The following is a 230,686-nucleotide window of genomic DNA, read 5'->3' as shown; positions in this document are numbered from 1 at the left end:
CCGGGTGCCTGAAGCCGGTCAATCTGATCGTGCCGGAAGGATCGATGCTCAACCCGCGTTATCCGGCCGCCGTGGTCGCCGGGAACGTTGAAACATCGCAGCATGTCACCGATACGCTGTATGCCGCCCTTGGCGTGATGTCGGGTGCGCAGGGCACGATGAACAACTTCACCTGGGGCAATGATACGCACCAGTATTACGAAACCATCTGTGGCGGGACCGGTGCGGGCCCGGATTATGACGGCACGTCGGGTGTGCATTCGCACATGACGAATTCGCGTCTGACCGACCCGGAAGTCCTTGAATGGCGCTTCCCGGTTCTGCTGGAAAGCTTTGGCATCCGCAAAGGGTCCGGCGGGGCAGGCAAACACAAGGGCGGGGACGGCACGGTGCGCCGGGTTCGGTTCCTTGAGGAAATGACCGCATCGATCCTGTCGAACCACCGTCGCGTGCCGGTTCAGGCCGTTGGCGGCGGGGAGCCGGGCAAGCTTGGCCGCAATGCGATCGAACGCACCAACGGCACGGTCGAGGAACTCAAGGGCACCGACGGTGCCACCATGTATCCCGGTGATGTCTTCATCATCGAGACGCCGGGTGGCGGCGGTTACGGCAAAGCCTGATCACAATACTCAGAGCCGGCAGAACATCCGGGAACACCCGCCCCTCATTACGGGGTGTTCCCGACAGGGTGTTACCTGTCAGACTTGCAGCCGCCGGGAAACCGGCGGCTTTTTTATGAATTCCAGACATTGGCATTGAGATGCCGGATTAAATGAACAATGATTGGAAATCCGGACGATCCGCAATCGGGTGCCGGACCATCAAATAGCCCCCGCAATATTGGATGGGATAGATCACTGTGAAATTTCTGATTTTGAATCAGCGTTATGCTGTTCTGGCTGGCGTGACGCTTTTGACGGTTGCCTCGTTGATCTGTGCGGCCTTGGTCGATGTCTGGTTCTGGCTGCCGGTGGTGATCTTCGGCGGGTTGATGGTGGTGGGCTGGTTTGATCTGCGCCAGACCCGGCATTCGATCCTGCGCAACTATCCGGTCAGTGGTCATATCCGGTTTATCCTTGAAAGTTTTCGCCCGGAAATCCGGCAATATATGATCGAAAGCGATCAGGACGAGGTGCCGTTCAGCCGCCAGTCGCGCGGGCTTGTCTATCAGCGTGCCAAGGGGGTCGAGGACAAGCGTCCGTTTGGCACCATCGAGGAAGTGTATAGTTCCGGCTATGCGTGGCTGACCCATTCGGTTGCGCCGACCAGCATCACCGATATCGATTTTCGGGTTCGGGTCGGCGGGGCGGCATGCAAGCAGCCCTATGACGCCAGCCTTTATAATATTTCGGCGATGAGCTTTGGCTCGTTATCGGGCAATGCGATTCTGGCGCTGAACAAGGGGGCGAAAAAGGGTGGTTTTGCCCATGACACGGGCGAAGGCAGCATCAGCCGCTATCACCGTGAAGGCGGCGGGGATCTGATTTATCAGGTGGCGTCGGGCTATTTCGGATGCCGCAATGATGATGGCACTTTTTCCGAGGAACGCTTCGCCGAAACCGCATCCAACCCGCAGGTCAAAATGATCGAGGTGAAGCTGAGCCAAGGCGCCAAGCCCGGCCATGGCGGCATGTTGCCCGCGGCCAAGATCACCCCGGAAATTTCCGAGGCACGTGGCATCCCAATGGGGATTGATTGCATATCCCCCGCCGCGCACAGCACGTTTTCCACCCCCGTCGGCCTGATGGAATTCATTGCCAGGCTGCGTGATCTTTCGGGGGGCAAGCCGGTCGGGTTCAAGCTGTGCATCGGGCATCGGCGCGAGTTTATGTGCATCGTCAAGGCGATGCTGAAAACCGGCATTCTGCCCGATTTCATCGTGGTCGATGGCAAGGAAGGCGGCACGGGTGCAGCCCCGGTTGAATTTGCCAACCGGGTCGGCATGCCGATGCGCGAGGGGCTGACATTTGTGCATAATGCCCTTCGGGGGGCGGGTGTGCGTGATCAGATCAAGATCGGGGCGGCGGGCAAGATCGTTACGGCGTTTGATATCGCGCAGACATTGGCGCTGGGGGCGGACTGGTGCAATGCGGCGCGGGGGTTCATGTTTGCGCTGGGCTGCATTCAGGCGCAGTCATGCCACACCAACCATTGCCCGGTCGGCATTGCAACGCAGGACCCGCTGCGCCAGCGGGCCCTTAATGTGGGTGATAAAAGCGACCGGGTGGCGCGGTTCCACCATAATACCATGCATGCGCTGGCCGAGATTACCGGGGCGGCGGGCCTGACCGATCCGCGCAATTTCATGCCCTATCACTTCATGGTGCGCCAGAAGGACAACGAGTTTCTGGATGGCAACGAAGCCTATCCCTACCTGCCAGAAGGGTTCCTTGTGTCCGGCGGGCCGGAGATCGAGGGGCTTCATGACTGGTATTCGCGCTGGGACCGAGCATCGGCGGAAACCTTTGCCCCGTCCGAAATTCCATTCGGGCCGTTCAAGCGGCACAAGAATGTCGTGACCGAGAAGGCGGCACAGTAGCGGCGTAGCGGGCCGAAAAGCAGGAGGCACCCCATGGCGGTCAAACGCATCGTTGCGAACTTTGCCGTCGATGATATCGCGAAGATCAGGGCGTTTTACGAGGATATCCTTGGCCTTGACTGCGTGATGGATCACGGCTGGATCGTGACCTTTGCCGCCGAAAGGCAGAATGTCATGCCGCAGGTCAGCTTCGCGACCGAGGGTGGTTCCGGCACTCCGGTGCCCGATCTTTCGATAGAGGTCGATGACCTTGAAGAGGTTCTGGCGCGCGTCAAGGAAGCCGGGACCGGCATCGAATATGGCCCGGCGGTCGAGCCGTGGGGTGTTAAGCGGTTTTATGTTCGCGACCCGGCGGGCAGGCTTTTGAATATCCTGTGTCACGAGTGAGGGGGAGAGCGAGGTGCCAGCCCTTATCGGGGGGAGTTTTTCTCGTTTCGGCGGCTTTGCCTTTTCTTTGCGTCTTCGAATAATCAATGCGGAAGTTGCGGTTGCTGTTGTCTCGTGGTTGCGGCTAAGGAACCGACCCCAAAGCCCAGCAACCATCCAACGAGACTTAGCAGCGCAAAGATGATGTGGATCAGCACATCTATGCCTTTGCCGATCTGCAAGATTGCAGGTTTGTTGTTTTGAAGCAGAACAACACCAATCAGGACAAAGAGCATGATGCCGATTTCGTTGGAGGCGTTAGCCTGTGTGCCGAAATAGGCCAGTGCACCCATTGAGGCCGCGGCGGCAACCGTACCGACCTGACTTGCTATGAAGCTTGCCTTGTCGGCGATGGTTTGGGTTTTTTGCCATTCAACCCGCAAGGAACCATGCGCAAACCAACCTGCGATCCAGAGAACAAACTGCGTCGCCATGCCAGCGATGTTTATATAAAGTTCGGAATGGTTGTCCTGTTCACCGACAGCCGTTGCGTGCCAGGTCAGAAATGCGACGGCGATGGCAATCGCGCCTTCGAGGCTAAGTGCGCTGCTGACCAGAAGCAGCCGAAGCATCAGAAACACATATTTGACGAAATCAGTGCATGACAGGCCATAACCGGGATCGGTGATATCTACTTCGTTGGTTGCGATGTCGATATTTGGTCCGCCGATATGCACATGCCGGGCATAGGCATAGAAGGTTGCCTTGATAAGCGACAGAACCTTTGGTCCGGTCGTCATGTCAGGGAACCTCAGATCGTATCCGGCCCCAACAGTTGCAGGCAGATCGGCAATCATATCCTTGAGGATATTAAGCAAATCGGTGCCGGGATTGTTGCCCGTCAGACCAAAGCCATTGGTGTTGTTATCGCGCTGCCATTTCGCGATGGCCTTTATCAGGACTTCGGTGTCGGAAATGACGACGTCTGTTCGTTCAACATATGGCATTGCGATCTCCCGGAGAAACAGATGGGTATTGTGCCCTTGGTCAACGGAACTGCGCGGCAAAACCCGCGAGCCACGCCTCGAAACTGCTGGTGTCAACGGCCAGAAGGTCTTCTTTGGATCTGATGATTGTTTTGGGTGGCGGAAGGTAGTTTTGGCCATTTGCAAACAATATCGAGTTGGCGAGGTTTCGCATGGACGTCAAAAGTGTCTGATCGAGTTCGGACTGGACTTTGTCGGTTGCAAAAAGGGCCTTTTGTTCGACAAGAGCCTTGTTGTTTATGAAAGTCTGCCTTTCGCGTTGGAGGCTTGAGAAGAGCTGTTCCAGCGCGTTAAGAGACAGTTCAACCGCCGAGGTGGCCTGTGCCAGCGTCTTTGCGGCCTGTTCGGGGGAGGGCAATGCTTTGCCGTGGGTGGCTGCGGATGCGTTGTCGAGTTCCGTCATCTGTGTCGACAGGCTGGCAAGGTTGCTGTCGACACGCTTCTGCATCTCTGAAGTGAACAATTTCGTGGCAGAGCTTTTATAGTTGCCAACGATTGTCTGGAATGAGGTCGTCAGGTTCGGCATGCCCGCGCATCCATGAAAAAGATGGGTTTTCCCCCAGACGCGGACAATGCCAAATTGTGAAAACAGGATAGAGAGCGTCGCAGTATTTTTGCGGGCTATTGATAGCGGTTCGGTAAAACGGTCTGTGCTTTGTGCCGCAAGACGGGGGCATCAAGCCGCCCGCTGCATCTCCACGGTCGGGATGTCGCGGCCCGGGATCGGGCCGGTGACTAGGAAGCCGAATTTGCGGTAGAACGCCTTGGCGCGTTCGTTGTGCGCCACGACCGAAAGCCTGACGGTTGCGTGCGGTTTGCGTTCGGCCAGCGCATCGAGGGCGGCGATCATCAATGCCTTGCCCGCGCCCAGCCCATGTGCGGCCGGGTCGACCATGATCCAGTCGATTTCGGGATTGTCATGAATGACAATGACATAGCCCAGCAGGTCATCGCCCTGTGTCGTGACGATGACGCTGTGATTGTCGCTTGCAAGCGCGTTTTCAAACACGCCGGTCGACATATCGACATAGCGGGCAACGGTTGCGGTGGCCGCATCGCCCATGCCTTCGATGAAATAGGTTGAATCGGTTGCGCGCTTGGTCAGGTCGCGGATGAAGGGAAGGTCGTTGGCAGTGCCTTTGCGGATCTGCATTCTGGCGCTCGTTGTCTTTTTCTTGTTGGGTATCGGATCGCCGGGGCGATCAGGGCGTCATATGTTTTTCGGGGGCGTCATAGCATCGACCTGACCGGATGTCACTTCCTGCTTTGGTGTGTTTTGAGAATATAGCACACGTTTTAATGGTGGATTGCCTTATATCACCGCGTAAAAGCAGGGGCAGGCAGCCAGACAGCCCGGGGGAAGACAGGCGGGCCGCCGTGCTATCGTTTGCGGTTTTTGTCGCGATACATTTCCTGATCGGCCATATCCATCATGGTTTCGAGGCTTTCCGTGACCGGTTCGAAAAACACAGCCGCCCCGGCACTTATTTTCGGGGTTTCGTGGATCGGCTTTTTCGAGGCGGCCACGGTCAGTTTGACCGCCAGAAGCGCATTGCGGATACGGGTGATGATGGTGGTCAGATCGCCGCGATTGCGCACATAGCCCAGAATGGCAAATTCATCGCCGCCGATCCGCCCGCAGATATCAACCTCGCGAATGCTGGCGGTGATGGCGGCCCCGACGGCCTTGAGTGCCGCATCCCCCGCGGCATGGCCGTAATCATCGTTCCAGTGTTTCATGTCATCAAGATCGATGAAGATCAGGCCGATATGGTGGTGATAGCGTTTGGCGATGCGGATTTTCTGCTGGGCCAGCATTTCAAACCCGGCGCGGTTGTTAAGCCCGGTCAACTGATCGGACAGCGAGATGCTGCGCATGATCTGGAACTGTTCATAGAGCCGAAGGTCGGCTTCGATCAGATCGCGGATGGTTTCGATCAGTTTTTGCAGCGTGTCGGAATATCGCGTCGGTTCACGGTCAAACACGCAGATCGTGCCAAATATCGTGCCGTTCGACCATGTGACCGGCACCCCGAAATAGGAACAGAAACCGTCTTCGGTCAGTTCCGGGTTGTCGGCCCATTCGGGTTTGCCGCGCGCGTCCGGTTCATAGAAGGTGTCGCTTTGTGCGATGACCTGCCGGCAGAAAATATTGGTATCAAGCCCGGTGATCGAGGTTTTGCACCCGGCATAGGGATTGGTGTCGTTCTGGCTGGTGACGACGGACCGGTAACCGATCCGGTCATTATATTCGACCACGAAACCGGCGGTCGCACCCAGAAGTTCGGTCATCAGATCGACCGCACGCTGCCACTTTTCGAGTGACGGCGCGATGGCCTCGTCATCGACAAGCCAGTCGCGGGTCTTGAACTGCACCATATCCTGACGTTCCCGGTCACTCCATTTCCCTGATGGTGCCGGTCTTTGTGCGCCAAGTGACGTGACCAGACGTTTCAGGGGGCCGTTCTTTTCATATTTGTCCGTTCCGTGCGGAGAACAAGCTGTCATGACTGTCATTTATCCCCAAAAGCCCCTGAGGGCGCAGGACGAGGATCGCCGCCAGAAGCCCGAAAACCGCCACATCGCGATAGGCCCCGCCGAAATATCCCGACCATAATGTTTCGGTCAAACCGATCATTAACCCGCCCAGCCACGCCCCGCGCATCCGTCCTATTCCCCCAAGGATGGCGGCAGTCAGTGCCTTGAACCCGAAAAGCGTACCACTGTGAAAATTAATGACACCATAACGAAGGGCCAACATTGCACCGGTTAATCCGCATAAAAATCCTGCCAGAACAAAGGATTGGGATTCAGTGCGCGAAAGAGACACTCCGCAAAGGGCCGCCCCCAGACGATCCTGGCTTATGGCACGCCAGTTCCGGCCAAAGGCGGTTTTGCCCATGATCCAGACCAGAATGCCCGCAACCATAACCGCCCCGCCAATGGCGAGCATATCGAACCCGTGCAGGCGCACGACGAAATGATCGCCGCGCAGAAGCGGTACGGAAAACTGCCAGATCGGCGGCAGGTTGAAATTGCGTGCCGATATGACAATCCGGATAAATTCCTGAATGACCAGAACACAGCCAAGGGAAGCGACAATCATCGCCCGCCCGCCGGCCGCACGGCGGCCCAGCGGGCCAAAGACATTGCGCCATGTCAGGTGGCTTAACCCCGATCCGACAAAGGCCGCCATCGCGACCGATCCCACCACCATCACCGGGATCAGCCAGCCGACCATACCTGATATCCACAGGCTTGTGATGATGGTGCCAAGGGCGGCCGTCATCACCACCTCGCCAAAGGCAAGATTGATACGCCCGATCAGGCCATAGATCAGGGTAAAGGACAGGGCCAGCAGCCCGTAAATCGCGCCGCGCGCCAAACCGCTTAGCACCAGTTGGGTGGCATAGGCCGACGGCAGGCCGATATCGGGCACATCGGCGCGCAGGCCGTGGCTTTCGGGATCGATATAGTTTTCAAGTGCGGTGCGCCCGACCCGGTCAATCCAGAACCGTTTGAGCAGGGCCATATGCGCGTCCGACACCGGGCCAAGGCGGGTTGTTTCAATCGCATAAAGGTTGGTTGGCGTGTTGGGTTTGGTCGCGTCTTCGAAATGGCAGGTGATGGCGTGCGTTTCGGTCGAGGGCAGGGGGATTTCACCCGGTTCGAGCAACTGGTAACGCAGGGTGATCTGATTGCCGTCAGAGGTCTCGTCAAACCGGGTGACAAGGCGGATCTGTTTGTCTTCATCCTCTATCCCCGGCAGGGCGAGGCGGCAGATATTGAACTGATAGGGATCGCGCGGCGCGCAGGAAGACAGGATTGCGGCCAGAAGTGGCAGCAGCCAGAAAACGCGATGAAAATGCCTTGACCCTGATCTGGTGTTCACCGGTTGCTCCGGCTTGCCCTTGATCACCTCATCCTCGTGCGATTTTGGTGTTTTTACAAGTGCTTGGTGTTGTTGCGATGACAGCAGACGAAATTTCGCCCCTTTTGGTTGCGATCAGGGGGTGGTCGTGCTGAACTTGATCAATGACGATGGATTTAACCAAAGCCCGAAGATGGAGACGCCCAAATGGCAGACGTGATCGACTACAAAATCCATGGCGAGGAAATGCAGCTTGTCGAGATCGAACTTGATCCGGGCGAGGGCGTGCGGGCCGAAGCTGGTGCCATGATGTATATGTCGGACGGCATTGCCATGCAGACCGGCACGGGCGGCGGGATTTTTTCCGGGTTCAAACGGATGCTGACCGGCGAGGGGTTCTTTATCACCAGTTTCGTGCATGAAGGATCGGGCAAGGGGCATGTCGCCTTTGCCGCGCCCTATCCGGGCAAGGTGGTGCCGATGAATTTGCCGGAACTGGGCGGCGAGATCATTTGTCAGAAGGATGCGTTTTTGTGCGCGGCATCGGGCATTGATATCGATATCGCATTCTCCAAAAAACTCGGTGCCGGTTTGTTTGGCGGCGAGGGCTTTATCCTGCAGCGGTTGCGCGGTGACGGGCTGGCGTTTGTGCATGCGGGTGGCACGATCATCCGCAAGGATTTGCAGGCAGGTCAGACATTGCGTGTGGATACCGGGACACTTGTGGCGATGACGCCATCGGTTGATTATTCGATCAAATTCATTGGCGGCTTTACCAATGCGCTGTTTGGTGGCGAGGGGCTTTTTGTTACGACCCTTGAAGGGCCGGGGACCGTCTGGTTGCAGACATTGCCATTTGCGCGGCTGGCGGACCGGATTGCCGCGGCCCTGCCGCAGGATCGCAACAAGGGTTAGGGACCGGGCAGAAGCCCGGCTTGAGGATCGCGGCCGTCAGGACGCGATGGCCGGGGTTTTGTCTGTTTCGGGTTCGGGGTTTTGCGCGACCAGATCGCGGGCCCAGCCGAGAAACGCATTGATCTGTTCCTGCCGGTGGGTGTTTGACCGGCAGGACAGGACATATCCGCGGTCCGATCCCAGTGTCACATCGCCAAGGGTGACGAGCTGCCCGGTTTTCAGGTGCTGCTGCAAGAGGGCGGTCCAGCCAAGGGCCACCCCCTGTCCGGACAGGGTGGCCGAAAGGACGAGCAGATAGGTGTTGAACCGGTGGCCGTAAAGCCGCCCGGTTTCCCGAACCCCGGCGGTGCGCAGCCAGCTTTCCCAGTTGAACCAGCGATGATCGATTTCATCATCCAGATGGATCAGTGGATAATGCCGCAGGTCGGCGATGTTTTTCGGATGACCACGGGCCTCAAGGAACGCCGGGCTACAGACCGGGGTGACCTGTTCGGGGATCAGCATCACGTCTTCGGGGTGGCAGTTCCCGAACGAGATTTCGATATCGATATTCTGATCGGCGGCGAAATGCCCGGTCTGGTTGGTGACGACATTGACCTCGATATCGGGGTGGCGGGCAATGAATTCCGGCAGATGCGGCATCAGGATAAAGGACGCAAAGGCGAAATCGGTGCCGACACTGAGCCGGGCTGACCGTCTGGTTTTGATCCGTTCCACCGTGCGGTCGATCTGACCGAATGCCACCGAAATGCAATCAAACAGTTCCTGCCCGGCGCGAGTTAGCGACACACCGCGATGCTTGCGGCGAAAGAGCGGTTGGCCAAGCTGTTCCTCAAGGGCGGTGATCTGGTGGCTGACGGCGGGCTGGCCCACACCCAGTTCGCGCGCGGCGGCGGTGAAGCTGGCGCGGCGGGCGGCGGCTTCGAATGCGATCAGGGCATGCGGCGACGGGATGTGATGAAATTTCATCACATGAATTATATTGATACCAATGATCGATGCAAGCGGCCTTCACAACCCCCGGATAAACATGAAACATATGGTTTCCAGTTATTTTCGCATCCGGCCGGTTTGCGAAAGACATCATGTTGGTGAATAGCAAAAGGGGGTTAGCGGTGCCGAAGGCCTCAAAACCGATGAATATTCTGTTTGTCATGGCCGACCAGTTGGCCGCGCGGTGTCTGCCGGTTTATGGTCATGAGGTGGTCAAAACGCCCAATATTGATGCGCTGTGCGAAAATGCGGTGGTCTTTGATTCCGCCTATACCAACAGCCCGCTTTGCGCGCCGTCGCGCTTTTGCCTGATGACCGGGCAATTGCCCGGCCGGATCGAGGCCTATGACAATGCATCCGATCTGCCGTCCGATATTCCGACGGTGGCGCATTACCTGCGCCGTGCCGGATACCGCACTGCCCTCTCGGGCAAGATGCATTTTTGCGGTGCCGATCAGCTTCACGGTTATGAGGACCGCCTGACATCGGATATCTATCCCGCCGATTACGGCTGGTATTGCGACTGGGACAATTTCGAAGACCGGCCAAGCTGGTATCACAATATGGGGTCGGTCACGCAGGCAGGGCCGGTTTACCGTTCCAACCAGCTTGATTTCGATGACGAAACCGCGTTCGAGGCGAAGCGTTACCTTTATGATGTCGCGCGCCAGAAAAAACACGATGATCGCCCGTTTTTCCTGACGGTGTCATTTACCCATCCGCATGATCCCTATAATGCGCGGCCGGAATTCTGGGACCTTTATGACAGGGTGGAAATCGATCCGGTGCGGGTCAAGATCGACGATGCGGAACTTGATCCGCATTCACGGCGTTTGCGTCATGTCTATAATCTTGATGAACAGCCGGTTACCGATGACGAAATCCTTCAGGCGCGCCGTGCCTATTATGCGTCGATCAGTTATGTCGACAGTCTGGTCGGATCGCTGATGCAGACCCTTCGTGAAACCGGCATGGACGACAATACCCTGATCGTGTTTAGCGGTGATCACGGCGACATGCTGGGCGAACGCGGCATGTGGTACAAAATGTCGTGGTTTGAACCGAGCGCCCGGGTGCCGATGTTCTTTGCCTTTCCGGGGGCAAAGGGGCAGAAACGCGTTTCGCAGTCGGTATCGCTGATCGATATCCTGCCGACATTGCGCGAGCTTGCCGGGGATGATGCGGCGGGGACGCTGGCCGGGCCGATTGATGGCCGAAGCCTTGTGCCGCACATGCAGGGGACCGGTGGCCATGACGAGGTGATTGGCGAATATTGCGGCGAGGGGGCGTTGTCCCCGATCATCATGATCCGGCGCGGGGCTTATAAATACATCGCATCGGGGATTGATCCCGATATGCTTTATGACCTTGAAAGCGATCCCGATGAAGTGCACGACCTGATCAATGATCCGGCACATGGCGAAATCCGCGATGCGTTTCGTGCCGAACTTGCGGAAAACTGGGATCTGGATGCGTTCCGCGAACGCGTCATCCACAGCCAGAAACGCCGCAAGCTGGTTTATGAAGCCCTGACACAAGGGCGGGTTACACCGTGGGATCATCAGCCAAAACGCGATAGTTCGACCATGTATATGCGCAATCATCTTGATCTTGATGATGTTGAACTTGACGCGCGTCTGACGGTTCCGGCGGCAGGGGAATGAACGGCCGGAACAGCAATTAACCAATCAGAAGGAGGCAAAAAATGAAAAAAACAGGACTTTTGGGGATGATGGCGATCGGTGTTGCACTGGCCGGGTTTGGCCAGACGACGCCTGCAAATGCAGCAGATGCCGCCTGCGATACCGTGGTGTTTTCCGACCCGCAATGGACCGACATCACATCGACCAATGCGCTGACCGGTGTGGTGCTTGAAGCCTTGGGCTATCAGCAGAAAGTCGAAACCATTTCCGTGCCGGTGACCTTTGAAATGCTGGGTGCCGGGGAAGTCGACGTGTTTCAGGGCAACTGGATGCCCGCCCAGCAGAAATTTGTCGATGCGGCCAATGAAAAGGGTGGCATTGAAAATCTTGGCGTGAACCTGAAGGGGGCGAAATTCACGCTTGCGGTGCCGGAATATGTTGCCGCGGCGGGGATCAAGAGCTTTGCCGATCTTGGCGCGCATGGTGAAGAGTTCGATCACAAGATTTACGGGATCGAGCCGGGCGCACCGGCCAACCAGCTGATCCAGAAAATGATCGATTCCGGTGATTTCGGTCTTGAGGGCTGGGAACTTGTCGAAAGCAGCGAACAGGCGATGCTGGCACAGGCCAAGCGCCTTGAACGCGGTGAAGACTGGATCGTGTTCCTGGCATGGGCACCGCATCCGATGAACAATCAGTTCGACCTGACCTATCTTGAAGGCGGGGATGATTATTTCGGCCCGAATTACGGCGGGGCGGATGTCTATACGCTGGTGCGCGCTGACTTTGCCAAGGCCTGCCCGAATGTCGGCAAGCTGCTTGATAATGTCAGCTTCACCCTTGATATGGAAAACACCATGATGGGGATGATCATCAATGATGGCATGGCGCCCAATGATGCCGCGACCAAGCTTCTGAAAGAAGATCCGTCGGTTCTTGATGCGTGGCTTGAAGGCGTTACCACCAAGGATGGTGGCGACGGACTGGCCGCGGTCAAGGATGCACTTGGCGTCTGAGACAGGCGGACATCGTAACCGGATTTGTAAAACCGCCCGTCATCTCACGGGCGGTTTTTTGCATTTCGCGGCAAAAGGTAATACCAATTTGGGATGTATCGGATTAGGCTGGGGGCCAAATTTTTGACCTGCCAGTCATGCGCCCCGTTTGATACCGCCTGATACTGTGTGATCCCGGCAGGCAGCCACCAAAGACCAAGAGGAACGTCATGTCCCATCGCCAATATGACCGCATTGAAACCCCCGAAAGCCTGATCGCGAGCTTGCGCGATATGCTGGGGGATCGCCTGTCGACCGCCGCCGCCGTTCTTGAACAGCATGGCAAGGATGAAAGCTGGCACGCGGCATCCCCGCCCGATGCGGTGGTTTTTGCCACCTCGACCGAGGAAGTCGCAAAGGTCGTCACACTTTGCGCCGAACATAACGTGCCGATCGTGCCGTTTGGCACCGGATCGTCGCTTGAGGGGCATGTGGCGGCATTGCGCGGCGGGATCTGTATTGATCTTTCGCGGATGGATGCGATCCTTGAGGTCAATAACGAGGACCTTGATTGCCGGGTTCAGGCCGGGGTGACGCGCGAACAGCTTAATGATCATCTGCGCGATACCGGTCTGTTTTTCCCGATTGATCCGGGGGCGAATGCCTCCATCGGCGGGATGACGGCAACGCGTGCATCGGGCACCAACGCGGTGCGTTATGGCACCATGCGCGACAATGTGCTGAACCTGACCGTGGTCACACCGGATGGCAAGATCATCAAGACCGCCAACCGGGCGCGCAAATCATCGGCGGGTTATGACCTGACACGCCTGTTTGTTGGGTCCGAAGGTACGCTTGGCGTGATTACCGAAATCGGGTTGAAGCTGTATGGCATCCCCGAAGCGATGTCGGCAGCGGTCTGTGCGTTTCCAAGTGTTGATGCGGCGGTCGATACCGTGATCCTGACCATTCAGGCCGGTATTCCGGTGGCGCGCATCGAGTTTCTGGACGAGATGCAAATCCGGGCGATCAACAATTATTCCAAGACCGACCATAAAGAAGCCCCGACCCTGTTTTTCGAATTCCACGGCACAGACGCCGGTGTGAAGGAACAGGCGGAGTTTGTTCAGTCGGTGGCCGAAGAATTTGGTGCCGAGGAATTCCAGTGGGCGACCCGTCAGGAAGACCGCAACAAATTGTGGGCGGCACGCCACAAGGCGTATTACGCGTCGCTGCAGCTTGAACCGGGCAAGGCGGGTATGCCGACGGATGTTTGCGTGCCGATTTCAAAACTGGCCGAGGCGATCCGCGAAACACGGGCCGATTGCGATGCCAGCCCGCTGACCTGCACGATTGTCGGCCATGTGGGTGATGGCAATTTCCATACCCTGATCCTGCTGGACCCCGAAGATCCGGCACAGATGGCCGAAGCCAAACGCCTGCATGATCGCATGGTCGAACGCGCGTTGAAACTTGGCGGGACATGTACCGGCGAACATGGAATCGGTTATGGCAAGCTTGATTTCATGGAAGCCGAACATGGCCCCGATACGATTGCCCTGATGCGCGCGATCAAAGGCGCCATTGATCCCAAAGGGTTGATGAACCCGGGCAAGCTTATTCCGGGTCTTTGAGATCGTCCGATCTGTTAGAGAAATGCAAAACGGGGCCCAAGTGGCCCCGTTTTTTGTTTGATCGTACCGGATCAGAACCGGAAGGAGACGGACAGGGAGCCGAATTGATCCCCCTTGTCCTGACCTTCAAATTCGGCGGTGCGATAGACGTGGGTGTAGGTGAAGCGCGCCTGTCCGACGATGATGGCGAAACCGATTTGCAGATCGCCGACCAGCGGTTCCTTGTCGATGGAATTGCTGTCCTTGAAGGTGTTGCCATCAAGGGTGATGTCACGCAGCACCCAGCGACCCGCAGCCCCGGCGAACAGATAGCCGCTGATGGGGACGCCTTCGGTGTCGGGGGCGAAGAAGTCCGATCCCGGAAGGCTTGGGCGGATGCGCGGCGGGCCGTAATCCGCCGGCAGGTCAAAGCCCAGCCGGAACATGGTCCCAAGTTCGGCATTGGTGTAGGCGTTGCCCAGCATGAAACCGGCATGCGGGGTGGCGTCATATTCAAGGCCCAGCACATCGCCTTCGAACCAGCTTCGGTATTTGCGTTCATAGGCCAGGTTTACAATCGGTTCGTTGCGGATCTGGTTGTCCCAGCCCCGGGGTTCCGGGCTGTCGATCATTTTATGAACGACTTTCTGGGTGTTGTCGGCGAAGGATGCCGGGCCGACAACGCCAAGGGTCAGTTCAAGCGTATCAATGCGCGAATAGTCGCTGTCGCCTTCGCGCTGCAGGCCGGTATCGGACAGAAGCCCGACACTGCCATAAAGCAACCCGGCCCACGGGCGGTCATCGGGCTGGTTTTCGGCAATGGTGATGTCGTTTGGCGTAAACATGCTTTGCCCGACGGCGTAGCTTGTGCGGATGCGACCGTTCGATGCAAAAAACGGCACGGCCTTGGCCGCACTCAGCACCGGTTCGGGAGCGTTGTCTTCGGGGGAAACGAAGGCCAGCCGCACGCCATTGGTGTAATGTTGATCCTGATTGTTCTTGGTGAACAGATCGTTTTCAATCGACAGCGACACCCCCCATTTATCATCGGGGGTACGCATGGATTGCGGGCCCTTGGCGGTATCCTGCTGGGCGTGGGCGATATTGGCAATGGTCAGGGCACCAAGGACGGGCAGTGATGCCAGAAGGCGTGTCGAAGCGGTTGTGGACGATGTCATCGAATGCTCTGATCATTATTTGCGCGTAACTTCCGGACCATGAAATCAATCACGGTTCTGATCTTACGCAGTTTATGACGTTGCGGTGCACATAAAGCGAAAAGTCCCAGTTCGCGTGGGGCGAAATCATCGAGCAGGCTTATCAGGCTGCCATCCTTTAGCAAATCCTCGACAACCAGACGGGGTGTCAGCGTGATCCCGCAACCTTGCAGCAGGGCGTCACGCTTCGCAAGGCTGCTATTGACATAAAAGCGGCCTTTGACCTGAATGCTGCGTTCATGTTCACCATCGGAGAAGGTCCAGAAACCCGGACGACTGTCATTGGTGTAAACAAAGCAGTTGTGGTTCAACAGATCCTCGGGTCTGGTCAGTGGAGGGGATTTGGCAATATAGGCGGGGCTTGCGCACAAGACTCTGGAATAGCCGCATAATCGCCGGGCAATAAGGCTTGAATTGGGCAGAGATTCACTGACCCGAAGGGCGATATCAAAGCCTGCGTCTACCAGATCGACGACCTTGTCATTCAGTTCAAGTTCGATGGTCAGTTCGGGATAGGCATCGATCATTTCGGCAATCATCGGGGACAGTTGCCGGATGCCAAACGACATGGGGGCGGCGATACGCACCCGGCCACGCGGACCTTCATTCAGGTCACGCACGGTTTCATCGGCATCGGCCATTTCATCGAGGATGCCGGTAATCCGGCCAAGATAGGTTTCACCTGCTTCGGTCAGGCTCATGCGGCGCGTCGTGCGGGCGATCAACTGCACGCCAAGCTGATCTTCAAGCGCGTTGATATGCTTGGTTATCGAGCCCGGCGTCATGTTGAGTTCCCGGGCCGCGGCGGCAAATGTGCCGCGTTCGGCGATTTTGCGAAAACATTCCAGTGCGCGCAGACGGTCCATTCATAACCCCGTGAATTGATCAAATAATTTCCATATTGGAAATAAACTACGATCAAATACCGGCAAGATCGACTGATAATGTTGTGCTAGTTTGAACAAAATTGAAATTGCCCGCGCGCCCCACATATCTGCGCCGGCCGGAGGAAGGATCAAGATCATGAGCGCCACCTGGCTCAAACCTGTTTTATTGCTGATTGGTTCCGGAACGATGGGCGGCAGTTCCATCCTGCTTGCCAAAGTCGGTGTGCAGGAGGGTATTCCGGCACTGTCCTATCTGTTCTGGCAATGCCTTGGGGCCGGAGTGGTTCTGGGCATACTGTCGATTGGCCGGGGCGGTTTGCCGCCCCTGCGTGCGACCTATATCCGTTATTATTTTCTGGCCGGTCTGGTCAGCCTGGCTTTACCGATGGGGCTTGGCTATTTCATGGTGCCCTATATCGGGGCATCGATGGCCGGGGTCTTTACCGCATTGCCGCCATTGATGACCTATCTGATTTCGATGGGGATCGGGATTGAAACCGCGCAATTCAAACGCCTGATGGGGTTGATGGTCGGTTTCTGTGGTGTGCTGTTTTTATATGTGCCGCAGATCAGTGCGCCCGATAGCACCATTCTGGTTTATCTGCTGGTCGCGGCCCTAATCCCGGTAAGTCTGGCGATTGGCAATGTGTACCGGACGGTGGCATGGCCCAAGGGGGCGTCGCCCCTGACACTGGCATCGGGGATGATGCTGGCCAGTGCGATCCTGTGTCTTGTGTTTGAAACCGGTCGTGATCAGTTGCATGTGCCCGATTTCGGCAATGGCATGGCGTGGCTGATCATCGGGGTTCAGATGGCGGTCGCCAGCATGATGTATATCTGCCATTTCGAATTGCAGCGCGTGGCAGGCCCGGTTTTCCTGAGCCAGATCGGCTATGTCATGGCCCTGACCAGTCTTGCCGGTGGGACGTTGCTTCTGGGGGAAACACTGCGCCCGGAACTGATCGTGACGCTTGGTTGTGTGGTGGCGGGTACGTTCCTTGTGCGCCCGGCACGGCCAGCGGATCGGCGGGCATCGGCGACCAGTTAATCCGACCCGACAACATAAAACGCCGCCCATTTATCAATGGCGGCGTTTTGTTTGATGGTGAAGGTCAGGCGTTGTGGGCCAGTTACGGCACCACGCGCCGCAGGCGGCGGGCTTCGGCCTTTTCGGTATCGATCAGGCCGCGATAGGCATGCCAGCTTGAATAACCCAGAAGCGGCATCATGATCGCAAGACCCAGCAGGAAAACCACCATGCCGCACGCTGCCATGACGGCAATCATCGCGGCCCAGCCGGTCAGGACCCGCCAGTTTTTGCGGAATGCCGCAACGCTTGTGATCAATGCGGTAATCACATCAACATCGCGATCCACCAGAAGCGGGATTGATACCACCGTGATGGCAAACACCATCATCGCCAGCACCCCGCCAAGGATGGTGCCGGTAATCAGAAACGTGATGGCATCGCGCGAGAAAAAGGTTTCCCAGATCAGCACATCAAGGGACGGCACCGATCCGTTGTAAAATAGCGCGAATAACAGCATCGCGATGCGCGTCCATGCCAGGAAGAACAGCATCAGAATGACGCCAATCACGCCAAGCTGCCCGGGATTGCGCCGGAAGCCATTCAGGCTGTGCCACAGGGTGACATTTTCGCCCATTTCAAGGCGGCGGCTGGTTTCATAAAGGCCGACCGCGATGACCGGGGCTAGAAGCATGAAGCCAGCACCCAGCGGCAGGGTCAGATAGGGCTGACCCGATTGAAAGAGACTAAGCAGAATAAGGTAACCGGCAATAACGCAAAGCCCGCCATAGGCAAGGCCGATGGCCGGGGTGCGTTTGAAATCGCGCCAGCCTGCTTCAAGCCATTTGCCCGACTGGTCACTGGTGACTTCGCGGATCGCAATGCCTTGCGGAAGTCCGCTGACGGGACCCGTTGATTGTTCAATTGTCGTTTCGGACATCTGCATCCTCCCTGCACCTTATTGACAAAGGTGGCCGATACACAGACTCAAAATCCTGAAAGCTTGTTCTTTTTTGTTGATGATATCACTTCGAAAAACAATTGCCAGTGTTGGCTGTGTTGAATGTCATTAGATTTTCATATGAGTATTTACCGGTGGTTTTCCATAGGCCACGGCTTGATAGCAGGCGGTTTTGGTCACAAATACATATGTGAACCGGCAAAAGGGAAAAATCCGTACCGGATAAGCACGTAAACGGCATCATCAACCAACTTGTTGCCATTTTCTGTTGCGACGAGCGGTATGAGCCATATGCTGCTGGAATCAAATCATAACATTGCACTCTGCCGAGCCGTCGGTTTCCAGAGTGCCGAGCAAAAAGCGGAGCCGGACTGTTGAAAAAGATCCTTGCCGTGATTGGTGCCGTTCTGGTCGTGATCATCGCCGCCCTGTTGATCATTCCATCCCTGATCGACTGGAACGGTTACAAGCCACAAATCACCCAGGCAGTGCGTGAAGCAACCGGCCGCAATCTTGATATTCGCGGCGATCTTTCAATGTCTGTCCTGCCGTTCCCGGCTCTTTCGGTCGAGCAGGTGACACTCAGCAACCTGCCCGGCGCGCAGGACCCCGACATGGTATCGGTCGAGGAAGTCCGCGTTTCGGTGGCCCTGATGCCGCTTCTGACCGGCAATGTGCAGGTCACCGAAATCAGCCTGATCGATCCGGTGATTTCCATCGAGACGTTCGAGGATGGCAGCAACAATCTGGTATTTGATCCGGCACAGGCCACCCCAAGCGGCCCGGATGCCGGCACGATCACGACACCGCCATCCGCAACCCCGTCACCATCACCGGCACCCGAAGGCGATGCGGCAACACCCGAAGCGCAGCCGGGGGGCAGTGATGCCGGTTCATCCGATTTTGCCAGCACGATCCAGATTGACCGTCTTGAAATCGAAAATGCCACGATCCTGTATCACACGCCGGGCAGCACGGAGCGGATCGAGGGGCTGACCCTTGGCGTGTCGGCCGATAGCCTGAATGGCCCGGCCGAGGGCGAAGGTTATGTTTTCTATCGCGGGATTCCGCTGACATTTAATTTCAATGTCGGTCAGGTCAGCCAGACCGGACCGTTCCCGGTTGGCATGCAGATCGGCATCGACAAGGTTGATGGTGGCATCAATGTCAGCGGTCAGGTTGATCTTTCGGCGGAATATCCGGGCTTTAACGGCCAGATTGACGGCAAGTTCGATGATCTGCGTGAAGCCGCCCTTAGGATTGCTGGTGAGGGTGCCGATATCCCCGATATCGCGGCGAAGCCTTTCAATCTGGGCGGGCAGGTTGCGGCTAATGCCAAATCGGTTACGGTCAATGACCTGACGATCCGGTTTGGCGAAACCCGTGGATCGGGCGCGATTGCGATTGATCAGGATCCGAAAATGAAGGCCGATGTGGCGCTTCGTTTCAATCAGCTTGATCTCGATTCAATCCTTGTCCTGACCCATATGGGCGATGGTGCCGCCCCGGCAGGCGGTACGGACACGGGCACAGATGGCAATGGCGATGCCGCCCCGGCGAATGGCGGGAATGCAACAGGTGGCCAGTCGATCCCGTCGCAGGGTGGCAAAAAATCGGGTGCGGCCAATGGGCCGATGATCCCGGCCGATCTGACCGCGTCGATTGATTTTGAGGTTGAAACCCTGATCTATAACCAGACGCCGGTGCATAATGCGCGGATCAATGCCGCGATTGCCAATAGCAAGGTGACGCTGAACGAAGTTTCGGCGGGGCTTCCGGGCGGAACCGATTTCTCCGTCTTTGGCAGCATTTCGGGCGAGGGTCCGAAACCGAGTGCGGCCCTGTCCTATGAGGTGGCATCGGAAAATATTCGGGCGGTGGCGCGCTGGCTTGGGGCGGATGTCGATGGCATCCGTGCCGACCGTCTGCGCCGTTTCTCGTTGACCGGCGGGATCAAGGGAACACCCGACAAGCTTGATATTTCCGATCTGGATATGCGGATCGACGATACGGCCATTCGCGGGGCCATCGTCGCCAATCTGAGCGGCGAGGGATTGCCTGCCCTTGGCATCGGTCTGAAACTGGACCGGATCAATCTGGATCAGTATATCAGCGCGGCCCCGACGGACGCCAATGGTGATGCGGCGTCAGGTGCGACGGCGAGTGATCCGGCTGCGTCCGGTTCCGGCACGGCGTTGGGTGGTTCGGACAGTGCAGCCCCGTCTTCGGGACCGGCGGCGGGCGGCGATGCCATGGTCAAAACCATCAAGGATGCGTTGGCACCACTTGACGGGATTGCGGCCAATTATCGGCTGGCGGCGGATGAAATCATTTCATCGGGTGTGTCGATCAAGGGTATTTCCATTGATGGCAGCCTGACCGGTTCGCAGATCAAGCTGAATAATTTTGCGGTGGCGGATGCGGTCGGTCTGTCGGCAAGTGCCAGCGGGGTTTTCCGTGGCGATATTGCCGTTCCGGCATTCGAGGGGCTTAAGCTTAAGGTCACGGCCAAAACGCTGGAGCCAGTGGCGAAGCTGACGGGTATTACGCTTCCGGCACCGGCAAGCGAATATAAAAGTATTCAGGCCAATGTCGGGCTGAATGGTCCGGTGACCGGCCCGAACCTTGATCTTGATGTGTCCAACCCGTTGATGCAGGTGGCATTGAATGGGGTGTTGCAGGACCTGTTTGGCGCGACACCAGGCATTGACGGCAAACTTGCGATGCAGGCATCGAGCCTGAACCGTGTATTGCCGTTGGTGGCACCGACTTATGAACCGTCGGGCAATCTGGGGCGTCTGGTTCTGGATAGTACGGTCAAGGGCAATGCCAAGAATGTTGCGCTTGATATCGCGAAGTTCGGCATCGGTCCGTTTGAAACCAAGGGTGATGTCGATTTTGATGCCAGCGGCGAACAACCGAAACTTTCTGTTGCCCTTTCGGGCGGGACGCTGAATGTCGATCCGTTCGTGCCGGCCGCCAAACGCGCCGGTCTGATGCCGGAAGGCGGCAGTGGTCCGCGCCGTGCGGCATTCAATATGCCAACAGGCATGAAAGTCACGACGGTCGATGCCCGCGATGGCACGCCGTGGGATGACACGGTGATTGATGTATCGGCCCTGCGTTCGATTGATGCCGATGTTTCGCTGGCACTTGATCAGCTTGATTTCGATACCTACAGCCTTGTGAAGCCGGACCTTCAGGCGACGCTTGTGACCGGGCTTCTGACCATCGAGAAATTCACCGGCCTTCTGGGTGACGGGGATCTTTCGATTGATGGCACGTTTGATGCGCGCAATTCCGATACGCCGAAACTGGCGCTTAAAGGCAGCCTTGACAGCGCGGATATCGAAAAACTGGCCCCGATCCGGGTTGCCAATGACACGGTGATTGGCGGGGCGGCGACCAAGTTTGATGTGACCGCATCGGGCAATACATCGCGCAAGCTGGTCAGTGCGTTGAACGGGACGGCGAACCTTGTTCTCAATAATGTCCGGTTCAGCAATGCCGACAAGCGGTCGGAAGATCCGAAGCTGAACATTCAGGCATTGTTGCAGCAGGGACCGCAGGCGATGGTGGTTGAAGGGGTCGGTAACAACGATCTGGTTCAGAGCCTTGAAGCCGATATCGCCATCACCAACGGGATTGCCAAAACCACCCGTGTCGAAGCGGTATCGCGCGTGGGAACGGCGGACGCCGATGCGACCCTTGATCTGCCGAAATGGCAGATGGACACCCAGGCAGATTTCGATTTTTCCAAGAAAATCGAAGAATTGCCGCCATTCAGCGTTTACGCCAAGGGCAATATCAGCAACCCGGCAATTACCGGGCGCATGGACAAGGTTGCGATCAAGGTTCTGGATAATATCCTTGATAAGGCACTGGGCGGGAGTGGTTCATCCGATAGCGGGTCCTCAGGTTCGGGAAGTTCGGGCAAGGACGCGGCAAAGGATGTCCTGAAAGGGCTTTTGAACCAGTTCGGTCGGTGATTTTCTGACACGGCCCTAAACGACGAAACGGCCCTGCAATGCGGGGCCGTTTTGCTTTTGACGGGGGGCTTTGGGACATGGCTGTCATAAAAAGGCAAAAAAACCTTAACAAACCGGGTTTGCTTCGACATGATCCGCGCGTCGATTCCCTTTTTAGTAACGGTTGATCATGGTCGCAAAGAAAACCGCTCTGGATAAGGATCTCAAATGGCAGCGCCGCATGGATGCGGGTGTCGGTGAGACTGCTTCCCTGAGTGCGAAGCTCGGACTTGCGCTTGTCTTTCTTTTGGCGTGCAGCGCCTTTGTCGCCTTTCATATGGGTGGCTTGCCGCAAAGTGGATTCCTGATCGCCGCCGCGGTGATTGGCGGTTACATGGCGCTGAATATCGGCGCCAATGACGTGGCCAACAATGTGGGACCGGCGGTTGGTTCAAAGGCGCTGACCATGGTTGGCGCCCTTTTGATTGCAGCCGTGTTTGAAGCCGCCGGTGCGATTATCGCCGGTGGCGATGTTGTCGGCACGATCAAGAACGGCATTATCGACCCGACGCAGATGCCCGATGCGCAGACCTTTGTCTGGGCGATGATGGCGGCCCTTCTGGCAGCCGCCCTTTGGCTTAACCTTGCCACGTGGCTTGGTGCGCCGGTTTCGACCACCCATTCCATCGTCGGTGGGGTGATGGGGGCCGGTATGGCAGCCGTCGGCATTGGCGCGGTCAATTGGCCGACCATGGGCACGATTGCGGCAAGCTGGGTGATTTCGCCGGTTCTGGGCGGGGTGATTGCCGCCGGGTTCCTTGCCTTTATCAAGTTCAGAATTCTTTATACCGACAACCGTGTCGAGGCGGCCCGCAAATGGGTGCCGATCCTGGTCGGTGTGATGGTGTCGGCCTTTACCATGTATCTGATGATGAAGGGGATATCGAAGGTCTGGAAAACCGAGACCTGGCAGGTTGTTCTGATCGGCATTGGTGCGTTTTTCGTGACCCTTTTCCCGGTGCGCAAGGCGGTCCTGCGGGCATCGCGCAGCATGACCGGGCGGCGCAAGGAAATCGCATCGCTGTTTCGTATTCCGCTGATTGTGTCGGCAGCCCTTTTGTCATTCGCGCATGGGTCAAACGATGTGGCAAATGCCATCGGTCCGTTGGCCGCCATCGTTTCGGGTGTTGATAGCGGTCAGATCGTGACATCGGCCCCGATCCCGATCTGGGTGATGGTGATTGGTGCGATTGGTATTTCGGCGGGTCTGATCCTTTTCGGGCCGAAACTGATCAAGACGGTCGGATCGAAAATCACCAAGCTTGATCCGATCCGGGCCTATACCGTGGCTCTGTCGGCGGCATTGACGGTGATTGTGGCATCCGCCCTTGGCCTTCCGGTCAGTTCGACGCATATCGCGGTTGGGGCGGTGTTTGGCGTCGGGTTCCTGCGTGAAACGCTGAGCCATCGTCGCCGGGTCGATAATGCGCCGATGCTGGTTGGCGAAGATACCGAAACCGACGAACAGAAACAGCATATCGAAGCCCTGCGCCAGCTTGACCCGGCACAGGCCGAAAAGGCCGAGAAGAAACTGCGCAAGCGGTTGCTGGTGCGGCGGCGTTATGCGGTGACGATTGCGACCGCCTGGGTGATCACGGTTCCGGCCGGGGCGTTCCTTGGCGCGTTGCTGTTTTTCACCATTCGCGGGATCATGCTTTAATTCCGACGGAATTAAGCGCAGAATTGAAGTTTCGCGGCACGGTGCTCCTCCTTTTCCCCGGGGCAGCTTGCAGCGATCTGCAGCGGCGGTCAGGCTTTGGTCTGGCCGCCGTTTTTCCTTGACCCTGTGCGGTGGCAAGCGTAATTACCGAAAACATAATTTGAATCAAACCCGTGCCGAATCGTCGCCCAATCAAAGTGGGCCGCGAGATTTCCTATGCGTGCATTCTGCTTTTGGTCAGGATTTTGGTTAAGGAAAAACGATGAAAGCCATCATTATTGGCGTTCTGGCAATGGCCGTGACGGTTGTTGCATCGAACATTCTGGTTGAATATCCGCTGCCGGGCGTTTTGGCCGACTGGCTGACTTATGGCGCGTTTACCTATCCGGTGGCGTTTCTGGTTACCGATCTGACGAACCGCGCACGCGGGGCCAAGGCCGCACGCGTGGTCGTTCTGGCAGGCTTTGCGATTGCGGTTGTGTTGTCTTTGATCGTGGCGGACACGCGCATTGCCATTGCATCGGGCACGGCGTTTCTGATTGCGCAGATGCTCGACATTACGGTGTTTGACAAGCTGCGCCGGGCGACCTGGTGGAAAGCACCGCTGATATCATCGGGGATCGGGTCGGCTGTCGATACGGCCTTGTTCTTTTCCATCGCGTTCGTCGGTACCGGGCTTCCGTGGCACACATGGGCGATGGGCGATTTCGCGGCCAAGGTGATCATGGCGCTGACCTGTCTGGCACCGTTCCGTTTGCTGATGACGGTGGTGACCCCGCGTATGAAAGCGGCCCCTGCCCAAAGCTGATGGCGGGTTGATGCCAGGTGGATGCAGGGCTGATATTCCGACGCGATGCCTTGAGGTTTTGCAAAGAGGGGCGGTATAAAACGCCCCTCTGATTTTTTCTGATAATTGCAGGTTTTGTTTTTCCGATGAAAGTCGATCTGTTCGATTTCGATCTGCCGCGTGAGTGCATTGCCGAACATCCGGCCAATCCGCGTGACAGTGCCCGTATGCTTGATCTGACGGGCGGGGAAACGCATGACCGCATCGTTCGCGAACTGCCCGATATCCTGCAGCCCGGTGATCTTCTAATTTCCAATGATACCCGCGTGATCCCGGCCCGCCTTTTTGGCAAGCGCGGGGATGCAGGCATTGAAGTGACCCTGCACAAGCAGGAAGGTCTTGCACAATGGCGCGCCTTTGCCAAACCGGCCAAGAAGCTGCGCGTTGGCGAAACCTTCAGGGTCGCCGATGATTTCGAAGCCGAGGTCATGGAAAAGAAAGACGGCGGCGAGGTGTTGCTGCGGTTTAACGTTGCCGGGGCCGATCTGATTGCCGCCCTTGAAAAATATGGCGTGATGCCGTTGCCGCCCTATATCCGGCGCGACAAGGGCGGGGATGATCAGGACAGATCGGATTATCAGACGATTTTCGCCCAGCATGACGGTGCGGTGGCCGCCCCGACGGCGGGTTTGCATTTTACCCCGGAATTGCTGGCAGCGATTGATGCGCGCGGTATTGAGCGCCGCACGATCACGCTTCATGTCGGGGCGGGCACGTTTTTGCCGGTCAAGGTCGATGATACCGACGATCATAAGATGCATGCCGAATGGGGCAGCATATCGCCGGAGATCGCCAACCTGATCAACGAAACACGCGCCAGGGGCGGGCGGGTGATTGCGGTGGGGACGACGTCGCTTCGGCTGCTTGAAAGTGCGGCGCGCGAAGACGGGGTGGTTGAACCGTTCGAGAACGAAACCGACATCTTTATCACGCCGGGCTATAAATTCCGGGCGGTTGATATGCTGCTGACCAACTTCCATCTGCCGCGATCAACACTTTTCATGCTGGTATCGGCCTTTGCCGGGTTTGATCGCATGAAGGCGGCATATGGCCACGCGATTGAACACAAGTACCGTTTCTATTCCTATGGCGATTGCAGCCTGCTTGAATGCGCCAGCAAGATTGAAAAAGCTGATGACTGAATTCCGTTATGAACTTCTGGCGACCGACGGCAAGGCCCGTCTTGGCCGCATTCATACCGCCCACGGCGTGATCGATACCCCGGCCTTCATGCCGGTCGGCACGGCTGCGACGGTCAAGGGCATGCTGCCGGAAAATGTCGCCGATACCGGCGCGCAAATCCTGCTTGGCAATACATACCATTTGATGCTGCGCCCCGGTGCGGAGCGCATTGCACGCCTTGGCGGTTTGCACAAATTCATGAATTGGGACAAGCCGATCCTGACCGATAGCGGCGGGTATCAGGTGATGTCACTGTCCAAACTGCGCAAGATTACCGAAGATGGTGTTACGTTCAAAAGCCATATCGACGGGCGCAAATTTGCGCTGTCGCCGGAACGGTCGATGGAAATCCAGCATCTGCTGGGATCGACCATCACCATGGCGTTTGACGAATGCACCCCGTTCCCGGCGACCGAGCAGCAGGCCGCAGATTCCATGCGCATGTCGATGCGTTGGGCAAAACGGTCCAAGGATGCGTTTGTCGAACGTGACGGCTATGCGCTTTATGGCATTCAGCAGGGCAGTGTTTTTGAGAACCTGCGGCGCGAAAGTTCCGAAAAACTGGCCGAGCTTGACCTTCCGGGCCATTCGGTGGGCGGTCTTGCGGTTGGCGAGGGCCAGCAGATCATGTTCGATACGCTTGATTTCTGTGTCGATATGCTGCCGGCCAACAAGCCCCGTTACCTGATGGGGGTTGGCAAGCCATCGGACCTTGTCGGTGCGGTGATGCGAGGGATTGACCAGTTTGATTGCGTTTTGCCGACCCGGTCGGGTCGCAATGCGCAGGCCTTTACCCATCGTGGGACGCTGAACCTTAAAAACGGTCGTCATCGCGATGATGACCGTCCGCTTGACGATCAGTGCAATTGCCCGGCCTGCACGAAATATTCGCGCGCCTATCTGCATCACCTGATCAAGGCAGGCGAGATTTTGGGGGCGGTTCTGCTGACGTGGCATAACCTTGCCTATTATCAGGATCTGATGCGCGGCATGCGCGACGCCATTGCCCAGCGCCGCATGGAACAGTTCGCCCGTGATTTTTACGCCGGGCAGGAAGGCGGGGACATTGATCCCGTGCCGATCATCGAGGATTAATCACATGGCCGATCAAACCATTTACGACAACCTGACCATGCTGGGCGGTACCACCGAACAGCCCGCCAGCCCGGATGAAGCAGTCCTTGAACGGGTGCAGAACCCGCAGGCAGGAACGGATTACTGTGTTCGGTTTGTCGCACCGGAATTCACATCGCTTTGCCCGATCACCGGTCAGCCGGATTTTGCCCATCTGGTGATTGATTATGTGCCGGGAGACTGGCTGGTGGAAAGCAAGTCGCTGAAGCTGTTTCTGACGTCGTTTCGCAATCATGGCTCGTTCCACGAGGATTGCACGGTCAAGGTCGGCAAACGGATTGCCGATATGATTGATCCGAAATGGCTGCGCATTGGTGGCTACTGGTATCCGCGCGGCGGCATTCCGATTGACGTGTTTTACCAGACCGGCCCGGCACCCGAAGGGGTGTGGATCCCCGATCAGGGGGTGGCGCCCTATCGCGGGCGTGGCTAGTAGCTAGCCCCACCGGAGCTGGTGTAAATTCAAAGGCTGCGATCGGGAAACCGGTGGCAGCCTTTTGTTTTGGGGCATTACCGGTATGTATAGTTATTAACAATGCGAATTATTCTCATTGTTTTGTGTTATGGTTCTTGCTAATACACGGGCGGAACAGGGGAACCTGTATCATTTGGCAACGGCATGTTTGGGCAAGACCATGGCGCGCAACAGCGCATCGGTTCTGATCGCAAGCTTTCAGGAAAATTACGAACAGCTTTTCCGGTTTCTGACCCGAAAGCTGGGCGGGGATCATGAACGCGCAGCCGATGTCGTGCAGGATACCTATGTGCGGCTTGCCGATACACCCGATCAGGGGGACGTGATCGAAAATCCGCGTGCCTATGTCTATCGGGTTGCCGGGAACCTTGCGATTGACGGGATCAGGCGGGAAAAACGCATCACCGCCCATCACGACATGGACGAGGATACCGACGCGATCCACGATCCCAAACCCGGCCCAGAAAATATCATTCTGGATCGCGAACAGATTTTACTGCTTGATAAAGCATTGGAAAAACTGCCAGAAAAGCCACGAATGGCGTTGCTGATGTTTCGGGTTGATGGTTTGTCGCACAGTGAAATTGCCAGTCGCCTTGGTGTATCGAACAGCATGGTGGCGAAATATATTGTGCGCGCGCTGCAACATTGCCGCGACGAGCTTTTGCGCGAGGGCAAAAAATAATGACGGAAATCATTGTGGATTTGCCCCTGCCCAAACGTCTTAACAGTAAGGGCCCGATAGCCGGGGCCGGACAGAACCATTTTCGGGGTATCGGGTTTTGAAGACCGGGCATTCGGATCCGCAGTCAACAGACAGGCCAGTGGCGACTGATTTTGGCGATCAGGCGATCGAGTGGCTTGTGATGCTGCAATCAGGCGATGCCACGGCGCGCGATCATGCGGCCTTTGCCGACTGGTGCGCGCAAAGCCCGGATCATGCCCGTGCCGCGGCAGAGGCCCGAAGCCTTTTTGCCGCCGTCGGTCAAACCGAAGCCGCGCAGCAATGGCAGGAAAATCCCGATATCCGGCACGAGATCGGCAGTTTCCAGTCACCCGCGCCGGGGACCGCAACACCCCGCAGGCAACTTACGCTACAACCGGCACAAAGCAGGGTATCCGGCCCCCGGCCCGGACGCCTTGTCATTGCCGGGGCAATGGTCTGTGCCTTGATGTTGGCGGTGTTTGGTGGGGTGGAAGCAACCGGGCCCATCGCGCGCTGGACATCGGATTACAGTACCGCTATCGGGCAGCAGCGGGTGGTGATGCTTGCCGATGGGTCGGTTGCGCATATGAATACCGCATCAGCCTTTTCGGTTGATTTTTCCGGCCCGCGCCGCGAAATCCGCCTTGCAGCGGGCGAAGTGATTTTTGACGTGGCAAAGGATGTCGATCATCCGTTTGTCGTTTCCGCCAATGGTGGGGCGGCACGCGCGGTTGGCACGGTTTACGGGGTTCGGCTTGACGGTAACGCGGCGAATGTCACCGTGCGCGAAGGCATTGTCGAAGTCACCAGTGGTGATAGTGAACCGGTGCGGATCACCGTCGGGCAGCAGGTGCGTTATGATGGCAATGGCGGGCTGAAAAAGATCACGGATGCCGATCTCGCCGCCTATGGCAGCTGGCAGCGCGGCAAGCTGATTTTCAATCAGCGCACCCTTTCGGATGTGATGGAAGAACTGCAACGCTATCAGCCGGGGAAAATCGTTGTGGCGCGGGATGCGTTGCGCGGGCTTAAGGTTACGGGGGTGTTTGAAACCGCCGACCTTGATGCGATTTTCGCCTCCATCGAACAGACGACGTCGGCGCGTGTCACCCGGTTGCCGCTCCTGACCGTCATCTATTGATCTTCTGCGGGCGGCCAAATCCCCGGTTTTTTGGCCTTTTTCCTGTCTCTATCCGGCTTCGGAAAATTTTTGAATTTTTTACTGCAAATCACGTTAGCCGGTTTCGTCTCAGAAATAACAGCGAATGATTTCGGTTCTTAATTTCATTCGCATTGGGGTTTCTGACGAAAAGGCTTATGGAATGAATACAAACGTTTGTGTGGTCCGGCAAAAGGTGCTGATGGGCTGGAAACGCCGTCTTGTGGTAACCACGGTGATTTCCGGCATCACGGCCATCGCACCGTTTTATGCGATGGCCGCCGATATTGCGCCATCGCGGGACAATGCCGAAATCGCACAGGCGAGCGTGATTGATTTCAGCATCCCGGCACAGGACCTTGACCGGGCCCTGACCAGCCTTGCCGATCAGGCCGGTGTGCGTCTGTTCTTTCCGTCCGGCGGAATTTCCGGGGTTCAGGCATCCGCTGTTCAGGGGGAAATGACGGTTGATCAGGCACTGGGGCAGCTTCTGAGTGGCACGGGTTACACCTGGCGCTTTACCGAGGATAACACGGTCACGATTGAACAGATTGCCGCCAGTGGTGAAACGGTTCTTGATCCTGTCCGGGTCGAAGCCAATGCGGTCACCGAAACCGCCGATGGCCCGGTGGACGGGTATGTCGCGACCCAGTCGCGTGCAGCAACCAAAACCGGAACGCCGATCCTTGAAACACCGCAAAGCATTAGCGTGGTGACCAAGGAGCAGATGGAAGATCAGGGATCGCAGACTGTGATGCAGGCGATGCGCTATACGCCCGGTGCCTTTACCGGACAGGTCGGTGCATCAAACCGGTACGATTATATTATCCTGCGTGGTCTGGTGGATCGCAGCATCGATAATATCTATCTCGATGGCCTGAAAACCATGAGCGATGATTCGACCTATAGCTCGATGCAGATCGATCCCTATTTCGTCGAACGTGCCGATGTGGTCAAAGGCCCGGCATCGGTTCTCTATGGTCGCAGTTCGCCCGGTGGTCTGGTGGCATTATCAAGCAAGAAGCCGCAATTCGAACAGCAGGGCGAAGTCGAACTTTCCTATGGCAGCCGTAATCAGCGCGGGGTCGGTTTTGATTTCACCGGTCCGCTGGACGAGGCGGGCAAGCTTGCCTATCGCGTTGTCGGCAAGGCAGATGCATCCGACACCCAGTTCGAAGGCACCGAAGAAGAACGTTATGCCATTGCCCCGTCACTGACAGCCAATATCAGCGATGATACACGCCTGACACTGTCGGGTTATTTCCAGAAAGACCCGGAAGGTGGCACGCATAATGGGCTTCCGTCCGAAGGCACGCTTTTCCTGCGTAACGGCCAGTATATCTCAAACACTTTCTTTGACGGTGATCCGGCATTGGAAAGTTTCGAGCGCACCCAGAATATGGTTGGTTACGAGTTTGAACACGATTTTGACGATACATGGACGGTGCGTCAGAATTTCCGTTTCCTTGATGCCGATGTGCATCTTGATCAGATCTATCAGACGGGCTGGAGCGGCACCTCAAACGAATTGACCCGTACCTATGGCGGTGGGGATGAAAGCCTTCGGGCCTTTACGGTGGATAACCAGGCCGAAGCCAATTTTGCCACGGGCGACATCGATCACACGGTTCTGATGGGCTTTGACTATCAGGATCGTAAAAGTGAAAACGAATGGCTGTTTACCGGGGCATCGAACATCAATGCATTCAATCCGGTCTATGGTAGCCCCGGGGTTGCTTTGGGAACAATCACCAACAGCAACAGCCGGTCCCTTGAACAGGCCGGGCTTTATGCCGAGGATCAGCTGGCCTATGAAAACTGGCGTTTCTCGCTGGGACTACGGCAGGATTGGCTGGAAACCAGCAACCTGAACCGTTTGACCAATGTTGAACAGGGCGAAGACCGCAGCAAGCTGACCAAACGCGGTGGTGTGCTTTATCTGTTTGATAACGGCATCGCGCCCTATTTCAATTATTCGGAATCCTTCAATCCCAGCCTGTCGAGTGACGCATCCGGCAAACCGCTGGAACCGACCGAAGGCACGCAGTATGAAGTCGGCATAAAGTTCCAGCCTGAAGGCAGCAGAACGATGCTGAGTGCTGCGGCATTCCATATCGAACAGGAAAACGTTGCGGTTTATAACAATCTGACGACGGCATGGGAGCCGGTTGGAACGATTGAATCCCAAGGCATTGAGCTTGAGGCGCGGACCGAACTGACCGACAATCTCAGCGTGCTGGCCGGTTACACTTATACCGACGCGTCGTTTGATGCGCCGGGTTCGGTCAAGGATGGCAATCGCCCGCAGCAGGTGCCGGAACATATGGTGTCGCTTTGGGGGCATTACCGCTTTGATCAGGGGGCGCTTGACGGGCTCGGTATCGGGGCGGGTATCCGCTATGTCGGTGAAACTGCCGCGAACGAGGCGAACACCCTTATGGTTCCGGACTACACACTGGTTGATGTCGTGCTGAACTATGATCTAGCACAGGTTGGCATGAACAATGCCGATTTCCGGCTGAACGTGAACAACCTGATGGATGAGGAATATGTCGCATCCTGCCTGATCACGCAGTGGTCGGATAACTGCTATTATGGCGAGGAACGCACAATTCTGGCGACGTTACGCTATCGCTTCTGATTTCGCCCAGTGTCGATTTAAAGGCCGCAGCCATATGCTGCGGCCTTTTGCGTTTCGGTGACAAACCTATATAAGGCAGCACAGAGAGAGAAAACGACCCAGATGTTTTGCCATGACGGTTTGTGCTGCGATAACCCTTGAAAGCCTTCAGACCAAAGCCCGTGAAATCGGCTTTGATGTCTGTGGCGTGGCGCGCCCGCAGATTGACGAACGCAATCAGGCGCGGCTCGATGAATTTGTCGCCGCCGCCGAATATGGCACCATGGACTGGATGAACGACCCGGAACGGCTGCCGCGTCGTCGCGACCCGAAAATGCTGTGGCCGGATGTCAAATCCGTCATTGTTCTGGGTTCCAACTATGGCCCGGCGGAAAATCCCTTAACCCTTCTGGATCATCCGGACCGGGCGATGATTTCGGTCTATGCCAGAAATCGCGATTATCACGATCTGATCAAGAAACGCCTGAAACAGCTTGCGCGCTGGATGATAGAAACGGCGCAGAAATCCGGGGCAGGTGGCGAACAGGTCAAGGTATTTGTCGATACCGCACCGGTGCTGGAAAAACCGCTGGGGCAGTCGGCCGGGATTGGCTGGCAGGGGAAACATACCAATCTTGTTTCGCGCGACTATGGCAGCTGGCTGTTTCTGGGCGAGGTTTTCACGACCCTTGAATTTGATCTGGCAGCGCCTGAAATCGATCATTGCGGGTCCTGTTCAAAATGCCTTTCGGCCTGTCCGACCGATGCGTTTCCCGGCCCCTACAAACTGGATGCGCGCAAATGCATTTCGTATCTGACGATCGAGCATGACGGCTTGATCCCGCCCCAGTTTCGAAGGGCGATGGGGAACCGGATTTATGGCTGCGACGATTGTCTGGCGGTGTGTCCGTGGAACAAGTTTGCCAGCCGGACGCAGGAAATGGCCTTTATCCCGCGCGCCGAACTGACAGCGCCAAGGCTTGCCGATTTCCTTGATCTTGATGACGAGACATTTCGCAGTTTCTTTACCGGATCGCCGATCAAGCGGATCGGGCGGGCAAAGTTCCTGCGCAATGTCCTGACGGCGGTGGGCAATAGCGGGGCGGTCAATCTTGTTCCGCGTGTCGAAAGCCTTTTGACCGATGAAAGCCCGCTTGTGCGCGGATCTGCCGTCTGGGCGCTGTCGCAATTGATGGATGACAGCGGGTTTGACACCCTGCGATCCCGTCATGAACGCATGGAAAGCGATCCGGCGGTGTTGGCGGAATGGGCGCGTTCGGCATCCTTCTAGGCGTCCTGACCTTAATCGAACGGCACCGTTTCATAGTGATAGCGCACATTGCCCGACGGATCGGTCAGCACGATACCGAACATCGGCTTTAACGGGGCGCGTTCAACCAGTTCTTCTTCCTTTTCATGACGCATGTCGAGAGGTTCGCCCTTCTGGCTGCTGCCACCGACATTGAACGGAATACCCTGCCAGATGCCGTTGCCGGGACGGTGGAGGTGGCCAAGGAAGATATGTCTGATCTGCGGATTGTCCTTGAGGATGGCGGCCAGTTCGGCGTCCGCATCCATCCGGATCGAATCAAGGAACGGCAGGCCCATATCAAGCGGCGGGTGATGCATGAACAGAAAGGTCGGCAGATCGCGATGGCTGGCAAGTTCGCGTTTCAGCCAGTCGAGCCGGGCGTCGCACAATGTACCGTGATGGGCATCGGGCACGATGGTATCAAGCATCACAAACCGCAACCCGCCAAAGCTGTGCGCGTGATTGATAAAGCCGTTTTCATCGCGCGGCACATCGGGGAAGGCGGCCAGCATCGGTTCGCGGATATCGTGGTTGCCCGGGATCATGATAAACGGCATGGCAAGGGTCGCGAACAGTTCGACCGCATGGTCATATTGTTCGGGGCGGCCATGATGGGTGATGTCGCCGGTAATCACGCAGATCGCGGCATCGGCATGATATTCGTTGATTTCGGCAATGACGGCACGCAGCGTTTCACCAGAATGCGGCGGACGCGAAAGATCATCATGGGCCAGCAGATGCGTATCTGAAAGATGTATGAATTTCATAGGGATGCCTTATCATGATCGGGTGACGCCACCGGCATGATGATCGAGTTGCCGAGGATTGGGAAGATATACAGGCCGATGAGCAGCGACGTTCGCAAAAGATCTGTGACAATTGCCGGACACCGGACGAGTTTCTCGCTTGAAGATGCGTTCTGGTCCGAACTTCAGGGCATCGCCACACGGCGCGACATGGCCATTGCCGAACTGGTGGCCGAGGTTGACGAAGGCCGCGACGGCAACCTTTCAAGTGCCCTGCGGTTATATGTGCTGGCGGATTTGCAGGGGCGGCTGAATTCGTCAGACGGTGCAGGATCATCCGAAACAGGGGATATGGAGAATGAGTGAACCGGTACGGGTTGCCGTGACGGGTGCCAATGGCTTTGTCGGGCAGGCGGTTTGCAAGGCGCTGTTGGCGAAGGGATACAGGGTACGCGCATTGTTGCGCCGCGCGGATGCCTTGGCGCGGCCTGTCGATGGTGTGGCAATCGATAGCCGGGTTGTTGGCGATATCAATGCGACAACCGATTGGAAAGATCATCTGAAAGATGTGCAGGCGGTTATTCATCTGGCCGCGCGCGTGCATGTCATGAATGACCAGTCCGATGATCCGCTGGCGGCATTTCGCGCGGTCAATGTTGACGGGACGGCGGGCCTTGCACGGGCGGCACATGGACAGGGTGTTAAGCGGCTGATTTTCATGAGTTCGATCAAGGTGAACGGCGAGGCGACGACAAACCGGGCCTTTGATGAAAGCAGTCCGGCGGCACCGGAAGACCCGTATGGGCAGTCCAAGGCCGAGGCGGAACAGATGCTGCGCGACATTGCTGCGCAAACCGGTCTGGAAGTCACCATTTTGCGGCCGCCTTTGGTGTATGGGCCAAATGTCGGGGCGAATTTTGCGGCACTGACGAAGCTGGTCCGTCGGGGAATGCCGTTGCCCTTGGGCGCGATCGACAATCACCGTTCCCTTGTGCATGTCGATAATCTGGCGGATGCCTGTGTGACGGCGGTGGCACATGCCGGGGCGGCAAATCAGACCTTCCTTGTTTCGGACGGGGTTGATCATTCGATTGGCCAGATGATCCGCCTGCTGGCAGAGGGAATGGGAAAAAAACCGGTTTTGCTGCCGGTACCCGAAGGGGTTCTGGCCCTGCTGGGGCGTATCACCGGCAAAAGCGCGCAGGTTTCGCGTTTGACGGGCTCGTTGCAAATCGACAGTCGCGCCATTCGCCGAACGCTGGACTGGCAGCCGCCTGTGGATGCGCATGAAGGATTGCGCAGCACCGGCGCGTGGTTTGGCAAACAGGGAAGCTAGATCTTCATAAGGGGGGGAGCCTTATGTGCGGATTGGCGGGGGCGACGGGGAGTGCTGAGCGTCAGCGCGTTCTGGCAGCGCTGCATGCGCTTTCCCATCGAGGACCTGATGATGAAGGGTGCTGGTCTGATCGGGCGGGTGCTGTAACGCTTGGCGTGCGTCGGCTGATCACAACCGATCCGGGGATGGCGGCAAACCAGCCCCTGATTTCGTCCGATGGCCGGTTTGTGTTGGCGTTTAATGGTTATGTCGCGGGGCATCGGCGGCTGATTTCTGGACTGCGTGACCAAGGACAGCAGGTTGAATGCGACAGTGATGCCGCGCTGGTTCTGGCGGTTCTTGGCAATGCCCTACGTGATGATGCTGATGCTGCCAAAGCACTTGCCGATCTTTCCGGGCAGTATGCCTTTGCGCTTTGGGATTGCGCATTGCGCCAGCTTTGGCTTGGGCGTGATCCGGTCGGGATAAAGCCGCTTTATTTTTCCGAATATGGCAGCGGGAACGTGGCGTTTGCGTCCGAGGTCGCAGCCCTGCGTTGCATCGTACCGGCCATGCCGGACCAGAATGTTTTTCCGCATTATCTTGCCCATCTGTTTGTGCCTGCACCGGCGACCGGCTTTGCCGATATCCGGCAGTTAAGGCCGGGGGAACTGATCTGCTGGCAGGATGGCAAGATTGATAGCCGGATGATCCGGCCAGCCACTTGCCACCGATCTGACGGCGAAGACGCAGTTGCCGATCTGCGCCGGGCCATTCGCCAGTCGGTGGCGGATGCGATGGATGCGGACCGTAATGTTGGCATGCTTTTGTCCGGTGGAATGGATAGTGGTGCGATTGCCGCGATGGCCTGTGATGTCGCGCGTGAACGCGGGCAAAAGCCGCCGCCGGGATTTGTCATGCAATTTGACAATGCCGAGATGGATGAAACACCACGGGCGGGGCAGTTGGCAAAGCATCTGGGCATGGAGTTGCACATTGTTGCGGCACCTGACAGACCAGAGGAAATTCTGGCGCATTTGAATGATGGTCTTAGGGGGTTTGGGTCGCCTTTTGGCAATCCATCGGTTGTTTTGGCGCAGGCGCTTGGTTCGGAGGTGTCAAGGCATGTGCCGATCTGCCTGGCCGGGGATGGAGGGGATGAGCTGTTTGGCGGTTATCCGCGCTATCGGGCGGCGGGGATGTTACGATACTGGCATCATGTACCGGACGTTATCCGCAGTCTGATCGCCGGACGTATTGCCGATGTCTTGCCACGCGGAATGACCAGATTTGTTCGGGGTGGGCAGGGGCGTTCGGCAGGCGCGTTTGATCACTGGAATGATCGTTGCGCGTTGGTCGAACTTGGTGCGCGGTTATCGGTGCCCGCGGATTTGCCCGGCGATTTGTGCGACCGGATGATGGCGTTTGACCGCCGGGTGACATTGCCGGGCAATCAGCTTGCCATGTCGGATAGATGCGGCATGGCGTACGGGCTGGAATACCGGGTGCCGTTGCTTGGTCATGAGGTGATGGCAATTGCCGGGCGTGTTTCGCCACGGGAGCATCTGCGTGGCGGGGCGAAGTCGCTGTTGCGTGCGGCCATTGCGCCGATGATGCCGGATGGTTACCTGAGCGCAGCTAAAGTCGGGTTCAATCCGCCAGTATCGGACTGGCTGGCAAAACTTGGTGGCCTTTTGTGGGGGCGCGAGGCCCGGATTATCGAGATGCTGTTTGCCGATCTGCCAATAATGGATCGCACGCGGCAGGATTACTGGCGCAGGGCAACACGGCATGGCGCGCAGGATATGGCGCTTGGCCTTTGGGCGTTACTCGTCTGGCGGATTTGGCAGACGCATCTTGCAACGGATCGCAGGGCAGAGATCAAGTATGCAAAAGGCAGCGTGGATGGATCGATAAAGGCGGCTGTTCAAGCAGAAACGTTGCCCGAGGCAGCGATATGAAAATCGTGCATTTGATTTGGGCTTGGGCTTCGGCTTGGGGCTCAGTCCTTAATGCTGCCTCTGCCTTAAGCTTAACCTCGGCCTCTGTAAGAGGTGTGGCCGGGGTGGCGAGTGTCGTCGTGAAGGCAGGTTATTGGGTTCTTTGCGGACTGCCCCAGCCGCGTGAACGGCGATAAAGGTTAAGTGCTGTCAGGGCCGTCGGTGCGAGTTGCACGACCTGGCGTGACAGGGCGAGAATGCGGCCTTCGTCGATATCGTTTTCTTCAAAGAAATTCTGCGTCGTTTCGCAAAGGTCGGAAAGCTGGCGCAGGCCAAAGGTGCCCGACGTGCTTTTAAGCACATGGACCTCGTCGCGCACGGTTGCGAGATCGTCGCTTGAAAGGGCGTTATCGATCTTGACCAGACGGGTCTGGGTTTCATTGATGAAAAGATCAATGCCGCAAGACGCCCCTTCGTCCCCGGCATCGGCATAAAGCTGTTCCAGCGTGCGGATATCAAGAACCGGGCTTGCAGGCGGGTCAAGCCGTTCCGGGCGGCTGAGGCGCGCGCCTTTGGAACGCAGCACGGGCGGCGGTGACAGTCGCGCGGTTGGCGTCGCACCGTCCGGGGATCGGCTGATGAGGTCGCGAATTGTATCAAGAAGCTTGGTCCGCTGGATCGGCTTGTTGATGAATTCGTCCACGCCGGACTGACGCGCAATCACGTTCCAGTCGCGCGACTGGTGGGCGGAAAGGGCGATGATCGGGGTCTGGGCGACCGGGCCCTGCATGTGACGGATGCGGCGCGTTGTATGCAGGCCATCCATATCGGGCATTTCGACATCCATCAGGATCAGATCAGCAGTAACCCCACGGCGCAGCATGTTCAGAACCGTCTGGCCGTTGGTGGCCTCGACAATACCATATCCTTCGGCCTGCAGGATGCGTCGTGCGACCATCCGGTTGCTTTCGCTGTCATCGGCGATGATGACGGTACCGATTTTGGAATCATTGGCCGATGCTGGCAGCTCAATCGGGTGGGTGAGCTTTGCCTGCGGTTTGACAAAGCAGACGGAAATCATTCCGCCATCGGCAAGCTCGGTCTCGGAAAACAGCAGGTCTTCTTCGGCGACGCCGGTAATCAGCTGTTCCCATGCGGGGTTCGCATAGATAATTCGTTCATTACTGTCAAAAAGGGCGATGCCCGCAGTTGTCTGCGCCAGTGCATCGATCAGCTGATTATTCATTGGCCACCTTATCGATTCGGTGCCCAGTCCCGTATCGCGGGTATAGTTTTGTATCTTTATATGAAACGGGAACGTTTCATCCGCGAAGCCGGTATTGTTACATTTTTTTCTTATAAGTCCATGTTTTTTACCATTCCCGGCACGCAATACCGTTTTATCGATGAAACAGTTCTCGAAACAAATGTTTCATGAAAATATCAATATGAAACATTTGTTGTAAAATCCGCGCTGCTGTGGCGTAGTTTTTCGATCAATTGACCACAGGAACGCAGGAAAATGGGTGTTTACACCGATTTGCGCGAAAAGCTGATTTCGGACTATGCAATGCTGAGCCCGCAGATGCAGAAGGCGGCGCGCCATATCCTTGATCATCCCAATGATGTTGCCCTGCGATCGATGCGCGCGCTTGCGCGGGCGGCCAATGTCCCGCCCAGCACGGTCACGCGCCTGATGGCGGCCATCGGGGTCGATACCTGGCAGCAGTTCCGTGACAGTTACCAGAACCGGTTGCTTGACCTGCCGGCAAGTTACGCGCACCGGGCCCGCGCGCTGCAAAACAGCGAAGCCGATATCCATCGTGATACGCATCTGCTTGAAGACATCGCGCAGGCCGAGATTGCCAATATCGGTCAGGCATTCGGCCCGGAAATGTGTGAACGCATGAAGGACGCCTGCGAACATATCGCGCGCGCCCGTCAGGTTTTTGTTGTCGGACGCGGGGCGGCGTATCCGGCGGCCTATCAGTTTGCCTATGCCTATCGTCTGTTTAACGACAATGTCGTTCTGGTGGATGGGCGTTCGGGCGCATTTGGCGATCAGTTGCGGGGCATTGGCCGGCGCGACATCCTGATTGCGGTGGGGGCACGGCCCTATATCCGCGATACGGTGCGCGCGGTCGAGTTTGCGCGCAATCAGCATTGCCCGGTGATTGCGGTCTGCGATTCAGATGTGGCGCCGATTGCAATGGATGCGGTGACCAAGCTGGTCGTGTCCGACAGATCGCCGTCCTTCTTTCAAAGTTTTACCGCCAGTGTTTCGGTCATGCAGGCGCTTGTGGCGCTTCTGGTCGCGCGCGGCGGGCAAAAGGCACTGCAACGGATTGCCGCGGCAGAAGAACAACTTGCGGCTTTTGACACCTATTATGACGAAGCCGACCCCACACGGAATTCCAGATCATGACACAGCCCCACAGCAAGCCCGAAACCTATGTCCTCCATCGCAGCAGTGTCGCGACCCCGCCGCGCGCGGTGCGGGGCGAAGGCATTTATATCTTTGATCAGAACGGCAAAAGTTATCTTGATGCCTGCGGGGGGGCTGCGGTTTCGTGCCTTGGCCATTCCGATCCGGCGGTGCGTGCCGCCATGCATGCCCAGATTGATCAGATCGCCTATGCGCATTCGGGCTTTTTCTCGTCCGATGCGATGGAAGAACTGGCTGAAGACCTTGTCACTCATGCCCCCGAAGGCATTGCCAAGGCATATTTCGTTTCGGGCGGGTCCGAGGCAACCGAGGCCGCCCTTAAAATGGCGCGGCAGTATTTTCTGGAAATCGGGCAGCCGGACCGGAAATACGTGATTGCGCGTCGCCAGTCCTATCACGGTAATACGCTGGGCGCGCTTTCGGTTGGCGGCAATATGTGGCGTCGCAAACAGTTCGAGCCACTGCTGATCACCGCAAGCCATATCGCACCCTGTTATCAGTATCGCGACCAGTTGCCGGGCGAAAGTGACGAGGCATATGGTTTACGGGTTGCCAACGAACTTGAAACCGCGATCCTTGAACTGGGGGCAGATAGCGTTGCCGCCTTTGTCGCCGAACCGGTTGTCGGCGCGACATCGGGTGCGGTTGCACCAGTGCCGGGATACTTCAAACGCATCCGCGAGATTTGCGATCAGTATGGTGTATTGCTGATCCTGGACGAGGTCATGTGCGGCATGGGGCGAACCGGCACCCTGCATGCGATTGAACAGGAAGGTGTTGCCGGCGATTTGCAGACCATCGCCAAGGGACTTGGTGCGGGATATCAACCGATTGGTGCCATTCTGGTGTCCAAGAAGATTGATGATGCGATTGCCAATGGATCGGGTTTCTTCCAGCACGGCCATACCTATCAGGGGCATGCAACCGCCTGTGCGGCGGCACTTGCAACCCAGCGGACCATTCGCGAACGCGACCTTCTGGCCAATGTCGTCAAGCAGGGCGAATTGCTGGCCGATGGGCTGCGCGAACGGTTCGGGCAGCACCCGTTTGTCGGCGACATTCGGGGTCGGGGACTGTTCCGCGGTGTTGAACTTGTCGCGGATCGCGAAACCAAGGACCCGTTTGATCCGTCGCGCAAGATCAACGCCAAAATCAAGAAGGCGGCCTTTGCCCGCGGATTGATGGCATATCCGATGGGCGGCACGATTGATGGCGTGCGGGGCGACCATGTGCTGTTTGCACCGCCCTTTATCGTGACCGAGGATGATGTTGCGAAGATTGTCGATCTGTTTGAATTGGCGATAAATGATGTCTTTGCCGCCGAGGGACTTTCGTAATGTCGTATGGCGATACCCCGTTTCTGATTGCATCGGCCCCCAATGGTGCCCGCAAGACCAAGGCCGATCTGCCCAATATTCCGATAACCCCGGCCGAACTGGCCAAGGAAGCCGCCAACTGCAAGGCCGCCGGGGCGGCAATGATGCATCTGCATGTGCGCGATGACGATCAGAAGCACAGCATTGATGTGGGGCGTTATCGTGAAATGCTGACCGAGGTCAGGGCCAGTGTCGGGGATGACATGCTGCTTCAGGTCACGAGCGAGGCGGTCGGCATGTATAGCGCGCAGGACCAGATGGCGATGATTCGCGGGCTTGTGCCCGAGGCCGTTTCAATCGCGGTTCGCGAAATTGCGCCGGAAAATGCCGAACTGAACGAACTGCGCGATTTCTTTGCCTTCATGCGCGAGGCAAATATCCTGCCGCAATTCATCCTGTATGCACCAGAGGACGTGACCCGGTTCAACCAGCTTGTCCATGATGGCGTCATTCCCGGTGAAAAGCTGCCGGTTCTTTATGTTCTGGGCCGTTACACCACCGGACAGGTGTCCGATCCCAAAGACCTCTTGCCGTATCTTGGGGTGTCGCCCTTTGTGTCGGAATGGATGTTGTGCGCGTTCGGGGCGCATGAAAATGCCTGTGCGCTGACGGCTGCCGGATTGGGTGGGCATGCGCGTATTGGGTTCGAAAATAATCATCTTTTGGTTGACCGTTCCCGTGCGGTCGATAATGCTGCTTTGATCGTTCAGGCGCGCGAAGGTGCGCATCTCATGGGTCGTAGTGTTGCGACCGGCGATCAGGCGCGAAAGATCATGCAACCGCAGTGGTAACCTGCGGCACGCCAATGAAAACAGACTGGTTACTTTTGTAAAAGTATCAGGGGGTTTCGGGGTTATAGGGTTTCAATTCTTGGGGCTCGTCATTATAATCCCATCGCCGAAACATCTGATTTATCTGATGTTTCCATGTTTTTCTGCTGTATCTTAACGGTACGGTTGAAAACTCTATAACAGGGTGTAAAGGGAGCTAATCCTGATGAAGAAACTTATCGCTGTAGCGGGTGCCATTGCCACCTTGGCTGGTGCGTCGCTGTTCGCCGGACAGGCATCGGCACAGGAAAACCGTTTTATCACCATCGGTACCGGTGGCGTGACGGGCGTTTACTATCCGACCGGTGGCGCGATCTGCCGTCTGGTCAACAAAGACCGTAAAGAGCACGGCATTCGCTGCTCGGTCGAGTCTACCGGTGGTTCGTCCTACAACATCAACACCATCCGTTCGGGCGAGCTGGATCTGGGCGTTGCCCAGTCTGATATCCAGTACTATGCCCTTCATGGTGAAAAAGCATTCAAGGAAGTCGGCCCGTTCGAAGACCTTCGTGCCGTCTTCTCGATCCATCCGGAGCCGTTCACCGTTGTTGCCCGTGCAGATGCCGGCATCAAAACCTTTGATGACCTCAAAGGCAAACGTGTCAATATCGGTAACCCGGGTTCGGGTCAGCGCGACACCATGGACATCGTGATGAATGCCAAGGGCTGGACCCTTGACGATTTCGCACTGGCATCCGAACTGAAGCCGGCCGAACAGTCCCAGGCACTTTGCGATAACAAGATCGACGCGATGATCTATACCGTCGGTCACCCGTCCGGTTCGATCCAGGAAGCCACCACTGCCTGTGATTCGGTTCTGGTTGAAGTTGCCGGTCCGGAAATCGAGAAACTGGTTGCCGACAACCCGTATTACCGTGTGGCCACCATTCCGGGCGGCATGTATCGCGGTAACCCGGACGACGTTCAGACCTTCGGTGTCGGCGCGACCTTCGTGTCCTCGACCGCAACCGATGCAGACATCGTTTACAACGTTGTCAAAGCAGTCTTTGAAAACTTCGACGACTTCAAAAAGCTGCACCCGGCATTTGAAAACCTCGTCAAAGAAGAAATGGTCAAAGACGGCCTTTCGGCACCGCTGCATGACGGCGCTGTCAAATACTACAAAGAAGCTGGCCTGATGTAAGACGGGCTGAAACGGGGGGCACGGCGTGCCTCCCGTTTCATTTTTCTTGCGCCCCCGAGGGCATCATAAAATTCTGTCAAAGTGGCACACAATGATGTGCCGAAATGCTCCGTGGGCGACCGGGTAAGTGTCGACGGAGGTTTTTTGTTTCTGGGCTATCGTTTGGGCCGCCCGAAACAGAAACCGCGTTCAGACCGGGAGTTTGCAATGACCGACGATAAAAGCGCGACACAGGGTCCATCGGACCAGGATCTTCAGGATCTTATCGCGGAAAATGATACCGGCGCGCGTCAGCCTACCGGCATGACAGCACGCATTTTGCTGTATGTCGCCGTGGCATGGTCGCTGTTCCAGCTTTGGCTGGCATCACCATTGCCCTACATTTTCAGTTTTGGTGTTTTCAACTCGACCGAAGCACGGTCGATCCATCTGGCATTCGCCGTGTTCCTGGCGTTTCTGGCCTATCCGGCCTTCAAGAATTCGCCGCGAAGCTATATCCCGGTTCTTGACTGGGTATTGGCCGCCGCCGGGGCGTTCTGTGCCCTTTATATCTATATTTTCTATCGCGAGCTGTCGTCGCGTCCGGGCTTGCCGATTACGCAGGACCTTGTGGTGGCCGGTGCCGGTCTGGTGCTGTTGCTTGAAGCAACGCGGCGTGCGCTTGGCCCGCCCCTCATGATTGTGGCGATGGTGTTCCTTGCCTATGTTTTCTTTGGCAATGCGCCGTGGGTACCCGATGTTTTGCAGTGGGCCGGGGCGAGTTTCTCCAAGGCGATGTCGCATCAATGGATCACGACCGAGGGCGTGTTCGGGATTGCGCTTGGCGTTTCGACCAGCTTCGTGTTCCTGTTTGTGCTGTTTGGCTCGTTGCTTGATAAAGCCGGGGCAGGCAACTATTTCATCAAGGTGGCGTTTGCCGCCCTTGGTCACATGCGCGGCGGCCCGGCAAAGGCAGCCGTTCTGGCATCGGCAATGACCGGGCTTATTTCCGGTTCATCGATTGCCAACGTGGTGACGACCGGGACCTTTACCATTCCGCTTATGAAACGCGTCGGTTTTTCTGGCGAGAAGGCCGGTGCGGTGGAAGTCGCATCATCGGTCAATGGTCAGATCATGCCACCGGTCATGGGGGCTGCGGCCTTTTTGATGGTGGAATATGTCGGCATTCCCTATCCGGAAGTCATCAAGCATGCCTTCCTGCCGGCGACGATTTCCTATATCGCGCTGATCTATATCGTCCATCTCGAGGCGCTTAAGGCCAATATGAAGGGCCTGCCGAAACGTCAGACATCGACCGTGCAGCAAGTGCTGATCCGTTCGCTTCTGTTCGTGCTGTCGCTGGTTATTCTTGCGGGTGTGATTTACTACGCGATCAATTTCCAGAAACAGATATTCGGTAACGCGGTGGGCTGGATTGTCGCGGTCGAATGTGCTGCGATCTATTTTGCCGGTCTTTATTATGCGGCGAAATATCCCGATCTTGAACTGGATGATCCCAATAAACCGGTGCTGGAGCTTCCAGCACTGGGCGAAACCGCCAAGTCCGGTCTGCATTATCTGCTGCCGGTCGTGGTGCTGGTCTGGTTCCTGATGATTGAACTGAAATCACCCGGATTGTCGGCCTTCTGGGCGACTGTTCTGATGCTGTTCATCATGCTGACCCAGCGTCCGGTCAAGGCGTTCTTCCGCAAGCAGCCGGATTATATGGCAAGCGTGAAGGAAGGCATTGCCGATGTGATTGACGGTTTTGCCACCGGTGCACGCAACATGATCGGGATCGGCGTTGCGACCGCGGCTGCCGGTATCATCGTGGGCACGGTGTCGCTGACCGGGATCGGTCAGGTGATGGTTGAATTCGTGGAACTGATTTCGGGCGGCAATCTGATGCTGATCCTGATCTTTACCGCGATCATCAGTCTGATCCTTGGCATGGGGCTGCCGACGACGGCGAACTATATCGTCGTGTCGAGCTTGATGGCGCCCGTGATTGTCGAACTTGGGGCTGCGAACGGTCTGATCGTGCCGCTGATTGCGGTGCATCTGTTCGTGTTCTATTTCGGCATCATGGCCGATGTGACGCCGCCGGTCGGTCTGGCATCCTTTGCCGCGGCTGCGGTTTCAGGGGCCGATCCGATGAAGACGGGCTTCGTCGCATTCTTTTACAGCATGCGGACCGCGGCCCTGCCGTTCCTGTTCCTGTTCAACACCCAGCTTCTGATGATCGGGCTTGATCATCCGCTTGATGTGGTGATGGTGATTGTCGTTTCGACCATTGCAATGCTGGTATTTGCCGCAGGGACGATGGGGTATTTCTTCACCCGGTCAAAACTGTGGGAAAGTGCGGCACTTCTGCTGATTGCCTTTACCCTGTTCCGTCCGGGTTTCTGGCTTGATCTGCTGGAGCCGCCCTATGAAAACCTGCCCGCAACCGAGATTGTTGAAAAGGCGGCCGATATGCCCGCCAATACCAGCATTCTTCTGGATGTCGAGGGCATTAACCTGGAAGGCGATGAAGTCACCAAATCGGTGATGTTGCCATTGGGGCCGGAAGCATCGGGTGAAGATCGTCTTTACAATGCGGGCATTGCGGTTCGCACCGAAGACGGCAAGGTCTTTATCGATGATCTGGTGTTTGGTGGCCCGGCCGAGAAAGCGGGACTTGATTTCGACTTTGAAATCACCGCAATCAAGATCGAAGCCGACCGTATGCCCAAAGAGGTGTTCTTTATCCCGGCATTCATCGTGCTGGGCGGGATCATCGTGTTGCAACGCCGTCGCCGTCGTGCCGAAGCGGCCTAAGGAGGGCCAAGTCCATGTATAAGGATATTCTGGTTACAGTGGATCTTGATCATGACTCGTCATGGAAAAAAGCCATTCCGGTCGCCATCAAGCAAGCCCAGGCATTCAACGCGCGCCTTCATGTCCTGACCGTGGTTCCCACGGTCGGGATGTCGATGGTCGGGCAGTTCTTTCCGAAGGGGTACGAGAAAAAGGTTCTCGATGCCTATAACGAAAGGCTGCATCAGTTCGTGTCCGAACATATTCCGTCCGACCTCAAGGTCCAGCATATCGTGGGCCAGGGAACGGTTTATGAAGTGATCCTGAAAATGGCGAAAAAGACCAATTGCGATCTGATCGTCATCGGGGCGCATCGCCCGGAATTGAAGGATTACCTTTTGGGACCGAACGCCGCGCGCGTTGTCCGTCATGCCGATTGTTCGGTGATGGTTGTTCGCGACTGATTGCGATCAACCCTGTCAGACAGATAAAAAAAGGGGCAGTGCGGATCGCACTGCCCCATTTGCATGTCGAGATACCGGATCGGTTATTTGGCAGCGCAGGGATTTGCTGCACACGGATTTGCCGCACAAGGATTGGAAGCTGCGCACGGGTTGGCAGCACACGGGCTGCAAGGATTGACAACCTTTTTCGCAGCACAGGGATTTGCGGCACATGGGTTGGCAGCACACGGATTTGCCGCACATGGATTGGCAGTACAGGTCGCGACTTCTGCGGTCGGGGTCGGAAGGGGGGCTGCCTGTGCCATCGGGGCTGCCATTGCAAGGCCGGCGCCAACGGCAATCGCGGGGATCAGAGCCGTCTGGGAGAAGATGCTGGATTTTTTGGACATGGATTGCCTCACTGATTAAGCGTTCATTTCGATACGATTGCCCGGACGCTTGAATGTTTGTCGTCCGACGGAGGCCAATATGCGCCAAATCGATTGGCCCGAAACGTCACATGGTTTCACTGTTGTGTGAGAGAACCGTGTGAGAGAAGCGGTCAAAAGATGCTTCGGGTTGAACGGGCTGCGTGCAATTTATGTTTCATTTTTTATGCTTTGGTATCAAAACGATTGAAAAACCGATAGATTTTCCACATTTAAGAAATCAGGGATGCAGGTAGCGGAGCATGGCGCGCGGTTGAATAAACCGTGAGAACAGCCGTCACGGAGACCGGAACAGACAATGAAAAAACAATGCAGTCACATGTTCGGGGGGCTTTTTGCAGCCGTTCTGGCAGCAATATCGTTGCCCGTTTCGGGATTGGCGCAGTCCGCGGACGTACCCATGCCCGATGTGGCGGAAATTCCGGCCGGTTGGTTCTTTCAGGGGTCGGACGGGGTCGAGCGGCAATATGCCTATCAGATCGACGAACAGGTCTATGGCCATGATGTCAGCCGTCGCAATCGCTGGTACGATGTGGAAGTCGATAAATGGCGTATCTATCTGCCCGACTATTTCATCATGAAAACAGCGGTCACCAATGACCAGTATGCCGCCTTTATCCGCGATACGGGGCGTGATGCGCCGGATATCAGCGAAGAGGATTGGGAAAGTCTTGGACTGATTTACGGATACGATGCGACACGCCCGTTTGCATGGAAAAACGGCGAGCCGCCAAAGGGCAAGGGAAACCATCCGGTTGTTCTGGTGTCATGGCGCGATGCGCAGGATTATGCCAGATGGCTGAGCGAAAAGACCGGCATGAAATGGCGGCTGCCCGAAGAGATTTACTGGGAAAAGGCGGTTCGTGGCCCGGATGGCATTTTTTATCCGTGGGGCAATATCTATGATCCGTTGCAGTTAAACAGTGCCGATCGCGGCCCGTTTGATACCGTGCCGGTCGGGCAGTTTGAACCGGGCCCCTATGGATTGTATGACGGGGCAGGGCAGGTGTTTGAATGGACCGCCACCAGTTCTCAGGCCGGATACCGCATTGTTAAGGGCGGATCCTGGGATGACCGTGGCTGCGGTGTCTGTCGCCCGGCAGCGCGTCATGGCAGACCGGAACATATGCAGCATATCCTGATCGGTTTCCGGTTGATGTACGAATAGCTGCCAGCCGCTAAGCATGCTTGCACATTGCGACAGAATCACTAATTCTTGAACGGGATTAATTGGCCGTCATGGTCAGGGACGGGTTATTTCTGCCGTTGCGGATAGGGTTCTCATCGCAAGGTTACTGGTGTTGGAATGACCGAGATTGCAATTGACTGGACATCGCTTCCGACAGGACGGCTTGAACGGATGTTGGCCGCGGGGCGCGATGTTATGGAATGCCACCGGGTTTTGACGGTGACGGGCGATAATATTGTCGGCGAACTGATCAAGACGGGTGGCACATTTTACGAATGGTCGCATTATCCCGAAGGGGATGTCTATGACCGTAATTCGCACGCCCAGTTCTATTATCATGCCCACCCCAAGGACGAGCAGCGAGACTGGAACGAGCATGGACATTTCCATACGTTCCTGCGCCCGCGCGGCATGCCTGCCGGGTCCAAACCGTTACCGATCGAAGGATTTGACTATCCCGAAGGTCCGAATGACGCGCTTTCGCATCTGGTTGCGGTATCGATGGATGAATACGGTTTTGCCCAACGCCTGTTTACCACTAACCGCTGGGTCACCGGCGAGGTCTGGTATGATGGTGAAACCGTGGTCAATATGCTGGAAAACTTCATCATTGATCATGCGCAGCCCTCCTGGCCGGTCAACCGCTGGATATCGGGGATCATCTTTTTGTACCGGCCGCAGATCGAACAGCTGATCCGGCTGCGCGATGTGGCGATCCGTGAATGGCATGAAAAATATCCTGATCGCGACGTTTACGAAGATCGTGATCTGGAAGTGACATCGACCATCGATATCCGGGTCGAGGAACAGATCCGCGCGATTACCGAGGAACTCGGTCGGCGCCGCGCCGCGGCGTAATATCGTTCCGACAAATGAAAACGGCCAATGCGGATGCACTGGCCGTTTTTTATTCCGGTACCGGATATCTAAAGGGCTTAGTGCGCTTTCAGATATTCGATGACATCGGCAATTTCGTCTTCTTTTTTCAGCTTGAAGGTCATCTTCGAACGTTCCTTGGAGCCCGCGATTTCGCTGAGCTTTTCGGACGGGTCCTGAAGGTAGTCGACGAGGAAGGCTTCATCGATGGTGAAACCTTTGTCGCAAGCTGCCTGATAGCCCTTGCCGTATTTGTAATCGGCGACATGGCCACATTGTGCGCCGAATGAACCGGCCAGCGACGGGCCGACCTTGTTCTGGCCGGGTTCCACGCTGTGGCAGGCAGCGCATTTCTTGAATACCTTTTCACCGTTTGCAGCATCACCGGCCATTGCCGGTGCCATGCCGAGCACGGCCATTGTGGCGGCAATGGTAAGTGTTTTGGTCAATTTCATATTGCGGGCCTCTCTTGGTCTGCAGTGATAGGGTCCCCACTGCATTCTGTCGTTGGTTGGTTCCCAAGTGAACCGAAAAACACAAACAGGAGCAAAAATTCGCTTTTCGTTAAAAAAGATGGGCTTACTGTTGAGTTTCCCGAATTCGACACGACATTTACCACATGCAGGAACTGAATAATTTGCGTTTAGTCAATCGGCCCTACGGTGTATAAAGATATACGAATGGTTGGCAGCCGATTGCTTAGCGTGCCGGGAGAGCTCCATTGCCGCGTATAACCAAAGAAGATCTTAACAACCTGATCCAGGACCCTTCCGGGAAGAATCGTGCCGAAACGGCCGACAAGATCAGCCGTGAATTTTCTGCCGAAAGCCTGAGCGACAGCGAACGTGTCCTTGCCGAAGACATCTTTCGCCTGATGGTGCGCGATGCCGAGGTGCGCGTGCGCAAGGCATTGGCCAAGAACCTGAAACAGACCCCGCTGGTGCCCCATGATGTTGCCGCGACTTTGGCGCGCGACGTGGATGACGTGGCCCTGCCGATCCTGAAATTTTCCGAAGTCCTGAATGATGACGATCTGGTCGACATCATCGGTGACAATACCGACAGCGTTGAAAAGCAGCGTGCCATCGCATCGCGCCCGCATGTGTCGGAAATCGTTTCGGCGACTCTTGTTGATATCGGCCACGAAGACGTCATGGTCGATCTGATTTCAAATGACGGTGCGCAGATCAGCGAACGGTCATTGCAAAAGGTTGTCGACGAGTTCGGCGAGAATGAACGCATCCAGAAACCGATGATCGAACGCAACCATCTGCCGATCACGATTGCCGAACGGCTGGTGACGCTGGTGTCGGACCGGATGCGATCGGAACTGATTGCGCGCGGCCATATCCCCGAGGGGATTGTCAACGCGGTCATGACCCAGTCGCAGGAAAGTGCGACCATCGGGCTTCTGGGCGATGGCGCGGAAGAACGCGATGTCGAATTGCTGGTCGAACATCTTCATACCAACAATCGTCTGACCAGCGGATTGATCCTGCGTGCGCTTTGCATGGGGGATGTTGCCTTTTTCGAGGCCGCCCTGGCGCGGCGTGCCGGGGTATCGCTGATCAATACCCGCATTCTGATCCACGACAGCGGCCCGTTCGGGCTTGAAGCGATCTATAACAAGGCCGAAATGCCTGCCCATTTCTTCCCGGGGGTCCGGGCGGCGGTGGAAGTGGCGCGTGAAACCGACCTGGATGGCGGGGAACGCGACCGGGAACGGTATTCACGCCGGATGATTGAACGGGTTCTGACCCAGTATGGTGATCTTGGTGTCGAATTCGATTCAGACGATGTCGATTATCTGATGGGCCGCATGCTGCAATTGCCAAGCGAGCGGAACCTGCCGCAGCAATAGACCAGCATCCCGTTGGATATTAAGGATTACAGCCGCCCTTTCGGGGCGGTTTTTCTTTGTGCCGCAGGTGGCGGAAACAAAAAAGGCGCCGTTTGCACGGCGCCTTTGATGTGTCAGGGGCATGCCCCTATTCAAGCAGGGTATTGGGCATCCAAAGTGCCAGTTCCGGGAAATACATCACCAGCAACAGCCCGATCACCTGCAGGATCACAAAGGGAATGATGCCCTTGTAAATCTGCTGGATGGAAATCGATTTTGGCGCGACGCCCTTGAGATAGAACAGGGCAAACCCGAATGGCGGTGTCAGGAAGCTGGTTTGCAGGTTCACCGCAACCATGACGGCAAACCATGTCAGAACCTGTGTTTCGGTTGGCCCGACCCCCGCAACGGAAAGATGGTCACCGAAATCAAGCTGGGCAATGACCGGTGCGAAGATTGGCAAAACGATCAGGGTGATTTCCACCCAGTCGAAGAAGAAGCCAAGCACAAAGACAATCAGCATCAGCAGGAACAGAACGCCCCATGCCCCAAGGCCCGCACTGTCAACCAGATCAATGACCAGATCATCCCCGCCCAGTGACCGGAACACATAGGAGAAGACCGTCGCACCGGCAAACAGGAAGAACAGCATCGCCCCGGTCAGGGCCGATCGTTCACAGACGTCTTTAAGCACATCCCATTTCAGACGGCCCTTGACCAGTGCCAGGAAAGTGGCACCAAGCGCGCCAACACCTGCGGCCTCGGTCGGGGTGGCAAAACCGGCAAAGATCGAGCCGAGAACCAGCACAATCAGGAAAACCGGCGGGATGAAGCTGCGCAGCATCATGCGCACCATGTCGGTGCCATGCACGGCTTCGGCGTCGGGCAGCGGCGGGGCAAGATGGGGCTGGAGCTGGCAGCGGACAAAGATGTAAATGGTATAGAGCGATGCCAGCAGAAGCCCCGGAATGATGGCCGCCAGAAACAGGTTGCCAACAGAAACCGACATCAGGTCAGACATCAGAACCAGCATGATGCTTGGCGGGATCAGAATGCCGAGCGTGCCCGATGCCGCAATCGTCCCGGTCGCAAGCGACGGATCGTAATTGCGGCGCATCATGACCGGCAGGGCCAGCAGGGTCATCATCACGACCGACGCACCGATAATGCCGGTGGTGGCGGCCATGATCGTGCCCATCAGCGTAACCGACAGCGCCAGACCGCCGGGAACCTTGCGCATCAGCACGTTAAGACATTCAAGCAGGTCTTCGGCAACACCGCTTTTTTCCAGCATCGTGCCCATATAGATGAACATCGGCACGGCAACCATCACCATGTTTTCGGCGATGCCACCCCAGATGCGCGATACGATGTTGAAGAATTCAACGAATGAAAAGACGTCATAGGCCATGCCAAGGAAGCCAAAGGCGATCCCGATGCCCGAAATGACAAAAGCGACCGGCAGCCCCGAAAAGACCAGAATGCCCAACGAGGCAAACATGATCAGCGGAAACCAGTCTTCGATATAGAAGTTTTCCATTTGGAATTATCCCCGTTCCGCGATCAGTCTTCGAGCTTGGCGGCAGCGTCGCCAAGATCAGCATGATGTGTGCCGACGTAATAACCGGCGCGATTGCGCAGGTTGCTTGGTCCGAACACAAAGACATAGCATTTCAGGAAGACCGAAAGACCGGCCATGGCGAGAAGGCCGAAGCCGACGGGGATGGTTGATTTGATGATCCAGCGATGCGTAAGGCCGGTGGTTGCGGCCGAAACTTCGTGGGTTTCGTAAGAGCGAAGAACAAAATCAAAACCGAAATAAAGCACCAGCGCGCAAAACGGCAGAATGCAGATGATCGCCCCGATCATTTCGATGATGGCGCGTGTGCGCGGACGCAGATTGTCACGGATGAGTTCGATACGGACATGCGCATCGCGGATATAGGCAAAACCGAAACACAGCATAAACAGGCCGGTATGGAGATGCCATTCCAGTTCCTGCAATTTGATGGATCCCTGGCCGCCAAATTTGCGCTGGATCACGTCATACATGATCGTCAGCATCAGCGGAACTGCGAGCAGGGCAGCCCATTTCCCGATACGGGAAACAAGGGCATCAATGCCGTCACTCAGTTTTAGTAGCGCTTCCATTAAAAAGCCTCCCGGGTCTTTTCTTGATCGCGGTCAAGGCCGGGGCCGTCTGGCACCCGGCCTTGCCGAGACTTCTCTTATGATCTAGTACCCTGGGTACCAGACACCGGAAAAATCACTTCAGATATCCGATATCTTTCCAGATTTTGTAATTCTCGCGGAAAGACTGGAGGCTATCGTAAGCTTCCTTGAAGGCGGCATCTTCTGCGGAAAGTTCAGTGGCGACCTCTTCCCATGCCCCACGCATTGCATCGAGCATTTCCGGGGACCAGGTTTTGATGTTCACACCTTTTTCCTTAAGTTCCTTAAGGGCTGCGAACTGGATGGCTTCACCTTCAGCAAAACCATAGGCCAGGTTGTCGTTACAAACCGCTTCGATCTGGGCCTGCTGGGTCTTGTCGAGCCCATCCCACTTTTCCTTGTTCATCATCAGATCGAACAGGGTGGATTGCTGATGCCAGCCCGGGAAGTAATAGTATTTGGCAACCTGATGGAAGCCGAGTTTCAGGTCGATGGCCGGCATCGAGAATTCGGTCGCATCAATCGTGCCGAGTTCAAGGGCGGGATAGATATCGCCACCTGCCAGAAGCTGGGTCGAGACACCAAGCTTTTCCATGACTTTCGCGCCAAGGCCAAAGAAGCGCATTTTCAGACCTTTAAGGTCTTCAACCGTGTTGATTTCCTTGGAGAACCAGCCCGAAGCTTCCGGTGCGATCAGGCCGCAGAACAGCGACTTGATGCCATGTTCGGCATAAAGCTTGTCAAAGATTTCCTGACCGCCGCCAAATTTGACCCATGCCAGATATTCACCAGCCTGCGGACCGAACGGAACGGCACCGAAAAGCTGCAATGCCGGAACCTTGCCCGCCCAGTAACCCGGGGTGGAGAAGGCCGCATCGATGGAACCGGTTGAAACCGCATCAAATACTTCAAGTGCCGGAACAAGCGCGCCCGGCTCATAGAATTTAATCTGAATGTTGCCGCCGGAAACTTCGTCGATTTTTTCATCAACGCGTTTGCCGAGCGTGCCAAGCTGGGTCAGGCTGCCCGGATAGGTCGAACCCATTTTCCAGCGAACACGGTCCGCTGCATCCGCATCAGGTGCAACCGTCGTCAAAGCAGCCGCTGCAAGGACGGCCACACAGGTTGCAGACTTCAAAATATTAGCAAATTTCATTCGTAGCTTCCTCCCTAAGAAGTCCGAAATTGGTATTACCACGTTGGGTCGAGTACCGCCTTTTGCTTTTATTATTACAGGCGGAATCTTCCCGTTCCTTGTGTTGCAGGGCGAAGCTTAAGCGTATTTGGCAAGTATGAGCAAGTTTGTTTCGCCCGCCGCGCAAGAAAATATCTTCGCGAACGCACAAAAATGACTTGATTTCGCTCAAAAAACCGGAATTTCCGCATGGAAATGCGTATTTATACGGGGTTCAGTATGTTGCATATCTCTCATTTAAAGTTGTTATAGCAAAAAGGCCCGCCAACCCGCGCGATGGTTGCGAATCGGTTGGTCGAATGACTGTTTTCCGATTGCCTGCATATGGTCATGCCGGGGGTAGCGGGCAGTGATGCCAGCAAAGAAAGTACCGTGAAGGCGTGACGGAAAGTTTTGCATCCGCGAACGGTAATGCAACCCTGTTGCGGCGCAGTGCCGATGACTGATCTGCTGGCAAAGTCAGATCGCCCGATGACTTTTCATCAGATCATGCAGCAGGGAGATTTGAGGACGGAAAACCGACCGGAAATGAAAACGGGAAGCCTTTGAAAAAGACTTCCCGACTGATGGTCGGAGCGAGAGGATTCGAACCTCCGACCCCTGCCTCCCGAAGACAGTGCTCTACCAGGCTGAGCTACGCTCCGTCAGTGGGCGGTTATTTAGCCCGTCTTCTGGGCTGGATCAAGCATAAACCGGTCGATAGACGCGAAAAACTTTACTGTTTCGCGACAGATGATTTCACGGTTGCGTGGTCTGGGGATCAATCGCTTTGCGGGTGAATTTGGCGCGGTTTGTGCCAATACGCAAAAGGCCCCGAAACGAAAACCGTTTCAGGGCCTTTGAATGATGGTCGGAGCGAGAGGATTCGAACCTCCGACCCCTGCCTCCCGAAGACAGTGCTCTACCAGGCTGAGCTACGCTCCGTCATTCTGCGAAGCCGGGTGATAATCCCAAATACGGACCGACGCAAGGGTTTTTTGCGCCAATCCGCCGGGACCCCGGCATGCGATATCAGTATGGGCGTGAAATACAGAACTCGACCGCCTCGATCATCGCATCCTTGATCGCGCCATCGTCAAAGCGCGTCAGGGTGTCGATGGCAAGCTGGCCAAATTCACGCGCACGGTCCATCGATGCGCTAAGCGCGTCATATTTGCGGATCAGTTCCTGTGCGCGATCAAGATCGCCATCCTGGAATTCCTGATCTTCCATGCAACGCCGCCAGAAGGCCTTTTCCTCGTCATCGCCCTTGGCATAGGAAATGATGACCGGCAGGGTGACCTTGCCGTCACGGAAATCATCGCCAACGGTTTTGCCAAGCGTCGCCTGATGGGCGGAATAATCCAGAACATCGTCGATCAGCTGGAAGGCGGTGCCAAGATAGATGCCATAAAGACGAAGGGCTTCTTCATCCTCGGCCGAACGATTGGCAATCACTGCACCGATCTGCGACGCTGCCCCGAACAGGGCGGCGGTTTTGGCGGTGATGACTTCAAGATAGGCTTCTTCGCTGGTCGCCATGTCATTGGCGGTCGAAAGCTGCAAAACCTCGCCCTCGGCAATGACGGCGGACGCCTTTGCCAGGATATCAAGAACCTTGAGCGAGCCGTTTTTGACCATCACGACAAAGGCACGTGCAAACAGGAAATCCCCGACCAGAACGCTTGCTTCGTTACCAAACAGGGCATTGGCCGATGCCTGGCCACGGCGCAGCAGGCTTTCATCAACAACATCATCATGCAGAAGCGTTGCGGTGTGGATAAACTCGACACAGGCCGCAAGATCAACCGCAGATGTCCCGCCCTGATAGCCACAAAGCTGGGCGGATGCCAGTGTCAGCATCGGGCGCATACGCTTGCCACCGGCGGCAACCAGATGGCTTGCCAATTGCGGGATCAGCGCAACTTCGCTGTGCATGTTGTCGATGATGACCTGATTGACGCGCTTCATGTCGGCATCGACAAGGCGTATCAGGGAGTCAAGGCTGGGTTCGGTCGTCTGCTGCGTTGCGATATTGGTCACGCTGTAATCCGAAACAATTTCTCGCGTATTGACCCCGACCACCGGGACGGGTAACGCTGATTTCAGTGGGCGGCCTCAACATAGAGATGCCGGGTGGTGACGGTCAAGTGGACAAATGGTTGCCAGCCAAGCAACAATAGCCACCTTGGTGACAGTTTTACCCGAATATGTGCGGTCGGACACATATATATGGATAGCATAATCACACAATAACCAACCGGGGCGCATAAATCGCATGATCGAGCTATTTCGCAGCAACGACCCGATCGAGCTCAGCTGGGCGCAATCGGTTCTCGCCGACGAAGGCATCGCCAGCCATATTTTTGATTACCATGCCAGCATTCTCGAAGGATCCATCGGCGCCCTTCCAAGGCGTTTGATGGTTGATCCCCAGGAAGAAAGCCGGGCCAAATACATCCTTGATATTGCCAGACGTGAACTTGATGCGCATAACGCACGACATGATCCCGATGCCGAGGAAGTTCAGGACTGAAAATCGGTCCGGGCCTAGCAAGGCTTTGGGATTGGCAAGGTTGCAGGAATTACGACATTTATGACCCGACCCGATAGCGCATTTCATGTTCCCGATTTTGCGGAAGAACGCATCAGCCATGATTTTCTGCTGGGCGGTTCGGTGACGTTAAAGCAGCCGGTGGATGGATATCGGGCGGCGGTCGATGCTGTTTTGCTGGCCGCGTCCGTGTCGATCAGTTCCAGACGGGATCAGAAAATACTTGATGTCGGGGCGGCTGTCGGATCGGCCGGGTTATGCGTGGCCCGCCGTCTGCCGGATGCCGATGTGACCGGGGTGGAGCTTCAGGACGATCTCTATGCGCTGTTTTGCCGCAACATTGTCGAAAATGATCTGGTTGGCCGGGTAACGCCGGTTCATGGCGATATCAATGACCGGTCCTTGCCGCTGGTGGCCGAAAGTTTTGATCAGGTGATTTCAAACCCGCCCTATTATGCCGGGGGAACACGCCCCGCCAATGAAAGCCGGGCGCGGGCGCATCAGGAAGGCACCGCCGATCTGAAGGACTGGATCAATTTCTGCCTTCGGATGGTACGCCAGAAGGGCCGGATCACCATCGTGCATCGGGCGGATCATCTCGACCGGATCATCGGGCTTTTGCATGGCCGGGCGGGCGACATGACCATTTACCCGATCTGGAGCAAGGCCAGTGCCGATGCGCCGTTACGTGTGATTGTTTCGGCGCGGAAGGGCGTTTCCTCGCCGGTTACCCTGCGACGCGGGATTGTTCTGCATGACGAGGCCGGGGTTTATCTGCCGGAATGTGATGCGCTTTTGCGCGCACCATCTGCATTGCCCGGTTTCTAAATCGGGCTTGGTTTAATATAAGGGCACTATAAAGTGTGTCGTGGGTCCGCTCCGGCGCAGAAACCTTGATGCTTTGGGAAATGCCATGCTGAGTTTATCGAAAATCCTTTTTACCGCACTGATCGTTGTGGTGGTATGGCAGGGCTTTAAACTGTTTACCCGCAAGAATCAGGTTTCTGGGCAGGAGCAGCCAAAACAGACCGGGCATGACAAAAAAGCCAAACAGCAGAAACAGGAAGCTGTGGCGCACGATCTTGAAAAATGCCCGAAATGCGGTGTCTATCACGCCGAAGGCAGCGCGCATGTTTGCGAAGTCTGAGTTGCGCGCACTGCATATTTTCATTTGCTGATTTCTTCGACTTTCGCCCAACAGGCCGTGATTTCGCTTGGAAAAACGGGTTGTTGCACGGATGTTGTATGCTGCAACGCGGTATGAGATTCGCCACGGCGTCATAAAAAGCGCTAAATTCAGGCCCACTCAGGGCTTTTGCGTTCTTGACCCCGACGGGGTGGGGCGGTAGCTTGCCGCTCTAAATTTACCGATAACTTAATAGTGAGTTCGCGCAATGGCGCTCGACGGGTCGCAACGTCCCCCTTCATTCCAGGAAATCATTCTTCGACTTCAAAGCTATTGGGCCGATCAGGGTTGTGTCATCCTGCAGCCCTATGACCTTGAAGTCGGTGCCGGTACCTTCCACACCGCAACCACGTTGCGCGCGCTGGGCCCGGAAAGCTGGAATGCGGCCTATGTGCAGCCGTCCCGTCGCCCGACCGATGGTCGTTACGGGGAAAACCCGAACCGTTTGCAGCACTATTACCAGTTCCAGGTCCTGATGAAGCCGTCACCGGCCAATTCGCAGGAACTTTACCTTGGCTCGCTGGCGCATCTGGGCATTGACCCGATGGCGCACGATATCCGTTTCGTCGAAGACGACTGGGAAAGCCCGACTTTGGGCGCGTGGGGCCTTGGCTGGGAAGTCTGGCTGGACGGGATGGAAGTCACCCAGTTCACCTATTTCCAGCAGGTTGGCGGTTTTGAATGTGACCCGGTCCCGGTCGAGCTGACCTATGGTCTGGAACGTCTGGCGATGTATATCCAGGGCGTCGAAAACGTCTATGACCTTGATTATAACGGCAATGGCGTCAGCTACGGCGATGTGTTTCTTCAGAATGAAAAGGAACAGTCGACCTATAACTTCGAAGTCGCCAATACCGATATGCTGTTCCAGCATTTCAAGGACGCGCAGGCCGAATGTGCGGTCAATATCGAACGCGGCCTTGCCCTGCCTGCCTATGAGCAGGCAATGAAAGCCAGCCATATCTTCAACCTCCTCGATGCGCGGGGCGTGATTTCGGTCACCGAACGTGCGGCCTATATCGGCCGTGTCCGCGACATGTCGAAATCCTGCTGCGAAGCGTGGCTTCGTTCGCGCGGGCATTTGAAAGAGGAGGCATAAGTCATGGCCGAATTGCTGCTTGAACTGTTTTCGGAAGAAATTCCGGCCCGCATGCAGGCGCGTGCTTCCGAGGATCTGACCAAACTGGTCACCGATGGCCTGAAGGCCGCCGACCTTGGTTTTGATAATGTCGAGGCACTGGTAACACCGCGTCGCCTGACCCTGATCATCAATGGTCTGCCTGATAAACAGCCGGACCTTCGCGAAGAACGCCGTGGCCCGCGTGCCGATGCCCCGGAAAAGGCGATTGCCGGTTTCCTTGCCGGCAATGGTGTGACGCTGGAACAATGTGAAAAGCGCGAAACGCCGAAGGGTGTTTTCCTGTTCGCGATTGTCGAACAGAAGGGCCGCGACAGTGCGGATGTCATCAAGGACATCATCGAAGACGCCATGGCAAAACTGCCCTGGCCGAAATCGATGCGCTGGGCCGATCAGAAAGTCCGCTGGGTGCGTCAGCTTGACCGGATTCTGTGCCTGTTTGACGGCAAGGTGATCCCGGCATCCTTTGGCCCGGTAACGGCAAGCAACATCACAAGCGGCCACCGGTTCCTGGCACCGGCCACCTTTAGCGTTGCCAATGCTGCCGAATACAAGGCGAAGCTTGCCTTTGCCAAGGTCATGCTGGACCGCGAAGAACGCAAGAAGGTCATTCTGGACGGTGCGCGCAAGCTTGCGGCATCAGAAGGTTTCACGCTTCTGGAAGATAACGGGCTGCTTGAGGAAGTCTGCGGTCTGGTTGAATGGCCAGTACCGGTCATGGGCAAGGTCGATGACCAGTTCATGGATATCCCGCGCGAGGTTCTGGAAACCTCGATGCGTGAACATCAGAAATATTTCGTCGTCGAAGACAGCAATGGCAAACTGGCTGCGCGCTTCATCACCATTTCGAACATGGTGACGCTGGATGCCAACGCGCAGATCATTGCCGGGAACGAGCGCGTTTTGCGCGCACGCCTGCATGATGCGAAATTCTTCTGGGATCAGGATCGGAAAGTGACGCTCGAAGCGCGTCTGCCGAAACTTGATAACATCGTGTTCCATGCCAAGCTTGGCTCGCTGGCGGAACGTGTTTTGCGTCTGCGCGGACTGGCACGCGAACTTTCAGCCGACATTCCGGGCTGCGATATCAAACTTGCCGATCGGGCGGCGGAAATTGCCAAGGCCGATCTGGTGTCGAACATGGTGTTCGAATTTACCGAACTTCAGGGACTGATGGGGAAATACTACGCCGAGAATGACGGCGAAGCCCCCGAAGTCGCCAACGCCATTGCGCAGCATTATGCACCGGCCGGTCCGTCGGATATGTGTCCGACCGCGCCTGTTTCGGTGGCTGTTGCCTTGGCCGAGAAGCTCGATACCCTTGCCGGGTTCTTTACCATCGATGAAAAGCCGACCGGTTCAAAAGACCCGTTCGCGCTGCGTCGTGCGGCACTGGGTGTCATCCGGCTGGTTCTGGAAAACGGTTTGCGCGTACCGCTGCGTCGTGCATTTGCCTTTGCCGTGTCCCAATATCCGGCCTCCATTCGTCGTGACGAGGCGGTTGACGAACTTCTGGCATTCTTTGCCGACCGCCTGAAAGTCCATCTGCGTGAACAGGGTGTGCGCCATGATCTGGTGTCTGCCGTGTTTGCCCTGGATGGCGAGGACGATCTTGTCCGCCTTCTGGCCCGTGTTGATGCGCTTGCCGATTTTGTGTCGGGTGAAAGCGGCGTCAACCTTATGGCCGGGTACAAGCGCGCGTCCAATATCCTGCGTATCGAAGAGAAGAAGGATGAAAAATCCTATGATGCGGATGTGTCCGCCGATCTTCTGACGCAGGACGAGGAACGCAAGCTGTATGAGGCGCTCATCAATGTCCGGCATAAGGCTTTGCCGCTTCTGCGGGCCGAGAATTATGCCGAGGCTATGGCCGAATTCGCGCATCTGCGCGGACCGGTCGATGCATTCTTCGAAGGGGTCACGGTAAATAGTGACAAGGCAGAAGAACGTGCCAACCGGCTTAAACTGCTGGCGCAAATTCGCACTGCCTTGCATGACATTGCCGATTTCTCGAAGATCGAGTCATAAATAGGGTCAGGGACCCCGGATTTGCCGGATCGCCTTGACCAGATGAGGAAAAGGCAAGATGACCAAATGGGTTTACGGCTTCGGTGGCGGTAGCGCCGAAGGACGTTCCGATATGCGCGAGCTTTTGGGCGGTAAAGGTGCCAACCTTGCCGAGATGAGCAATCTCGGCCTTCCGGTCCCGCCCGGCTTTACCATCACGACCGAAGTCTGCACGGCGTTTTATGATAATGACCGTGCCTATCCCGACGGTCTTGAAGCCGAAGTCGAAAAGTCGCTTGCTGCTGTCGAGGCCCTGGTCGGTCGTAAATTCGGCAATCCCAAGGACCCGTTGCTGGTGTCGGTCCGTTCCGGCGCACGTGCCTCGATGCCGGGCATGATGGACACGGTTCTCAATCTGGGCCTGAATGACGAAACGGTTGAAGGTTTGGCGGCGGTCTCTGGTGACCGCCGTTTTGCGTATGACAGCTATCGCCGTTTCATTCAGATGTATGGCGATGTCGTTCTTGGCGTCGATCACTACCATTTCGAGGAAATCCTTGAAATCCACAAGGAAGACAAGGGCTATGTCCTTGATACCGAAATGGGTGCCGATGACTGGCAGGCGGTGGTTCAGGGCTTTAAGAAAAAGGTCGATGCCGAACTCGGGCGTCCCTTCCCGCAGGACCCGCGCGAACAGCTTTGGGGCGCGATTGGCGCGGTTTTCGGAAGCTGGATGAATGCGCGCGCCAACACATACCGTCGCCTGCACAACATCCCGGCAAGCTGGGGCACGGCGGTCAACGTTCAGGCCATGGTCTTTGGCAATATGGGCGATGATTGTGCGACCGGTGTCTGCTTCTCGCGCAATCCGTCGACCGGCGAAGACCGTTTCTACGGCGAATATCTGATCAATGCGCAGGGCGAGGATGTTGTGGCGGGGATTCGTACCCCGGCACCGCTGACCAAAATCGAACGTGAAGAGTCCGGTTCCGACCTTTTGTCGATGGAAGAAGCCATGCCCGGCGTCTTTGGCGAGCTTTGCGATATCCGCGACAGGCTTGAAGCCCATTATCGCGACATGCAGGACATGGAATTCACCGTCGAGTCCGGCAAGCTTTACATGCTCCAGACCCGTGCGGGCAAACGCACGGCCAAGGCCGCCCTTCGGATCGCGGTTGAAATGTGTCAGGCCAATGTGATCTCGCGCGAAGACGCTCTTCGCCGTGTTGACCCGGCACAGCTTGACCAGTTGCTGCACCCGACACTTGATCCTGATGCGGACCGCAAGGTAATCGGCATGGGGCTTCCGGCATCGCCCGGTGCGGCATCCGGGCAGATTGTCTTCTCCGCCGAAGTCGCCGAGGACTGGGTGCATAATCGCGGTCAGAAGGTCATTCTGGTGCGCATCGAAACCAGCCCCGAAGACATTGCCGGGATGCATGCTGCCGAAGGCATTCTGACATCGCGCGGTGGCATGACCAGCCACGCGGCCGTGGTGGCGCGCGGTATGGGGACGCCGTGCGTGTGCGGTGCCGGTCAGGTCAAGATTGACTATGCCAACAAGACCATGATGTCGGGCGGTGTGACCCTGAAAGAGGGGGATGTCATCACCCTTGACGGTGCGACTGGCGAGGTCATGCTGGGCGAGGTGGCAACGCTTAAGCCCGACCTTTCGGGTGATTTTTCCCAGTTGATGGAATGGGCGGATGGTGTGCGCCGTCTTAAGGTCCGTACCAACGCCGAAACACCCGATGACGCGGCAACCGCCCGTGGCTTTGGCGCCGAGGGGATCGGCCTTTGCCGGACCGAACATATGTTCTTTGATCCGGCACGCATCATTTCCATGCGCGAAATGATCCTGGCCGATACGGAAAAAGGCCGTCGTGCGGCACTTGATAAACTTCTGCCCTATCAGCGCCAGGACTTTATTGACCTGTTCCGGATCATGAAGGGCCTGCCGGTCACGATCCGTCTGCTGGATCCGCCATTGCATGAATTCCTGCCGCATGGTGACAACGAAATTGCCGAGGTCGCCAATGCGGCGGGTGTGGCAGAGGTCGTCGTGCGTCGCCGGTTGCTGGAACTGTCAGAGGCCAACCCGATGCTGGGGCATCGCGGGTGCCGTCTTGGCATCAGCTATCCGGAAATCTATGAAATGCAGGCGCGTGCGATATTTGAAGCCGCGATCGAGGTTTCAAAGGATGGTGGCGATCCGGTCATTCCGGAAATCATGATCCCGCTGATTGTCGGCAAGAAAGAGCTCGAAATACTCAAGGCCGCGATCATCAAGGTTGCAGGCGAGGTCGAAACCGAAAAATCGGCCAAGCTCGAATTCCTTGTCGGCACGATGATCGAATTGCCGCGTGCGGCACTTAAGGCTGGTGAAATCGCCGAAGAAGCCGAGTTTTTCAGCTTCGGGACCAACGATCTGACCCAGACGACCTTTGGTCTTTCGCGTGATGACGCGTCCCGGTTCCTGGATACCTATATTTCCAAGGATATCTTTGCCGGTGATCCGTTCGTATCGCTCGATCAGGAAGGGGTCGGTGAACTGGTCAGCATTGCCGCGGAACGTGGCCGTAAAACGCGTTCTGACATCAAGCTTGGCATCTGCGGCGAACATGGCGGTGATCCGGCATCCATCGCGTTCTGCGAGGCGCAGGGGCTTGATTACGTGTCCTGTTCGCCCTATCGCGTACCGATTGCCCGTCTTGCCGCCGCACAGGCTGCGCTCAAGAAATAAGGCTGCTGATAAGCCGCACCGATAAAGCAAACGGCGGCAGAATTTCTGCCGCCGTTTATCTTTGATGAAATTATCCGTTGGCGGATCAGGCCGCCGTTTCCGGCAACTTGACCCAGTCGGGGATCTTGACCGAAATTTTGGCGTCCCCCGCCGTCAGCTCGGCATCATCGCCGATCCGTTCCAGCCGGATCAGGGCAAGGCCCGCATTGCCATGGATGCTGCGGATGGTGCCGGCTTCCTTGTCGCCATTCATGATCAGGGTGCCGATTTCCGGGGCCGGGCCGGTGATCGTGATCGGCAGCAGGCGTTTGCGCACCAGCCCGCGATATTTGGTGCGTGCGGTCAGTTCCTGCCCCATATAGCAGCCCTTTTTGAAATCAACGCCGCCCAGTTCCTCGAACCCGTTTTCAAGCAGGATGGCGCGGTCGATTTCCATTTCCTCGCTGCCATTGGGCAGGCCAAGCAGCACGCGATGCTGATGATAGGTGCTTTCATCGCTTTCAGTCGCACCGATGGCCGCCATCTGCGCTAGTTCGTTTTTGGGCAGTAACACGCGCGCCCCCATCGCACACAGGCGTGGATCAACGGCCCTGATCCCGTCGGCAAACGGTGCGGTGGCACCGGGCGTATCGGGTAGGTCAAGTGCGCTCAGGGCACCATCGCCGAAAACGGCGACAACGTCATAGCTTTCGGTGACATCGGTCAGTTCCGCCTTGGCGCGCAATTTATACATGCGCAGCTTTTTGAACAGCTCGGCCGCACGCGCACCGTCTTCGCCACGTTCGCATTCAATCAGAAGGCTGTCTTCGTCCTGCTGATAGACAAAAAAATCAAACAGGAATTTGCCCTGCGGCGTCAGAAGCGCGCCATAGCCGGAATGATCAGCCGTGATTTTTTCGATATTGTTCGACACCAGCCCCTGAAGGAAGCTGGCGCGATCAGGCCCGCTGACCCGGATAACGGCCCGGTCAGGCAGGGGGGCGTATAAAGTCTCACTCATAATTCTTATGGCTCCGGTTTATCGGAATTGTTGGCCGAAATGTGGGGCAATGACCGGGATTTGGCAAGGGGTGGTTTGGCAAAGGCAAAAGCAACCCACCACAAGAAAAGCCTTCATAAATTGCGCGGGAACCGATAGAACGCAATGTATGAAAATATTGATGCTCGACCGTTCCATCGGCTTTGATCCCAAGGATCGTGAAGCCCGCCCGCTGGGATCGCGCCAACGCGGATTTATCGCGCTGGCCGAGGCCCTTGTTGCCCGTGGCCACAAGGTTGAAACCCGCCGGAATGGTGGCATCGACCTTGATCATCATGGCGTTGCCTGGCGACAGCTTGACAGTGCCATGCCGCCCTTTGGTGGCGACCCGGTGGATCGGGTTCTGGTGTGGCGCGATGCGGAATTGCTGCGTCATCCCTCAATCCCCGAAGGAAGCGATTGCTGGCTTTGGTTTGATGGCATGGCATCCGATCTGAATGCGGATAAGGCGCGTCTGGCGTTGCTTGAAACCGGCGCACAGGTGATCTTCCCCCATGAAGATCAGGGCAAGGCGTTTGATGGCGATACCGCCAAACGCCCGATTGTGATCGCACCGGGGGCGTGCCCGGCCTTTGCCATGGCGTCAAACATGCATTGGGCGTTCGAGAGCCGCGAAGATCTTGCCGTGACGGTCGCCAACAGCAAAACCGGCATTGCCCAGATCATTCGCATCTGGTCGGCTTATGTCGCGCCCAAGGTACCCGGTGCCATTCTGGAAATCTATGCTGCCGACCTGTTCTCGGCGATGGCGGGCGAAAATGACGATGTTTCCGAAGAACTCGTCGATATGGTGCGTGATAACATCGACAAGGGTGTCCGCGTCTGCCATCCGATGCCCGAGGCCGACATGGCCGAACGTATCGCAACCGCGCGGGCGTTTCTGCATCACGGCAAATACGGCAATGATCAGGTCGGGCAATGGATTTACGATGCGCTGGCCGCGGCAACACCGGTTGTGTCCTATGGCGGCATTGCCAAGGCGCGGGTTGAAAATGGCAAGACCGGCTATATCGTTCCCGATGAAACCGCCTATGGCAATCTGGTGATGCAGTTGCTGGCCGACCGGCAGATTTTTGCCAGCCAGTCCGAAGCGGCCCGCAACAGCCGCCGTGAATGGCTTAATGTCGCTGGCGAGCTGGAGAAACTTTAAACCGTGCGGTTACTGTTCATCACCTCGAACCGGCTGGGCGATGCCGTTCTTTCGACATCGGTGCTGCGCCACTATGTCGAAACCTATCCCGGCATCAAGGTAACGGTTGCCTGCGGCCCTGTCGCCGCCCCGATTTTTGAAGCGGTGCCGGGGCTTGAACGCCTCATCGAAATGCCAAAGCAGAAACGCGGCGGGCATTGGTGGAAGCTCTGGAAATCGGTCGCATTTCGCTGGTGGGACATTATTGTAGACCTGCGTGGCAGTGCGACGGCTTATGTGTTGCCGGGCTGGAAGCGGGTTGTTCTTAAAGGCAACGATGACAGCGTCCACCGGGTAGAGCAGCTTGCACGTCTGATCGGTGTTGATCGTCCTCTAAATCCCAAAATCTGGCTTGATCCGATACATGTGAAACGGGCTCAGGAAATTCTTTCCTCTTTTGCCGGGCGGCCGCTTCTTGTGGTTGGCCCGACGGCAAACTGGGGAGGAAAGATGTGGCCGATTGATCGTTTTCAGGACCTTGTCGGGCGGCTGACATCTATAACGGGTCCTTTGCCGAATGCGCATGTTTTGCTTGTTGGGGCGCCTTCTGAAATCGAAAAGGCGCAGGAACTGATTTCATCCATTGCGGATGATCGCAGAACTGTTGTTTTTGGAACCGAGCATTTATTGACCGTGCAAGCCTGTCTGGAGAAGGCAGATCTTTATATCGGTAATGATTCCGGCTTGATGCATATGGCGGCGGCTTCCGGTTCTCCCACCGTGGGGCTTTTTGGTCCATCCCGACCGGAAAACTATGCGCCATATGGTAATAAGACAGCTTATGTCTGCACGGATCGCAATTATGATCAGATTTTGGCTGACGGTGTCGACTGGAAATCTCAGAAGTCTTTGATGACGGACCTGTCTGTTGACAAAGTTTTTGAATTTTCATGTAAGTTTTTAAAATAAATTATCGGTTTGTTTAAGCGGGGAAGCATGCGGATCGCCATCGTTTCAGGTTCCGACAAAAACTATTTTCCTTTGTTGATCGAAATGGTGCATTCGGTCAGGCAATTCTCTGTCGACCGAAATATCGACATCTGCGTGATGGATGCGGGTTTGGCTGAATCCCAGAGGGAAGAACTGTCACCGCTGGTGAACCAGCTCGTTATCCCCGATTGGCCCGAAGGCATTTCGGAAGAAAAATCAAAGGGCAAGGAATACCTCAAGGCGTGTATTTGCCGCCCCTTCATCCCCGAGATATTCCCCGGATATGACGTATATCTGTGGATGGATTGTGATACCTGGGTTCAGGACTGGTCATCTGTAGAGATGTTCATTCGATCCGCGGCGAAAGGCGACCGTCTGGCGATCACGAACGGAGCGGATCGATCCTATCCAAAGCCGATCCGTATTTCGTGGCTTGGAAGATGGCCCCGAAAAATAGGCAGCTTCTATAACGCCAATGGCAAAAAGGCGTTTGGCTGGGCGACGGCCAAGAAAATGATTCCCCATTATGTGCTGTCTGCGGCGACATTCGCGATTGCGGCAAAGGCACCACACTGGAAACGCTGGCAGGAAGTTATTGTTGAAGCTGCCATGAAGGGAAAGATGTTTCCGGCCGAACAGTTATCTTTGGGAAAGATCATTCACATTGAAGGATATAAGGCCGAATACCTGCCTGCCTATGCAATGTGGCAATGCCAGCACAAGCCATTCTGGGATGCAGAGAATGCGGTTTTTGTCGAGCCCAACGAACCGCATACGACTATCGGAATAATGCACCTGTCAGGTGTGGACGATATTCGGGCCGACAGAAACGTGAAAACAGAGATCGAAACGACCGGTGGGGACACCGTGTCGGTCAATTATCGTTATCCATCGTTTGCAGGTGAGAAGCTAAGTATTGCCAAGCCTCAAAGAGTTTGAGCGCAGGGGCTTCAGGCCCTGACGAACAGGTCGTACGGGATTTCTTTGGTCAACCGGGAACAAATCACACGCTGGCGCATTTGCTGTGCATGTGACTTTTGTTCCAACTGTACCCGGACCAGACCAATGATCCGTGCTGATAATATGACAATGTTGTTTGTTTTGTTGTTTGCCATCGCGATTGCATGGCTTCAGGTGTCGGTAGAGGATCAGCGGGCCAGGGCCATGCTTGTGCCGGTTCCCGACTATGGAAGCGGTCTTGAAGTCTATGCCATACGGCATAATCCGTCGCAGGCAGCCTCTTGCGGCAGCATGTGTGGGGCGTTTGATCTGACCAAGGCCGCCGGGTTTGAAAGTGGCTATATGCAGGCCAGCTTGCCGGAAAGCACTGCGCGTCGCTGACATTTTCCCTGCAAGCTGTCAGAATGGTTGCGTAACGGGTCATTTTCCGGAGTATCCCATGGCCAAGGCATCCGTCTGGGCGATCATCCCCAATCTTTTACGCAGCCTGTTTCGGCCCGATGTGCCGATACGCAGCAAGATTTTGCTGGTGATGGGGATTGTCTATCTGGTCAGTCCGATTGATCTTTTGCCCGATGTGATTGCCGGGGTCGGCTGGATCGACGATCTGGTTATTGTGCCCTTGCTCGGCTGGTTGTCCTATCGCAGTCTGCCGCCATCCATAAAGGAAGGCATGGCAACCGATAGTCCCGACAGTGCCAATAATCCTGCAACCTCGCGCAAATGGCTTTATCTGGTGGTTCTGATCGTTGTTCTGATTGGTATCGGACTGCTGACAGGGCCCGATGAATCCTTCCTGAAAAATCCATCCGGCGGCTAAGAGCAAAGCACTACCTTTGCGTCTTTGACAGCCTTTGCCATCGAGCCTTAATCTTCTTTCCCGATCACGTAACGAAAAACGGGGAAGCAACCATGAAAAAGGCGTTCCGCGGGCTGGTTTTAACCCAGCAGGATAAAACGGTTCAGGCCGGTTTTCAGGATATCGCGATTGAAGACCTGCCCGAGGGCGAGGTTCTTGTCCGGGTTGACTGGTCGACCCTGAATTACAAGGACGGCATGATCCTGAATGGGCTTGGCCGTCTTGTCCGGCAATATCCGCATGTGCCTGGCGTTGATTTTGCCGGCGAAGTGATTTCATCGGATGATCCGCGTTATGCACCCGGCGATCAGGTCATCCTGACCGGATGGCGGGTCGGCGAAGCACATTGGGGCGGATATGCCCAATATGCCCGCGTTAACGCGGATTGGCTGGTGCCAATGCCAGATGGACTTGATGGTGCGCACGCCATGGCCATCGGTACCGCAGGCTTTACATCCATGCTGGCGGTCATGGCACTGGAAGAGCAGGGGCTGTCCCCCAATCAGGATGGTGAAGTCCTTGTTACCGGGGCTGCTGGTGGTGTCGGGTCGGTTGCGGTCAGCATTTTGGCAAATCTTGGCTATCGCGTTGCCGCGTCGACTGGCCGGGTTGACACACATGATTATCTGCGCGGACTTGGTGCAATGTCGATTATTGAGCGCGCGGCGTTAACGGATGCCAGCAAACCATTGCTGAGCGAACGCTGGCTTGGCGCGATTGACAGTGTCGGAAGCACGACACTGGCCCATGTTTTATCTGAAATGAAGTATCATGGTGTCGTTGCCGCCTGCGGGCTGGCAGGCGGGTCGGACTTGCCTGCAACGGTTATTCCGTTTCTGCTGCGCGGGGTCCGGTTGATCGGCATTGATTCCGTGATGTGCCCGTATGAAAAGCGCGTCACAGCCTGGAAACGTCTGGCGCAGGAGTTGCCGATGGCGCAACTCGATGCCGTGACGACAAAGGTGGGGCTTCGCGATATCCTGCCCTGGGGCGAAAAAATCCTCAAAGGGCAGGTCAGGGGGCGGTTGCTGATTGATGTGCAGGATTGCTAGTCGGCGCAAATAAATGCAGAATCCGACTGAACCCGGCCGTTGACGATGATGTGTTGGCGGTGCTTGCCAAAGTACTGAAATGAATGGGCCGCGCCTTATGACCGAAAACCGGTTTCGTATCCTTCTGGTCGAAGATAATCCCGGCGATGCCTTTCTTGTGAAGACATTGCTGGAGGAAACCGGTGAACGGTTCGAAATCGAACATCGATCCGACCTCGCCTCGGCCATGGCGTTGCTGAATGATGTGTCGCCGGACGGGGCGTTTGATGTTGTTCTGCTCGACCTGACCTTGCCGGATTCATCGGGGGTCGAAACCATTCGCCGCATTCGAAGTTGTGCCAACAGTGCCCCGGTCGTTGTTCTGACCGGGCATAAGGACGAAGAACTGGCGTTTGAAGCCCTTCAGCACGGCGCAGAAGATTACCTGACCAAGGAATTCCCTGACGGCCGAACCATTCGGCGGTCAATCCGTTATGCGATTGAACGTTCACGTGCCGAACAGGCGCTAAAGGAAAGCGAGGAACGGTATCGCAAGCTGGTGGAGCTTGCGCCCGAACTGATTTCCGTGCTGAGCGGAGAAGAAATCGCCTATATCAATCAGCAGGGTGTTTCCATTCTGCACGGTAGCGACAGTTCGGAACTGGTTGGACGCAGCTTTATGGAAATGGTCCATCCCGATAGCCGCGAAATCATGGGGGAATATATTGCGCGCTATGCCGGTGGTTATACCGGGCGGGCGGATTTTGTTATCATGTGCCGTCGGGGCGACGGGGAGAATGTGGAGCTTGAGGTTTCTGCCATTGCCTTCACCCATGAAGGGGCTCCGGCGATGCTGATGCTTGCCGAGGATGTGACGGAAAAGCGCAAGATCGAAAGACAACTGGTTCAGACATCCAAGCTTGCGACACTTGGTGAAATGGCCGCATCCGTGGCACATGAAATGAACCAGCCGCTTAACGTTATCCGGATGGCGGCCGATACCTGCGCGCTGCAATATGAACTTGAAAAGGTTCAACCCTCGTTCCAGCGAGAGCGATTGTCCCTGATCAGCGGTCAGACCCGGCGCATGGCCGAAATTATTCGACATTTGCAGATTTACAGTCGCCCGGACGAAGATGATTTCGAGCTTTTCGATCCGATGCGCGCGGTTACCCGTGCCGTTGACATGGTGGAACATGATTGCCGACTGGCGGGGATTGTCGTCGATGTTGTTCCTGCTGCGGAAAACTGTCAGGTCCTTGGTCGTCAGGTGCAACTGGAACAGGTTCTGGTCAATATGCTGACCAATGCCCGCGATGCGATCACGGAAAATGGCGATGATGCCGGTGGGATCGGTGGGTTGATTCGTTTGACCGCGATGCTGGATGCGGATCAGGAAGTGCTGCGGATTGCGATAAATGATAATGGCGGCGGGGTCCCGGAAGACGCCATCGGTCTTATTTTCCACCCGTTTTTCACGACCAAGGATGTTGGCAAGGGAACCGGGCTTGGGCTTTCGGTCAGCTATGGCATTGTCGAGGGAATGGGCGGACATATTGATGTTCGCAACGAAGGTGATGGCGCCTGTTTCGAAATCGTATTGCCGGCAGTTCATATCGGTGAAAATGCCGGCAACGACGTTGACGATCCTGATGATGCGCCGTTGCTGCCACAGCAGGAAAGGCTTCCTGAAACCCGATCCCGCAATTTGCGCATCATGGTTGTCGATGACGAAATTGACGCGATGGAAATTATCGCGGCCTATCTGGAAGCACAGGGCTTTTCGGTTTCCGCGGCAAGTGATGGCGAGGATGCCCTGGCACTGGCCGGTGTGGTCCAGCCCGATATTCTCATTACCGATATCCGAATGCCACAGATGGATGGAAACAGTCTGGTTCGTGCCCTTCGGGAACGCAATCCTGCCTTGCCGGTCATCGTTATGACCGGCCATCCCGGAGACGCCGATCGCCCGGTCGAGGACGGGGACGACGCGCCGGTGATGGTGATGTCAAAGCCGCTTGATCTGAAAGAGCTTCTGGCCACGCTTGACGAAATTTCCGAAGTCGTGGCCGGTTAAAACAAAACCCGGCCACTGGCCGGGTTCTGGAAGCTTCAGGATATGTCGGAAGATCAAGCTTCCCAGCCAAGCTGCATGGCAATTTTCACGGCCTGCGTGCGGTTGGCTGCACCGAGCTTTTTGAAAATACCGGTCAGGTGAACCTTGACCGTGATTTCGCGCACAGTAAGCTGCTTGGCGATTTCCTTGTTCGACAGACCTTTGGTCAGCAGTGCGAGAACTTCGCGTTCACGATTGGTAAGCTGACGCAGGGGATTGTCCGGTGCCAGACCATCCAGATCAATCTCACCCGGGCGGCTATTGCTGCCATCATCTTCGAGCAATGCTGACGGAATGTATTTCTCGCCCGACAGGATCAGGCGAAGCGCATTGATCAGCGATTTGCCAGACAGCGTTTTGGGCAGATAACCCGACGCGCCATGTTCAAGTGCATTGAGCACATCACTGCGTTTGACCGAGCCCGACAGGATGACAACCGGAATTTCCGGATGCTTCTGGCGCATCACGGTTAACCCCGAAAGGCCGTTCATGCCCGGCATGTTGAGATCAAGGATCGTCAGTTCGACCGGCGTGTCGCCATCAACGATGGAAAGTGCCTCGGCAAAATCCTTTGCCTGGGCAATTTCGACTTCCGGGGCTGCCGTTTTCAGAAAGGATGTGATCCCGTCTCTGACGAGGTCGTGGTCGTCCGCTAGCAGGATGTTCATGTTATTGTGCCGTACCCGTTTTTAGCCGTCTCCCGCAAAAGGCGGTACCGGTATCGCGCTCCGAACCCAAGTGATACGGAATCGCGCAAAGTTGTCATCTTCCAAATTTCGCGTCCCCCCGGACGCGAGCGCAGCATTAAATAATTCTGATGTCCTGTCAAACTGCAGGATGGATTTCAGGGGGTGATGCTATCCGTGAGGATAGTATTTGTCAGGAAATGATAAAATGTTTATCGCGTGTTGCATAGTGAAACCGGCTGAATTTTGAAGTCTCTTGCTTTAGAGATCAGGCATAAATCGAAAAAATGTCGTTCGCGTCGTTTTTTGGTTGTCCATAGCCGGGGATCGGATTTTGTTCATCGCTACTGGTTGTTGCACGATGCAGGCTTGCCTGCCGGAAGGCGGCCATGTCAGCCCCTGATGGAGCATTCGGGGCAAGGGCTGCATTCTGAAGCGTTGCCAAGGCGCGTTCCTTGTCTTCTGCGCTACCCGAAATGTTTACCGAGACATCAACGTGCCCGCCAATGGCGTATGCCTTCCCGTCCGGCCCGATCTGATATTCATATTGCGGGGCAGAGCCATATTGCCCGGCCGCTGCGGCATGAGCTTTCTCTTCCTGCTTCACGGCAGAATCACGCGCCTGCAATCGTGCAATATCGGCTTTTTCGGCTGCATTCAGATCAGCAGGGTTTTTTGATCCCGCATTGCTGCTTTCGGCCTGCTGATCACTTGCTTCAAGGGCCTCGCGATATTCACTTCGGCTCACACCATTCGCAACGGCTTGGGCTTCGGTCAGGGTTCTGGGATCAACGATGCGTGTGCGAACTCCGCTACCCGCCGCTTCGCCACCAATGCCATAAGGTCCATTTGACAGACCGGCTTCCTGGCCCCGCCTGACTTCGATCGCGTCATATTCGGCCAAAACGCTGCCATCAGCGGTTTGTGCAATCTCCCTGACATTCAGGACGATGCCCAATCCGCCGCTGGCCGGGTTGGTTATGGCTTGACCGGTCGTAATCATCGGATCGAAACGGTTTTCCATGGTGATGCGAACTCGATACTTAAGGATAGCAGGAAAATTACCGGGAGTCTCGTCCGGTGTCTCTGAGGTCGCCTGTGATGTCTGAGCCGAAGCATGCTGTCTTGCACGGCAAAGCCTGTCCTGTTACAGGAATGCCTGTGCTTTTATTGCGCCGATATTCTATGGCAGCAACCTTCCAAGACAGGAAAACTGATCGTGATGTCCGACTTTGTCATTCCCGCGAATGAAAAGGTTCTGGTAACCGGGGCTGCCGGTTTTATCGGATCGCATCTTTGCCAGAAACTGCTGGATCAGGGCAGTACGGTGGTCGGTCTGGATAACGTCAACGATTACTATGACGTGTCGCTTAAAGAAGCGCGTCTTGGACGGCTTGAAGGGCGCAACGGCTTCAGGTTTGTCCGCATGAACCTCGAAGATCGCGACGGCATTGCTGATCTGTTCGCAACCGAAAAGCCGACCTATGTCGTTAACCTCGCGGCTCAGGCTGGCGTTCGCTATTCGCTTGAAAACCCGCATGCCTATATTGATGCCAACCTGGTTGGTTTTACCAATATCCTTGAAGGTTGCCGCCATAACGGTGTGAAGCATCTGGTCTATGCCTCAAGCAGTTCGGTTTACGGCATGAACACCGAAATGCCGTTTTCGGTGCATCACAATGTCGATCACCCGATCAGTCTTTATGCCGCATCGAAAAAAGCCAACGAACTGATGGCTCATACCTATAGCCATCTTTACCGCTTGCCGACCACGGGCCTGCGTTTCTTTACGGTGTATGGCCCATGGGGGCGTCCGGATATGGCGCTGTTCCTGTTTACCAAAGCCATTCTGGAAGGCCGCCCGATTGACGTCTTCAACGAAGGTAAAATGCGCCGCGATTTCACCTATATTGATGACATCGTCGAAGGTGTTTACCGCTGTATTTCAACCATCGCGGCCCCAAATCTCGACTGGAACCCGGCCAAACCGGACCCGGCAACCAGTTCAGCCCCGTATCGGGTGTTCAATATCGGTAACAACAGCCCGGTCGAACTGATGCATATGATCGGAACGCTCGAAAAGGCACTTGGCAAGACCGCCGAGAAAAACATGCTGCCGATGCAGGCGGGCGATGTTCCGGCGACCTATGCCGATGTTGACGCCCTGACCGATGCCGTCGGTTTCAAGCCGGAAACCTCGATTGAAACCGGCATCGGTCGTTTCGTCGAATGGTACAGGTCCTTTTACGGATAACGCACTCGGTCCGCTCAGGCCTGCTGTTCCTTTTCCATCAGGCCAAGAAGATAGCTATGCATCTCGGTGATGTTGCTTTGCTGCTGGCGATAGCGTTCTTCCGCCGCTGCAAGCTGTGATCGTGCCTCTTGCAGGTTGGCTTGATATCCCTGGTCTACATCGTGATCAGGATACCAGCGTTCTGAAAATTCACGCCGTGTCGGCGCATTCTGGTCGTCATAGCGCGAAACATCGATGCTGGAATAGTCGCGCGATATGGCATCGGCGATGTAATCAACACGCGCCTGGCCTCTCAAACCCAGCTTGTCTGCCTGATCGCTATATGTCCGCAGATGGCTGCCTCTATCGTGCGTTACCATTCCCCCGTTTTCATACAGGTATCCCAGAATCTGATCACCGTTGGAAAACACGGCCCGGACGTCCGATTGACTGTCCGGATGATGTTTTTCCAGATAATCAACATGCCTTTGCGCACTTTCGCGGAAAATGTCGACAGAGTCACGAAGCCCCGGAATGATGGTTTTCTGACCTTCAAGCCATTTGTCGAAATCCGGTATCATGGCTTCATATTGATCCGCCGAAATTTCCTGTGCGACACCACCGTCTTCGGTCTGGATGGTTTTGGGCGTATATCCGTCCTCGCGCATGGCGGCGATGCGTTCGCGCATCGGGGCATAGGCTTTCTCGTAATATTGTTCGAGATAAGGGCGCATTTCCGGATCGGAATACATTTCCTCACTAAAGGTCGGATGCGACCCGTTTGAAGATTGCGTCGAAGACGCATAGGCCGCGTTTGCCGAGCTGGCGCTATATGTGTTTGTCAGGATGTTCATGATGCATTCCCCATGGCAATTGAGGAAACAATCCAAGCAATTAATATGCCGGGATTTACACGCAAAAGTTGCCATTCGAAGAGGGGGATCGGATCAATTGCTATGCAAAAGATAGTCTTCCGCATCAAAGGAATAGGCAGAAATTGCATCTTGGACGGCAAAAAGCGCCATCGCGCAGTCAATGTGCGCGTCGCTCGAACCTGGCAGGAATGTTTGGCTGAGAATGGTGCTGCTGGGGAGATTTGAACTCCCGGCCTCTCCCTTACCAAGGGAGTGCTCTACCCCTGAGCTACAGCAGCCCTTGAAAAGGCTGATCGTCGGGCAATGGTGCTGCTGGGGAGATTTGAACTCCCGGCCTCTCCCTTACCAAGGGAGTGCTCTACCCCTGAGCTACAGCAGCATCGAGCCCTTGCGGTGCGGGCGGGTTATAGGCCACTGGCTGGCAATTGGTCAAGCCCGAATTATGCGAAGATTTTTGATCTTGCGCGGATGGTGCAATTTTGTTGGTCAAGGCTGCATTCTGCCTCGGAATATTCTATAAAAGCCGGACCTTTGGAACCAGAAACGTATTGGCAAGATGACAGCACAGCAAAGCAAGCAATATCCCGCGACCAATGAAGAGCGCAAAAAGCGCGAGGCCGAAGCCCTGCGTGCCAATCTGGCGCGCCGAAAGCAGCAGCAGCGTTCGCGCAAGACGGTGGATCAAAATACCGATGCCGACGAACAGGGCAGCACTTCGGACGGTTCGGACAAGGATTAGTCCACATCCCACCGGTTTCGCAGCCCCGGTTCAAGAAAAATGCCAATTTGGCCCGGTTGCCCGCATCGCCCGGTTGATCTTGTGTGCCCCGCGCGGGTAAAACCAATGGCACAATGCCAATTTGCACAACAGGGGTGGCGATATGTCGGTAAGACCGGATCACTGGATACGCCAGATGGCGCAGGAAAAAGGCATGATCGAACCGTTTGTCGACGGTTTCAAGCGCGATGGTGTCATTTCCTATGGGGTCAGTTCCTATGGCTATGACGCCCGTGTTGCCGACGAATTCAAGATTTTCACCAATGTCGACTCGGCCATTGTCGATCCCAAGGAATTTTCTGATAACGGGTTCGTAAATCGCCAGACCGATGTCTGCGTGATCCCGCCCAACAGTTTCGCGCTGGCGCGCACGGTCGAATATTTTCGCATTCCGCGCGACACCCTGGTGATCTGCCTTGGCAAATCGACCTATGCCCGGTGCGGCATCATCGTCAATGTCACACCGCTGGAACCGGAATGGGAAGGGCACGTGACCCTTGAATTTTCCAATACCACGCCGCTTCCGGCCCGCATTTACGCCAATGAAGGGGCCTGCCAGTTCATTTTCCTGAAAGCCGAAAGCGAATGCGATACCTCCTATGCGGATCGCGCAGGAAAATATATGGGCCAAAAAGGTGTCACGCTGCCGCGCCTGTGATAAAGGCAATGCCATAAAGGTGGCATCGCCAAAGACACGAGTAACCACCATGCCGCAACCGGCATGGTCATACGAGGATTGAATGGACAAGATCAAGATTTCCGGCGGCCGCCGGTTGCAGGGCAAAATTGCAATTGGCGGTGCCAAGAACGCGGCCCTTCCGTTGATGGCAGCAGCCCTTCTGACCGATGAAACGCTGACCCTTTCCAACCTGCCGCATCTGGCCGATATCACATCGATGGCCAATCTGCTGGCGCAGCATGGTGTCGCGTTGCATCTGAACGGCCATGCGCCCAATGGCGGGCATACCGGTCGCGTTCTGGAAATGACCGCCAAGGAAATCGCATCGACAACCGCACCCTATGATCTGGTCCGCAAAATGCGGGCATCGGTTCTGGTGCTGGGGCCGCTGGTCGCACGTTGCGGTGTGGCGCGTGTATCGCTGCCCGGTGGCTGTGCGATTGGCAACCGTCCGGTTGACCTGCATCTGAAGGCGCTTGAAGCCATGGGGGCTGAAATCCACCTGACCGAGGGCTATATCGAAGCCCGCGCCCCCGAAGGGCTTAAGGGCGGGCATGTCCTGTTCCCGCAGGTATCCGTTGGCGCGACCGAAAACGCCCTGATGGCGGCATCCCTTGCCGATGGTGTGGTGACAATCGCCAATGCCGCGCGCGAACCCGAAGTCACCGATCTGGCCCATTGCCTTGTCGCGATGGGCGCCGAGATCGAAGGTATCGGCACCGACACGCTCAAAGTCACCGGCAAGCCGCGCCTGCATGGGGCGGAATATTCCGTGGTGCCCGATCGTATCGAAACCGGGACCTATGCGATTGCCGCCGCTATTACGGGTGGCGAGATCGAGCTGGTCGGCACCAGGGCCGAACTGATCGAAAGCCTGATCGTATCCATGCGCAAGGCAGGCGTCGAGATCGAGGAAACCGGGGATGGCATGATCGTGCGCGGCAATCGCGCCGCCCTTAAGGGCGTTGATGTCATGACCGAACCCTATCCGGGCTTCCCGACCGATATGCAGGCGCAATTCATGGCGCTGATGGCGGTGGCCAATGGCGCATCCATGATCACCGAAACGATTTTTGAAAACCGTTTCATGCATGTTCCGGAACTGAGCCGCATGGGCGCTGATGTCAACGTGCATGGCCGATCCGCCATCGTACGCGGCAGTGCCAAGCTGTCGGGTGCCGAAGTCATGGCGACCGATCTTCGCGCATCGGTATCCATGGTACTTGCAGGCTTGGCAGCCGAGGGCGAGACGATTATTAACCGTGTCTATCATCTGGACCGCGGTTATGAACGGCTGGAAGAAAAACTTGGCGCCTGCGGGGCGCAGATCGAACGTGTCCGTGTTCCTGCATAATTATAATTGCGGTAACCACCTGCCAGATGGCCGGGACGACAGACAAACGCGTAAGGCGACTGATTGATGAGTGACGAAAAGCTGGTGCTGGCCCTGCCAAAGGGGCGCATTCTAGACGAGGTAATGCCGCTGGTGCGCGCGGCCGGTATCGAACCGGAAGCCGCCTTTGACGATCCGAAATCCCGGGCCCTGCGTTTCGCCACCAATCATCCGCATATCGATATCATCCGTGTGCGCAGCTTCGACGTCGCCACCTTCGTTGCCTTTGGGGCGGCCCATATCGGGGTCTGCGGCAATGATGTCCTGATGGAATTCGATTATTCCGAAATTTATGCACCGCTTGATCTCGATATCGGCCATTGCCGCCTTGCCGTGGCCGAACCCGAAGAAATGATCGATGGCGATGATCCGTCGCGCTGGTCGCATGTTCGTGTCGCGACCAAATACCCGAATGTCACCCGCAATCATTTTGCCGCCCGCGGTGTGCAGGCCGAATGCATCAAGCTGAACGGGGCGATGGAACTGGCACCAACCCTTGGCCTGTGCCGTCGTATCGTTGACCTTGTGTCGACCGGCAACACGCTAAAGGCCAACGGGCTTCGCGAAATCGAACATATTGCCGATGTCACCTCGCGCCTGATCGTCAACCGGGCCGCACTTAAAACCCGTCCGACCGATGTTCAGCCCTGGATCGACCGTTTCTCCGAGGTGCGCAATGCCGATTAAACTCTCGATCACGGATGCCGATTTCGAAGACGGTTTTGTCAAACTGCTTGGCATGAAGCGGGAATCGGATGCCGATGTGGATGTTGCGGTTGCCAATATCATTGCCGATGTCCGCAAACGCGGCGATATCGCAGTGTGTGATTACACCAACAAGTTTGACCGCCTGAATATTGATGCCGCTGGCATGGTTGTGACCCGGGAAGAAGTCGATGCCGCCGTCGCCGCAATCGATGCGGATCTTCTGAAATCGCTTGAACTGGCCGCTGAACGCATTCGTTCCTACCATGATCGGCAAATGCCGTCTGATGAACGTTATACCGATGCAACCGGGGTCGAACTCGGCTGGCGCTGGCGTCCGGTATCGGCGGCCGGTCTTTATGTGCCCGGCGGGCTGGCATCCTATCCGTCATCCGTGCTGATGAATGCCATCCCGGCCAAGGTTGCCGGTGTCGAACGTCTGGTGATGGTCGTGCCGACCCCGGACAATAAAATGAACCCGCTGGTTCTGGCCGCGGCCCGGATTGCCGGTGTTGATGAAATTTACCGTATCGGCGGGGCGCAGGCGATTGCCGCCCTTGCCTATGGCACGGAAACCATCAAACCGGTCGACAAGATCGTTGGTCCGGGCAATGCCTTTGTCGCCGCCGCAAAGCGCCGCGTTTTCGGGCAGGTCGGGATTGACATGATTGCCGGCCCGTCGGAAATCCTTGTGGTTGCCGATGGCAGCAATGATCCAAGCTGGGTCGCGGCTGATCTGCTGTCGCAGGCCGAACATGATCCGGTCGCACAGTCGATCCTGATTACCGATGATGCGGATTTTGCCGATCGCGTGCAGGAAGCCATTGATGCGCATCTTGAAAAACTGCCGCGTGCCGAAATCGCCGGGGCAAGCTGGCGCGACTTTGGTGCAATTGTATTGGTCGAAAATCTGACGCAGGCTCCGGCCTTGGTTGACCGGATTGCACCGGAACATCTTGAACTGGCTGTCGATGACCCGGACGCACTTGCCGAAGACATTCATCATGCCGGTGCCATTTTCCTTGGCCGTTACACGCCCGAGGCGATTGGCGATTATGTTGCCGGACCAAACCATGTTCTGCCAACCGCCCGTTCGGCGCGTTTCTCGTCGGGTCTGGGTGTGCTTGATTTCATCAAGCGGTCGTCATTGATCAAATGCACGCCTGAAAGTCTGGCCAAAATCGGCCCGGCGGCGATTGCACTGGCCGAAAGCGAAGGTTTGCAGGCACACGGACTTTCTGTGGCGATCCGGTCCAACCGCATGTAAGCTGTTGCAGTGCAGCGCCGAGGGATCGCAGGGAGACTAAGATGGCAGAAATTGCAGACAACCAATGCATTGCCGGTATCTATCTCGACGAGAAATACAAGGTGCGTCGCCGCCCCGAGGTCGAGCATGAGCAGGCGGTGGCCATCTATGACCTTCTGGAAGACAACCATTTCGAACCGAAAGGCGGCTTCGAAGGTCCGTATTCGGTTCACATGCGCATCGAGGACAACCGCATCTATATGGATGTGCGCGGCGATGACGATACCGAAAACCTGACCACCATTGTCGTGCCGTTAACGCCGTTCCGCCGGATCGTGAAGGATTACTTCATGATCTGCGAAAGCTATTATGATGCGATCAAAAAGGCGACGGCATCCCAGATCGAAACCATCGATATGGCGCGCCGCGGCCTGCATAACGAAGGATCGGAACAGCTTCGTGAACTGCTGTCGGAAAAGGTGACGATTGATGAAAACACCGCGCGTCGCCTGTTTACCCTGATCTGCGTCCTTCATATCCGGGGTTAAGGCACGGTGGCAGAAGAACTTCCCGGTTCGGTTCTTTTTGCCTGTAGCTTCAACGCTGTAAGATCCGTGATGGCGGCTGCAATCATGCGTCATTATCACGGAACAAAGGTCTATGTTGAAAGCTGCGGCTTGCGCGCCGGTGATCTTGATGGCTTTGCCGTCGCGGTCATGGAAGAAATCGGGCTGGACATCTCGACCTATAAATCCAAAACCTTTGACGAACTTGAAGACGGGTTTTTCGATCTGATCATTACCCTGTCACCCGAAGCCCAGCACAGGGCGGTCGAAATGACCCGCACCATGGCGTGCGATGTCGAATTCTGGAATACCTTCGATGCCACAATTGTCGAAGGTTCGCGCGAAGTCCGCCTCGAAGCCTACCGTCAGGTCCGCGACCAGATCAAAAAGCGCATTCTTGAACGGTTCCCGGTTGGCCCTGCACCCAAGGTTTAACCGGATGCCCCGTCCGGGCCGTCAATCAATGCGTCAAACGCATCCCCGTCCAGCACATGAATGCGTTCATCATGGGCATGCCGCATCCCGATGCGGGCATAGAAACGCTGCCCGATGATGTTTTCGGCATCGACCGACAGGCGGATATAGTGCCCGCCTTGTGAACGGGCCCGTTCGGCAACCTTTGCGATCAGGTGCCGGGCAAAACCGCCGCCGCGATATTCCGGGGCGACAAACAGGTCCTGAATGTAAATCCCGGCCTTGCCGCGAAATGTCGAATAGCTCGGAAAATAAAGGCACAGCCCAACCGGTACGTCACCGTCATGTGCGATCAACGCCTCGAACGCGGGGCGGTGGCCAAACCCGTCACGCGCCAGGTCTTCGGGTTTGCTTTTGAACTTGTCCTCGCACCCGGTCGCACGCGCAATTTCAAACAGCATGGCATGGATATCGTCAACATCCTGCGCGGTGGCGATCCTGATATGGGGCGGGGCGACGGGATAGGGATGTTTGGCAGTCATGGTCATGCGGTCCTTCATGTGGCGGCTCTAGGTCCTGACCCTAAACCATAAAGGCGATAGACCACGCGCAACAACATGATTTCCCGGCAAAGGTTTGCGATGTTCGGTGGTCATGCGCACGGCATGCCCGAAATGCAGTGCTGGGCCGCTTTGTGCCTTGTGTGAAAGGGCTTGACCTTTTGGCGCGTTCGGAGCAGTTTGCGGGCCACCGGTAATTGATATTGCAATACGAAAGCTAGGAGTCTCATGGCTAAAGAAGACGTTATCGAGTTTCAGGGCACTGTTGTCGAACTTCTGCCCAATGCGATGTTTCGCGTGAAGCTGGACAATGATCACGAAATTCTTGCTCATACCTCGGGCAAGATGCGCAAGAACCGTATTCGTGTTCTTGCTGGTGACCGCGTCAGCGTCGAAATGACGCCTTATGACCTGACCAAGGGTCGTATTACCTTCCGTTTCAAGTAATCCGGAACCTGTAATACCGCAAAAATTGACGTTGCCGGGCGCGCAGTTTAGGTTTGCGCGCATGGTTGCGTTTTGCTGTGTCTACAACCCTTCTGGTTTGGCTTTGGATGTCTGTGGGGAGCCGCGACTTGTCGAAACTGATTTTGGCCTCTGCATCGCCGCGGCGTCTTGAGCTGCTGGCGCAGATCGGAATTGTGCCGGATCAGGTTGTCCCTGCCGATATCGACGAAACCCCGCATGACGACGAAAGTCCGCGTCGGCTGGCACTCCGCCTGGCCGAGGAAAAGGCGCGTGCGGTCGCCAACGATCATGCGGGCGGCTTTGTTCTTGCCGCCGATACGGTTGTCGCCTGTGGCCGTCGCGCACTTGGCAAGGCATCCGATACGGCAGAGGCGCGTAAATTCCTGACATTGCTGTCTGGCCGTCGTCATCGTGTTTATGGTGGCCTGTGCGTGATTGCGCCCGATGGCACCACCCGCGCCCGCGTGATCGAAACACAGGTGATTTTCCGCCGTCTTGGCGAAGACGATCTTGCGCGCTACCTGTCCCATGACGAATGGCAGGGCAAGGCTGGCGCCTATGCCATTCAGGGATATGCCGCAACCTTCGTTAAAAGCATCACCGGGTCCTATTCCAATGTTGTTGGCCTGTCGCTGTGCGAGGTTGATAGCATGCTGCGCGGTCTTGGCTTCCGGCAGGGGGCGTGATCATGGTGGCTGGCGGAACAGAAACGGACCGCCTGCTGATTGATGCCGTCGCATGCGAACGGCGCATTGCCCTGATAGGCAATGACCGGTTGTCGCGTCTGTGGATTGATCGTGGTGGCCCGGCGCGCTTTGACATTCATCTGGGCCGTGTTTCCAAAATTCTTCCCGAAATGGCGGCGGCCATGGTCGCCCTTGATGGCGTTGCCGATGGCTTGCTGCCGTTTGATCGTGTGGATGGCCCGCTTCACGAAGGCCAGTGGGTCATCGTGCAGATTTCCCGCCTCGGGTTCGAGGATAAGGGCCCGAAACTGACCGGGCGCATCGCGATCGAGGGGCTCGGTATGATCCTGCGTCCGAACGAGCAAAAAGGCGGCGGATTAATAGAACTCCCCCGCAGGCTCAAGGACGAAGACCGCCGTGCATCATTGTCGGCCCTGTGCAAGGGACTTGTCGCGCGCGAGGAAAGCATCACGCTGCGCAGTCTGGCAATCGATTGGGATGACGCTGCCCTGACGGGCGAGCTTAAGCAGCTTCGCGCCGTCTGGACGCAGGCCCGAAACGCTCTGGCATCGCCGGTAAAACCGGTTCTGGTGTTCAAGGCATTATCGGATGCCGATCAGTTGATCGAACGCCATGTGATGGCGGGCGGCGAGTGCATTGTTGATGGTACCGACGAGTTTGTCCGTCTGCGCGGCCTGTTACGCGCACGTGGTTTCGATGACGCGCATCTGGTGCGTCATGACGGTGCGCGCCTGCTGTTTGATGATCAGGATATCGAAGACGACATCGCAACCGCGCTGCAACCGCGTGTGCCGCTTCCGGGTGGTGGCTGGATTGCGGTCGAACAGACGACGGCACTGTGCGCGATTGATGTGAATGCGGGCGGATCGGATGCCGACCATGATCAGGCACGGCGTGCCGAACAGGTCAATCTACGTGCGGCGTCTGAAATCGTCCGGCAATTGCAATTGCGCAATATCGGCGGTCTGGTGGTGATCGATCCGCTTCGCATGGCGGGCAAGGCATCGCGCGACCGGTTCGAAACCGCCCTTCGCAATGCCTTTGGCCCGGAAATGAGCGGTGCCGTCCAGTTTGGCGGCTTCACACGGCTGGGCCTGTTTGAACTGACCCGGCAGCGCGGCGGTATTGCCCTTGCCGAACTGATGCAGGCATCGCGGCCCGATCCCGTGCCAACGCGGACGGCGGCATTGAATGCCATTCTGCGTTCCGTGACTCGTGATTTGCGGGCCGGGCAGGCGGGGCGTTATCGGCTTCATGTCGCCCCGGAAATGATTGATACCCTTGCGCCGGGGACCACTGGGCAACAAATTCTTGAACGTGCGATGGGGATGGCGCCGGAACTGGCCGCCGATGAAACCCTGTCACGCGCAGACTACAGGCTGGAGAAACTCTGAAATGGTTGAAAAAAACACAGTTAAAACAGCAGGCTCGGGCTGTGCCATGTGCGGCAAGCCGGTGGTGGAAAAATACAAGCCGTTCTGTTCGAAACGCTGTGCCGATCTCGACCTTGGCAAATGGCTGAACGAAAGCTATGCCGTCCCGGTGACCGAGCCGCCGGAGTATCTTGAAGACCTTGAAGATGAAGAAGATTTTCACGCATAAAAAAAATGCGATTTGAGGCTGGACAAGCCCCAAAGGAGTTTGTATAACCCCGCTCGTTCCGCAGGGAACGCTCCGGAAACGGAGACGCCTACAGAATGCCCGGGTAGCTCAGTTGGTAGAGCAGTGGACTGAAAATCCGCGTGTCGGTGGTTCGAATCCGCCCCCGGGCACCATCTTTAGGTAGCCCAAAATGACCCGGCCATTGGCCGGGTTTTTTGTGCCTGAAATTCCAGTCAAATTGAATTTTATCCATCCACACTTTCGCAATGGTTGCGGTTGGTTGCCGTGCCCGACATAATCGCGATCAGGCAGGATGAAATCGGATTGCGCAAAGGAAGAACCCGATGGACCGACGGACACGCATTGCAACGATGATGATTGTCTCGGGACTGATGTCCACAGCCGTCCTTCTTCCCGTTGCCGAGGCTTGCACGCGGGCCGTCTATCACGGGGCGGATAATGATGTGATCACCGCGCGCTCCATGGACTGGAAATCCGATATTGCCACCAATCTGTGGATTTTCCCGCGGGGTATGGAACGGGGCGGGGAAGTCGGGCCAAATTCCGTCAAATGGGTCTCCAGATACGGCAGCGTCATCGCCAGCGCCTATGACATCGCAACGACCGATGGTCTGAACGAAGCCGGATTGTCGGCCAATGTGCTTTGGCTGGTCGAGTCCGAATATCCGCCCTATGACGGGACAAAGCCGGGGCTTTCGATTGCGGCCTGGGCGCAATATGTGCTCGATAATTTTGCGACGGTGTCTGATGCGGTTGCGGCACTTGCCAAGGAACCCTTTGTCGTCGTCACCGACCAGATGCCGGGCGAAAACCGGCTTGCGACCTTGCATCTCTCGATCTCGGATGCCACGGGCGACAGCGCGATTATCGAATATATCGACGGCAAACAGGTCATCCATCACGACCGCGATTATCAGGTCATGACAAACTCGCCCATTTTCGAACATCAGCTTGCGCAGAATGCCTATTGGAAGCAGGTCGGCGGAACCGTGATGCTGCCCGGCACCAACCGGTCTGCCGACCGGTTTGCCCGCGCCGCGTTCTATATCAACGCAATCCCCAGGGACGAGGACCCGGTCGTTGCCCTTGCCAGCGTGTTCAGCGTCATCCGCAATGTCTCGGTCCCGTTTGGCATTTCAACACCAAACGAACCCAACATTTCCTCCACCCGCTGGCGCACGGTCGCCGATCACAAGCGAATGCTGTATTTCTTTGAATCCGCCCTGACCCCGAACACCTTCTGGGTCGATCTCAAGAATATCGATTTCAGTGCGGAAACCGGCAGGGTGAAAAAGCTCGACCTCGGGCCGGATCAGCGCAATGTCTATGCCGGGGATGCCGCCCCGTCCTTCGAAGAAGAAAAACCGTTCAGGTTTCAGGGACTTGCCGACTGAGCACGCCTGCAATCATGGCCGAAAGTTTGGTGGGGCAGGTCACAGGAACCACGCACCGATGTCGCGCCGCATCCACTCCGCCTTCGGGCTTCCGACCCGCTCCGATCACTTCCGGCCATGCCGACACTTCCTGCCATCCCGGAAGCCCCCGACACATCACGGGCCTTCGCTATCCTCGCGAACAGTCGGCCCGCTGGCTCACTGCTCGTTCCGGTCGCCTCCGGCAATGACGGCACTTCCCCCAACCATCGGAAGCCTCGACACACCGCTGGCCTTTGCCATCCCCGACAGCAGACGGTCGACAGGCTGCCCACGATCTCGCTGCCCGGTCTGGCCACTTTCGGCGATGCCATGACCGCAAAGCCCGAACAAATCTCGGGCCTCCAGCAACCTTGCCGACGGACGGCCCACAGACGGTCCACGGGCTCGTTGCCCACTTCGATCACCTTCCGGCCACGGCGAAAACCTGCTTCCCCGGCGTCCAGACAAACCACGAGCTTCAGCCAACCTTGCCAGCAGGCGGCCCACCGGCTCGTTGCCTGCTCCGGCCACGGCGGCAACTTGCCATTCCGACGTCCAGACACACCTCGGGCATCTGCCATCTTCACCAACAGACGGTCTTCGGGCGTACTGCCCCCAACCTGTTCACCGCCGATGCGCCACAACCCGCTGCTGCCATCGCTGCCACTCTCCGGCAAATTCGGGGTCCTTTCCCCGACAAGACGCACCTCTCCCATCATGACATACAAGCATATTAAAAGCGTGTTAGAACTAACGCGGAATGCCGCCGTAATTGCTTCTCCATCCACCCATCATTATCCTGCGGATCGCCCCGCCATCCTGTCTGTGTCCTTGCCGGCTGCATCCTGATCACCTCTCTGATCCAGCCCCAAACGCAAAAACCCGCGAGGCACAAGGCCTTGCGGGTTTCGGTCCGGGTGCATTTCTCCCGTTGACTTTGTCTTTATGCCACAACAAAAAGAACAAATCAAGAACTTTTTTGAAAAACTTTATATGCCGTCAGAAAAGGGAGGGAATCGCAGGCAACGGCACCTTTTCACCCTCGACAAATTTGCGATTCGTCGACGGGATTCGACCATTCCTCATACTTTTTATGATCAAACGAACGTATCGCGACGGTTCAGGTTTCAAATGAAAACAACCGTGCGCGCAAGATATCAGCCGCAACTTTAATGCTTGAAAAGATATGGTTATGTCAGGAATGTTGCGGAAATTTTACATCCCGTTACCATGATGTCTGGCGGCTGGTTTCAAACTGCTGAAACACAATTCGGGCTATGACGTTATGGCAGACAGCGTGTTCTGCGCTGCAATAACAAGAACATCCGGGGGACCCTGATGGCCGAAAAGCAGATCGAGATCGAACTGAAACTCCGCATCGATCCGAAGCACGTATCGCGTTTGAAACAGGCACCCGTCCTGCGCGAGGTCAAGGAAGGCCGCCGCCTTCTGACCACCCATCTTGTATCCATCTATCACGACACGCCCAAACTTTCGCTTGCCCGCAAGGGACTGGCGCTGCGGGTCCGCAAAAAGGGCACCAAGGGGTGGGAGCAGACCGTCAAGGCATCGAACGGCATGCGCGAAGCACTGCCCGAACGTCATGAATGGAATGTCGAACTGCCCGACGGTGTTCTTGATCTGGATAAATTCACCGACGAAGACGTGGTCGGCTTGCTCGACAGGCATGTTAAAAAGAAGAAGATCGACCGGATTTTTGAAACCGACCTGAAACGCAGTGCCGTTGACCTGACCTATCGCGACGCGATCATGGAACTGGCAATCGATCAGGGCGTGGTGCGCACCGCGGAAAAGGAATCCCCCCTGTCCGAGGTGGAGCTGGAGCTGAAGGAAGGCCATCCTGCCGCCCTGTTTGACCTGGCACTTGAACTGCAACGCACCGTGCCCCTGTTCCTGAGCCTGCGGTCCAAGGCATCGCGCGGGCGGGCGCTTTATCTGAACGAGGTGCCGGGCTTTTACAAGGCGGCCCCCGGCGGGCTTGTTGCCGATATGTCGGCCGAAACCGCGTTTCGGGCGGTACTGGCGCAGGGGCTTCGCATGATCCTTGGGAACGAGGTCTGCGTGCGTGAAGACCTTCATATCGAAGGCTGTCATCAGATGCGGGTTGGCATGCGGCGACTTCGGGTTGCGTTCAACCTGTTCAAGAAAAACCTGCCGCAGGGAGAGGGCGTTCTGATCCGCCGCCTGCTGAAACATTGCACCAAGGCGCTTGATGGCCTGCGCGACTGGGATGTTTTCCTCAATGAAACCCTGCCGATGGTCGAGGAACGCTTTCCCGATCATCCGGGGATTACCGATTTGCGCAAGGCGGCAGCCAAACAGCGCGAAGCGGCCTTGGTGACCGCGCGCGAGATGCTTGAAAGTTTCGAGTATCAGCAACTCCTGCTGCTGCTTGGCGCATGGTCAAGCTATTCACGCTGGGCATCAGGGGCGGATGCCAGCCAGATGAAGGCAATGTCGGCCTCCGTGACCAAACTGGCCGAACCCTTGCTGAGCCGCGCCTATAAACGCCTGACCAAGCGTGGCAGCGATGTTGGCAAACTGACCATACCGCAACTTCATGCCCTGCGTCTGGATGTCAAACAGATGCGATATGGCAGCGATTTCTTTGGCGAGGTTTATGACGGGAAACCGGCAAAGAAGTTTCGCAAGGAACTGGCAACCCTTCAGGAAATCCTTGGCTGGCTGAATGATGTCGCGGTGGCCGAGGCGCGGCTAATGGCATTGAAACCGCAACTTTCCAAAGATGGTATGGTCGCCATTGGTCTGATTTCCGGCTGGTTCGGCGCACGCGCCGATCATCGCCTGCAGGGGCTTGATAAGGCATGGAAGAAATTCGAAAAGCAGAAGCTGTTCTGGAAGTAGACAGATTGGGGATCTGCATTGGGACTAATGTTGGTCTTGCATCATCTACTCCTTTTGCCGCTGATCCTGGCTTTGTCGACATGCGTGACCAGTAACGAGTTTCCGGCCGAAAGCGACGTTGTCTATCAGGAACAGTTCAATATCGCCGAAGCATCGGGAATGTCGGTGACCTCTGTTCGGGATTTGCCAAGGGACGGGTTTTTCGAAACGGCAGCCGCCCATTACAATTGGGAACTTGATGGCGGCAAGGGGCAGGTAAGAATAGCCTATTGGGCGACGGACGACATGCCATCCGGACTAAAGAAATTCATCCATACCCGTCTCGCATTTGAAGAACGATGGCGGCCTTTGGTTTCCGATTACACCATCGTTGGCAAACCCGGCCATCCAAACGGGGCAGAGGGCTTCGTTGCCTTTGGCAAAGACAAGGAGCAGAACCGTTGCGCGGTCGGAACCGCAATCCTCAAGCTTGATAATGCCAAAAGCAAAGGTTATCGGGACAGTTTTGTCGAAGCTGCAATCTGTTCGAGTGGCACCCTGCTGCCAAACACGATGGATAACCTGATCTGGTATTTGCGCAAGGCGCGGTAAGTGCAGCCTAAGCTACCGCGCGTTTCATATCCTGATAGGCCGCCAGCGCGCGTTCACGGCCTTCCTTGATCCCGATCAGGGGTTCGGGATAGGTCTGGCCCAAATCCACCCCGGCGGCTTTCAGGATCAAGGGGGATGCATCCCATGGTTTGTGGATATACTGGTCGGGCATGTCGGCAAGTTCCGGCACCCATTGCCGAACGTAACTTCCATTCGGGTCAAATTTCTCGCCTTGCAGGACCGGATTGAAAATCCGGAAATAGGGGGCGGCATCGGCACCACATCCCCCAATCCACTGCCATGAAAACGGATTGTTGGCCGGGCAGGCATCAACAAGCGTATCGTCAAACCACGCCAGTCCTTCGTGCCAGTGGATCAGAAGGTGTTTGACCAGTACCGATCCGACAATCATTCGCACCCGGTTATGCATATAGCCTGTATGCCAAAGTTCCCGCATCCCGGCATCGACAATCGGAAAACCGGTCTGCCCGCGTTGCCAGCGTTCAAGCGCCTTTGGATCATCGACCCATGGGAATTCTGTGAACTGGCCCTGAAGCGGCACGGATTTCAGATCCCTGGCGTGAAACAGCACATGATGGGCAAATTCCCGCCAGCCCAGTTCGGCCATGAATTTTGATGCGGTTTTGCCTTGGCCGAGATGGGCGTCGGCATAATGGTCTGCTGCGTGCCAGACCTGGCGCGGGCTGATCTCGCCAAAGCGCAGATGCGGCGAAAGTTCCGATGTCACCCGATGATCGGGCCGGTCGCGCAAGTCCGCATAATCAACCAACCGGTCATCGATGAAACCGTAAAGCTGATCCATCGCGCCCTGTTCGCCGGGTGTGAACCGGTCGGCAAAGCCCATGGCCCAGTCAAACGGCTTGGGCGACAGATCAAGCCCGGCAATATCCGTTTCATTGGCCAGGTTCAGATTACCAAGCGGGATCTTTTCGGGGGCTTTTTTCGGTTCTGCCGGGGGTGGCAGTTTCAAACACGCTCGCCAGAACGGGCTGAAAACCTTGAAGTCGGTCCCGGCACCGGTTTTGACTTCCCATGGCTCATACAGCAATTGGCCATTGAAGCTTTCGCATTCGATATCGTGATCGCGCATGGTCGACTTGATATCGGTATCGCGCGTGATGGATGCCTTGTCATAAAGCCGGTTCCAGAAAAGCGCGCCGATTTTGTGATCAGCCTGTAACTGATTGAAAACGTCCCGTGCGTCTGATTTGAAAATCCTCAGACAGGGGGATTTTCCCCCCGCAGCCTTGGCAAGGCTTTCATCAAGTCGTGCCAGACTTTTTTCCAGCCACCAGCGCGTCGCCCCGCCCAGTTGGGCATCAATCACCGGGTCAAGGATAAAGACCGGAAGCACGATGCCGTTATTTTGCTGTGCCCATTTTATGCTGGCATTCAATGCCGGGTTGTCGGCAAGACGCAGGTCATTGCGAAACCACATGATGGCAACCGGGGCGACAGAAGCAGAGGGCATCCGGGAACTCGTACCTTTGGGGGAGGGAGAGGGGCAAAAGGGTGAGAGAGCACATCGACTGTGACAGCATAGAGGGGATGCCGATGCGCTCTCTCTGGCTCGGGGTACATCATCATGTACGGCGGACCAGATTGATCAGTTCATCGAAACTTTGCGAAATGACATTCTTTTTCCATCCGGCAAATCCAAGCACCAGCCCTTGCGGCAGGGTGGCGCGATTTTCTTCTGATTTATCATGGTAATAGGATGAAAGGGCGCGGCAATCGAGCTGCGCATGAACCATCCGTTCCTGCACGTCCACATCATCCTTTGCGGTCAACAGTCTTGCGCAAAGATGAAGCCCCCCATCTGACGGCAGGACCTGCAAAATATCACTGGCACGTGTTTCGATCAGTTCGCGCAGATGTGCCCTTCGTTCCCCGTAACTCAGCCGCATCTTGCGGACATGACCGCCAAAGTGCCCCTCGGCGAAGAAGGCGGCCAATGCGGCCTGTGCGGTTGGGGCAGGCACACCATCGGCAAAGCCGCGCATCCCGCGAAATACCGGGATCAGGGCAGGCGGCAGAACCAGATAGCCAAGCCGGATACCGGGAAACAGGACGCGCGAAAACGTGCCGACATAAAGCACACGATTTTGCCGATCCAATCCCTGAAGGGACGATAACGGCGGTCCGTCATAGCGATAATCGCTGTCATAATCGTCTTCGACAATCCACGCATCATGGGCGTCTGCCCATTGCAAGAGGGCAAGACGACGGGCAAGCGACAATGTCGTGCCCAGCGGATAATTGCGTGATGGTGTGGTGACGACGATCCGGGCCGGTTCACCCCTGCCTAGCTGATCTACCTGCAATCCTTCGCCGTCCACCGGGATCGGCAGCAAGGTGGCACCACTGGCCGCCAGAACCCCGCGAATGCCTTCGTAACCCGGGTCCTCGGTCGCGATCACGTCACCCGGATCCACAAGGGCACGCGCAATCAGGTCCAGCGCCTGCTGCGCACCTGAAACAATCATCACCTGATCGGCATCGCATTTAACCCCGCGCGATTGCCGCAACCATTTGGCAACCTCGTCCCGTAATGAAGGCATTCCAAGCGGATCAACCGGGATGGTCAGGTCAAGTGCCGGTGCCCGCCAGCTTCGGCGCAACAACCGTGCCCACAGATCAAATGGAAAGGCATCAAGATCCGGTGTCGCCGGGTTAAACGGACGCGCCACGCGAAACCGGGGAAACCGTCGGTCATAGGCCAGCATGCGTGTGGCACTCTGGCTCAGGCGGACGGGGCGGGTCGCCTTGCGCACCGGGTCCAGTGCTTCGGGTGTGGCGGTGGCGGTCATTTCCCGGTCGGGCAGGCTGCTGGCAACGAAGCTTCCGGCACCGATCCGGGTTTCTAGATAGCCCTCGGATACCAGCAAATCGAAACTGGTCACCACCGTATTGCGCGAAACGCCAAGGCTTTTGGCCAGGTCACGACTGGCGGGCAGCTTCTCGCCCGGATGTAACCGCCTGTCCAGAATGGCCTGGCGGATGCCAAGATAAAGCCTGCGATAGGCGCTGTCTTCCTTCGCATTGTCGGCTTTGGCGGTATGGCTGGGATAAATCCAGGTGTAGTCGCTGCGCATATTGGCCAATCGGTGACGCATGATGTTGAAATTGGTTCTGTCAAAATTCTTATAACGGACCTGTGATAAAGTCCAATTCTGTCGATGATGACGTCAGCCCCTTGCGTCACCAGAAGCTACAGAGAACAAAGAAAATGTCAGATACCACCGCACTTCCGGCACAATACGAAGTCCATTCCGCAACCAAAGTGGTGCGTGGCCCCAAACGTGCCAGTTACGACCGAAAACTTGTGCATGGTATCATTGATGATGCCCTGATCTGTCATGTTGGCACCATCGTGAATGGTCGCCCGTCCATGATCCCGACGGCGCATTGGCGCGTGGGGGAACGGATTTATATCCATGGTGCATCGAAGAACCGCATTCTGGCGGCCATCGCCAATGGCGAGGAAGCCTGCCTGTGCATTACGCATCTGGACGGTCTGGTGATGGCGCGTTCGGCCTTTCATCACTCGGCCAATTACCGTTCGGTCGTGATTTACGGCAGGGGCGAAATCGTAACCGACCCGGAAGGCAAAATGGAACATTCCCGGCTGTTTGTCGAAAAGCTGTCCAAAGGCCGCTGGGACCAGATCCGTCATCCCAATGAACAGGAGCTCAAGGCCACCATGTTCCTTGGTTTTGACCTGAACGAGGTATCGGCCAAGGTCCGCACCGGTGATCCGGTCGATGACGAGGAAGATTATGGTCTGCCAGTCTGGGCCGGTGTTTTGCCCTGCGCCAATGTCTGGGGCGAGCCGGTGGCAGATACCCGACTTGATCCGGCCTATTCCGGACCGGTTGCCAAGGCACCGGAATAAAAAAAAGGCAGCCTGGATGGCTGCCTTTTTTAATCGGAATGGGGCGGGCTTAGCCTGCCAGCGCAACCGCGATTTTGGCACCAAGGGCCGCATTGTTGCGCACCAGCGCAATATTGGCTTCAAGGCTTTTGCCCTTGGTATGCTGGGTCACGCGTTCCAGAAGGAAGGGCGTGACTTCGCGACCATGGATGTTAAGGCCCTTGGCTTCGATCAGCGCACTGTCAATCGCATGTTCGATGGCATCAAGTTCCAATGCCTTGTCAGCCGGCGGCGGGTTGCCGATTACAGCCCCGCCTTCAAGACCAAATTCCCATTTCGATTTCAGGAATTCGGCAATCTCGGCCGGACTATCAAGGCGGATCGGGGCTTTCTGGCCGCTTTTGACGGTATAGAAAGCCGGGAATTCATCCGTGCCATATGAAATGACCGGCACACCCAGCGTTTCGAGATGTTCAAGTGTCATCGGAATATCAAGGATCGCCTTGGCTCCGGCGCAGACGACGGCAACACTGGTCTTGCCAAGTTCGGTCAAATCGGCGGAGATATCGAAACTCGCTGCCAGTTCGCGGTGAACCCCGCCAATCCCACCGGTGGCAAAGACCTTGATGCCGGCCTTTTCTGCCAGAATCATGGTTGCCGAAACGGTGGTCGCACCATCGCGTTTCTTGGCGATGCAGTATGGGATGTCCCGGCGCGAAAGTTTCAGAATGTCGGTACCCTTGGCAAAATATTCCAGTTCCGACGGTGACAGGCCGATTTTGCAACGCCCGCCGATCACCGCGATGGTGGCCGGGATTGCGCCATTATCGCACACATCCTGTTCAACCGCTTGCGCGGTTTCAAGGTTCTGCGGATAGGGCATCCCGTGCGAGATGATGGTGGATTCAAGGGCGACAACCGGCTTGCCAGCAGCAAGGGCTTCGGCGACTTCCGGGGCGATATCGATAAAGTCCGACATTCAAAATGCTCATGTTTGAGTTAAAGTTTTAAAGGTCAGGATTACGCGGATCGGCCTGTAAAATCCACCCCAAACACATCATGGCTGTTGTGTGCGGACAAACAAAAACGGCCGCCCCATCGGGACGGCCGTTTTGCAAAACAAAGCGTAAAGCTTAGTTCTTTTCTTTGTCGACGAGCTGGTTGGCAGCAATCCACGGCATCATCGCGCGCAGTTTGGTACCGACTTCTTCGATTTCGTGTTCGGCGTTCAGGCGACGGGTTGCCTTGAACATCGGCTGGCCGCAATGCATTTCCTGAACGAAGTCACGAACGAATTTGCCTTCCTGAATGTCGGCAAGAACTTCTTTCATGCGTTCTTTGACCGATGCGTCGATCACGCGCGGGCCAGTGACATAGTCGCCATATTCCGCAGTGTTCGAGATCGAGTAACGCATGTTGGCCATGCCGCCTTCATACATCAGGTCGACGATCAGTTTCACTTCGTGCAGGCATTCGAAATAGGCCATTTCCGGAGCATAACCAGCTTCGGTCAGGGTCTCAAAACCGTATTTGATCAACTGGGTCAGACCGCCGCAAAGAACAGCCTGTTCACCGAACAGGTCGGTTTCGCATTCTTCGCGGAAGGTGGTTTCGATCACGCCCGAACGTCCGCCACCGATTGCCGATGCGTAGGAAAGTGCGAGTTCAAGCGCGTTGCCCGAAGCGTTCTGTTCGATGGCAACAAGGCAGGGTACGCCGCCGCCACGTTTGTATTCGGAACGAACCGTGTGGCCCGGGCCTTTCGGTGCGATCATCATGACGTCAAGATCAGCGCGCGGCTCGATCAGGCCGAAATGGACGTTAAGGCCGTGTGCGAACAGAAGGGCGGCACCGTCTTTCAGGTTGTCGCGCAGTTCGTTGGCATAGATCGCAGCCTGGTGTTCATCCGGGGTCAGGATCATGACAACATCTGCCCAAGCCGCGGCTTCGGCCGGGGTCATGGTTTTCAGGCCGGCATTTTCAGCCTTTTTACGCGACGAAGAACCTTCACGAAGGCCGACAACAACGTCTTTAACACCGGAATCATGAAGGTTCAGCGCATGGGCATGGCCCTGCGAACCGTAACCAATGATGGCAACTTTTTTGGTCTTGATCAGATTAACATCTGCATCGCGGTCGTAATAAACACGCATCTTTCGATACCTCTGGACGTTGGACCACGCGATTTTTGTTTGCGTGGCGGATGGATCAAATTAGTTAAAGCGGGAATGCCAAGGCATCCCCGGCGAACTCACATCGTCAGCGTGCCGCGCGAAATTGCTGCGACACCCGTGCGCGAAGTTTCCGAAAGCCCCAACGGCTCCATCAATTTGATGAAGGCGTCGATTTTTTCCGGGCTTCCGATGATTTCGAAGACGAAGGAACTGTTGGTCGCATCGACTGCGCGTGCCTTGAAAATATCGGCAATACGCAGGGACTCGACGCGCTTTTCACCCGATGCAATCACCTTGACCAGGGCAAGTTCACGTTCAACGCACGGTCCGGCAAGGGTCAGATCGCTGACCTTGTGAACCGGCACCAGACGTGAAAGCTGTGCCTTGATCTGTTCGATCACCATGGGCGTGCCCGAGGTGACAACGGTGATGCGGGACTGGTGGGAACTGGCGTCAACCTCGGCCACGGTCAGGCTTTCGATGTTATAGCCACGGCCGGAAAACAGGCCGATGACACGGGCCAGAACGCCTGCTTCGTTATCCACCAGAACGGATATCGTGTGTTTCGAAATTTCGGTTTCTTTCACGGGTCTTGCTCCGCTAGGGCGCGGGCGGGCGCATTCAGTGTGCAGCCCGGCCCGGCCTTTGATTTTGGTTTTGATGATGTCTTGTCGCGAACGGGTTTCGCGGATCAGACCAGAACCATCCCTTCGTCGGAATCAATGGCTTCGTCACCGGTGGTTTCCGCACCAAGCAGCATTTCATTATGCGGCTTGCCCGACGGAATCATCGGATAGCAGTTTTCCTTGTCATCCACGGCAACGTCGAGGATCACCGGACCATCGATTTCAAGCATCCTGGTCAGGGCATCATCAAGATCGGCCGCGTTGTTACAGGTCATACCGGTAAAGCCGAATGCCTCGGACAGTTTGACGAAATCCGGAAGGGATTCGCTGTAACTTTCCGAATAGCGCGACCCGTGCAGAAGCTGCTGCCACTGGCGGACCATGCCCATGTAACGGTTGTTCAGGATGACGGTTTTCACCGGCAGGCGATACTGGGTCAGCGTCGCGCATTCCTGAATGTTCATCATGATCGATGCATCACCGGTAAAGCAGATCACGGTTGCATCCGGGTGGGCAACCTGGACCCCAAGGGCGGCGGGCATGCCATACCCCATGGTGCCAAGACCACCGGACGTCATCCATTCATGCGGATGTTCAAACCCGAAATGCTGGGCTGCCCACATCTGGTGCTGCCCGACATCGGTGGTGATGTAGGTCTTGCGATCACGCGTCAGCGCATGCAGGCGACGGATCACGTGCTGCGGCTTGATGATGTCCTTGGGTTGTTTGTAGGACAGGCAGTGTTTACCACGCCAGCCTTCAATCTCGTCCCACCAGCTATCAAGCGCCTTGGCTTCGATCTTGTGCTGTTTGGCTTTCCAGATTTTCATCATGTCTTCAAGGACATGACCGACATCGCCAACAATCCCGATATCAACCGGAACGTTCTTGTTGATCGAGCTTTGATCAATATCGATCTGGACTTTCTGTGAGCCCGGCGAGAAGAAATCTAGGTTGCCGGTCACGCGGTCATCAAAACGTGCACCAACCGCAATCATGACATCGCAATCATGCATCGCCATGTTGGCTTCGTAGGTGCCGTGCATGCCGAGCATGCCAAGATACTGTTTGTCCGATGCCGGATAGGCACCAAGGCCCATCAGGGTCAGCGTAATCGGAACACCGGTCAGGCGGGTGAATTCCGTCAGGACCTTGCAGGCCTGACTGCCGGAATTGATCACGCCACCACCGCAATACAGGATCGGCTTTTTCGCCGATGCCAGCAGTTCGAGCGCTTCCTCGATCTGGCGGCGGTCGCCTTTGACAACCGGGTTGTAGGTGCGGTGCTGAACCTGTGAAGGTTCAAGATACGGTGCCTTGGCGACCAGAATATCTTTCGGCAGGTCGATCACGACCGGACCCGGGCGGCCGCTTGACGCAACATGGAATGCTTCATGCATCGTGCGGGCAAGCTTCGCACTGTCCTTCACCAGGTAGTTATGCTTGGTGCAGGGGCGGGTGATGCCGGTGGTGTCGGCTTCCTGAAACGCATCATTGCCAATCAGGTGGGTCGGAACCTGCCCGGTAAGGCAGACGACGGGAATCGAATCCATCAACGCATCGGTGAGGCCGGTAACGGCATTCGTTGCACCCGGTCCGCTGGTTACCAGAACAACGCCGACTTTTCCGGTCGAACGTGCGTAACCTTCGGCGGCATGCACGGCAGCCTGTTCATGGCGTACTAGGATATGACGAATCCGGTTTTGTTTAAATATCTCGTCATATAGCGGTAGGACGGCGCCGCCGGGATAGCCGAACACGACTTCCACACCCTGATCGACCAGAGCCTGCAACACTACTTCCGAACCGCTTAAAATACGTTCTGCCATGATTTTCGAGCCTCTTCCTTAGCGACAACAACGTGCCGCGTGATAACCGCGTGGTTGATACATGATCCAATTACCCTTGAACTGGAGTTGAAAAATCCGCCGAAACGGCGGTTTTCCGCCATTTCGACGGCGGAAGGGCCAACCTATCGCCTCACTTTGGCGTGGTCAACAGAAATTGGTGAACATCATTACGCAATTTGTCTGCCAAACTTTCCGAATATTGCGCGTCGATGATCTCCTTGTCACTCATCTGATGTCGAAACCACGTTAATTGCCGCTTGGCATAACGCCGGGTTTCGCGCTGTGATTTCTCTTTTGCTGTCTCAAGATCAATCTGGCCGCCAAGGTAGGCTGCGATCTCGCGCACCCCGACGGCTTTCATCACAGGGGCCGTTTCCGGCAGGTTTTCGGCCAGAAGTCCGCGGACTTCCTCGATTGCTCCCTGCTCGATCATCAAATCGAAACGCCGGTTGCAGCGATCATAAAGGATGTCGCGCGGCGGCATGTAGCACAGCTTTTTGAAAACCATGCCTTCGGGTGGTCTCACCATCGGCTCGTGATGCCAGTCTGCAAGACCGCGCCCGGTTCCCGCCAGAACTTCGGCCGCACGGATCAGGCGCTGGGTGTTTGACGGATCAAGGGTGGCGGCCGTGTCAGGATCGCGTTTGGCAAAATCATTGAAAAACGCCTGGTGCCCGGCTTTTTCCAGATCAGCGGTGATCTGTTGGCGAATCCCGGCGGGAATATCGGGGATCGGGGCGATCCCCTCGGTCAGGGCATTCAGATACATGCCCGTCCCCCCGGTAACGATCGGAAGCTTGCGCTTTGCATGGCATTCTGCAATTTCCGCGATCGCCATGTCGCGCCATTTCCCGGCCGAACATGCCTCGCGCCCGGACAACACGCCATAAAGCCGATGCGGCGCGCGAGCGGTCTCGTTGTCATCAGGGCGCGCACTTAACACACGTAGTTCCTTATAAACCTGCATGCTGTCGGCATTGATCACCACGCCGTCAAACGCCTCCGCCAGATCAAGCGCCAACGCGGACTTACCGCTGGCGGTTGGTCCGGCAACGATCAGGACGGGTTGGAAGGGGGCTGTGGTCTGGGCCGACATCGGAAAGGCACTTTCAATCATTCAATTTATCGTGGTCGACCAGTTTATGGGCTTCGATCGGCAAGGCATAGATATTAGCGTCATCATTGCGGGACAAAAACTGCGTAGAGGGGCGGCTTTGATAAAACGGCTCTTGTCTTTGCCGGTCGCAATACGGATAAAGAGCGCAATATTATTAATCTTTCGCCATGCCAAGGAGTCTGCAATCCATGGATCTGGTCCTGACCCTGATCGCTGCCCCCAATTCGAACGCGCTAGGTGACGATATTGTCGCGCGTGCCAAAACAGTTCTGGCCGGGGCCGGGGCGCGTGTCGGGGATGTTTCGTGGCTGGCGACGCGCGAGGCATGCGATATCGGCTTTGCCGGGCTGAGCCTTGATATTGCCGATACGGCGTTACGTGATGCCGGTCTTGGTGTTGATGCCGTGACCCAGACTGCCAAAACGCGTCGCAAGAAATTGCTGATTGCCGATATGGATAGCACTATGGTGACGGGGGAGACCCTTGATGAACTTGCTGCCTTTGCCGGGGTCAAGGACCATGTCGCCGCGATTACGGCACGCGCGATGAATGGCGAACTTGATTTCGAGGCTGCCCTTGATGAACGCGTCGGGCTGCTTGATGGCATGTCGACCGATATGCTGGCCGAAGCCTGGAAAGAAATTGAATATACCGGCGGGGCGAAAACCCTAGTTGCGACCATGAAGGCCAATGGTGCCTTTGCCGCCCTTGTGTCGGGTGGGTTTGATTATTTTACCGGTGCGGTGCGCCGCGAACTTGGTTTTGATTTTGATCAGGCCAATGTTCTGATCACCCAGGACGGCAAGCTGACCGGGAAGGTACAAAAACCGGTTCTGGACCGTCAGGCCAAGGTCGATGCGCTTGAAAAACTGTCGGCAGAGCAGGGAATTGGGGTTGAGGATGCCATTGCGGTTGGCGATGGTGCCAATGATCTGCAGATGATCTCGCTTGCCGGGACAGGTGTGGCTTTTCATGCCAAGCCCGCAGTTCAGGAACAGGCGCGCATCTGCATTAATCATGGTGATCTGACAGCACTGCTTTATCTGCAGGGCTATGCCAAATCCGATTTTGTGATCTGATCCAGGCAGTCAGAAAAACGCGTAGCAAAAAGGGCGACCCGCAAGGGCCGCCCTTTTTTGATCATCGTAGAGTAAAACCCGAAGGCCTTATTCTTCCTTGTTCAGGGTCAGGCCGAAGTAACGCGGGCCTGCCGAGGTTTCAATCAGCATCAGGATGGTGCGTTTATCATCATCAAGTGCCTTTTTAACCGCATCGGCTACTTCTTCGACGGTCGAAACCGAGCTGTGCGATGCCTCGATAATAATGTCGCCCGGGCGGACACCTTTTTCTGCGGCATAGCTGTCACCATTCACATCGGTCACGATGACACCTTCGGTGCCTTCGGCGAGGTTATAGCGGCGGCGCAGTTCATCATCGACATTGGCGACCTTGAGGCCAAGTGCCTTGATTTCAGCTTCGGCAATGGCGGCAGGCGACTGTTCTTCACCCGGTTCTGCCGCGGTTGCGACGGTTTCTTCTTCAAGTTCGCCGAGTTCGACCTGAACGGTTTTCTTTTCACCGTCACGCCAGATCACCACATCGACATCCTTGCCGATTTTGGTTTCGGCAACGATCCGCGGCAGGCGACGCATGCTTTCGACTTCCTTGCCATCGAACGACAGGATGACGTCACCCTGTTTGATGCCGGCGGCTTTTGCAGGGCCGTCTTCGGATACACCGGCAACCATTGCACCGGTTGATTCATCAAGGCCGACCGAGTCCGCGATATCGTCGGTCACGGTCTGGATGTGAACGCCAAGCCAGCCACGGCGGGTCCGGCCATATTCCTTGAGCTGTTCGACAACCGACTGTGCAATTGCCGAGGGAATGGCAAAACCGATCCCGACCGAACCACCGGACGGCGAATAGATCGCGCTGTTGATCCCGATGACGTCGCCATCAAGGTTGAACAGCGGTCCGCCGGAGTTCCCGCGGTTGATGGAGGCATCGGTCTGGATGAAATCGTCATACGGACCCTGATTGATGTCACGATTACGTGCCGAAATGATCCCGGCGGTCACCGTGCCGCCAAGGCCGAACGGGTTACCGATCGCCATCGCCCAATCGCCGATGCGGGAATGATCTGAATCCCCCCATTTAACGAAAGGCAGGTCTTCTGTCGGTTCGACTTTCAGAAGTGCGACATCCGTTTTCGGGTCGCGACCGATCAGTTTCGCCGGAAGCGTATCGCCATCATGCAGGCGCACCGTGATTTCGTCGGCACCGTCAATCACATGGTTGTTGGTCACGATGTAACCGTCAGCCGAGATGATAAAGCCCGAACCCAGTGCGGTCGCACGGCGCTGCTGGGGAGTCTGGCCCTGGCCTTGTCCACCACCTTGTCCGTTGCGATCCATGAAGTCCTTGAAAAGATCTTCAAACGGCGAGCCGGGGGGGAACTGGAAGTCCGGACCCTGGCGTTCGGCCACCATCTGACTGGTCGAGATATTTACCACACTGGGCAGAAGCTTTTCGGCCAAGTCTGCGAAACTTTCAGGAGCGGGGCGAGCGTTCGCAATCTGCGAGACGCTGGTCACGCCAAGAAGAACAATCACCAGCGCAGCCGTAAATTTGCTTCGCGCCGGGTTGTATAATGCTTTTAGCATGTGTCTGATCCTGTTCGTTGCCGCGTTCACGGTATTGAATTTTTGCAGCACGCGATGCTGTTCTTTTGGATAGTTCATGCACCGCTTAACTAGCCAAGTTAGCGCCGAGTTTGTCAGAAATTTGGCAAGCCTGAGAAAAATCAAGGAAGAGCCCGGGTTTTTCTGTGTTTGCACACCGGAAGGCGCAAATATGCGCGAAATGGCCCCGAACTTTATCTTCAAAGCCAGACCCGCACGCCCCAGATCGCGGCGATGGCGACGACTGCGGCAACAAGGCCGCCGATCCGTAATTGGGATTCGGGGATTTCCTGCACCAGTTCCATCACACGTTTGGCGCCGCCCGGGAACAGCGAATAAAACATTCCCTCCAGCGCGATGGCCAGGAGAACAGCTGTAACGAGTTCCTTCATGGGCGTGGACGTTCCGGCGTTTCTATGAACCTGAGTGCGATATAACTATCAACAGGACATTATTTTCAAACAAAAAAGGGCGACCGGCACACTATGCCGGTCGCCCTAGTGCTTTGTCCAGCACCCGTTTGTCTAGCGCGTTGCGCCAGGCGACGAGTTGTTAAAGTACTGGAAGAATTCGGAATCCGGTGAAATCACCATGGTCGAACCATCTGAAAGTGCCTCACGATAGGCTTCCAGCGAACGATAGAACTCGAAGAAACCGGCATCCTTGCCATAGGCTTCACCAAGAACGATGTTCCGCTGACCGTCACCTTCACCGCGCAGAACTTCTGCCTGACGGCGGGCTTCGGCCAGAATGCCGACGCGTTCACGATCTGCTTCTGCCTGAATTTTCGCTTTGAGCTCTTCACCCTCGGCGCGAAGCTGTGCGGCTTCGGCGATACGCGAAGAACGCATACGGTTATACACCGCCTGCGACGTTTCCTGCGGAAGATCTGTACGACCGATACGAACATCGATCAGCTCGACGCCGAATTCCTTTGCCGGCTCGATCAGGGTTGCCTGGATTTTCTCCATGATCTGCGACCGGTTATCCGACAGAAGCGACACAAGCGGAGCCTGTGCAAGTTCGCCACGAATAACCGAGTTCAGACGCTGACCAAACAGCTGAACAAAGTTCGCCGAGTTGGTTGCACGCTGACGGAACTGCAGCGGGTCAACGATTCTCCAACGGGCAAAGCTGTCAACATTGACACGCTTCTGGTCCGACAGAAGAACCTGCTGAACCGGCGGATCAAGTTCAAGAATGCGGCGCTCGTAATATTCCACATTCTGAATCGGCAGCTTGAAATGCAGGCCCGGTTCGGAAACCGCATGGACCGGATTACCGAACTGAAGCACCAGCGCCTGCTGGTCCTGACGAACGGTAAACATGCACATGGATGCAACGACGGCACCAATAACGACAACGACGCCGGCAGCAATAAGTTTAGGACTAGCCATTAGTTATTGCCTCCTGCATTCGCGCGTTTCTGGATTTCAGGCAACGGCAGATAGGGAACAACGCCGTTTGCACCTTCACCGTTCTGATCAAGAATGACCTTGTTGGAGTTCTTGAGAACATCCTGCATGGTTTCAAGATACAGACGACGTGTGGTGACATCTTTCGCGGTCAGATAGGAATTATAAACCGAGATAAAGCGTTCTGCTTCACCCTGGGCATTTTTTACAACCTGATCTTTGTATGCACGAGCTTCGAGAACAAGACGTTCTGCTTCACCTTTTGCACGCGGGATGATGTCGTTGCGATAGGCCAGTGCTTCGTTCTGTGAACGGTCACGGTCCTGACGGGCACGCTGTACGTCGTTGAACGCATCGATAACGTCACGCGGCGGGTCAACTTTCTGCATTTTCACTTCTGCAATGAAAATACCCGAAGCATAGCCGTCCATGATCGATTGCAGCAGGGTGCGTGTCTGTTCTTCAACGCGGACACGACCGACCGTCAGGGCTTCTTCCAGATTGGTTTTGCCGATGACTTCGCGGATCGCACTTTCGGCTGCAAGCTTGATGGTGTTTTCCGGATCGCGAACATTAAACAGATAGGCACCGGCATCGCTGATGCGCCACTGAACGACATAATCAATGTCGATAATGTTCTGATCACCGGTCAGCATCAGGCTTTCTTCCGGGACATCGCGCGCGCCGCCAGTGCCGGTACCGTTACCACGATAACCGATCTCGATCTGGTTGGTGCGTTCGACGTTCGGCTTGATCACTTCGCCAATCGGGGCGGGCAGGAAATAATTCAGACCCGGACCGGTTGTACCAACCCATTTGCCAAACAGAAGTGTCACACCCTGTTCGCCCGGCTGGACGCGATAGAAACCGGTCAAAAGCCACAACCCGATTATGGCGATACCAATCAGGACAAAGCCTTTGTAACCGCCACCACCGGGGAACAGCCGCTTGAGGCGTTCCTGGCTTTTGCGAATCATTTCATCAAAATCGGGGGGCGTGTTACCACCGCCGCCACCGCCACCCTGGGGACGCTGTCCCCACGGATTGCGGCCGCCGCCATTGTTTCCGCCACCACCCCAGGGGCCGCCGCCCCCTTGTGAATTCCAAGGCATCGAGTGTCTTCCTCTTCTTGCCGTTCGGTGTTTATTTATGCTTACCGATCTTGGGACATGAGCCCATTAATGACATGCCTATTGCTTGCTTATCGTGGTCATCTGACCTATCTGCGCACCAAACTCCGTCTGAATCCTTTTATCCGGACGGCGTTGCATGTAATTAATGGGGCCACGCCCTAAGGCCTTATATGACAGCTTGCCCTGCAAAACAACGATACGCGCCTGCAAGTTCTGTGCGATCACGGACTTAAGCCAATTTTCGGAGACTGCAATATGACCTCGCCCAACCGGGAACGCATTACTGAAGCCCTTTCGACGGTTATCGATCCGGCTGACGGCAAGAGTATCGTCGAAAAGGGTATGGTTCAAGGTATTGATATCCATGACGAAACTGTCAATGTGATGATCGCGGTGGACCCGCAGCGCGGGGCGTCGCTTGAAGACCTTCGTCTTGCTGCCGAGCGTGCCGTTGCCGATGTGAACGGGGTCACAACGGCCCGTGTGGCCCTTACGGCAGAACGTCCGAAGGGGGCTTCTGCCCCGGCGCAAGGTGGTCATTCGCATCCCCATTCCCATGGCCATACACATGGGGCGCAAGGGCCCGCACCGCAAGCCGGACAACGCCCGCAGGGGGCATCGCAAAAGCCGCTTGAACTGCCAACCGTGCGTTCGATCATCACCGTTGCATCGGGCAAGGGCGGGGTTGGCAAATCGACGACCTCCGTCAATCTGGCGCTGTCGCTGGCGGCGAAGGGGTTGAAGGTCGGTCTGCTGGATGCCGATATTTATGGGCCGAGCCTGCCGCGCATGATGGGCCTTCGCGATGCCAAGCCAACCCATTCCGACAAGGAGGGCAAAATGGTGCCGCCATCGGCATTTGGCATCCGCATCATGTCGATCGGGTTCCTTGTCGATGAAGAACAGCCGGTGATCTGGCGTGGACCGATGGCGATGGGCGCGCTTGAGCAGCTGCTGCGCGACAGCGACTGGGGCGAGCTTGACGTTCTTGTCGTCGATATGCCGCCGGGTACAGGCGATATCCAGCTTTCGATGGCGCAGCGCGTTCCGGTCACCGGGGCGGTGATTGTTTCCACCCCGCAGGACATTGCCCTTTTGGATGCGCGCAAGGGGCTCAACATGTTCCGCAAGGTCAATGTTCCGGTGATGGGCCTGATCGAGAACATGAGCTATTATAAATGCCCGGAATGTGGCCATGTCGATCATGTCTTTGATCATGGTGGTGCCCGCAAGGCCGCCGACGAACTTGGCGTACCCTTCCTTGGCGAAATTCCGCTCGACCTTAAAATCCGCCTTGGCGCGGACGAAGGCAAACCGATCATCCATACCGATCCGGACGGCGAACATTCCAAGGCTTATGCTGCCATCGCCGACAAGATTGCTGCGGCAATTGATGAACGTGTAGGTCCGAAAACCGCACCGAAGAAAAGCCTGTTCCCCAAAATCAGCTTCCGCTAGGTCGCTCGCTTTCGATCAGTAATTGCTTGCACCCTGCAACACATCCTCGGTGATGCGTTGCAGGGTGCCGTTTTCGCGCAACTCTTCGATCGAACGATTGATTACGGTCATCATCGAAATGGCAGATGAGGCGCGGTTGAATACGATATAGGTCGTATTCTCACGCACGGGCTCCTCACCGCGGGTAATCTTCTCGTCTAGCTTCAACCGCTTGATCCATACATCGCCAGCCTCCTGAATGGCAATCAGGCTATCAACCCGGCCTAGCGACAGCATCTGAAAGTTCTGTTCATCTCCGGATGCTTCGGATGCGGTAAATACGCCGCGTTTGCGTGCGTCATCGATCTGATCCCCATAGCTCCATCCGCGAATGACGCCAACGGTCTGGCCGCGCAGATCTTCAATTTCGTCCGGTTTGGGGGCAATATCGCGGTGGTGATAAAGCATCAGCCGTTCAACATGGATCGGGTCGGAGAAGTAATATTTTTTCTGGCGTTCGAGATTCTTGTATATTCCGGCAACGCCGCCCTTGTTGGCATCGAGATTTTCAATCGCGCGTTTCCATGGTACCGCGACAATATCGACATCAATCCCGGCATGAAGAAAAATCGCCTGGATCATCGCAGGATAGATACCTGTTGCCTTATCCCCGGCACGATACATGAAGGGCGGGTTTGCCTCGTCGACATAAATGGTTTCGGCATGGCTTCTCGTCGCGGGCATCAAGGCCAGAACGGCCATGCCGACGACGAAAAGAGATGTGGCGAGGAACCTGGCCAAAAATGTCATTCTGTCCCCTGATGATGCTTCTGCTCCCACCACAAGACATGGGGGTTCAGGCGGCAGGCGACAAGGAATGCCGCGCGATTGTGCGATATTCAAAGGTCGCGATGCCAAGCACGCCTAGTGCTTGCAAGATGACAAAGCCATATCCGATGGCCGTCGGGGCACCAATCGGCAGGATCAGTATCGCGATGCTACCCAGAACCCAGCCGAGATTGCCCAGTATGATCAACCAGACAAGAGCCAGACTGGGATTGGGCTGCTTTGCTACGACAAACATCAAAACCGCGCAGGGAAACAGGATAAGCCCAGCAAACAAAAGCAGGTCGGTCGGCAGCCCAAAGAGGCTGGTAAGGGGCCCTGCGCCAAGGCACAGCAGCAAGCCAAAAGCAAAACAGGTTGCCGCATCAAACATCAAAACCGTTCTAAGCATTTTATGGGACGCTTTGACTGTCATCATATCGACCTTTCGATTGGTTGGGTTGTTTTGGTCTGCCAACCATGCCCAAGATCGGGAAGGGATACGATTACCTGACAGGTAATGTTTGCGGTTTTCGTTTGATGCTAGGATTGGGTTAACAACAAGACGGTGATCCGATGAACGAACTGAAACCCGACCCGTTTGGCACTGTGCTTAAGGTCTGGCGCAAACAGCGCCGCATGAGCCAGCTTGACCTTGCAAGCGAGGCGGAGATATCGTCCCGGCATCTGAGTTTCCTTGAAACCGGGCGGGCCAGACCCAGTCGCGACATGGTGTTGCATCTTTCCGAATGTCTGGATGTACCGCTGCGTGAACGCAATACGATGCTGATTGCCGGCGGATTTGCGCCGATTTATGCTGAACATGATTTTGGCACGGACCAATCGGCAGCCATCCGGATGGCGGTGGAAAGAATACTGACCGCACACGAACCTTATCCGGCACTGGCGTTGGACCGGCACTGGAACATGGTGGCGGCAAACCGGATCGTGCCCTTATTGCTTGGCGGGGTTGACCCGGAATTTCTCAAACCGCCGGTCAATATCTTGCGGCTGAGTCTGCATCCGAACGGGTTGGCTCCCCGGGTGGTCAATTATACAGAATGGCGTGATCATCTGCTGGACCGGATGCGCCGCCAGATTGCTGTGACGGCAGATGCGAAACTCCGCGGCCTTTATGACGAAGCCAGCCGTTACCGAGCCCCCGAGAAGGTGACGGAAATCGATATTGCTGACAGGGCAGGAGAACTGACCGGGCTTGTCGTGCCGCTGGTTTTGCAAAGTGATGCCGGTAAATTGCGCTTTGTCAGCACAACCACGGTCTTTGGTACCCCGGTCGAAGTCACATTGTCAGAACTTGCTATTGAAACTCTGTTACCAGCCGACGCCCAAACGGCGGCTATTTTGGGGGAACTGGCGGCAGGCTTGCCTTAAATTGAGCCGGACCGGGTCAAAACACAAAACCCCGCCGGATTTCTCTGGCGGGGTTTTGGTTTGTGGTTTGGGCGGTTTACTGAACGGCTTCTGCCATATAGGACGGCATCCAGCCTTCGTTCAGGTCGCGCAGCTCGGCAAGGGATACTTTGGCACCACCATCGATGGTAACCGCATCGCTACCGGCCTGACCGATGATGACCGCGGCGACGTTGGCGCTGCCCGCCGCGTTCAGGACCTTGTCCGGATCGCGGGTGGCGATCACGTAGCGGCCCTGATCCTCGCCAAACAGCCATGCGACTTCGCTGCCGGACTCAGGCAGGTGCAGATCGGCACCGATATTGCCCGCAAGGCACATCTCGGCAACCGCGACCAGAAGACCGCCATCGGCGATATCGTGGCAGGTACGGACCAGACCAAGCTCGATCAGTTCACGCACCAGCATACCGGCGCGTTTTTCCGCATTCAGATCGACCGGTGGCGGGGCGCCTTCTTCGCGGCCTTCGATGGTTTTGAGATACAGCGACTGGCCAAGTTCACCGGTCGCGGCACCAATCATGATCAGCGCACTGTCATCGCGTTTGATGCCGATGGTGGCATGATGACCCAGATCGGAAATCACCCCAACGCCACCGATTGCGGGCGTTGGCATAATGCCGACGCCATTGGTTTCGTTGTAAAGCGACACGTTGCCCGAAACGACCGGGAAGTCGAGCGCAATGCAAGCCTCGGCAATGCCCTGACAGGCACCAACGAACTGACCCATGATGCGCGGGCGTTCCGGGTTACCGAAGTTCATGTTATCCGTGATCGCAAGCGGCTTGGCACCGGTGGCAACCAGGTTGCGATATGCTTCGGCAACGGCCTGTTTGCCACCTTCGACCGGATCGGCCATGACATAGCGCGGGGTGCAATCTGTGGTGGCTGCAATGCCCTTGTTCGTGCCCGAAACGCGTACGACACCGGCATCACCCCCCGGACGGACAATCGTGTTGCCCATGACCAGATGGTCATACTGTTCCCAGATCCAGCGACGCGACGCGAGGTCCGGGGACGCAATCAGGGTTTTCAGCGCATCGATATGGCTGACCTTGCCCGAAATGCTTGCCGGATCGATACGATCCTGCTTCGGGGTCGGTTCCCATGGACGGTCGTATTCCGGCGATGCTTCGGCCAGCGGATCGATCGGAAGATCACCGGCAACCTCGCCATGCCATTTAAGAACCATGCGTTTGGTGTCGGTCAGGATACCGATGACGGCAAAGTCGAGTTCCCATTTGTCAAAGATCGCCTTGGCGGCGTCTTCGCAACCGGGTTTCAGGACCATCAGCATGCGTTCCTGCGATTCTGAAAGCATCAGTTCGTAGGGGGTCATGCCTTCTTCGCGCATCGGGACTTTATCAAGCCACAGTTCGACACCAACGCCGCCCTTGGACGCCATTTCGAACGAGGACGAGGTCAGACCGGCCGCACCCATATCCTGAATGGCGACGATCATGTCGGTTGCCATCAGTTCAAGGCAGGCTTCGAGCAGAAGCTTTTCGGTGAACGGATCGCCGACCTGAACGGTAGGACGTTTTTCATCGCTGTCATCATCAAACTCGGCCGAGGCCATGGTTGCGCCATGGATACCGTCACGGCCGGTTTTCGAACCGACATAGACAACCGGGTTTCCGATACCGGCTGCTGCGGAATAGAAGATGTTGTCGGCGTCGGCCAGACCCACGGTCATCGCATTGACCAGGATATTGCCGTTATACGATGCGTGGAAATTGGTTTCCCCACCGATGGTCGGCACACCCATGCAGTTGCCGTAACCGCCAATACCTTCGACGACACCGCTGAGCAGGTGGCGGGTTTTCGGATGATCCGGCTCGCCAAAGCGCAGTGCATTGAGGTTTGCGACCGGCCGGGCACCCATGGTGAAGACATCGCGCATAATGCCGCCAACGCCGGTTGCCGCACCCTGATAGGGTTCGATAAAGGAGGGGTGGTTGTGGCTTTCCATCTTGAAGACGGCGGCCTGCCCATCGCCAATGTCGATGACACCGGCATTTTCACCCGGTCCCTGAATGACCCAGTCAGCCTTGGTCGGAAGGGTTTTGAGCCATTTTTTCGATGATTTGTAAGAGCAATGCTCCGACCACATGACCGAGAAAATGCCAAGTTCGTTGATGTTGGGCTCACGGCCCATGATTTCGAGGACGAGTTTATACTCTTCCTCGTTCAGGCCGTGTTCCTTGACCAGTTCCGGCGTGATCGGGGTGTTGAAATCGTTAGCACTCACGATGCTGCCTCCACCAAGCTTTTGAACAGATTGCGGCCATCTGTGCCACCATGGAGCGGATCAATCGCATTTTCCGGGTGGGGCATCATGCCAAGGACGTTGCCCGCCTTGTTGATGATGCCGGCAATATTGCGCTGCGACCCGTTCAGGTTGGTTGCCGGATCAACGACACCATTGGCATCGCAATAGCGCAGAACAACGCGACCTTCGCCTTCGAGGCGGTCAAGCGTTTCGCTATCGGCAAAGAAGTTGCCGTCATGGTGGGCCACCGGATAATCGACAACCTCGCCGGTTTTGTACTGGTTGGTGAAGCGCGTATTGGTGTTTTCGATCTTCAGATGGGTGTTCTTACAGATGAATTTCAGGCTGGCATTGCGCATCAGCGCACCGGGCAGCAGGCCTGCTTCTGTCAGAATCTGGAAACCGTTACAGACGCCAAGGATGGTCACACCGGCCTTCGCGCGTTCGGCAACCGCACGCATGATCGGCGATTTGGCAGCCATGGCGCCGCAACGCAGATAGTCGCCATAGGAAAAACCGCCCGGAACCATAATGATGTCGGTTTTTGGCAGTTCGGTTTCGCCATGCCAAACCACGGTCGGTTTGGTGCCGGTGGCCTGTTCAAGGGCCGCAATGGCGTCATTCTCCCGGTTGATGCCGGGGAAGAGGATGACAGCGGATTTCATGAAATACCGTCTCTCGATTAATATCCGTTACTTGATCGCGATAGACAAAGGCCCTGCAACGGCAAAGCCCCGTCCGGGCAGTTAGGCCAGCTCGATGCTGTAATCTTCGATCACGGTATTGGCGAGAAGCTTCTCGCACATTTCCTTGACCTCGGCGCGTGCCTTTTCGACGTCGCTGCCATCCAGTTCGAGTTCGATGAACTTGCCCTGGCGGACATCGTTGACACCGGCAAAACCAAGACCCTGCAGGGCGTGGTGAACGGCTTTACCCTGCGGGTCAAGAACACCGTTCTTCAGGGTGACATGGACACGTGCTTTCACGAGAAGCTCCTTTGAGTGCGCACTCGCCATACGGCGATACTTGTTTGCAAACAATAATGTACCGGTTCCGACGGTTCCGGCGTCGATAAGAAAAGGCCGCGCAAGCGCGGCCTTGGGATTATTTGTCTTTGTTCAGCGATTCTATGTCCGCGGACTCAGGCAGGACACCGAGACGGCGCGCCACTTCCTGATAGGCTTCCTCGACCCCGCCAAGATCGCGGCGGAAGCGGTCCTTGTCCATCTTTTCGTTGGTCACGGCATCCCAGAGGCGGCAGTTGTCCGGGCTGAATTCATCGGCCAGAACCAGATGCATGAAATCGCCTTCCCAGACGCGTCCGAATTCAAGTTTGAAATCGACCAGCTTGATCCCGATGCCGCGCATCAGGCCGCAGAGGTAATCATTGACGCGAAGGGTCATGCCAACGATTTCCTCGAGCTCTTCGGCACTTGCCCAGCCAAGGGCAAGGATATGCTCGTCAGAAACCAGCGGATCACCAAGCGCGTCGTCTTTGTAATAAAATTCGACGATCGGGCGCGGCAGACGTTCGCCTTCTTCAAGGCCAAGACGTTTGGCCATCGAACCGGCGACAATATTGCGCACCACGACTTCGATTGGAACGATTTCGCATTTCTTGCAAAGCTGTTCGCGCATATTGATGCGGCGAATGAAATGCGTCGGGATGCCGATTTCCGCCAGACGGGTCATGACGAATTCGGTGATCATGTTGTTCAGGACGCCCTTGCCGGCAATGGTGCCGCGCTTCTGTGCGTTGAACGCCGTGGCATCGTCCTTGAAATACTGGATGATGGTTCCGGGTTCGGTACCTTCGTACAAAACCTTGGCTTTACCCTCGTAGATGGGCTGCTTTCTGGACATTGGCGGGATCTTTCACATCTTTGCTTGCGGGGAGTGTCCCCGAGCACCCTGAAAAACGCGCCCCCCGTATAGCAGTGCTGGCGCAGAAACTCAATTGCCGTGTAGGTCTATTTACGCAGACTTGATAATAGGATTTTGCAACCGTCGAACCTGCGGAAGGCTACGACGGAAAAGCCCCCTGAAAACCGGGCGTTACGGGGGTGAAACGGGCGGACTGCCTAAATCTCGACCGGGAGGAAGGGGACGCTGTCGGGCTGGCCGTTGGCAAACAGCCAGACAGGGCGGCGCGGCAGTTCGTTTTTCTGAGTCGGAATGGCGGGAAGCCCGATCAGGGACGAACAGATCGTCTCAAAGCCGATATTGCTGCGCACCAGCATGGCATCGGCACGAATGTCATGATGTGCCGGATCAGGTTCCATCATGCCGGTATCAGCCAGAAGGGCCTGCCATGCAAACCAGTCATCGGCTTCGGGGTTGGGCGGCGGGGCGCTGATGAAACGCGGAAGGTTGCGTTTGGTGCGTTCGCTGTTGGCTTTGTCATTCAGATCATGGGCGGTGATCATCGACAATCCCTCGGGGATGTCGGTGATTTCGATTTTGCCTTCGCCGCGATTGGCCAGCCAATAGGCATCCCGATTATCGGCAATCACCATGTTGAACGGGCGATATGCCGTGCCGTCAAGCTCGGCCAGTGCCTGGGCTGCGTCAATGGCGTCGGCATGATCAAGCGCTTCGAGGGGCAATTCACCGCGCGATCGTTTGTCATCGGCCGGACCCAGCGTGCCATAGCGATTAAGCACGGCGGCCACCACGCCATCCTCGTTGATGCCAAGCCACGTGCCGCCGGCGGTTTCATCCATTCCGGCGATAACATCAGGGCGGTCCTCCCAATGGCGGGCCGGGGCCTTCCACGGGCGGTTGTTCATTTCGTCGCGATTGGCGCCGATAATCACCGGCCATTCATGGTCGGGGCGGCGCAGAATGATAACTGTACACATGACCCAGATCAAAGCGACATGGATCGGCATTTGTCAAATTCAAAAGTATCGGGGCGGGCCGGTGACATGGTGTGATAGAGTCCATAGATAAAGGACGAGGGAAAACGTCCCGATCAAAAACAAACCGGATGGAGGAGCCAAAACATGTCCAATTTCACGGATCGTGAACGCGGTTTCGAGGCGAAATACAGCTTTGATCTGGAACAGAATTTCCGGATCGAAGCCCATCTTTACAAAATGCTGGCGACCTGGGCGGGCGATAAAATGGGAATGAGCGAGGCGGAAAGTCGTTCCTATGCGGCCAAAATCGTCGGCGATGTTGTCAGCAATCCGCAGGAAAACGGTATCATATCCGTGCTTCTGGCCGATTTCGGACGGCATAATATCGATATGACGGTCAGCGAGGTAAACCGCAAACTCGAAGAATTGCGCCCGCTTGCACGTGCCGAGCTGCTCGAGGAATAGTTGCTTTGCAGAAATAAGAAAAAGTTCGGATTTGCAAACCATTAGCCGGTTTCGTATTCTGTCCCTGGATCAAGAAAGATTTCTGGTTGCAGCCACGCGTTGTTTTGCTTGTTAATGTTCGGGCATGGTTGTGGGTCAGGTAGAGAAGGGCAAAGGCTTTGCGTATCCTGTTGGCAGACGATCACGATCTGGTTCGTGAAGCATTATCACTGCTGTTCCAGCAATATTTCGAAGGTTGTGAAGTGGTCGAGGCAGGCGCGCTTGACCCGGCACTGGAGCATATCGAGGCACAGAACGATTTCGATCTGGTGCTTCTGGATTTGCGGATGCCCGGCATGAACGGGCTTGAGGGGCTTAAACGCACTCTTGAAAAAGCAGCGAAAACAACTTCGGTTGTTTTGCTTTCGGGGGCCTATCGTAGCGAAGATGTGCGCCATGCCATTGAAAATGGCGCACAGGGCTTTATCCCCAAAACATTGCGCGGGCAGGCACTTGCCAATGCCATCCAACTGGTTCTGGCGGGCGAGAAATATCTGCCGTCCTCAATCCTGAACGATATGGGTGATGGTTTTGGCGGTGGTAGTGACGGCGAACCGCGCATGGCTGGCGGTTTTGGCAATGAAGGTGATTTCAGCCGCCTTACCCCGCGCGAACGCGAAGTTCTGGCGCTTCTGGCCGAAGGGCGTCCGAACAAGGATATTGCGCGTCACCTTGATCTGCGCGAAATCACGGTGAAATATCACCTGAAAAACATTTACCGCAAACTGCATGTGTCAAACCGGGCGCAGGCGGTAAAAATCGCACTGGAAGATATGGCGCGTACCGGAACGTTGTAGTATGCTTATCAAAGGCAGCGCTGTTTGACGCTCGAAACCCGGCTCGTGATTTCACGGGCCGTTTTCTTTGGCGGTTCGGGTTGCTCCCCTCGTAATGTCACCTGAAACGAGGAACTGAAATGACCACCCGTCTTGCCCTTGTTGGGGATTTCAACCCCGCCGTTACCGCCCATCAGGCCATCCCCAGAGCCATTGAAATCGCGGCTGCCGAAATCAGCATTTCCGTCGAATATGACTGGATCGCAACACCGCGTTTTGATGATGGGGCTGCGCCGATACTGTCTGGCTATGACGGGATGTGGTGTGTTCCGGCAAGTCCGTATCAAAGTCTTGAAGGTGCGCTTGCCGCGATCCGGTTTGTGCGCGAGAACGATATCGCGTTTTTTGGCACATGCGGCGGTTATCAGCATGCGGTTCTGGAATATGCACGCAATGTTCTGGGACTTGCCAATGCTGCGAATGCCGAAATTGATCCGGATGCGGAATTGCCGCTGATTGCGCCGCTGTCCTGTGCGCTGATTGATCAGGATGCCGGGATTGATCTGGCTGCGGGCAGTTTGATCCGTGCTCATTGCGGATCGGATCATCTGATTGAAACCTATCGGTGCAGTTATGGATTTAATCGTGATTATGCGGGGCTGCTGGCAGGGCAGGCGTTGCAGATTGGGGCATGGGATGCAGATGGCGATCCCCGTTCGGTGGAATTGCACAATCATCGTTTCTTTATCGGCACAGCCTTTCAGCCGGAACGATCCGCCCTGCGCGGTGAAAATCATCCGCTGATCACAGCCTTTATCAAAGCCGCATCGGCAAAATAATCCCATAAAAAAGCACCCCCGCGATCAGCACGGGGGTGCAGTCCTTGAGACGGAGAGTCTCAGGCACGTTCGGGCAGGTTGTGTGCCCGGACATTCGATGATGTTGTGTTTGTCGATGATGGCGGGGTTCTGCCCGACTGGATGATGAAAACACCCGACAGGATCATGGCGGTCGCAACGATATCGGTTGCGGAAACCGGTTCGCCCAAAATCAGACTGCCGGTCAGAAGGCCAATGACCGGCGGGATATAGGTGACCCCGGCGGTTTTGACCGCGCCCAGTTTCCCGATCAGAAAGTAATAGCACATATATGCAATGCCGGTGCCAAACATGCCAAGGCCGATGAATAGCCCGGTGGCAATTTTCCAGTTGGTGAAGATCGCATTCATGCCGGAAAAGTCGCAAATCAGCAGAAGCGTTAAAGCAGAAAGGCCAAGCTGATAGGTGCAAAGTGCAATTGGTGAAATGCCAAGGGGGCTCAGGAATTTGCGGACATAGACGAACGAAAGCCCGACACAGCCCGACCCGATGGCGACGTAAACCACACCCATCAGATCGATGCCCGACGTGCCACTTTCCCAAGGCTTGGCAATGATCAGGACACCGGCAAAGCCAAACAGCAATCCGCTGATTGAACGGATATTGACCGGTTCGCTGCGCAGGAAAATGGCCGCGGCGATAAAGGAAAACATCGGGATCACGCCGCTTAGCATTCCGGCAACGCTGGATGGCAGAAGGGCGATGCCCTTGGCAAAGGCGAGGTAATAAACGGTGGCCGCGAGAAGAGACATGACAATGAAATGGTGCACATAACGCAGATGCTGCCAATGCAGCACCTTGCGCGCCATCGCAAATGCCAGAACCGGCAGAAAGCCCATGATCACACGTACCGTCACCACCTGCATCGGCGATATCAGGCTGCTTGCCGTTTTGTTGAACAAAAAGGTCATGCCCCAGCACAGGGCAAGAAAGCCGAAAACGAGGTATGCGTTGTTCTTCATGGCCGGAGCTTTCGTGGGGATGATGTCATGATTGTAGGTTTGGCTGGAATGGCGTACAAATCATGTTATCTGGATCATGGGATAGAAAATCTGCATCATGAGTTCATATCCACCCCTGAATTCCTTGCGTGCATTCGAGGCTTCCATTCGACTGAATAGTTTTTCTCGTGCAGCGGAAGAACTGAACGTAACACCCGGTGCCGTCGGGCAGCAGATCAGAAAGCTTGAAGATTGGCTGGGTGTGGAATTGTTCGCCCGTTCGGTACGGCAGGTCAAACCAACCGCCGACGGGCTTGAATATGCCGCGCGCATATCGCCCGCCCTGCAGCAGATTAACGATGCCAGCCAGCATTTGCGCGGGCAGCGTGAACACATGGTGCGTGTGGTCATGCCGCCAAGCTTCGCCGCGAAATGGTTTTCCAAACGCATGGCGCGGTTTTTGATCGATTATCCGTCAACGTCACTTCACGTGGGCTCGTCAGTGCAATTCACGGATTTTGATCGCGATCCGGTCGACATCGCCGTGCGGTATTTTGACGGGAATGATGAAAAGCTTGAATCCGTCCTGATCTATCGCGGGCAGGCGGCGGCCTTCTGCTCGCCCGCCTATCGCGATCGGATGGGGTTTGAGCGCCCCGCCGATCTGGTACGTGCGACTTTGTTAAACGACATTCTGCATGACTGGTGGGAAGAATGGCTGGGCCAGTTTGCACGGATGAACCCGGGCGAGATTGCCGCAATCAAGCGCATTGAAATCGATCAGACATCTATGGCGATCGAGGCCGCGATCCACGGGCAGGGGGTTGTGATGGCCAACCCGTTACTGGCGGAGGAGGACGTGACGGAAGGCAAGCTGATCCATCTGTTTCCCGAACAGGTTCAGGTTGTTCCATTGGGATATTATCTGGTGCATCCGAAAAACCGGGAACTGCGCGGTCAGGTAAAGCTGTTTCGTGACTGGCTGCTGGGTGAGGCGCAGGAACTTTCCCTGTTGCAAAATACGTAAACAGAAAAGCCCCGGCCAATTGACCGGGGCTTTGATTTTAGTGTGCAGTGTTACCGTCAGTCAGCAAACACACGGGCGAAAATCGTGTCGACATGCTTGGTATGGTAACCAAGGTCAAACAGACTTTCGAGCGTTTCCATCGGGATCTTCGCGGTAACGTCTGCGTCGGTTTTCAGAAGCGACAGCAGATCGCCTTCGCGGTTCCAGACCTTCATCGCGTTACGCTGAACGATGCGATACGAATCTTCACGCGAAACGCCATGCTGCGTCAGCGTGAGGAGCACGCGCTGCGAGAAGACCAGACCACCCATCTGATTAAGGATTTCGTCCATCCGTTCCGGATAGACGACAAGGTTTTCAACCACATTGGTCAGGCGCATCAGCGCGAAGTCGAGAGTTACGGTCGCATCCGGGCCGATATTGCGTTCGACCGATGAATGCGAAATATCGCGTTCATGCCAAAGGGCAACGTTTTCCATCGCCGGGATCGCCATCGAACGGACAAGACGCGCAAGCCCGGTCAGGTTTTCGGTCAGAACCGGGTTGCGTTTGTGCGGCATTGCCGACGAACCCTTCTGCCCCTTCGAGAAGAATTCCTCGACTTCGCGGACTTCGGTGCGCTGTAGGTGGCGGATTTCAGTTGCCAGATGCTCGATGGAGGATGCGATAACACCAAGGGCTGCGAAATAGGCGGCATGACGGTCGCGCGGGATGACCTGGGTTGAAACCGGTTCGGGTTTCAGGCCAAGCTTGGCGGCAACATGTTCTTCGACCTGCGGGTCGATATTGGCGAATGTGCCGACAGCGCCGGAAATCGCACAGGTCGCGATCTCTTCGCGGGCGACCACCAGACGGTCGCGGTTGCGTTTAAACTCGGCATAGAAGGTTGCCAGTTTCAGGCCAAAGGTTACCGGCTCCGCGTGGATGCCGTGCGAACGCCCCATGCAGGCGATGTCCTTGGTTTCATAGGCGCGCTTTTTCAGCGCGGCCAGAAGCTTGTCCATGTCTTCAAGCAGGATGTCGGTTGCCTGAACAAGCTGAACGTTAAAGCAGGTATCGAGAACGTCGGAGCTGGTCATGCCCTGATGAACGAAACGGGCTTCCTCACCGACCTGTTCTGCCAGTTCCGTCAGGAAGGCGATCACGTCGTGTTTGACTTCGGCTTCGACAGCATCGATGCGGTCAATACGATCCTGGGTATAAGGCTTGTTGCCTTTTTCCCAGACCAGTTTGGCAGAGGCAGCCGGAATGACGCCCAGCTCGGCCAGTTTGTCGGCAGCGTGTGCCTCGATTTCAAACCAGATACGGAATTTGTTCGCCGGTTCCCAGATTGATGTCATCTGCGGACGGGAATAACGGGGGATCATGCAGTCGCCTCCGGGCAGGATGGTTGGGTGCCGGGTCATGACCAGATTGCGTGATCAGCGAAGTGCGATGCTGGTTCCGGCACGCTTTCAACGCGTCGGATAGTCCATATCGCTGCGATTGGCAACCCTGCATCGTAGGCTGTTTGCGTTCAGAGGCATCTTTGCCGGTGTTTTTGGGGCCGTTGCGCGGCGTTTCCGGATTTTCCTGCCGGACATTATTCACCGATTGCAGGCCATTTCCGATTGCGAATGTATTCAAGAAAGGCACGCATGGCCGCACTCGTATGGCGCCGGTTCGGATAATACAGATACCAACTCGGCAGCTTTTTCTTCCAATCGAAAAGCAATTCGACAAGTCTGCCCTGTTTGACATCTTTGCGGACGTAATCGTCAAACAGATGCGCGATGCCCGATCCTGCAAGGGCTGCCTGACGCTCCTGATGCGCCGAACTCAGCGTCAACCGGCCTTTCGGCGTGATTTCGACCTCATTCCCGTTGTTCGTGAATTTCCACGTCACCATGGTTCCGCCGGGAAAACGACGGCGAATACAATCATGCGCCAGAAGATCGTCCGGTGAACCGGGGCGCCCCCTCCTGCGCAGATAATCGGGGGAGGCCACAATTGCATATTGTAAGGCGGGACCCAGCGGCATCGCGATCATGTCCTGGGCAAGTTGATGTCCGAAACGCACACCGGCGTCGAAACCATGCTCGACAATATCGATGATTGCAGCCTCGCTGACGATTTCAACATTGATGTCGGGGTAAATTTCCATGAATTCAAAGGCCAGAGGGCACAGAACATGGTCGGCGGCCGGGCCCGGCGCATTGATCCGCACAGTACCGGATGGGTGTTCCCGAAGCTGGTTGAGATCGTCGATCGCTGTTCTGATGTCGTGAAGGGCAGGCCCAAGTCGCTCAAGAAGTCGTTCGCCTGCTTCGGTTGGCGAGACGCTGCGTGTCGTCCGGTTCAGCAACCGGATACCCAACGCTTCCTCAAGCACATTGACAGATTGGCTAATCGCAGAGGATGAGACACCCCTGTCGAGCGCGGCAGCTCTGAAGCCACCGCATCGCACAACGTCCTCAAATATCTCCAGGCTATCAAGGCGTAGCGATTTCATTGCAAAGCTCTGCTTAATAAGCTGATCCATTTTTGTTAGCTTATCTGTGCGCTCGATCTGTGTCATCCCTAGAAAAGGCATCGCCTACAGACGCCGTGCCGGACGACGCTGCAATCAAATACGACACCTGCAATCACAATTTGGACAGGATGATGAGTATGAGCGGAATTACATTGAATCGCAGAAAGATCATGCTGACAGCCGCATCGGCAGCAGCTGGACTGATCTTGCCAACCGGCGGTATGGCCTTTGCCCAGGCTGCTTCCGGCGCGTCGTCCCCGCTCCAAAACGGGAATGCGGGCGGAAATGTTGGCCATTACCGGTTTCGTGTCGGAGATGACATATCTGCAACCGTGTTGAGCGACGGGCTGATCGGTGGTCCACCCCGGATTTACGCCAGTAACGCGCCGGAGGCAGAATTGGAGGAAGTTCTCAGGCAAGCCTTTTTACCGACTGATCGCCTGACACTTAATCTCAATACGCTTCTTATCGAAACGAATAGCAGACGGATACTGCTTGAGGCGGGCGCCGGGCAGACGATGGGACCGCAGGGCGGTCGTCTGTTTGATAACTTGGCGGCAATCGGTTTGAGGCCTGAGGATATCGACATTGTGGTTGTTTCCCACACGCACCCGGATCATGTCGGAAATCTTCGGACAGCTGATGGTCGTAAGGCATTTCCACGCGCGACCGTTTTTGCGCCTCGTGCTGATTGGGATTTCTTTGTCGTCAACGATCCGGATCTTTCCTACATGCCGGTGCCCGAGGATTTCCGTCGTAATTTTGCCGCGGCCATCAAGCGGAGCGTCGAACCTGTTGCGAACGGGATCGAATTGTATGAACCCGGAGAAGAGATTATACCCGGTCTGATCACGCTTCCGGCATTGGGCCATACTCCTGGCATGGCGAACTTCCTCGTTCAATCAGGGAACGACCAGCTCCTGCTTACAGCCGACCTTGCTTATCATCCGATCGTTAATGTCGACCGATCATGGCTGCCGGGGCCGGATCGTGACAAGGAAGCGGCTCTTGCTTCTCGCCGGCGCATCTTTGACATGGCGGCAACTGACCGGCTTCTTGTTCTCGGTTTCCATTATCCGTTCCCGGGCCTTGGCCGAATGCTCAAGACGGATGTCGGCTATGCCTGGGTTCCTGCCTATTGGCAGTTTTGATCTTTCATCAATGGTGTAACATGCGCCAAACGCATTACTATCGCGGACCCTGTTTGGGGGCATAACGGCTTTATTACCGCTTTTTACCTGTGTGGAACTTGCCATCTGCTAAGATTATCTCAATCTCCTGATGGATATAGTTCGTAAAACGAACATTCCAGAACCAGCGCGGGCAAACCGTTCTGATCGCGAGTGGACACAGATAATGGCACGTATTTATGACCCGCATCGGGGATGATTTGAAAAATCCTCTGACTCGCACAGCCCGAGGCGCCGAGGCCGATGCGCGTTATCTTGCGCAGCTGGTGGATCTTGGTATTGCCCTGTCGGCAGAACAGGGTCGGGAGGAACTTCATCAGAAAATCCTGATGGCAGCCCGGCAGTTTACCAATGCCGATGGCGGGTCATTGTATCTGGTCAATAAGGATGAAACGGAACTTCAGTTTCGCATTCTGATGAACGATACGCTTGATACGTTTTTCGTGTCGGGCCGAGAACACGAGAAGCCGTTTCCACCCCTGCCGCTTTATGATGCGGACGGCAATCCCAATCACAAAAACATTGCAACCTATGTCGCGCTAAGCGGTGAAGCGATCAATATCGAGGATGCGTATTTCGCCGATGGGTTCGATTTTTCCGGCACGCGCGCCTTTGATGCCAAAACCGGTTATCGGTCTAAATCCTTCCTGACCGTACCGCTTAAAAATACGCGCGGCACTGTGATCGGCGTGTTGCAGCTGATTAATGCGCGCGACGATGCGGGCGATGTCATTGCCTTTGACCCGTTGATCGAACCGATCATCAATGCCCTGGCAAGCCAGGCGGCGGTCGCACTTGAAAACAGCCGCCTTTTGATGGCGCAGCGCGATCTGATGGAAAGTTTCGTACGCGTGCTGGGGCAGGCGATTGACGCCAAATCGCCCCATACCGCCCATCATTGCGAAAAGGTTCCGATCATTGCCCGCATGCTGGCCAAGGCGGCCGTCGATGAAAAGCAGGGCACTTTTTCCAATTTCTATCTGACCGATATGGAATGGTACGAGCTTGACCTTGCTGCGTGGCTTCATGACTGCGGCAAGATCACAACGCCCGATCATGTTGTCGAAAAGGCCACCAAACTTGAAACCATCCATAACCGCATTCACGAAATCCGCACCCGGTTCGAAGTCCTTAGGCGCGATGCTGAAATCGAGATGCTCAAGCGCAAGCTCGCGGGAGAGGATGCCCAAGTTTGCGATGATGATTTCAGTGCCCGGATCGCCGAACTTGAAAGCCAGTTTTCGATGGTTGCGCATAGCAACATTGGCGATGATGAGCTTGATAGTGATGCGGTCTTTGCCCTGCATGACATCGGCGGGCAGGAATGGGTGCGCTATTTTGATCGTACCATCGGGCTTTCATGGGCGGAAAATCAACGCCTGACCGAAGACGATCTTGCGCAATTCAGCCAGCCCGGTGTTGAAAAGCTTCTTGATGATCGTGCAGATCACGCATATCTCGGCTTTAACCGGGGTGAGCTTTATAACCTTTCGGTTCCGCGCGGCACCCTGACCTCCGAGGAACGAAAGGTTATCAATGACCATGTGGTGGTGACGCAGGAAATGCTGGCGCAATTACCTTATCCCAAGGAATTGCAGCGTATTCCCGCAATTGCAGGCAACCATCATGAAAAGATGGATGGTTCGGGCTATCCTAACGGTATGCTGGGCGAAGATATGGGCATCCTCGAAAAGGTGATGGTGATTGCCGATATATTCGAGGCCCTGACTGCGGTTGACCGTCCCTATAAACGGCCCAAAATGTTATCGGAATGCATCGCGATCCTGGCTGACATGCGCGACAAGGGGCAGATCGACAATGATCTGTTCGAATTGCTTCTGTCGTCGGGCGTTTACATCGAATACGGACGTAAATACCTGCAACCCGGACAGTGCGATGAAGTTGATATCACGCAGTTTTTGCGCAACTGAAAACGGACCGGACACGATGCATCCGGCCCGTCCCGTCATCAGGTCCGGTTGATTGAAACCCCGCCATCGGCAAGGAATGGCACGCCCGTCACAAAGCTTGCCGCGTCGGACGCCAGAAACAGGGCGGCCTGCGCCATTTCGGACGGTTTTGCCATACGTTTCAATGCATGCAGGCTGTTGACGAACTGCTCGACCTCCGGCCCGGCACCGGGTTTGTTGGTGATGCTGGCCGGGGTATCTGTTCCGCCGGGCAGAAGCGCATTGACCCGAATGCCCTGTGGTCCGTATTCGGCTGCCAGCGATTTCATCAATCCGATCATGCCCGCCTTGCTGGCGGCATAGGCGCCCATCCCGGGCATACCGACCGAATAGCCGACAAAGCTTGATGTCAGGATCAGCGAACCTGCACCATTGGCAAGCATCGCAGGCAATTGATATTTCGCCCCGAAAAATGCCGATGTCAGGTTGGTTTCGATCATTTCATGCCAGTCGTCGGTTGCCATATCGGGGATCGAAACAGACTCCCCGACCATCCCGGCATTATTGACCGCGATATCAAGCTTTCCGAAATGATCAAGGGCGGCCTCGACCAGTTGCCTTGATACATCTTCGCCCGTAAGACAGCCCGGCACTGAAATGGCCGTACCACCGGCATCACGGATATCGGCCATGATATCATCGAGCAATTCAGCACGTCTGGCATTCAGCACAAGTTTGGCACCCTGCCGGGCAAAAAGTTCGGCGATAGCGCGACCGATGCCGGAACTGGCCCCGGTGATGATTGCGGTTTTACCGTCCAGTGTGAACATGTTTCCATCTCCTGTGTCATGATAGGATGACCATCGTGGTGATAATGGCCCGATGGGGAGACGCTAGTTCGGGCAAGGCGGACGGGCACTCCGGTTATTGGCATTGAATTCGCGGAATTGACGGTTTTTCGTAGGTAGCGAATTTGAAAGCAAGGAACGGAGTGCGGCCCACGGGATGGACGATCAGAATGCCGGTCAAACGGATGCATCTGGCATCCTTGTGTTCTGATAAAGGAGCCATTCCATGTTGACGGAGACGAAATTGAGCAAGGCGATCCGCTGGATCAGTGACGAGGACAAGTGGCAGGCCGTGGCAAGTCGCGATGGTAAAGCTGATGGACAATTTTACTATTCGGTCGTAACCACCGGGGTTTATTGCCGACCATCCTGTGGTGCACGTCTGGCACGCCGGGAAAATGTCGCGTTCCATGCCAGTTGCGATGATGCCGAACAGGCGGGTTTCCGCCCGTGCAAACGGTGCCGTCCGAACACCGCATCGATTGCCGAACGCAATGCGGATGTCGTGGAAACGGCATGCGAAATCATCCGTAATGCCGAAGAAATGCCAAGTCTTGATGATCTGGCCACACAAGCCGGGATGAGCCGGTTTCACTTTCACCGGGTGTTTAAAGCGGTTACCGGTGTAACGCCAAAGGCCTATGCCGGCGCCCACCGGGCCGGTCGCGTGCGCGAGGAACTACGCAGCAGTAATACCGTGACCGAGGCAATCTATGACGCGGGTTACAATTCCAACAGCCGGTTTTATGAACGCGCATACAAGATGCTGGGCATGACGCCAAGCAGCTATCGCGCGGGGGGCAAGGGCGAGAAAATCCGGTTTGCGGTGGGGCAATGTGCGCTTGGCGCAATCCTTGGCGCGGCAAGCGCCAAGGGGATTTGCACGATCCTTCTGGGCGACGATCCCGATGCGCTGGTGCGCCAGTTGCAGGATGCCTTCCCCAAGGCGGATCTGATCGGCGGCGACCCGGCGTTCGAGGATTGGATGGCACAGATCATCGGTCTGGTCGAAGCCCCGCAGCTTGGCCACGACCTGCCGCTTGATATTCGCGGTACGGCCTTTCAGCAACGCGTCTGGCAGGCGCTTTCGGAAATTCCGGCTGGGACAAAGGCGAGTTATGCGGAAATCGCCGAAAAGATCGGATCGCCGCGTGCTACCCGTGCCGTTGCGCAGGCCTGTGGTGCCAACAGCATCGCGGTTGCCATTCCCTGCCACCGGGTGGTGCGCAAGGATGGCGATCTTTCGGGATATCGCTGGGGGGTGGAGCGCAAGAAAACCCTGCTGGATATTGAAAGCGGGGAGGCCGGGCAATGAACAAGATGACCCGTGACGGGATCGCATCGTTTGATTGGGAAAAGCATGCCCGCGAACTTGATGCCCATGGCTGTGCGATCCTTGAACACCTGATTGATCAGGACACATGCCGGGCATTGATCGCGCGTTATGACGAGCCGGAAACTTTTCGCAGCCATATCCATATGGCCCGGCACGGTTTCGGGCGCGGCGAATACAAATATTTCGCCTATCCCTTGCCCGATGTGATCGCGGGTTTGCGGCAGTCGCTTTATCCGCCACTGGCCGAAATTGCCAACCGCTGGAACCGGGCGATGGGAGTGGGGCGGCACTTTCCCGGCGATCACGCCCGGTTTGTTGCCCAATGCCATGACGTGGGGCAGACCCGCCCGACGCCGCTTTTGCTGCGTTATGGGGCAGGGGATTATAATTGCCTGCATCAGGATGTTTACGGCGATTGCGTGTTTCCTTTGCAGGTCGCGATCCTTCTAAGCGACCCGGAAACGGATTTTGAAGGCGGCGAATTTGTTCTGACCGAACAGCGCCCGCGTATGCAATCCCGCACCGAGGTCGTGCCGCTGATGCAAGGCGATGCCGTGATTTTCCCCGTCCACCATCGCCCTGTGGCGGGCACGCGCGGAACGTACCGGGTGAATATGCGACACGGTGTTTCCCGCCTGCGCGCCGGGTCACGGCATACGCTTGGCATCATTTTTCATGATGCCAAATAGAAAAATCGGGCCGTCGTGAGACGGCCCGGTCAAGTTGGGTGGTGCAAAGGGAGGTTGCCCTCCTACATCCGTTCGTGGAAATGGCAGGCGACCTGATGCTGATCGTTGATCATGTCAACGCTCGGCACATCGGTTGCACAGACATCTTTGGCAAACGGACATCTGGTACGGAACACGCAACCCGATGGCGGGTTGATCGGGCTGGGCAAATCACCGGTCAGCACGATGCGTTCCTTGGTGCGTTCGATTTCCGGGTCGGGGATAGGGACGGCAGAAATCAGCGCCTGCGTATAGGGGTGTTTGGGGGCGGCATAGATGCTGTCGCGGTCGGCAAGCTCCATAAGATTGCCCAGATACAGCACCAATATGCGGTGGCAGATATGACGTACGATCGAAAGATCGTGGCTGATGAAAATCAGTGACAGGTCAAATTCGCGCTGCAATTCCTGCAACAGATTAACGATCTGCGCCTGTATCGAGACATCAAGGGCTGAAACCGGTTCGTCGCAGATGATCAGTTTCGGTTCCAGGATCATCGCACGTGCAATGCCGATACGCTGGCACTGCCCGCCCGAAAATTCATGCGGATAGCGGTTGATCATCTGCGGCAAAAGCCCGACACGCGCCATCATGCGTTTGACGCGTGCCTTGATTTCGTCCTTACCCAGTTCCGGCTTATGGGTCACCAGCGGTTCGGCAATGATCTCGCCGATTGTCATACGCGGGTTCAGGCTGGCCAGCGGGTCCTGAAAAATGATCTGCAGGTCACGGCGCAGCGGTTGCATTTCGCGGTGTGGTGCCCCGACAATATCGCGACCCAGCCACACGACCTGCCCGTCGGTTGGCGGGATCAGTTGCAGGATCGCACGACCAAGGGTCGATTTGCCGCAACCGGACTCACCAACAATGCCAAGCGTCTCGCCGGGAAACAGGTCGAAATTGATCCCGTCGACGGCTTTCAGTTTACGCTCGGGACCGAAAAACCCTTTGCCCGGCAGGGAAAAGTGAACCTTGAGGTCACGCACGGACAGGATCGGGACGCTTTTCTTTTTACGGATCGCATTCATTGGCCGTCCTCCCGGAAGCAGGCACTGGCGCGACCGACGTCAAAGCCAAACAGGCCGGGGCGGGAAACACAGCATCGGTCCATCACATAGGCGCAACGTTCCTGATAGGCGCAGCCCTGTGGCAGGTTTTGCAGGTTGGGCGGTTGTCCGGGAATGGCAAACAGGTTTTCCTCGCTTGCGGTGTCGATGCGCGGCATCGATTTCAAAAGTCCCTCGGTATAGGGATGATGGCTGTCATAGAAAATGTCGCGCACCGTTCCGGTTTCGACAATCCGCCCGCCATACATCACCATCACCCGGTCACACAGGCCCGCGACCACGCCAAGATCATGGGTGATCATGACAATGGCTGTATTGAAATCCTTTTTAAGATCGCGCAACAGATCAAGGATCTGTGCCTGCACCGTCACATCAAGGGCGGTGGTTGGTTCATCGGCAATCAGGACCTCCGGATCGCACAGCAACGCCATGGCAATCATCACGCGCTGGCGCATGCCGCCGGAAAATTCGTGCGGATACATATGCACGCGCTGGGCCGCACCTGGAATACCGACACGATCTAGCATGTTGATCGCACGTTTAAGGGCATCGACCTCGGACATGCCGCGATGTTCCACCAGCACCTCGGTCATTTGTTTTGAGATTTTGAGGAACGGGTTAAGCGATGTCATCGGATCCTGAAAGATCATCGACATCGTGACACCGCGGATTTTGTTGAGCTGGCGCGACGGGATATTGAGAATATCCTTATCCTTGTAGCGCACGGTACCCGTGGCCTTGCCGTTCTTGGCGAGAAGTCCCATCACGGCAAGGAAAATCTGGGTTTTGCCCGATCCGGACTCGCCCACGACGCCAAGCGTTTCGCCCGGATCGATGTGGAAGTTGATGTCATTGACGGCCTCGACCTCGCCATCCGGGGTCTGGAAGCGGGCGCGAAGGTTTTCAACAGTCAAAATATGATTTGTCATTTGCCTATCTGTCCTTCGGGTCAAGGGCGTCGCGCAATCCGTCGCCGATGAAGTTGAAACAGAACAGCGTCAGTGCCAGGAAGATCGCCGGATAAATAAGCATCCAGGTCGCCGCTTCGATCACTTTCGCCCCTTCGGAAATCAGAACGCCCCAGCTTGTCAGCGGCTCCTGCACACCAAGGCCCAGGAACGACAGGAAGCTTTCGGTCAGGATCACCTGCGGAATGGTCAGTGTCATGTAAACAATGACCGGTCCCAGAACGTTGGGGATGATGTGGCGGAAAATGATCTTGAAGTTCGAAACACCTGTGGCATGGGCAGCTTCGATAAATTCGCGCCGCCGAAGCGACAGCGTCTGCCCGCGGACAATCCGTGCCATGGTCAGCCATTCAACCGCACCAAGAGCGACAAAGATCAGGAAGATGTTTCGGCCAAACACCACCATCAGCATGATCACAAAGAACATGAAGGGCAGGGAGTAAAGCACATCAACGAACCGCATCATGATGTTGTCGATACGCCCGCCGAAATAACCGGCAACCGCGCCATAGGTCACCCCGATCACAAGAGACACTGCCGTTGCCAGCAAGCCAACCGCAAGGGATACGCGCGCGCCATAAAGGATGCGGATGAAAATATCGCGACCATTACCATCTGTGCCAAGGATATGGCCGTTTTCCCAGTTCGGGCCTTCCTGAATATAGCCCCAGTCGATCTGGTCATAGGCAAACGGGCTGAGCAGCGGGGCGAAAATCGCCATCAGGGTAATGATCGCCAGAATGATCATCGAGCCGACGGCGGCCTTGTTGCGAAACAGTCGAATACGGGCGTCGCGCCACAGGCTGCGTCCCTCGATTTCTCCGGGGGCGCCTGCCGCCTGGAGCATCGCTGTTTTTTGATCCTTGTTCATCATTAGCGTGACTTCAGCTTGGGATCGAGCAGGCCATAAACCGTGTCGACCAGGAAATTCAGAAAGATGATCATCACCGCATAGACAATCACCACACCCATCACGAGCGGGTAGTCGCGGTTAAGCGCTGCCTTGACGAAATAGGTCCCGATGCCGGGCACGCCAAAGATGGTTTCGATGACCACAGAGCCGGTCATCACCGCCGCGGTTGCCGGGCCGAGATAGGACACAACCGGCAGAAGTGCGCCCTTGATCGCATGCCGGTTCACGACAAGCTTTTCGCGCAAACCTTTGGCCCGTGCGGTGCGGATGTAATTGGAATGCAGGACTTCGACCATCGAGCCGCGTGTCAGACGTGCGATATAGGCAATCTGCGGCAGGGCAAGGGCAATGATCGGTAAAATCTTGTATTCAATGCCGCCATCGCCCCATCCCGCGGTCGGCAGGATCGACAGATACAGACCAAACACAAGCGATAGAAGCGGTGCCATGACGAAGTTCGGAATGGCAATGCCAACCATGGCAACGCCCATCACGACAAAATCAACCGCGCTGTTTTGCCGGAGTGCCGCATAGGTGCCAAACCCGACCCCGAATATCAGGGCAAGGAAGATCGCCGACAGGCCAAGCTGCATCGAAGCAGGCGCCCCGGCCATGATCAGTTCGGCGACCGAGAAATCGCGAATTTTGATTGAGGGGCCGAAATCGCCGCGCAGGATTTTACCGATATAGATCGTGTATTGTTCGATCAGCGGCTTATCAAGGTCATAGGCGGCCTTGATGTTTTTTTCGATTTCCGGCGGCAGTGCACGTTCCTGATCGAACGGTCCGCCCGGTGCGATGCGCATCATGAAAAAGGCAACCGTAATCACGATGAACAGCGTCGGGATCGCGATCATCAGGCGCCGGATGGCGTAAGATAACATAATTCTCTCTCATCCCCATTGGGGGCCGGTGGAATGCCGCAGGCCCGTTAACCGGACCTGCGGCAAATGTCTCCGGCGTTTACTCTTTGATGTCGAGCCAGCGGGTCAGGTGGCGATCCGGGGCGTTATCGATCCAGCCTTCGATCTTTGGCGAAACGAGCTGTTTCGAGACATAATAGTAAATGGGGACGTAGGGCTGCGCTTCCATCATGATGGCTTCGGCCTGCTTCATCAGTTCGGCACGCTTTTTAAGGTCGCCTTCCTTTTCGGCTTCAAGCATCAGTTCGTTGAAACGCGGATTGTCGAATGCGGCATAGTTCAGCGGGCCGGTGCGTTCTTCGCCCAGGAATAGGAAGTTCTGTGCGTCGTTGTAATCAGCAATCCAGCCAGCGCGTGCCACTTCAAAATTACCGACTTTCAGGTCGGCATAGTGGATTTTGCCTTCGGTGTTAAACAGTTCGGCCTGAACGCCGATCTGCTTCCACATGTTCTGAACCGCAATCGCGATACGTTTGTGGTTTTCCGACGTGTTGTAACGAAGCGTGAATTTAAGGGGATTATCCGGACCGTAACCTGCTTCGGCCAGAAGCTTTTTGGCTTCTTCGAGTTTTTCGTTATAGGGCAGATCTTTCCACGAAATATAGGCCGGTTCGCCGTAGTTGCCGGTTCCCGGCGGGACAAAGGAATAAGCCGGAAGTTCGCCGGTTTTCAGGACGGAATCAGTGATGGCTTCGCGGTTGATCGCCATCGACAATGCCTTGCGCACGCGCGCATCCCTGAACATGTCCTTGTCGGTGCGGATCGCATAATAATAGATACCGGCATAAGGAACGATGCGCAGGCTATCGGCAAGATTATCGCGCAGCCAGGAAATCTGTTCGGATGCGATGTCGCGTGCAACGTCCAGTTCGCCGGCACGGAAACGGTTCTGCATCGCGGTGCGATCTTCGTGGGTGTAATAAATCACCTCGTCGATCGGCACATTGGCCGCGTCATAGAATTCCGGGTTCTTTTCAAGCTTGGTATGAACGTTCGGCAGCCATTCCGTCAGTTTGTATGGGCCGTTTACCACAATGTTTTCCGGCTTGACCCAATCCTTGCCAAATTTGGCAACCGCATGCTGCGGGATCGGGAAAGCGGTCTGGTGGGTCAGTTGGGCCAGAAAGTAGGGGGCAGGTGCGGTCAGTTTAACCTGCAGGGTTTTGTCATCCAGTGCGGTGGCGGCGATTTTCGCGCCTTCCTTGCCACTGTTAACAGCCTCGGCACCCTCGATGATATAAAGCAGGGACGCATATTCCGCCCCGGTCGACGGATCAAGCAGGCGGTTCCAGCCCGCGATGAAATCCTGTGCCGTGACCGGAACACCGTCCGACCAGTTATGGTCGCGAATTTTAAAGGTATAAGTCATGCCATCGTCGGAAACGGTCCAGCTTTCGGCTGCACCCGGGACCGGCTCGCCATTCGGGCCATAGGTCAGAAGACCCAGGAACATATCGTCCGAAATACGGCTGGTCTGAACCGTCGAGATATAATGCGGGTCCATCGATTGCGGTTCGCCGTCATTGCCGACACGCAGGATTTTTTCCGCCTGCGCATGTGTGGTCGACAGCATGGTCATGGACCCGGCAAGCAATGCCGTACCCAGCACAAACACCCGCGAGGAATTAAGCAATCCCTTCACGAGACCGTTTGCGGTCTTCGCGTGTTTTGACATGTGTAATGTCTCCCTCATCCATTTTGCTTTGTTGTCGACGTACTCCCTGAAAGTACGTACGCAAAAATACTGAGACTGACATGCGTAATCTGCAAGTCACGATTCCACAAACCTGAAACAATTGGTGGTTATTTGCGTGATATAGGTAATTTATTGATGGAATTTTGCGAAATTTGGATGGATTGCCAATGATTGTTCGGTGGCAGAGGGCTTCAACCAGAGCCTGCAAAACCGTTTCGTGCGTAACGTCATGCCTTGTGTCGCAGGCTGGACACTATATGCGTGAAATGTGAAATAGTTCACATTCAAAGGGTTGGCGGTGAAAACAACTGGTTACGAATCGGGCGATGGGAAAGGTTGCATATTTTTGCATCAAAACCACCGAGAATCAGTATCTTGGCGCGAAAATGAGTGGTTAATGTTTCCCGTTTTGGTGAAATCATGGACTTCCGGCAGGTATCTTGCCCGGGACGCCTCCCGGCGATATGCCATTTCAGTGTCGCACAATTTTTCGTTGTGAAATCGGTATTGTCGGGCTAGGCATTTTGCAACTTTGCCCTTCTTCTGTTCGGGTTTCGAAATCAGATAGTGCCGCCAAGCAGTCTTTCCTGATGCGGGAAACATTAAAGCCAGATGATGTGATGCCACCATGCTCGAAACACCCAGACTTTGTCTGTTGCTGATTGCGGTTGTCGGTTTGGTACAGGGGATGTTCCTGCTGCTGTTGCTGTATCAACAGGGGAAACGTGCCTTTTGTGCCAATCGCTGGTTATTTGTTTTCATCATCGCTGTATGTCTCAGCTTCGTTGAAGATCTGGCTGATGTGTTGCTGGAACCGTCGATAACCCTGTATCTGATCCCGGTGTTCCTGACGGCGACCTTTGTCCTAATGCCCGCAATATTTTTGTATTTCCGCGAAATCGCAGGGCATTCCGCAAGACGGCCCTTGTTGCATTTCGCGATCATCCTGCCGGTATTCGTGTCGTTGGTTGTTTCGGTTTTTCTGATTTTGCAAAATTTTCAGGACTTGATTGTTGGCGAGGGCGAGATCGAACTGGAACTTGAGGATCATTTTGTCCTGGGGATGATCCCTTTAACCGTGATTTTCGCGCTGTATCTGCAAGTCGTAATTTATATGGTGCGGACGTGGCGGGTTACCTATCGATATTTGCGTCAGGCCAGGGAACAGTTGGGGGCAGATGAAAAAGCCCTGCGGCGCTGGGTTCGCGAACTTCTGATCGGTATCAGCGTCATCTTTGTGATTTTTGCTGCGACCACCATACTCGAAATCTTTACAACGGAAAGTGACTGGTCGGTTGTGTTCGTCCAGGCTGGTTTTGTTCTGGTGTTTTTGCGTCTATGTCACCTGATTGCGGCCAACCCGGCTCTGTTCGTTCAGGCGGAATGGGATGGGGTGCAAGAGATAGAAATGGACAACAGCACTGGTGTCTTCTTTCCAACCGGGACGAAGCAAACCCGGTTTGCACCTCGCAACCTGGTAGATGCCGACGAAATCAGCAGAATTTGTAAACGACTTGACGATATAAAAGCTAAAAGCGATCTGCTTTTCGATCCGCTAGTCAGCCTGCCAAAGCTTGCGATCGCCGTGGGAGCGACACCCAATCAGCTTTCATTTGTCTTAAACCAGCATCTTTGCAAAAGCTTCTTTGACTTCATCAACGAAGCCCGGACGGACGAGGCATCCCGTTTGCTGGTCAATGAACCGGATCGCACGATCCTTGATATCGCGACCAGTGTGGGTTTCAATTCGAAATCGACCTTCAATCTTGCCTTCAAGAAAATCACCGGCAAAACACCCAGTGTTTACCGATCAGAAACCATGTCGCAGCGTAACACAGCACCATAGGGCTGTTTTCTGCTTTTCAGCGGGGGAGCGTGGGTATGATATCGCTGTTGTAACCTTTATCGTCGCAAGCGACGGACACATGAATGTTTGAAACACTTGATCTTCTTTTTCTGATCGTTTCGGTTCTTGGAACTGCACAGGCGATTTTCCTAATTGTCCTGCTGATGGATGAAGGGAAACGGGCATTTACGGCCAATCGATGGCTGATGGTATTCGGATTTTCTGTCGGCATGAGTTTTATCGATGATACGTTCGATCCGATGATCAGCCCGCTGACGAACCTGTATCTTGTTCCGGTTTTTGCGCCATTCTTTTTTGCCTTGATCCCGTCGATCTATCTGTATTTCCGGGAGATTTCCGGCGATCCGGCTCCACGACCATATCGGCATTTTTTGGTGCTGTTGCCGGTTACTGCGGCCATCGGGCTTATGGTCTACCTGAAACGTGCGCGTATGATCGCCAACAATGGTCATATTCGTGATGCCGGTTTGCAGATCGAGTTTTCGGCAACGGGGCTTGCCGATATGGTGTTGCTGGCCATCGTGATTCTGTTTTGTGTCCTATTTGCCGTTTACATGACGGGCATCTGGCGGTGTGCGCGACGTTATCTGCAACAGGCCGACTGGCAGCTTCAGGCCGATAGTGAACGGCTGCGCCGGTGGGTGACGGAACTTCTTGTCGGCATGACCGTGTTGTTTACTGTCTTTACCCTGACCAATCTGTTCGATCTGTTTGTGTCGCGGGCGGAGTGGCTGTCGCTTGGTGTCAAGGTGGGGTTTGTGCTTGTCTTTTTCCGGATGTGCCAGGTGATTGCGCAGAATCCTGCGCTTTTTGTGCAGCCGGAAACCGAAGGCGGCGTTTTTGACGATCTATCTGTGCCTCATGGTCCCGCACAAGAGTCTGATGACCAAGACGCCCCAATGTCGCGTGCAATTGTAGACGTTTCCAATATAGAACGCATTCGCACCAGGCTTGAAAGGATTGTCACAGATCGGAATATGATGCTTGATCCGCTTCTGACCATGCCGAAACTTGCCAATGCGGTCGGTGTGACACCCAACCAGCTTTCCTATGTTCTGAACCAGCATCTGGGCAAAAGCTTCTTTGATTTCGTCAACGAGGTTCGAACAAACGAGGCATCCCGCCTTCTGATCGAGGAGCCGGATCGCACGATCCTCGATATCGCAATCAGTGTCGGGTTCAATTCCAAATCCACCTTCAATCTGGCTTTCAAGAAAACTACCGGCAAAACGCCAAGTGTTTATCGATCGGAGAGCCTTTCGCAGTGTAGCACTGGTCAGTAGCCCGATATCCTGACTAGTCTTGGCCGGAATTCAGATATCCCTCCCGTATCACCGCAAATCACGGACGCATGAATGTTGGAACCGATTGACTTGTTGCTGTTGCTGATTTCGGCCCTCGGTGCGGCCCAGACCATTTTTCTGGTTGTTCTTCTGCGGGGCGAGGGCAGGCGCGCATTTCGGGCCAATCGCTGGCTGATGATATTCGCGGTGGCTGTGGGAATGAGCTTTGCGGATGACATTATCGATACAATGGTCAGTCCGCTTGTAAATCTGTATCTGGCCCCCGTCTTTACCCCTTTCTATTTTGCCTTCATCCCGGCTATCTATCTGTATTTTCTGGAAATATCGGGGAAACCTTCTGTCAGGCCCTCATGGCATTTTGCGGTTATGCTTCCTGTGTCGGTGGTGATGATGGGTGTGGTGTACTTGCTCGGTCCTGACACTTCTTTGTCTGGGGTGACCATCGAGGAAATCAATGTCGATCTGGATTTCCGGCTAGGTAAGATCTTCAATATGCTGCTGATTTTGCTGATAACGACATTCTGTCTTCAGTTTGCAAGTTACATGTTCCGTATTTGGCGTGTTGCGGTTCGGTATCTACAGGATGCCAGTCGGCAGCTTGAAGTGGATCGCAAAGGACTCCGGCGTTGGGTGCTGGAACTGCTTCTCGGGTTAAGTGTGATTTTTACCCTTTTCACGCTGATCAATCTTTTTGATACCATCGTTTCGCGCAGTGAATGGTTACAGCTCGGCGTGAAGGCGACCTTCGTTCTGGTGTTCTTCCGGATGTGTCACGTTATTGCAGTGAACCCGGCATTGTTCGTTCAGCCCGAACGTGACGAGGTTGAAAACACCCGTGAAAGTGACGAAGAAAGGCGCAGATCCGTTCTGGCGCGCAAGGTCGATCCCAATCATGTCAGCCGGATACGGGCAAAACTGGATCGTATCGTCGCCGCACGCGAATTGATGTTCGATCCGCTTCTGACTATGCCGAAACTTGCCAATGCGGTTGGCGTGACACCCAACCAGCTTTCCTATGTCCTGAACCAGCATCTAGGCAAAAGCTTCTTTGATTTCGTCAATGAGGTCCGAACAAACGAGGCATCCCGCCTTCTGATCGAGGAGCCGGATCGCACGATCCTCGATATCGCAATCAGTGTCGGGTTTAATTCGAAATCAACTTTCAATCTGGCTTTCAAGAAAATCACCGGCAAAACGCCCAGTGCGTACCGGGATGAGAAAATATTAAATACAAACACTTAGCGCGTACGAATGTGCATTCGTACCTTTGGGGTGTGTAAATCAGGTTCGAGGATACAGAGCCGGACGCCATGCACTGGGCGGATCGGCATAGTCGGATCACCAAAACTGATACAAGGGTGATCGGACAAAATGAGTTTTTATAGAGTTTCGAATCTGGTCGGGAACGGTTTGATCCTGTTGGGGACCGGATTATGCGCAAGCGCGCTTCTGCTTTTTATCGGCACCTCGGCCAATGCGCAGCAAGGTACAAGGGACATCCTGCGCGAAGAGGTCAATCCCAAACAGGACGAAGCCGATCCGTGGCTTGGCGGCGTCTGGCAGTTCGGGGCATATGGCCAGGTTGAGAGCAATCCTTATCGCGGTGCGGACAGCGTCGATTTAGATCCTTTGCCGCTTTTGGCCTATGATGCGGATCGGCTGCATATCGGGACCGATGGGATATCTGTCACCGCATGGCAAAACGAGTTTGCCAGTCTTGACGTGCTTGGTGCACTTCGCATGGAGCCGTTTGAAAATGGCGATAGTGACTATCTGCGCGGTATGAATGAACGCGACATGGCCTATGAAGCCGGGATCGGTTTCACCAGCCGCCTGTGGCGGGGGGAGGTTGGAGCCTATTACCTGACCGATCTGAATGACGCCCATGACGGTCATGAACTGGACCTCACCTATACCATCCCGATGGATTTGCAGAATGTAACATTCGACTGGGGTGGCGGGGTACGCTGGCAAAGCGATAAGCTGGCAAACTACCATGTCGGTGTCAGCGGCTCCGAAGTCAGAAGTGACCGGGCCGCCTATGATGCGGATGCTGCCTTCATCCCACATCTTGACGTTTCTGTGACCTATCCGATTACCGAAAGTATCGTTCTGCTTGGAACCGGTGGGGTGGAATTGCTGCCTGACAGCTATACCGACAGTCCGTTGATTGATGATGACTATGTTTACAGCATCGGTCTGGGCCTGGTTTACAACTTCTGACCTTTGGGTTCAGGCACCGGTCTCCTGCCCCCCAAATTCAGGCGGCCGGTTTCTGGCGGGTCGGTCATGTCCAGTGGGCCGACCCGCCTTTTCTGTGCTGTTTTCAATCGGACAGCAGGCATGGAAGCCAAGCTATATGGCTTTCATCTTCCCACATAGGCCGCCAACTCGTCCGGAGTTCCTTTGGGAAAAGCATCCCTTAGAAAGTCTAGGAACGCCGAGACGCGCGCGCTTAGCAATCGGCGTGACGGATAGAGCGCCCATAAGGTGATTTCCGGGCCGTCCACATCGCCCCAATGCACCAGCGTACCATCGGCAAGATCTTGACTCACAAGCGACACCGGAAGTCGTCCCGCGCCAACTCCTTTGCGTACGGCGTCCCGAACCATGACGAGCGATGAGAGGCTCAGGACCGGATTGACCGCGATCTTTGACTGGCTGGTTGATGTTTTCATATTCCAGCTTTCGTTTTGGCGGACTTGCCCCCGTACAACAGCCGGGACATAGGAGTCATCCATCGGTGGCGTCAGGCCCGGGTTAGCAACGATCACCAGTCGGTCACGCAGGAACACACGACCGACAAGGCTTTCATCAGGTTCCGGGTTGACCCTTATTACCAGATCATAGGCTTCCTCAATCATATCGACCGGGCGATCTTCGGTCGTGATCTCAAGCCGGACCTTCGGATATTTGAGGGCGAAGTCCGCAGCCAGTTTCCCCATCGCAGTCTGCGAAAACAGTAAAGGCGCACTGATTCGAAGTTTCCCCCTCGGTTCGCGTCCGCCAGAGGCAATTGCCGCAGTCGTCTCGTCGAGTTCAGTGAACAACTGGCTCGTCCGCTCGAACAGCGCCCTTCCTTCTTCGGTCAGTTTGATAAGTCGGGCACTGCGTTCGAACAAACGCAGCTCAAGGCTTGCCTCCAGCTCTGCCACGCGGCGTGACAGTGTCGCTTTTGGGCGGCCTGTGGCGCGCGACGCTTTCCCAAACCCACCGTGTCGGGCGACCAGATTGAAGTCGGCAAGGGCAAGAAGGTCCATGTGTTCCGCCAATGAGACAGTTTGTCTAAATATAACGTCTATTGCCATGAATGTGGATCATTAAATTGGGGGCAGTCAAATTGCTCAACCAAGGAGAAAAACCATGACCATTCTGGTAACCGGCGCGACCGGCAATGTCGGAAGCAATGTTGTCGAACAACTTGTGAAACGCGGTGCCGATGTGCGTGCATTGGTCCGTGACCCGTCCAAGGCCAGTTTCCCGAACGACGTGGAAGTCGTTCAGGGCGATATGCTTGATGTCGATTTACTGCGGCGCGCCCTTTCCGGCGTCTCGACCCTCTTTCTGCTGAACGGGGTTGTTGCCGACGAATACACGCAGGCGCTGATTACGCTTAACCTTGCCCGCGAGGCCGGGATCGAGCGGATCGTATATCTGTCGGTGATCCACAGCGATATCTATGTCAACGTGCCGCATTTCGCGGGCAAGTTCGGTGTTGAGCGGATGATCGAACAAATGGGTCTTGGTGCCACCATTTTGCGCCCGGCCTATTACATGGATAACGAAATTACAATCAGGGACGTTGTCACCAACTTTGGCATCTATCCGATGCCGATTGGTGAAAAGGGACTTGCAATGATTGATGCACGTGACGTCGGCGAAATTGCTGCGCTCGAACTGATCCGCCGTGAGCAAGCGGCAACACCGCTGCCGATCAATCGCATCAACCTTGTTGGCCCGGATACGCTGACCGGCAAGGATGCGGCCACGATTTGGGGCGATGTCCTTGGCCGCACGATCACCTTTCCCGGCAACGATACTGCTGGGTTTGAACAGAACCTGCGTCAGTTCATGCCAGGCTGGATGGCCTTTGATATGCGTCTGATGGCGGAGCGGTTCCTGAGCGATGGCATGCTTCCGGATGCCGGTGACGTTGACCGGTTGACATCGATGCTTGGCCGTCCGCTGCGCTCCTATCGTGACTATGTCGCGCAGATCGTTGACTGATCGCCCTCATTCCAACCCGACCGAAAAAAGGATCATCGACATGATATATTCGACCGCGACCGTCCCGGTTAACCCGCAAGGTCAACCCAGACTGACACGCGAACAGGTCTGGAAGGGCCTTGAGCTGAAAGCTCGTGATGCGCGACAATTTCTTCCGGCTGGCCTCTGTACCCGTTGCGATGTCACAGAGGAAAGCTCAACACATTTCGTCCGCGATGCTACGATCGGCGGTGCCGACCTGCGCGAGATCATTACGCTGGAGCCCGGACGTAAGGTCACCTTCTTTCAGGCAACCGGCCCGCGGGAGGGGGCGATCATCAACGAACTGTTCGAAGATGAAGCGGGCGACCTTCAGCTCAAATTCTACTGCTACCTCGGACTGCGCGACAAGGAACCTAACGGCTCGGAAGAACAGGCAGAGCAAGCACAGTTCGATAGCAATAACGGCTACAAAGCAGCCCTGATGTCTACATTGAAGCGGACTCGTGAAATGGTTGCTGAAGGAAGGATTTGACCTCGGTCGTCTTCATTGTTCGAGACAATTGAAAATTCAGAGACAGATATCTGGTCGGCTGTTCTCAATGGCTGACCAGATTTTCCGTTTTAGCCAACTGTTTCTGGCTAGTTCTGTTCGCTTTACGGCGGCGCTGCACTTTTATTCCAAACGCACGATCTCATATCGTGCTGGATCATGTGGCTAAATCAGGCCAAGGGTCTTAAACGAATTATATCCGGCCTGGCTAATGATGATGTGATCGTGGATGATGATTTCCATCGCCTTTGCCGCCTCGACAATTTTGCGGGTCATGTCGATATCGCCGCGCGATGGCGTAGCGTCGCCGCTGGGATGGTTGTGAACCAGAATGATCGCACTGGCATGCAGTTCCAGCGCGCGCTTGATCACTTCACGTGGATAAACCGGGGTGTGGTCGACCGTGCCAGTCTGATGACATTCATCAGCAATCAACCGGTTCTTGCGATCCAGAAACAGCAAATGCAGTTCTTCGGTCTTGCGATGGCCCAGCCGCACCCTGCAGTAATCGATCAGCTGTTCCCAACTGGCGAGTACCGGCAATTCCATGGCGCGTTCGCGTGCCAGATACTGCGCGCTGGCTTCGGCGACCTTGATCGCGGCAATTCCGGCCTCGCCAAGGCCTTTGGCCTTTTGCAAATCCTCGGGCCGGGCGGCAAGAACATTGGCAAAGCTGCCAAACTGCGCAATCAGCGATTTTGCCAGCGGTTTGACATCACCGCGCGGCATCGCCATGCATAGCAGAAGTTCCAGCAATTCATACTCGGCAAGCGCATTTGCCCCGCCTTTAAGGAACCGTTCGCGCAGGCGTTGGCGGTGACCGTGATAGTGAGGTTTGGGGGGCTTTGCGTCTGTTGGGGATGCCGGTAACTGGCCGCTTTGTCCGACCGGGACGGCATCGCGCGTCTGATCGAAAAAGACCTGTGCGCCGTCATCAATCTGAGCATCAATCGGCGTGTCAGGACGGGAAGCAGCTTTGCGATCTTCTGTTTCGCTCAAATCCGCTTCCCCCTCGTTCGCGGCCTTATTCGGCGGCTGCACTGATATCGTATGGTGGTTTTTCAAGCCCGGCGGGCGAACGGGTAAAGATTTCAAACCCGTCATCGGTGACGCCAAGCGAATGTTCGAACTGTGCGGACAGTTTGCGGTCCCGCGTTACAGCTGTCCAGCCATCAGGCAGGATTTTGCAGGTATAGGTACCCTGATTGATCATCGGCTCTATGGTGAAAATCATGCCGGGTTCCAGAACCAGTCCTTCGCCCGGGCGGCCATAATGCAGGACATTTGGCGCATCGTGGAAAACCTGACCCAGCCCGTGACCGCAGAAATCACGCACAACCGAAAAACGTTCGCTTTCGGCATAGCTCTGGATCGCATAACCGATATCGCCAAGGGTCGCCCCCGGCTTGACGGCATTGATGCCGCGCCACAATGCTTCATAGGTCACATCGACAAGGCGCTGTGCCATCACCTTGGGCGTGCCTGCGATATACATGCGCGATGTATCGCCATACCAGCCATCAAGAATGACGGTGACATCGATATTCATGATGTCGCCATTCATCAGTTTCTTGTCGCCGGGAATCCCGTGACAGACAACATGATTGATCGAGGTGCAAATCGATTTCGGAAAACCGCGATATCCAAGGCAGGCCGAAACCGCATTATGGTCGCGAATATATTCATCGCACAATTGGTCAAGCCTGCCGGTCGTTTCGCCCGGGACAACGAAAGGTGTAATGTAATCGAGCACTTCCGCAGCCAGCCGTCCGGCGGCGCGCATCCCCTCGAATGCTTCGGGTCCGTGCAGTTTTACTTTTCCGTTCGCCACCCGAAATCTCCTTGGTTCGGCAGTAAATTCAATGGTCGCTGTATCGCAACATAGTTCAATGACATAATCGGACAGGGCGAAATTGGCAAGGATGCCGTCACTTTGTGCTGATGTCGCGGATTGGAAGTACGGTGTTTACGGTGACCGACGGTGTCTTGACATCAATCACGCAGTCATAGGCAATCGCTTCTACCCCGGCTTTGGTTGCTGCTTTAAATCGCTTCGCGTAATACGGATCGATATCGGATGCCAGGGCAAACTGATCACAATCATCACGCTGGATCAGATAGAACATCACGGCACGGTGCCCCTCTGCGACCATGTCGGCCATTTCATCGAGATGCTTTGCCCCACGCGCAGTCACCGCATCGGGAAATTCGGCCAGTCCCGGCACGGCATCATCGCGTTTCAGGTGAACGTTCTTGACCTCGACATAGCAAAGCCCTTTGACCGGATCGGACAGCAGAATATCGATACGGGAGTTTTTGCCGTATTTGACTTCGCGTTTCAGCGTCTCATACCCGGCCAGTTCGGGCACCTTGCCCGCCAGTATCGCTTCTTCGACGATTGCGTTGGGATGGGCAGTATTGATGCCAACCATCGCACCGCGAACCCGGCACAGTTCCCAACTGTATTTCAGTTTGCGTTTCGGATTGTCTGATTGCGATAGCCAGACATCAATCCCGGCTTCCTTCAATCCGATCATCCCGCCGGGATTGGCGCAGTGGGCGGTGATCATGTCGCCATTTTCAAGCTCGATATCGGCCAGAAACCGTTTGTAACGTTTGATCAGCTTGCCCTGAATCAGGGGAGAAGGAAGGAGCATGTCAAATTCCGGTAACTGTTTGTTTTTGATCGGTTAAATCAAAATTTGTGACTAATTGCTTCTGGCTGGATCGGGCTTGTCTGGCACGTCACCCAGAAAATCGACAAGGCTGACCTGACCGGTACCACGACGCAGCGGTTTTGGCTGGCTTTCGTCCGGGGCCCATGCGGTAAGGTAGATCACCTGAAATTTGGCATGAACGCGGCCATCCGGGCGACCGTGACGTTCGTGATAAATTGCCGCCGCACGGGCCAATGTGCTGCGTTTGGTGAATTTTTTGGACCGGATGGCGACAAGGTTGCTTTCCCCCATCCCCGAAAGATCGCGCATCAGTTTCAGCGCATCAGGGTAATCAATGGTGATATCGTCGCTATCGACCACCGGCAGGGCAAAGCCGCTGCGCTGTAACAGCGCCCCGGCATCGCGAACATCGACAAAGGGCGACACGCGGGGCGACACGCCGCCTTCTTCTTCGGCCTCGGCGGTCATCAGCGCCTCGCGCAGGTCGCGCAGCGTATCGCCGCCCAGAAGGCATGCCAGAAATAGACCATCGGGTTTAAGCGCGCGCCTTGCCTGAAGCAGCATACCGGGCAGGTCATTGACCCAGTGCAGCGACAGGTTCGAAAGGATCAGATCAAGCGATCCATCGCCAAACGGCAGGAATTCTTCATCGGCAACGAATGTAGTGCGCTCATTGCGCATTTTGGCTGACTGCGCATAACCATATGAAATGTCACATTGATGCAGGGTTTCGATCCCGCCACGTGCACCGATGATCTGGCCAAGCTCGCCATTGTGACAGCCAAGATCAACCGCCAGCGGGAATTTGCGCGTGGTGTCGTCTAGCCGGTCGGCAAGGCGTTCGGCTGTTTCAGCAAACAGGAAATTGAACTCGCTGGCGCGCTTTGCCGCGCGGTCGCGGCGCAGTTTCAGGATGTGGCGATCAAAAACGGTGATCGGATCGGCCATGGGGCGGGAAGCTCCGTCAAAAGTCGTTTTAAAAGTTACGACCTAGATAGAACGTCGCGCCCGCCCTTGCAATCCAAGACCGGATCAAAGCGCCAGAACGAGTGGCTCATTGCTGTCATCTTCCACAGCCGCGGGCACGGCACAGCAAATAAGTGCCTCGTCCGCGGCGGTCTTGGCCGATGGCCGGGTTTTATAGGTCACGTTTCCTTGCAGGATTTTGGTCCGGCATGTGCCGCAATTCCCACCCCGGCAGCTTGCCTCTGGCGCCAATCCGGCATCTTCGGCCAGTTCCAGCAGGGTTTTGCCATCACCCGGCTTCCAGATTGTGCTTTGGCCCGAGCTTGAAAAATCGACCTTAGTTTCCGTGCTGCTTGCCGGTGCCAGTTCCGGCAAATCGGGTTGGCTGTCGTGTCTGCGTTGCAGCGATGCGGGGCCAAATGCCTCGGCATGGATGCGGGTATCGGTAATGTTAAGGCCGCGCAAACCATCATATATCGCCTGCATGAAAGGTGGCGGACCGCACAGATAGAAATCGAAATCGTCAAACGGCAGCAGGGAGCGCAGCAAATTCATGTCGATATGCCCGGATGCCTCGTAATCCCTGCGTGGTTCGGCATCAGTCGGATCGGCAAGGACGCGGACAAGGCGAATGCTGCCTTGGGCTGCTTTGACCAGTTCGACCAGCTCGTCATCAAACGCCCGGTCTTCAAGGGTGCGCGCGGCGTAAAACAGCCATGTCGGCCGGAAGCCGCGGGTGCGGAGCCCTTCATAGACGATGTGGCGCAGCATCGAGATCATCGGCGTAATTCCGATGCCGCCCGCAATCAGAACTGCCGAGCGTTTGACATGGGCGTCGATCGAAAAATCACCAGCAGGCGCGCGGGCTTCGATCACATCGCCCTCGGCGAGATGGTCATGCAAATGGCTTGAAACCAAGCCTTCGCGCTTCACACTGATGCGATAGCGATTGTCCGCCGGGCCGCTTGAAAGCGTATAGGTGCGGATCAGCGGTTTGTCATGGCCGGGCACCGTGACCCGGATCGGCAGGTGCTGTCCGGCTTTGTGCGGCAGGGTTCCAGTCCCGTCGAGTGGTTCAAGGTGGAAGGATTTGATTATTCTGTTTTCCTTCACAATCCGCGCGATTTTGAAATTTTTCCAAATAATCGCATTTTTCATCGACGCGATCTTGCGTTCCGCCGTTTCCCAGTCGCCGGTCAGAAGGCTGTTGGGCGATGCCCCGTCGATTTGATCGCGCCAGCGGATCGGAAGGGCGGCCTTGCGCAACACGACCTTGCGCGGGAAAACCCGCCACAAACGCTCCGCACCCTGAAAGGCGGCAATTTCCGGGCCGTCGATGATAACGTCGGCATCGCCGGTGATTTGCAGGACATCGCCATTGGCGAAATCGGTAAAAACAAGGCCTGCCTTGGGATTTGCGATGATATTACCCAGCGTATTGAAAAACAGGTTTCCGGCAAAATCGGGAATGGTCAGGCTGCCATCGGCATCGATGCGGACAAATCCGGGTTTGCCTCCACGATGTGAAACATCAACCTCGCGCTTTTCGCCCGGACGATCGACATAGGTTGCGACAAAGAAGGTGTCGGCCGCGGCAATCATCGCGCGCGCCTGATCATTCAACGTGCTTTCCAAATCCGCCCGCGAACCGGTTTGAGGCGAAAGTGGATTGCGGGTGAACTCGAAATCACGCAACTGAATATATTGCGGGCAGTTGCCATAGCTGTGCCCGACCCGGATTGCGAAACCGCTATCAGATAAACGCGCGATCGTGCCATTCAGACGGTTGCGGCGTCTTGTGTGCAGTTCAATCCCGATCATGCCAATTGCTTTGCCATCATCCATCCCGGCATCGGCCGGATCAGCCGGATCACGCGGGATATTGACCGCAAGCTGATAGGGATCGGGCGAATGCAGAAAACCGGGATGGTTGGCGCGAAGGGTTGCCCAGACGTCGCCATTGTCATCGACCGCGCCAAACACGGCAAAGGGGAGTTGCGGGTAAAACTGGCGATGCTGTTCGATCAGGTGGTCGCGCAGAACACGTTTGCCAACCTCGGCCATGCGGGCATCGACCCCGACCAGCTTCTGCATGTGAATTTCACCTTCGTGCCACGGGCTGTTGGTGTTCGTGCCAGAAGGGGTAAATTGCAGGGGGGCAGACGACATCAAGGGCGTGCTCATGGCAGTTTCCTTTACGACACAAAGAGGGGGACGGGCCGGTCCGGGGAGAGGGGGCGCCGAGTTGGTGCAGGGGGCAAGTACGGTGAAAGACGGACCATTAGACTGACTTGCGCAGGCCGGCAGAAGTCTGTTCGAACGGCACGAAACCGGATAGGGCTTCGACCCGTTTGAGCCAGGCGCGCACATTGCCATAGGGGGCAAGGTCAACATTGCCCTCAGGCGCATTGGCGATATAGCTGTAAAGCGCGACATCGGCGAGGGTCGGGCGGTCCAGTTCGAGCCAGTCTTTGCCGGAAAGCGCGGCCTCAATATGGGCCAGAATGGCATGCGCGCGTGCAATGACCTCGTCGGCATTGAACGGGGCATTAAAAACCGTGACCAGACGTGCAGCACAGACGCCATAGGCAATCTGGCCTGCCGCGATCGAAAGCCATTTCTGGACCTTGGCGGCACTTTCGGCATCTTCGGGCAACCAGTCGGTCGCACCGTATTTCTTGGCAACATAGGTCATGATGGCGATGGAATCGGCAATCACCACGTCGCCGTCTTCAAGTACGGGAACCTGACCCAGCGGGTTCAGTTTCAGGAATTTCGACGATTTATGGGCACCGTTGGGCAGATCTACAACCACGACGTCGTGGTCAACGCCCATAAGGCTTAGAAACAGGTGGGCACGATGGGCATGGCCCGAGAGGGGGAAATAATGCAGCTTCATTGTTCCAAGTCCTTCTTCAAATACAAGGTCGATGCGATGCCAATTACCATGACTGTTTCCTTAGTTTTATGGAATATGGTTTTCCGGGAATTCATTATTCCGTAAAATGGAATTATGTGTTGGCAGTGCAGGAAAAGCACCATGGATCGATTTCAGGCGATGAGAATTTTTGTGCGCGTTGTCGAGGCGCAAAGCTTTGCTGCGGCTGCACGGGAGTTGGGATCAAGCCCGCCCGCCGTCACACGTGCAGTCGCGTTCCTGGAGGAAATCACCGGTGCCCGGCTTTTGACACGGACAACACGGTCCGTCACCCTGACCGAGCCGGGGGCAAATTATTATGATGACTGCAAGCGATTGCTTGCTGATTTGGAAGAAGCGGAGGCTGCTGCAGGCGGTGCCTATGCCCGGCCCAGCGGCACATTGACCATCACGGCTCCGGTTCTGTTCGGGCAGATGTATATATTTCCGGTGATGACCGAATTTCTCGATTTGTATCCTGAAGTACGCGGTCGGGTGCTGTTGTTTGACCGCATTGTCAATATTGTCGAGGAAGGCATCGATCTTGCCATTCGTATCGGGCATATGGCCGATACATCGATGAGTGCGATCAAGGTCGGGACGGTACGGCGTATCATTTGCGGATCACCCGATTATTTTGCACGGTGTGGCAGGCCGCAGGGGCCCGCGGATATCGGGGCGCACAGGGTTGTTGCGTCAACCGGATCATCGGCGCCGCTGGATTGGCAGTTTGGTGGAGATCAGAACATCCGTCTTTCGGTAAATGCACGACTGCAAACCAATTCGATTGAAGCGGCCCGCAAGGCGGCGATTGACGGATGGGGATTGGTTCGGATGCTGTCCTATCAGGCGGTACCCTTTATCGAGAATGGTTCGCTTGAGGTGGTTTTGTCTGATTATGAACCTGAACCACTGCCGATCCATATCGTCCATCCCGAAGGCCGTCATGCCCCGGCCAAGGTCCGGGCCTTTATCGATCTGGCGGTGGATCGCCTGCGTTCGGATAGGCGAATCAATTAGCGCATCGTTTCAACCATCACGCGTGATAGGATCGGGCGCGGTATTATCGGGGATGTGACGTCAGGCAAGGATCAGGGTTTGGGGATTTTACCAGCACGGGTTGGTCGCATTTTCGGCAATGTGATGCAGATCGGTTTGCGTACCGTTTTACCGCCGCGTTGTGGCGGATGCGGTACGGTTACCGATACGGTGCATGCGGTTTGTGCCGATTGCTGGGCCGGGCTTCGGTTTATTTCCGATCCGCTTTGTGCGTGTTGCGGGTATCCGTTCGAAATTGCCGGTGATGATGGTGGCAACGACGATGCGGGCGATGGCACCCTGTGCGGTGAATGTTTACGAAAAAGCCCGGCGTTTGATGCTGCGCGGGCGGCACTGGTTTACGATGGTGGCAGCCGCGATTACCTGCTGCGGTTCAAGCATGGGGACCGCACCGATCTGACGCCGCTTTTAAGTCGGTGGCTGTTGCTGGCGGGGCGGGATTTCTGGGGTGATGCGGATCTGATAATTCCCGTACCACTACATCGGACCCGGCTTTTGATGCGTCGATATAACCAGTCCGGGTTGCTGGCAGCATCCCTGTCGCGGCAAACAGGGATTGCGTGGCATGGCACGGTACTCCGGCGGTTGAGAAAAACACGCAGTCTGGGTGGCTTGGGGGCATCGTCGCGCAAGCGTGAAGTTGGCGGTGCCTTTGGGGTGGATGACAGGATTGCTGCACGGATCGGGCTGGCCGGTGCGCGTGTGGTTTTGATTGATGATGTGCTGACAACCGGGGCGACCGCCAATGCCTGTGCGCGGATTCTAAAGCGTGCCGGAGCCATGCAAGTGCGCCTGATCACGGTTGCACGGGTGGTGCGATGACGCCCTGCGAAATATCTGTTATAGAACGGTCATCCAACAAGATTTGCCGGTCGTAGCCCGGTGCCGGGGTGCAAAAACATGCGCTGTCGCACGGGTCGCGGCCTGATGAAAAGGAACATGATTAGATGGCAAAAGTTGAAGTTTACGCCACCGAATGGTGCCCCTATTGCAAGCGTGCCCGCAAGCTTCTGGAAGAAAAGGGTGCCAAATACGAACTGATTGATGTGATGATGGAACCGCGTCGCAAAAAGGAAATGATGGATCGTGCGAGTGGCCGTCATACCGTGCCGCAGATTTTCATCAATGACGAACATATCGGCGGCTGCGACGAACTTATGGCGCTGAACGCCAAGGGCGGTCTGGACAGCAAGCTGTCGGCATAAGTTAGGGATTTCCAAAACGGGTGGCAACGATTGTTGCCACCCGTTTATTTTTTGATATCGGATGCCGTTTCAAGCGTTTTGCGGAATTCCGAAAATGCCGGGGTATCAAAACCCGGACGGCAGGCCAGAAAGGTATCAACCGTCATCAGGGGATGTTCCCTGACCGGGCCAAGATGACGCATAAGATCAACGACACTGCGTGGCATGATGCTGATGCATGATCCGGCAGCGGTGCAGGCAAACATCGCGTGATAAGATCCGACTTCCTGAACCGCGAAATGTTCCCTGATGGATCCGAACCCGGTAAGCCATTCTTCGGCCAGCGTACGATAGGTGCAACCCGGTGCGAAGGCCGCCAGTGACTTTGGCTGGATGTCGCTGGCACTAAGAATATCGGGATGCCCGGGTGGGAGAAGCAATACCAGTTCTTCGCGAAACAGGGCGCGGGTATCAAGCGTTCCGGGTTCCAGCCACCATTCCCCCGACGGTATCGCAATCAGTGCGCAATCAATGCGGCGGGCCAGAAGGCCATCGACAAGCTGTCGGGTGGGTGCAGTTGATAGTTCAATCGTGACGTCGGGGAATGCCTTGTTATAGGCAGCGAGCGGAACGGGAAGGCGGCTGGCGACGGTGCTTTCCATCGAACCGACACGCAGGGTTCCGGCCGGGGCCGAGGGATTGACCACCTGGCGTGCTTCGTCGGCAAGGTTTAGGATGCGGTCGGCATATTCCAGAAAGGTTTCGCCTTCCTGTGTCAGGATCATGCGTTTTTTATCGCGTTGAAACAGGGCGACACCGATTTCCGTTTCAAGCTGCTGAACGCGGGTGGTGACATTGGATGGCACCCGGCCAAGCAGTTCGGCGGCACGGGTAATGCTCTGTTCTTTGGCAACGGTACGAAAAACCGCCAGCGACGCAAGATCCATCATAATTCTCCTAGGCGGAATTTACTTGAATTTATATTCTTTATTTAAGAATATATGTCAATCTTAATTCTGAAATTGTGAGGAATGTTTACCTCTACACGGGCAGGGCATTCGGGAGGACTGAAATGCTGGACAAGCTTGGTATGACATTACCGGTTGTGCAGGCCCCGATGGCCGGGGTTTCCACCCCGGCACTTGCGGCGGCGGTTTCGAATGCCGGTGGTCTGGGGTCGATTGGTGTCGGCGCAAGTGACGCGACGGCGGCGCGTAAGATGATCGAAGAACTTCGCGCCCGGACGGATCGCGCCTTTAACGTCAATGTTTTTGTCCATGAAACACCAAAGCCGGACCCGGTTTGTGAGGCTGCATGGCTTCATGCCTTAAGGCCGCATTTTACCGAATTCGGCGGAACGCCGCCGTCAGGTTTATGCACCATCTATAAAAGCTTTGTCGAAGATCAGGATATGCTGGCGCTTTTGATCGAGATGAAACCGGTTGTGGTCAGTTTACATTTCGGATTGCCGTCGGCAGATGTGATTGCGGTGCTAAAGCAGGCCGGAATTATACTGTTTGCAACTGCGACCAGTCTGGACGAAGCCCGTAAGATCGAGGCTGCTGGTATTGATGTGGTCGTTGCCCAAGGCATTGAGGCCGGTGGTCACCGCGGTATTTTTGACCCGGATGCGCATGATGATTGTTTGAGTACTGTCGCACTGACCCGTTTGCTGGTGCGTGAATGCAAGCTGCCGGTTATTGCCGCAGGCGGTATTATGGATGGGGCGGGAATTGCCGCCGCCCTTGATCTTGGTGCTGTGAGTGCCCAATTGGGTACGGCCTTTGTCGCGTGTCCGGAATCCTCGGCCGATGAGGGATATCGCCGTGCGCTGATGGGGGAAGGGGCATATCATACGCAACTGACATCGTTGATTTCCGGCCGTCCGGCACGCGCGATTGCAAACCGCTTTACGGCGCTGAAAGATACGTTGGATGCGGCAGTTCCATCCTATCCGATTGCCTATGACGCGGGAAAAGCATTGAACGCTGCTGCCAAGGCCAAAGATGAGGACGGCTTTGGCGCGCAGTGGGCCGGGCAAGGCGCGCCACTGGCACGTGCGATGCCCGCAGCGGAGCTTGTTACGACCCTGATGCGAGAATTTGAGGCGGCCCGTCGGAGCTGAAACGAGCCGTTTGTCTTAACCTCTGTCTGAGTGATGGTGAAAAGCATGCAGGTCAACGCATGCTTTTCACATTTGGAAACCTAGGCTACGTGGCCGGCTTTATTCGGTTTTCACCGGATTGTTGTCGACGACCTCGCGATAGGCTGCGAGATCAAGAAAAGCTTCGGCTTCGATAACCAGACCTTCCTGCATTTTGAATATCCAGACGAACTGGTTTTCATAAGACGTTCCGGTGGTGGTGGTGGCGCTACTGTCGAAGCGAATAATCACCATATCGTTGTCGGCCCAGATCGCATGAACAACAGGTTTGATCGGTGTTACAAGTCTACTGACAAGTGGCGTTGCAGCCTGTTCCACAAAATCCTGACGATTGGTGTAAGTGCCAGCAACAGGGTCAGAGCCATGGATCGTCCAGACAACATCATCGGCAAGAATTTGCCCGAACACGCTTTCGCCAGCCACCCATGCGTCGAAGGCACGGCGAACGATATCCCGGTTGTTTTCCTGCTGTTCAAGCGAGGCTGCGTTTGCTGTTGCGGTTTGAGATGCCGATGCCGGACTGGTTAAAAGTATCGGCAAAACGATAGTGAAAAAGCCAGTACCAAACCGGATCGGGGACGGTATGTATCGGGTCAAAACGGATGTACGTTTCATTGGTTGTTCTCCTGTCGGTGCATGATCATGCCGCCGTGATGTAGAATGCCATTGATAAATTCGCCGTCGGCTGTGAAACCGGAATCATCCCAGTATTCGATCCGGTTGCCTTCGATCTCGTAACGGCCGGTATAGGCGTTTTCGCGATTGCCACGTGCTTCTGCGTACCGCCCGTCGGGCCTGAGTTCCTATCGGACATGATTGTCTGCGGTAACCCACATGCCGATATAGGGTGAAGGCTGTATTTCGCTCATGCCAGATTGTTCCTCTGTCTGTTGGAAATAGGGGGCAATTTCAGCTTCGGTGACGATCCGGGCCGAGTTGTGCTCATGACGAATGACCCAGCGATTGCCATCGCATTGCCAACCGAGTTGGGAACGATCCCGGATCGCGGTAACCGCGCCATCCCGTGCTTCGAGCCGGGCGACAAATTCAAGTGTCGTTGAGGCGACGCTATTGCCAATGATGGCGTCCGGGCCATCCGATATTGCGTGGTGGGCGGAGCGCATATTGTTAAACGGCCCCTCCCACATGGCGCCGTAGTCAATTGCATGTCTGGCGGTCTTGCCGTCCGGTGCAAGGTCGTCATAAAAAACACCGGGACCTTCGAGGTCGTAATAGCGGGCGAGTTTTTCGGCAAAGACAAAAGCCGGATCACCCGGGGTACGTTCCCAGCCATCCAAAATCCACGTTTCATGAAGCATTACAGGGCCGTTTTGCCCGTCTGCCGGGCAGGATTGTGCCGTTTCAGATTGACCGAAGGCCGTGGTGCTGATGGCAGAACATAAAAGCGAAAAAACGAGTATGCGGGGGTTCATAGTGAGCTCCTGCTTTTTTCGATTGGTGCTGCGGGTGGTGTGCGATCAAGTGCCACCACGTCCTGTGCTCGCTAACGGTACTCACTATCTTTGTTCAGAATAACCCGCCAATGACTCGACATACTGGTTAGTATGATTTACCAATCAGTATGGACCTTAATCTTCTGACGATGTTTGCCGCGGTTGCGGATACCGGAAATTTTCGTGCGGCAGCCGACAGGCTGGGCGTAACACGTTCTGCTGTCAGTCAGGGGATCCGGCGGCTTGAAGAAACCATCGGGCAACCGCTGTTTCAGCGAACGACGCGCAGCGTGCGACTTACCGAAGAAGGTGAACGGTTTCTGGAAACGGTCCATTCACCGCTTCTGGAAATTGGAGCGGCGCTGGAAACTGCACGGAGTGCATCGGGAATGCCGCACGGGCTTTTGCGGGTTGCGGTCACATCTATTGCCGAGCGGTTTCTGTCAGGGCCTCTTGTTGCCGAATTTGCCATTGCTTATCCGGGAATTACACTTGATGTGACAGTCACCGACGAGGAGTTCGATATTGTTGCCGCAGGGTTCGATGCGGGCGTGCGCCTTGGCGAGGTGATTGAGCAGGATATGGTCGCGGTACCGCTTACGGGCGAGCAGCGGCAGGTCGCAGTGGCAACGCCACGCTATTTTGAGCGGCACGGAATTCCGCAGCATCCGCGCGACTTGGCAGGGCATCGCTGTATCGGTTGGCGCCCGTCACCTGAAACTGCGCCGTATCGATGGGAATTCGAACGTGACGGGCAGGAGTTCGATGTGGCGGTCGAGCCGCAGGTTACGACAAACGACATGCTTTTGATGATCCGCACTGCCCTTGCGGATGGCGGTATCACATTCGGGATCGAGGAAACCTTTGCGCCCTATATCCGGCGTGGCGAGCTTGTAACTGTTCTTGATGATTGGCTGGCGCCCTTTGCGGGGTTTTATCTTTACTTTCCCGGACGCAGGTCGGTTACGCCAAAGCTTCGCGCATTGATCGAGCATGTTCGCAAGTTCCGGATGCGAGTGCCGCCACTTTAGACATAATGGTGCACCCGTTGCCGAAAACAGGCATTGCAGATTAGCCAAAGGTATCTTCCATTTCCTTGCGGAAGCGGATGGCGGGATCAGTGAGGTCGAAATCGACGTCGTCCCATGTAACGACCTGATCGGTGGCAATTTTGTGTTTGAGTGTCAGGTGGTGGGCAAGGCCGATGGGAAGGGCATTGTTGGCCTTTGACATGCGGGCTGGCATCAGTTTTCCATAGACCGTGTAACCGCCTTCCCCGTCGAGCTTTTCACCGACGCGAAGGTCGCGTTTGGCAAAGGCAACCGCGTCGCCTGACCATGCGCGCGGTGCGCCCGTCGCCTCGTGTCGCAGGGCGGCAGAGGCGACCGAAATGCCCAGTTCCAGACCGATCAGGTGATAGGGTTTATACATCGCGGAATACTGCCCGGTCGGGTCGGTCAGAAGACCATATTCCGAGAAGCAGCGTTTGACATAGTCGCTGGGGGCTTCAAACGTGACATAAACACCCCAGCGCAGATCACGAAAGACCGGGCGTGTATCACGTTCAAGGCTTGAAACCACCTCGACCGTTCCCTTGCGATCCAGCAGGCCGCCGGTTTCCCGTGGCGAGAGCAAGCGGGGCAGATCATCGACCCCGCAGGCCGGGAACCGAAGGCCGACATCCTGTGGCACCAGATCGCAGGCATTGGCAACAGCGGCCATTTCGATGGCGGATTTGGTGCCATCAAGGAAGCTGTTGAAAATTTGGGGGTTCATGCCACCTGCCTTTGCCTGTTCATGTGTCAGGCCATAATGGGTCCAGACATCGTCGGGCGTGACATGGTGATAGGCGGGCAGATATTTGGTACCCTTGCCGGCACAGATGACATCAAGGCCAACCGCACGCGCCCAATCGACCATTTCCGAAATCAGGGCGGGCTGATCACCATAGGCCATGGAATAGACAAGCCCGGCTTGTTCGGCCTTGCGGGCCAATAATGGCCCGGCAAGAACGTCAGCCTCGACATTGACCATGACAAGGTGGCGGCCATGTTCGATGGCCTTCAGGCCATAGCGGATACCGGCTGCGGGGCTGCCGGTGGCATCAATGACGACTTCAAGGCCATTGGCTTCGATCAGGGCGTCGGCATTCTCGGTGATCCAGGTCGTACCGTTTTTAAGCGCATTGTCCGGATCGGTTGCCTGATAGCGTTCCTTCGGCCAGCCGACACGATCAAGGGCTTCTTTGGCGCGCGTGGCGCTAAGATCTGCCACCCCCAGAACGTGATAGCCCGGATGGTGTCCGGCCTGGCTTAAAAACATCGAGCCGAACTTGCCGGCACCGATAATACCGACGCGAACGGGGTTTCCGTCCGCGGCACGTTTTCGCAGTTTTGCATCAAGGTTCATTTGAAATACTCCGTCACCGGGCGATCAGGCCGCGGAACTTTTGGCAGCAGGCTGTTTGGCGACCAGTTCGTCAAGGCAATCATCGGCAAGCGGCGTGATCGGGGTAAAGTCGCGATGCGCGATCCACGGTTTGCGATTAAACGCCCGGATATGGTTCGAAACCGCGCACAGGCTAAGATAAACAATGGTGCGGTCAAACGGGCTGATATTGGGCGGGCTGGCATGAACCAGATTGCCATGGAACATCACAACCGATCCGGCGGGACCAATCGGGGCCTCGCAGCCGCCCTCGGCGGCAAGCTTTGTCACCGTTTCGCGATCAAGTGTCCAAAGCGGATAGGATGTGGTTTCAAGGTCGTGGCCGGCCTTGAGCACACCTGCCTTATGGCTTTTGGGGATGAACAAGAGTGGGCCGTTGGCCGGAGTGACGTCTTCAAGGAACAGGGCGATGTTGAACGCGCGCGGTTCGGGCATTTCATCGTCGCGCTGCCAGGTGCCGTAATCCTGATGCCATTGCCAGACGGCGCCATCAAAGGCGGCCTTGGCGTTGATTTTGTACTGGTGCATGTAAACCTGTTCTTCTAGGAACTGTTCAACAGGTTCGATCAGGCGGGGATGGGCACCAAGGCGGCGATGGGCTTCGTTATAGGTGTGTGCGGCAAAGGCGGTCCGGGCAACACCGGATGTTTCGCGCCAGACTTCTTCACGGTCGGATGCATAAATCTGGCGGGCTTCGGACAGAAGAAGGGCGGCTTCTTCACGTGAAAAAAGTTCCGGCAGAAAGACAAAGCCCTGTTCGCGAAATTCGGCAAGTGCCGTTTCGTTGAGTTTCATGACGTTTACCTCCGCGTCGCATATTTTTGTTTTTTGTTATGCGACCTGTGCCCGGCCGGATCTTTATGCCGGGCGGTTTATAATGTGGTCTTTGCGGTATCCTTCATATGCGTGATCAGGCGGTTTGCGGCATTGCGCGTATGTGCGATTGCCAACTGCTGGGCTGCCGCACCATCGCCAACGCAGATTGCGTCGGCGATGGCTTGATGTTCGGTCCATACGGGATCGGGACCGGTTCCGGTTTGCAGATCGGCATGCATGACACGCCGGACCTGCAACCAGATTGCGGCTGATGCCTCGGGCAACAGGGGGTTGCCCGACAGGCGATAGATCGTTTGATGAAACGCGACGTCGGCTGCAACAAGGTCTGCGGTGGAATTGCTGCCCAGAGCGTGGTGTCCCTGTTTGATGGCAGCCCGCAGTGCCGATTTCCGTTCGTCTTCCGGGGATTTTGACGCCAGCCGGGCGGCAAGCCCGTCAAACGCTTCGCGCAAGTCATAAACGTGCTCGACCAGTTTGGCATCGACCGGGGCAACGCGATATCCACGCCGCCCCATCGGTACGACCAGCCCGTCACGACGCAGCAACCCCAGAGCTTGCAACACTGGTTGCCGCGAGACATTGAGCTCCTCGGCCAAGGCTTCCTGACGCAAAGGCATTCCGGGAGGGAGAGCACCGGAACACAAGGCATCGACCAAGCGATCATGCACTTCGTCAGTCAGACTTTTACGACCGGAAAGAGGTTCCATCTTCGATCCTTCTTCTACATGCGGAATACTGTATACACTAATTTTAACCATTGGAAGATCAAATCGGTAAAAAATGACTCTGTGGTTGTGCGCGTACCTTAAAACACTGTTTTGGTCGGCCGGTAGCCCAATTGTGTATTGTCGGCGGTGTGATGGCGTTCCATGATCATCGCAGAACAACGATAGGGAGACGATGTCATGGCCCGTTTTGTTACTGCCTGTGTTCAGGTAAATGCGCGTGACAATATGAGCGACAACCTTGCGCGGGCGGCGACCTATGCACGCGATGCCCATGCGGCGGGGGCGACGCTGATTGCGTTTCCGGAAAATGTTTCGATGATGTCGTTTGGCGGGGAAAAGGTCAGGACGGCGGCCTTTGACGAGGCGGATCACCCAGCCCTGACATTTTTCCGCGATCTGGCGGAAGAATTGAAATCGACCCTGATTGTTGGATCTTTGCATGTGAAGGTACCGGGCGAAGACCGGGTGGCCAATCGTTGTTTTGTGATTGGCCCGGACGGGGCGGTGATCACGTCTTATGACAAGATCCATATGTTCGATGTTGATCTGGCGGGTGGGGAAAGTTACCGCGAAAGCAAAACATTCCGCCCGGGTGATCAGGCGCGGCTTGCCAAAACCGATATCGGGGATATCGGCATCGCGATTTGCTATGACGTGCGGTTCCCTCAGCTTTTCCGTGATTATGCCAAGGCCGGGGCGAAAATCCTGTCGATCCCGGCGGCGTTTACACGTACGACCGGGCAGGCGCACTGGCATAATCTGTTGCGGTCACGCGCGATTGAAAATGGTTGTTATGTGATTGCGGCCGCACAGTGCGGCGATCACCCGGGCAACCGGCAGACCTTCGGTCATTCGCTGATTATCGATCCGTGGGGAGAGATCCTTGCCGATGCGGGGACCGATCCCGGCTTTATCACCGCCGAGATCGATCTGGATCGGGTGGAAGATATTCGGCGAATGGTGCCGTCGCTTCATAATGACCGGGCATACAAGCCTTGCTGATCTAAGCAGCATTTCGCAGGTGGTTAGCTATAGCTAACCACCTCGAACTCGATGCCGTTTTCGTCATGGAAGTAAAACCGGCGGCCGGGTTCATAATCGGCATGACTGTGGGTTTTCAGACCACTGGCGAGGATTTTCTTTTCAGTCGCGTCAAGGTCGTCAACCACAATGGCGACATGGTTCATCCCGCCCAGAGTGCGATACGAATTTTCATCCGAACTTACCGGCGTTCCGCCGGAATAGACGGCAACATAGCTTGTATCACTGCCGACGTGATAGGTGATGCCGTTATCCTTTGACGGCCCGTTCCAGCGCACATGCCAGCCAAACCAGTCACATAATTGTGTGGCCGTTTTGGCCGGATCAGCGACGGTGAAATTCACATGTTCCAGAAACGCGGTGCTCATGGAATATTCCTTTTTGTTTTTCCTCAACTATCTTCTGTGTAATTCCTTAACTTAAGTTTAGGTCAAGAAGAAAATTCGCAACCGATTGGGATGCTGAGCCCCGTGGTCACGCAGTTTCACGAAACAGTGTCGCAACGTCATTTTGCCTTTCGCACATGCTCTTTCAATATCGGCTTATCAAAACAGCAAATGGAGTATTTGGGTAATGCTGAAGCGTCTGTTAATGGCGACGTCCCTGATCATGGCAGCTTCGGGTGCGGCTTTCGCCGGGGAGCAATATGTTGATGAAACAGGCTTTGCGATCAGCGGGTATGATCCGGTGGCCTATTTCGATCTGAAGCAGGCGGAGCCGGGGGGCGCGCAGCCCCGGGCCGTGCCGGGACGATCTGATATCACCGCCGAGTATAACGGGGCGACATGGGCGTTTGCATCCGAAGAGCATCGTGACATGTTCACCGCCAATCCGGAAAAATACGCGCCGAAATATGACGGGCATTGTGCCTATGGCGTGGCACAGGGCGGCAAGGTCCCTGCCAATCCGAACCTGTGGCGGATTGTTGACGGAGCGCTTTATCTGAATATCACACCGACGGTGGTTGGTTTCTGGAATAGCGATATCAGCGGCAATATCAACAAGTCCGAAGGCAACTGGACCTCGCTTGAGGCCAAGGGGGCTTCGGACAAAAGCTGGAAGGCAATTGCGGACAATAACGGCACGTACGCAGGCACTGCACCGATCAGATAAGCTGTTCAGGTAAGGTAACGTGACCGGAAAATGAAAACCGGCCCCAAGCGGGGCCGGTTTGACGATGATCGGGTATGACCAGGATCAGCTTGCGATTTCGCCGCCACCCTGTTTGGTGATGGCAACCACCGACGGACGCGGCGGAACGCCGTCCTGGAAGTCCGGCCAGCGGGTGCTTGGTTCGTCATAGGTTGAACCGTCTGCAGGGTGCTGAACCGCGACAAACAGGGTCGTGCCATCCGGGGTGAATTCCGGACCGCACATTTCGGCACCTTCCGGGCAGGCGAAGAAGAATTTGGTCAGTGCGCGACCGGCACCTTCCACATCTGCGGCATGCATGCCATCTGGAATATCCGAGCTTGGCGCACCATCGGTGGAAATCCACAGGCGGCCTTTATGGTCAATCGCAAGGTTATCCGGGCAGGATACCCAGCTTTCAGCCCCTGGATGGTAAACTGCACGGTCATCGGCATTCGCCGGGTTACCACCAAGCAGGAAGATGTCCCATTTGAAGGTATCGGCGGTGTGGTCCGCATCCTTGCCCATGCCGCCCGGAGGGGTGAGTTCAAGAACATGACCATGGATGTTCGAGGCGCGCGGATTGACGATGTTCGGCTCTTTGCGCTTCGAGTTGTTGGTCAGCATGACGTAAACCTTGCCGTTAACCGGGTTTGGTTCGACGTCTTCGGGGCGGTCCATCTGGGTTGCACCCAGAAGGTCGGCTGCGCGACGGGTTTCAATCAGGATATCGGCCTGACTGTTGAAATCATTTTCGGCGGTCAGCGGGCCATCACCGTGGACCAGAGGCATCCAGTTAACCGTGCCATCCTCGTTGAATTTGGCGACATAAAGCGTGCCGTCTTCAAGGATGTCCATGTTCGCCGCACGGTCGTTCGGATTGTATTTTTTCGACGCGACGAATTTATAAAGGTAATCGAAGCGCTGATCGTCGCCGGAATAGGCAACCACAGAGTTATCCTTATTCAGGAAAACGGTGGCACCTTCGTGCTTGAAGCGGCCAAGGGCCGTGCGCTTTTTCGGGGTCGAGGTCGGATCATAGGGATCAATTTCGACCATCCAGCCAAATTTGTTCGGCTCGTTCGGTTCTTTTTCAACGTTGAAGCGGTCGAAATGTTTGACCCAAGAATACCAGCTGTCCGGCTCGATACCGAGGCGCTTGTAGTTGCGTTCTTCGCTGGTTTTGGCGATGTCACCACCGAAATAGCCGTTGAAGTTTTCTTCAGCGATCAGGATGGTGCCCCAAGGGGTTTTGCCACCTGCACAGTTGTTCAACGTGCCGATGACGCGTGTGCCGGTCTGGTCGGTGCTGGTTTTCAGGCGGTCATGGCCTGCTGCCGGGCCGGTGATGACCATTTCGGTATCAAGGGCAGAAATACGGCGTGCATAATCTGAACCGTCAATGACCTGCCATTTGCCGTCTGTCTTTTTGACTTCGACGATAGAATGGCCGTGGGCGGCAATTTCATGCAGGGCCTGTTCCTGCGATGCGCCCATGGCGTCCTTAAGGCCCGGCCACATCAGTTCGGCATTGGTGTATTCATGGCTGACACACAGAAGGCCGTGTTCGGAATTGTCTGATCCGACCGGAAGCGGCATATAGCCGATATAGTCGCAGTTATAGCCGAACTGCTTGTTCTGCGCGGTGGCATCGACGGCACCCGGAACGAATGCCGGGGCATCAGCGACGACCTTGTCACCGTAACGGATCAGGATGTCGGCATCGTATCCTTCGGCAACGGCATGGGTTTTTGCGATCTTCTGCGGGATCGATTTGAAGGTCAGGGTCGAGGCGTCCTGCGCGCGGGCCATGCCCGAGGTTGCGATACCAGCGCCAGCGACGGCCGAAGTTGCCATCAGGCCCTTGAAAAAGCCGCGACGGGAAAGGCGAGCATTGATCAGGTCTGCGACACGCGGATTGTTTGTCGGGTTCGACGGAATGTCATCGCGATCCTCGACGATTTCAAATTGTTCGTTCATGGTTTTCTCTCTCTGCCAAATGCTAAAACTAGCGCCGAGGAAGATGCCAGAAACAAACCGTTTGAATTGTGACACTTGTGTTTATTTTTTATCGGTATTCCAGTGTGTTACAGAATTGTTTCGGTCCGTTTTGGCGATGGTTTGCGGGTCGACAGGAATTGCTTCACGGCAAAGGGAACCGTTGCGCCGGATTTGTATTGCGGCCCCTGTTCGAATGCGTTGATTTCCCAACCTGAAAAAGCGTTTGGCAGTTCATTTGGGCGCAGAAGGAATTCCGGCGATTGTGGGCGGCCAAATGCTTCGTTCCCGATCATGAAGGTTTCATAAAGCAGGGTGCCGCCGGGTGTGATCGCCTTGTGAAGGTATTCAAACAGCGGACGATGAAGGTAATTGACAACCACCACCAGATCAAATTGCCGGTCGCCAAGCGGCCAATGACCGGATTCAAGATCGGCTTCGATCCAGTCAATCCCGATATTGTGACCGGTCTGCGTATCCGACAGGTCACGATCAAGGGCCGTAACCTGCCATCCGTGATCGGCCAGCCAGAAACTGTGACGACCCTTGCCACAAGCAAGATCAAGTGCGGTTCCGCCGCTCGGAGGGCAATAACGGGTAATCCAGTCAGATGGCATTAATGATGACATTTTCATAAATCTTGGTTATTGAAAGAGCCGCCCGAAACTGGCGTTTCGGGCAAGGTGTCGCTATATCCTTGATATTAAAACACCTTGCAATTGTTACGGTTGGCTTGAACAAAACAACACCATGATCCTCTTTCAGCTTAAATGCGAACATGATCACGAATTTGAAGGCTGGTTCAAAGACGGTGCCACATATGACACTCAGGCTGCCAGCGGTGAATTGTCATGCCCTGTTTGCGGGACCGGAAATGTCGGCAAGGCATTGATGGCACCCCGTCTTCGGACGTCACGCCAGAAAGAAGAAGCCGCTGAAAAGACGCGCCAGGTCGACATGGCCGAAGCAACCCGCGTTGCAATGGCCGAAATCCGGAAGCAGGTTGAGGCAAATTGCGAGCATGTTGGCACCAAGTTTGCCGAGGAAGCTCGCAAGATCCATTACGGCGAAACCGAAAAACGCGGCATTTATGGCGAGGCGTCGTTAAAGGAAACCGCTGAACTGATTGATGAAGGTATCGATGTTCACGCGCTGCCATGGCTTGATGAGAGCAAGAAGAATTGACCGTTCTGGTCAAATTCCCCTGACGACCTGATTTTTCGAAGCTGTGTGCGATGCAGATGCGTTGCAACCATCAGCAGACAGTTTTTGTACGTATGCAAAATTTGATGCATGGCTTGGTTGAAATGCGGGGCAATATTACCACCTCTCAAGAACCTATTCAAAAGTGGGTGTTTTGCGCATCCGAAAATGTTCTATGAAATAATTTTGACAGAAAAGTGAAGCTAAACATGGAACATCAGGGTTATATCGGATGTTATATCATTGGATAAGTATCGGGTGTGGCTTTTGGTCTTTCTTGGGGTTTAGGGGATGGCAGCGGTTTTTCGGGTACCGACGGATTTTATTCCCTGTTGCGTTGGCGCGGTTTGCGTGGCGGGGATTGTTTTTGCCGCTTCGTTATTCGGGATTCTGACCCGCCCGGACGGGATGCTTGCAGTTTTGTGGCCTGCCAATGCTCTTCTGACCGCGGCCTTTGTCCGTGGGCGAGCGATGAACACGCCTTTGGGCTGGTGCGCTGCGTTCATCGCTTATATGGCCGCCGACCTTCTGACCGGAAATGATATCTACACCGCGATCTGGCTAACCGGGGCCAATCTGGCCGGTGTTGCGGTCGGGGTTCTTCTGTTGCGCAGGCTGTCAGTCGAGGATCGCAATCTTCGCCGTCCGCAATCAGTTCAGTATCTTTGCCTGACTGGGGCAGGGGCGGCATTGGCTGCGGCGATGGCCGGGATACTTATCGCGGTACTGGTTTTCAATCAGGACCCGGTAACCGCGTTCCTGTTCTGGTTCAGCACCGAATTTGCGAATTACGTCGTTATCCTGCCATTTGCCCTGACGGTGGCGCGCTGGTCGGATTTTTCCGCGATGATCACGGGCTTTTTTCGGCATTTTGTCGTGAATGTCGAGAGCCTGAAAATCTGTGCACCGGCCATTTCCGTCCTGGTCAGTCTGGTTCTGGTAAAGGTTATCGGCGGGCCGGGATCAATCGTGTTTCCGGTGCCTGCTTTGTTATGGTGTGCACTGGTTTATCGGTTGCAGATCACGACACTTTTCATATTGCTGGTATCGCATTGGTTGATGGTGGTTCTGGAGCTTGATTTTCTGTCGAATTTGCCGGTTGATAGCGATCCTTATTATGCAATCATGTCGACCCGGCTGGGGATTGCGTTGCTGTCGTTGGGCCCGCTGACTGTTGCCAGTATTGACACGGCACGCAGCGCGCTGGTTGATCGTCTGGATCACGCCGCAAACCATGATTTCCTGACCGGGTTACTGTCGCGTGGGGCTTTCATGAAATGTGGCAGTGAATTGATATCGCGTCTGTCGGGGGAAAAGGGACGCCTGACCATCATGGGGCTTGATGTCGATCACTTCAAACAAATCAACGATACCCATGGTCATGCGGCAGGAGACCGGGTGCTGGTGGAAGTGGCGAAAATTATTCGTGGCAATCTGCGCGGTGATGATTTGATTGCACGTCTTGGCGGCGAAGAGTTCGGATTGATCCTGCCGGGTGTTGCGCCGGCCGATGCGCTTGGGCTTGCGCAACGCATTCGCATTGCAATCGAGCAAACGACCGTTGGTGAAAGCGAAACCGGCAGTATTCATACCACAATCAGTATCGGTGTTGTTCATCATACTCTGGAGGAGCCGGTTAGCCTCGACCGGCTATTGCGTGATGCCGACAAAGCGATGTATGCCGCAAAGGCCGCAGGGCGAAATCGCGTTGTAGTGCATCAGCCACCGTCTTGAAGGCAATATACAATTACGCACCAGAAGGTTTTTGCGCGATCACCATGTAGTTGATATCAAGGTCGCGCGGGGCAACTGACCATTTGTCGTTGATCGGGTTATAGGCAACACCGGTAATATCTACGAGATCAAGACCGGCGCCACGCAGGAAGCCCGACATTTCGGACGGTTTGACAAATTTGCGCCAGTCATGGGTACCAGCAGGCAACCAGCGCAGGACATACTCAGCGCCGAATTTCGCCAGTGCCAGCGATTTGATCGTGCGGTTCAGGGTGGCGACAAACATCAATCCGCCAGGTTTGAGTAACGCCGCACAGGCCTGCATGAAGAATTGCGGATCGTCGACATGCTCAATGACTTCCATATTCAGCACGATATCGAACTGCTTGCCTTCATCGACCAGCATTTCCGGGGTGCAGTTGCGATAATCAATGGCAAGGCCCGATTGGGCGGCATGAACTTTGGCGACTTCGATATTGTTTTCGGCCGCGTCGATTGACGTCATTTTGGCACCCATGCGCGCCAGCGGTTCGGACAGAAGACCGGCCCCGCAACCGATATCGATGATTTCGATATCTTTTAGAACGTCAAGCTGATTGGCGTCCCGCCCGAGATGGGCGGCGATATTGTCACGCAGAAGCTGCAAGCGGATCGGATTGAACTTGTGCAGCGGCTTCATCGCACCGTTCGGATCCCACCATTTTTCAGCCATTGCAGAAAAGCGTGCAATTTCCTCGGCATTGGCGGTGCGGCTGTTATTGGCGGATGCGTGCGACATGGACGGCTCCGAAGGCGTGACATTGATTTTGCTTTGCCTTGTTTACGCGGGCACGTCCGGCAAGGCAATAGTTTGCCGGATCGCTGGCGTGGATGACGGTTTTGCGGGCATGAGTGAAATCGGAATGTGCCTTGCGCCAATCGCATGTGTTATCAGGGTTTTCAGGTAAGGATTCGCAGGATGTTTCGCCATTTGCGTCCTTTGGGGCGCATCAGGAGCATCAAACCCGAATAAAAAATGAATCGATGCAATTTTCCCCTGCGTTGATGCTTGTTTCCGAAAGAGTAAGGCAGTATTGATAACGCCGCCCGGATCAGGGGGCGCGCCGCGTTGCAGGCCTGCGCCAATGGATCGAGGGCCGGATCACATGCCATCTTTTCGGAACGCCGATGGATGGCAAGCTTAGCGGGGATACTTCATGGCCCGTATTGTCATGAAATTCGGCGGCACATCGGTCGCCGATGTCGAAAAGATCAAGAACGTCGCCCGTCGGGTCAAAGCCGAGGTCGATGCCGGAAATCAGGTCGCGGTTGTTGTTTCGGCCATGTCGGGCAAGACCAACGAACTGGTAGGCTGGGCTGATGAAATTTCGCCAATGTATGATGCGCGCGAATATGACGTGATCGTATCGTCGGGCGAACAGGTTACAGTTGGCCTGATCGCGATGGCACTGCAAAGCATGGATGTGCCGGCACGTTCATGGCTTGGCTGGCAGATTCCGATCAAGACCGACGGGGCACATGCCAAGGCGCGTATCAAGGAAATCGATACCACCGAACTCGACAAGCGCATGAATGGTGGCGAGGTTGTGTGTGTTGCCGGCTTCCAGGGGATTGCCCCGGATAATCGCATTACCACGCTTGGCCGTGGCGGTTCCGATACTTCGGCGGTGGCTCTTGCCGCGGCCCTGAAGGCGGATCGTTGCGATATCTATACCGATGTTGACGGTGTCTATACGACCGACCCGCGTATCGTGCCCAAGGCGCGCAAGATCGAAAAAATTACCTACGAAGAAATGCTTGAACTGGCATCGCTTGGTGCGAAGGTCCTCCAGACCCGTTCAGTCGAGATGGCGATGAACCATCGCGTCCGGGTGCAGGTCCGTTCGACCTTTAGTGATGCAGAAGGAACACTTGTTGTAGACGAGGACGAAATCGTGGAACAGGAAGTCGTCAGCGGGATTGCCTATAGCCGTGATGAAGCCAAGATCACCTTGGTGAAAGTCGCAGACAAACCGGGAATCGCTGCTTCTATCTTCGGCCCGCTGGCCGAGGCCAATATCAATGTCGACATGATCGTGCAGAACGTCTCGGAAGACGGTAAAAGCACCGACATGACCTTTACCGTGCCGCGCGGCGAATTCAAACGTGCTTTGTCGGTAATTGAAGGTAATTCGGCCAAGATCGGCTACAAGGAATTGCTGAGCACATCGGATGTGACCAAAGTGTCGATCATCGGTGTCGGCATGCGTTCGCACGTTGGCGTTGCACGCAAGATGTTTGAAACGCTTGCGGAAAAAGGCATCAACATCCAGGTCATTTCGACCTCGGAAATCAAGGTTAGCGTTCTGATTGCCGAAGAATATACCGAACTGGCAGTTCGTGCGCTTCATACCGCTTATGGTCTTGATGCCGAGTAATTTGATAATGTGACTTCGTTGTGTACGATTAAGTCACTGTTAAATTGCGTCAATTATTACATACTAGCTGGAACTATCGGTTTCGGCCTTTATGATGAAATGGCAGGGAACCCCGGTTCCCTGCATTTCTGCTTTGGGGTACTGATGATATGAGCGATCCGAAATTCGATGCGGCACGCGCCCGTCTTGAAAAATTGTGGGCGGCGGGCAAGGAATTTCTGGGAACGGATTACGCCATTCTGGCGGGTGCAATGTCCTGGGTTTCCGAACGTCACCTTGTGGCGGCGGTTTCAAATGCCGGTGGCTTTGGCGTGATTGCCTGCGGGTCGATGACCCCGGATCTGCTGTCAGCCGAAATTGCCGGGACCAAGGCGCTAACCAAAAAGCCGTTCGGCGTGAACCTTATTACCATGCACCCGATGCTTGACGACCTGATCGAGGTTTGCCGCGAGCACGAGGTTGGCCACGTGGTTCTGGCCGGTGGTCTGCCGTCATCGGCATCGATCAAGAAAGCCAAGGAATTTGCCAAGGTTGTCTGTTTTGCACCGGCGCTGGTACTGGCTAAGAAACTGGTGCGATCGGGTGCGGATGCGCTGGTGATCGAAGGCAGCGAAGCCGGTGGGCATGTCGGCCCGGTTTCACTGACCGTTCTGGCACAGGAGATTCTTCCGGAAATCAAGGATGTGCCGATTTTCTGTGCCGGCGGTATCGGTCGTGGCGAAGCCATGACCGGATTGCTTGAACAGGGAGCTGCCGGGGTTCAGGTCGGGACGCGTCTTGTTTGTGCGACCGAATGCATTGCCCATCCGGATTTCAAAAAGGCCTTTATCCGTGCCAGCGCACGCGACGCGGTTACCACGGTGCAGCTTGACGAACGTTTCCCGGTCATTCCGGTGCGTGCGCTTGCCAACAAGGGAACTGACGAATTCCTTGATACCCAGCGCAAGGTGATTGCGAAATTCCGTGCCGGTGAGGTCGATCAGGGCGAAGCCCAGCTTGAGATCGAACATTTCTGGGCGGGGGCGCTTCGCCGGGCCGTTATTGATGGTGATGTCGAAAGCGGATCGGTTATGGCAGGACAGTCGGTTGGTATGGTAAAGAAAGAACAACCGGTAGCCGAAATTCTTGAAGAACTGGTCGAACAGGCCGTTCAGTCCCTCGTACGAAGAGACAATTAAACCCGATGAGCATGCCGTCCGCCGCAGTCACTGGTCCGCGACGCCTTTTAAAGCGCGTTCGCGACGTCATGGCTGGTCCGGGGACGGCAGAAGAACGTCTTGGGCAGATCGTGACCATCATTGCCGCCGATATGGTGGCAGAGGTGTGTTCGGTCTATGTGATGCGGGCAGGCGAGGTTCTGGAGCTTTTTGCGACCTGCGGTCTGGCCCCGGCGGCGGTCCACATGACCCGTCTTCGGGTTGGCGAGGGGATTGTGGGTTATGTGGCAGCACATGCGCGACCGCTTAATCTTAAAGATGCGCAAAGCCATCCGAATTTTGCCTATCGTCCGGAAACCGGCGAGGAAATCTATCATTCCATGATCGGTGTGCCGATCCTGCGCGGTGGCCGTATCATCGGTGTGCTTGCCGTGCAGAACCGGACCGAACGCCTTTATTCCGAGGACGAGCAGGAAGCGCTTGAAAACGTTGCCATGGTTTTGGCCGAAATGGTCGCCGGTGGCGAGCTGGTCAGCCGTGAAGAACTGATCCCGACTGACGGGATTGCGCTTTTGCCATTGCGTCTGGGCGGGGCGCGTCTGGCACCGGGGATTGGCAAGGGCATTGCGGTTCTGCATGAACCGCGCATCGTTATCGACCGGATGGTGTCGGACGACCCGGACGAAGAACTGACCCGGCTTCGCGATGCCATGCGCGGGCTTCAGGATCACCTCGACAAGATGCTTGAAGCCGTTGCGGGAATGGACAGCAATGGCGGCGATGATGATCCGGGTGATATCCTCGAAGCCTATAAAATGATTGCGCAGGATACCGGCTGGCTGAACCGCATTACCGAGGCGGTCCATACCGGCCTGACAGCCGAAGCCGCGGTTCAGAAGGTGCATGACGATACCCGTGCCCGCATGGCCCAGGTCAGCGATCCGTATTTGCGCGAACGCCTGCATGATCTTGAAGATCTGGCAAACCGACTGTTGCAGCATCTTTCGGGGCAGTATCAGTCCCCGGCCTTTGGCGAGTTGCCCGACGATATCATTCTGGTGGCGCGCAATATTGGCCCGGCGGAACTTCTGGATTACGATCACACGCGCTTGCGTGGCCTTGCCCTTGAAGAAGGATCGCACACCTCGCACGTGGCGATTGTTGCTCGTGCACTTGATATTCCAGTCCTGGGCGGGGTCAAGGGGGTTCTCGACAAGGTTGAAACCGGTGATCCGCTGATTGTCGATGCAGACAATGCGCAGTTGTTTGTCCGGCCAAGCGAGGACGTCCGTTCGGTTATCGACGGTGCGCTGAAAGCGCGGGCCGAACGCAAGGCGCTGTATGCGCAGATGCGCGATATGCCGGCCCGGACATGCGACGAGATCGATATTTCGCTTAACGTAAATGCGGGACTTCTGATTGATGTGCCCCATGTGATCGAAAGCGGTGCGGACGGGATCGGCCTTTATCGGACGGAAATTCCTTTCATGGTCAGATCGGCCATGCCAGATATTGGCGATCAGACCCGTTTATATACCCGTATTTTCGAACAGGCCGAAGGGCGCCCGGTTGTCTTTCGTACTCTTGATGTCGGGGGTGACAAATTGTTGCCCTATTGGGAGGATATGACAGAAGAGAACCCGGCGATGGGCTGGCGCTCGATCCGTATTACGCTGGATCGTCCTGCAGTGCTTGTTCATCAATTGCGCGCGTTGATCCGGGCTGCTCACGAGCGGGATCTGTATGTCATGTTCCCGATGATTGCCGAAGTCGCAGAATTCGATCAGGCAAAAGAGCTTCTGGATCAGCAGTTAAAGCGCGAAGCAGAACGCGGCTATGTACCGAACCGGGTCGAGGTTGGGGCGATGTTGGAAGTTCCGGCGCTGATATGGCAGGCACCGGCACTTTTGGATCGCGTCGACTTTCTGTCGGTCGGAACCAACGACCTGCTGCAGTTTATGTTCGCTGCCGACCGTGGGAACCCGCGGTTGGAGGGGCGTTATGACACACTTTCGCCAAGTGTGTTCGCATTTATGCGGCAACTTGTCACATTGTGTGACGAACGGAATGTCCGTCTGACCATCTGTGGCGAGATGGCCGGACGACCACTTGAAGCGATGGCCCTGATCGGATTGGGTATTCGCCGCCTGTCGATGGCACCTGCTGCGGTTGGTCCTGTAAAGGAGATGGTCCGAAGCATGAATGCGGCAAGCGTTGAGGGATATGTCCTGTCGATTATGGGAAGTTCGAGTAAATCGTTGCGATCGCGTCTTAAGGCTTTCGCAATAGATCACGGTGTAAAACTTTAAAAACAATCGCTTTTGGTGGGGATTCTGCTATTTTTATTGCTAGATCGTAACGTGGGGGTGCGGAGTTGGCGATCGGAAAGCGAAAGGAAGATCATTTGGACGAGCAATCCGGGGGGCGCTTGCGTTTCAGGCCGTTGCCTGGAAATGGGCCGTCAAATGACATCAAAATGGAAGCAGATAACGGCTATTCATCGGATCAGGCCGAAGTAGGGCGTCTTTTGCGCCACACCAGGAACAATCTTGGTCAGAGCGTCGAAGACGTTTGCCGTTTGCTGCGTATCCGCAAGATTTATATCGAGGCGATCGAGAACAGCGATTATTCGGTGTTGCCCGGTGGCCCGTATGGCTTGGGCTTTATCAAAGCCTATGCCGAACATCTCGGACTGGACGGGGCAGAAATCGTGCGGCGTTTCCGCGCGGAGAGCAACGCGCCCGCAGCCCGGACCGAACTTAGTTTCCCTAAACCTGTTCAGGAAAGCCGCGTCCCCGGTGGGGCGGTCCTTCTGATTGCGGCATTGCTTGGTATCGGCGCCTATGGTGGCTGGTACTATCTGTCGAGCCAGGGCAAAACCATCGCCGATCTGGTTGATCCGTTGCCCGAACGACTGGCAAGCTATACCTCAGGCGGCGAACAGGCCGTTCCGGAACGCAATCTGGAAAATGCGGCTGATGCCCGTGCGGCAGAAGTTGGACCTTCGGCCTCTGCTCCGACCGGGGAAACCGCCGAGACGGCAGAAGCACCGGCGGAGCCAGCCGATACCCCTGTGATTGCACAGCAGGAACCCGCAGCATCAACCGACACAGCCGAAACCGCAGCAGCCCCGCAAGTGGTTGAGACGCCGTCGGCCGAAGTTGCCGAAGCACCGGCAGAAGCCGCGGCACCGGTCGAAACACCGGCAGCCGCGCCAGAGGTTGCGGCCGAGGCGCCTGCACCTGCGTCCGAAACGGCAGCACAGACACCGGCAGCACCGGCAGCAGAAACTGCCGCCGTTCCGGCAGCGCCAGAAGTTGACGAAGTCGGCGGCGGACGTGTTTTCGGGGCGGTCAATGTTGACAGCCGTGTCACCATTGAGGCGGTTGAAACCAGCTGGGTGCGTATTCGCGAAGGCGATGGCAACATCCTGCTGACCCGGATGCTGAGCGCAGGCGACACGTATCGCGTTCCGAACAAGGACGGCCTGATGCTTGAAGTAGGCAATGCAGGCGCACTGACCTATAGCGTCGATGGCAAGGAAGCCCTGCCGGTCGGTGATTACGGTGCGGTGATCTCGGATTTCTCGCTTGATGTTGAAGCCCTTGAAGGTACGGCACCGGCGACGGCACAGTAAGGATGTCTGCCACCCTTGTGATGGCGTCACCCCTGATTTTCGAAAAAGCGGCCTGATATGGCCGCTTTTTTTATGACAGCTTTGCAAAATCTGACGGAAAAACCGTAAGGCAACGGTTTCTAATTAGCCCCTGATAAGCTATATAGTCGGCCAGAGACACAGATTTGCTTGGAACCGGAAATGAGCGTCCGCCCTTATCGAGATATTGAACGCCGCAAAAGCCGCAAAATCCGCGTTGGTAATGTGGAAGTTGGTGGAGACGCGCCGATCTCGGTGCAGTCGATGACGAACACCCTGACCACCGATGTTGCGGCAACCGTGGATCAGATTTTGCGCCTTGAAGAAGCAGGTGCCGATATTGTTCGTGTTTCCTGCCCGGATCGGGAATCGACCGCGGCGCTTAAAGACATCATCAAGCAGGTGCATGTCCCGATCGTTGCCGATATCCATTTCCATTACAAACGTGCGATCGAAGCCGCCGAAGCTGGTGCAGCGTGCCTGCGGATCAACCCGGGTAATATCGGATCGACAGAACGCGTGCGCGAGGTCGTAAAGGCGGCCAAGGACCACGGCTGTTCGATGCGTATCGGGGTTAATGCCGGGTCGCTCGAAAAGGAATTGCTGGAACGTTACGGCGAACCCTGCCCGGAGGCGATGGTCGAAAGCGCGCTGAACCACGCTAAAATCCTTGAAGATCAGGATTTCTACGAGTTCAAGATTTCGGTCAAGGCATCCGATGTGTTCCTTGCGGTTGCCGCCTATTACGGCCTGGCCGAAGCATGTGACTATCCGCTGCATCTGGGCATTACCGAGGCCGGTGGCCTGCGCGGCGGTACGGTGAAATCAGCAATTGGAATGGGCAATCTTCTGTGGGCCGGTATCGGCGATACGTTGCGCGTGTCGCTGTCAGCCGACCCGGTCGAGGAAATCCATGTCGGGTATGATATTCTGAAATCGCTTGGCCTTCGGACCCGCGGTGTGCAGATCATTTCCTGCCCGTCCTGCGCGCGTCAGGGGTTTAATGTGGTTGATACGGTGGCCGAGCTTGAAAAACGGTTGGCCCACATTTCAACCCCGATTTCGCTGTCGATCATTGGCTGCATCGTCAATGGCCCGGGCGAGGCCCGCGAAACCGATATCGGGCTTACCGGTGGTGGTGGTGGCAACCACAAAATGTATATCTCCGGCCGTCCCGATCACAATATCAGCACCGAAAAAATGGTCGACCATATCGTCGAACTGGTCGAGGAACGCGCGGCCAAGATCGAAGCCGAAGAAGCCGCAAAGTTGGCCGCGGCGGAATAGCTTAGCAGAATTGACGAATTTTGGCTTTCCGCCGTCCGGGCGGAAAGCTATTTTCATGTTCACATGAATTTGCGTTGATCGTTTTGGCGCAAATATCTGGAATTCAAGTTAGATCGGAGACCCAAAGTGGCATCGCTTCAACCCGTCCGTGGCACGCATGACCTTCTGCCTGAACAGAACCGTCTGCAGGATCATATCGCGCAGGTCGCGCGCGACATCGGCGAGTTGTATGGCTACCATCGTATGTCCACGCCGATCTTCGAATTTACCGAGGTCTTTGCCCGGACCCTTGGCGATACATCCGATGTCGTGACCAAGGAAATGTATACCTTCGAGGATCGCGGTGGCGAACAGATCACGCTGCGCCCCGAAGGAACGGCTGGCATTGCGCGTGCCTATATCTCGAACGGCATGCAGCAGATGTCCCCGGTCAAGGTTTCCTATTACGGGCCGATGTTCCGTTATGAACGCCCGCAGAAAGGCCGCCAGCGCCAGTTCCACCAGATCGGCGCGGAGCTTCTGGGCGTCGAGCAGGTCGCAGGTGATATCGAAATGATCGCCTATGGTGCGCATATCCTTAAGTCTCTTGGCCTGTGGGACAGCATCACGCTGGAGCTTAACACCCTCGGCGATCCGCAAAGCAGGGCAGCGTATCGCGACGTTCTTGTTGATTATTTCAAGGGACATTTCGACAAGCTGTCGGAAGACAGCCGGGCACGCCTCGAAAAGAACCCGCTGCGTATCCTTGATTCCAAGGATGAAGGAGACCGGGAACTGGTTGCAAATGCACCGTTATTTGCCGAATATCTGAACGAACACAGTCAGGAATTCTTCAAGTCGCTGACTGGCGGGCTTGGCGATATCGGTATCGGATATGAACTGAATCCGCGTCTGGTGCGTGGTCTGGATTATTATTGCCACACCTGTTTCGAGTTCACGACCAACACCCTTGGCGCACAGGGAACCGTGATGGCCGGTGGCCGTTATGATGGCCTGATTTCGACCATGGGTGGCCCGCAGACGGCCGGTGTTGGCTGGGCGGCTGGTGTTGAACGCCTGGCTCTGATGGTCGGCGAAGCCCCGGCCGGACTGCGTCCGATTGCATTGATCCCGATGGGGGATGCGGCCGAGGCACGATGCCGTACACTCGCACAGACATTGCGCGAAACCGGTATTGCGGTCGAGCTCGGCTATGCCGGGAACATGAAAAAACGCATGAAGCGCGCGGACAAGGCAAATGCCCGTCTCGCGGTTATCCTTGGCGATGACGAACTGGCAAAGGGCGTCGCCCAGCTTCGCGACCTTGACAGTGGTGAACAGCAGGAAATCGCGCTTGATCAGCTTGCGGGCGTAATCGGCAAAAGGTAAGTGCAGGGTGACAGACGCATTCCCGCGTGAAGAAGCCGGAGACTGGCCGCTGGATCGCCTGATGGTGATCGGGACCAATCATCGGCGCTCCAGCGAGGATACGCGTGATCGTCTGTTCATCGACGAGGCCCGCCTGCCTCAGTTCCTGTCGGCGATTTTGCAGGCTCGCTTGGGGCAGGCGATTGTGGTTTCGACCTGTAACCGTACCGAAATCCATTTGCTGGCGTCGGATGCGGAACGCGGCCGGGAACGGCTGATTGATCTTCTGGCCCTTTGGGCGGATATCGATCGCGACAGGCTGGCAAGCGAGCTTTACATCCGGTCCGGGCGCGACGCGTTGCGCCATGTTTTTGCGGTTGCGGCGTCTCTCGACAGTCTGGTGATCGGCGAACCCGAAGTATTCGGGCAGGTCAAGGATGCCCATCGGATCGCGCGGCATCACAAGCTTGTCGGGCGCGAGTTGGAACTGGTGTATCAGACGGCCTATGCCATTTCCAAAAAGGTCCGAAGCCAGACTGGCATCGGGCAGGGCGCGGTTTCGATTGCGGCGGCGGCACAATCCGTTGCACGCGACCTGCATGGCGATATTGCCAATTGCACGCTGCTTCTGGCCGGTGCGGGGGATATGGGTGAACTGATTGCCGCGTCCCTTGCCGAACGCGGCATGGGACGGGTGTTGGTCACCGACCGGTTGGCCGCCCGGGCACGTCTTGTCGCGCGCAGACTTGATTGCCATTGGTCTGAACTTGAAGACCTTGATCGTCTGCTGGCCGAGGCCGATATGGTCCTGACCGCTGGGGGATCGCGCCGCTATATCATTGACAAGGCACGCGCTCTGGATGCGATCAAGCGCCGACGTTATCGCCCGATCCTGATGATCGATACGGCGGTTCCCGGTGATATCGATCCGCAGGTCGACGAGATCGCCGAGGTGTTTTTCTATCGGCTGGACGATCTTGAAAAGATTGCCGCCGAGGGGCGCGGCGGGCGCGAGGAAAAGGCCGACGAGGCCTGGGCGCTGATTGAGGAAGAGGTCGAGCATTTCGTTCGCGTGCGGGCCGAACGTGCCGCCATCCCGGCGATGGCGGATTTAAGGGCGCATTTCGAAACCGTTCGCAACGATGCCTTGCGCGAAAGCCACGGCGATGCCGAAAAAGCGACCCGGCTTCTGATCAATCGGTTGTTGCATACGCCTACCCAAGCGCTTAAAGACCTTGCGGCAACCACCGACGGTGCCGGAACGGTCGAATGGATGAAAGCCCAAAAGCTTTTGACGCGTCTGTTCGCGTTGCAGTCCGGTTCGAATGCCAGCAAAGCCGAAGATAATGATGAAACCCCGAAGGAGGACAAAGAGTGAGTCTGGACCCCGGTAAACTTGATGGCGTTGTACGCCGGTTCGACGAACTCAAATCCCTGCTGTCGGGCGGGGCGACGGATGGTGACTCGTTTGCCAAACTGTCGCGCGAATATGCCGAACTTTCCCCGATTGTTGATGCGGTCGAGAAGGTAAAAAAGCTTCGTGCCGATCTGGAGGGCGCGCAGGAAATCCTTGACGATGCCGGGTCTGATCGCGACATGCGTGAAATGGCCGAAGCCGAGAAATATGAAATCCTCGACGAATTGCCCAAGGCCGAGCACGAAGTGAAGCTGATGCTTCTGCCCAAGGATGACGCGGACGAAAAGAACGCCATCCTTGAAATTCGCGCCGGTACCGGCGGCGAGGAAGCCGCACTTTTTGCCGCCGATCTGTATCGCATGTATCAGCGTTATGCGGAAAACCGTGGCTGGAAGTTCGAGCAGATGGACGCCAACGAAAATGACCTTGGCGGATACAAGGAAGTGATCGTCAACGTATCGGGTGCAGGTGTGTTCGCGCGCCTGAAATTCGAAAGTGGCGTGCACCGGGTTCAGCGTGTTCCTGTGACCGAGGGCGGCGGGCGTATTCATACGTCGGCGGCAACGGTCGCCGTTCTTCCCGAGGCAGAAGAAGTCGATATTCATATCGACCCGAAAGATTTGCGGATTGATACCTATCGTTCGCAAGGGGCCGGTGGCCAGCACGTTAACACCACGGACAGTGCGGTGCGTATTACCCACATTCCAACCGGCGTGGTCGCCGCGAGCCAGGAAGCAAAATCGCAGCACAAGAATAAGGAAAAGGCGATGAAGATGCTGCTTTCGCGCCTGTATGATCAGGAACGCGAAAGCAAGGACAGTGCACGTGCGGCCGATCGCAAATCACAGGTCGGTTCAGGTGATCGTTCGGAACGTATCCGGACCTATAACTTCCCGCAGGGACGTGTATCGGATCATCGCATCAACCTGACCCTTTATCGACTGGATGATTTCATCACCGGCGGGCCGTCGGTCGATGAAATGATTGATGCCCTGATTGCCGAAGATCAGGCGCAGAAACTGGCCGAGATCGAGAATTGATCCGATGACGGCAGACAATGCCAGCACGAAAGACAATGCGCTAACCCTTGGTGCTTTGATGGCCGAGGCGGTTGGCGCTCTGCGTGATGCCGGTATTGAAAATGCCCGAATGGACGCCCGTATTCTTTTGTCCGATGCCGCCGGTGTCGATGGCAGCCGGATTGCTGCGTGGCCGGAAGACGCGGTGGGGGCAGATGCCGTTGCAAAGTTCCGCGACATGGTTGCGCGTCGCCTGAGGTATGAGCCGGTATCGCGTATTCTGGGAGTGCGGGATTTCTGGCGGCATAGTTTCAGGCTTTCGCCCGAAACGCTTGACCCGCGACCGGACAGCGAGACGATTGTTGAGCTGGCGCTGGACTGGCTCGAAGATGCAGATGCACCAACGGTTCTTGATTTCGGAACGGGCACCGGGTGCCTTTTGCTGTCGATCATTGGCGATTTGCAAAATGCAAGCGGACTTGGCGTTGATATCAGCGAGGGCGCGGTTGCCTGCGCGCGCGAAAATGCCCAGCGTCTTGATTTTGCCGATCAGGTTGAGTTCCGTGTTTCTGACTGGGACAGTGCGATTACGGACGGGGAACGCCAGACCGGATTTGATCTGGTGGTGTCTAATCCGCCCTATATCACACAGGCCGATATGGAAACACTGTCGCCGGAAGTACGCGAATATGATCCGCGTCTGGCACTGACGGACGAAGGCGACGGACTTGGGGCGTATCGTATTCTGTCACAGGTGGCGTTTTCCCTCGTCAAACCGGCCGGGTTTGTGATTTTTGAAATCGGACAGGGACAGGAAGAAGACGTTGCCCGCCTTTTGGTTGAGGCCGGTTTTGTCGGTGTAGAATATCGCGAAGACCTAGGCGGGATCGTGCGCTGTGTTGCGGCCAAAAAGACCCGTTGCTCGGTCGGGCGCTGTGTGATCTGACCGATCTGCCACGTCATTGCAAAAAAAATACGGGCATTGAAAAAAACAGTTGGAATAAGGCGTCAAGCCATATAGGTTGTTTTTACGGGCCGGGTGCCCGACGCGCTATGAAAGCGCCGTGTTCCCCTGTAAACAGTAATGAATCTCCGTTCCCTTCAAGGTCTTCGGTGGGTTTGTCCTAGTGCCGTTTGACCGGTACTGTTTAGCGGGAAATATGTTTTTCAGACGGAGTGGTTCCGGGATTCCTAGATGAATCCGGATTTGTCCTTCAACACCAAAGACATGTTGATATGAGAAATAACAACAACAACAACAATAATAAGCGTCCGCGCGGACGGCAGCAGCCGAATAAACGTCCTGTAAATCCGAAATTTCAGACTTTTGACAGTAACGGTCCGGACGGGCGCGTTCGTGGAAACGCCCAGCAGGTTTACGAAAAATATGTTTCGCTGGCCAAGGATTGCACTGACGATCCGGTTCTTGCTGAAAACTATTACCAGCATGCGGAACACTATCATCGTATTTTGCAGGCCGCGATTGACTGGGAAAACCAGCGTCGCGAAGAGCGTGGCGACAATAATAACCCGCGCCCGCAGCGTAATGATCGCAACGACCGGAATGATCGGGGTAACAATCGCCCGAACCGTGACGAGCGTAGCGAAAACCAGAATGGCGATGACAGCAACGATAACTCTGTCAGCCAGGATGACGTTGCGGCATCGGCAGATAATACGTCGAATGATACTGGCAACAATTCGTCCGATGGCAATGACGTTGCCGCTTCTGCCGCTGCTTCTTCCGCAGACAGCAACGATGGCGATGCTGCACCGGTAAAGCGTGCACCGCGTGCGCGCCGTGCTGCACCGCGTGGTCGCCCACCAAAGGCGGCGTCCGAAGACAGCGACCAGCCGTCTTTGGATATAGGGCCAGCTGACAATGCTGATACTGACACATCGGCGGACAGTGAAGAAAAGAAACCGCGTAAAGCCGCTGCCGGAACAAGCCGCACACGCGGTCGTCATCCGACAGCCCGTCGTGGCCGCAGCCGTGCTGCCGGTCGTGAGGACGGCGAAGAAGGCTCAAGCGAAGATAAATCGGCGGAAACTGTTTCTGCCTGATCCTTTGCGTTGCCGCGATTACAACAGACCCCGCCGGAGAAATCCCGCGGGGTTTGTTGTTTTCTGTTTTTGAAAAACAGCGTTGCGACTGTTTTGTTTGCCGGACTGTCAACTGGACTTCTTGATGTGAAACTGCCCGTCCATAAATAGGTAATATGGTGCAACTTGCGATTTTAACTGATATCACTTGATGGTAACGGAGCCTGCTGGCGGGGCGGAAGGACTGAGAATGCAATGGGGTCACTTCGCCAAAAGACAGGTAAACATTCTTGGGGGTTGAATGATGGGAACAGGTTTGTTCCGGGTCGTCATGGTGCTGTTGTGGGCGCTTGGTGCGATGGTTGTCACTCTTGGTGTGTTTAACGGTGACTATGAACTGGCTTTACTGGGGGCTGTCTGTTTTATCATCCCAATGTTCCTGCCGCTGATTGTTATCGTCCTTAATCGTCTGCAATCGTCGCCGTCCAATAAAAAGCAATCCGTTTCGCCAATGCAGGCCGCACGAATGAAGGCCGAAGGCCAGTGGGCGAAGGCAGAAGACCTTGACGCTCGCAAGCTTCTTGATCCCAAGCCGTCAATCGTTCTCGGACGCTGGGGAACGGAGAAAAGGTTGATCGGCTCATCGGGACTGCGTCGGGTAATCACATTTTCCAGCAAACCCGAAGAATATTACCGCGCCTCGGCAGAGCCGAACGCTTTGCTGCATACTGGTGCGCTGTTTGTTTATGAACGTCATGGCAGCATTTATCGCGCCGTGCAGGATCGCCGCAAAAAGTTGGGGCAACGGGTTATTCTGATTGATCCGCATGGTCAGGCTGGGGCGGAAACCGATCAGTTCAATCCTTGCGATTTCATGCGCCAGCAGGGCGAAGGGCTGATTGCGGATGCCGGGCTAATTGCCGATACATTGCTGGCGCCGGTCTTTGTTCAGGAACTTGACGAACAGGAAACCCGTGCGGCACGTACTCTTTTGCAGGGATTCATCGTTTACACCATGCAAAAGAGCCTGAAAGAAAACAGAAGCCTTGCCGAGGTCCGGCGCAATCTGGTGATGCCGTCTCATCGGTTTTATAAAATCCTTGAGGAACTGATGGGAATCGAGTCTGCCGATGGCAGGATTTCCGATATTGCCCTGACCATTCTTGATATGACCGAGGACCAGCGTCTGTCGATTATCGAAGCATGTCGCATGGCAACAGCAGATTTCGACAATCCCGCGATTGCACGGGTTGTGGGCAACAGCACGTTTGGCATTGATGATCTGACCGGTCGGCCCGTATCGATTTTCATTGTTGGGCAGATGGGTGGGGAAACACCCGACACCCAGACTGCATTCAGCCGGGTGATGATTGGCGCCATGATGCAGCTTATTACCCGTCGCGACTGGAAAAGCGGGGATGCGGAGTTTCTGGTGCTGTTTGACGGGATCGAGGCGATTGGCCGCATGCCGTTGTTTGAACGTCTTTTGGGCGGCGGGCTTGGCGATGGCATGATCATCTGGCCCGGTTTTTCCGGTGTCAGTGGCCTGATGGATGTTTGCCTGAACTGGGAAAATGTTGTCGGGCGGGCGGATGCGATTTCGGTGCTCAGCCAGGATGGCGCTTTCAACCTCGACTGGGTTTCCGGACTGACAGCGATGTCGAAGTTTGACGATACCGGTGGCGGTGCAAGTGGTGACCGGCCGGTGCATTTGCGACCACAGGACAATCAGCCTATCCTGCGATCAACTGAAGTCGCGCGGTTCCCGGCCGAAGAACAGATACTGTTTCGCAAAGGTGTCCCGCCGATCCGGGCATACCGGATTGACTGGTATCATGACGAGATGTTTCAGGGAATGGCGGTTCACGCCCCGACTTTCAGCTAGCTGACGTCGGAGCGTGACAATCTTGCGTGTCAGTCTTTTATAACGGCAATTTCGTCGCCGGGCCGGATCTGGCCGGAATTGATCGGTTCGACATAAACACCCATGTAAAGGTGGTTCAGCCCCTTCCGCAGCATCAGGGGAACGTTGATATCAGACTCGGCTGTGCCGGGATTGACGCTGGTTGCCTTGCAGCGCGTGATCGGATGGATGACCCGGAAATCAACGCCGTTGATCTGAACGATCTGGCCCTCTTCCCATTTCAGTTCGGCCCACGGCTCAAGCCCGTCAATCAGCAGATTGCCACGAAACCGCATCGGATCGATTTCTTTCTGAACAATACGGTCGCCGAAATCGCGTACCGATGCCAGATTGATGACCGATATATAGGGTTCCTTCATGTCGCCAAAGCTGACATCGGGGACCGAATAGATTTTAGGTGTTCCGGCGGCGTCATTTTTCAGGAATGCCTTCAGGAAGTCCTCGACCACGGTGCGACCCATTTTGTCTTCAAGATTGCCTTTGCAGATTGCACGACCGTTCCGCAGGATCGACAACGTTGTTGTCGCGTCGTCATATTCGATGCCAAGTTCAGCGAGTTTCGGCGTGTTGACCAATTGCAGGAAATTGCTTTTGCGCGCCCATTCATGCACGCCGTCCTGTCCGACCGATGACTGGGTCGCGATGATAAAGCGACGGTCATCCTTCAGCATCTGATGAGCCGTGATGTCGGCAGCAGGCATTTCGATGCCGCTTAGCCCTTTGACCGGGTATCTTTTTATGGCTTTGAGTTCGATAGTCATGGCGTTTGATCCTGTGGGGCGCGGTTATCTGTCGGCAAACGGGGCGGGCCGACAGGCAGGCCAGAAAAATATGAATGGCGACGTTAATGCGTTGTTATCCCGAGGGCAAGACTTCCCGCCAGTTGGCAGACAACAGATTTGGCCAGAATGACAACGCCTTTCGCCGTAATCTTGAATGGTGCCAGAAAATGGTGCTGCGGTGCACAAATAATTCTTGCAACTTTTGTAGGGGTATCGTCTTGCAAAGACCGGGAACTGAGACATATCAAAGACGTCGGCAATAGAATGATTGATAATTTCTATTGTGGATAAAACCACTTAAGGTCGCGGATGCTTCCAAGAAGGTCCGCATGATACGATACTGTTGGCTCAAGGAGTGACAGGCATGGAATTCGAAAAGTTTACGGACCGGTCCAAAGGGTTCCTTCAGGCGGCGCAATCACTGGCGCTACGTGAAAACCATCAGCAATTTGTGCCGATCCATCTTCTGAAAGTGCTGCTTGACGATGAAGAAGGTCTGGCGGCAAATCTTATCAAGGCAGCGGGCGGAAAGCCCAAAACCGCACAGGATCGTTGTGCGCAGGAACTGGCAAAACTGCCCAAGGTTTCGGGCGGTAATGGCCAGATTTATCTATCATCCGAGTTTGCCCGCCTGATCGATCAGGCACAGGAAGTCGCCAAGAAAGCCGGTGACAGCTACGTCACAGCCGAACGGTTGCTTTTGACTATTGCGCTTGATCCAAAATCGGTGGCTGGCAAGGTTCTGGCCGATGCCGGTGTTACCGCACAGGCCCTTAACGGGGCGATCAACGACATCCGTAAGGGCCGCACGGCTGATAGTGCCAGTGCGGAAAGCCAGTATGATGCGCTTAAGAAATACGCGCGTGATCTGACGGCGGCGGCACGCGAGGGCAAGCTTGACCCTGTGATCGGCCGTGACGAAGAAATTCGGCGCGCGATTCAGGTTCTGTCGCGCCGGACAAAAAACAACCCGGTTCTGATCGGCGAGCCCGGCGTGGGTAAGACCGCCATTGCCGAAGGTCTGGCATTGCGCATCGTCAAGGGTGACGTGCCCGAAACGCTCAAGGACAAGAAACTTCTGTCGCTTGATCTTGGTGCGTTGATTGCCGGTGCCAAGTTCCGTGGCGAGTTCGAGGAACGTCTGAAAGCGGTGATGTCCGAGATCGAGGCCGAGGCGGGGCAGATCGTTCTGTTCATTGATGAATTGCACACGCTGGTCGGGGCCGGAAAGGCCGAGGGATCGATGGATGCCTCCAACCTTCTGAAACCGGCACTGGCGCGCGGCGAACTTCACTGCGTTGGGGCGACAACCCTGGACGAATATCGCCAGCATATTGAAAAGGACGCGGCACTTGCCCGTCGTTTCCAGCCGGTGTTTGTCTCCGAACCAAGCGTTTCAGACACGGTTTCGATCCTGCGCGGTATCAAGGAAAAGTACGAACTTCATCACGGTGTGCGTATTGCCGATAATGCGCTGGTTGCGGCGGCAACCCTGTCGAACCGATACATCACGGACCGTTTCCTGCCTGACAAGGCAATTGACCTTATGGATGAGTCGGCATCGCGTCTTCGGATGGAACTTGATTCCAAGCCCGAAGAAATCGACGAACTTGATCGCCGCATCATTCAGCTAAAGATCGAGCGCGAAGCCCTTAAAAAAGAGGAAGACCGGGCATCGAAAGATCGTCTGGGTCGTCTTGACAAGGAACTGGCCGAGCTTGAAGGAAAATCGGCGGAACTGACCGCGAAATGGGAAGCCCAAAAAAAGGAACTGGCGGCATCGACCCATATCAAGGAACAGCTTGATCAGGCACGCGGCGAACTTGAACGTGCGATGCGTGACGGGCGGCTCGACCGTGCGGGACAGCTTCAATATGAAGAAATCCCTGCACTGGAACGGTTGCTTGAAAAGGCCGAAGACGATCAGGCCGACGGCATGAAAGAAGAAGCGGTGACTGAAAAGCACATTGCTTCGGTCGTGTCGCGCTGGACGGGTATTCCGGTCGACAAGATGCTGGAAGGCGAACGTGAAAAGCTGCTGGGGATGGAAGACATCCTGCGCAAACGCGTCGTTGGTCAGGATGAAGCCGTTCGGTCGATCTCGAATGCGGTACGGCGTGCACGTGCCGGGTTGCAGGATCCGAACCGGCCGATGGGATCGTTCCTGTTCCTTGGTCCGACCGGTGTTGGTAAAACCGAATTGACCAAGGCGCTTGCGCAGTTCCTGTTTGATGATGAACAGGCCATGGTCCGCATTGATATGTCGGAATTCATGGAAAAGCATGCGGTGGCACGCCTGATCGGTGCGCCTCCGGGCTATGTCGGGTACGAGGAAGGCGGTTCGCTGACCGAGGCGGTGCGGCGTCGTCCCTATCAGGTGGTTCTGTTTGACGAGGTCGAAAAAGCCCACCCCGATGTGTTCAACGTTCTGTTGCAGGTCCTTGACGAAGGTCGTTTGACTGACGGGCAGGGACGTACGGTCGACTTCCGCAATACGCTGATTATCCTGACCTCGAACTTGGGGGCCGACATTCTGGCCAATCAGGAAGAAGGTCACGACAGCAGCGAATTGCGCAGTCAGGTCATGGAAGTCGTGCGGGCATCGTTCCGTCCGGAATTCCTGAATCGGCTGGATGAAGTCCTTCTGTTCCATCGTTTGAAACGTGCCCAGATGGACACGATTGTCGATATCCAGCTTGGTCGCCTTGAAAAGCTGCTGTTTGATCGCAAGATCACCCTGCAACTCGACGAGTTCGCCAAAAGCTGGCTGGCCGACAAGGGATATGATCCGGTCTATGGTGCGCGCCCGCTTAAACGTGTTGTTCAACGCTATCTGCAAAACCCGCTGGCGATGCAGATCCTTGAAGGAACGGTCAAGGATGGCGATACCATTCCGGTTTCGGCCGAAGGCGGTCAGTTGCTGCTGAATGGCAAGAAAGTCGAACTGGTCGACTGATCTAACAGCCTGAATTTGAAATGTTGCAAAACCCCGGTCATTGATCGGGGTTTTGTCTTTTCAAGGCCATGATCTGCTTGCAGGATGGTGAAAATATCAAAACCAAGGGGACATCCATGCGAGCACAGCCACCGAAATCCACCACCTTTACCCGCCTGATTGTATCAGCCTCTTTTTTGGCTCTGATCGCCGGAATATCGGTCGATGCGTCGGCGCAATCCTTTTTTGACAAGGCCAAGGAAGCACTAGGTAGCGTGACGGGGAACAACACGACCAGCAGCGGTTCGGGCGGCAGTTCGGCATCAATGGCGGGGCTTTCGGACGAAACGGTTTCCGATGCCCTGCGTCAGGCGCTTGATAAGGGGGTTGAGGTTGTCACCACCGATCTTGGCGTGACGGATGGCTTCAATGCTGACCCGGTGGCGCATATTCCGCTGCCTGATAGTGTCAAACATGCGCAATTGTTGCTAAGTGCCGCCGGGCTTGGCAGTTATGGCGAGGAAATTGAATTGCGAATGAACCGCGCCGCCGAACAGACGATGCGGGATGCCGGTGATATTTTGGCCGATGCCGTCAGCAGAATGACGTTGGAAGATGCCAAGGGCATTCTCGACGGGCCGGAAGACGCGGCGACAAAATATCTGTGCCGCGTGTCGGGTGGCGATATCGAAAACAGGTTAAGACCGGTGATTGGCGAAGCATTGGCAGATACCGGCGCGCTGCAGCTTTACGATCAAATGATGGGACAGTACGACACATTGCCGATGGTGCCTGACATCAAGGCATCACTTTCCGATCACGCGACCAACAAGGCGATGGATGGCCTGTTTTATTACATCGCAAAGCAGGAAGCCGATATCCGTAACGACCCGGCGCGCTGGACGACGGATGTTCTCAAAAAGGTCTTCTCGACCGTGAATTGAGCGGCTAGCTATAACGATCGGGAAGCTGTTGCCAGCGTTTGCGCATGGCATCGATTTTATCGTCAGGGACGCCGTGGATATTGCGAAACTGTCCATGGCATTCGATGATCTGTAGGGGCACGTCATGACGTTCTGCCATGTCGAGATAAGCCTGCATCTCCCAGATTTCGCTAAATGTGTTGGAAACAACAACGGCTTGTCCGGTGGATAGATAGGCATCGCATTCAGTTTCGCAGCGTGCATGGACGTCACGCAGTTTTCGACCGTCAAACCGGTAATCGCCGTTGCGGTCCACCATGAACTGATCGGCTTCGAGATGGATGGCGCCGGTCTTTTCGCAAATCATTGTGGCAAGTGTCGATTTCCCTGATCCGGGAAGGCCCCGGATCAGGGTTAATGTCGGTTTTGTCTGCGAATGGTTTGCCATTGGCCTGGCTTATTGGCCGCCGCGTTTGCGCTGATACAGGGTATCAAGCGCCTGACCGTAGGCCGCCTTGATCTTGTGGCGACGGATCTTCATGGATGGTGTCAGCATCTCGTTTTCAATCGAGAACGGACTTTCGGCGAAGGTAAAGCTTCGGACCTTTTCTATGGTCGAAAGGCGTCCGTTGACATGATCGACCGCAGCACGGATTTTTTTGCGGAATTCCTCGTTCTCGCCAAGGGTATCGATATTGTTTTCAATCCCGTTTTCCTTGGCAAATTCACGCATAAAATCGTCATCGGGCCAGAGAACAGCAACCAGATAGGGCTTGTCATCGCCGTAAACCATTGCTTGTGAAATCTCGGTTTCAAGGGTCAGGAGGCCCTCTATCCGCTGCGGCGAGATATTATCGCCACCGGAATTGACGATGATGTCCTTCTTGCGGTCGGTGATGACAAGGCTGCCTTCTTCGTCGAACTTGCCGATATCACCTGTATGAAGCCAGCCATCAATGATGGCGGCGGCGGTGACTTCGGGCAGGTTCCAGTACCCCTTCATCATGCTTTCGCCGCGCAGCAGGATTTCGCCGTCATCGGCGATTTTTGCCTCGGCTCCGACCATCGGAGGGCCAACCGAACGCAGTTTATTGTTTTCTGCCCGATTGCACGACACAACCGGGGCGAATTCGGTTTGGCCGTATCCCTGAAGAATGCGAATGCCGCATGAAACAAACAGGACGCCGAGTTCATAGTTCAGCGGGCCACCACCCGACACCATCGCCTTGATCCGGCCGCCGAAACGCTGGCGCAATTTACGGCGCAGCAGGATTTCGCAGATGAAATTCTGGAATTTCTCGATCAGGTTAAGCGGTTCTTTTTCATAGGTCTTGCGACCAAGCCTGAGTGTCAGGTTAAACAGCTTCTGTTTAAAGCCGCCTTCCTTTTCGACCATGCGGCTCATACGCTGATAGAGCATTTCATAAAGGCGCGGAACGGCCGTCATGATTGTCGGGCGCACTTCGGCCAAGTTTGCGGCAAGCTTATCAAGGCTTTCGGCGTAGTAAATCTGCGCGCCAATGCTCATCGGGAAATAAAGACCTGCCGTGTGTTCATAGGAATGCGACAGCGGGAGGAAGGACAAAAAGACTTCTTCGTCAATTCCGAGCGTTTCGATGATGTCAAATGCACCCATGCAGTTTGACAGGATCGCCCCGTGGCTGAGCATCACACCCTTGGGTGCCCCACCCGTACCCGATGTGTAAATCAGGCAGGCCAGTTGATCACGCGCAATTTCAGACACCCATGCATCGACGTCGTCTGTCAGTCCGCGACCTTGCGAAATCACATCTTCCCATCGGGTTATGGTGATATCGCCGACAAAGCTTTGGCCCCAGTCTTCCATCATGATGGCATGACGGCAACGCCCGCTATCAAGGGCTGCGTGCAGGAAGGGCTGGGCGAGTTTCTTGGTCGAGATAATGGCAATGCCCGCACCACTGTCTTCGATCGCGTGCAGGTGGTCGCGCTCGGTATTGGTGGTATAGGCCGGAACGGTCAGGGCGCCGACACACATGATCGCCAGATCGGCAATGCCCCATTCGGTGCGGTTTTCCGAAACCAGCAATACCCGGTCACCGGGGCGGACGCCAATTTTGTATAGCGACCGTGCCAGCGCGCGCACCTGATCGGCGGCGTCATTCCAACTTGTCGGGACAAAATCACCCGCTTCACCATCCTTGGTCCACAAGAATGGTGCATCCCCGTATTTTTCAGCCTGTTTGAAAAACATCGACGGCAAGTTCTGCCAATCGGCATAATCCTGCAAATTCGTCATGACGCTTCCTTGCCTTGTTGTCGTTTCTCTTGCCTTCATACAGTGATCTTGGCGTCACTGTTCAAGTCTGTCACCGCAAAGTGATCGCAAATGTCGGCGACGACTCTCAAAAGTCCGGACTTTCCATCACGGATATACCTGACCCCATTGTTTTAGTTATCAGGGATTGCTTCGTTACGCAGCCGGAAAATGATGTTTGAACGGTTCAAATGAGTACGACTTCACATCATCGGAAAAATTCATTGATATCCATCGATGTTAGCGATTTCACAAGGCGGGATCAAAACGCTATTGTTGATCTGTAATTCGCCCTGTTTGGTGTGTCTGTAAATGCAAAGCCGTGATCGGCACTGGCGCAGGTCGCCCGGCCATCATATATCGGGGCATGGATGTTTCGGGCTGTAATGCAAAAGGCCCGATTGCATAATCGACTGTCTGGAGGACAAATGAACGCGATCGACAAGAATTTGCCGACCTGGGATCTTACCGATCTCTATAACGATCCCAAAGACCCGGCCATCCGGCGCGATCTTGATGATGCCAAATCCCGCTCAGACGCCTTCCAGAAAACCTATCAGGGCAAGCTTGCCGGTCTTTCGGGTGATGAACTTGCCGCCGCGATTGCCGAATACGAAGCCGTTAGCGAAATCTGTGGCCGGATCGGATCGTTTGCGCAGTTGCTTTATGCAGGTGATAGCTCGGACGCCGCCATCGGGCAGTTCTATCAGTCCGTTCAGGAAGAAATGACCGGCATTTCCAGCCTGTCGCTGTTCTTCGGTCTTGAAATCAACCGGATCGAGGAAGATGTGCTTTCGGCGAAATATGACGAAAGTGCCGCCCTTCGCCGTTATCGCCCTTGGCTTGATGAAAACCGTGCCTTCCGCCCGCACCAGCTATCTGACGAGGTCGAACAGGTCCTGCATGAACGCCGTGTTGCCGGTTCAAGTGCATGGGTGCGTTTGTTCGATCAGACGATGGCCGATCTGCGTTTCCCGATGAATGGCGAAGAACTGACCATGTCGGATGTTGCCAATATACTGTCTTCGACCAAGGTCGCGGAACGCAAGGCAGCGGCAAAATCGATTGGCGATGTGCTGGGCAAAAATATCAAGCTTCTGGCCCATATCACCAATACGTTGGCAAAGGACAAGGAAATTGACGACCGGCTGCGTAAATTCGCAAGCCCCGTGTCGGCGCGCAACCTGTCCAACCAGGTCGAGGACGATGTTGTCGAAGCGCTTAATTCCGCAGTCGCCAGCAGCCACGCCGATTTGTCGCATCGCTATTACCGTCTCAAAGCCAAATGGTTTGGTGTTGATCAGCTTGATTACTGGGACCGCAATGCGCCGCTTCCCGATGATGATGATCGCCATATCGATTGGGATACCGCACGCAAAACCGTGCTTAAGGCATATGGTGAATTTTCGCCCGAGCTTGCCGAGGTTGGTCAGAAATTCTTTGATAACCCTTGGATTGATGTGCCGCCGCGTGCGGGTAAATCATCAGGCGCTTTTGCCCATCCGACCGTACCGTCGGCTCATCCGTACTTGCTGCTGAACTATCACGGCAAAACACGTGATGTGATGACGCTGGCGCATGAGCTTGGCCATGGTGTGCATCAGGTTCTTGCGGGCGAGCAGGGTTATTTCCTGTCTGATACTCCGCTGACACTTGCGGAAACCGCGTCCGTTTTCGGGGAAATGCTGACCTTCCAGTCGATGCTGCGTGCGGAAACCGATCCGAAGATGAAGCGCATCATGCTGGCCGGCAAGGTCGAGGATATGCTCAACACCGTCGTGCGTCAGATCGCGTTCTTCGAATTTGAAAAACGCGTCCATACCAAGCGCCGCGAAGGTGAGTTGACGGTTGATGAGATCTGCGAGATCTGGCTTGCCGTACAACATGAAAGTCTGGGTGATGCGATCCGCTACGAGGACGAATACAAATATTACTGGTCCTATATCCCGCACTTCATCCATTCGCCGTTCTATGTTTACGCCTATGCGTTTGGCGATTGCCTCGTGAATTCGCTGTATGACGTTTATGAAAATGCCGAAGACGGATTCCAGCAGAAATATTTCGACATGCTGAAAGCCGGTGGCACCAAGCGCCATCAGGAATTGTTGGCACCGTTCGGTCTTGATGCGTCCGACCCGGCTTTCTGGCAGCGTGGCCTTAACATGATCAAACGCATGATCGACGAGTTGGAGGAACTTTCCTGATATGAGCAATGACGACGATGATTATACCGCCCCAAACGAGGATAATCGATTTGGCGGGCGGGTTCGTCGTTATGCAAAGGTGGGGGCGTCGGCTGGGAAGTTGGCTGCACGCCTTGCCACGGGGAAAATGTTCGGCGGCGATATCGATCATGCGAAATATGCTGCCGAACTGACTTCGGCCTTGGGCGGCCTAAAAGGCCCATTGATGAAGGTTGCACAAATCCTGTCGACCATTCCCGATGCCTTGCCAAAGGAATATACCCAGGCCCTGGCAACGCTTCAGGCCGATGCGCCCAGTATGGGGTGGCTGTTTGTCAAACGCCGGATGCGGAGCGAACTCGGTGCTGGATGGCAGGAAAGATTTGGCGATTTCAGCCATGAAGCGGTTGCCGCGGCGTCGCTCGGCCAGGTTCATCGTGCGACGCTTGATGACGGCCGGACAGTCGCCTGCAAGCTTCAATATCCCGATATGTCGGCAACGGTCGAGGCCGACCTTAAACAGCTTCGCGCGGCCTTTGCGATCTATCGCCGGTATGACAGTGCAATTGATGCCGAAAACATTCAGCTGGAACTGACCGCGCGCCTGCGAGAGGAACTTGATTACGAACGCGAAGCCCGCAACATGCTGCTGTATCGCCATATGCTGGCCGATGAGGATTGCGTGCATGTGCCCGAACCCGTGTTAGACCTTACGACCAAGCGGCTTCTGACCATGACGTGGCAGACCGGGCAGAAATTTCAGAAATTCCTTGATAGCGATCCGTCGCAGGATGCGCGCAATCAGGTGGCGCTGAATATGTTCAGGGCCTGGTATGTACCGTTTTATCGTTATGGCGTGATCCATGGCGATCCGCATCTGGGCAATTATTCGCTGCGTGATGATCTTTCGGTCAACCTGCTTGATTTCGGTTGTATCCGTATCTTTCAGCCCGAATTCGTCAATGCGGTGATCACGCTTTACGAAGCATTACGCGACAAGGACGAGGAAAAGGCGGTTGCTGCCTATCAAAGCTGGGGCTTTGAAAATCCGTCACGTGAATTGATCGATGTTCTGAATATCTGGGCCGGGTTTGTATATGGCCCGATCCTTGATGATCGCGAACGCCGGATGGATGAAACCAATTCGGTGGCATACGGGGCCGAGGTCGCAGGCAGGGTCCATCGGGAATTGCGACGTGTTGGCGGGGTCAAACCGCCGCGCGAGTTTGTGTTGGTCGATCGTGCGGCCGTTGGTCTGGGCGCGGTGTTCCTGCGCCTTGATGCCCATCTGAACTGGTATCAGATATTCAACGATCTTGTCGGGGGCTTTGATGCGGGTGTCTTGACGCGCAATCAGGATGCCGCCCTTGGCGCTGTCGGGCTCGACCGTCCCGAAAACTGATCCGATTTCGCATTTTTGCGATTTAATTTTTCCGTGTAACGGCAAAAGAATCGGCGTGATCGCGTGCATCGTTGGCTGGAAATACCCAGTCAAAATGGTTTTCGGCGAGGGCTTTTTGCCGGCTTTTTCCAAAATTTTCCGGTTTCAATCATTGGGCACGCAGAAAAGTTTTTCCTTTCTCTGCTTGCGTTGGGGCGGGTTTGGTGGAAACCTGTGGCTGCGTTTGTCAATTAATATTCACTTACAACGTTGGCTGAAAATAGGGGAAACTGCTGTAAATCAACGGATTAATTCTATCTGTACGGGATAAGGACCTGTTACAGGATGGAAATAATATGTGTGATAATCCACACATGATGGTTTTGGTGAATTGTAAACCAAAATCAAGTTAAACTGTTTTTTTATAGGGTTTTCATGTTGTCGCGAACCGGAAGAAATCGCATCTTGCATCCAACGCAGACAAGGCAGGGCGTCATTGATTGTTTGTCCTGAGCACCAATGGCGGGTGGGACCTGACTTGTCGCCAAGGCTTTTTGCCTCGGAATGCGTGGTGGGAAAGTGGGCGGTTTCTTCTGTTAAAGCGGAAGAACCGCCTTTTTTCTTGCCGGGCAAGGGTAATCGTGGCCCGTCTGATGCAGATGCACCAGATGCGGATCGCGTCACATAAAAACAAAAATGCCGTGCTTATTCATAATGATAGGGAAGGAGGTTGAACGCGATGAAACTGGCCGTTCCAAAGGAAATATGGCCCGGGGAAAAGCGCGTTGCCGTTACGCCAGATACCGTCAAGAAACTGATCGGTCTGGGGTTTGACGTTGCAATCGAGGCTGGTGCCGGAACTGACGCCGCCATACCGGATGATCGCTTTGCCGATGCCGGTGCGACCATTGCCAAAACGATGAAAACCACCGTCAAGGATGCCGATGTCATCCTGAAGGTGCGCCCACCGGTTGTTGATGGAAAAACCGACGAGCTTGCCGCCTATAAAAAGGGGGCTGCCGTCATCGCCTTGCTTGATCCCTATGATCGCAAGGACCTGATTGAAAAAATGGCTGCGGCAGGGGTTTCGTCCTTTGCCATGGAACTGATGCCGCGTATTTCGCGTGCGCAATCAATGGACGTTCTGTCGTCGCAATCCAACCTGGCCGGGTATCGTGCCGTTCTGGATGCCGCCCATGAATTCGGGCGGATTTATCCGATGATGATGACGGCAGCCGGGACATTGCCGCCTGCACGTATCGTTGTTGTCGGGGCCGGTGTTGCCGGTCTTCAGGCGATTGCGACCGCCAAGCGCCTTGGCGCGGTGGTCTCCGCATTCGACGTGCGTCCGGCGGTGAAGGAACAGGTTCAGTCGCTTGGCGGGACTTTTATCGAGGTTGAAGACGACGCAGCCGACGGCGAAACCGCAGGCGGTTACGCCAAGGAAATGTCGGACGAATACAAGGCCAAACAGGCGGCCAAGCTTAAGGAAGTTCTGGCAAAGACCGACATCGTCATCACGACCGCATTGATCCCAGGCCGTCCGGCACCGGAAATCGTTACCGCCGATATGGTCGCGGGCATGAAGCCCGGTTCGGTCATCATCGATCTTGCTGCCGAACGCGGTGGCAACGTCGCGGGTGCGAAACTTGGTGAAACGGTTGTCACGGCCAATAGTGTGAAAATCATCGGTCCGGAAAACATCACCAGTTCCGTCGCAACCGATGCAACGGCGATGTATGCCAAGAACCTTCTGAATTTCATCACGCTGTCGGTCGACAAGGAAAAAAGCGCGCTGGCCTTCAATGCCGAAGACCAGATTATTGCCGAAACCATGCTGACCCGTGATGGCAAGGTTGTTCATCCGAAATTCGGTGGTGAGGAGGTCGCAAATGGCTGATCAATCCGTAACCCAAAATGCCGCCCAGAACGCTAACGAGCTGCGCGATGCAGCCCTTGGTCTGGCCGAAAAGGCCGCAAAACTTGCCGATAGTCTTGCCAATCAGGCGGGCGACATGGCGAGTTCGGCGACCACAGTTGTCCATACAAGCGGTGTCAGCCCGACGGTGCTTGGCCTGACGGTTTTCGTTCTGGCATGCTTTGTCGGCTATTACGTCGTGTGGAAAGTAACCCCGGCCCTTCATTCGCCGCTGATGGCGGTGACCAATGCCATTTCATCGGTGATCATTGTCGGTGCGCTTCTGGCGGCAGGCCCGATCGAGATGAACCTGTCCAAGGCGATGGGCTTCCTCGCCGTGGTGCTGGCGTCGGTCAACATCTTTGGCGGTTTCATCGTGGCACAGCGCATGCTGCACATGTTCAAGAAAAAGAAGTAGGGGGAACACACAATGTCGGAAAACCTGTCGGCTTTCCTGTATCTCGTGGCGTCCGTCTGCTTCATTTTGTCGCTGCGCGGTCTGTCTTCACCGGAAACGGCACGTAACGGGAATATCCTTGGCATGGTGGGGATGGCGATTGCCATTCTGACCACCCTGGCATCACCCGAAGTCGTGTCTTATACCACCATCATTGTCGGCATTCTGGTCGGCGGGGCCATTGGTACGGTCATCGCGCTCAAGATCAAGATGACGGCACTGCCGCAACTTGTTGCTGCCTTCCATTCGCTGGTCGGTCTGGCGGCTGTGTTTGTGGCGGGTGCGGCGCTTTATTCGCCGGGTGCCTATGGTCTTGGTACTGCAGGCAATATCGGTGCTGCCAGCCTGATTGAAATGGGCCTTGGCGTTGCCATTGGTGCCATTACCTTCACTGGCTCGCTTGTTGCCTTTGGCAAGTTGCAGGGGATTGTATCGGGTACGCCGGTACGCTTTACCGGACAGCATATGCTTAACCTTGCCATCGGAATTGGCATTGTGGTGTTTGGTGTCATCCTTGTTGCGACTGAAAGCCACACCGCGTTCTGGATTCTGGTCATTCTTGCTCTGGTTCTTGGTGTGACGCTGATCATTCCGATTGGCGGGGCGGATATGCCGGTCGTTGTTTCGATGCTGAACTCCTATTCGGGGTGGGCGGCATGCGGCATCGGCTTTACGCTTCAGAACAACGCCCTGATCATTACCGGTGCACTCGTTGGTGCTTCGGGTGCGATCCTGTCATACATCATGTGCAAGGGCATGAACCGCTCGATCTTCAACGTTATCTTTGGCGGCTTTGGCGCGGAAGCCGGTGCCGCAGCAGGCGGCGTTGATACCGGTGATCGGGCTGTCAAATCAGGCTCCAGCGATGATGCGGCCTTTATCATGAAGAACGCATCAAATGTGATCATCGTGCCGGGCTACGGCATGGCGGTGGCACAGGCTCAGCACGCGTTGCGCGAAATGGCTGATATCCTTAAAGCCGAAGGCGTTAATGTCCGCTATGCCATCCATCCGGTGGCAGGGCGTATGCCGGGGCACATGAACGTCCTTTTGGCAGAGGCAAGTGTGCCTTATGACGACGTGCTTGAAATGGAAGAAATCAACCGTGATTTCGGCACGGCGGATGTGGCCTTTGTGATTGGTGCCAACGATATCACCAACCCAGCGGCCAAAACCGACCCGTCATCGCCGATCTTCGGCATGCCGATCCTCGAGGTCGAAAAAGCCAAGACCGTTCTGTTCATCAAGCGTTCGATGTCGGCCGGTTATGCCGGTATCGAGAACGAGTTGTTCTTCAAGGACAACACGATGATGCTGTTCGGTGATGCCAAAAAGATGTGCGAAGAGATTGTGATGCATCTGGATAGCTGATTTGGCTTGTTGTTCGAATACGAGAAGGGCGGCCATTTGGTCGCCCTTTTTCTATGTGAAACGAAATACGAATTTTCGTGATCTTTTATTCAGAAATCATATCTCGAGGGCTGAGTGTTCCGACTTCTGAAAGTATCCGTTTTTACGATTGTGCTGTTGTCGCTGGCGGTGGTGGCATCGGTTTCGGTGATTTTCATCACCTATTTCCGGCTGACAGCCGAGGAGCCGGTGGCGCGGATTACGTTCGAGGAAGTCGGGGATCAGGAATACAACGCTTATCTGACATTACCGGGCAACGATATTCCCGGCAAATACGTGATTTATGGTGACCAATGGCGGATTGATGCGGAATTTGTGAAGATCAAGCCATGGGCCAATATTCTTGGTGTGGATTCCCGTTACAAGCTGGTGCGGCTGGAAGGTCGGTATCAGGACATCGAAGATCAGAACACCCGTCCGCATATGGCCTATGATCTCGGCGCGACCAAGGGGATTGATATTGGCAAGCTGGTGGCGGATTGGAATTTCCTGATTGATGCCGAATATGGCAGTTCGACTTTCACCGATATCGAGGTTGCCAATACCTATACGGTCTATAAAAGCCAGTTCGGGCTTTTGGTACGCGAAGACGCCGCACAGTCGGATGCGACCAGCAACGGCGCCGTCGATGGTCTGTTTAACTGGCTGTTCGGGTCGAAATAAAACCCGTCCGACGAATATCGGACGGGTTGTTTGTTTGGTCCCGGCTTTATTGTGCCGATTTGATCAAAGGATCATCGCTGCCACCCAAGCAAACAGAACCATGCCGAAATTGGCATGGATAAAGGTCGGGATCACGGAATCCTTTACATGATCATGTTGACCGTCGGCATTCAGGCCCGATGTCGCGCCCAATGTGATGGTTGATGCGGGCGAGCCAGCATCGCCAAGGGCAGCAGACGCCCCCAGAAGTGCGATGGTCGCCATGGGCGAGAAGCCAAGGGCCAGTGCGAGTGGGATATAGATCGGAGCCAGGATTGGCACGCTGGCGAAGCTGTCGCCAAAGCCGATGGTGATGAACAGGCCGACCAGAAGCATGATCAGCGCGCCAAGTGCCTTGTTATCGCCGATCAGTTCGGCACTTGCCTGCACCAGCGGGGCGATTTCGCCGGTGGCATCAAGCACCCCGGCAAAGCCCGACGCGATGGTGATGATCACGGCAATCTGGGCCATCATCCGCATGCCTTCGGTGAAGACATCATCCTGTGCCCGCCAGCGGAAAATACCCGCCGCGGCCAGAATGACAAAGCCGATCATCGCGCCGACCAGAAGGCTGTCAAACTGCAACTGGCAGATCAGCGCAACGGCAAGGGCCGCAACGGTTGCCAGCAGTTGAAGCGGATTGATCGACACGGGCTTTGCTGGATTGATATGGCGCTCGGCAGACGGGCCGGTCACATAATCGCGCGGTTTGCGATAGGTGATGAAAACCGCAACCAGCATCCCGGCAACAATCCCCATAACAGGCAGGAACATGGCCTTGGGCGCCATATCGGCCGTCATGGAAAGATCGTAGGCCGCGCCAACTTCGTTGACATTGGCCATCAGGATTTCATTGAGGTAAATCGCCCCAAAGCCAGTCGGCAGAAGCAGATAGGAAAAACTGATCGAACAGGCGAGGATACATGCAACGGCGCGACGATCAATCCGCAGACGGTTGAAGACCGCCAGAAGCGGCGGGATCATCACCGGGATAAAGGCGATGTGAACCGGCACCAGATTCTGCGAAATCAACGAACAGAAAATGAAGATCGTAAACAGGAACCATTTAAGGCCCTTTGACGTGCTTTGTGCATCGCTTCCGACACGCGCGGCGATCTTTTGGGCAAACAGATCAAGAATGCCCGAACGCGCAATCGCAACCGCAAAGGCGCCGATCATAACATAGGTCATGCCGACCTGTGCGCCGACCAGAAGGTTGTCATTAAGCGCACCAATGGCGGTGGTTGTGTCCATCCCGGCGTGCAATGCACCAAGCAAGGCGGCCGAGATAAGGGCGATCGGGACTGGCACGCGCAAAAGACACAGTGCAATCATGACAACGATGGTCAGCAGGACAGCATTGATGTGGTAATCGACCAGTGCGGCAATGCCATATATCGCGGCCATCACGGCGATGGCGGGCAGGACGCGGGTCAGTCGATAATATCCATTAAAATCAGATCCGGCGGGGGCGCTGCCGGTATCGGTTTGTGTGTTCACAGTCATGTCTCCCCGATTGACTGGTTGGTGGTGGCGCAAAGGTGTTTTGCGCATGGCGAGTGAAGACCTGCCGGGGAATTGTTTAAAACAATCCGATGCCAAGACAAAAAACTTAGCGGGAATGACAGCTATGCGATGGGGGGAGTGGGATTTGAAAAAGGGAGCCTAAAAAACCAAACCCGCCCGGATTGCTCCGAGGCGGGCTTGGCGCACGGGTCCGATTTTGGCAAGCCAAAACCGATCGTACAGTCACGTTCGAGGAACCCCGAAAGTGAAAAAGACTAGAAGCCTTCGCGCTCGACGCGCTTACGCTCCAGCTTGCGGGCACGACGGATTGCTTCCGCCCCTTCGCGAGCTTTCTTCTCCGACGGCTTTTCAAAGTGGCGACGGAGTTTCATCTCACGGAAAATGCCCTCGCGCTGCATCTTTTTCTTAAGCGCTTTCAGAGCCTGATCGACATTGTTGTCGCGAACGATTACCTGCACGGAAACCACGCTCCTTTCAAAAAAACAAAAACACCCGGCTGAGCATCATGCCCTCCGGTTGGTTGCACGGCCTGTATGACCGTGGGCTTTATATAGTGTAAAGCGGCGCAAAAGGAAAGAGGGAAGGGGTAATTCGCCTGTGGCGTTCATTGGGCGATAGGGTTGTGCCCACAATGTGATCCCGAAAGCTCGAGATCGGCTTTGTCTTCCCGATTTTATTCTATACCAAAAGTAACGGCATCATGTTGAAAAATATACCATTGGTGGTTGCGATGCGGGTATAGTGATCGGACACGAACAGTTCAAAGCCTTAAGGCAGGGGCGGGGTAGAGCAATGGAAAGCAGTTTGCGGGAGGCGGCAATTGCACATGCGCCGTTCTTTATTGCGGGACCGGGGCAGTCGGATGTGCTGTTCACGATTGTTATTTGGTCTGTCGTTCTGGCGGTGTTTGGCCTTGGCGCGCTTTATCTGAGTTTACATGCGCTGCCCGAAAGATTGGCCCATCACGCCAATCACACCCAGATACAGCTTATCAGTATCCTGACCCTTCTGGCGCTGTTTACCCATAACAACCTGTTCTGGCTGGCGGCCCTGGTGATTGCCGTGGTTCAGGTTCCCGATTTTTATACCCCGATCAATGCGATTGCCGACGCTGTGAAGGCAATGGCAAGGCAGAAGGGGGCAATGAGCGACTCGGACAAATCAGAACACGTTGCTGATGGCGATATCGCGACCGGTACCCCCAGCGTAAAAGAGCAGGAGGACCGTAAAGATGTTTGAACTGATGTTATGTTCCATTTTTACCGTCCTGCCTGATTACCTGATCCGGCGATATGTGCAGGGGAAACGTATCGGCAAGGAAATCACCCTGTTTTCGGTCTGGTACGAGCTGCGATACGGGATTGTCGGCTGTGCAATCCTGACGATTTCATTAATCACGCTGATTTTTTATTATCACCCGTCAAGTCACAACGTCGCGTCCTTTTATCGGACCCTGACCATTTTGCCGGAAAAGAACGGCCGGGTCGTGGAAATCTATGTCGATAACGATGATCAGGTAAAATCGGGTGATCCGTTATTCCGCCTTGATGACCGTACCGAAACCGAAGCGGCCGAAATCGCCCGGCAGCAGGTGCAGGAAATCCGTGCGCAGATGGCGGTAACGCAGGCCGATCTTGCGGTGGCGAACGGTAACCTTGAAGAAGCCCAAGGTGCCTATGAACAGGTACGCGAGGAATTGGCGGTCAAGGCCGATCTTCTGTCACGTGGTACCAATGCGGTTTCACGGCGGGAGGTCGAACGGCTTGAAGTGGCCTTAACCACCCGTCAGGGGGCGGTCAATGCGGCAAAGGCCAACGTCAATGCCGTGGAAACCAAAATGGAAACGCTGTTGCCGGCCCAGCTTGCCAGTGCGGAAGCATCCCTGCGTTCGGCCGAGGTTGCCCTTGGCAAAACCGTTGTCCGGGCGGGTGTCGATGGAGAGATACAGCAGTTTGCATTGCAGATTGGTGATGTGGTTAACCCATTACTGCGTCCAGCCGGTATCCTTATACCGGCCGAACCCGAGGAGGTCGTATTCCAGGCCGGGTTCCAGCAGGTTTCCGCACAGGTTGTCAAAGCTGGAATTCTTGCGGAAATGTCGTGTGCGTCGCTGCCGTTTGAAGTAATTCCGATGTTGGTAACCAGCGTGCAGCCGGTGATCGCCGCCGGTCAGTTCCGCCCGACAGACAGATTGCTTGATATCTCGGAACGGGCCGTGCCGGGCACATTCCTTGCCAAAATGATCCCGCTTTATCCTGAGCAGATCAAGGATGTGCCAAGGGGCAGCCAGTGCGTTGCCAATGCCTATACCAATACCCATGCGCAGCTTGAAAACCCGGAAATCGGTACGGGCGAATGGTTGTTCCTGCATATGGTTCAGACGGTTGGGATCGTGCATGCCTTGCTGCTGCGTATTCAGGCGCTGCTCTGGCCTGTACAGACGCTGGTTTTGTCGGCTCATTAGGTGACAGATCATGTGTAGGGGCTTTACAGCCATGCCGTTTTGGTTGGATATAGGGCCATGTCGATCCTTAAAATTGCCCGGATGGGCCACCCGGTTCTGCGCAGGGTCGCAGACCGGGTCGAGAACCCGCTTGATCCCGAAATCCAGCGTCTGATCGCGGATATGAAGGACACCATGAAGGATGCTGGAGGCGTTGGGCTTGCGGCGCCACAGGTGTTTCAGTCCAAGGCGATCATGGTTTTTTATGTCCCGGCCTTTCGCAAAAGCGATGATCCTGATGATGCGGAAGTACCGTTAAGCGTACTGATCAATCCGGAAATCGAGGCGATTGGCGATGAAATCGTTGATGGCTGGGAAGGATGTCTTTCCATTCCGGGGTTGCAGGGCGTGGTGCCGCGCTGGAACAAAATCCGGTATCGCGGGTTAAATGAGTATGGTGACGAAGTCGAAAGCATTGCCGGCGGGTTTCATGCGCGCGTCGTTCAGCACGAATATGATCATCTGATCGGGGTGATGTACCCTGAACGTATGGAAGACATGACGCTTCTGGGCTTTGCCGATGAATTGCGTGACAATCCGCCCGAAACGACCTTCAGACAGGCAGCATCATCTGGCGAAGGTTCGGATGAAAATGCCGATGAAGACAGCAAGGAGGCCTGAATGACCGTTTCCGAAAGCATGAACCGCCTGCGTACGCAGCGCGAGGCACTGGTCACAGCGGCACTTGAGCACGTGCCGTTCGACGGCTGGACGATGGCCGCCCTTCGTAGCGGCGCCGAAGACCTTGATCTTGCCACGGGTGAGGTTGACCGCCTGTTCCCCGGCGGTATTCGTCAGGCAATCATTACCTATGTCGAGATGACGGATCGCAAGATGGTCGAGGAACTCGACAAGCTTGATCTGCCATCGATGAAAATCCGTGAACGGATCGCGACTGCGGTCAAAACGCGTCTGTCGCTGGTGGAACACGAAAAAGATACGGTGCGCGCCGCTCTTTCCTATCTAACCCTGCCGCAAAACGTACCGCTTAGCCTTAAGTTGACGCATGGTACGGTCGACAAGATGTGGATTGCCGCCGGTGACACATCGACCGATCACAACTGGTACACCAAGCGGATGCTGCTTGCGGGGGTTTATGGTTCGACCCTTGCGTATTGGCTGGATGACAAATCCGAAGGCCATGCAGACAGCTGGGCTTTTCTGGATCGCCGGATCGGCAATGTCATGCAGATCCCGAAAATCACGGGAACGGTCAAAAAGGCCGGGAAATTTGCCGCGACACCATTCAAGCTTGGCGCGAAGCTGGCGAAGTGCATGCCGACGCCCGGTCGGGTCCGCCGCCAGTTCAGCGCATAGAACAGGACAGATTTCGGCCCATTGTTCAAACAAAACGCCGCCCCATGCAGGGCGGCGTTTTGCGTTGGATAACAGCGGTAACAGCGTGATTGCGTCTAGCGCATCAGGAAACTCAGAAGCGTTGTGTCGGGTTTGTTTGCCTGTTCCATTTCGGCAGCAAGATTGATGCTGAACGGTGCGCCAGTATTATTTGCCGGAGCCGCTTTGTCGTCGTGAAGGTCGGCCTCAATCACTTTTGGTTTGGCGGCCAGTGCAACCAGTTCATGTGGCAGATCGCCCATCCACATGCCTTTGCGGTTTTCCTTGGCATGGGTCTGATCGGACAAATAGGTCAGGCAGTTCGGGTTGCCATCGCAGCTGTTCATATCGACAATTGCCCAGCCGGCACGTAGCAGCAAACGGTTGATGTCGGTCTGCCCCATGCGGCATTCGGTCAGCATCGGGAACAGCTGGGAGTCTGAGACCTGCTGGCAGGCGACGGCATAGTTTTCGATGATGCGGTCAAGCGCCTGTGCTGCAGCCGCACCACATTGAAACTCGACACTGCCCGCCCGGCAGATCATGCCCGGTCGTGGGGCGCGAATGCCAAACAGTTCGACAATCATATTGCCAAACCGGAGCTGATCGCCCTGCAACACATCGGGGAAACCGGCGGCCCCCGGTGCGGCATGGGCGGCATTGTTTGCGCCATGGGCTGATGCAAAGCCGGTCATGATTGCAAGGATGAGAAGAAGTTTTTTCATCAGACTGTTACCCGAAAAGAATTTCCTGCCGGGATAACAGCAAGCGCGATGCCAGTTTGGCAGGAAGAAACTGCCTGCCAGGCGATGTGCCTGTGATGTAACGAAAAATGCCCCGAAACCGTTATGGGTCGGGGCATTCATTCAATTTGGTTCAGGGCTGGTATCAGGCCTCTTTGGGCAGGACCCAGGTGATATGACCCATCTTGCGTCCGGCTTTGGCTTCGGCCTTGCCGTAAAGGTGCAGCTTGGCATCTGGCTCGGCCAAAATTGCCTGCCAGTCATCAATGTCGTGGCCCAAAAGGTTTTTCATGCGCGCATTGGAGTGATGGGTCGGATTGCCCAAAGGCAGGCCGCACACAGCACGGATGAACTGTTCAAACTGGCTGGTGATGCAGGCATCAATCGTCCAGTGACCGGAATTGTGCGGACGCGGGGCAACTTCGTTTACCAGAACGTCGCCATCGGTGGTGACAAACATCTCGACCGCCAGCAACCCGACAAATTCCATCGCCTCGACCAGACGGGTGGCGATGTCTTCTGCCTTTTTGGCAAGATCGGCGGGAATCTTTGCCGGGGCAATCGTGACATCAAGAATGTGATTGGTATGCACATTTTCAACCGGGCAGAAGCAGGCGGTGTCCCCCTTGATCCCGCGCGCGACAATGACCGAGATTTCGCGTTCGAACGAGATGAAGCCTTCGAGGATGGCCTCGGCACCGTTCATTTCAGCCCATGCGTCGGCAAGGCTGGTTTCATCGGTGATTTTGACCTGACCCTTGCCGTCATACCCCATTTCGGTGGTTTTAAGCACGGCAGGACGGCCAAGTTTGGCAACGGCGGCTTCAAGATCGGCAAGCGAACGAACGGCGGCAAAAGGTGCCGTGCCGATACCGTTTTCGTTGCAGAAGGTCTTTTCACGCAGGCGGTTCTGCGACAGATGCAGACATTTCCAGCCCGGACGGACCGGCACCAGTTCGGATAGCAGTTTCACGCTGTCATGGGGCACATTTTCAAATTCAAACGTCACGACATCGACATCGGCAGCAAAGGCACGAAGCGCATCCAGATCGGTGTAATCAGCCACCGTTGCATTGGCACAGACCTGTTCGGTCGGGCTGTCGGTTCCGGGGCCGAAAACATGGACCCTATAGCCAAGCTCGGCCGCGCAAAGGGCGGCCATACGGCCAAGCTGGCCATTACCCATGATGCCAATCGTGCTGCCCGGTGCGATGATGCGTGTCGCGAAATCCTGCGTCATTTATTCCTCGAATTCCTTTTCATTCCCCAAGAGGGACGGGCATCGCTGATTTGGACGATGCCAAAGAAAAACGCGCCCATTCGGGCGCGCCTGATGCATTACGGTGCGGGATCAACCGGTTCTTCGGCGACCGCGTCAGTCTGCTGTGCGCGCCAGTCATCAAGACGCCCGGCCAGCGCATCATCCATCAGCGCCATGATCCCGGCGGCCATCAAGCCGGCATTTTTCGCCCCTGCGGAGCCAATTGCCAGTGTTCCGACCGGAACGCCGCCCGGCATCTGAACGATCGACAGAAGGCTATCAAGGCCTTTAAGCGTACGGCTTTGCACCGGAACACCCAGAACCGGAAGCGGCGTCATGGCCGCGGCCATACCCGGCAGGTGGGCGGCACCGCCTGCACCGGCGATAATCACCTTGAGGCCGCGCGACTTTGCGGTTTTGGCATAGTCATACAGGCGATCCGGGGTGCGATGGGCCGATACGATTTTGGTTTCGTAGGGGACTTGCAGCGCATCGAGGACATCTGCTGCATTTTTCATGGTTTCCCAGTCGGACTGGCTGCCCATGATAATGCCGATGACCGGGCGTTGATCGCTCATGCTGGCGGCTCCGTTTGTCGCGCGTTATCAGAAGGCCCGCATTATAGGCAGGAAGGGTGATCATGCAAGCCTGCCGGTCGCCTGATATGGCACTGTTTTCGGGATAATTTTGCGGGGCTTTTCCTGTCGTCGTCAGGTAGCCATAAGGGTAGGTATCTTATCCTTGCTTACAGTTGATAATTTAAGTGAAGTATAAGTATTTTGGGTTTATAGTTATTCATATCAATTTTTATCTCTGTGCAGGTAGCACGAGAGAGGGCAGACATGAAAGTCACGAGACCCGGTTCCGCCACGCCATCATCCATGGCGGCGGGCGATGGACGGTATCCATCCAATCCCTATGCCGCGTACACCTATGGCAGGCCGGTGCGTAAAAAAGGTGCGCCTGATCCCGATCAGCATCAGGTTGATATCGTTAATCGCGATATCCTGAGCGCAGAACCCCCGGTTCCGGCCAATATTCATGACATTGCGGATGTTCTTGGCATCCCCGATGCGCAGGTAACACCGGCTGTTGAAAAGGCGATTGCGCGATTAATGCAGCGGGTGAACGGGCTGACCGATAATCTTGCGGAACTGCAACGTCATCAGATTGAACTGACCCGGGCAGAGGGCCGTGACCCGTTCACCGGGGCGTTAAGCCGCAACAGTTTCATGCAGATTGTTGAAAACGAAATGGCACTGGTCGGATCGGACCGGACGACGCGGGCACTTATGCTGTGCGAGATTGCAAATCTTGATGATGTTTTGCAGCGTCATGGCCATGGCTGCAAGGAAGGGGTGTTTACCTTCCTGTACCGGACGATAACCGAATTCATCATGCCACCCCATCAGGTCGGTTATCTTGGCTGCAACGATTTTATCGCGCTGCTTTACAATATGGATGAACAGGATGCCTGGCAGCGTGGCGATGCCATCAGCCGGCGTTTGAAAAAGCATCCGTTTTTCTGGAACGGCAAATACATCACCATTATTCCGGTGTTTGGCATTTATCATGTCAAAGCGGGCGACACCGCTTACGAGGCACTGGTATCTGTGGATTATGCCCTGCGTGCCGAAAAGGAAATGAAATCGGCTCAGTTACAGCGGATTCCAAGCGGGCTTTGATGTGCCGGGTATGTCGCGATCCGGATGCAGGATTTGGTCTGTAACCCACGCTCGTTACCAACGGGCGCGCTGCCTTTCAGGCAATAATATCCGGGACCAACTGCGACTCGAGATAAAGAATCTCGTCCTTGAGTGCTAGTTTGCGCTTTTTCATGCGGCCCAGACGCAATTGATCGTGATGGGCCCCGTGGGCCAATTGTTCGATTGCGATATCGAGATCACGATGTTCCTCGCGCAGAAACAGCAGTCTTTTTTCAACCGCGATCTGATTGATTTCGTCCATTTTTGATCCAGCTTGGTTAGCGACGCGAAGAGCCTGTAATACTATCAGAATTCGGGTTGGCAACCCATATGATTTGTAATCGGCTTTATGATTTGGATCGGACAGGACGGAGGATACGGATGCGGATCGGAATTCTGACCAGCGGTGGCGATTGTGCGGGCCTGAATGCGGTTATTCTGGCGGTGGTGCGGCGCGCAGTGCTTGGTTATGGCTGGGACGTGGTTGGTATCCGGCAGGGCACACACGGTTTGATGCAGGACCCGCCGCAGGCCATTGATCTGAACGATTACGTCAATAATGACGGAATGCTGCGCCTTGGCGGTACGATTCTTGGCACCGTTAACAAGGGCGACCCGTTCCATTATCCGATGCCTGATGGAAGTTTTGCCGACCGTTCGGCCGAAGTCATCGCCGGGTATCACAAGCTTGGCCTGGATGCCCTGATCGGGGTTGGCGGGGATGGCAGCATGGCGATCCTGCATCGGTTGGCCGAAATGGGTGGTATCAATCTGGTGGGGATTCCCAAAACCATCGATAACGATCTGGCGCTGACGGAATATTCGGTGGGCTTTACCACGGCGGTCAATGTTGCGGTCGAGGCACTTGACCGGTTGCAGCCGACAGCCGCATCGCATGACCGTATCATGATTCTGGAAGTCATGGGGCGCGATGCCGGGCATATCGCGCTGTTCGCCGGGGTTGCCGGTGGGGCGGATGCGATCCTGATCCCGGAAATGGATTACGATCTTGAAGCGCTGACCGAGCATTGCCTGAACATTCGCAAGCGCGGGCGCAATCATGCGCTGGTGATCGTTGCCGAGGCGGTCAAGCGCGATGACGGGGCCGCGGTGACGCAAGGTGATGACGGCCAGAAAGTACGTTATGGCGGGATCGGGCACTGGCTCGCGGACGAATTGGGCGCACGAACCGGCTGGGAAACCCGTGTGACCGTGCTGGGCCATGTGCAGCGCGGCGGGATTCCATCGCCGCGCGACCGGGTGATTGCATCGGCCTTCGGGGTGCATGCGGTGGACCTGATTGCGCAGAAAAGTTTTGACCGTGTCGTCGCCTGGTCAAAACGCAAGGTGATCGACGTCGCAATGGCGGATGTGATTGTCGGCCCGCGGCTTGTCGATACCAATGGAACCATGGTATCGACCGCAAAGGGTCTTGGTGCCTATATCGGCCATCCGCCCGAAACGGTTCGCACGGCAAAAACGGTCTGATTAACAGGCCGCATTTACATAAAAACAGACAGGTTGGATATGAAGGCTGAGGAAGTCTGGACCTTTACGGTCGAGATGTATGGACGGGACGGCGTTGCGCCGTTGTGTCTTGAATTGCAGGAACGATGTGATCTGGATGTGAACATGCTTTTGTTCATGTTCTATCTTGGCCAGAAAGGGCAGGCACCGCATAGCATATCCGCCCTTGAAAATGCGGTACGGGACTGGCGTGAACAGGTGATTGTGCCGTTGCGCAATACCCGCCGCTTTTTGCGCAATGCCGATTGGGAAAGTGCGCAAAAACTGCGCGCCAAGGTCAAGAGTGACGAACTGAGCGCCGAACGGATTGAGCAGGAATTGCTGTGTGATGCGGTCGAAACCATTCCGGCCGGTGATCCGATGGCTCCGGCACGGGCTTATTTATCACCCACCCGTTTTGATCTGAGCCAGCCGGAATGCGATGCCGCACTGGAACAGCTTCGCGCCTGCATGCTGTTAAGCCCGAAGGCGCAATAGGGGGCCCTATTGCTTAATCCGTCTTGCGCGGTTTGCCGGTGACCGGGATGTGGTTTTCGGCGTCCGTATCGCCCCAGCGCGCCGTTTCCGGCAGGTCGATGTCAAACAGATCAAGGATCCGGCCGCAGCTTTGCGTGACCATTTCATCAAGCGATTGCGGGCGCGCATAGAAGGCGGGCACCGGCGGTGCGATGATTGCGCCGTTTTCGGTGGCCAGTGCCATATTGCGGATATGGCCGGCATGCAGGGGCGTTTCACGGGCCATCAGAACCAGACGGCGGCGTTCCTTGAGCATCACATCGGCGGCACGTGCGATCAGATTGTCTGCGACTCCGCTTGCCACCTCGGCCAGGGACTTCATCGAGCAGGGTGCGATGATCATGCCGCGTGTGCGGAACGAACCCGATGCAATCGATGCACCGATATCCGCATTGTCATGGATGACGTCTGCCATCTCTTTGATATCGCGGATTTTAAAATCGGTTTCATAGGCGATTGTGCGCTCTGCCGCCTTCGAAAGGATCAGGTGAGTTTCGATTGGCGAATTTTTCAGCAACTGTAAAAAACGGATGCCGTAAATCACTCCGGACGCGCCGGTTATGCCAATGATAAGTCGATCCTTTTGAGACATTTTATGTGTTATCCGGGTCACTATTTGAACGATTGCGTCGTCGAAAGACTGGAAATCATATTACAGAATTACTACCATCAAAGCGTGGGCAATGTCAGAACTGAGGAGTAGGCGAATGAGTGTTCAATCCCATGTCGAAGCTCTCACTGCCAAACATGCTGCACTTGAGCAGGAACTCCACCTCGAGCAGCGCCGCCCGGCGCCAGACAATTCCCGTGTCGCAGACATTAAACGCCGCAAGCTCGAAATCAAGGACGAGATAAGTCGAATAACCCATTAGCCGTCAAGAGGATGCTGGCAAAATCCGCACAGCGTGATGGTAAGGCTGTGCCGATTTCCTGAAAAATGCATCTCCTGACGACAGGATCAGTCCCTTCATTTTTTGCCGCCTCCGATTGTCGCCCACAACGAGAGGCGGCATTCTTGTAAGCACCTTTTGGCGTCCCGATCTGTATAGGACAGCATACGCGGAAAGATGTTTTCTGGATTGATTTCAGTCCGCAAAAATCCCGGTTTTCCGCCCTCTACCAATGTCTAAGGGGCGTTGGAAATTTAAATCGGTATTATGATGCCGAATTAAGGTCCGGTGTTTGATCCGGCCCTTGATACAGATCGGGCAGGCGATGTCACAACATTTGCGGATGATGATGTCGCGGTAACGCAGCACACAAGCCAGACGCGTATATTTGGGCAAAGATCCAGACGCGCGGGAGGAAGTTTCACAAATGACGGGTCGCTATCAGGAAATCTATGATCGTTCGATCACGGACAGGGAAGGTTTCTGGGCCGAGGCTGCGGAAAATCTGGTCTGGTACAGGAAATGGGACCGTGTGCTTGATGACAGTAACGCGCCGTTTTATCGCTGGTTCGAAGGCGGGATGGTCAATACCTGCTTTAACGCGCTGGATCGTCATATTGAAAATGGTCGCGGTGAACAGGCGGCCCTGATTTATGACAGCCCCGTCACCAATACGATCGAAACATTCACCTATAACCGGCTGCGCGATGAGGTTGCCCGTCTTGCCGGGGCCCTGCATGCCAAGGGGGTGACCAAGGGTGACCGGGTGATCATCTATATGCCGATGATCCCGCAGGCGGCGATGGCGATGCTGGCATGTGCGCGCATTGGTGCGATCCATTCGGTCGTGTTTGGTGGCTTTGCATCCAACGAGCTTGCGACCCGGATCAATGATGCAAAACCGAAACTGATCCTGAGTGCCAGTTGCGGTATCGAAGGATCACGCGTGATCGAATACAAGCCGCTTCTGGACCGGGCGATTGATCAGGCCAAGCACAAGGTCGAAACGGTCCTGATGTTCCAGCGTGCGCAATGTTCGGCCCTGCTGATTGACGGGCGTGATTTTGACTGGATGGCGGAATGCGCCAAGGCCGCCCCGGCCGATTGCGTGCCGGTGGCAGCGACCGACCCGCTTTATGTGCTTTATACATCCGGCACCACCGGCCAGCCCAAGGGGGTCGTGCGCGACAATGGCGGGCATATGGTGGCGCTTAACTGGTCGATGAAGAATATCTATGATGTCGAGGCCGGTGATGTGTATTGGGCGGCATCCGATGTCGGCTGGGTCGTCGGGCATTCCTATATCGTTTATGCGCCGCTTCTGGCCGGATGCACGACGGTGATGTATGAAGGCAAACCGGTTGGAACGCCGGATGCCGGGGCGTTCTGGCGGGTGATATCACAGCATCGGGTCAAGGTCCTGTTTACCGCACCGACCGCGTTCCGGGCGATCAAGCGCGATGATCCCAAGGCCGCGTTGATGGCCAATTATGATCTTTCGTGCCTGAAGGCGCTTTATCTTGCCGGGGAACGATCCGACCCCGATACGCTGCACTGGGCCGAAGACAGCCTTGGCGTGCCGGTGATCGACCATTGGTGGCAGACCGAAACCGGCTGGTCGATCTGTGCCAATCCGCGCGGCATTGAGATGCTGCCGATCAAATATGGATCGCCGACGGTTGCAGCCTGTGGCTGGGACGTGCAGGTGGTGGATGAAGGCGGCAAGCCGCTTGAACGCGGCAAGATCGGGGCGCTGGTGGCCAAGCTGCCCCTGCCGCCAGGAACATTGCCGACCCTTTGGCAGAATGATGACCGGTTCAAAGCGGCCTATCTTGAAGAATTCCCGGGCTATTACGCCACCGGGGATGCTGGTTTCATTGACGAGGACGGCTATGTCTATGTCATGTCGCGGACGGATGACATCATCAATGTCGCGGGGCATCGGCTGTCGACCGGGGCAATGGAAGAAGTGCTTTCGGGTCATCCCGATGTCGCCGAATGTGCGGTGATTGGGGTGCATGATGACCTTAAGGGGCAGTTGCCGCTTGGTTTCGTGGTCCTGAAATCCGGGGTGGATCGCCCGCATGAAGCGATCATCAAGGAAGTGGTTGCCATGGTCCGTGATCAGATCGGGCCGGTTGCGGCCTTCAAGCAGGCAACCATTGTGGATCGTCTGCCCAAAACCCGGTCGGGCAAGATCCTGCGCAAGACCATGCGATCCATTGCGGATGGTGAGACCTACAACACCCCGGCAACCATTGATGATCCGGGCATTCTGCCGGAAATTGCCGAGGCGCTGAAAGATATTGGTTACGCCAAATCGGCGTGATCCTGACGGGATGAAAACTCCCAATGCCCGGACAAGCACGGGTCAACTTGACCGCCCGCCGGATTTATCCAGCGGGCGGCTTTTATTGGGTTGGGGAATGGGTTCATAACATATTGAAAAACAAATCATTTTCTGGGGAGTGAGTTTTTATCGGAAGTTTTTTCGAGTTTTCGGAAAAATGTTCTTGATTTGTTCTTTTGTTTGTGTCATAAAGGCAAAGTCAACGGGACAAATGCACCCGGATCAAAAACCCGCAAAGCGTCATGCGCTTTTGCGGGTTTTTGCGTTTCGGGCCGGGAAGACAGGAAAGCGACGATGATTGTTGAGCGATATGACAGGCCGAGAGGGCGACGGCGACGTCGCCAAGGGGGCATCGATGGCGGTTGGAAAAATCATTACGGGGGACGTGTGTCCGGGCGGTGACGCCCGATAGCCTCGATAAGTTTCGGGGGGTATTTGCGAAAAACGGTTGGTAATCATGACGGGAGAAATGTGTCCTTCGGGCATGGGGACGTGCCGGAAGTGTGGGGGGGCGATTGAGGCAAGCCCGGCCTGGGCTGTGATGGCAATGGCGACGGTTGCGGCAGGGCCGAATTGCGACTGGATGAGATCGCCAGGGGCGACAGCTCCGTCGATGCCAGATGGCCAAGCCGCGAAATCGTCGGGCCGCCAGACCATGCGAACACCGGGCAGGGGATTTGCCCGTTGCCCGTCTTGCGTCTCGTCCGCCAAGCCCGGCCAGTCTGGCAAGGGCGGTATGGTGGGGCAGACCGTGGGAGCCGAGTAGGCCAGATCGGACCGGAGACGATGCGTCCGAAAAATTTGGCAAGAGCAGCATCGAAAGGCGGAACAGGCAGATCGACGAAGGCACGGATCAGACCGCCGGGGCATTCAGGCCAGATCGGATTGTCAGACCATTCGACTGCCCGGCGGATCGATCATCTTTGCGCAAGGCAGCGATAACTTGGTCATGGTCAGCACGCTTTGCGGAGAGTCCGGCATGGAGCCCGCTGTCGGACCTGCCGTGACGTTGGGCGATCGGGGGGCGATCAGGGGGCGAAAGTGCCAATCAGGATAGGTTGTCCGTCGGTTGTTCCGTTGCCCCGTTCAGGTTTGTTGGCCGGGGCATGGGGCAATCTGAGTGCCCGCGAATTTGATTTGCGGGTGGCTTTTACGAGGGATGCCTATCAGGCGATGGGGCCGGGCGGGTTTCGGAGCTTTGCGGTCGTAGGAGCAGGTAAAGCCACATGGCAGCCCCAAAGGCACAGGCCAGCAGGGCGATGGAAAGCCAGAGCGCGCCGGTGGGGCCCCAATGTGCGATGGCGCGTTCGTAGAGGCTGGGTGCCAGGGCGGAGAGGATAAAGCCCGGTACCAGTAATCGCCCGACCTGATGGCCGTATCGGGCATTGCCGAAGATCATCAGGGGAAGGGTTCCGCGTGTGATCGTAAGAACGCCGTTTGCAGCCCCGTAAAGCAGGGTGAAGGTCATGGCGGCAATCGCAAACTGATCCCCCCAGAAGGCAAGGACGAAGCAGAGCGGCAAAATGGCGGTGGCAAACAATGTCAGACTTGCCGGGGCGATGCGTTTGCCAAACAGGATTTCGGCGGCACGCGCCGCGGATTGTCCGATACCGCGCAGCGATGCGGCATTGATCGCGGCGGCGGTGGTTAAGCCAAGTCCGATCAGGATGGCGATCATGTGGGCCGACATTGCGGCATTCACGACATTGAGCAGGGTGACGATTACGGCATACAGAAAGCCGCACAGGCGTTGATGCGTTGCCAGTCCCTGATCATCGGTACTGTCGGCATCATCGGTCGGATTAGGGGTGGTTCCCGTTCCGGAAGGTGCGCCATGTCGGGCATCGGGGATGGCGGCATACATCGGGACGGTCAGAAGGGCGAAACCGGCATAGGCGACAAGGGCGATTGTGATGCCAAATTCCGACTGGATCAAATGACCGAGCGGCCAGAAGACGGTTGAGGCCAGGCCGCCAAAAAGCGTGATCTGCCCCATCGCCCGTCTGGCATCGCGCCCGCCAATCCGGGCGAGGGTTGCAAAGGCCGCATCATAAAGGGTGGCCCGCATGGCAAGCCCAAGGATGATCCAGCCGATGAAATGAAGCACCTGCTGATCGGCGAATGCAAGGATCAGACAGCCAAGGGCATTGAGGCATGACCCCAGCGTCATGATGATCCGCCCGCCGTGACGGTCGATCATCCTGCCGCAAAAGGGGGATATGACCGCCATGGTCAGAAGGCTTGCCGAAAAGCCCGCATAAACCACGCTGCTGGACCAGCCGTGATGTTGGGCGATCAGGGTGCCGAAATTGCCAATCAGATAATAGGCCGTGCCCCAACTGATGAGCTGCCCGAGCCCCAGTTTTATGACAAGTGCGCGGGTGATCATTTATCGGCCGGGCCGGGGATGAGCGGCTGATCGGAACCAAGCGGGCGTTGCATCAGAACCGAGTCCAGCCATGTGCCGAACTTGTAGCCGACATTGTGGAAGGTGCCGGTCATGTCGAAGCCGAATTTCCGATGCAGGGCAATGGATGCGTGGTTTTTGCTATCGCCGATGGCGGCAACCATCTGCCGCCACGGACCTGCTTCGCAGCGTTCCAGAAGGGCCGCCATCAGGGCCGCCCCGATCCCGTTCCCGATGCAATCGGGCGCGACATAGATCGAATTTTCCACCGTGTGGCGATAGGCCGAACGCGGGCGATAGAGACTGGCATAGCAATAGCCGACGATGACATCACCGCGCAGGGCGACCAGATAGGGCAGGCCATATCCACGGATGGCGTCAAAGCGACTGGTGATTTCGGTCTCAGACGGCGGGATTTCTTCGAACGAGGCGGTGCCGGTCAGAACGTGATGGCGATAAATCGCGGTGATGGTGGCAATGTCGGAAGGGTCGGCATCGCGGATGGCGAGATCGGACGTTTTGGCGGTGGCAGGCAGCGTATCGGTCGACATTGATCGGGATTCCATATCAGAGATTAACTGTATGACGTGACATTAGCCGGTCATCTGAAATAAGATAAGATTTGTATTCTTATGCAAATCATAAGGAATAGTTTTATATGCGTGGCCTTAACCTTGATCAGATGCATGCCTTTGCCGATGTCATCGAGCTTGGCAGTTTTTCTGCCGCCGCCGCACGGCAGAATTTAAGCCAGCCTGCGATCAGCCAGCAGATCCGCCAGCTTGAAGATCGTCTTGGCGTGCGGTTGATTGAGCGCGTCGGCAAACGCGCGATGCCAACACCGGCCGGGCAGGCATTGCTGGATCGGGTGGGCGAGATTGACGCATCCGTTCAGAACGCCCTGGATGCGGTGGCGGGATTTGCCAGTGGTACGGTCGGGCAGGTGCGCATCGGAACCGGTGCGACGGCCTGCATCTATTTCCTGCCAAAGGTTCTGGAACAGTTGCAGCGGCGTTTCCCGAAGCTGGAAATCATTGTTCGCACCGGCAATACCAGCGACGTTCTGAAATCGATTGAGGAAAACAGCCTTGATATCGGGCTGGTGACATTACCCGCCAGCGGGCGCAGTCTGGATATCGTGCCGGTTCTGACCGATCCGTTTGTCGCGATCTTTCCCGACGGGATGGATGTGCCCGATCTGGTCCGGCCGGCTGATCTGGCAGATATTCCATTGGTTCTGTATGAACGTGGTGGCCAGACACGCACCATTGTTGATGACTGGCTGCGTGCGGCAGGTGTTGCCGGGCATTCCATCATGGAACTGGGCAGTGTCGAGGCGATCAAGGAACTGGTCGGGGCCGGGTTGGGGGCAACGATTTTGCCCGCGATGGGCGCACGGCTGGGCCGTACACAGTTCCCGATCAAGACCCGCAAGCTTGCCCCGGACCTTGCGCGCCGTCTGGCGCTTGTGGTCCGGCGCGACAAGGTGATGGGAAGCGGGTTGCGCGAAGTCCGCAACGGGTTGATTGCGGCAGCGCGCGACTGGACGGGTGCCTAGTCTTCTTCGGGGACGAAGAAGGTCGGGAATTCGGCATTCGGTTCGGGGATATGCAGGGCAACCCCGTGTTTTTCGATCATCTGAATGATGGCATCGGGCGGTGGGCAATCGGTGAAGAAGGCGGTTACCTGTGTGACAGAGCCGCCACGCACCACGGCATTGCGGCCAAACTTGGTATGATCGGCCACCAGATAGGTCTGGCGCGAATTGGTCAGAATGGCGGAACGTGCACGGACTTCCTGTTCGTCAAAGTCGAGCAGACTGCCATCGGCATCAATGCCGCCAACACCGAAAATGCCGTAATCGACCTTGTAGCTGTTAAAGAATGCCTCGACCTCCGGCCCCAGCACATCGCGGTCGCGATTGCGCAACCGGCCGCCAATCAGGGTGACGTCAAAGCTGTCATTGGTGGCGGCGACATAGGCCACATTGAGATTGTTGGTGAAAATCCGCAAACCGCGATGCTGCAAAAGCGCACTTGCGACCAGTTCCGGCGTGGTGCCGATTGAAAAGAACAGCGATGCCCCATCGGGAATGGCGCGCGCGACCAGTGCCGCGATCTTGCGCTTTTCATTCACATGCAAAACCTTGCGCGCCCGATAGGCAATGTTTTCATGTTCAAGTGCCGGTTCAACCCCGCCATGGCGACGTCGCAGCAATCCTTCGTCGCAAAGGGCGTTTACATCGCGTCGGATGGTTTGCGGGGTTACCTGAAAACGTTCGGCAAGCTGTTCAATAGTCTTGAAACCGTCAGCGCGGACAAGTTCAACGATACTGGCCTGACGTTCAGTCGGACGTTTTTGCATGAGATGCTTCTTTGGCGATTGTTTTGCGGTTTTTGTTTAAGCGAATGTTATGGGGTGTTCATTTCAGGAATATTACCGTTTCACGGCATTCATATGAAACAAAACATATTCGCTTTTAGGTTGGTCACCAAAGAGAAAAGGCCGCCCGGTTGGGGCGGCCTTTGCATCGATCAGGAGCGGAACAGGTTTTCTGCTGCTTCCATGTAATCGGATGTTTTGGGTTCTTCTTTCTTGCGATCGTCCTTCTTGCCGGGATAATCCGGTTCCGGGTTGATCTGCAATTCTTCGGGCAGCGGATCTGGCTCGACATTCTTGACGACCTTTTCCGGGTTCTTGCTGCGCGCGATCACGACCTGTTTTTCAAGATCAAGTTCGATGCAAAGACCCATGGTCACCGGGTTGCGCGGCGTCAGGTTGGCCGAGTTCCAGTGCGTGCGATCGCGGATTTTGCCAATCGTGTCCTTGGTGGTGCCGATCAGTTTGCAAATCTGCGCATCCGAGAGTTCCGGATGGTGCTTGAGCAGCCACGCGATTGCATTCGGGCGATCCTGACGTTTGGAAACCGGGGTGTAACGAGCCCCTTTACCATGTGCGCGCGGACGCGGCAGATCGGACTTTGCCATTTTCAGCAATGCACGCGGATCGGCTTCGCAGCGGGCGATCTCGTCTTTGGTCAACTGACCATTGGCAACCGGATCAAGGCCGACAATCCCCTGATTGACATCGCCATCGGCGATGGCCTGAATTTCCAGTTCATGCAGCTCGGTAAAGGCTGCAATCTGCCGGAACGACAAGCCGGTATTGTCGATAAGCCATACGGCCGTTGCTTTGGGCATGAGGGGCTGAGCCATAATTCCTCCTGTTTACTCTTTCTCATCTGGAGACCGGCGATGGGATGAACCCCAAAAACGCGGGAATATTTGCCCCAGAATATAATCTGTTTTGGTGTTCCGGCAACGCTGCAAAGGCAACCCAAAGTGGGTGCCGCGCGTCGCTGGAACCGCCACAGCGCTCTTTTCGATCAATGTGCGGTTAAAAGCAACAATCTGTTGCAGGTTATCGAAAAGAATATTTCTTTTCGTCCCGCAATCAAAGGCCAGTTGCCGGGAAAGGGTGAAGCCGGTAGTGACCGAATATGCCTTCAACCCCGATCCGTAAACGATCAAGGCACTTCCAGTACCACTTTTCCAACATGTGCGCCACCCCGCAAAATGTCGTGTGCGGCCTGGGCTTCATTCATTGGCAGGGTTTGGTAAATGACCGGTTTGATCGTGCCGTTTTCAAATAGTGGCCAGACCTGCTGGCGAAGTTTGCCTGCGATTGCGCCCTTGTTGGCAACCGGCTGGGCGCGCAGGGTTGATCCCATCAGGGTCAGGCGTTTTAACAGAAGCGGGGTAAAGTTGGTTTCGGCCTTGGGCCCGTTCAGGAAGGCAATGATCAGAATCCTGCCTTCCATCGCAGCCGCCTTGAAATTGCGGCTGACATAATCGCCTGCGACCATATCAAGGATGACATCCGCCCCCTTGCCGTTGGTTGCGGTTTTTACCTCTTCAACGAAGTCCTGTGTTTTGTAGTTGATGGCGATGTCCGCGCCAAGGTCGAGGCAGGCCTGGCATTTTTCATCGGTGCCTGCGGTTGTGATCACGCGCGCGCCAAATGCCTTGGCAAGCTGGATCGTGGTGGTGCCGATCCCCGATGTGCCGCCATGGACAAGGAATGTTTCGCCCTGTTTCAGCCCGGCCTTGTCGAACACATTATGCCAGACGGTAAAGAAGGTTTCGGGAAGGGATGCTGCTTCTGTCATGGAAAGACCGGCCGGGACGGCCAAGCATTGCGCGGCGGGGACGGCGGCATATTGGGCATAGCCGCCGCCGGTGACCAGGGCACAGACGCGATCACCGATTTTCCATTGCGTGACATCGGGGGCGGTGGCGACAATTTCGCCCGAAAGCTCCAGCCCCGGGATTTCCGACGCGCCGGGGGGCGGCGGATACATCCCGGCCACCTGCATCAGATCGGGCCGGTTGACGCCGGCGGCATGAATGCGGACCAGAACCTCGCCCTTTGCGATTTCGGGCGTAGCCACCTTGCCAGCGGCAAGATACCGGTTGTCGCCGTCGATACGGATTTCGATTGCCTGCATGTCTTTGGCAAGGTCCGGGGCAAGGTCTGGCAAGGTCATGACAAAACTCCATGGCGAATGATAAATTCGGTCACTATGTAATAGCGGGAAAAACGCCAAGGGCAAAATGTCAAAGGAGGATGACTGTGGAAGAAGACGACCTGCAAAAACCTTTGGCCGCGATGTTCGGCCTGCCGCGGAACCTTGACGGAATGTCGATTGAAAACCTTGTCGATTATCGATCCGCCCTTGAACAGGAACTGGTGCGCGTCGATGCGGCGATGGAGCATCGCAATGGCGTGCGAGCCGGGGCCGAGGCGCTTTTCAAGAACTGACGGGACGGGTGCGCCAAAACATTAAACGGGAGGATGTATTTTTAAACCTCCGGTTAATTGAATATTAAACTTCCCGTCTTATATATGAGTAGTGGGCCAGAGCTTGGCCCCTTGTCGAACGTGATGTTTCGATGCCTCCCTGTTAAACTGAACCGCCCAAATTCAGGGCGGTTCTTTTTATGTTTTCGCCTTCTACGTACTGTTTATACGTATTTCGGTACGTATTAATACGTACTGTCATATTTCCGACATTAATTACCTTGACCCCTTGCCAACCGCTGGCTAGAGTTCGGCCACAAACAAGATCAAGAATAACAAAAAAGTCCGGCAAGTTTAGCAGGTTGAGGCAAGGCCGCCCTTTGGGGCGGTCTTTCTATTTCGGGGCAAATTCAGGGCAAATTCTGGCGGATGCTTGAAGCCCGGTCTCCGTTTCCCATATAAGCGGTATGGCAAATAAGGATCACCCGACCGAGATTGGGCACCCCTATCAAAGCAACTTCGCGATCGTTCCTTTTTCGCGAACCTATGACGAGGCTTTCACCCTGCTGGTGGAGGCGCGTAATTACCTTTCAGCAAACCGCACCGCATCGCGTCGTGGCCTTCACAACAGCGTCAAGATGAACCAGTTCATCGAGGAAATGCGCATGACCAGCCGCCTGATCCGGGCGATGGCATGGCTGCTGGCGGTGCGTGCGGTTGAAGAGGGCGAGATTGATTGGGAAGATGCCGTTGATCTTGATGATCTGATGGTTGATCTGCAAATCTGTGTTCGTGGCGATTGCGACGAAGAAACGGGATTCCCGCCAGTCCTTCTTGATCTTATGGAACGTGCCCATTCACTTTACATGCGTACCGCCCGCATGGAACTTCAGGTCGCCGCACGCTGTTCAGCCTGACCATGTTTGGCCGCTTTACGAGGGTAGGTAGGGGATGTTTGCCTGCGTGCGCGTGATAACGTCAGTCAGGCGCGCGAGGTGGCGGCAAAGACTTCTATCGGTTCGGCAAAGCCCTTCATCTGGCGTGTGCCTTTCGATGTGAAGGCCGCCCGGCTGCCGGCGTAGGTATCCTTGACGTTCTGTGATACCAGAATTTCATCACCACCGGCCTGTGCACAGACGCGTGCCGCAAGCTGCACCACGCTGCCAAACAGGTCGTTTTCTTCGGTAATGGCTTCGCCGGCATTGATGCCGATGCGGATCTGGAATTTCAATTCATCACGGCCGTTATGCTGGGCCATGTTGCGCTGAATCTCGATGGCGGCTTCGACGGAGCTTGCCGATGACGGGAACACGGCCATGATGCCGTCCCCCATATGCTTCACTTCCTTGCCGTAATTGTTGATCAGCGCGGTGCGCACGATCTGGTTATGGATATGCACCATCTGCTGTGCGCCGACATCGCCCAGTTGCTGCGTCATCTGGGTGGAATTGACGATATCGGTGAACATCAGCGCATGCAGCTTCTTGCCGCCAGCAGCAACGGGTGCGCCGGTCGGCTTTTCGGTCCAGGCTGCAATGGCGCGGGATACCGATGTGGTGATGCTGCGCTCGTCCTTCATATAGGCGTCCATCGAGCTTCTGCCCGCGCCATACATATCCTTGTATTTTGGCTCCAGAATGTAGCTGTCGACATTCTTGCAGAACGTGTCGGCCATGCTGCCGGTCGCACCCAGGGCGGAAATGCAGTCCTTCAGGACGCTGCGTCCCTGCCTTCCCTCGAGGGCGTTCTTTTCGCTACAGGCATCGCAGGCACCGGCAACGTAAAGATTGACGCCGAATTTATGATAGGCGTCCATGTTCGGAACCGTGCGCTTGATGGCTTCGATCGAACCGGCGATGAAGGATTTCATGACCTCGCGCGTGGCCTGAAGTGCGGGCGTCACGGCCATTGGCTGATCGGGGATGCCGTCATCGCGCTGTTCGGATGCGGATTTGGTATCGTCGGTTTCATCCGCGCCCGTATCAGGCGTTGCTTCATTTTCAGAACGCGCAGCCTCGGCCGCCATTTCGGCAAAGCCGCCTGAGAGGGATGGGCGGCCCGGTGATGCCGTCTTGCGCACGGCTTTGACCGGTTGCCGGGCGACGGGTTGCTGCACCGGTGCGGTGCGTGCCTTGCCCTTGAACCTGCGCGTGATGCTCATCAGCATCGGTGTCGCGCTGGCAAGGAAGCCGACAATGAAGGATATGAAATTGGCTTTGTCATAAAAGCCCTGACTGATCGAAACACCCATACGCGGCAGGTATTCAAGCCCGTGCGAGGCACCAAGCATTGCGGCCAGACCAATGGCAATCGCAATGCAAAAGGCAATCATCAGTTTCAGAACCACGCCAACCAGACTGGGGTTTTCATCCCGGGCCGCAGGCTTTGCCTTTGGGCGGATCGGTTTCGGGGCCGGGCTTGAAACCGGTTCGGGTTCGACCGCGGCCGGGGCGGGGGCACGAACGGGGGCCGGGCGCGCGGGGGCTGCCTGTGCCTTTTCCAAGGCACCGCTTTGCCGCGTTTCATAGATGACGTATTCGTCAGCCGCATTATTGGTGTGGTTATAGACTTCGCGAATGACCTTGACGGCGGAGACATGCGCCATCTTTTCAAGCGAGCGCGCTTCTTCCTCGGCCTGCTTTTTCTGCGCACCGGTAAAGTGGGCGTGAATCTGCCAACGCCCTGAGCGGTCTTTAACATAGACCTCATAGCTGACCTGGGTGCGCGCGATCACCTGGTTCATTCGATTAGCCCAGTCTTCCTGACACTAGGGGGACCCCTTCCCCGATACCGGCGCGGTATAGCGCCGGTTGAAGATTATGGCAAGAAAATGTCCGGATGACCATTAAATATGCCTAATGCCCCCGTATAGCTGGGTTGCACGTCATCCTGATTTTGCAGCCGGAAAAGAAAAACGCCCGCAGCATCGTAAAGACGCTAGCGGGCGCTGATCCCATAGATCGCCAGAAAGGCGAACTTTGCTTAGTTACCGATATTGAAACCGGCGAAGCGTTTTTTGAACTTCGCGAGCTGACCGCCGCTGTCGAGCAGACGATGAACACCAGTCCAAGCCGGATGGCTTTTCGGATCGATGTCAAGCTTCAGAACGTCGCCCGGATTGCCCCAGGTCGATTTGGTGGTGAAGCTGCTGCCGTCCGTCATCTGAACGGTGATTTCATGGTAATCGGGATGGATGTCTTTTTTCATCGCCTATCACTCCGGAATTTGAAGCGCGGTGTATAAGGTAAAAAATCGACCTATGCAACCCCTGTCTCCGGGAATTCTTGGATAAACCGGGATTAAGGGGCGCGACCGGCATTTTTGATCCCGGTTTATGGTGATATTGCACACTATTCGGGGCATTAATCCGCATCATCTGCATGATGCAGACTTGCGCGAGACTCTTTATATAGTATGGTGCGCCAGCATATAGAATTGTCGCCTTGCCAGGGGGCGTTTAGCCCCTTTTGACAGACGGAGTGTTGATCGTGGCCCTTGATGAAACCCGCTTCCATCAGCTTGCTGATGACACCATTGAAACCCTTTCGGATCATATTGATGACGAGATGGGGGACGATATTGATGTCGATCTGCAATCGGGAATCCTGACGATCGAGCTCGACTCGGGTGAACAGTTCATCATCAATAAACACGGCCCGAACCGTCAGATCTGGATGTCCTCGCCGGTCAGTGGTGCCAGCCACTATGATTTCGATGAAGACAATGAAAGCTGGACGTCTACCCGCGGCTCGACGACGCTGACCGATCAGCTTTCGGCTGATCTTGCAGTCAAGACGGGGCGGCGTCTTGATCTCGACTGATCGGGACCCGGAATTGGCAGGAAAAGCGTAAACTGGAAGGTTGCCGTGGCATTGAATCCCCGTACTTCACCCCGTCTTGCAGACAGGGACTCCAGTCGTAATTTCTCCGCTCTTCGCGCCATTATCCCCTTCGTTCGGCCCTATCGCTTGCAGGTGGCCGGTGCAATGGTCGCACTGGTGATTGCCTCTGGCACGGTTCTGGCGCTTGGCAGCGGGTTGCGCATGCTTGTCGATCGGGGATTTGCCGATGGCAATGCCGACCTTCTTGATCAGGCGCTTTTTGTTCTGTTTGCGGTCACCCTTCTGATGGCCGGGGCAAGCTATGCCCGATTCTTTCTGGTGTCGTGGATCGGGGAGCGCGTGGTTGCCGATATCCGTTCGGCGGTTTACGCCCATATCATCCGGCTTGATCCGGGTTTCTTTGAAGTTACCCGCACCGGTGAAGTCCTTTCGCGCCTGACGACCGATACGACCCTTTTGCAGGTCGTGATCGGATCAAGTGTGTCGATCGCGCTTCGCAATATCCTGATGTTTGTTGGTGGCCTGACCATGCTGGCGGTGACCAGCCCCAAGCTGACAGCGCTTGTTCTGCTCGTCGTGCCGCTGGTGGTTGTGCCGATCATCGGCTATGGGCGGCGGGTGCGCCGCCTCTCGCGCGAGGCACAGGATCGCATCGCCGATGTCAGTGCCTTTTCCGAAGAATCGCTCAATGCGTTGCGCACAGTACAGGCCTATACCCACGAAAAGATCGAAAGCGACAAGTTTGACGGCTTCGTCGAAGGGGCGTTCAAAACCGCGATTTCGCGTATTTCGGCGCGGGCGCTTCTGACCGCGGTCGTCATTGTCATGGTCTTTGGCGCGGTGGGCACGATCCTGTGGATCGGGGGGCATGACGTGCTCGATGGCACGATTTCGGCCGGCGATCTTTCCGCCTTTGTGTTTTATGCCATCGTGGTTGCGGGCTCGGTCGGCGCGATCAGCGAAGTGATCGGTGATCTGCAACGTGCCGCAGGGGCGGCCGAACGCCTGATGGGGCTGCTTGAAACCAAACCGGCCATTGCCGCACCGGCAAACCCGGTGCAGATGCCCGAAAAACATCTTGGCCATGTCAGTTTTGAAAACGTCACTTTCCATTATCCGGCGCGCCCGGATCGTTCGGCCCTGACCGGTTTTTCGCTGCAGGTCAGACCGGGGGAAACCGTGGCGCTTGTCGGCCCGTCGGGTGCTGGCAAAACGACGGTGTTCCAGCTGTTGCTGCGATTCTATGATCCGGCAAGCGGGGTTATCAAGGTTGACGATGTCGATATCCGCACCGCCGATCCGGTATCGGTCCGCGAACGGATCGGTCTTGTCGCCCAGGACCCGGTGATCTTTGCCGCCAATGCGTGGGAAAACATCCGTTATGGCCGCCCGGATGCGTCCGATGAAGATGTCCGGGCCGCCGCCGATGCCGCCCATGCGACCGAATTCCTTGATCGCCTGCCGGATGGTTTTGACAGCTTCCTTGGCGAAAAGGGTGTGCGTCTTTCGGGCGGGCAGCGGCAGCGCATCGCGATTGCGCGTGCGATCCTGCGTAATCCGTCGGTTCTGCTGCTGGATGAAGCCACCAGTGCGCTGGATGCCGAAAGCGAACAGGTGGTTCAGAAGGCGCTTGAAACCATCATGAAAACCCGCACCACGCTTGTGATCGCGCACCGTCTGGCAACCGTGCTGCATGCCGACCGGATCGCGGTGATTGATGATGGCAAGCTGATTGCGGTGGGGACCCATCAGGAGCTTCTGGAATCCAGCCCGCTATATAGCCGACTTGCCAAATTGCAGTTTGAACGGGATGCGGCCTAGGCGGAACAACCGGGTATGGATTAAAAACAAAGGGCGGTCCCATGAGGCCGCCCTTGTCACATTTCCAAGGGGGGATTAAAGCCGCCCCCTAAAACCCAAGTCGATCCGCCAGACTGTGCCATTTCATGATCGCGGGCAGGAACCATGGATGGCCGGTATAGAAGGGGCGGGTCTTGAAGGGGAATTCTTCAAAGATTGTGTAGCCTTCGGCCTGATCGAGCACCTTTTGCGCAATCTTGCGTCCGAAGTAATTCGCCCGTCCCACACCCGATCCGCAATAGCCCATGGCATAATGCATGCCATCCATTACCCCGATATGCGGAACATGATCGAACGTGTAGGCGATTTTGCCCGACCAGACGTAATCAAGTTTTGCGTTTGAGAGCTGTGGGAACAGGCGCGTCATGAAGTTTTGCAGGTATTTATGATATATCTGCGGGCAATCACCATAACCAAGCGACCGCCCGCCAAACAGGATGCGTTTGCCATCGGGGGAGGGGCGGTAATAGACCGACAGGCGTTCGGTGCTGCCGTGACAGCGCAGTTTGGGGGATACCGACCGGATGACGGATTCCGGCAATTCTTCGGTGGCGATCATCGCGGATCGGATCGGAATCAGGCGGCGTTTGAATTTACCAAACGGCCCGCCCGTATAGCCGTTGGTCGCGATGATGACATGATCGGCGGTGATTTTCTTGTCATCGGTGCTGATGATGAACTGGCTGTTGTTTTTGATCACCTGACGTACGGGACTGTGATCACACAGCAATGCCCCGTCGCGCTTTGCAATTTCACACAGGCCCTGAAAAAGCTTGGCCGGATGAACCGCACCATCGGTCGGATAAACCACGCCGCCATAATAGGCGTTTGATCCGACTTCCTCACCCTGTTGGGCGCGGCTGATTTCAATCGCGGGGAAGTCGACAATCTTGGCGATTTCGCTGGCCTGTTCGATCAGACCGGCATAGTGAGCGGGGTGACTGGCGCCGCGAAAACGGCCGCATATCTGAAGGTCGCAATCGATCTGTTCGTCGCGAATGAAATTCACCAGCCAGTTAAAGGCAGACAGACTTTCGCGGATCGTGGCGTGAACCTGTTCGCGGCCATATTGGCGTTCAAGGCCATTTTCCCCCAGCTTGCTGAAGCTTGGGCCAAGCATCCCACCATTGCGGCTGCTGGCACCGTTGCCGAACGCGTCGGCTTCGAAAACAACGACTTTCTGCCCCGCGCGGGCAAGGGTGATGGCGGCCGAGATGCCGGTATAGCCCCCGCCGATAATTACGGTATCGGCACGGTCGGGAAGATCGCGATGGTTGAGCGATGTTTCGGGTTTTTTCGGCGTGATGGCCGCCTGCCAATAAGGCGCATGGATATAGTTCGATGAATGTTTTGCCAACATCTCGATGTGTTCCGTTTCAGGGCGTGTATCGGGGATTAGGGGACTAGGACCTACAGAATGTGATTGAGGAACTCCCGCGTGCGATCCCATTGCGGATGCAAGAGGACTTGCTCAGGTGGGCCAACTTCAACAATTTCGCCGTCCTGCATGAACACCACGCGGTCCGCAACCTGACGGGCGAACTGCATTTCGTGGGTGACACACACCATGGTCATGCCGGTTTCAGCAAGCTTGACCATCACATCAAGCACCTCTTTGACCATTTCTGGATCAAGGGCGGATGTCGGTTCATCAAACAGCATGATTTTCGGATCCATCGCGAGTGACCGCGAAATCGCCACGCGCTGCTGCTGGCCGCCGGAGAGCTGCCCGGGGAAGCGATCCGCAAGATGCTCGATGCCAACACGTTCAAGCAATCCCATGGCGATATCACGGGCTTCGCTTTCGGTTTTCTTGCGCAACCATGTCAGGCCAAGCGTGCAATTCTGTAAAACCGTCAGATGGGGAAACAGATTAAAGTTCTGAAATACCATGCCCATGGTTTGATGAATGAACCGGTCGCTTTTCTGATCGCGGGCAAGTTCCTGCCCAAAGACGCAAATCCGGCCCTCCTGATATTCCTCCAGATGATTGAGGCAGCGGATCAAAGTGGACTTGCCGGAGCCAGAGGGGCCGCAGACAACCATGATCTCCTGCTCGCCAACGGTCAGGGAGACGTCACGCAATGCATGATAGGATCCAAACCATTTGTTCAGGTTATCGATTTCAATGGCCGGACGGGACAGTTTGCCTGCCGGTGCCTGAGGATCGGACAGAGTCATGAGCGATGCGCTTTCAGTCGTTTTTCAAGGTTCAGGCTGTATTGCGACATGCCGTAGCACATCACGAAGAACAGGATCGAAATCAGGGCAAGCGGCTCTGTATGAAGACCGATCCAGTTTTTGTCGTTGGAGATATTGCGCGCCATCAGCATGATATCGAACAGGCCGATGATCGAAACCAGGGTCGTGTCCTTGAGCATGCTGATAAAGGACGTCATGATGTTGGGGATCATCAGCCGCATCGCCTGTGGCAGAATGATCAGGCCCATGGTCAGCCAATATCCAAGCCCCAGTGTCTGGGCGGCTTCATATTGGCCGTCGGGAATAGCCTGCAGCCCGCCGCGAATATTTTCGGCCATATAGGCCCCGGCAAACAGGCAAACCGCAAACAGGACCTGCGAGAGTTTGTCGGGCTCGGCACCGCTTGGCAAAAAGATCGGCAAAAGGGTGACAGCCATGAACAGAACGGTAATCAGCGGCACCGCGCGTACCAGTTCGATCAGCATCATCGATAGCCAGTGAATGACTGGTAGTTTCGAGCGTCGCCCGAGTGCCAGCAGAATGCCAACCGGAATGGACATGGTAATCGCAAAGGACGCGATGATCAGTGTGAGGAACAATCCGCCCCAATGATCCACCGGAACCGGTTCCAGATGCACCTGCGCCAGTACGAGGCCGCAAAGGATTGACAGAACGGCCCAGACCAGCAGGAAGCCGTTCATATATTGCCCGCGACGTATCAGCCTTGACGTCAGCGGGGTCACCATTTCCGGCAGCGAAGATTGCCCGGCCGCACACAGCATCCAGTTCAGATAAAGCAGGATGAAGTAGCCCGCCGCCAGCGACGTAAAGACCATATGAATGATCCCGACATGTTGCCCGCAGGTGCCGCCAAGGAACATATAGGCCCCAAGAAACGGATACAGCGTGATCCAGCTGATCAGGATGGAATTGCGATAGGCAATGCGCCGGGTCATCAGGGGCAATAACCACAAAAGCCCCATGATGACACCGCCATTGACGCGCCATTGTTCTTCATCCGGATAACGCCCGTAAATCAGGCCGTTAAACCAGTCGATCACACCGGCCCAGCAGGCGCCATCCGGGCTGATATCCATGCATTCGCGCCGGGTGGCCGCATTCCACACCGCGTTGAAGACAGCCCAGTCCAGAAACGATTTCGCGACATAATAGATCAGCACGAGAACCGAGATGGTCAGCAGGCTGTTGCCGATGCTGTTAAAGCATTGCTTTTGAATGCGACGCAGCAGGTTTTGCTCGTTCGTGGCCGGAAGGCGTGGCGGGGTGGGAACGAAATGTTTGAGATCCTGTTCAGACATTGCTTACCTCGCCTTGATTTGCATATGGGCGTTATATTTGTTGAGCAGATACGAAATGATCAGACTGACCACGATGTAAAAGCCCATCACCATTGCAATGATCTCGATCGCGCGCCCAGTCTGGTTGACCGATGTCTGCATAAAGACCGACACCAGTTCGGGAAAGCCGATGGCAACGGCAAGCGACGAATCCTTGGTCGCGACCAGCCAGGAATTGGCAAGCGGGGGAATAATGGCGCGAACGGCCTGCGGAATCAGGATCAGGCGAAGCGTTTGAAACCGTGAAAAGCCGATGGTCGCGGCGGCTTCATGTTGTCCCTTGCTGATGGATTCCATGCCCGCACGCACGGTCTCGGCAATGGCGGCGGACCGGTAAACCGTCATTGCGATAAAGGCCGCGCCAAATGCCGAGGGCAAAAACATGCCGCCCTCGATATTGAAGCCCTGCAACGCCGGGACGGACCAGCGCAATGAACTGCCAACGATCAGGGCCATGCCACATAACACAATTCCCCAGAGGGCAAAGGCAATCCGATACGAACGGCTGACCGATCCGTTCTGGCGTTGCTGGCGACGTATGCCACGCAACAGGAACCAGAGGGTGCCAAGCAATATCAGGCTTCCGGCTGCTATCAGCCAACCGGACATATCGGTGACGGCGGATGGCATGTAAAAGCCGCGATTGTTCAAAAAGACCAGTCCGGCAAATCCGTAACCGCTGCGCGGTGGGGGTAGGGCGGAAAAGACGGTGGTGAACCAGAAAATAATCTGGATCAGCAGCGGGACATTGCGGACCACCTCGACATAACAGCGCGCCAGTTGCGATACCAGCGGGTTAGGGGACAGACGCAAAATGCCAACAATGGTGCCGAGAATGGTGCCAAAGACAATGACACAGAATGACAGGAACAGGGTGTTGACGATCCCGACCAGAAAGACCCGCCAATAGCTCATGCTCGGGTCATAGGCGATCAGGCTCCAGCTAATGTCAAAGCCGGCGGTCGTTTGCAGAAAGTCAAACCCGAAACTCAGACCGAGCCTGTCAAGGTTCTGCGCAGAATTTGAAAACAGATACAAAAGAGTTGCCAGCACAAGGCCAAGCGTTGCGGCCTGAATGACCACACCACGTGTTGAATCCTTGTTCAGGCAGGAAAAAATACTGTGCGCAATGCCGGGTTTTGGATGCGATGGCGAAACAAAGTTCATACCGGATAACCGTTGGAATGTGGGGCATTCAGGCAGGCTGGATCACCAGCCCGCCTGAACGTACGGAATTAACGGAATGACTTTGCATACATCAGGCCGCCATCCTGCCAAAGGGCATTGAGCGTACCTTCGCGGTCCAGACCGAGAATGCTGTCGGGGCCGACATTGCGTTCATAGATTTCGCCGTAATTGCCGACATTCTTGATGACCTGATAGGCCCAGTCCTGCGGCAATCCGAGGCCGACATGCAGATCGCCTTCGACCCCCAGAATACGACGGATGATCGGGCTTTCCGAATTGGCGCGCATGTCATCAACATTTTCCGAGGTGATACCGTATTCCTCGGCGGCAACCATCGCCTGGAAGGTCCATTTCACGACATTGGCCCATTCGCTGTCGTTCTGTTTGACCGCAAATGACAGGGCTTCCTTGGAAATGGTTTCGGGCAGAACAACGTAATCTGCCGGGTTCGGTGCGGCGGAACGCTGTGCTGCAAGGCCGGACTTGTCATTGGTCAGCGCGTCGCAGTTATCGTTAAAGAACGCAGTGTTGCGCACGGCCGAATCATCGAAAACAACCGTTTTCAGGTCCAGACCATGTGTCCGGCTGTAATCGGCAAGGTTCAGTTCGCTTGATGTGCCGGTCAGCACACAGACCGTCGCACCTTTAAGTTCTTTGACGGACGTGACACCAAGGTCTTTGCGGACCATGAAGCCCTGACCGTCATAGAAATAGGTATCAAGGAAGTCGAGGCCCTGGCTTACATCACGTGACAGCGTCCAGGTCATGCCTTTGGAAAGGATATCGCCCTTGCCGCTTTTGATCGTGGTAAAGCTTTGTGCCCACTGAACCGGCAGGAAGTTGACTTTGCCTGCATCTCCGAAAACGGCTGCGGCAACGCCACGGCACATATCGATGTCCATGCCCTGCCATTCACCTTCCTTGTTCAGGCTGTAAAAGCCGGGGAAGGAATTCCCGATCACACAGCTAACACTGCCGCGATCCTTGACGGTCTGAAGTGTCGATGTGCCTTCTTCAGCCTGACTGGCCGACGTCTGGACGAAAATCATGGCTGCGCTCACAGCCAGAGCCGAGGCAAATTTATTCATTATGCTTCCCTGATTAAGGTTCTCGTTGATGCTGTCTCTGCAAATCGGTTTTCCGTATCGCGGTCTTTCATGCTGCTGCATCAGACGCGATTTCCGGCCCCGCGCAAAAATCGTCGTGATCCTAGGATAAGAATAGAAATAATGGTATTGAATGTTTCTGATGGTTTGATAACTTTGAGTTATGATCTATGAATATCAAGCGCTTACGGATATTTCACGAGGTTTTTGTCACCGGAAGCATCACCCGCGCAGCCGAGCGAAGCTTCGTCAGCCAGCCCGCCGCCAGCAAGATGCTGGCGAATTTCGAGGCGGAAATCGGCTACAAGCTGTTTGTGCGGCATAACGGTAAACTCCTGCCGACCGATGAAGCGCACTTTCTGCATGATGAAGTTTATTCAATCCTGCAGGGGCTTAGTCATCTTGAAGACAGTCTGAAAGCGGCGCGCAATAATAAGGGTGGGCGTTTGCGGATCTGTTCCATCTTTGGCCCTGCCTATCGCTTTCTGCCTGAACTGATTGCCGATTACATGAAAAAGAATCCCGGTGTTCAGGTCAGCCTCCATCATGCCGGCTGTTCGGTAATCCGGCAGGGAGTGGCATCCGGGCAATATCAGATCGGGCTGGTGGATAAATCGGAAAGCTCGCTTAGTCATGAATCGGTTTCGATGGATTTGCCCTGCTTCTGTGCTGTCCCACTTGATCACCCTGCCGCACAGCTGGATGAAGTGACATTGGCAGATGCCGGAACATCCCCCTGGATCACGCTTGATTCAGAAAACGCCACCACGCGGGAATTGCGCAGGGCCTATGACGATGCCGGGATCGCGTTCAATCGTATCATCGAGGTGCATACGACGGTTCACGCCATGTCGTTTGTAAATCTCGGCATGGGTTTGACACTGGTTGATGCCCTGAATTGCCGCTATTTCAGCGATGCCTTTAATTTTCCCAACATCCGGTTGCTGCCGTTTCGTCCCCGCATTATGGAACCGCTGGAAATCATTACATCCAACGTGCGGCCGCTATCCGGGGTTGCTCGTGATTTCTATGACGGTCTTGTTCTTGAACTGGGTAAAATTCTGGCTGTTGAACAGGCACCAAAAGCATAAAGCCCGCCAAAGGGCGGGCTTGCGGGGGTTTCAGAAATGGCTGTTTACTCAGCGCTGGCAACCTTGCGGTTATGGAGGGAAAGCTCGGCATATTGTCCGCGGAGCCCTTCTGCCTTCGCCTGGAAGGTCTTGAGTTCGTCACCCTTCAGGGTCTTGCCGCTTGGCATCTTGACCTTGATCGGATTGACCTGTGTATTGTTTTTCAGGATTTCGAAGTGAAGGTGGGGTCCGGTTGAAGCACCTGTGGTGCCGACATATCCGATCACATCCCCTTGTTTGACCCGCGAACCCTGTTTGAGGCCCTTGGCGAAGCCCTTCATGTGGGCATAGGCAGTGTCGTATGAATCATTGTGGCGCAGACGGATATAGTTCCCGTACCCGCCATTGCGACCGATTTTGGCAACGGTACCGTTACCGGCCGCAAAAATCGGGGTCCCTGGCGGGGCGGCAAAGTCCACACCCTTGTGCATTTTGGTAAAGCCGAGAATCGGGTGCTTGCGCGCGCCAAAGCCCGATGACAGACGTGCACCGTTGATCGGGGTCCGCATCAGGGCACGACGATACGATTCGCCCTTCTGGTTATAGAAGTCGATATCGCCATTGCTGTCCTTGTAGGAATACAGACGGACATTGTTGCCGCTCAGCGTCATGCTGGCATAAACGACATCGCCATAGCGAACCCGTTCGCCCGACTCATTGCGCAGTTCTTCGAACATCACCTCGAAACTGTCACCCGGCTGGATGTCGCGCTGGAAGTCGACCTCATAGGAATAAAGCTCGATCAGTTCCATCAGCACCGAAAGCGGCATGCCGTTCTTTTCGGCGGCAAGGAACAGGCTCTGATCAATCACACCGGACGAAACATTGCGCACAGGGGTCAGTGCGACCTTGTCACTCGAGGCGGTAAAGCCGTCATCGGTACGGGAAACCAGAACAACGGTTTCGGGATCAGGCTGGAAACGCAGGGTATCAAAAAGGTCGCTGTCACCGTCGACATCGCTTGCGTAAACAAGGTCGAATTCCTGGCCGGCGCGCAGTTTGCGGGGATTGTAAACATCGCGCAGCGCTTCGATGGCGTTAAAGGCAACCGACCGTTCAAGGCCCGCTGCGGTTAAAGTTGCCATCAGGTTGGAACCTTTTTCGAGCACAACCGTTTCAAGACGGGGCTCGTTATCGGGCAGGTTGGCCGTTTCGGTCACACTGGATGGGGGAGAAGCGCTTAACTCGCTTTCAGCGGCATTGGCTGACAAAGCGGTATCCGAAGCGTTGGAGTAATGGTCAGAGAGGATGAAACCGGCAGTCCCCCCCAAGATTGCCATGATGGTGGCAATAGATACCAAGTCTCTTCCGGCCATTGCCGCAGAACTCCCCTAGAACTAATAATGCAGTGTGCCCAACGAGTTGCTCTTTGCGGCAACATCGGCACGAACCTTATACAAAAAAGACTCGTAAATGTGAAATGCCAATTCACCACTGGTTGGGCACCATCCCGTTAAGGCCATGATGCCGGGATATGGTTTACGAACCGTTGAAATGAATAAGGCAGGATCTTCACAAGAACGACGCTGATCTGAATGGCGAGAATGGCAAGAAAATGGCAGCGTGTTAACCATTTAAATTCACACCTTTTGTCGATGCGTATGATCGCGGGCCAAAATGTGTGCCGGTATCTGCGAATCACCATCCTGAATGCCGCGCTGCCGGGGCCGGACGGCATCCGGCGCATTCCGTGATTCGTACTCTTATATATATGTGTGCAAATCGCCAGTGACGGTCCGGTGTTTTGGCGCGGGCTTTTCGGGGCAAATCTGATTTCACGATGGCCCGTTATATATATGTGTTCGCAAAAGACGGCCGGGGTGGGGTGAAGGGCTGTGGATGTCCGTTTTGTGCTGTGCAAAATGGTGGCGCGGTGGTGCCAAGGGTGAAACGGCTGTTTTCTGCGGTTGGCTTAATCGGAGAAATGCAATTCCTAACCATATGGTCAAAATGATGCTGCGGCGCACTCAATCAGACAGTGATATGGCGGGCTGCGGCGGGAATTAAGGGAAAACCGGCTTTCCAACTTTTTGTATTTTTAGCGCATTTTTTTCCAAAAAAGGGTTTGACAGTTCCTTGGGTGCGGCCTATAACCCGCCTCCACCGACGGGGTGCGGCGCCAGCAAGACGGCGACGCGGACTTGGAGGTTGAGGGCTTCGGCTCTAGAGTTCTTTGACATTGTTGATCAGTAGGAAGGGATGCGCGGGCAGCGTTATGGCGCAAAAGTCTGTGCATCCTGGAGACGACGGACCGGTTTGGTTTAGGCCAGATTGGTTTGTGGTAA

The 230,686-nt window shown here is 55.7% G+C and carries 210 protein-coding genes, 5 tRNA genes and 1 pseudogene (1 of these 216 cut by a window edge); 120 read left to right on the top strand and 96 right to left on the bottom strand.

What is annotated here, in order from left to right:
- The 3 genes from J7395_RS01075 to J7395_RS01065 all read left to right on the top strand — a co-directional run.
- Positions 1-620, top strand: partial view of a hydantoinase B/oxoprolinase family protein gene (locus J7395_RS01075; protein ID WP_209220263.1) — the end only. The gene continues 3,034 nt to the left of window position 1, outside the view; 620 of the gene's 3,654 nt are visible here — the last part of the coding sequence; its start codon lies off the left edge, out of view; the stop codon is at positions 618-620.
- 239 nt (positions 621-859) lie between these two features.
- Complete coding sequence (locus J7395_RS01070) at positions 860-2,539, top strand: FMN-binding glutamate synthase family protein (RefSeq protein WP_062953255.1); 1,680 nt, start codon at positions 860-862, stop codon at positions 2,537-2,539.
- Between the two features lie 33 nt (positions 2,540-2,572).
- A complete protein-coding gene (locus J7395_RS01065; protein ID WP_209220262.1) occupies positions 2,573-2,926 on the top strand; it encodes a VOC family protein in 354 nt (117 codons plus the stop codon).
- 83 nt (positions 2,927-3,009) lie between these two features.
- On the opposite strand, the gene J7395_RS01060 is transcribed toward J7395_RS01065, so the two are convergent.
- From J7395_RS01060 to J7395_RS01040, 5 genes are all read right to left on the bottom strand, one after another.
- Positions 3,010-3,912: a hypothetical protein gene (locus tag J7395_RS01060; RefSeq protein WP_209220261.1), complete on the bottom strand. Its 903-nt coding sequence runs from the start codon at positions 3,910-3,912 to the stop codon at positions 3,010-3,012.
- A gap of 40 nt (positions 3,913-3,952) precedes the next feature.
- Positions 3,953-4,477 carry a hypothetical protein gene (locus J7395_RS01055; protein WP_209220260.1) on the bottom strand — a complete coding sequence of 175 codons (525 nt, stop codon included), beginning with the start codon at positions 4,475-4,477 and terminating at the stop codon, positions 3,953-3,955.
- Between the two features lie 150 nt (positions 4,478-4,627).
- On the bottom strand, positions 4,628-5,104 hold the full coding sequence (locus J7395_RS01050; RefSeq protein ID WP_062958453.1) for an N-acetyltransferase: 477 nt from the start codon (positions 5,102-5,104) through the stop codon (positions 4,628-4,630).
- Positions 5,105-5,331: 227 nt separating this feature from the next.
- Positions 5,332-6,459 carry a sensor domain-containing diguanylate cyclase gene (locus J7395_RS01045; RefSeq protein WP_247741916.1) on the bottom strand — a complete coding sequence of 376 codons (1,128 nt, stop codon included), beginning with the start codon at positions 6,457-6,459 and terminating at the stop codon, positions 5,332-5,334.
- On the bottom strand, positions 6,422-7,843 hold the full coding sequence (locus J7395_RS01040) for a branched-chain amino acid ABC transporter permease (protein WP_209220259.1): 1,422 nt from the start codon (positions 7,841-7,843) through the stop codon (positions 6,422-6,424). The genes J7395_RS01045 and J7395_RS01040 overlap by 38 nt, the downstream gene beginning before the upstream one ends.
- 186 nt (positions 7,844-8,029) lie before the next feature.
- On the opposite strand from J7395_RS01040, the gene J7395_RS01035 reads away from it, so the two are divergent.
- Positions 8,030-8,737: a TIGR00266 family protein gene (locus J7395_RS01035; RefSeq protein WP_062953261.1), complete on the top strand. Its 708-nt coding sequence runs from the start codon at positions 8,030-8,032 to the stop codon at positions 8,735-8,737.
- 36 nt (positions 8,738-8,773) lie between these two features.
- Here the strand turns inward: J7395_RS01035 and J7395_RS01030 are convergent, their stop codons facing one another.
- Complete coding sequence (locus J7395_RS01030; protein WP_209220258.1) at positions 8,774-9,706, bottom strand: LysR substrate-binding domain-containing protein; 933 nt, start codon at positions 9,704-9,706, stop codon at positions 8,774-8,776.
- Between the two features lie 146 nt (positions 9,707-9,852).
- Between J7395_RS01030 and betC the strand changes: the two genes are divergently transcribed.
- From betC to J7395_RS01015, 3 genes are all read left to right on the top strand, one after another.
- On the top strand, positions 9,853-11,394 hold the full coding sequence (gene betC, locus J7395_RS01025) for a choline-sulfatase (protein ID WP_348541196.1): 1,542 nt from the start codon (positions 9,853-9,855) through the stop codon (positions 11,392-11,394).
- Between the two features lie 41 nt (positions 11,395-11,435).
- Complete coding sequence (gene choX / locus J7395_RS01020; RefSeq protein WP_209220256.1) at positions 11,436-12,389, top strand: choline ABC transporter substrate-binding protein; 954 nt, start codon at positions 11,436-11,438, stop codon at positions 12,387-12,389.
- Between the two features lie 209 nt (positions 12,390-12,598).
- The gene (locus J7395_RS01015; RefSeq protein ID WP_209220255.1) at positions 12,599-14,002 is read left to right on the top strand and encodes an FAD-linked oxidase C-terminal domain-containing protein; all 1,404 of its coding nucleotides are present in this window, start codon (positions 12,599-12,601) and stop codon (positions 14,000-14,002) included.
- 71 nt (positions 14,003-14,073) lie between these two features.
- Here J7395_RS01015 and J7395_RS01010 read toward each other — a convergent pair whose 3' ends face one another.
- Together J7395_RS01010 and J7395_RS01005 are read right to left on the bottom strand one after the other, a co-directional pair.
- Positions 14,074-15,159: a lipid A deacylase LpxR family protein gene (locus J7395_RS01010; RefSeq protein WP_062958445.1), complete on the bottom strand. Its 1,086-nt coding sequence runs from the start codon at positions 15,157-15,159 to the stop codon at positions 14,074-14,076.
- Positions 15,156-16,064, bottom strand: coding sequence for a LysR family transcriptional regulator (locus J7395_RS01005; protein WP_209220254.1), 909 nt, complete (start codon positions 16,062-16,064; stop codon positions 15,156-15,158). Before J7395_RS01005 ends, J7395_RS01010 begins: the two co-directional genes overlap by 4 nt.
- Positions 16,065-16,221: 157 nt before the next feature.
- On the opposite strand from J7395_RS01005, the gene J7395_RS01000 reads away from it, so the two are divergent.
- On the top strand, positions 16,222-17,133 hold the full coding sequence (locus J7395_RS01000; protein WP_062953268.1) for a DMT family transporter: 912 nt from the start codon (positions 16,222-16,224) through the stop codon (positions 17,131-17,133).
- An 82-nt stretch (positions 17,134-17,215) separates the two neighbouring features.
- Here the strand turns inward: J7395_RS01000 and J7395_RS00995 are convergent, their stop codons facing one another.
- Complete coding sequence (locus J7395_RS00995) at positions 17,216-18,052, bottom strand: DUF2189 domain-containing protein (RefSeq protein WP_209220253.1); 837 nt, start codon at positions 18,050-18,052, stop codon at positions 17,216-17,218.
- A gap of 395 nt (positions 18,053-18,447) precedes the next feature.
- Between J7395_RS00995 and J7395_RS00990 the strand changes: the two genes are divergently transcribed.
- The 10 genes from J7395_RS00990 (at position 18,448) to queG (ending at position 33,175) form a co-directional block, all read left to right on the top strand.
- Positions 18,448-22,062 (top strand): AsmA family protein, encoded by a 3,615-nt coding sequence (locus J7395_RS00990; protein ID WP_209220252.1) that lies wholly within the window; start codon positions 18,448-18,450, stop codon positions 22,060-22,062.
- A gap of 169 nt (positions 22,063-22,231) precedes the next feature.
- Complete coding sequence (locus J7395_RS00985; RefSeq protein WP_062953271.1) at positions 22,232-23,761, top strand: inorganic phosphate transporter; 1,530 nt, start codon at positions 22,232-22,234, stop codon at positions 23,759-23,761.
- 262 nt (positions 23,762-24,023) lie between these two features.
- Positions 24,024-24,569: a queuosine precursor transporter gene (locus J7395_RS00980; RefSeq protein ID WP_097053119.1), complete on the top strand. Its 546-nt coding sequence runs from the start codon at positions 24,024-24,026 to the stop codon at positions 24,567-24,569.
- Between the two features lie 125 nt (positions 24,570-24,694).
- Entirely contained in the window at positions 24,695-25,750 is a 1,056-nt protein-coding gene (gene queA, locus J7395_RS00975; RefSeq protein WP_209220251.1) for a tRNA preQ1(34) S-adenosylmethionine ribosyltransferase-isomerase QueA, read from the top strand.
- Positions 25,743-26,885: a tRNA guanosine(34) transglycosylase Tgt gene (tgt, locus tag J7395_RS00970; protein ID WP_209220250.1), complete on the top strand. Its 1,143-nt coding sequence runs from the start codon at positions 25,743-25,745 to the stop codon at positions 26,883-26,885. The genes queA and tgt overlap by 8 nt, the downstream gene beginning before the upstream one ends.
- A gap of 4 nt (positions 26,886-26,889) precedes the next feature.
- Positions 26,890-27,357 (top strand): preQ(1) synthase, encoded by a 468-nt coding sequence (gene queF / locus J7395_RS00965; protein ID WP_062958438.1) that lies wholly within the window; start codon positions 26,890-26,892, stop codon positions 27,355-27,357.
- A gap of 202 nt (positions 27,358-27,559) precedes the next feature.
- Positions 27,560-28,084 (top strand): sigma-70 family RNA polymerase sigma factor, encoded by a 525-nt coding sequence (locus tag J7395_RS00960; protein WP_209220249.1) that lies wholly within the window; start codon positions 27,560-27,562, stop codon positions 28,082-28,084.
- Positions 28,085-28,223: 139 nt separating this feature from the next.
- A complete protein-coding gene (locus J7395_RS00955; RefSeq protein ID WP_209220248.1) occupies positions 28,224-29,246 on the top strand; it encodes a FecR family protein in 1,023 nt (340 codons plus the stop codon).
- A 181-nt stretch (positions 29,247-29,427) separates the two neighbouring features.
- A complete protein-coding gene (locus J7395_RS00950; protein WP_209220247.1) occupies positions 29,428-31,905 on the top strand; it encodes a TonB-dependent siderophore receptor in 2,478 nt (825 codons plus the stop codon).
- 112 nt (positions 31,906-32,017) lie between these two features.
- Entirely contained in the window at positions 32,018-33,175 is a 1,158-nt protein-coding gene (queG, locus tag J7395_RS00945; RefSeq protein WP_209220246.1) for a tRNA epoxyqueuosine(34) reductase QueG, read from the top strand.
- An 11-nt stretch (positions 33,176-33,186) separates the two neighbouring features.
- On the opposite strand, the gene J7395_RS00940 is transcribed toward queG, so the two are convergent.
- On the bottom strand, positions 33,187-33,963 hold the full coding sequence (locus J7395_RS00940) for a phosphodiesterase (protein WP_209220245.1): 777 nt from the start codon (positions 33,961-33,963) through the stop codon (positions 33,187-33,189).
- Positions 33,964-34,041: 78 nt separating this feature from the next.
- Between J7395_RS00940 and J7395_RS00935 the strand changes: the two genes are divergently transcribed.
- From J7395_RS00935 to asnB, 3 genes are read left to right on the top strand one after another with little or no spacing between them, the layout of a single operon-like run.
- A complete protein-coding gene (locus J7395_RS00935; RefSeq protein ID WP_062958434.1) occupies positions 34,042-34,308 on the top strand; it encodes a ribbon-helix-helix domain-containing protein in 267 nt (88 codons plus the stop codon).
- Positions 34,301-35,278, top strand: coding sequence for an SDR family oxidoreductase (locus tag J7395_RS00930; protein ID WP_209220244.1), 978 nt, complete (start codon positions 34,301-34,303; stop codon positions 35,276-35,278). The genes J7395_RS00935 and J7395_RS00930 overlap by 8 nt, the downstream gene beginning before the upstream one ends.
- A gap of 23 nt (positions 35,279-35,301) precedes the next feature.
- Positions 35,302-37,218, top strand: coding sequence for an asparagine synthase (glutamine-hydrolyzing) (gene asnB, locus J7395_RS00925; RefSeq protein ID WP_209220243.1), 1,917 nt, complete (start codon positions 35,302-35,304; stop codon positions 37,216-37,218).
- A gap of 130 nt (positions 37,219-37,348) precedes the next feature.
- Here the strand turns inward: asnB and J7395_RS00920 are convergent, their stop codons facing one another.
- Positions 37,349-38,443 (bottom strand): response regulator, encoded by a 1,095-nt coding sequence (locus tag J7395_RS00920; RefSeq protein WP_209220242.1) that lies wholly within the window; start codon positions 38,441-38,443, stop codon positions 37,349-37,351.
- A 276-nt stretch (positions 38,444-38,719) separates the two neighbouring features.
- Here J7395_RS00920 and J7395_RS00915 point away from each other — a divergent pair, with 276 nt between their 5' ends.
- The 8 genes from J7395_RS00915 (at position 38,720) to J7395_RS00880 (ending at position 48,710) form a co-directional block, all read left to right on the top strand.
- Entirely contained in the window at positions 38,720-39,622 is a 903-nt protein-coding gene (locus J7395_RS00915; RefSeq protein ID WP_209220241.1) for a MurR/RpiR family transcriptional regulator, read from the top strand.
- Positions 39,619-40,980: an aspartate aminotransferase family protein gene (locus J7395_RS00910; RefSeq protein ID WP_209220240.1), complete on the top strand. Its 1,362-nt coding sequence runs from the start codon at positions 39,619-39,621 to the stop codon at positions 40,978-40,980. Before J7395_RS00915 ends, J7395_RS00910 begins: the two co-directional genes overlap by 4 nt.
- The gene (locus tag J7395_RS00905) at positions 40,980-41,810 is read left to right on the top strand and encodes a 3-keto-5-aminohexanoate cleavage protein (RefSeq protein ID WP_209220239.1); all 831 of its coding nucleotides are present in this window, start codon (positions 40,980-40,982) and stop codon (positions 41,808-41,810) included. Before J7395_RS00910 ends, J7395_RS00905 begins: the two co-directional genes overlap by 1 nt.
- A 205-nt stretch (positions 41,811-42,015) precedes the next feature.
- A complete protein-coding gene (locus J7395_RS00900) occupies positions 42,016-42,993 on the top strand; it encodes a TAXI family TRAP transporter solute-binding subunit (RefSeq protein WP_062953284.1) in 978 nt (325 codons plus the stop codon).
- A gap of 207 nt (positions 42,994-43,200) precedes the next feature.
- Complete coding sequence (locus J7395_RS00895) at positions 43,201-45,792, top strand: TRAP transporter permease (protein WP_209220238.1); 2,592 nt, start codon at positions 43,201-43,203, stop codon at positions 45,790-45,792.
- A 14-nt stretch (positions 45,793-45,806) separates the two neighbouring features.
- Positions 45,807-46,235, top strand: a complete 429-nt coding sequence (locus J7395_RS00890; protein ID WP_062953286.1) for a universal stress protein — start codon at positions 45,807-45,809, stop codon at positions 46,233-46,235.
- Between the two features lie 726 nt (positions 46,236-46,961).
- Positions 46,962-47,831, top strand: a complete 870-nt coding sequence (locus J7395_RS00885) for an SUMF1/EgtB/PvdO family nonheme iron enzyme (protein ID WP_209220237.1) — start codon at positions 46,962-46,964, stop codon at positions 47,829-47,831.
- Positions 47,832-47,969: 138 nt separating this feature from the next.
- A complete protein-coding gene (locus J7395_RS00880; protein ID WP_062953289.1) occupies positions 47,970-48,710 on the top strand; it encodes a hypothetical protein in 741 nt (246 codons plus the stop codon).
- Positions 48,711-48,787: 77 nt separating this feature from the next.
- Here the strand turns inward: J7395_RS00880 and J7395_RS00875 are convergent, their stop codons facing one another.
- Positions 48,788-49,183 carry a c-type cytochrome gene (locus J7395_RS00875; protein ID WP_062953290.1) on the bottom strand — a complete coding sequence of 132 codons (396 nt, stop codon included), beginning with the start codon at positions 49,181-49,183 and terminating at the stop codon, positions 48,788-48,790.
- 266 nt (positions 49,184-49,449) lie between these two features.
- On the opposite strand from J7395_RS00875, the gene J7395_RS00870 reads away from it, so the two are divergent.
- Positions 49,450-50,589, top strand: a complete 1,140-nt coding sequence (locus J7395_RS00870; RefSeq protein WP_062953291.1) for a DUF2336 domain-containing protein — start codon at positions 49,450-49,452, stop codon at positions 50,587-50,589.
- Between the two features lie 127 nt (positions 50,590-50,716).
- On the opposite strand, the gene J7395_RS00865 is transcribed toward J7395_RS00870, so the two are convergent.
- The 6 genes from J7395_RS00865 to J7395_RS00840 form a co-directional block, all read right to left on the bottom strand.
- On the bottom strand, positions 50,717-52,108 hold the full coding sequence (locus tag J7395_RS00865) for a TRAP transporter large permease subunit (RefSeq protein WP_062953292.1): 1,392 nt from the start codon (positions 52,106-52,108) through the stop codon (positions 50,717-50,719).
- Between the two features lie 23 nt (positions 52,109-52,131).
- Positions 52,132-52,719: a TRAP transporter small permease subunit gene (locus J7395_RS00860; RefSeq protein ID WP_062953293.1), complete on the bottom strand. Its 588-nt coding sequence runs from the start codon at positions 52,717-52,719 to the stop codon at positions 52,132-52,134.
- Between the two features lie 115 nt (positions 52,720-52,834).
- On the bottom strand, positions 52,835-53,896 hold the full coding sequence (locus J7395_RS00855) for a TRAP transporter substrate-binding protein (RefSeq protein WP_097053104.1): 1,062 nt from the start codon (positions 53,894-53,896) through the stop codon (positions 52,835-52,837).
- 606 nt (positions 53,897-54,502) lie between these two features.
- Positions 54,503-54,579 (bottom strand) — tRNA-Pro (locus tag J7395_RS00850).
- Positions 54,580-54,782: 203 nt separating this feature from the next.
- A tRNA-Pro gene (locus J7395_RS00845) sits at positions 54,783-54,859 on the bottom strand.
- Between the two features lie 87 nt (positions 54,860-54,946).
- The gene (locus J7395_RS00840) at positions 54,947-55,957 is read right to left on the bottom strand and encodes a polyprenyl synthetase family protein (RefSeq protein WP_062958479.1); all 1,011 of its coding nucleotides are present in this window, start codon (positions 55,955-55,957) and stop codon (positions 54,947-54,949) included.
- 235 nt (positions 55,958-56,192) lie between these two features.
- Between J7395_RS00840 and J7395_RS00835 the strand changes: the two genes are divergently transcribed.
- The 6 genes from J7395_RS00835 (at position 56,193) to ppdK (ending at position 63,542) form a co-directional block, all read left to right on the top strand.
- Entirely contained in the window at positions 56,193-56,450 is a 258-nt protein-coding gene (locus J7395_RS00835; RefSeq protein ID WP_062953296.1) for a DUF2007 domain-containing protein, read from the top strand.
- Between the two features lie 60 nt (positions 56,451-56,510).
- Positions 56,511-57,296: a methyltransferase gene (locus J7395_RS00830; RefSeq protein WP_062953297.1), complete on the top strand. Its 786-nt coding sequence runs from the start codon at positions 56,511-56,513 to the stop codon at positions 57,294-57,296.
- Positions 57,297-57,381: 85 nt separating this feature from the next.
- Positions 57,382-57,615 carry a hypothetical protein gene (locus J7395_RS00825; protein ID WP_062953298.1) on the top strand — a complete coding sequence of 78 codons (234 nt, stop codon included), beginning with the start codon at positions 57,382-57,384 and terminating at the stop codon, positions 57,613-57,615.
- Between the two features lie 247 nt (positions 57,616-57,862).
- Positions 57,863-58,753, top strand: a complete 891-nt coding sequence (locus tag J7395_RS00820) for a glycine--tRNA ligase subunit alpha (protein ID WP_007092414.1) — start codon at positions 57,863-57,865, stop codon at positions 58,751-58,753.
- Between the two features lie 3 nt (positions 58,754-58,756).
- A complete protein-coding gene (glyS, locus tag J7395_RS00815; RefSeq protein WP_209220236.1) occupies positions 58,757-60,820 on the top strand; it encodes a glycine--tRNA ligase subunit beta in 2,064 nt (687 codons plus the stop codon).
- A 58-nt stretch (positions 60,821-60,878) separates the two neighbouring features.
- Positions 60,879-63,542 carry a pyruvate, phosphate dikinase gene (ppdK, locus tag J7395_RS00810; RefSeq protein WP_209220235.1) on the top strand — a complete coding sequence of 888 codons (2,664 nt, stop codon included), beginning with the start codon at positions 60,879-60,881 and terminating at the stop codon, positions 63,540-63,542.
- Positions 63,543-63,627: 85 nt separating this feature from the next.
- Here the strand turns inward: ppdK and J7395_RS00805 are convergent, their stop codons facing one another.
- Positions 63,628-64,542, bottom strand: a complete 915-nt coding sequence (locus tag J7395_RS00805) for a folate-binding protein YgfZ (RefSeq protein WP_209220234.1) — start codon at positions 64,540-64,542, stop codon at positions 63,628-63,630.
- A 160-nt stretch (positions 64,543-64,702) separates the two neighbouring features.
- Between J7395_RS00805 and J7395_RS00800 the strand changes: the two genes are divergently transcribed.
- The 7 genes from J7395_RS00800 (at position 64,703) to J7395_RS00770 (ending at position 71,627) form a co-directional block, all read left to right on the top strand.
- On the top strand, positions 64,703-65,731 hold the full coding sequence (locus J7395_RS00800; RefSeq protein ID WP_247741915.1) for a glycosyltransferase: 1,029 nt from the start codon (positions 64,703-64,705) through the stop codon (positions 65,729-65,731).
- Between the two features lie 3 nt (positions 65,732-65,734).
- Positions 65,735-66,679, top strand: coding sequence for a glycosyltransferase family 9 protein (locus tag J7395_RS00795; protein WP_209220232.1), 945 nt, complete (start codon positions 65,735-65,737; stop codon positions 66,677-66,679).
- Between the two features lie 27 nt (positions 66,680-66,706).
- Positions 66,707-67,639, top strand: coding sequence for a glycosyltransferase (locus tag J7395_RS00790; RefSeq protein WP_209220231.1), 933 nt, complete (start codon positions 66,707-66,709; stop codon positions 67,637-67,639).
- A gap of 126 nt (positions 67,640-67,765) precedes the next feature.
- On the top strand, positions 67,766-68,041 hold the full coding sequence (locus J7395_RS00785) for a hypothetical protein (protein WP_062958414.1): 276 nt from the start codon (positions 67,766-67,768) through the stop codon (positions 68,039-68,041).
- Positions 68,042-68,099: 58 nt separating this feature from the next.
- The gene (locus tag J7395_RS00780; protein WP_209220230.1) at positions 68,100-68,480 is read left to right on the top strand and encodes a DUF1232 domain-containing protein; all 381 of its coding nucleotides are present in this window, start codon (positions 68,100-68,102) and stop codon (positions 68,478-68,480) included.
- A gap of 92 nt (positions 68,481-68,572) precedes the next feature.
- Positions 68,573-69,571 carry an MDR family oxidoreductase gene (locus tag J7395_RS00775; protein ID WP_209220229.1) on the top strand — a complete coding sequence of 333 codons (999 nt, stop codon included), beginning with the start codon at positions 68,573-68,575 and terminating at the stop codon, positions 69,569-69,571.
- A gap of 97 nt (positions 69,572-69,668) precedes the next feature.
- The gene (locus J7395_RS00770; protein WP_247741914.1) at positions 69,669-71,627 is read left to right on the top strand and encodes a response regulator; all 1,959 of its coding nucleotides are present in this window, start codon (positions 69,669-69,671) and stop codon (positions 71,625-71,627) included.
- Positions 71,628-71,680: 53 nt separating this feature from the next.
- Here the strand turns inward: J7395_RS00770 and J7395_RS00765 are convergent, their stop codons facing one another.
- Positions 71,681-72,334 (bottom strand): response regulator transcription factor, encoded by a 654-nt coding sequence (locus J7395_RS00765; protein ID WP_062953309.1) that lies wholly within the window; start codon positions 72,332-72,334, stop codon positions 71,681-71,683.
- Positions 72,335-72,620: 286 nt separating this feature from the next.
- Positions 72,621-73,376 carry a putative metalloprotease CJM1_0395 family protein gene (locus J7395_RS00760; RefSeq protein ID WP_247741913.1) on the bottom strand — a complete coding sequence of 252 codons (756 nt, stop codon included), beginning with the start codon at positions 73,374-73,376 and terminating at the stop codon, positions 72,621-72,623.
- 198 nt (positions 73,377-73,574) lie between these two features.
- Between J7395_RS00760 and J7395_RS00755 the strand changes: the two genes are divergently transcribed.
- Positions 73,575-74,606, top strand: a complete 1,032-nt coding sequence (locus J7395_RS00755; RefSeq protein ID WP_209220228.1) for an NAD-dependent epimerase — start codon at positions 73,575-73,577, stop codon at positions 74,604-74,606.
- A 14-nt stretch (positions 74,607-74,620) separates the two neighbouring features.
- Here the strand turns inward: J7395_RS00755 and J7395_RS00750 are convergent, their stop codons facing one another.
- From J7395_RS00750 to J7395_RS00740, 3 genes are all read right to left on the bottom strand, one after another.
- On the bottom strand, positions 74,621-75,439 hold the full coding sequence (locus J7395_RS00750; protein ID WP_209220227.1) for a hypothetical protein: 819 nt from the start codon (positions 75,437-75,439) through the stop codon (positions 74,621-74,623).
- A gap of 224 nt (positions 75,440-75,663) precedes the next feature.
- Positions 75,664-75,738, bottom strand: a tRNA-Thr gene (locus J7395_RS00745).
- A 26-nt stretch (positions 75,739-75,764) separates the two neighbouring features.
- Positions 75,765-75,839: transfer RNA gene (locus J7395_RS00740), tRNA-Thr, on the bottom strand.
- Positions 75,840-76,016: 177 nt separating this feature from the next.
- Between J7395_RS00740 and J7395_RS00735 the strand changes: the two genes are divergently transcribed.
- The 7 genes from J7395_RS00735 to J7395_RS00705 all read left to right on the top strand — a co-directional run bounded on the left by J7395_RS00735 (position 76,017) and on the right by J7395_RS00705 (position 81,262).
- Positions 76,017-76,199 carry a hypothetical protein gene (locus J7395_RS00735; protein ID WP_209220226.1) on the top strand — a complete coding sequence of 61 codons (183 nt, stop codon included), beginning with the start codon at positions 76,017-76,019 and terminating at the stop codon, positions 76,197-76,199.
- Between the two features lie 142 nt (positions 76,200-76,341).
- Positions 76,342-76,896: a dCTP deaminase gene (dcd, locus tag J7395_RS00730; protein ID WP_101245766.1), complete on the top strand. Its 555-nt coding sequence runs from the start codon at positions 76,342-76,344 to the stop codon at positions 76,894-76,896.
- An 82-nt stretch (positions 76,897-76,978) separates the two neighbouring features.
- A complete protein-coding gene (murA, locus tag J7395_RS00725; protein ID WP_062958408.1) occupies positions 76,979-78,271 on the top strand; it encodes a UDP-N-acetylglucosamine 1-carboxyvinyltransferase in 1,293 nt (430 codons plus the stop codon).
- A gap of 66 nt (positions 78,272-78,337) precedes the next feature.
- Entirely contained in the window at positions 78,338-78,997 is a 660-nt protein-coding gene (gene hisG, locus J7395_RS00720; RefSeq protein ID WP_007092064.1) for an ATP phosphoribosyltransferase, read from the top strand.
- Complete coding sequence (gene hisD / locus J7395_RS00715) at positions 78,987-80,282, top strand: histidinol dehydrogenase (RefSeq protein ID WP_085643878.1); 1,296 nt, start codon at positions 78,987-78,989, stop codon at positions 80,280-80,282. Before hisG ends, hisD begins: the two co-directional genes overlap by 11 nt.
- 50 nt (positions 80,283-80,332) lie before the next feature.
- Positions 80,333-80,809 carry a UPF0262 family protein gene (locus tag J7395_RS00710; RefSeq protein WP_170954197.1) on the top strand — a complete coding sequence of 159 codons (477 nt, stop codon included), beginning with the start codon at positions 80,333-80,335 and terminating at the stop codon, positions 80,807-80,809.
- A 6-nt stretch (positions 80,810-80,815) separates the two neighbouring features.
- Positions 80,816-81,262, top strand: coding sequence for an arsenate reductase ArsC (locus J7395_RS00705; RefSeq protein WP_062953316.1), 447 nt, complete (start codon positions 80,816-80,818; stop codon positions 81,260-81,262).
- Here J7395_RS00705 and J7395_RS00700 read toward each other — a convergent pair.
- On the bottom strand, positions 81,259-81,783 hold the full coding sequence (locus J7395_RS00700) for a GNAT family N-acetyltransferase (protein WP_209220225.1): 525 nt from the start codon (positions 81,781-81,783) through the stop codon (positions 81,259-81,261). The two genes, J7395_RS00705 and J7395_RS00700, sit on opposite strands and share 4 nt — an antisense overlap.
- 246 nt (positions 81,784-82,029) lie before the next feature.
- Between J7395_RS00700 and infA the strand changes: the two genes are divergently transcribed.
- The 6 genes from infA (at position 82,030) to J7395_RS00670 (ending at position 85,993) form a co-directional block, all read left to right on the top strand.
- Positions 82,030-82,248 (top strand): translation initiation factor IF-1, encoded by a 219-nt coding sequence (gene infA, locus J7395_RS00695; RefSeq protein WP_007092059.1) that lies wholly within the window; start codon positions 82,030-82,032, stop codon positions 82,246-82,248.
- 128 nt (positions 82,249-82,376) lie between these two features.
- Positions 82,377-82,955 carry a nucleoside triphosphate pyrophosphatase gene (locus J7395_RS00690; protein ID WP_209220224.1) on the top strand — a complete coding sequence of 193 codons (579 nt, stop codon included), beginning with the start codon at positions 82,377-82,379 and terminating at the stop codon, positions 82,953-82,955.
- A 2-nt stretch (positions 82,956-82,957) separates the two neighbouring features.
- Positions 82,958-84,370: a ribonuclease E/G gene (locus J7395_RS00685; RefSeq protein WP_209220223.1), complete on the top strand. Its 1,413-nt coding sequence runs from the start codon at positions 82,958-82,960 to the stop codon at positions 84,368-84,370.
- A 1-nt stretch (position 84,371) separates the two neighbouring features.
- Complete coding sequence (gene yacG / locus J7395_RS00680; RefSeq protein WP_062953319.1) at positions 84,372-84,578, top strand: DNA gyrase inhibitor YacG; 207 nt, start codon at positions 84,372-84,374, stop codon at positions 84,576-84,578.
- Positions 84,579-84,675: 97 nt separating this feature from the next.
- A tRNA-Phe gene (locus J7395_RS00675) sits at positions 84,676-84,751 on the top strand.
- A gap of 171 nt (positions 84,752-84,922) precedes the next feature.
- Entirely contained in the window at positions 84,923-85,993 is a 1,071-nt protein-coding gene (locus J7395_RS00670; RefSeq protein ID WP_247741912.1) for a linear amide C-N hydrolase, read from the top strand.
- Positions 85,994-86,191: 198 nt separating this feature from the next.
- On the opposite strand, the gene J7395_RS00665 is transcribed toward J7395_RS00670, so the two are convergent.
- Entirely contained in the window at positions 86,192-86,404 is a 213-nt protein-coding gene (locus J7395_RS00665; RefSeq protein ID WP_209220222.1) for a hypothetical protein, read from the bottom strand.
- Between the two features lie 948 nt (positions 86,405-87,352).
- On the opposite strand from J7395_RS00665, the gene J7395_RS00660 reads away from it, so the two are divergent.
- Positions 87,353-88,900 (top strand): CYTH and CHAD domain-containing protein, encoded by a 1,548-nt coding sequence (locus tag J7395_RS00660; protein WP_209220221.1) that lies wholly within the window; start codon positions 87,353-87,355, stop codon positions 88,898-88,900.
- Between the two features lie 36 nt (positions 88,901-88,936).
- Positions 88,937-89,491, top strand: a complete 555-nt coding sequence (locus tag J7395_RS00655; protein ID WP_209220220.1) for a hypothetical protein — start codon at positions 88,937-88,939, stop codon at positions 89,489-89,491.
- A 7-nt stretch (positions 89,492-89,498) separates the two neighbouring features.
- Here J7395_RS00655 and J7395_RS00650 read toward each other — a convergent pair whose 3' ends face one another.
- Both J7395_RS00650 and J7395_RS00645 read right to left on the bottom strand, forming a co-directional pair.
- Entirely contained in the window at positions 89,499-90,983 is a 1,485-nt protein-coding gene (locus J7395_RS00650) for a deoxyribodipyrimidine photo-lyase (protein WP_209220219.1), read from the bottom strand.
- 112 nt (positions 90,984-91,095) lie between these two features.
- Entirely contained in the window at positions 91,096-92,607 is a 1,512-nt protein-coding gene (locus J7395_RS00645) for a PLP-dependent aminotransferase family protein (protein WP_209220218.1), read from the bottom strand.
- 134 nt (positions 92,608-92,741) lie between these two features.
- Here J7395_RS00645 and J7395_RS00640 point away from each other — a divergent pair, with 134 nt between their 5' ends.
- Positions 92,742-93,407: a pyridoxamine 5'-phosphate oxidase family protein gene (locus J7395_RS00640; RefSeq protein ID WP_209220217.1), complete on the top strand. Its 666-nt coding sequence runs from the start codon at positions 92,742-92,744 to the stop codon at positions 93,405-93,407.
- A 49-nt stretch (positions 93,408-93,456) separates the two neighbouring features.
- Here J7395_RS00640 and J7395_RS00635 read toward each other — a convergent pair whose 3' ends face one another.
- From J7395_RS00635 to miaA, 5 genes are all read right to left on the bottom strand, one after another.
- On the bottom strand, positions 93,457-94,365 hold the full coding sequence (locus J7395_RS00635; protein ID WP_209220216.1) for a pseudouridine-5'-phosphate glycosidase: 909 nt from the start codon (positions 94,363-94,365) through the stop codon (positions 93,457-93,459).
- A gap of 154 nt (positions 94,366-94,519) precedes the next feature.
- Positions 94,520-95,539 carry a ketol-acid reductoisomerase gene (gene ilvC / locus J7395_RS00630; RefSeq protein WP_007092048.1) on the bottom strand — a complete coding sequence of 340 codons (1,020 nt, stop codon included), beginning with the start codon at positions 95,537-95,539 and terminating at the stop codon, positions 94,520-94,522.
- Positions 95,540-95,637: 98 nt separating this feature from the next.
- The gene (gene ilvN / locus J7395_RS00625; RefSeq protein WP_037989846.1) at positions 95,638-96,147 is read right to left on the bottom strand and encodes an acetolactate synthase small subunit; all 510 of its coding nucleotides are present in this window, start codon (positions 96,145-96,147) and stop codon (positions 95,638-95,640) included.
- A 104-nt stretch (positions 96,148-96,251) separates the two neighbouring features.
- Positions 96,252-98,015, bottom strand: coding sequence for an acetolactate synthase 3 large subunit (locus tag J7395_RS00620; protein WP_037989849.1), 1,764 nt, complete (start codon positions 98,013-98,015; stop codon positions 96,252-96,254).
- A gap of 151 nt (positions 98,016-98,166) precedes the next feature.
- Positions 98,167-99,153, bottom strand: coding sequence for a tRNA (adenosine(37)-N6)-dimethylallyltransferase MiaA (miaA, locus tag J7395_RS00615; RefSeq protein ID WP_247741911.1), 987 nt, complete (start codon positions 99,151-99,153; stop codon positions 98,167-98,169).
- Between the two features lie 188 nt (positions 99,154-99,341).
- Between miaA and serB the strand changes: the two genes are divergently transcribed.
- Entirely contained in the window at positions 99,342-100,232 is an 891-nt protein-coding gene (gene serB, locus J7395_RS00610; RefSeq protein ID WP_209220215.1) for a phosphoserine phosphatase SerB, read from the top strand.
- An 87-nt stretch (positions 100,233-100,319) separates the two neighbouring features.
- On the opposite strand, the gene J7395_RS00605 is transcribed toward serB, so the two are convergent.
- The 4 genes from J7395_RS00605 to hflK all read right to left on the bottom strand — a co-directional run bounded on the left by J7395_RS00605 (position 100,320) and on the right by hflK (position 104,364).
- On the bottom strand, positions 100,320-101,819 hold the full coding sequence (locus J7395_RS00605) for a DegQ family serine endoprotease (RefSeq protein WP_062958388.1): 1,500 nt from the start codon (positions 101,817-101,819) through the stop codon (positions 100,320-100,322).
- A gap of 218 nt (positions 101,820-102,037) precedes the next feature.
- Positions 102,038-102,229 carry a DUF2065 domain-containing protein gene (locus J7395_RS00600; RefSeq protein ID WP_062953332.1) on the bottom strand — a complete coding sequence of 64 codons (192 nt, stop codon included), beginning with the start codon at positions 102,227-102,229 and terminating at the stop codon, positions 102,038-102,040.
- Between the two features lie 132 nt (positions 102,230-102,361).
- A complete protein-coding gene (locus J7395_RS00595) occupies positions 102,362-103,234 on the bottom strand; it encodes a protease modulator HflC (RefSeq protein ID WP_062953333.1) in 873 nt (290 codons plus the stop codon).
- Positions 103,234-104,364, bottom strand: coding sequence for an FtsH protease activity modulator HflK (gene hflK / locus J7395_RS00590; protein WP_062953334.1), 1,131 nt, complete (start codon positions 104,362-104,364; stop codon positions 103,234-103,236). Before hflK ends, J7395_RS00595 begins: the two co-directional genes overlap by 1 nt.
- Before the next feature lie 276 nt (positions 104,365-104,640).
- Between hflK and J7395_RS00585 the strand changes: the two genes are divergently transcribed.
- Positions 104,641-105,843: an Mrp/NBP35 family ATP-binding protein gene (locus tag J7395_RS00585; RefSeq protein ID WP_062958387.1), complete on the top strand. Its 1,203-nt coding sequence runs from the start codon at positions 104,641-104,643 to the stop codon at positions 105,841-105,843.
- 15 nt (positions 105,844-105,858) lie between these two features.
- Here the strand turns inward: J7395_RS00585 and J7395_RS00580 are convergent, their stop codons facing one another.
- Together J7395_RS00580 and J7395_RS00575 are read right to left on the bottom strand one after the other, a co-directional pair.
- Positions 105,859-106,632, bottom strand: coding sequence for a transporter substrate-binding domain-containing protein (locus tag J7395_RS00580; protein ID WP_209220214.1), 774 nt, complete (start codon positions 106,630-106,632; stop codon positions 105,859-105,861).
- Between the two features lie 46 nt (positions 106,633-106,678).
- Positions 106,679-107,086 (bottom strand): hypothetical protein, encoded by a 408-nt coding sequence (locus tag J7395_RS00575; RefSeq protein WP_209220213.1) that lies wholly within the window; start codon positions 107,084-107,086, stop codon positions 106,679-106,681.
- A gap of 137 nt (positions 107,087-107,223) precedes the next feature.
- On the opposite strand from J7395_RS00575, the gene J7395_RS00570 reads away from it, so the two are divergent.
- Positions 107,224-108,039, top strand: coding sequence for a helix-turn-helix transcriptional regulator (locus J7395_RS00570; RefSeq protein WP_209220212.1), 816 nt, complete (start codon positions 107,224-107,226; stop codon positions 108,037-108,039).
- Between the two features lie 76 nt (positions 108,040-108,115).
- Here the strand turns inward: J7395_RS00570 and purL are convergent, their stop codons facing one another.
- The 5 genes from purL to J7395_RS00545 form a co-directional block, all read right to left on the bottom strand.
- Positions 108,116-110,326: a phosphoribosylformylglycinamidine synthase subunit PurL gene (gene purL, locus J7395_RS00565; protein ID WP_209220211.1), complete on the bottom strand. Its 2,211-nt coding sequence runs from the start codon at positions 110,324-110,326 to the stop codon at positions 108,116-108,118.
- The gene (gene purQ / locus J7395_RS00560) at positions 110,323-111,012 is read right to left on the bottom strand and encodes a phosphoribosylformylglycinamidine synthase subunit PurQ (protein WP_062953340.1); all 690 of its coding nucleotides are present in this window, start codon (positions 111,010-111,012) and stop codon (positions 110,323-110,325) included. Before purQ ends, purL begins: the two co-directional genes overlap by 4 nt.
- Positions 111,013-111,093: 81 nt before the next feature.
- Positions 111,094-111,333: a phosphoribosylformylglycinamidine synthase subunit PurS gene (purS, locus tag J7395_RS00555; protein WP_007092030.1), complete on the bottom strand. Its 240-nt coding sequence runs from the start codon at positions 111,331-111,333 to the stop codon at positions 111,094-111,096.
- Between the two features lie 118 nt (positions 111,334-111,451).
- Positions 111,452-112,210, bottom strand: a complete 759-nt coding sequence (gene purC, locus J7395_RS00550) for a phosphoribosylaminoimidazolesuccinocarboxamide synthase (RefSeq protein WP_007092029.1) — start codon at positions 112,208-112,210, stop codon at positions 111,452-111,454.
- Between the two features lie 218 nt (positions 112,211-112,428).
- On the bottom strand, positions 112,429-113,208 hold the full coding sequence (locus J7395_RS00545) for an NRDE family protein (protein ID WP_170954186.1): 780 nt from the start codon (positions 113,206-113,208) through the stop codon (positions 112,429-112,431).
- Positions 113,209-113,352: 144 nt separating this feature from the next.
- Between J7395_RS00545 and J7395_RS00540 the strand changes: the two genes are divergently transcribed.
- From J7395_RS00540 to J7395_RS00530, 3 genes are all read left to right on the top strand, one after another.
- Positions 113,353-113,673, top strand: a complete 321-nt coding sequence (locus tag J7395_RS00540; RefSeq protein WP_062953341.1) for a DUF1476 domain-containing protein — start codon at positions 113,353-113,355, stop codon at positions 113,671-113,673.
- A 158-nt stretch (positions 113,674-113,831) separates the two neighbouring features.
- The gene (locus J7395_RS00535) at positions 113,832-114,509 is read left to right on the top strand and encodes a response regulator transcription factor (RefSeq protein ID WP_062953342.1); all 678 of its coding nucleotides are present in this window, start codon (positions 113,832-113,834) and stop codon (positions 114,507-114,509) included.
- 119 nt (positions 114,510-114,628) lie between these two features.
- Positions 114,629-115,327 carry a hypothetical protein gene (locus tag J7395_RS00530; RefSeq protein ID WP_209220210.1) on the top strand — a complete coding sequence of 233 codons (699 nt, stop codon included), beginning with the start codon at positions 114,629-114,631 and terminating at the stop codon, positions 115,325-115,327.
- Between the two features lie 59 nt (positions 115,328-115,386).
- Here J7395_RS00530 and J7395_RS00525 read toward each other — a convergent pair whose 3' ends face one another.
- On the bottom strand, positions 115,387-116,328 hold the full coding sequence (locus J7395_RS00525; RefSeq protein ID WP_209220209.1) for a DMT family transporter: 942 nt from the start codon (positions 116,326-116,328) through the stop codon (positions 115,387-115,389).
- A 97-nt stretch (positions 116,329-116,425) separates the two neighbouring features.
- On the opposite strand from J7395_RS00525, the gene J7395_RS00520 reads away from it, so the two are divergent.
- Complete coding sequence (locus J7395_RS00520; RefSeq protein WP_209220208.1) at positions 116,426-117,334, top strand: LysR substrate-binding domain-containing protein; 909 nt, start codon at positions 116,426-116,428, stop codon at positions 117,332-117,334.
- A gap of 56 nt (positions 117,335-117,390) precedes the next feature.
- On the opposite strand, the gene purB is transcribed toward J7395_RS00520, so the two are convergent.
- Positions 117,391-118,701: an adenylosuccinate lyase gene (purB, locus tag J7395_RS00515; protein WP_062953346.1), complete on the bottom strand. Its 1,311-nt coding sequence runs from the start codon at positions 118,699-118,701 to the stop codon at positions 117,391-117,393.
- Between the two features lie 215 nt (positions 118,702-118,916).
- On the bottom strand, positions 118,917-119,891 hold the full coding sequence (locus tag J7395_RS00510) for a LysR family transcriptional regulator (RefSeq protein WP_247741910.1): 975 nt from the start codon (positions 119,889-119,891) through the stop codon (positions 118,917-118,919).
- 29 nt (positions 119,892-119,920) lie between these two features.
- Here J7395_RS00510 and J7395_RS00505 point away from each other — a divergent pair, with 29 nt between their 5' ends.
- Positions 119,921-120,997 carry an MBL fold metallo-hydrolase gene (locus J7395_RS00505; protein ID WP_348541195.1) on the top strand — a complete coding sequence of 359 codons (1,077 nt, stop codon included), beginning with the start codon at positions 119,921-119,923 and terminating at the stop codon, positions 120,995-120,997.
- Positions 120,998-121,236: 239 nt separating this feature from the next.
- Entirely contained in the window at positions 121,237-122,967 is a 1,731-nt protein-coding gene (locus J7395_RS00500; RefSeq protein ID WP_348541194.1) for an HD domain-containing phosphohydrolase, read from the top strand.
- Positions 122,968-123,005: 38 nt separating this feature from the next.
- Here the strand turns inward: J7395_RS00500 and J7395_RS00495 are convergent, their stop codons facing one another.
- Complete coding sequence (locus J7395_RS00495; protein ID WP_209220206.1) at positions 123,006-123,776, bottom strand: SDR family oxidoreductase; 771 nt, start codon at positions 123,774-123,776, stop codon at positions 123,006-123,008.
- 244 nt (positions 123,777-124,020) lie between these two features.
- On the opposite strand from J7395_RS00495, the gene ada reads away from it, so the two are divergent.
- Together ada and J7395_RS00485 are read left to right on the top strand one after the other, a co-directional pair.
- Complete coding sequence (gene ada / locus J7395_RS00490) at positions 124,021-125,109, top strand: bifunctional DNA-binding transcriptional regulator/O6-methylguanine-DNA methyltransferase Ada (RefSeq protein ID WP_209220205.1); 1,089 nt, start codon at positions 124,021-124,023, stop codon at positions 125,107-125,109.
- Entirely contained in the window at positions 125,106-125,819 is a 714-nt protein-coding gene (locus J7395_RS00485; protein WP_209220204.1) for a 2OG-Fe(II) oxygenase, read from the top strand. The genes ada and J7395_RS00485 overlap by 4 nt, the downstream gene beginning before the upstream one ends.
- A gap of 62 nt (positions 125,820-125,881) precedes the next feature.
- Here the strand turns inward: J7395_RS00485 and J7395_RS00480 are convergent, their stop codons facing one another.
- The 5 genes from J7395_RS00480 to J7395_RS00460 form a co-directional block, all read right to left on the bottom strand.
- A complete protein-coding gene (locus tag J7395_RS00480; RefSeq protein WP_209220203.1) occupies positions 125,882-126,886 on the bottom strand; it encodes a dipeptide ABC transporter ATP-binding protein in 1,005 nt (334 codons plus the stop codon).
- Positions 126,883-127,854, bottom strand: a complete 972-nt coding sequence (locus J7395_RS00475) for an oligopeptide/dipeptide ABC transporter ATP-binding protein (RefSeq protein ID WP_209220202.1) — start codon at positions 127,852-127,854, stop codon at positions 126,883-126,885. The genes J7395_RS00480 and J7395_RS00475 overlap by 4 nt, the downstream gene beginning before the upstream one ends.
- Before the next feature lie 4 nt (positions 127,855-127,858).
- Entirely contained in the window at positions 127,859-128,740 is an 882-nt protein-coding gene (locus tag J7395_RS00470; RefSeq protein WP_062953445.1) for an ABC transporter permease subunit, read from the bottom strand.
- Between the two features lie 26 nt (positions 128,741-128,766).
- Positions 128,767-129,690 (bottom strand): oligopeptide ABC transporter permease OppB, encoded by a 924-nt coding sequence (oppB, locus tag J7395_RS00465; protein ID WP_062953357.1) that lies wholly within the window; start codon positions 129,688-129,690, stop codon positions 128,767-128,769.
- Between the two features lie 79 nt (positions 129,691-129,769).
- Complete coding sequence (locus J7395_RS00460; protein WP_209220201.1) at positions 129,770-131,404, bottom strand: peptide ABC transporter substrate-binding protein; 1,635 nt, start codon at positions 131,402-131,404, stop codon at positions 129,770-129,772.
- 649 nt (positions 131,405-132,053) lie between these two features.
- Here J7395_RS00460 and J7395_RS00455 point away from each other — a divergent pair.
- From J7395_RS00455 to J7395_RS00440, 4 genes are all read left to right on the top strand, one after another.
- Positions 132,054-133,271, top strand: a complete 1,218-nt coding sequence (locus J7395_RS00455) for a helix-turn-helix domain-containing protein (protein WP_209220200.1) — start codon at positions 132,054-132,056, stop codon at positions 133,269-133,271.
- An 83-nt stretch (positions 133,272-133,354) separates the two neighbouring features.
- Entirely contained in the window at positions 133,355-134,575 is a 1,221-nt protein-coding gene (locus J7395_RS00450; protein ID WP_209220199.1) for a helix-turn-helix domain-containing protein, read from the top strand.
- Between the two features lie 72 nt (positions 134,576-134,647).
- A complete protein-coding gene (locus tag J7395_RS00445; protein WP_209220198.1) occupies positions 134,648-135,838 on the top strand; it encodes a helix-turn-helix domain-containing protein in 1,191 nt (396 codons plus the stop codon).
- 129 nt (positions 135,839-135,967) lie between these two features.
- Complete coding sequence (locus J7395_RS00440) at positions 135,968-136,819, top strand: MipA/OmpV family protein (RefSeq protein WP_209220197.1); 852 nt, start codon at positions 135,968-135,970, stop codon at positions 136,817-136,819.
- 143 nt (positions 136,820-136,962) lie between these two features.
- On the opposite strand, the gene J7395_RS00435 is transcribed toward J7395_RS00440, so the two are convergent.
- On the bottom strand, positions 136,963-137,856 hold the full coding sequence (locus J7395_RS00435) for a LysR family transcriptional regulator (protein WP_062958367.1): 894 nt from the start codon (positions 137,854-137,856) through the stop codon (positions 136,963-136,965).
- A 103-nt stretch (positions 137,857-137,959) separates the two neighbouring features.
- Between J7395_RS00435 and J7395_RS00430 the strand changes: the two genes are divergently transcribed.
- Together J7395_RS00430 and J7395_RS00425 are read left to right on the top strand one after the other, a co-directional pair.
- The gene (locus J7395_RS00430; RefSeq protein WP_209220196.1) at positions 137,960-138,823 is read left to right on the top strand and encodes an NmrA/HSCARG family protein; all 864 of its coding nucleotides are present in this window, start codon (positions 137,960-137,962) and stop codon (positions 138,821-138,823) included.
- A 40-nt stretch (positions 138,824-138,863) separates the two neighbouring features.
- A complete protein-coding gene (locus J7395_RS00425; RefSeq protein WP_062958365.1) occupies positions 138,864-139,337 on the top strand; it encodes an SRPBCC family protein in 474 nt (157 codons plus the stop codon).
- Positions 139,338-139,520: 183 nt separating this feature from the next.
- Here the strand turns inward: J7395_RS00425 and radC are convergent, their stop codons facing one another.
- The 6 genes from radC to J7395_RS00395 form a co-directional block, all read right to left on the bottom strand.
- The gene (radC, locus tag J7395_RS00420) at positions 139,521-140,354 is read right to left on the bottom strand and encodes a DNA repair protein RadC (protein ID WP_247741909.1); all 834 of its coding nucleotides are present in this window, start codon (positions 140,352-140,354) and stop codon (positions 139,521-139,523) included.
- 25 nt (positions 140,355-140,379) lie between these two features.
- Complete coding sequence (gene map / locus J7395_RS00415) at positions 140,380-141,186, bottom strand: type I methionyl aminopeptidase (protein ID WP_062953366.1); 807 nt, start codon at positions 141,184-141,186, stop codon at positions 140,380-140,382.
- 97 nt (positions 141,187-141,283) lie between these two features.
- A complete protein-coding gene (sfsA, locus tag J7395_RS00410; protein WP_209220194.1) occupies positions 141,284-142,012 on the bottom strand; it encodes a DNA/RNA nuclease SfsA in 729 nt (242 codons plus the stop codon).
- Positions 142,013-142,063: 51 nt separating this feature from the next.
- Complete coding sequence (locus tag J7395_RS00405; RefSeq protein WP_209220193.1) at positions 142,064-142,981, bottom strand: methyltransferase domain-containing protein; 918 nt, start codon at positions 142,979-142,981, stop codon at positions 142,064-142,066.
- Between the two features lie 84 nt (positions 142,982-143,065).
- The gene (locus J7395_RS00400) at positions 143,066-145,183 is read right to left on the bottom strand and encodes a pyridoxamine 5'-phosphate oxidase family protein (RefSeq protein ID WP_209220192.1); all 2,118 of its coding nucleotides are present in this window, start codon (positions 145,181-145,183) and stop codon (positions 143,066-143,068) included.
- 97 nt (positions 145,184-145,280) lie between these two features.
- Positions 145,281-145,898, bottom strand: a complete 618-nt coding sequence (locus J7395_RS00395) for a glutathione S-transferase (protein ID WP_209220191.1) — start codon at positions 145,896-145,898, stop codon at positions 145,281-145,283.
- A 141-nt stretch (positions 145,899-146,039) separates the two neighbouring features.
- Between J7395_RS00395 and J7395_RS00390 the strand changes: the two genes are divergently transcribed.
- From J7395_RS00390 to grxC, 3 genes are all read left to right on the top strand, one after another.
- Positions 146,040-146,936 carry a LysR family transcriptional regulator gene (locus J7395_RS00390; RefSeq protein WP_062958360.1) on the top strand — a complete coding sequence of 299 codons (897 nt, stop codon included), beginning with the start codon at positions 146,040-146,042 and terminating at the stop codon, positions 146,934-146,936.
- A gap of 78 nt (positions 146,937-147,014) precedes the next feature.
- On the top strand, positions 147,015-147,797 hold the full coding sequence (locus J7395_RS00385; RefSeq protein ID WP_209220190.1) for a ComF family protein: 783 nt from the start codon (positions 147,015-147,017) through the stop codon (positions 147,795-147,797).
- Between the two features lie 125 nt (positions 147,798-147,922).
- Positions 147,923-148,180, top strand: coding sequence for a glutaredoxin 3 (grxC, locus tag J7395_RS00380; RefSeq protein WP_062958358.1), 258 nt, complete (start codon positions 147,923-147,925; stop codon positions 148,178-148,180).
- Between the two features lie 44 nt (positions 148,181-148,224).
- Here the strand turns inward: grxC and J7395_RS00375 are convergent, their stop codons facing one another.
- Positions 148,225-149,109 carry a LysR substrate-binding domain-containing protein gene (locus J7395_RS00375; protein ID WP_247741908.1) on the bottom strand — a complete coding sequence of 295 codons (885 nt, stop codon included), beginning with the start codon at positions 149,107-149,109 and terminating at the stop codon, positions 148,225-148,227.
- A gap of 122 nt (positions 149,110-149,231) precedes the next feature.
- On the opposite strand from J7395_RS00375, the gene J7395_RS00370 reads away from it, so the two are divergent.
- Entirely contained in the window at positions 149,232-150,284 is a 1,053-nt protein-coding gene (locus J7395_RS00370; RefSeq protein ID WP_209220189.1) for a nitronate monooxygenase, read from the top strand.
- A 99-nt stretch (positions 150,285-150,383) separates the two neighbouring features.
- On the opposite strand, the gene J7395_RS00365 is transcribed toward J7395_RS00370, so the two are convergent.
- From J7395_RS00365 to J7395_RS20820, 3 genes and pseudogenes are all read right to left on the bottom strand, one after another.
- The gene (locus J7395_RS00365; RefSeq protein WP_209220188.1) at positions 150,384-150,938 is read right to left on the bottom strand and encodes a nuclear transport factor 2 family protein; all 555 of its coding nucleotides are present in this window, start codon (positions 150,936-150,938) and stop codon (positions 150,384-150,386) included.
- Positions 150,935-151,114, bottom strand: a pseudogene (locus J7395_RS20825) (Atu4866 domain-containing protein); the annotation flags it as partial. The pseudogene J7395_RS20825 and the gene J7395_RS00365, both read right to left, overlap by 4 nt.
- 12 nt (positions 151,115-151,126) lie before the next feature.
- Positions 151,127-151,642, bottom strand: a complete 516-nt coding sequence (locus J7395_RS20820) for a hypothetical protein (RefSeq protein WP_247741907.1) — start codon at positions 151,640-151,642, stop codon at positions 151,127-151,129.
- A gap of 263 nt (positions 151,643-151,905) precedes the next feature.
- Here J7395_RS20820 and J7395_RS00355 point away from each other — a divergent pair, with 263 nt between their 5' ends.
- Positions 151,906-152,808: a LysR family transcriptional regulator gene (locus J7395_RS00355; RefSeq protein WP_231858368.1), complete on the top strand. Its 903-nt coding sequence runs from the start codon at positions 151,906-151,908 to the stop codon at positions 152,806-152,808.
- Between the two features lie 40 nt (positions 152,809-152,848).
- Here J7395_RS00355 and J7395_RS00350 read toward each other — a convergent pair whose 3' ends face one another.
- The 3 genes from J7395_RS00350 to J7395_RS00340 form a co-directional block, all read right to left on the bottom strand.
- A complete protein-coding gene (locus J7395_RS00350) occupies positions 152,849-154,186 on the bottom strand; it encodes an SAF domain-containing protein (protein WP_209220187.1) in 1,338 nt (445 codons plus the stop codon).
- 24 nt (positions 154,187-154,210) lie between these two features.
- Positions 154,211-155,020 (bottom strand): phytanoyl-CoA dioxygenase family protein, encoded by an 810-nt coding sequence (locus tag J7395_RS00345; RefSeq protein ID WP_062953376.1) that lies wholly within the window; start codon positions 155,018-155,020, stop codon positions 154,211-154,213.
- A 77-nt stretch (positions 155,021-155,097) separates the two neighbouring features.
- Entirely contained in the window at positions 155,098-155,769 is a 672-nt protein-coding gene (locus tag J7395_RS00340) for a GntR family transcriptional regulator (protein WP_062953377.1), read from the bottom strand.
- Positions 155,770-155,967: 198 nt separating this feature from the next.
- On the opposite strand from J7395_RS00340, the gene J7395_RS00335 reads away from it, so the two are divergent.
- A complete protein-coding gene (locus tag J7395_RS00335; protein ID WP_062953378.1) occupies positions 155,968-156,792 on the top strand; it encodes a carbon-nitrogen hydrolase family protein in 825 nt (274 codons plus the stop codon).
- 23 nt (positions 156,793-156,815) lie between these two features.
- Here J7395_RS00335 and J7395_RS00330 read toward each other — a convergent pair whose 3' ends face one another.
- Positions 156,816-157,199: a VOC family protein gene (locus J7395_RS00330; protein ID WP_062958351.1), complete on the bottom strand. Its 384-nt coding sequence runs from the start codon at positions 157,197-157,199 to the stop codon at positions 156,816-156,818.
- 205 nt (positions 157,200-157,404) lie between these two features.
- Between J7395_RS00330 and J7395_RS00325 the strand changes: the two genes are divergently transcribed.
- Positions 157,405-157,944, top strand: a complete 540-nt coding sequence (locus J7395_RS00325; RefSeq protein WP_209220186.1) for a YHS domain-containing (seleno)protein — start codon at positions 157,405-157,407, stop codon at positions 157,942-157,944.
- 84 nt (positions 157,945-158,028) lie between these two features.
- On the opposite strand, the gene J7395_RS00320 is transcribed toward J7395_RS00325, so the two are convergent.
- Both J7395_RS00320 and J7395_RS00315 read right to left on the bottom strand, forming a co-directional pair.
- Positions 158,029-159,942 (bottom strand): PhoX family phosphatase, encoded by a 1,914-nt coding sequence (locus tag J7395_RS00320; RefSeq protein WP_209220185.1) that lies wholly within the window; start codon positions 159,940-159,942, stop codon positions 158,029-158,031.
- A 107-nt stretch (positions 159,943-160,049) separates the two neighbouring features.
- Positions 160,050-160,589, bottom strand: coding sequence for a class I SAM-dependent methyltransferase (locus tag J7395_RS00315; protein ID WP_247741906.1), 540 nt, complete (start codon positions 160,587-160,589; stop codon positions 160,050-160,052).
- Between the two features lie 121 nt (positions 160,590-160,710).
- Between J7395_RS00315 and J7395_RS00310 the strand changes: the two genes are divergently transcribed.
- Both J7395_RS00310 and J7395_RS00305 read left to right on the top strand, forming a co-directional pair.
- Entirely contained in the window at positions 160,711-161,145 is a 435-nt protein-coding gene (locus tag J7395_RS00310; protein ID WP_209220184.1) for a DUF1178 family protein, read from the top strand.
- A gap of 309 nt (positions 161,146-161,454) precedes the next feature.
- Entirely contained in the window at positions 161,455-162,897 is a 1,443-nt protein-coding gene (locus J7395_RS00305) for a GGDEF domain-containing protein (RefSeq protein ID WP_209220183.1), read from the top strand.
- Between the two features lie 13 nt (positions 162,898-162,910).
- Here J7395_RS00305 and ubiG read toward each other — a convergent pair whose 3' ends face one another.
- Positions 162,911-163,675 (bottom strand): bifunctional 2-polyprenyl-6-hydroxyphenol methylase/3-demethylubiquinol 3-O-methyltransferase UbiG, encoded by a 765-nt coding sequence (gene ubiG / locus J7395_RS00300; protein ID WP_097053017.1) that lies wholly within the window; start codon positions 163,673-163,675, stop codon positions 162,911-162,913.
- A 418-nt stretch (positions 163,676-164,093) separates the two neighbouring features.
- Here ubiG and J7395_RS00295 point away from each other — a divergent pair, with 418 nt between their 5' ends.
- From J7395_RS00295 to J7395_RS00245, 11 genes are all read left to right on the top strand, one after another.
- The gene (locus J7395_RS00295; protein ID WP_062953384.1) at positions 164,094-165,314 is read left to right on the top strand and encodes an aspartate kinase; all 1,221 of its coding nucleotides are present in this window, start codon (positions 164,094-164,096) and stop codon (positions 165,312-165,314) included.
- A gap of 149 nt (positions 165,315-165,463) precedes the next feature.
- The gene (locus tag J7395_RS00290; RefSeq protein WP_062953385.1) at positions 165,464-166,492 is read left to right on the top strand and encodes a nitronate monooxygenase; all 1,029 of its coding nucleotides are present in this window, start codon (positions 165,464-165,466) and stop codon (positions 166,490-166,492) included.
- Between the two features lie 5 nt (positions 166,493-166,497).
- Positions 166,498-168,780, top strand: coding sequence for a phosphoenolpyruvate--protein phosphotransferase (gene ptsP, locus J7395_RS00285; RefSeq protein ID WP_062953386.1), 2,283 nt, complete (start codon positions 166,498-166,500; stop codon positions 168,778-168,780).
- Between the two features lie 167 nt (positions 168,781-168,947).
- Complete coding sequence (locus tag J7395_RS00280; protein ID WP_209220182.1) at positions 168,948-170,108, top strand: helix-turn-helix domain-containing protein; 1,161 nt, start codon at positions 168,948-168,950, stop codon at positions 170,106-170,108.
- A gap of 180 nt (positions 170,109-170,288) precedes the next feature.
- Positions 170,289-171,413 (top strand): flavodoxin-dependent (E)-4-hydroxy-3-methylbut-2-enyl-diphosphate synthase, encoded by a 1,125-nt coding sequence (gene ispG, locus J7395_RS00275; RefSeq protein WP_062953387.1) that lies wholly within the window; start codon positions 170,289-170,291, stop codon positions 171,411-171,413.
- A gap of 126 nt (positions 171,414-171,539) precedes the next feature.
- Positions 171,540-172,781, top strand: a complete 1,242-nt coding sequence (gene hisS / locus J7395_RS00270) for a histidine--tRNA ligase (RefSeq protein ID WP_209220181.1) — start codon at positions 171,540-171,542, stop codon at positions 172,779-172,781.
- Between the two features lie 7 nt (positions 172,782-172,788).
- On the top strand, positions 172,789-174,138 hold the full coding sequence (gene hemA / locus J7395_RS00265) for a glutamyl-tRNA reductase (RefSeq protein WP_097053014.1): 1,350 nt from the start codon (positions 172,789-172,791) through the stop codon (positions 174,136-174,138).
- On the top strand, positions 174,135-175,217 hold the full coding sequence (gene prfA / locus J7395_RS00260) for a peptide chain release factor 1 (RefSeq protein WP_062953390.1): 1,083 nt from the start codon (positions 174,135-174,137) through the stop codon (positions 175,215-175,217). Before hemA ends, prfA begins: the two co-directional genes overlap by 4 nt.
- A gap of 4 nt (positions 175,218-175,221) precedes the next feature.
- On the top strand, positions 175,222-176,142 hold the full coding sequence (gene prmC, locus J7395_RS00255; RefSeq protein ID WP_209220180.1) for a peptide chain release factor N(5)-glutamine methyltransferase: 921 nt from the start codon (positions 175,222-175,224) through the stop codon (positions 176,140-176,142).
- A 290-nt stretch (positions 176,143-176,432) separates the two neighbouring features.
- Positions 176,433-177,260 (top strand): DUF4167 domain-containing protein, encoded by an 828-nt coding sequence (locus J7395_RS00250; protein WP_247741905.1) that lies wholly within the window; start codon positions 176,433-176,435, stop codon positions 177,258-177,260.
- A 280-nt stretch (positions 177,261-177,540) separates the two neighbouring features.
- Positions 177,541-179,124, top strand: coding sequence for a type IV secretory system conjugative DNA transfer family protein (locus J7395_RS00245; protein WP_247741904.1), 1,584 nt, complete (start codon positions 177,541-177,543; stop codon positions 179,122-179,124).
- Between the two features lie 29 nt (positions 179,125-179,153).
- Here J7395_RS00245 and J7395_RS00240 read toward each other — a convergent pair whose 3' ends face one another.
- Positions 179,154-179,924 carry an MOSC domain-containing protein gene (locus J7395_RS00240; RefSeq protein ID WP_209220178.1) on the bottom strand — a complete coding sequence of 257 codons (771 nt, stop codon included), beginning with the start codon at positions 179,922-179,924 and terminating at the stop codon, positions 179,154-179,156.
- 385 nt (positions 179,925-180,309) lie between these two features.
- On the opposite strand from J7395_RS00240, the gene clpB reads away from it, so the two are divergent.
- Both clpB and J7395_RS00230 read left to right on the top strand, forming a co-directional pair.
- Positions 180,310-182,901, top strand: coding sequence for an ATP-dependent chaperone ClpB (gene clpB / locus J7395_RS00235; RefSeq protein WP_209220177.1), 2,592 nt, complete (start codon positions 180,310-180,312; stop codon positions 182,899-182,901).
- Between the two features lie 116 nt (positions 182,902-183,017).
- Positions 183,018-183,824: a DUF4197 domain-containing protein gene (locus J7395_RS00230; protein WP_247741903.1), complete on the top strand. Its 807-nt coding sequence runs from the start codon at positions 183,018-183,020 to the stop codon at positions 183,822-183,824.
- Positions 183,825-183,828: 4 nt separating this feature from the next.
- Here J7395_RS00230 and J7395_RS00225 read toward each other — a convergent pair whose 3' ends face one another.
- Positions 183,829-184,251: an ATP-binding protein gene (locus tag J7395_RS00225; protein WP_209220175.1), complete on the bottom strand. Its 423-nt coding sequence runs from the start codon at positions 184,249-184,251 to the stop codon at positions 183,829-183,831.
- 9 nt (positions 184,252-184,260) lie between these two features.
- Positions 184,261-186,081 (bottom strand): long-chain fatty acid--CoA ligase, encoded by a 1,821-nt coding sequence (locus J7395_RS00220; protein ID WP_062953397.1) that lies wholly within the window; start codon positions 186,079-186,081, stop codon positions 184,261-184,263.
- 446 nt (positions 186,082-186,527) lie between these two features.
- On the opposite strand from J7395_RS00220, the gene J7395_RS00215 reads away from it, so the two are divergent.
- Both J7395_RS00215 and J7395_RS00210 read left to right on the top strand, forming a co-directional pair.
- The gene (locus J7395_RS00215) at positions 186,528-188,303 is read left to right on the top strand and encodes a M3 family oligoendopeptidase (protein WP_209220174.1); all 1,776 of its coding nucleotides are present in this window, start codon (positions 186,528-186,530) and stop codon (positions 188,301-188,303) included.
- Between the two features lies 1 nt (position 188,304).
- Complete coding sequence (locus J7395_RS00210) at positions 188,305-189,684, top strand: AarF/ABC1/UbiB kinase family protein (RefSeq protein WP_209220173.1); 1,380 nt, start codon at positions 188,305-188,307, stop codon at positions 189,682-189,684.
- Positions 189,685-189,963: 279 nt separating this feature from the next.
- Here the strand turns inward: J7395_RS00210 and J7395_RS00205 are convergent, their stop codons facing one another.
- Positions 189,964-190,296, bottom strand: coding sequence for a hypothetical protein (locus J7395_RS00205; protein ID WP_209220172.1), 333 nt, complete (start codon positions 190,294-190,296; stop codon positions 189,964-189,966).
- Between the two features lie 106 nt (positions 190,297-190,402).
- Between J7395_RS00205 and J7395_RS00200 the strand changes: the two genes are divergently transcribed.
- From J7395_RS00200 to J7395_RS00185, 4 genes are all read left to right on the top strand, one after another.
- Positions 190,403-191,563: a Re/Si-specific NAD(P)(+) transhydrogenase subunit alpha gene (locus tag J7395_RS00200; protein WP_209220171.1), complete on the top strand. Its 1,161-nt coding sequence runs from the start codon at positions 190,403-190,405 to the stop codon at positions 191,561-191,563.
- On the top strand, positions 191,556-191,999 hold the full coding sequence (locus J7395_RS00195) for an NAD(P) transhydrogenase subunit alpha (RefSeq protein WP_062953401.1): 444 nt from the start codon (positions 191,556-191,558) through the stop codon (positions 191,997-191,999). The genes J7395_RS00200 and J7395_RS00195 overlap by 8 nt, the downstream gene beginning before the upstream one ends.
- A gap of 12 nt (positions 192,000-192,011) precedes the next feature.
- Positions 192,012-193,409, top strand: coding sequence for an NAD(P)(+) transhydrogenase (Re/Si-specific) subunit beta (locus J7395_RS00190; protein WP_062958330.1), 1,398 nt, complete (start codon positions 192,012-192,014; stop codon positions 193,407-193,409).
- Between the two features lie 114 nt (positions 193,410-193,523).
- Entirely contained in the window at positions 193,524-194,111 is a 588-nt protein-coding gene (locus tag J7395_RS00185; protein WP_209220170.1) for a hypothetical protein, read from the top strand.
- Positions 194,112-194,174: 63 nt separating this feature from the next.
- On the opposite strand, the gene J7395_RS00180 is transcribed toward J7395_RS00185, so the two are convergent.
- Complete coding sequence (locus J7395_RS00180; RefSeq protein WP_209220169.1) at positions 194,175-195,656, bottom strand: Na+/H+ antiporter NhaC family protein; 1,482 nt, start codon at positions 195,654-195,656, stop codon at positions 194,175-194,177.
- Between the two features lie 275 nt (positions 195,657-195,931).
- Positions 195,932-196,135, bottom strand: coding sequence for a 30S ribosomal protein S21 (rpsU, locus tag J7395_RS00175; RefSeq protein ID WP_062953404.1), 204 nt, complete (start codon positions 196,133-196,135; stop codon positions 195,932-195,934).
- Between the two features lie 334 nt (positions 196,136-196,469).
- Here rpsU and J7395_RS00170 point away from each other — a divergent pair, with 334 nt between their 5' ends.
- Genes J7395_RS00170 through J7395_RS00155 form a run of 4 tightly spaced genes read left to right on the top strand, consistent with a single transcriptional unit; the run spans position 196,470 to position 199,497 of the window.
- Positions 196,470-196,916 (top strand): hypothetical protein, encoded by a 447-nt coding sequence (locus J7395_RS00170; protein WP_209220168.1) that lies wholly within the window; start codon positions 196,470-196,472, stop codon positions 196,914-196,916.
- Positions 196,909-198,141, top strand: a complete 1,233-nt coding sequence (locus tag J7395_RS00165; protein ID WP_209220167.1) for a biotin/lipoyl-binding protein — start codon at positions 196,909-196,911, stop codon at positions 198,139-198,141. Before J7395_RS00170 ends, J7395_RS00165 begins: the two co-directional genes overlap by 8 nt.
- Before the next feature lie 57 nt (positions 198,142-198,198).
- On the top strand, positions 198,199-198,801 hold the full coding sequence (gene def / locus J7395_RS00160; protein WP_062953407.1) for a peptide deformylase: 603 nt from the start codon (positions 198,199-198,201) through the stop codon (positions 198,799-198,801).
- A complete protein-coding gene (locus J7395_RS00155; protein WP_209220166.1) occupies positions 198,802-199,497 on the top strand; it encodes a COQ9 family protein in 696 nt (231 codons plus the stop codon). It abuts the gene before it with no gap.
- A gap of 95 nt (positions 199,498-199,592) precedes the next feature.
- On the opposite strand, the gene J7395_RS00150 is transcribed toward J7395_RS00155, so the two are convergent.
- The 3 genes from J7395_RS00150 to purE all read right to left on the bottom strand — a co-directional run bounded on the left by J7395_RS00150 (position 199,593) and on the right by purE (position 202,097).
- The gene (locus J7395_RS00150; protein WP_209220165.1) at positions 199,593-200,240 is read right to left on the bottom strand and encodes a thermonuclease family protein; all 648 of its coding nucleotides are present in this window, start codon (positions 200,238-200,240) and stop codon (positions 199,593-199,595) included.
- 163 nt (positions 200,241-200,403) lie between these two features.
- Positions 200,404-201,498, bottom strand: coding sequence for a 5-(carboxyamino)imidazole ribonucleotide synthase (locus tag J7395_RS00145; protein WP_209220164.1), 1,095 nt, complete (start codon positions 201,496-201,498; stop codon positions 200,404-200,406).
- A 98-nt stretch (positions 201,499-201,596) separates the two neighbouring features.
- Positions 201,597-202,097 (bottom strand): 5-(carboxyamino)imidazole ribonucleotide mutase, encoded by a 501-nt coding sequence (purE, locus tag J7395_RS00140; protein ID WP_209220163.1) that lies wholly within the window; start codon positions 202,095-202,097, stop codon positions 201,597-201,599.
- A 264-nt stretch (positions 202,098-202,361) separates the two neighbouring features.
- Between purE and J7395_RS00135 the strand changes: the two genes are divergently transcribed.
- On the top strand, positions 202,362-203,204 hold the full coding sequence (locus J7395_RS00135; RefSeq protein WP_062958323.1) for a diguanylate cyclase: 843 nt from the start codon (positions 202,362-202,364) through the stop codon (positions 203,202-203,204).
- A 76-nt stretch (positions 203,205-203,280) separates the two neighbouring features.
- Here the strand turns inward: J7395_RS00135 and J7395_RS00130 are convergent, their stop codons facing one another.
- Complete coding sequence (locus J7395_RS00130) at positions 203,281-203,487, bottom strand: DUF465 domain-containing protein (protein WP_007091089.1); 207 nt, start codon at positions 203,485-203,487, stop codon at positions 203,281-203,283.
- 119 nt (positions 203,488-203,606) lie between these two features.
- Here J7395_RS00130 and J7395_RS00125 point away from each other — a divergent pair, with 119 nt between their 5' ends.
- Positions 203,607-204,713 (top strand): ATP-dependent 6-phosphofructokinase, encoded by a 1,107-nt coding sequence (locus J7395_RS00125; protein ID WP_209220162.1) that lies wholly within the window; start codon positions 203,607-203,609, stop codon positions 204,711-204,713.
- A 39-nt stretch (positions 204,714-204,752) separates the two neighbouring features.
- Positions 204,753-205,229, top strand: coding sequence for a TIGR02444 family protein (locus J7395_RS00120; protein ID WP_209220161.1), 477 nt, complete (start codon positions 204,753-204,755; stop codon positions 205,227-205,229).
- 13 nt (positions 205,230-205,242) lie between these two features.
- Here the strand turns inward: J7395_RS00120 and J7395_RS00115 are convergent, their stop codons facing one another.
- The gene (locus J7395_RS00115) at positions 205,243-205,860 is read right to left on the bottom strand and encodes a UbiX family flavin prenyltransferase (RefSeq protein WP_209220160.1); all 618 of its coding nucleotides are present in this window, start codon (positions 205,858-205,860) and stop codon (positions 205,243-205,245) included.
- A gap of 115 nt (positions 205,861-205,975) precedes the next feature.
- On the opposite strand from J7395_RS00115, the gene J7395_RS00110 reads away from it, so the two are divergent.
- Positions 205,976-206,140: a DUF465 domain-containing protein gene (locus J7395_RS00110; protein ID WP_082824869.1), complete on the top strand. Its 165-nt coding sequence runs from the start codon at positions 205,976-205,978 to the stop codon at positions 206,138-206,140.
- Between the two features lie 406 nt (positions 206,141-206,546).
- Positions 206,547-208,487: a propionyl-CoA synthetase gene (locus J7395_RS00105; RefSeq protein WP_280634631.1), complete on the top strand. Its 1,941-nt coding sequence runs from the start codon at positions 206,547-206,549 to the stop codon at positions 208,485-208,487.
- A 1,171-nt stretch (positions 208,488-209,658) separates the two neighbouring features.
- Here the strand turns inward: J7395_RS00105 and J7395_RS00100 are convergent.
- Both J7395_RS00100 and J7395_RS00095 read right to left on the bottom strand, forming a co-directional pair.
- The gene (locus J7395_RS00100) at positions 209,659-210,897 is read right to left on the bottom strand and encodes an MFS transporter (RefSeq protein WP_209220158.1); all 1,239 of its coding nucleotides are present in this window, start codon (positions 210,895-210,897) and stop codon (positions 209,659-209,661) included.
- Positions 210,894-211,466, bottom strand: a complete 573-nt coding sequence (locus J7395_RS00095) for a GNAT family N-acetyltransferase (RefSeq protein WP_209220157.1) — start codon at positions 211,464-211,466, stop codon at positions 210,894-210,896. Before J7395_RS00095 ends, J7395_RS00100 begins: the two co-directional genes overlap by 4 nt.
- A gap of 107 nt (positions 211,467-211,573) precedes the next feature.
- Here J7395_RS00095 and J7395_RS00090 point away from each other — a divergent pair, with 107 nt between their 5' ends.
- Positions 211,574-212,473 carry a LysR family transcriptional regulator gene (locus tag J7395_RS00090; RefSeq protein ID WP_209220156.1) on the top strand — a complete coding sequence of 300 codons (900 nt, stop codon included), beginning with the start codon at positions 211,574-211,576 and terminating at the stop codon, positions 212,471-212,473.
- On the opposite strand, the gene J7395_RS00085 is transcribed toward J7395_RS00090, so the two are convergent.
- From J7395_RS00085 to J7395_RS00070, 4 genes are all read right to left on the bottom strand, one after another.
- Positions 212,470-213,279 (bottom strand): DeoR/GlpR family DNA-binding transcription regulator, encoded by an 810-nt coding sequence (locus J7395_RS00085; RefSeq protein WP_062953423.1) that lies wholly within the window; start codon positions 213,277-213,279, stop codon positions 212,470-212,472. The two genes, J7395_RS00090 and J7395_RS00085, sit on opposite strands and share 4 nt — an antisense overlap.
- A 170-nt stretch (positions 213,280-213,449) precedes the next feature.
- On the bottom strand, positions 213,450-214,130 hold the full coding sequence (locus J7395_RS00080) for a cell cycle transcriptional regulator TrcR (protein WP_062953424.1): 681 nt from the start codon (positions 214,128-214,130) through the stop codon (positions 213,450-213,452).
- A 12-nt stretch (positions 214,131-214,142) separates the two neighbouring features.
- Entirely contained in the window at positions 214,143-214,445 is a 303-nt protein-coding gene (locus tag J7395_RS00075) for a hypothetical protein (protein ID WP_209220155.1), read from the bottom strand.
- The gene (locus J7395_RS00070; protein ID WP_209220154.1) at positions 214,442-215,461 is read right to left on the bottom strand and encodes an NAD(P)H-quinone oxidoreductase; all 1,020 of its coding nucleotides are present in this window, start codon (positions 215,459-215,461) and stop codon (positions 214,442-214,444) included. Before J7395_RS00070 ends, J7395_RS00075 begins: the two co-directional genes overlap by 4 nt.
- An 80-nt stretch (positions 215,462-215,541) precedes the next feature.
- On the opposite strand from J7395_RS00070, the gene J7395_RS00065 reads away from it, so the two are divergent.
- Both J7395_RS00065 and J7395_RS00060 read left to right on the top strand, forming a co-directional pair.
- Positions 215,542-215,736, top strand: a complete 195-nt coding sequence (locus tag J7395_RS00065; protein WP_062953427.1) for a DUF1192 domain-containing protein — start codon at positions 215,542-215,544, stop codon at positions 215,734-215,736.
- Between the two features lie 446 nt (positions 215,737-216,182).
- A complete protein-coding gene (locus tag J7395_RS00060) occupies positions 216,183-216,632 on the top strand; it encodes a DUF1465 family protein (RefSeq protein WP_209220153.1) in 450 nt (149 codons plus the stop codon).
- A gap of 65 nt (positions 216,633-216,697) precedes the next feature.
- On the opposite strand, the gene J7395_RS00055 is transcribed toward J7395_RS00060, so the two are convergent.
- Positions 216,698-218,458 carry an adenylate/guanylate cyclase domain-containing protein gene (locus J7395_RS00055; RefSeq protein WP_209220152.1) on the bottom strand — a complete coding sequence of 587 codons (1,761 nt, stop codon included), beginning with the start codon at positions 218,456-218,458 and terminating at the stop codon, positions 216,698-216,700.
- A gap of 239 nt (positions 218,459-218,697) precedes the next feature.
- The gene (rpmE, locus tag J7395_RS00050) at positions 218,698-218,922 is read right to left on the bottom strand and encodes a 50S ribosomal protein L31 (RefSeq protein ID WP_062953430.1); all 225 of its coding nucleotides are present in this window, start codon (positions 218,920-218,922) and stop codon (positions 218,698-218,700) included.
- Between the two features lie 281 nt (positions 218,923-219,203).
- Between rpmE and cyaY the strand changes: the two genes are divergently transcribed.
- Positions 219,204-219,536, top strand: coding sequence for an iron donor protein CyaY (cyaY, locus tag J7395_RS00045; protein WP_062953431.1), 333 nt, complete (start codon positions 219,204-219,206; stop codon positions 219,534-219,536).
- A gap of 45 nt (positions 219,537-219,581) precedes the next feature.
- Positions 219,582-221,378, top strand: a complete 1,797-nt coding sequence (locus J7395_RS00040; RefSeq protein WP_209220151.1) for an ABC transporter transmembrane domain-containing protein — start codon at positions 219,582-219,584, stop codon at positions 221,376-221,378.
- An 88-nt stretch (positions 221,379-221,466) separates the two neighbouring features.
- Here J7395_RS00040 and J7395_RS00035 read toward each other — a convergent pair whose 3' ends face one another.
- From J7395_RS00035 to J7395_RS00015, 5 genes are all read right to left on the bottom strand, one after another.
- Complete coding sequence (locus tag J7395_RS00035; protein WP_209220150.1) at positions 221,467-222,777, bottom strand: FAD-binding oxidoreductase; 1,311 nt, start codon at positions 222,775-222,777, stop codon at positions 221,467-221,469.
- Between the two features lie 50 nt (positions 222,778-222,827).
- Entirely contained in the window at positions 222,828-223,598 is a 771-nt protein-coding gene (locus tag J7395_RS00030; protein WP_007092404.1) for an amino acid ABC transporter ATP-binding protein, read from the bottom strand.
- Complete coding sequence (locus J7395_RS00025; RefSeq protein WP_209220149.1) at positions 223,595-224,938, bottom strand: amino acid ABC transporter permease; 1,344 nt, start codon at positions 224,936-224,938, stop codon at positions 223,595-223,597. The genes J7395_RS00030 and J7395_RS00025 overlap by 4 nt, the downstream gene beginning before the upstream one ends.
- Before the next feature lie 3 nt (positions 224,939-224,941).
- Positions 224,942-226,144 (bottom strand): ABC transporter permease subunit, encoded by a 1,203-nt coding sequence (locus J7395_RS00020; protein ID WP_209220148.1) that lies wholly within the window; start codon positions 226,142-226,144, stop codon positions 224,942-224,944.
- Between the two features lie 68 nt (positions 226,145-226,212).
- Positions 226,213-227,253 carry an amino acid ABC transporter substrate-binding protein gene (locus J7395_RS00015; protein WP_097052977.1) on the bottom strand — a complete coding sequence of 347 codons (1,041 nt, stop codon included), beginning with the start codon at positions 227,251-227,253 and terminating at the stop codon, positions 226,213-226,215.
- 188 nt (positions 227,254-227,441) lie between these two features.
- Here J7395_RS00015 and J7395_RS00010 point away from each other — a divergent pair, with 188 nt between their 5' ends.
- Positions 227,442-228,362, top strand: coding sequence for a LysR family transcriptional regulator (locus J7395_RS00010; protein WP_209220147.1), 921 nt, complete (start codon positions 227,442-227,444; stop codon positions 228,360-228,362).
- A 44-nt stretch (positions 228,363-228,406) separates the two neighbouring features.
- Here J7395_RS00010 and J7395_RS00005 read toward each other — a convergent pair whose 3' ends face one another.
- Positions 228,407-229,612, bottom strand: a complete 1,206-nt coding sequence (locus J7395_RS00005) for a peptidoglycan DD-metalloendopeptidase family protein (protein ID WP_062958467.1) — start codon at positions 229,610-229,612, stop codon at positions 228,407-228,409.
- Positions 229,613-230,686: the final 1,074 nt, after the last annotated feature.

This window comes from Thalassospira sp. A3_1, assembly GCF_017744215.1.
GTDB lineage: Bacteria > Pseudomonadota > Alphaproteobacteria > Rhodospirillales > Thalassospiraceae > Thalassospira > Thalassospira lucentensis_A.
Note: the sequence above shows the minus strand (reverse complement) of the source record. Positions and strands in the feature narration are given on the sequence as shown.

What these genes read in the sequence shown, in the direction of transcription:
- J7395_RS00215 (WP_209220174.1), top strand. Translation starts at nt 186,528, where the DNA reads ATGAACGCGATCGACAAGAATTTGCCGACCTGGGATCTTACCGATCTC.
- J7395_RS00650 (WP_209220219.1), bottom strand. Translation starts at nt 90,983, where the DNA reads ATGCCCTCTGCTTCTGTCGCCCCGGTTGCCATCATGTGGTTTCGCAAT.
- ppdK (WP_209220235.1), top strand. Translation starts at nt 60,879, where the DNA reads ATGACCAAATGGGTTTACGGCTTCGGTGGCGGTAGCGCCGAAGGACGT.
- J7395_RS00875 (WP_062953290.1), bottom strand. Translation starts at nt 49,183, where the DNA reads ATGAAATTGACCAAAACACTTACCATTGCCGCCACAATGGCCGTGCTC.
- J7395_RS00660 (WP_209220221.1), top strand. Translation starts at nt 87,353, where the DNA reads ATGGCCGAAAAGCAGATCGAGATCGAACTGAAACTCCGCATCGATCCG.
- J7395_RS00390 (WP_062958360.1), top strand. Translation starts at nt 146,040, where the DNA reads ATGGATCGATTTCAGGCGATGAGAATTTTTGTGCGCGTTGTCGAGGCG.
- J7395_RS01000 (WP_062953268.1), top strand. Translation starts at nt 16,222, where the DNA reads ATGAGCGCCACCTGGCTCAAACCTGTTTTATTGCTGATTGGTTCCGGA.
- J7395_RS00080 (WP_062953424.1), bottom strand. Translation starts at nt 214,130, where the DNA reads ATGGCTCAGCCCCTCATGCCCAAAGCAACGGCCGTATGGCTTATCGAC.
- J7395_RS00640 (WP_209220217.1), top strand. Translation starts at nt 92,742, where the DNA reads ATGTCAGATACCACCGCACTTCCGGCACAATACGAAGTCCATTCCGCA.
- J7395_RS00110 (WP_082824869.1), top strand. Translation starts at nt 205,976, where the DNA reads ATGAGTGTTCAATCCCATGTCGAAGCTCTCACTGCCAAACATGCTGCA.
- ubiG (WP_097053017.1), bottom strand. Translation starts at nt 163,675, where the DNA reads ATGTCGCACGCATCCGCCAATAACAGCCGCACCGCCAATGCCGAGGAA.
- J7395_RS00320 (WP_209220185.1), bottom strand. Translation starts at nt 159,942, where the DNA reads ATGAACGAACAATTTGAAATCGTCGAGGATCGCGATGACATTCCGTCG.
- J7395_RS00365 (WP_209220188.1), bottom strand. Translation starts at nt 150,938, where the DNA reads ATGAAACGTACATCCGTTTTGACCCGATACATACCGTCCCCGATCCGG.
- J7395_RS00635 (WP_209220216.1), bottom strand. Translation starts at nt 94,365, where the DNA reads ATGTCGGACTTTATCGATATCGCCCCGGAAGTCGCCGAAGCCCTTGCT.
- J7395_RS00280 (WP_209220182.1), top strand. Translation starts at nt 168,948, where the DNA reads ATGGAAGCAGATAACGGCTATTCATCGGATCAGGCCGAAGTAGGGCGT.
- J7395_RS01065 (WP_209220262.1), top strand. Translation starts at nt 2,573, where the DNA reads ATGGCGGTCAAACGCATCGTTGCGAACTTTGCCGTCGATGATATCGCG.
- J7395_RS00980 (WP_097053119.1), top strand. Translation starts at nt 24,024, where the DNA reads ATGAAAGCCATCATTATTGGCGTTCTGGCAATGGCCGTGACGGTTGTT.
- J7395_RS00055 (WP_209220152.1), bottom strand. Translation starts at nt 218,458, where the DNA reads ATGAACCAGGTGATCGCGCGCACCCAGGTCAGCTATGAGGTCTATGTT.
- J7395_RS00245 (WP_247741904.1), top strand. Translation starts at nt 177,541, where the DNA reads ATGATGGGAACAGGTTTGTTCCGGGTCGTCATGGTGCTGTTGTGGGCG.
- rpmE (WP_062953430.1), bottom strand. Translation starts at nt 218,922, where the DNA reads ATGAAAAAAGACATCCATCCCGATTACCATGAAATCACCGTTCAGATG.
- J7395_RS00350 (WP_209220187.1), bottom strand. Translation starts at nt 154,186, where the DNA reads ATGAACCTTGATGCAAAACTGCGAAAACGTGCCGCGGACGGAAACCCC.
- J7395_RS00750 (WP_209220227.1), bottom strand. Translation starts at nt 75,439, where the DNA reads ATGAACATCCTGACAAACACATATAGCGCCAGCTCGGCAAACGCGGCC.
- J7395_RS00440 (WP_209220197.1), top strand. Translation starts at nt 135,968, where the DNA reads ATGAGTTTTTATAGAGTTTCGAATCTGGTCGGGAACGGTTTGATCCTG.
- J7395_RS00455 (WP_209220200.1), top strand. Translation starts at nt 132,054, where the DNA reads ATGCTCGAAACACCCAGACTTTGTCTGTTGCTGATTGCGGTTGTCGGT.
- purB (WP_062953346.1), bottom strand. Translation starts at nt 118,701, where the DNA reads ATGATCCCCCGTTATTCCCGTCCGCAGATGACATCAATCTGGGAACCG.
- J7395_RS01050 (WP_062958453.1), bottom strand. Translation starts at nt 5,104, where the DNA reads ATGCAGATCCGCAAAGGCACTGCCAACGACCTTCCCTTCATCCGCGAC.
- J7395_RS00820 (WP_007092414.1), top strand. Translation starts at nt 57,863, where the DNA reads ATGGCGCTCGACGGGTCGCAACGTCCCCCTTCATTCCAGGAAATCATT.
- serB (WP_209220215.1), top strand. Translation starts at nt 99,342, where the DNA reads ATGGATCTGGTCCTGACCCTGATCGCTGCCCCCAATTCGAACGCGCTA.
- J7395_RS00130 (WP_007091089.1), bottom strand. Translation starts at nt 203,487, where the DNA reads ATGGACGAAATCAATCAGATCGCGGTTGAAAAAAGACTGCTGTTTCTG.
- murA (WP_062958408.1), top strand. Translation starts at nt 76,979, where the DNA reads ATGGACAAGATCAAGATTTCCGGCGGCCGCCGGTTGCAGGGCAAAATT.
- J7395_RS00780 (WP_209220230.1), top strand. Translation starts at nt 68,100, where the DNA reads ATGGCCAAGGCATCCGTCTGGGCGATCATCCCCAATCTTTTACGCAGC.
- J7395_RS00010 (WP_209220147.1), top strand. Translation starts at nt 227,442, where the DNA reads ATGAATATCAAGCGCTTACGGATATTTCACGAGGTTTTTGTCACCGGA.
- J7395_RS00485 (WP_209220204.1), top strand. Translation starts at nt 125,106, where the DNA reads ATGAACAAGATGACCCGTGACGGGATCGCATCGTTTGATTGGGAAAAG.
- J7395_RS00765 (WP_062953309.1), bottom strand. Translation starts at nt 72,334, where the DNA reads ATGAACATCCTGCTAGCGGACGACCACGACCTCGTCAGAGACGGGATC.
- oppB (WP_062953357.1), bottom strand. Translation starts at nt 129,690, where the DNA reads ATGTTATCTTACGCCATCCGGCGCCTGATGATCGCGATCCCGACGCTG.
- J7395_RS00310 (WP_209220184.1), top strand. Translation starts at nt 160,711, where the DNA reads ATGATCCTCTTTCAGCTTAAATGCGAACATGATCACGAATTTGAAGGC.
- queG (WP_209220246.1), top strand. Translation starts at nt 32,018, where the DNA reads ATGACGGTTTGTGCTGCGATAACCCTTGAAAGCCTTCAGACCAAAGCC.
- J7395_RS00940 (WP_209220245.1), bottom strand. Translation starts at nt 33,963, where the DNA reads ATGAAATTCATACATCTTTCAGATACGCATCTGCTGGCCCATGATGAT.
- miaA (WP_247741911.1), bottom strand. Translation starts at nt 99,153, where the DNA reads ATGATTGAAAGTGCCTTTCCGATGTCGGCCCAGACCACAGCCCCCTTC.
- hisD (WP_085643878.1), top strand. Translation starts at nt 78,987, where the DNA reads ATGCCGATTAAACTCTCGATCACGGATGCCGATTTCGAAGACGGTTTT.
- J7395_RS00190 (WP_062958330.1), top strand. Translation starts at nt 192,012, where the DNA reads ATGTCGGAAAACCTGTCGGCTTTCCTGTATCTCGTGGCGTCCGTCTGC.
- ispG (WP_062953387.1), top strand. Translation starts at nt 170,289, where the DNA reads ATGAGCGTCCGCCCTTATCGAGATATTGAACGCCGCAAAAGCCGCAAA.
- J7395_RS00250 (WP_247741905.1), top strand. Translation starts at nt 176,433, where the DNA reads ATGAGAAATAACAACAACAACAACAATAATAAGCGTCCGCGCGGACGG.
- J7395_RS00785 (WP_062958414.1), top strand. Translation starts at nt 67,766, where the DNA reads ATGATCCGTGCTGATAATATGACAATGTTGTTTGTTTTGTTGTTTGCC.
- J7395_RS00070 (WP_209220154.1), bottom strand. Translation starts at nt 215,461, where the DNA reads ATGACCTTGCCAGACCTTGCCCCGGACCTTGCCAAAGACATGCAGGCA.
- J7395_RS00295 (WP_062953384.1), top strand. Translation starts at nt 164,094, where the DNA reads ATGGCCCGTATTGTCATGAAATTCGGCGGCACATCGGTCGCCGATGTC.
- J7395_RS00115 (WP_209220160.1), bottom strand. Translation starts at nt 205,860, where the DNA reads ATGTCTCAAAAGGATCGACTTATCATTGGCATAACCGGCGCGTCCGGA.
- J7395_RS00060 (WP_209220153.1), top strand. Translation starts at nt 216,183, where the DNA reads ATGGCAAATAAGGATCACCCGACCGAGATTGGGCACCCCTATCAAAGC.
- J7395_RS00375 (WP_247741908.1), bottom strand. Translation starts at nt 149,109, where the DNA reads ATGATGGATCTTGCGTCGCTGGCGGTTTTTCGTACCGTTGCCAAAGAA.
- prmC (WP_209220180.1), top strand. Translation starts at nt 175,222, where the DNA reads ATGACGGCAGACAATGCCAGCACGAAAGACAATGCGCTAACCCTTGGT.
- J7395_RS01060 (WP_209220261.1), bottom strand. Translation starts at nt 3,912, where the DNA reads ATGCCATATGTTGAACGAACAGACGTCGTCATTTCCGACACCGAAGTC.
- J7395_RS00065 (WP_062953427.1), top strand. Translation starts at nt 215,542, where the DNA reads ATGACTGTGGAAGAAGACGACCTGCAAAAACCTTTGGCCGCGATGTTC.
- J7395_RS00670 (WP_247741912.1), top strand. Translation starts at nt 84,923, where the DNA reads ATGGACCGACGGACACGCATTGCAACGATGATGATTGTCTCGGGACTG.
- J7395_RS00530 (WP_209220210.1), top strand. Translation starts at nt 114,629, where the DNA reads ATGACCACCCGTCTTGCCCTTGTTGGGGATTTCAACCCCGCCGTTACC.
- J7395_RS00910 (WP_209220240.1), top strand. Translation starts at nt 39,619, where the DNA reads ATGACACAGCCCCACAGCAAGCCCGAAACCTATGTCCTCCATCGCAGC.
- dcd (WP_101245766.1), top strand. Translation starts at nt 76,342, where the DNA reads ATGTCGGTAAGACCGGATCACTGGATACGCCAGATGGCGCAGGAAAAA.
- yacG (WP_062953319.1), top strand. Translation starts at nt 84,372, where the DNA reads ATGGTTGAAAAAAACACAGTTAAAACAGCAGGCTCGGGCTGTGCCATG.
- J7395_RS00015 (WP_097052977.1), bottom strand. Translation starts at nt 227,253, where the DNA reads ATGAATAAATTTGCCTCGGCTCTGGCTGTGAGCGCAGCCATGATTTTC.
- J7395_RS00395 (WP_209220191.1), bottom strand. Translation starts at nt 145,898, where the DNA reads ATGAAGCTGCATTATTTCCCCCTCTCGGGCCATGCCCATCGTGCCCAC.
- J7395_RS00225 (WP_209220175.1), bottom strand. Translation starts at nt 184,251, where the DNA reads ATGGCAAACCATTCGCAGACAAAACCGACATTAACCCTGATCCGGGGC.
- J7395_RS01010 (WP_062958445.1), bottom strand. Translation starts at nt 15,159, where the DNA reads ATGACATCGTCCACAACCGCTTCGACACGCCTTCTGGCATCACTGCCC.
- J7395_RS00995 (WP_209220253.1), bottom strand. Translation starts at nt 18,052, where the DNA reads ATGTCCGAAACGACAATTGAACAATCAACGGGTCCCGTCAGCGGACTT.
- J7395_RS00370 (WP_209220189.1), top strand. Translation starts at nt 149,232, where the DNA reads ATGCTGGACAAGCTTGGTATGACATTACCGGTTGTGCAGGCCCCGATG.
- J7395_RS00950 (WP_209220247.1), top strand. Translation starts at nt 29,428, where the DNA reads ATGAATACAAACGTTTGTGTGGTCCGGCAAAAGGTGCTGATGGGCTGG.
- J7395_RS00230 (WP_247741903.1), top strand. Translation starts at nt 183,018, where the DNA reads ATGCGAGCACAGCCACCGAAATCCACCACCTTTACCCGCCTGATTGTA.
- J7395_RS00860 (WP_062953293.1), bottom strand. Translation starts at nt 52,719, where the DNA reads ATGGAAGCGCTACTAAAACTGAGTGACGGCATTGATGCCCTTGTTTCC.
- J7395_RS00095 (WP_209220157.1), bottom strand. Translation starts at nt 211,466, where the DNA reads ATGTCGACCGATACGCTGCCTGCCACCGCCAAAACGTCCGATCTCGCC.
- J7395_RS00775 (WP_209220229.1), top strand. Translation starts at nt 68,573, where the DNA reads ATGAAAAAGGCGTTCCGCGGGCTGGTTTTAACCCAGCAGGATAAAACG.
- glyS (WP_209220236.1), top strand. Translation starts at nt 58,757, where the DNA reads ATGGCCGAATTGCTGCTTGAACTGTTTTCGGAAGAAATTCCGGCCCGC.
- purE (WP_209220163.1), bottom strand. Translation starts at nt 202,097, where the DNA reads ATGAGCGATCAACGCCCGGTCATCGGCATTATCATGGGCAGCCAGTCC.
- J7395_RS00830 (WP_062953297.1), top strand. Translation starts at nt 56,511, where the DNA reads ATGACCCGACCCGATAGCGCATTTCATGTTCCCGATTTTGCGGAAGAA.
- J7395_RS01055 (WP_209220260.1), bottom strand. Translation starts at nt 4,477, where the DNA reads ATGCCGAACCTGACGACCTCATTCCAGACAATCGTTGGCAACTATAAA.
- J7395_RS00240 (WP_209220178.1), bottom strand. Translation starts at nt 179,924, where the DNA reads ATGACTATCGAACTCAAAGCCATAAAAAGATACCCGGTCAAAGGGCTA.
- ada (WP_209220205.1), top strand. Translation starts at nt 124,021, where the DNA reads ATGTTGACGGAGACGAAATTGAGCAAGGCGATCCGCTGGATCAGTGAC.
- J7395_RS00450 (WP_209220199.1), top strand. Translation starts at nt 133,355, where the DNA reads ATGTTTGAAACACTTGATCTTCTTTTTCTGATCGTTTCGGTTCTTGGA.
- purC (WP_007092029.1), bottom strand. Translation starts at nt 112,210, where the DNA reads ATGTCCAGAAAGCAGCCCATCTACGAGGGTAAAGCCAAGGTTTTGTAC.
- J7395_RS00355 (WP_231858368.1), top strand. Translation starts at nt 151,906, where the DNA reads ATGGACCTTAATCTTCTGACGATGTTTGCCGCGGTTGCGGATACCGGA.
- J7395_RS00525 (WP_209220209.1), bottom strand. Translation starts at nt 116,328, where the DNA reads ATGAAGAACAACGCATACCTCGTTTTCGGCTTTCTTGCCCTGTGCTGG.
- J7395_RS00170 (WP_209220168.1), top strand. Translation starts at nt 196,470, where the DNA reads ATGGAAAGCAGTTTGCGGGAGGCGGCAATTGCACATGCGCCGTTCTTT.
- J7395_RS00595 (WP_062953333.1), bottom strand. Translation starts at nt 103,234, where the DNA reads ATGGCTAGTCCTAAACTTATTGCTGCCGGCGTCGTTGTCGTTATTGGT.
- J7395_RS00025 (WP_209220149.1), bottom strand. Translation starts at nt 224,938, where the DNA reads ATGTCTGAACAGGATCTCAAACATTTCGTTCCCACCCCGCCACGCCTT.
- J7395_RS00435 (WP_062958367.1), bottom strand. Translation starts at nt 137,856, where the DNA reads ATGGACCTTCTTGCCCTTGCCGACTTCAATCTGGTCGCCCGACACGGT.
- infA (WP_007092059.1), top strand. Translation starts at nt 82,030, where the DNA reads ATGGCTAAAGAAGACGTTATCGAGTTTCAGGGCACTGTTGTCGAACTT.
- J7395_RS00835 (WP_062953296.1), top strand. Translation starts at nt 56,193, where the DNA reads ATGATCGAGCTATTTCGCAGCAACGACCCGATCGAGCTCAGCTGGGCG.
- J7395_RS01035 (WP_062953261.1), top strand. Translation starts at nt 8,030, where the DNA reads ATGGCAGACGTGATCGACTACAAAATCCATGGCGAGGAAATGCAGCTT.
- J7395_RS00495 (WP_209220206.1), bottom strand. Translation starts at nt 123,776, where the DNA reads ATGTTCACACTGGACGGTAAAACCGCAATCATCACCGGGGCCAGTTCC.
- J7395_RS00120 (WP_209220161.1), top strand. Translation starts at nt 204,753, where the DNA reads ATGAAGGCTGAGGAAGTCTGGACCTTTACGGTCGAGATGTATGGACGG.
- J7395_RS00145 (WP_209220164.1), bottom strand. Translation starts at nt 201,498, where the DNA reads ATGACGCAGGATTTCGCGACACGCATCATCGCACCGGGCAGCACGATT.
- ptsP (WP_062953386.1), top strand. Translation starts at nt 166,498, where the DNA reads ATGAGCATGCCGTCCGCCGCAGTCACTGGTCCGCGACGCCTTTTAAAG.
- J7395_RS00800 (WP_247741915.1), top strand. Translation starts at nt 64,703, where the DNA reads ATGCTCGACCGTTCCATCGGCTTTGATCCCAAGGATCGTGAAGCCCGC.
- J7395_RS00510 (WP_247741910.1), bottom strand. Translation starts at nt 119,891, where the DNA reads ATGACACAGATCGAGCGCACAGATAAGCTAACAAAAATGGATCAGCTT.
- J7395_RS00685 (WP_209220223.1), top strand. Translation starts at nt 82,958, where the DNA reads ATGGTGGCTGGCGGAACAGAAACGGACCGCCTGCTGATTGATGCCGTC.
- J7395_RS00575 (WP_209220213.1), bottom strand. Translation starts at nt 107,086, where the DNA reads ATGATGACAGTCAAAGCGTCCCATAAAATGCTTAGAACGGTTTTGATG.
- J7395_RS00600 (WP_062953332.1), bottom strand. Translation starts at nt 102,229, where the DNA reads ATGAAGGAACTCGTTACAGCTGTTCTCCTGGCCATCGCGCTGGAGGGA.
- J7395_RS00935 (WP_062958434.1), top strand. Translation starts at nt 34,042, where the DNA reads ATGAGCAGCGACGTTCGCAAAAGATCTGTGACAATTGCCGGACACCGG.
- J7395_RS01005 (WP_209220254.1), bottom strand. Translation starts at nt 16,064, where the DNA reads ATGGACCGTCTGCGCGCACTGGAATGTTTTCGCAAAATCGCCGAACGC.
- J7395_RS00085 (WP_062953423.1), bottom strand. Translation starts at nt 213,279, where the DNA reads ATGCAAAAACGTCCGACTGAACGTCAGGCCAGTATCGTTGAACTTGTC.
- J7395_RS01015 (WP_209220255.1), top strand. Translation starts at nt 12,599, where the DNA reads ATGTCCCATCGCCAATATGACCGCATTGAAACCCCCGAAAGCCTGATC.
- J7395_RS00545 (WP_170954186.1), bottom strand. Translation starts at nt 113,208, where the DNA reads ATGTGTACAGTTATCATTCTGCGCCGCCCCGACCATGAATGGCCGGTG.
- J7395_RS00895 (WP_209220238.1), top strand. Translation starts at nt 43,201, where the DNA reads ATGACCGACGATAAAAGCGCGACACAGGGTCCATCGGACCAGGATCTT.
- J7395_RS00645 (WP_209220218.1), bottom strand. Translation starts at nt 92,607, where the DNA reads ATGCGCAGCGACTACACCTGGATTTATCCCAGCCATACCGCCAAAGCC.
- sfsA (WP_209220194.1), bottom strand. Translation starts at nt 142,012, where the DNA reads ATGCTCCTTCCTTCTCCCCTGATTCAGGGCAAGCTGATCAAACGTTAC.
- J7395_RS00580 (WP_209220214.1), bottom strand. Translation starts at nt 106,632, where the DNA reads ATGACATTTTTGGCCAGGTTCCTCGCCACATCTCTTTTCGTCGTCGGC.
- hflK (WP_062953334.1), bottom strand. Translation starts at nt 104,364, where the DNA reads ATGCCTTGGAATTCACAAGGGGGCGGCGGCCCCTGGGGTGGTGGCGGA.
- J7395_RS00585 (WP_062958387.1), top strand. Translation starts at nt 104,641, where the DNA reads ATGACCTCGCCCAACCGGGAACGCATTACTGAAGCCCTTTCGACGGTT.
- J7395_RS00905 (WP_209220239.1), top strand. Translation starts at nt 40,980, where the DNA reads ATGTCGTATGGCGATACCCCGTTTCTGATTGCATCGGCCCCCAATGGT.
- grxC (WP_062958358.1), top strand. Translation starts at nt 147,923, where the DNA reads ATGGCAAAAGTTGAAGTTTACGCCACCGAATGGTGCCCCTATTGCAAG.
- J7395_RS00900 (WP_062953284.1), top strand. Translation starts at nt 42,016, where the DNA reads ATGAAGAAACTTATCGCTGTAGCGGGTGCCATTGCCACCTTGGCTGGT.
- clpB (WP_209220177.1), top strand. Translation starts at nt 180,310, where the DNA reads ATGGAATTCGAAAAGTTTACGGACCGGTCCAAAGGGTTCCTTCAGGCG.
- J7395_RS00210 (WP_209220173.1), top strand. Translation starts at nt 188,305, where the DNA reads ATGAGCAATGACGACGATGATTATACCGCCCCAAACGAGGATAATCGA.
- J7395_RS00020 (WP_209220148.1), bottom strand. Translation starts at nt 226,144, where the DNA reads ATGAACTTTGTTTCGCCATCGCATCCAAAACCCGGCATTGCGCACAGT.
- J7395_RS00100 (WP_209220158.1), bottom strand. Translation starts at nt 210,897, where the DNA reads ATGATCACCCGCGCACTTGTCATAAAACTGGGGCTCGGGCAGCTCATC.
- J7395_RS00890 (WP_062953286.1), top strand. Translation starts at nt 45,807, where the DNA reads ATGTATAAGGATATTCTGGTTACAGTGGATCTTGATCATGACTCGTCA.
- tgt (WP_209220250.1), top strand. Translation starts at nt 25,743, where the DNA reads ATGACTGAATTCCGTTATGAACTTCTGGCGACCGACGGCAAGGCCCGT.
- J7395_RS00150 (WP_209220165.1), bottom strand. Translation starts at nt 200,240, where the DNA reads ATGAAAAAACTTCTTCTCATCCTTGCAATCATGACCGGCTTTGCATCA.
- J7395_RS01030 (WP_209220258.1), bottom strand. Translation starts at nt 9,706, where the DNA reads ATGAAATTTCATCACATCCCGTCGCCGCATGCCCTGATCGCATTCGAA.
- J7395_RS00755 (WP_209220228.1), top strand. Translation starts at nt 73,575, where the DNA reads ATGTCCGACTTTGTCATTCCCGCGAATGAAAAGGTTCTGGTAACCGGG.
- J7395_RS00605 (WP_062958388.1), bottom strand. Translation starts at nt 101,819, where the DNA reads ATGCTAAAAGCATTATACAACCCGGCGCGAAGCAAATTTACGGCTGCG.
- J7395_RS00735 (WP_209220226.1), top strand. Translation starts at nt 76,017, where the DNA reads ATGACAGCACAGCAAAGCAAGCAATATCCCGCGACCAATGAAGAGCGC.
- J7395_RS00700 (WP_209220225.1), bottom strand. Translation starts at nt 81,783, where the DNA reads ATGACTGCCAAACATCCCTATCCCGTCGCCCCGCCCCATATCAGGATC.
- J7395_RS00855 (WP_097053104.1), bottom strand. Translation starts at nt 53,896, where the DNA reads ATGAAATTTGCTAATATTTTGAAGTCTGCAACCTGTGTGGCCGTCCTT.
- choX (WP_209220256.1), top strand. Translation starts at nt 11,436, where the DNA reads ATGAAAAAAACAGGACTTTTGGGGATGATGGCGATCGGTGTTGCACTG.
- hisG (WP_007092064.1), top strand. Translation starts at nt 78,338, where the DNA reads ATGAGTGACGAAAAGCTGGTGCTGGCCCTGCCAAAGGGGCGCATTCTA.
- J7395_RS00470 (WP_062953445.1), bottom strand. Translation starts at nt 128,740, where the DNA reads ATGCTCCAGGCGGCAGGCGCCCCCGGAGAAATCGAGGGACGCAGCCTG.
- J7395_RS20820 (WP_247741907.1), bottom strand. Translation starts at nt 151,642, where the DNA reads ATGCTTCATGAAACGTGGATTTTGGATGGCTGGGAACGTACCCCGGGT.
- J7395_RS00180 (WP_209220169.1), bottom strand. Translation starts at nt 195,656, where the DNA reads ATGACTGTGAACACACAAACCGATACCGGCAGCGCCCCCGCCGGATCT.
- J7395_RS00915 (WP_209220241.1), top strand. Translation starts at nt 38,720, where the DNA reads ATGGGTGTTTACACCGATTTGCGCGAAAAGCTGATTTCGGACTATGCA.
- J7395_RS01045 (WP_247741916.1), bottom strand. Translation starts at nt 6,459, where the DNA reads ATGACAGCTTGTTCTCCGCACGGAACGGACAAATATGAAAAGAACGGC.
- J7395_RS00520 (WP_209220208.1), top strand. Translation starts at nt 116,426, where the DNA reads ATGAGTTCATATCCACCCCTGAATTCCTTGCGTGCATTCGAGGCTTCC.
- J7395_RS00290 (WP_062953385.1), top strand. Translation starts at nt 165,464, where the DNA reads ATGAGCGATCCGAAATTCGATGCGGCACGCGCCCGTCTTGAAAAATTG.
- J7395_RS00960 (WP_209220249.1), top strand. Translation starts at nt 27,560, where the DNA reads ATGGCGCGCAACAGCGCATCGGTTCTGATCGCAAGCTTTCAGGAAAAT.
- J7395_RS00340 (WP_062953377.1), bottom strand. Translation starts at nt 155,769, where the DNA reads ATGGAACCTCTTTCCGGTCGTAAAAGTCTGACTGACGAAGTGCATGAT.
- J7395_RS00805 (WP_209220234.1), bottom strand. Translation starts at nt 64,542, where the DNA reads ATGAGTGAGACTTTATACGCCCCCCTGCCTGACCGGGCCGTTATCCGG.
- J7395_RS00315 (WP_247741906.1), bottom strand. Translation starts at nt 160,589, where the DNA reads ATGTCATCATTAATGCCATCTGACTGGATTACCCGTTATTGCCCTCCG.
- J7395_RS00400 (WP_209220192.1), bottom strand. Translation starts at nt 145,183, where the DNA reads ATGAGCACGCCCTTGATGTCGTCTGCCCCCCTGCAATTTACCCCTTCT.
- J7395_RS00920 (WP_209220242.1), bottom strand. Translation starts at nt 38,443, where the DNA reads ATGAATAATCAGCTGATCGATGCACTGGCGCAGACAACTGCGGGCATC.
- J7395_RS00335 (WP_062953378.1), top strand. Translation starts at nt 155,968, where the DNA reads ATGGCCCGTTTTGTTACTGCCTGTGTTCAGGTAAATGCGCGTGACAAT.
- J7395_RS00195 (WP_062953401.1), top strand. Translation starts at nt 191,556, where the DNA reads ATGGCTGATCAATCCGTAACCCAAAATGCCGCCCAGAACGCTAACGAG.
- J7395_RS00570 (WP_209220212.1), top strand. Translation starts at nt 107,224, where the DNA reads ATGAACGAACTGAAACCCGACCCGTTTGGCACTGTGCTTAAGGTCTGG.
- def (WP_062953407.1), top strand. Translation starts at nt 198,199, where the DNA reads ATGTCGATCCTTAAAATTGCCCGGATGGGCCACCCGGTTCTGCGCAGG.
- J7395_RS00305 (WP_209220183.1), top strand. Translation starts at nt 161,455, where the DNA reads ATGGCAGCGGTTTTTCGGGTACCGACGGATTTTATTCCCTGTTGCGTT.
- J7395_RS00200 (WP_209220171.1), top strand. Translation starts at nt 190,403, where the DNA reads ATGAAACTGGCCGTTCCAAAGGAAATATGGCCCGGGGAAAAGCGCGTT.
- J7395_RS00790 (WP_209220231.1), top strand. Translation starts at nt 66,707, where the DNA reads ATGCGGATCGCCATCGTTTCAGGTTCCGACAAAAACTATTTTCCTTTG.
- J7395_RS00460 (WP_209220201.1), bottom strand. Translation starts at nt 131,404, where the DNA reads ATGTCAAAACACGCGAAGACCGCAAACGGTCTCGTGAAGGGATTGCTT.
- J7395_RS00430 (WP_209220196.1), top strand. Translation starts at nt 137,960, where the DNA reads ATGACCATTCTGGTAACCGGCGCGACCGGCAATGTCGGAAGCAATGTT.
- J7395_RS00770 (WP_247741914.1), top strand. Translation starts at nt 69,669, where the DNA reads ATGACCGAAAACCGGTTTCGTATCCTTCTGGTCGAAGATAATCCCGGC.
- J7395_RS00930 (WP_209220244.1), top strand. Translation starts at nt 34,301, where the DNA reads ATGAGTGAACCGGTACGGGTTGCCGTGACGGGTGCCAATGGCTTTGTC.
- J7395_RS00220 (WP_062953397.1), bottom strand. Translation starts at nt 186,081, where the DNA reads ATGACGAATTTGCAGGATTATGCCGATTGGCAGAACTTGCCGTCGATG.
- J7395_RS00880 (WP_062953289.1), top strand. Translation starts at nt 47,970, where the DNA reads ATGACCGAGATTGCAATTGACTGGACATCGCTTCCGACAGGACGGCTT.
- J7395_RS00760 (WP_247741913.1), bottom strand. Translation starts at nt 73,376, where the DNA reads ATGGAAAACCGTTTCGATCCGATGATTACGACCGGTCAAGCCATAACC.
- J7395_RS00885 (WP_209220237.1), top strand. Translation starts at nt 46,962, where the DNA reads ATGAAAAAACAATGCAGTCACATGTTCGGGGGGCTTTTTGCAGCCGTT.
- J7395_RS00475 (WP_209220202.1), bottom strand. Translation starts at nt 127,854, where the DNA reads ATGACAAATCATATTTTGACTGTTGAAAACCTTCGCGCCCGCTTCCAG.
- J7395_RS00035 (WP_209220150.1), bottom strand. Translation starts at nt 222,777, where the DNA reads ATGTTGGCAAAACATTCATCGAACTATATCCATGCGCCTTATTGGCAG.
- J7395_RS00985 (WP_062953271.1), top strand. Translation starts at nt 22,232, where the DNA reads ATGGTCGCAAAGAAAACCGCTCTGGATAAGGATCTCAAATGGCAGCGC.
- J7395_RS00345 (WP_062953376.1), bottom strand. Translation starts at nt 155,020, where the DNA reads ATGAAACTCAACGAAACGGCACTTGCCGAATTTCGCGAACAGGGCTTT.
- J7395_RS00135 (WP_062958323.1), top strand. Translation starts at nt 202,362, where the DNA reads ATGAAAGTCACGAGACCCGGTTCCGCCACGCCATCATCCATGGCGGCG.
- J7395_RS00480 (WP_209220203.1), bottom strand. Translation starts at nt 126,886, where the DNA reads ATGAATGCGATCCGTAAAAAGAAAAGCGTCCCGATCCTGTCCGTGCGT.
- J7395_RS00165 (WP_209220167.1), top strand. Translation starts at nt 196,909, where the DNA reads ATGTTTGAACTGATGTTATGTTCCATTTTTACCGTCCTGCCTGATTAC.
- J7395_RS00825 (WP_062953298.1), top strand. Translation starts at nt 57,382, where the DNA reads ATGCTGAGTTTATCGAAAATCCTTTTTACCGCACTGATCGTTGTGGTG.
- J7395_RS00405 (WP_209220193.1), bottom strand. Translation starts at nt 142,981, where the DNA reads ATGGCCGATCCGATCACCGTTTTTGATCGCCACATCCTGAAACTGCGC.
- J7395_RS00155 (WP_209220166.1), top strand. Translation starts at nt 198,802, where the DNA reads ATGACCGTTTCCGAAAGCATGAACCGCCTGCGTACGCAGCGCGAGGCA.
- J7395_RS00540 (WP_062953341.1), top strand. Translation starts at nt 113,353, where the DNA reads ATGTCCAATTTCACGGATCGTGAACGCGGTTTCGAGGCGAAATACAGC.
- J7395_RS00865 (WP_062953292.1), bottom strand. Translation starts at nt 52,108, where the DNA reads ATGGAAAACTTCTATATCGAAGACTGGTTTCCGCTGATCATGTTTGCC.
- queA (WP_209220251.1), top strand. Translation starts at nt 24,695, where the DNA reads ATGAAAGTCGATCTGTTCGATTTCGATCTGCCGCGTGAGTGCATTGCC.
- ilvC (WP_007092048.1), bottom strand. Translation starts at nt 95,539, where the DNA reads ATGCGTGTTTATTACGACCGCGATGCAGATGTTAATCTGATCAAGACC.
- J7395_RS00445 (WP_209220198.1), top strand. Translation starts at nt 134,648, where the DNA reads ATGTTGGAACCGATTGACTTGTTGCTGTTGCTGATTTCGGCCCTCGGT.
- queF (WP_062958438.1), top strand. Translation starts at nt 26,890, where the DNA reads ATGGCCGATCAAACCATTTACGACAACCTGACCATGCTGGGCGGTACC.
- J7395_RS00125 (WP_209220162.1), top strand. Translation starts at nt 203,607, where the DNA reads ATGCGGATCGGAATTCTGACCAGCGGTGGCGATTGTGCGGGCCTGAAT.
- J7395_RS00425 (WP_062958365.1), top strand. Translation starts at nt 138,864, where the DNA reads ATGATATATTCGACCGCGACCGTCCCGGTTAACCCGCAAGGTCAACCC.
- J7395_RS00325 (WP_209220186.1), top strand. Translation starts at nt 157,405, where the DNA reads ATGCTGAAGCGTCTGTTAATGGCGACGTCCCTGATCATGGCAGCTTCG.
- asnB (WP_209220243.1), top strand. Translation starts at nt 35,302, where the DNA reads ATGTGCGGATTGGCGGGGGCGACGGGGAGTGCTGAGCGTCAGCGCGTT.
- purQ (WP_062953340.1), bottom strand. Translation starts at nt 111,012, where the DNA reads ATGAAATCCGCTGTCATCCTCTTCCCCGGCATCAACCGGGAGAATGAC.
- J7395_RS00030 (WP_007092404.1), bottom strand. Translation starts at nt 223,598, where the DNA reads ATGACTCTGTCCGATCCTCAGGCACCGGCAGGCAAACTGTCCCGTCCG.
- J7395_RS00620 (WP_037989849.1), bottom strand. Translation starts at nt 98,015, where the DNA reads ATGGCAGAACGTATTTTAAGCGGTTCGGAAGTAGTGTTGCAGGCTCTG.
- J7395_RS00090 (WP_209220156.1), top strand. Translation starts at nt 211,574, where the DNA reads ATGCGTGGCCTTAACCTTGATCAGATGCATGCCTTTGCCGATGTCATC.
- J7395_RS00330 (WP_062958351.1), bottom strand. Translation starts at nt 157,199, where the DNA reads ATGAGCACCGCGTTTCTGGAACATGTGAATTTCACCGTCGCTGATCCG.